Consider the following 230,686-nt stretch of genomic DNA (forward strand, 5'->3'; position numbering starts at 1 on the left):
CACTGACATTGCCAACGTTGCTTTTCACCTTAATTCCCAGAGCGATGTCGCTGAATCTCTTTTGCATGTTATCCCAGGTCAGATTTTGAACCTCCGCCTGATTCCAGTTGACAGGGGTAACTTCAAAACTCGGGACGAAAGGCACGACCGCCTGGAGTTGAATATCAAACGATTTTCGGTTCGTTTGATCGGCGTGAGCGGGACTGGCAAACATCGAAGCGCTGGCGAGCGCAAACATTGCGACTTTTACGGCGGAGTGTTTCATCTTTACTTTCAGAAAAAATACAGGAATTTGGTTGATGCAATTCACTCTTCGCGAATCCGATGGGAGGACACAATCATTATGTTAATGAACGCCCAGCCTGGGCTCGAACACAAGGGTGAAATTGATACCATACTTCCCAGGCAACATCGTCTCGTGGCTATGTCGCCCGATGTTTTTTATGCCGAAATAAAGTTTTTCACCTCGGGCAGCACGGAAATTTGTTAGAACGAACGGCTTTTTCTTGTCGTACAGGATGTCGTCGCTGGTGGGAGTGGATCCGAGCTTTGCTAAAAGATTGCTCGACAGATAGTAGTCAGGGTTCTCGTCATGAAATAGGCGCGTTACTGAGCCCTTGATGAGAGTTGCCTGATTTAGCAACGTAATTCCAACCCTTTCATACGAACTGACAATATCAAACGACAAGAGTTGTTGGATACTGAGGTCTGAAAAAGAGACATTCAGCGGAGCACTCAAATTCACACTGGGCGTGACCCTGAGAAAATCCCGCTCTACAGGGACTTCGCCGGCGAGAGCAACGTTCAGGTTGGCAGAGGGCGGTGTGGTTTCGGCGCCAGCGGAAAACGCCAACGAGGCGGCCATGGTGGCCAGAGCAATGTGTTTTATCAGCATTATTCAATCGTCGTTTCGAAAACCAGGCGAAGCTGCGCCGCGTATTTTCCCGGGACAGCGCCACTCTCCGTCTTTCCCTCGGCCTTCGAGGAAATCAGGAGTTGGATTTCCTTTCCTTGCTTTGCGTCGACTGCATTGACAATCGAGGTCGACGTGTCGGTCAGCGCCTTGCCATTCACTCGGGGAGCGAGCGCGTAGTAGGCATCAGCATCCGTTTCGTGAGTCACACGAGGCTCTTGGTTGTCAGCAAGCTTCACACTGACATTGCCAACGTTGCTTTTCACCTTAATACCCAGAGCGATGTCGCTGAATCTCTTTTGCATGTTATCCCAGGTCAGATTTTGAACCTCCGCCTGATTCCAGTTGACAGGGGTAACCTCAAAACTCGGGACGAAAGGCACGACCGCCTGGAGTTGAATATCAAACGATTTTCGGTTCGTTTGATCGGCGTGAGCCGGACTGGCAAACATCGAAGCGCTGGCGAGCGCAAACATTGCAATTTTTACGACGGATTTTTTCATATTTACTTTCTTAGAAAATAGAATCTTTACATTGATGCAACTCATTTTTCATGAGTCAAATGGAAAGGCGTTGGCAGTGTTTGCGATAGACCCCTATATTATTTAAGCCAGTCGTTCTATATTTTCTTTATTCAATCTTTTGCACCTACCCCCCGCGCAAACGAGCGAAGCGCAACATCTTACGGCCGGAGTCCTGAGGCGATTTTCAGATTTTGATCATTTAGTCGATCAATACGGACATCAAGCGCCTGAACACGCGCTTGTTCTGGCGTGAGGGATTGACTCCGGGACGCGACGCTCTGACGTTCAAGCTGCAGCGGCGCTATCGAGTGGCGTAAAGCGGAATCGGCAACGCACGCAGAGCGAAAACCGCATCGTCGGCATGCGACGTTTCCCCGATTTGAGTCGCGCGGCGATTTGGCGTCCAACCACGCAGTCAGAAGATTGGACATGAAGAAGAGATTCACCGACGAGCAAATCATCGGTTTCCAGCAGGATGCCGAGGCGAAGGTTGCCGGTCATGGAACTATGCCTCGAGCACGGCTTCTCCGAGGCCAGTAACGAAGAAGCTCGGTGCGACAACCCGCCGTCAAGCCGTGGTGTGTGCGATCAACCCTGCTCAGGAAGACACCGAAACACGCGGATTGATCTGAATGATCTTTTCGTGCCACGGGCATCTAAAAATTCACGTCCGCGGTGGTTGCAGTAGTAGTAAAGGAGGAACGGCGATGTTCCGAGTGGCCCGGACGAAAGCAGGCGTTGCGGACTTTGCTCTGTACGATCTGAAGGGCGAAGGCGCGACCGATCGTCTCCGATTCAACCCCTGCCATGCCCCCCATTGCAGAATGGTTTGAATGTGGCACACGCGCACGAGCCGTTTCTGAAGGCCTGTTGCGTCAGATATGCGTTGGCAGCTTACTTTCCCTAAGCCGCATCACCTGCCAGCCAGCGAGCCCCACGCTCCAGTACCAGGTCGATCTCAGGCCCCGTCATCCCAGGCATGTCGAGCTTCACTTCAAAGCCTGCCTGCGTCTGGATATACGCCAGATGCCGATACCCCGAAGGGAATCGGGCCAGTGCCGACTGATCGAAGGCGAGACGCATCGCCGGATCGACAGGATCGACACGATCCTTCTCATAGATCGGCTGGCGCCAGACCATCCCCCATCGACCCGCGCGCTTCTCCAGCAAGTCGTAGAAGCGTCCCGTGCACACGACATCGCACAGCGCACCGTTGACTTCGCCTCTCTGCGAAATGGTCATTTTCGTCTGCACCACGGCGCGATTCCCCTCGAGATCGATCGACGATCCGCCGAGGAAATGCAGAATGCTCACGCCCTTCTTCCAACCTTCTCGGCTGACGTTGATGAACTCACGCGCCGGGCCCTGGAACCAGGTGGCCATCATCACGCCGTCGTCGTGCCAGACGGTTGCGAACCGCTCCCACTCGCCGGCGTCACGCCACACCACCCAGTTCTCGATCAGTTCGCGAATGGCGAATCGATCGGCCAGTTCCTGTTCCCCTGTCATGCCTCGCTCCCTAAGTCATTCCCTGCCAACCCGGCCCGTGCGTTCAGAACGCGTGAATCCAGCGCAACCCCATCTGGAAGCCGGAGTACGTGTTGCGCTCGCTGACCGGCAGATAGATGTTCATGAAAACGAAATTCTTGTTGTCGACCGTCCATTGCGCGCCAGGGCCGATCGACAGGTTCGTCGTGCGAAATCCCGTCTGGGGACGGCCGTCGACGGTGTCATCGGTGATCTGGCGAAACCAGAAGCCGTTGATCCCCACGTTCAGATTCGGCAGCACCTTGTACGACGCCGTGAAGTTGACCCATACCGCTTGCCCCGCACGGAATCGATCGATCACGAACGGGTTCGGCTGGGAAAACTGTGGACCGTCCGACAGATTCACGCCCGGATTGTGGTTGGAGAAGTTGTACAGATAGTGCAGACGCAGCGAAATCTCCGTTTTCGCCGTCGGCAGGAACGTCATGGCCCAATGAGGGTTCAACGACCAGAATCCCGAACTCGGGTTCGCCAACTTGCTCGGGTTGTACGCACCGGTCGGCGCGATCACGTCAAACTCGAAACGCTGCGAGAACACCGGACGGCCACCACTGATGACAGGCGCCATCTGCAAGTACGGCCCGAAAATAATGTCGCCGACGCCCGAGCGTGCCGTCAGTTGCTGCATGCTCCCCGCGTCGGAGCTGCCGTGCATCGACATCACCGGCAACAGCACGGTAAATCCGAGCGCCCCGCCGAACACGCGGATCGGCGACGTGTAGGCGATCTGAGGGAGCCAGAGGAATGACGTCAGTTTTGGATTCCTGAAGGTCCCCGGTTTGTTGCCGTTGTTGTCGTAGAACTTGTCGTTATTCTTGAACTGCAGAAGCTGGACCGTGGCCCACCCCGGCTCGAGCCCCCCGAACCCGTCGTGAAACGACGATGCACCGAGATTCAGCCCCCCGGGCTGGTAGGTCGACGCACGCACCATGCCGGGAACCGCGGCGCACGTCAGCATTGCCGCCAGACCAATGGCACGCAAGCTGCCATTGAAGGTATTCGATTTCATGAAGTCTCCGTCTCATTATCAATATAATTAGTACTACTACCTACACAACAAAAACCGAACTACCCGATCCAGCAGCTCCCCCCCGCCCCCCCCTCCAGGGGCCAGGGTTTTGCGGGCAATGCCCGCGCCTGCCTACACGACTTCGTTCCGGATCGGATGACGCAGCGTACCGACACCTCCGACTTCCACCTCCAGCACGCCGCCATCCTTCATCCATAACGGCGGAACCCGCTTGCCGCCCACACCGCCTGGCGTGCCGGTCGCAATGACATCGCCCGGTTCCAGTTCGGTAAAGGTGGACAGGTATGCAATCATTTCCGGAATGCTGAAGATCAATAGATCGGTGCTCGTGCGCTGCACTTCGACGCCATTCAATCGGGTCACCAGACTGATATTGGCCCCATCGGCAATCTCGTCGCGCGTCACCATCCAGGGACCGAAACCGCCCGTGCCGTAGAAGTTCTTGCCCGGCGTCCATTGCTGCGTGTGACGCTGCCAGTCGCGGATGGTCCCGTCGCAGTAGGCCGAGTAGCCAGCAACATGCTCCCAGGCATCTTCCACGTCAATACGCCTCCCGCGCTTGCCGATGACCACGGCAATCTCGCCCTCGAAGTCCAGTTGCTCCGACTCGGGCGGACGCAGGATCGGCTGTCCGTGGCCGACTTGCGAGTTCGCGAATCTGCCGAACACCATCGGCCTTGCGCTAACGTCTCGTCCCGTTTCGATGCGGTGATCGTGATAAGCGATTCCGATACAGAAAATCTTCGGCGGATTCGGAATCACCGGCTCGAATACGACGTCCTCGAACTTCAATGTCGGTTCGGCGTTCCGGATCAGTTCGGCAACATGCGGCAACGCACCGGCAGAGAGCATGTCGCGCAAGGTCGGCCAACTATTGCCGCTCAGTGCGCGTACGTCGATGATCCCCTGCTCGCTCGCCACGCCCCAGCTTGAGCGGCCTCCATGGGAAAAGCTCATCAGTTTCATCGTTATCCTTTCAGGGTTCTCAGGAATTCCGCGATCGCGAATTCGGCGATCTGCGCGTCGACGTGCGGCGGTGCCCCCGCCACGCCCACTGCCCCGACACACTGGTCGTCGACAAACACCGGCACGCCGCCTTCCAGCGGGGTGTGGGGCATCGTGACCATGGAGAAGCGCCCTTCGTTCAGCGGCTTTTCGAAGAACGTCGTCGGATGACCGCCTTCCGCAGCGCTGCGCGCCTTATCAAACGCACCTTCCGCGCTCATCAGCGGCGCCCTATCCATGCGCGCCGCCGCCTGCATATACGTTGTTATGTCGACGACGACGATCGACACGGGAAATCCGCGTTCGGCGGCATAGGCGCGCGCATATTCAACCAGCGCCTGCGCATCGCCCAAGCCCAACGACGGTTTATTCAGCATGCTTTTCCTCCCCGGCGCCTTCGACTTCTTCAAAGAAGCTCTCGACCACGCGGTTGTAGTGTTCGGGTTCCTCGAAATACGACGAGTGTCCCGATTCCGTGAATGTGTAAGCACGTGCCCCAGGGATGCAGCTCGCCGCGACGAGGTGCGTCTGTCCGCCGATCAGTCGGTTCTGGACGCCGCCCATGACCAACGTGGGCAGGCGATACCCTGCGAAATGCTCGGGCATGAGGCGAAGCGCTTCGTCCGTGATGGTGGAAAGGTCGACCTTCTGGTTCCTGCGGGCGAGCATCTGATACAGCGCAATCAGGTCGGGGCGCTCGGCGACGAACCGCTCGCTGAATCCAAGGTCTTGGGGCGGCACCGCCTCCCCCGCCGCCACGCGGCGAAACCGCTCCGATACCTGCTCAAGCACCTTGTGATGAGGTCCGTACGCGGGCGTCGGTGACCCCGAGAGCACAAGGCCCGTGAATCGCTCGGGCTCCCGTACGGCCAGCGGCAGGCCGGACCAGGCACCCATCGACTGGCAAACGACGGCCGCAGGTTCGTGGGCTTCGACGTCCATCAGACGCGCAAGGTCTTCACTGAACAAGCGCGGATGGAACGTGGCGGCATCGCAAATCGAACCGCCAAAGCCGCGCATGTCCAGACAGATCACCCTTCGACTGCGTTGAAAGTGCGCCACCTGCTGAAAAAACACGATCGAGTTCGCGCCCGCGCCGTGAACGAAGATCATCGGCGGGCCGCCGCCCACCACGTCGTAGCGTAGGCGCGCGCCCGGTACATCGAGAAACGGCATCGTGAAATCCTCAGGCCAGCGGGCCGGTAAAGGGCGGGTCATACCAGGCGCATCCGCCATGCACGATGGTGTCTGGCCAGTTGTCCGGCGCTGCGGGGAACACCGTCGGACGTGGCGCGTCGCCATTGCGCTCGACACGATCCATGCCGTAGAAGATATGAATCGCGAGTTGATCGGGCCCCTGTACCCAGAAGCCGTAATGCACGCCCGGAGACAACTCCGCGGGCAACGCCAGAATCTTTACGCCCGGTTGGCTCTGCAGGAACCGGCGCGCGTCGAGCAATTGCTGATAACTGGCGACGGCAAAGCCGTAGGCCGCGGCGAAATCAAAGCGCTCGCGCAACGCACGCGGATAAAGTGCCAGCGTGTGATGCTCGTCGTCCGCACGCAGGAATACGCACTCGTGCCCCTGAACGGTCAGGCGCTCACTCACCGTCAGACCCAGTGTGTCGCGATAGAAGCCAAGCGAGGCTTCCATATTCGAGACGTACAAACTGATTCGGGCGAGACGGGTCAGCTTGAACGGTTGCGGCATCCATACGCCTTCGACGTCGTAAGCGGCGTCGCGACGCTCGAGGTTCCTGTAGCCGTCCAGCGAGTCGCCACGGTCGAGTGCTGTGTCGACCTCCTGGTACTCGGCTATCTGAGGCAACGGCGGCGTCGAATGAAACGCGCGGTCGTACATCGACTTCGGCTTGCTGCGCCCATCCCAGCCGATCTGCTCCATGCCGTAGTAGATCTCGTTGATGTAGCCATCCGGGTCGTACGCGTACGCGTGCCAGTTCGATCCCGGGGCATCGCGCCCCACGCGGCGAAGGTGCGCGTTCTTCTCCAGAAAGCTCGTTCCCTCGACCACCTCGCGTAGACTGCCGACCTGCCACGAGATCTGCCCCACGATTGCCCCCTTTCGCGCGGGTTCGCGTGTGTCGATCATGTTCTGGCTGCCGATGACCAGCGTGTGATGATCAGCCCCGCAGCGCAGGAACCAACCGGTCGCATCCTTTTTCGGCAAACTCGGGACACGTGAGGTGAAATCGTCTTCGTCGCTGATGGCCAGTCCCAGCGACCGTGACAGGAATGCCGCAGTCGCGTCGACATCCGGCGAATGAAAACCGAAGTGCCCGATGCGTCGGATGCGGAAAGGTTGATTCTGCTTAAGGCCGCCAACGTTGTAGGTCATGCTCCCTCCCGATCAGTGAATGCCATGGCCGTGACGCTCGCAGCCGCCGATGCGTCAAGCCCCTTGCTGTGAAGACGCTCCGCGAGCTCCGAAATCAGGTCGTTGAGTTCGCTGGCCTTCACTGCACCGAACAGATAAAAGTCGGGACGAACCAGCGCCACATCGGCGTCGAGCTGATCGAGAAACGACAGGTAGACGCCTTCGGTGTCGTCAAACGCATGCCTGGAAGCCACGTCGTCGAAAACGCCTAGCGTGCAGCCCAGGCGGTCGAGTACCTTGCGCGCATAGCTGCTCAGATCGTTTGCCGGATCCTTGCGGCACCAGAGTTGGAAGCCGCTGCCGAGGAACTCGTCGCCCAGCGCCTCGACGCCATCGCGGTGCAGGCGGCCCTGCGGTGTGAACAGTCCCGCGCCATTGGCGACGTTGCCATCGGCGTCGTGGTGAAGCACTCCGGTGACTAGGCCCGGCAGTTCCGGCGGAAGCGCTTCCTTCTGTCCGCGCATTCCCGCGTCGCGCTTTGCCGCATGCGCCGGATCCATGATGTTCACAACGCGCGACAGACGGTCCGAAGCCATCGCGATCGTCCTCATATGCGGTTCGCGCTCAGGTCCGTATGTGTCAAGCAGCGCAGCGTCGCTGCGACCGGTCAGCACCTCGACAAGCTTCCAGCCGAGATTTCGGCCGTCGCGCATCGCCGAACACCCGCCTTGCCCCATGTACGGCGGCATGGTGTGCGCGGCATCGCCACCGAGGAAAACACGGCCCTTGCGCCACTGGGAGATGATTCGGGTGTGATAGTGATAGACCACGTGACGCATGATCTTGATGTCGTCTTCGCCCAAACCGTAGGGCTCTCCTCCGAGAAACGCCCAGGCTGCCTCGGGCTTTACCATCGCTTCATCGGTCTCGCCCTCCATGACCCGGAATTCAAGACGAAGCCGGCGTTTGCCGATCGGCATGAACATATGCGGGCGCTGCGGATCCATGTAGATCCGCAATTCCTTGAATCGCTCGGGAAGTTCACGCAGGATGTCCGCGTCGAAGTTCAGCCAGCGCTCGTGCAGGTTGAAATCGCGAATCGGGATTTCCATGGCGGATCGCACAAAGCTGCGGGCACCGTCCGTACCGACCAGATACTTCGCGCGGATCACGCGAGCCTCTGAAGGGCTTTGTGCGCCGTCACGTGAGAACGGCTCGATGCTAAGCGCAACCTGTTCATCCGTTTGCACAATCGCTTTGGCTTCCCAACCACGCAACAGCTCGACGTTAGGCATCGTTGCCACCTTGTCGGCAACTGCGCGTTCAAAGTCAGGTTGGAAGATCGACACGCGCGACGGCCATCCACCCAGCTTGCCCGGGTAATTGACGACCATCAGGTGGTCCCCTGCCGCGTCGACGAAATAGGCCTGCGGCAGATCCACTGCATCGTCAAAAGCCTCGTCGATGCCGATACCCGTCGCCTGAACCACGCGGCATGCCTCGCCGTCGAGCGAGGTCAGGCGCGGAAGCGGATATGGCTGCGGCCAACGCTCGACCACGATCACGCGCACGCCTGCGGCACCCAGTGTGGATGCCAGGACTTCGCCCCCCGGCCCGTAGCCGACGATCGCAACGTCGTACAGATCCTTCGCACCTGCATTGCGCGCCGCCTGAACGCCGGTAGCTGTCTCCAGTCTTTGACTCACTTCTCTTCACCCTTTTGACGTGTTGATGGGCAAAGAATATTTAGCTAATAAATTTTGATCAAAATGGTTGGCAATATCATCGTCATTCGTCGAAATGATGATGGTGGCGCGCGTCTTCAAGTTTCATACATCGATGGGTTTCACGAACACGCGACTGCGAATGTCGACCCTAAAACGACGAAGCAGATGAACCCGCTTTCTGGCTCATCTGCTTCATTGGGCATTCGACTGAATACTGCGCTATCGTCAAACGAATTTCGTGAAATGCGAGGCGTGACGTCACGCCTCTTCGATCACCGTGTTGCGAAGCAGGCCGACGCCTTCGATCTCGATTTCGCAGACGTCTCCCGCGCTTCATCCACACTTGCGGGTTACGGGCCAGACCGACGCCCGATGCCGTCCCAGCTAGAGTGATGCAAGCCGGGATGCGTCCTTGCTCGTCTCGCATGTCCACCTCGTTATCCCTCGCTGCGATATACCAGGTTGCGCAAGACATTGGTGTGTGGGGCGGTTGTCGCCTGACATTGCTTCATTTTTCTCCACCCATTTTTAAATGTGTTGATGGGCAGAGAATATTTAGTTAACAATCATTGATCAAAGTGGTCAGCAATATGATCATCATTAATCAAAATGATAACGATGGAGACATGCAGTGACTGCACAACACGGAGTTGGGGATTCCCCGCACGCGGCCAAGGTCGACCTTGCGCGCATGAGGCTTGACCTCAACCTCATGAGAGTTTTCGACGTCGTGATGATCGAGCGTCATGTCACGCGCGCTGCCGAGCAGCTCGACATGACGCAGTCGGCCGTAAGCAATGCACTGAATCGTCTGCGTGATCTTTTTAAAGACCAGTTGTTCGTAAAAGCCGTACGCGGCGTGAATCCGACGCCCAGAGCCGTGGCGCTGTGGCCCGCGATTCATCAGTCGATCGAGGATATCTACAACACCGTCATACCGGCGGAATTCGATGCCCCGCACACGTCGCAGCGATTTCGCCTGTCGATGGTCGACCTATGCGCATCGTTGCTCCTGCCGCGTCTCTACAGAAACATGCATCCGATCGCACCCGACGCCAGCATCTTCGTCATGCCTAACGAGCCGGCAATTTCCGGCCCCAAACTCATGCGCGGGGAAATCGACTTCATTGTGAGTGTTTCGCCGCCCAGAGCGGCCGTCCTGCAATCGATGCCGCTATGGTCTGAGTCGTACGTGATCGTCGCGCGCAGCAATCATCCTTTGCTCAAGCAACCGCTTTCCCTCGCGCAGTTTTGCGAGGCCCCACAACTCGCCGTGAATCTCGCGGGAGAAGACGACCATCCGAGCGCCATCGACGACGCACTAGCTAATCGCGGGTTGGTGCGCAACGTTCAGATTACGGTCAATCAGTTCTCGGTGGCGACGTCCATTCTGCTCGACTCCGATCTGATCGCTGCCCTGCCGGCACGCTTCGCTATCACCGCGCGTGCGCGCGAGCAGATCGACATCTGCTCGATGCCGTTCTCCGTGCCCGATGTGGTCATGTACCTGAGTTGGCATCAGCGCAGCAATACCATTGCCGCACAACAGTGGTTCAAGCAGCAGCTCATTCACGCGGCGACGTTGCTCAATCTGAGCGTGGACGAGCATGCTGAGGAATTGCGTCCGCGCAACATGATGCCGGTCGATTGATCGATACGGGCAAGCCCGGGACAGAGATCTACGTGAAGTCACATTGGCGCGGTGTGGTCGAACCCAACCGCGTGACGCAGAAGGCATCGTAAGTTCGGGAATATTAGACAAATGTCGAATATTCGAAGCGTACAGACGAAAAAAATGCCCGCTAGATTAGCGGGCACTTCTTTGCAAAGCCAGATGCTTGGCGGAGAGGGTGTCTTTCTAACTGCATTCCAAAAAATTCCAACAAGATCCACACACCCCCTTATTTCAAAGGGCTTTCCGTGGTTTTCCATCCCCTATCGTCCGACATGTTCCAGATAAATCCAGCGACAATTTGATAGTCATTTTGATAGTCGACGAGGTAAACTGGCAACATGGCAAACGCAATCAACAAACTTAGCGCGCTTCAGGTCAATCGACTGTCGGAGCCTGGACTGTACGGCGACGGAGCCGGCCTTTACTTGCAGATCACTAAGGGCGGAGTGAAATCTTGGCTGTTCCGATACATGAGGAGCGGCCGAGCGCGCGGCATGGGTCTCGGCTCGGTGCACACAGTCAGTCTGTCGGAAGCCCGCATCAAGGCCCTCGAAGTCCGCAAGCAGCTTCTCGAGGGAATCGATCCGCTCGACGCGAAGCAACAAGAGCAGGCGCTAGTCAAGGCCAGTGCAGTTAAGGCAACCACGTTTGACGAATGCTCTGCAGCCTACATTGACGCTCATTCGAGTGGCTGGAAAAACGCGAAGCACGCTGATCAGTGGCGCAATACGCTCGCGACCTACGCTTCCCCTCATTTTGGGTCCCTGCCAATCACTGAACTCGACACCGACCTAGTCATGAAGGCACTCGAGCCGATTTGGGCCTCAAAGACCGAAACTGCCTCGCGCGTTCGTGGCCGGATCGAATCTGTACTCGACTGGGCTACCGTACGTGGCCATCGCACCGGCGAGAATCCTGCAAGATGGAAAGGCCACTTGGACCATCTGCTTCCCAATCGCTCCAAAGTTCAAGCAGTGGTTCACCACGCAGCGCTACCTTATGCGGACGCCCCCAAATTCATGACGCAGCTTCGGACCATCGACACGATGGCCGCGAAGGCGTTGGAGCTACTGATCTTGACGGCCACGCGGACCAGCGAAGTCATCGAAGCGCGTTGGGACGAGTTCGACCTCGCAACTGCCATTTGGCGAATCCCAGCGGAACGAATGAAGGCCGGAAAGGAGCACCGCATCCCGCTGTCACCATCCGCAGTGACGTTGTTGAAACATATGCAGGCCATTAAGCAGAACGAGTTCGTTTTTCCGGGCCAGCGCAAAAATAGGCCGCTGTCCAATATGGCTCTCCTCCAGCTGCTGAAGCGCATGGACCGGTCAGGTCTCACTGCGCACGGGTTCCGCTCCACGTTTCGCGATTGGGTCGGAGAAACCACGCACTACCCACGTGAAGTGGCGGAGGCCGCACTGGCACACCTACTGAAGGACAAGGCAGAAGCAGCCTACGCCCGCGGTGACTTGTTTGAGAAACGGGCATCCATGATGTCCGACTGGGCCATATATCTTAGTCAGTAAATTGGGGGATTTTGTATGTGAACTCATCCACACGTCATGACGGGAAGCGCCGTGCCAAAGGGATACGGCAACTTCCGTTCAGACAAGAAATCAAGCAGCGAGCGCTGCGTGGGGTCGCTTCAGCACGTCAAGCGCCTCAGCCCCTCTTGCAATGGGGCGGCCGACTTGTCTTGCCAATTCCACCGCAGCCTCCACCGTCTGAGCGTTCGTCAGGGTGGTACAGCCAGCCGTGTCTTCCACGCCAACGCGCAAATGCCCCCCCAGTTCAAGGGCATATCGCGCCAGGGGAAGATCAAGCAACGCGCCGCCCTGCACGCTGACACACCACGGCATGTCGACATCTGCCAGCATGCCCAGGTACGTGTCGAGGCTTTCCGGGGTCGGCGCAAGACCGAAGGTCACGCCAGGCACTCGATCCTGGCCCATCAGATAATCACCGCCGAAATACAGCTTGATGATCGATCCGGCCGGGAACTTCCCGGCACGAGCATAGGCTCGAATCCATCGCAAATTGCCCGGCTCATACACCCCTATCGAGATGGGCACGCCCACCTTACGCCCGAAAGCCACCATCGCGTCCGATTCCGCATAGGTCGCCCCCCCTGTGACGGAGGCCGACGGCAAACCTTCCGCATCCATTTGACCGAAAAGCGTGAAACCAGGATCCAGCGCGAACATTCTGAGCACACCCGCGTCGTACATCGGCTGTAGCAGCGCGTCAGGCTGATAACGTCGGCCAATCGCACGATCGGAATCACGACCGGCAATATAGTCGGGATAGATCAATGCCGAAGGATAGGCGTCAAGAATTCCTCGTCCGATATCGACAATCTGCTGGGTTGCCTCCTCTCGCGACAGTCGAAAATCATGATGATGATGAATGACGGCCGCGCCGGCCGCCAGACAGGCCTTCGCCTCGGCAATCGTAACGTCGGCAGGTTGCAGAGGTGCCCCCTTGCGAAGCGGGGTCACCGCAGCCTCGATCACCACCGGCGCGCCATAATGCTTCTCACTATTGGCCATGATATGGGTAGCTCCTGAATCGGGTGTTGGTGTAAATGACATCATTGGTTGGCGCACAAATCTTTGCGTCGAACGTCAACCGGCCAATCTCTCGGTGACGGGATCAAGCCCCAATACGCACCGCGCCTGATCGGGTGTGGCGACCGGACGGCCGACGGACTGTGCCAGGGCCACCGCGACTTCCACCATCTCTCGGTTGGTCATATCCGAGCGCCCGGCCGCGTCCTCGATTCCCACCCGCAAATGCCCACCAAGCTGCAACGCGTGACGGGCGATAGGTGTGTCCAGAAGCGCATCGCCCATCACGCCCACGCTCCAGGGCAACCCGGTACCCTCGAGCATTGAGACATAGGCATCGAGCGCGGCCGTGGTCGGAGGCAACCCAAAGTTGAGCGCACGCTTGCCAATCTTGATGAGGCTGTACTCGCCACCGAAGTAGAGTTTGATCATTGAACCGACCGGCAGCGCGCCAATGGCATGCTGCGCGAGCGCCCAGCGCAGATTGAACGGCTCCGACACCCCCACGGTCAACGGCGCCTTGCAGTCGTTGGCCGCACGCAGCGTGGCGTTGGCATCGTCAAACGTGAAGCGAACTTTGTTGGACCCCATCGGCGCGCCCGCGTCGTCCAACTGTCCTGAGAATGCGCCACCGGGATCCACCGGGCAGAAATCCATCACGCCCGCATGGGTCAGCGGCGCAAAATGGGCAATCCATTCGCCAACCACGTTACCGCTGAGAAAATCCGGGTACAGCATGGCTTGCGGATGCGCCGCCTTCACGGCACGGCCCATGGTGAGCATTTCATCAATCGACGCCGCGCTGTCAAAGCGCATATCGTGATGGTGATGAATGATGGCGGCCCCCGCTGCGATGCATGCCTTCGACTCGTTGATCATGCCGTGCACATCCCACACGGGCGCCATTGCGCGGTACGGACAGATGGCAGCCTCAATGACCACGGGACGGTCTTGCAAGGCCACAGTTGAGCTCACGGGCATCGGTGTCTCCTAAACCATTCGAAGTGTTTTGAAATGCGCCTGGATTAAGGAGCTCGCGTGCCGAAGCGCCGCCCGCAAGCCCGGGCGGACAATGCAAAGGTAACGGCGGCCAGCACCAATGAAACGCCCCCACCGGTCATCATCGCCAATCGCAACGATTGCGAGCCACCATAAAAGTCGCTTAACCAGCCGACTGCGAACGGGCCCACGCCATAGCCCACAAAGTTGGACACGATCTGAAGCGTTGCCGAGGTCGTCCCTCGCATTTGCGGTGCCGTGATACCCAGCATCGTGCCGAACGCCGCCGGGAAGACCACGAAAATGCAGAACATCGTCAGACACAGTGCGCCCAATGCCGCGTACTCGGAGGTGCTCCACAACCCGCACATCGCCAGCAGCACTGCCACGAGACAAGCTGCGGCCGAGAGATCCATACGGCGGCGAACGGCCGTATTGGCGAGGCGATCGCTCAGGAATCCCCCGGCCAGAGAACCGAGAGAACTAAATAAACCCCCTGCGATCGCGGCTGAAAAACCGGCTTCCTTCAGGCTGAATCCATGAAAACGCATCATGTAAGACGGTAACCAAGCCGCGATGGTCGACACTCCTCCTGCCGCAAAACACACCCCCAGCAACAGGTTTCGCATCGCCGGGTTGGCAAAAGCGTGACGCAACACATCCCAAATGCCGGCAGATTCGCGCTTGACGCCCCCCATCGTTGGGTCATTCGCACCACGCACCGGATGGCGCACGGTGAGCAGCGTGATAAGTGCCAGCAGCACACCGGGGACACCCGCGACCATCATGGCAGCCCGCCAACCGTAGTGTGCCGACACAAAACCGCCGATCAGGAAACTCGCAAGCGCGCCGATACCCGTTGCCAGGAAAAAATAGCCGACCGCCGTGGAACGCTTGTTCGGGGGAAACAGATCGCCAATCAATGACATGGACGTCGGCGATCCTCCCGCCTCTGCGGCACCGACACCCATTCGAGTCAGCAGAAGATGATGAAAGGACTGCGCAAAGCCCGCCAACACCGTCATGCCGCTCCAAATGAACACTAGCCCCGCGAGCAGGCGCACCCGATTCACCCGATCGACCAGCAGCCCGATCGGGATTCCTGCCAGCGCAAATGTCGCGCCGTATGCCAGGCCTGTCAAAAGACCAATCTGACTGTCATGAAGGCCGAACTCGGCACGCACCGGCTCCACGATGATCGAGATCATGGTGCGATCGAGGAAATGGCACGCATTGATCAACGTCATGATCGCCAATGCATACCAACTGGCTCGTGCCACCTTGCTCGCGACCGTCGAACCCGGCTTGAGCGCATCGGCCGGCACGGTATTGCCATGATCGGTACCGGAACTTGCTGTGAGTGAATCTGGTGTCGACATGAACATGTCTCCATAGTCCCAAGCCCGGCACCGGGACGAACGAATCCCCGGCAAGCATGCCGTGCAAGGCTCCGTCGCACCGACGGGTGAAGTCGAAGGGGGCGCAATAGGTGTGCAGGTCATGAGACCTGCACACCCTGCGTTCAAACTAGCGCTTGATCAGTACGATGTCGGATTTTTCGCGATCCCATGTGCCTGGCGTGACGCCCTGATCGCGCAACTCGTACTTCTGCACCTTGCCAACCGGACTGCGCGGCAACGCCGTCCGGAACTCGATGTAACGCGGCACGGCGTAATAAGGGAGTTGGTCGATCGCCCAGCGACAGAGGGCCTCTTCAGTCAGTTGAGCCCCGTCGCGCAAGACAATTGTCACCTTGAGCTCGTCCTCACCGAGTGTGTCGAGCACGGCATGGGCCGCCACATCTTCGATCGCCTCATGAGCTCGAAACGCATTCTCAACTTCGAAGCTCGAGATGTTTTCTCCGCGACGACGCAAATAATCCTTCTTCCGATCAACGAAGAAGAAATAGCCCTCCTCGTCGAACCTGCCAATGTCACCGGTGTGAAACCACAGGTTCTTCATCACCTTGAGGGTCTCTTCCGGACGACGCCAGTAGCCGTCAAACATGATGTTCGGCATGCGCGGGCGCACGATCAGCTCGCCCGGCGTATTCGCCGGCAGCTCGTTCTCGTTCTCGTCGACGATACGCACGTCGAACCACTCATTACGCATGCCCGAACTGCCGGGCTTGGCGGGCGTGCCGAATGGCAGCACCGTCATCAGCGAACACTCCGTCAGGCCAAAACACCCCGATGCGGTATAGCGCAAGCCGAAACGATCTTTCCAGACCTGCTGGATCTCTGCCGGAAACGGTGCCCCCCAGGCGGCGTTGAGCTGTCCCTTGCAACGCTTCATCGCCTCATTGTCCGGAGCGTTGGCCAGCATCGGGAACATGGCCCCGAGAATGGAGACCTCCGTGGCCTTCGTTCGCTCGATTTCCGGCCAGAAATTCGACACGGAGAAACGCGGATACAGGGAGACTCGTGCGCCGACAATCAGATTGACCATGACCGTCGAGCAAATCGAGTTCATGTGGAACAACGGCAACGGCGTCCATGTATGGGTTTCGCTATTGCGGTTGGTCATCTTCAGCATTTGCTGGCAGAAGACGTAGGTGTAATTGTGGCTGAGCATGCACCCCTTCGACGGCCCGGTGGTGCCACCGGTATACACCAGCATCGCCAGATCCGTGGGCTTGACCACCACGTCCTGATCGGTCTTGTCGTCGGAAACGATCTCCGCCCAGGGCAGCACATCGGCACGCAGTTGCCCCAGCGACGGCTTCGCTCCCCGATAGACCAGCGTGCGCAACGACGGTAGACGATCGGCCACCGCAGCCACTCGTTCAGCATAGTCGTGCTCGGCCAGCACGACCGCGGCGTCGGCATCACTGAGTTGATGACGCAAGAACTCCCCTTTCAGCGCGGTGTTGACCGGCACGCTGATGGCGCCCAACTTGTTGATGGCCAACCAGATGAACACTGCGTCGGGAGAGGTATCAAGGATCGTGACGACGGTATCACCGTGCTTGACGCCCAAGGCTTTCAACCCGTTTGCCAAACGGCAGGCATGATCGTTGACGTCAATAAACGAATACTCGTCGCCGAGAAATTCAAGGAACATTCGATCGCCGTAGGTGTGCACGGCACGACGTAATACATCGTTCACCGTCCCTTGTTCCGTCGGCTTCCAGGTTTCAGCGCAGACTGCGTTCATTGTGGCGAACTCCTCCAGATAGTTCGTTGGAGCAAGCGCCAGTGCATCAGTGCACCTGTGTATGCCGCCTACTCCGTGTCTCCCGCATTCAACCTTTCTCATCAGGTTGTATGCAGCGATCATGCCATAAATTTCAAATAAATGAAATTATGTCAGTTTTTAAAGGGGATTTTCGCCCCGTCAGTGTTTTACGAGGCGAAATACCTGTACTTCTTTAGGTAGAACGAATCCAGACGGCCTTGACGGCCATGAACTCATCGATGTGATCCACCCCGCCTTCGCGGCCGAACCCGCTCATCTTGTAGCCACCAAACGGCACCGCGGCGTCCATGAGTTGATAGCAGTTGACCCAGACCGACCCCGCGCGCAAGCCTTGTGACACCCGCTGGGCAGTGTTCAGATTCGTGGTCCACACGCCACTCCCCAGGCCATATTGGGTCGCATTGCCGCGAGCGATCACTTCCTCGACGGAGTCGAATGGCATCGCCGCCACCACGGGGCCGAAAATCTCCTCCCGCGCGATGCGCATGCTTTCATCCACGCCACAAAAGACCGTTGGCTTGACGAAGTAACCGTTGGCCAGGTCTCCTTCGGTCGCTTGTTCCCCACCCGCGGCAACACGCGCGCCCTGCTCGCGCCCCGAGTCGAGGTAACCGAGAACGCGGTCGAGTTGTTCTTTCGAGACCACCGGCCCCAAGTGCGTTGCGGGATCCATCGGGTCGCCCAGGCGGAGCTGGCTTGCATAGCCGGCGACACGCTCGACAAACTCGTCATGAATCTTGCGCTCTACGTACAACCTCGATCCGGCACTGCAGATTTGCCCGGAATTCGCGAAAATTGCCATCGCAGCACCGGGCACGGCCAGATCGAGGTCGGCATCGGCAAATACGATATTGGGCGACTTGCCCCCCAACTCGAGCGTCACGCGCTTCACGTTGCCGGCAGACGCCCGGAGAATTTTCTGACCGACTTCCGTCGATCCGGTAAACGTAATCTTGTCGACATCCGGATGCTCGGCCAACGCCGCGCCCGCCTCACCAAAACCGGTGATGACGTTCACGACACCCGGCGGAATTCCGGCCTCTAGACACAATTCGCCAAGTCGCAACGAGGATAGCGGTGCCTGTTCAGCCGGTTTGAGTACGACCGTGCATCCTGCCGCGAGAGCGGGCGCCACTTTCCACAACGCCATGAACAGCGGACCGTTCCACGGAATGATCGCCCCGACCACGCCGAGGGGCTCCTTGACCGTATAGGACGCGATGTTGCCGGGCTGCGAGTTCTCGATGGTCCGTCCATGCGTGGCCGTCGCCAGTCCCGCGTAATACCGCAGCGTCGTGAGCGCTCGCTCGCGACGGCGCGGCAGGCTGGAGATCGGGCCGCCCATGTCGAGTACGTCGAGCACACCGATCTCATCGAAGTCCTGCTCGATCAGGTCCGCCAGACGCAACAGCACACGTTGCCGATCCACCGGCTTGAACTGTTTCCATGGCCCTTCGAACGCGCGGCGCGCGGCAGCTACCGCCAGATCGACGTCGGCCGCATCCCCATGCGCCACGGTAGCAAGGACTTTCCCGTTGTAAGGATTGATCGTATCGAAGGTGCGGCCCGATTGAGCCTCGACCCACTTGCCGTCAATCAGCAGTTGCTTCTGCTTGCCATCCAGAAAAGGAGTGCGTGTCATGATGTTTTTCGTCCTTAGATTGCCGTATAGCCGCCGTCGACCGTGAGTTCGCTTCCGGTCATGTAGCAAGAGGCGTCGCTCGCCAGAAAGCCAATGCAGCCGGCAATGTCGCTGGTCACCCCCATGCGGCCAAGCGGGATAATCCGTTCCATATTCGCGCGTGCCTGCTCAAGCGAGATGACATTCCCGGCAGCATCCTTGGGCGGGTCCCAATCGGCGCTCAGGTTGGTGAGAATCGCCCCCGGATGGATCGTATTGACTCGGATGCCGGCGCGCGCGAATTCAAACGCCACGGCCTTGGACATCAGACGGATCGCCCCTTTCGACGCGCTATAGGCGGCAAACGTCGGGCCGGCCACCTGACCGAACACCGATGCCACATTGATGATCGACGGCAATGCCCCCTTGTCACGAGCGGTGCGCTGCATCAGGGGCAGCGAGGTCTGCATGCCGATAAACACGCTTTCGACATTGACGCGCTGCTGGTGCCGAAAATCGTCCAGCGAGGTCTCCAGAAAGCCTCGCTTGAGCATGATGCCGGCGTTATTCACCAGCACGTCGAGCCGCTGTGACTGGCTGCCGACACGCTCGATCGTCGCGGCCCAGGCCTGCGCATCCGTGACATCGTGGGCCAGGGCGACCCCAGGCGTAGGCAACGTTTCCACCAGGGCTTTGACGCCCGGTTCGTCGCGATCGGTGGCATAAACGGTTGCGCCAAGGTGAGAGAGCACAAGTGTCGTCTCGCGACCGATGCCGGATGCTGCGCCAGTGACCAGCGCAACGCGCCCGGTCAGGTCGAACAAATTTTTCATGAGTTGTTTTCCACGGTGATGAGTGTGATCGGCGCTCGCTTGGGATGACCCCACAGCGTCATTCGTTGGTAACGGAGCGCAACGCACCTGTGATATCCGTCCGGCGTGTGTCATCCACGACGGGGGCATCGGATTGCGATACCCCCTTGGCGGAAACCCTCGGCAGCAGGAAGTGTGAGAGTGCGGGAATCAGCATGAGCGCGCCGATCATGTTCCACAGGAACATGAAGGTGAGCAAAATGCCCATGTCGGCCTGGAACTTGATGGGAGACCAGACCCAAGTCACCACCCCGGCAGCCATGGTCACGCCTACCAGTCCGACAATCTTCCCGGTGAAGTCGAGCGAGCCACGATAGGCGTCGCGCAACGAGGCTCCCTGACGCTGCAAGTCCAGTTGGATACTCAACAAGTACAGCGCATAGTCCACGCCTACGCCTACGCCGACCGCAATCACCGGCAGGACAGCCACCTTGATACCGATGTGCAGCCACACCATCAGCGCCTCGCACAGAATCGAGGTCAGCATCAATGGAATGATGGCGACGAGCGTTGCACGCCAACTGCGGAAGGTCAGCAGACATAGCAGGATCACAGCGCCGTACAGCACGAAGTGCATCGTCCAGAAGCTCTTCTTCACCACAATATTGGTGACCGCCTCAATGCCGGCGTTACCCGCGGCCAGTTGAAACGCGCGCTTGGGGGTGTCGTGAGTCGCGGAGAATGCTTCCACGGCGTCCATGACCCGGGTTAATGTGCCTGCCTTGTGATCGGTCAGATAGGCGACAAGGGGCGTCACCGCACAAGTCCGGTCGGCCAGATCGGGACGGTCTCCCTGAAAGATGGCGAACGCTTGTGAGCGATTCGTCGTATTGCGCGAGATCGTCTGCCATTTCGGGTTGCCCTCGAACAGGCTCGAGGTGCCACGCCGAACGCCATCCGCAATCGACAAGGTGGTCTGAACCCCGTCGAGTTGGCGCAGTGCGGCCCCCAGACGATCGATCTCCACTACGTTGTCGTAAGCAAAGCACTCGCCCGGCGGCGTCTTCATCATGACCACAAATTGGTCGTTCGCCAGCCCGTAGTGAGCCGTCAGGAATGCAGAGTCGCGGTTGTAACGCGATTCCGCACGTAGCTCGGGCGCCCCCGGACTCAGATCACCGATGGCGATATGTTTGCGCACCGACAATGCCGTGCCCGCCAGCGCTACAGCGATCGCGATCATGATGATGGCATTGCGGCGCTCGGTCAGACCGACCAGGCGATGGCGAATCCACGCCGCCGCGCCGCCGCCAACGGATGCGTCGACCCGGATACTGCGGCGCGCGGCCCGCTCGCTCACACCGGTATAGGACAACAGCACCGGTATCAGAACCAGCTTGGTGAAAATCAGGACAGTGACACCGATACTGGTCGTCAGCGCCATATCGCGAATCACCGGAATATCGATGATCATCAGGACGGCAAAACCGACGATATTCGTGAGGAGTGCCGTCAGTCCGGCCATGAACAAACGTCGGAAGGTGTAGCGCGCAGCCACATACTTGTGAGTACCGCGTCCGACGTCCTGCATGATGCCGTTCATCTTCTGTGCGCCATGGGACAGGCCGATGGCGAAGATGAGAAAAGGCACCAGAATCGAATACGGATCCAGCACGAAGCCAAAGAGCTGCATGATGCCGAGCAGCCAAACCACGCCCAGCGCCGCGCTCGCCACCAACAGCAAGGTACTGCGCCAGCACCGCGTGTACAGGAACACGAACACGGCGGCAATCAGAATGGACACCGCGAAATACGCCATTACCGCGTAGAGGCCGTCGATCAGATCCCCGACCAACTTGGCGAATCCGACAATGTGAATGCGATACGGCCCGCCCTCCTGAGCGCGAATCTGCTTCTCCAATTGACGGGAGAATGCCGCGTAGTCCAGGGGTTTTCCGCTTTCCGGATCTTTCTCGATCAGCGGCACCACGATCATGGACGACTTCAGATCGTCGGCGACGAAGCTGCCGATGATGCCCGCCCTTGCGATATTCGCCTGAAGCTGACGTATTGCGGCAGGACTACCGTCCCACCGATCAGGCATGACAGGACCACCTCGGTAGCCCTCCTCGGTGATCTCGGTCCAGCGCAAACTCGTCGTCCAGAGGCTGCGCATCCACGCGCGATCAACTCCCGGCATCAGGAAAACCGTATCGTTGATCTTTTGAAGGCGCTCCAGGTAGGCCTTGTCGAAGATGTCGCCGTCGGTGGTCTCAAGCACGATACGCAAGGAGTTACCCATACCGCGCAGCGTGTCCCGATTCTCGAAGTAATGCTTGATGTAGGGGTGCGAGCTCGGAATCATCTTCTCGAAGCTCGCGTTGACCGGCAGGCGCGTCGCATGCCAACCGAGGAATGTGGTCATGACCACGCAGACCAGCACCATCAAGGCCCGATGGTTGAAAATGAAGCGTTCGAGCCATGACCCGCTGTTGCGATCAAATTGTGCCGGGTCCGTAATGACCGGAAGATCCGCGACCCGGGGGGACATTGCCATTGCTGTGCTCCGAAAACTAGACCGCTCAATAACAGGGACGCTACTTCAGTGGTACTTGTTGCACGCCACTTAAGCCGGCGACGACGGCGGTATGCGCATCGACCTGGGTCACGGCGGTCAACACGCCCGGCCGTGGCACCCGAATCGATCGAAAATGCTCGCCCGCGTCGTCCGATACCAAAAGATTGCCGTTCTGACTGACCATCAACACTCTCGCCGCGCCGATACCAACGGCCCCCGTAATCGAGGAGCCCTGCCCGGTTTCGAGCTTTTGCCAGCTTCGGCCTGCATCGCTTGAGCGATATGCCGTGCCGCGTAGTCCCGAAGCGATGATCTGTTTGCCCACCGACGCCAAGCTGAAGAAACTGCCCATGTAGCCAGTCTCGACAGCGATGAACTTGCCCTTATCGCGATCGAGACGGAATACCAGGCCCTTTTCCGAGGCGATGAAAATGTCCTGGCCAACGCCATGAATCGCATTCAAGTGCAGCAAAGTGCCGTAATCCAGACGCTCAACCCAGGACTGCCAGGTCTTGCCACCATCGGTGGTCGCCAGAAGCGTGCCGAACGAGCCGCACACAATGCCGTTACGTTCATCGGCAAACCACAAGTCGAGCAACCCCTGTTCGGGCCCACTCTCGTAGTTCAGCTTCATTTCACCGAGCAAGCGTTGAGCGTTGGCGTCGCCCGCATCGGCCAATTGCTGGAAATGGCGGATGAACATCTCCCCAGCCTGGCGACCATCGAACTGTTTGATCCAGGATTCGCCACCGTCCTCACTGTGAAGAATTACGCCGTCGTGACCGACCGCCCAACCCTTCGTAGGCGAGACGAACTGCACCGCAAGCAGATCCGACGATACGGGTGCCGCACGCTGTACCCACGTCGCACCGTTATCGTCAGACGTGACGATCAGGCCCCGAATACCCACGGCGACCAACCGCTTGCCCGCGTGGGCGACACCATTGACCTGAGTGGTCGTGGTCAGGCGAGTCGCTGACGCGGGCACATCCAGCGAGTCACGCGCTGCGTCACTCACCGCCCAAGCGGGCGCGCCGATCATGAAAGCAGCCAAGACTGCCAAAACCTGCTTTTGCACTTCCCTGCTCCTTGCCAGAACGACCGGCTCCGGGATTGACCCCACTCCGACGAACGCCGGGGCGGCCGGAGGCGGCCAACCTGCGCCGCCTCCGTCTGCACATCAACGCACCCCGGCGCCCGCCAACGCGTCTGGGAGAAAGCGGTTCTGAGGGAACTTGTCGATCGTTATCACGCCGTACTGATCCGGTCGCCCCTGCGGTTTCGTCTGGAAGCCATAAATCCCGCGGCTCATGTCATACAAGATGAAACCCAGCGTACGGGGACCTGGCTTTTCATACTCCTGGATCAGCGGCAAGTGCATCAGGTGGTGAACTTTGCCGGAATGGTCGAGCGCGTAGTACACGGGCGACATCCAGCTGTCCTCGTCGATCAGGAAGACCTTCTTCTGCTGAATATGGCGCTCGCCCGGCTTGAGCGTACCCTCCACCATCCACACGCGGTGCAGCTCCCAGCGCATGACCGCAGGATTCTCGTGGTCCTTGGCCATGGCCTCCTCGATCGGTGCCGCAAGCGCTTTGTAGTTGTTGTATGGCAGGTAGACTTCCTTCTTGCCAACCAGCTTGAAGTCATACTTGTCCATTCGGCCGTCCCAACCGTTGATCTCGTCGAAGATCAGCAGGCCACCCGAGGTCGTCGAGACCGTGTCGTATGTGAATTCCGGCGCACGTCTGACACGGCGCTGCCCCGGAACGTAGCTCCAGGCCACGTCTTCATGCAGATCCTGACGCAGGTAGGTCGTGCGCAACTGTGCCAGCCCGGCTTGCGAAGCCGGCTCCTTGCTCCAGGCAAGCAGATTGCGATACGGGCGGTCTTCGGGCACCGTTGTCAGGGTGTTGTCCCAATAGAGATTTTGGGTATCGGCGATCTGGTAGGACGCGCGCGTGAAAGTGCCCGAGGCGTCCATCAACCCGGCATCGAGACCGAAGCGGAAATTGGTCGGCTCCCACTTGAGCACCATGTTCCACATCACCTCATAGCCATTCTTGGGAATGGGAAACGGAATCTGCGCGTGTGCGCCGGTGATACCCGGCGCCGAGCCGATCAGCTTCGGATTCATGATCCGCTTGGCCGTGTTCTCGTAGACCCACTTCGGCATGCACGCCGTGCGATGCGAAGGGTACACGTCCATGACATAGGTGTTCGGATAGCGCTTGAACAGCTCCTTCGTACCCGCATCCACCTTGTCGGCGTATTGACTGAGATTGGCGGCAGTGATGCGGTACAGCGGCTTCTCATTGGCGAACGGATCGACGTATGGTGCACCGCCGGCGGCCGCGCCCATCTTCGGCTTGTACCCGGCAGGCGGCGTACAGATCCCACCGTCCCAGGCGGGAATCGTTCCGTCCTTGTTGCCGGCCTTCTCAGCGCCCACCGGCGTCAGCGTGGTCCCCAATTGCTTCGCCTCTTCAGGCGTCGGGGTTGCCATGACATGCCCGCCGATGAGAATTCCGCTGGCGATGGCAATGCAATGCCTCCAGTAATGCATGAGTGTCTCCTGCTTATATTTTGTGGCGAAATTTAAGACACGTTTGCCGTACTCATCACTGAATCGACATCGCATCCAAGAAACTGATACACCATCATTTTTTCAAAGAATATCCAATCTCCAAACACGTGTCAAATGAGATTTGAAAATTCCGTTGAATGCTCGAATACCCTGATATGGCGCGGGTTTCGGCAGAATCTGGGGGAGTTGAAGCGGGGATGCGAGAACACGCACGACGACGGTGCGTAGCAATACGGGAATCGACTATCGGACGCCAGCGGATACATCGCAAGTCAGCGGTGCCAGCGAGAAATCGCAATGAGGATGCGGCGTGTCAGAACGACACGTCGCATCTGAGGAAGAGGTCAATCCGATGTGAGTAGCATGGCCCCGGCGATCGGACCGCCGCCGTTGGAAACCACTGCCACGCGTGGGTCTCCCGGGATCTGACGAGCGCCGCCCTGCCCCCGCAATTGCGTGACGGCCTCGACGACATGGATCATGCCGTGCAGACGGCCGGCCGAGAGTTGCCCACCACCGGTGGACATCGGCAACTCGCCGTCAAGTGCGATCCGGGAACCATCGCCGACGAAATCGGGCGCCTCGCCGCGTTGGCAGAACCCCAATCCTTCCAACCACAGCCAGGTGAGGAAACTGAAACCGTCGTAGAGCTGCGCCATATCGACATCGTGCGGCTTGAGGTCGGTGCGCGCCCACAGTTGTTTGCCGCAACCCTCTGCGGAAAACCGTGTGAGGTCATCCAACTGATCCCACGAGTCTCGCGTGTGCAAGGCACCGGACATGGCCTCCACACGTATCGGCTTCGATTTGAGGTCGCGTGCCGTGCTCGCGTGAGAAACAATCACGGCAATCGAACCATCGATCGGAATGTCGCAGTCGTACAGGCAAAGCGGCGTGGAAATCATGCGCGCCTGCATGTAGGCGTCCAGCGTCAATGGATCGCGATAGATGGCGGCCGGATTCAATCCGGCGTTGCGCCGCGCATTGATGGCGATCTGCGCCAACTGCTCGCGACGCGCGCCGAATTCGTGAAAATACCGGCTCGCGATAAGCCCAACCCAATTCGCGCCCGAAGGCGCGAGAAACGGCGCCATGTACTCTGCGAAACCACGCACTCGCTCGCCCCCGGTGCCGATGAGGCTGGGCCGACCGCCCTGCTGCGACATGGCCGACGTTTCCGTGACCGTGCGAAAACACAAGACATGGCGCGCCTGCCCGCTTGCAACGGCCATGCAAGCGTTGATCACGCCGGCCATCTGGGTGGCTTCAATGCCGGCGTTATACCAGTTCAGGCGCAGGCCCAATGCCTCCTTGATCTCGCTGATCGTCACCGGCGAAAAGTCCGGGGCGTCGACCCGATAGCCGGGCCAACTCGAGATCCCGTCGATCTCGCGGTGATCGAGCCCGGCGTCGGCGATCGCGGCGAGCACCGCATCCAGAGTCAGGTCGAGACCGGTGCGCCCCAGTCGGCGGCCCGCCGCCGACTGGCCTATCCCGGAGATGACCGCCTGTCGTTCCAGTACTGGCATGTTCATCGGCGGGCGCGATCAGGCAAACAGCTTCATGACTTCACCCGCGGTGACCGGACGGCCTTCGCGGTTCGAGGGATTGTGCCCACCCATATTGGCCACCGGGCGCGTATCGACGTGCGTGGAACGGGCACGCAGCGCCCCCACCGTGCATGCCTCGCGCGGTGCGAATTCAAACGGATCGAAACGGAATTCGCGCATCGTGTTCAAGTGCGTGATCTTGTCGATCGTCTCCTTGGGCAGATGCTTGATCGACGGCCACAGACCTTCGGGAGCATTGGGCCAGAGCGCGTCGGAGTGCGGATAGTCAGCCTCCCAGGCAATCATGTCCGTGTTCATGAAGCGCGTGTTGGCCAGGCCAAACGCGTCGTCAATGAAACAAGTGATGAAGTTGCGCTTGAACAGGTCGCTCGGCAGCATGCCGTTGAAGTTGGCGTTGGTCCACGCCTTGTGATGCTTGTAGGTGAAGTCCGCACGCTCGAGCAGGTACGGAATCCAGCCAATCCCACCTTCCGAGAGCGAGAGCTTCAAATTCGGGAATTTCTGGAACACCGGCGAGAACAACCAGTCGGTCGTCGCGTTGGCGATATACATCGGGAACGACGTGATCCAGGTGTCGATCGGCGAGTCGTTGGAAACGGGAGGTGCGCTGGCGCCCGAGCCGATATGAATACTGATGACAATGCGGTTGTCTTCCAACACCCGCCACAGCGGATCCCAATAGTCCGTGTGAATGCTCGGCAACCCCTTGGCCGTCGGGCTGTCGTAGAAGCTGATGGTACGGCACCCCTTGGCGGCCACACGCTTGGCTTCCGCCACTGCAGCGTTGATGTCATGGCACGGCAAGATGGCCAGCGGAATGAAACGCCCCGGCGCGCCACCGCACCACTCGTCGATGTGCCAATCGTTATAGGCGCTGATCACCGCATTGGTCGCCTCGGGATCTTTCGGATTGAGGAACAGACTGCCGGCAAACGTCGGAAACGTGGGGAAGCAAATCGACGCCAACACGCCGCTCACATCCATGTCATCCAAACGCTCCTTGAGCGACCAGGTACCCTTGCGGATCTGGCTATAGGAGGCCGGCTCCATGCCGTACTCTTCGGGAGGGCGCCCGACGACGGCGTTCAGGCCAAAGTTCGGGGTTCGGCGACCTTCGTATTCCCACGTGTCTTCCGTGGCGCCGGGGTTGTCCCGCAGCGGCACCATCTTCGGCGCGTGTGCCATGTACTTGGCCGGCAGGTGTTTTTTGAACAGATCCGGCGGCTCGATCACATGGTCGTCCACGCTGATCAGGATCATGTCGTTCATTTCCATCGTCTCTCTCCTATTTCCCAGTGGGGATATGTTGCTCAACGATTCCGTTAGCCCAAGGCAGGGGCAGGAATCGCATCAGCCTTGTCTTCCATCATCATAGCTTCGGCCGCCAGGAATTCGACCCGACCGCCATCGACCACCAATGCACTGCGTTCTCGCGAGCTCATACGAAACACCGCACTGTCCTCACCCGTATGCCAAAGCTCGAGCCACATCGTCTCGTCTGTAAGCATCGGTCCCACATACCGCAACGCCAAGTGACGCAATCGCGCGGGTCGATTACCGCACACGAGGTGCATCACACCCCGACCCGCCAGACCGAAGCAGCCCAGGCCGCGCATCATGGCTTTGCCTCGCGGCAGACCGGCGGCCACCGCCAGACTGGTATCGAGCCGGAATATGGCTCGCTCGTCGTTCGGCGGGGTGCGTATTGCCAAGGTGGCATCGGGTGCTCGATCATCTGGCACTCTGACTCTCTCGCCACTTGGCGGCTCGCCGCCAAACCCGCCGTCGCCCTTGAGCAAGGTCGTCACCGTGATGGTCGCCAGCGACTGACCCTGAATGTTCGCAAGTGTCTGGATCTGCCGCATCACAGCCCCCTTGCCGACGCCTCGATCGTGAATGCTGTCGATTTTCTGCGTGAGCCTGAGTTCTCCGGATGTCGGCAGTGGTCGGTGCATCGTCAATGACTCTTCGGCATGAACGATGCGTTGCCAGTCGATACCGGTATCGGGCGACTTTTGCCAGAACTGGCCGTCTGCAAGGGCCAATGCCATCATCGGCAGAACCTCGATGCCGCCAAGAAAGGAGGTGTCGCCAATGCGCAACTCCCCCGGCATACCGGCACCGAAGCCCACTGCAACCCGGCTGGTCTGGGCCGGCCCGTAACACCGCGTTTCGACAGGGAACCGGCGTCCCATCAAAGACGCGTAATCAATCGCCATGGTGCTCCTCCGCTGTCGCCGATTCCGTAGCCATTCAATCCTGCCTTACCTTCTTGGCCGTATTCATCGACGCGTCCATGCCGCCCGAGCGCAGCTTGTGATGTTCGGCTGTCTCGGTCGAGAGAATGTGAGTGTCGAAGTGGGCCATCAGCGAGTTACGGAACCCCATGATGTCGTAAGAGCGATTGAGCGAACGCTTCATCAGGCGAAGGCCGATCGGTGGCGCCTGCGCGATGCGCTCGGCCAGCTGCAAGGTAAAGTCCTCAAGCTCCGCGCGGGGAACGACGTGATTGACCATTCCCCACTCCTTGGCCTCGCTCGCGTTCAAGCGTTGCCCGGTATAGAGAAACTCCTTGGCCTTGCGCATGCCCAACACCCACGGGTGCAACAGCGCCTCGACAGAAGCGGCGGCCAGGCTGTGCACTACCGGATCGCTGAAGAATGCATCGTCGGCAGCCACCATCAAATCGCACATGTTCGCCACCATGAATCCGCCTGCCACACAGGCGCCCTGCACTTGTGCGATGGTCGGCTTCGGAAAATCCCAAATACGCAGCGCATTGCCAAGGTAATGCTCGCTCTCCCAGAGCCAACTCTCCTCCGGGGTGTACTGACCTCGCTTGGCCATGCCCTCCACCAGATCATGGCCGGCCGAGAAATGCTTGCCGACACCGCCCAGAATCAGCACGCGAACGTTGTCGTCGCGCCTGGCGCGTTCGAGGGCGTCATCGATTTCCGCCAACAGGTTCTCCGACTCCGCGTTGGCCATCTTCGGGCGATTGTGGCAAATCCGCAGGACCGGCCCGATCATTTCATAAGTAATGTCTTGATACGTCATCTTGTCCGTCTCCAGAGTTCCACATCAGGCCGCGTATTCCGCGTACCCGTTATTCAATGCCACCGTGTCACGCTCCAGCACCTTCACCCGGAACGCGAGCCTTCCCGGCGCCAGATCCCAGATTTCAGTGACCAAGGTCTCCCCCGGATACACCGGGCTGGCAAAGCGAACATTCAGCTTTCGCAAACGCGAGGGGTCTGCGCCGCAACGTAGGTTCAGAATGGCTCGACCGGCAATGCCGTAACTGCACATACCATGCAGAATCGGCTTATCAAAACCTGCCAGCCTCGCCATCGCAGGATCGATGTGCAGAGGATTGTGGTCCCCCGAAAGACGATAGATGGCCGCTTGTTCGGGACGAGTGATCATCGCCAGCGACGCGTCCGGGTCGCGGTCCTGCGGCATTGGAAAGGGTTTGGGCTGTCCCTGTGCACTCCCGCCAAACCCGCCGTTGCCTCGCATGAAGATCGAATAGCCCGACATGGCCAGCAAATCCCCCGTCACCGCATCGTGAATCTTGCGAGACAGGTACATCACGGCCCCCTTGTCTGGCCCCTTGTCGTAGATCTCATCCACCGTCTCCACACCTTGCACGGCGCCCTCGGCGGGCAATTGTCGATAGATCGTGAGGAACTGTTCGCCGTGCAGCACCTGCGCCAAGTCAATCCCTGTACGTGCATCTGCCATCCAGTCGCTACTACCCGCGAGCAAGGCTGCAAACGTAGGTAACGCCTGCAGCTTGCGTTCAAACACGAACTTCAGATCCGCCTCCGTCAGCGGGTTCTCGGTCGCAGCAGCCACGCCAAGGGCATACAAGATCGTGTCCTTGGCGGTGTAGTGCTGAGTGACCGGCGGCAGTTGCCAATGCTTCACAAGTGAATAATCCAGGGACACGCCATGCCTCCTGCGCTTTGCGCAAAGTCTCCGTTTTGCCGGTCTGTCCGGCCACAAAACTGTTACATCGTCAGTTTTATGGGATATCATAGCAGAACGAAAGCTGATCTTAAATCAGTTTTATATTTTTAGCGAAGGCGGCCCACGCTCCCCGCACGAGGAGCAGATCAAGGCCCTCACGGCGCCCGTCGGCTGTCCCGCTTCCTTCAAGGGAGACATCAATGGCATTACTCGAGAACAAGGTGGTCGTGGTAACGGGCGCCGGACGCGGATTAGGCGCGGTGTATGCAAGGCGGCTGGCTGCGGAAGGGGCTGCCATCGTCGTCAATGACGTGGGTCGCGACGCGCAGGGAGTGGCGTCAGCCGAGCAGGTCGCCGCCAGTATTCGAGACAACGGTGGACGTGCTGTCGCACATACCGAGGACATCTCCACGGTCGTCGGTGGGCAGTCGCTACTGCAGTGCGCACTCGATCACTTCGGCCGCGTCGACATCCTGGTCAACAACGCCGGCATTCTGCGTGACAAGTCATTTGCAAAAATGGACGAGGCCGACTGGGACGCCGTGCAGCAGGTGAACTTCAAGAGTCTCTATACCGTAACCCGGCCGATCTTCAGTTGGATGAAGGACAACGGTGGGGGTGGCGTCATCGTCAACACCAGCTCCGTGTCGGGCATCGTCGGCAACTTCGGACAGACGAATTACGGCGCGTCAAAAGCGGGCGTCTGGGGCTTCTCTCACGTTCTGGCCCTCGAAGGCGCGAAGTTCGGCGTGCGTGTCTGGACCCTGGCTCCGGCCGCCACTTCTGCACTGACCGCAGGCCTGATGTCTGAGGCCATGCAAAAGGAGCTCGCACCGGAACATGTCGCCGAGGTCTTGCTGTACATGGTCAGCGACCTCTCGGGCACGCGCACCGGCCATACGATCTTCGCCTCGGGACAGTCGATTCGCGAGTTGAAACTGTTGTCGTCCGAGGGTATCCCTGGGGCAAGAGGCGGCGCGCCGATTTCGGCACAGGCGATCGCCGCCAACGAGGGCCGCCTGTATCGCGAAGAGCCCGCACTCACCATCATGGATTTCAGTCAGTAATTCCGACATCTCCCCTGGATCTGGATGTCGTGGGATACGCCAGCGGCATCCTCTGTTTATGGAATACCCAAAATGAGTCACGTCATGATCGCCGGCGTGGGCATGGTGAAGTTCGCCAAGCCCGGCAAAAGCCAAACGTATGATGTCATGGGCTGCGAAGCCGCACGAACTGCCCTGAACGACGCCCGGATACGCTATGAGGATGTACAACAGGCTTACGTCGGTTATGTCTCCGGCGACACCTGTTCCGGGCAAACCGCACTCTATGGTGTGGGCCTCACACAAATTCCGATTGTGAACGTCAACAACGCCTGCTCGACCGGCTCGACGGCTCTCTTTCTCGCACGGCAAGCGGTCGCCAGTGGAGCGGTTGATGTCGCACTTGCCCTCGGCTTTGAGCAAATGAGCCCTGGCGCACTGGCGCTGTCGTCCACCGATCGCCCGCCGATCACCTGGCGCATCGACGAAGCCATGCGCTCGATTTCGGGCTTCGACGACAACGTGCCCACGGGACTGCAATACTTCGGCAATGCCGGCGCGGAATACCTTGAGAAATACAACGTGAGCGCCGAATTATTCGGCCGCATATCGGTCAAGGCGCGCAGCCATGCGATTCGTAATCCTTATGCCCTGTTCTCCGAGGCACTGACGCTCGAACAAGTGATGACGGCGCCGCACGTGTACGGCCCCCTGACACGGTTGATGTGCTGCCCTCCGACCTGCGGTGCCGCCGCCGTAGTGGTTGTCTCGGAGAAATACGCGCGAGAACACGGCCTCGATGCAACGGTAACGATCGCCGGCATGGGGCTGACCACGGACAGTCCCGACAGCTTTGGATCAGGAAGCATGATGAACGTCGTCGGAGCGGGCATGACCCGAAGCGCCGCCGCCCTCGCCTACTCGGAGGCCGGCATCGACGTCGATGACATCGATCTGGTGGAATTGCATGACTGCTTCTCCCCTAACGAAGCCATCAGCTACGAGGCGCTGGGCCTTTGTCCCGAAGGGGGGGCAGAGAAGTTTGTGATGGATGGCGACAACACCTTCGGTGGCAAGGTGGTGACCAATCCGTCCGGCGGCTTGCTCTCCAAAGGGCACCCGCTCGGCGCGACCGGCCTCGCTCAAATCACGGAAATCACCTGGCACCTGCGGGGTCAGGCCGGCGAGCGCCAGGTGCCACACGCCCGACTGGGTGTTCAGCATAACGTCGGGCTTGGGGGAGCTTGCGTCGTCACGGTACTCAAGCGCTAAATGACCTTGCCCCGCCCCGAGCGGCAGCAACGCCGCTCGGGATCGGGACATGGACGCAACCTAATGTCGATGAGGTACGCCCCTCCCATCACGCTCAATACCGGTTTCGCCGTCTCGTCATTTCATACGAGCCAAAGACAAGAACTCGGTTCTCAGCGCCAGATTCGGTTGTAGTTCACCCAACATCGCAGACGTCACCGACTCCTCGCCAGGCGTGCGGATCCCGCGACTCTCCATGCATAAATGACGGCAAGTCAGGATCACGCCGACTGCCTTGGGTTGCAGGTGCGTCATCAAAGCATTGGCGACTTGCGTCGTCAGACGCTCCTGAACCTGCAACCGCTTGGCGAAACAGTCCACCAGCCGGGTCAACTTGGACAGCCCCACGATACGCCCTGCCGGCACATAGCCGATCGTTGCTTGCCCGAAGAACGGCGCAAGATGATGTTCACAATGGCTATACACCGGGATGTTGCGCACGATAATCAGTTCGTTGTACATCTGCGCCCCGTCCTCGAAGACTTTCAGGACTTCCGCCGGATCCTGACGATAGCCTTGAGTCCAGTGCTCCCACGCCAGCCTCACGCGTTGCGGCGTTTCCTGCAACCCCGAGCGATCCGGGTCTTCACCAACACTTGCCAAAAATCGACGCCAGTCGCCGTCTCCAAAAAGCTGCTCCATGCTCCTTAATTCTCCGTCTACGCGTTCGATATGCACTCTCGCGCCCTGTGGGTAGCGCTCGAATACAAAGTGTAACTGAGCCTCGAGTCAATAACTAACATTTAGTTAGTTTTATGATAATCTGGCACCTAACCCCGGCGCATTGGCACCGGGACAAAGTCTGCGGCTAATGGGCTGCGCTTTTGGAATTCGAATTCATGGTGACTGAACGCATGCTCGCCAGCGGAGCTGAGGAACCAGGCGATCACCCGGGTAGCAACGGCACGCCGATGTGGTACCGCAAGGCCATGGAGCAACCGGGGGAATCGCGTTTCCTCAATGTCGACGGCGCGGCTATTCACAGCCTTCATTGGGGGCATCGCTCGGGCGCGAAGCCATTGCTGTTGTTACTTCACGGCTTGCGGGCCCACGCGCGCTGGTGGGATTTTCTTGCCCCTATGTTCGCGCCCAGCTATCACGTCGTTGCGATGGACTTCTCCGGCATGGGGGACAGCGCTCGGCGCGAGTCCTATGACGTATCGCAATTTGCCCGCGAAATCATCGCGGTCGCACAAACATACGGCGCCGGCGCTCCCGTCAACGCCGTGGGGCATAGCTACGGCGGCGGCCGATTGCTGCGTGCATGCTACGAGCAACCGTCATTGTTCGAACGGGCGATTGCGGTCGATGCACATGTGTACTTCCGCGACGACAACCTACGCATGCCACCCCAGCCCCTCGGCACGAAAATTTATGCGTCGGCGGACGCCGCGATTGCGCGCTTTCGTTTGACGCCAGAGCAACCGGATACGCCGAACTTCCTGCTGACGCACGTCGCGCGCCACGGCTTGAAACACACTGATGATGGCTGGCGCTGGAAGCTCGACCCAGCCGTGACAGCCGACGGCCACACGGAGATCGATGGCGAGACGCTACTGTCCGGGATTTCGGTACCGGTAGACGTTGTCGTTGGCGAGCAAAGCAAGGTCGTGTCCCAGGCACTGGCGCAACGGATTGCCACGCACCTCGTCAACGCCCGAGGACCGATCACGATCCCGTCGGGACACCACCATCTCATGCTCGATCAGCCGATTGCTCTGGTCGCTACGATAAACGCGCTGCTGGCCAATCAGACACACGGAGCACCCCATGCGCGTTGAGCATCGCAACGCCGATTCGTTCCGCGCAGAAGGAGCAACACTTTGGCAGCTCGTGGCGCGACGCGCTGCCCTCACGCCCGACGCGCCGATACTGATCGACGACAACGACCAGGTGTGGACCTTTCGCACGTTCGCGCGGGCAGCCGAGAACGTAGCCGCGTGGTTACTGACCCGCGGAATCGTCCGGCAGTCGGTGATTGCATGGCAGTTTCCCACCGATGTCCGTGCCGTCGTACTGTCGGTGGCGCTCGCGCGTCTGGGCGTAGTCCAAAGTCCGCTGATCCCTCTCTACGGGCCCAAGGAAGTCGCCGCCATCCTGCAACGCAGCGCCGCGTCGCACTTTATCTTGCCTCGCCCCGACTCGCAGGACGCCGAGCAAGTGGCACGCTCGGCGCAAGTGTGTCGCACGCTTGCGCCGGGGCCGGCGATCATCGAGCTTGACAGGGATGCCTTCGCATACGACGCGCCGCTCACCTTACCCGCTCCGCCTACCGACGCTCGGGCAGCGCGTTGGATCTACTACACCTCGGGCACCACATCGGAGCCCAAGGGCGCGCTGCACAGCGACGCCAGCCTGATCGCGGCGGGAACCGCTTTTGCAGAGGCACTCGACGTCGTCCCTCAGGACATTGCCGCCATCGGCTTTCCGTATGCGCACGTCGGCGGATCGATGAATCTTGTCATGCTGCTAACGGCGGGCATGTCCGCCGTGCTGATACGGCGCTTCGCCGCAGACACGGCAGTCGCGCGCTTGCGCCGTCATGGCGTCACGATCAACTGCGGCAGCACTGTGCACTACCAGACATTGCTCGGCGAACAGCGCAAGGCGCCGGGAACACCGGTGGCCCCGAGCCTGCGTCTGCTTTGCGGCGGTGGGGCGCCCAAGCCGGCCACCTTGTTCCACGACATCAAGCGCGAAATGGGCTGTCTGACCACCCACAGTTATGGGATGACCGAAGCCCCCTTGATCACTGCGGCATCACCGCACCACGGTGATGAACGATTGGCAAACACCGACGGCGCACCGGTCGATGGCATGGACATCCGGATTATCGGCTTCGACGGCAGGGTTGCCGACGTCGACGAGGAAGGCGAAATCCGGATCAAGGGTCCGACGGTCTGTCTCGGATACACCGACCGCGCCCTGAATCGCAGCGCATTCGATGATGAGGGCTATTTCCGTACCGGTGACGTGGGCAAGCGCCGATCGGACGGCCATATCGTACTCACGAGCCGCATCAAGGATGTGATCATTCGCAAGGGCGAGAATATCTCCGCGCGCGAAATCGAAGACGTACTTCTCTCCCACCCGCGAGTCGGTGCAGCCGCGGTCATCGGTCTGCCCGACCCGGAGCGCGGGGAACGCGTCTGTGCCGTCGTGGAACTGCGCAACCCGGCGTTGCCGCTCACGCTCGATGCCGTGATCGCGTGGTTTTCGGACGCCGGCGTGATGCGTCAAAAGATCCCCGAGCAACTGGAAATCGTCGCGCAGTTGCCACGCAATGAAACCTTTAACAAGATTCTCAAACACAAGTTGCGTGAGCAGTTTGCTCACCCTTGCTCCGAGGATGAATCAACCTGCCACAGAGGGACAACAGCATGACGGATGCCGGGTATCGACTCGATGACAAAGTCGCCTTTATCACCGCCGGCGCGAATGGTCTCGGTGAAGCCGCCGCGATGGCCATCGCTCGCTTCGGTGGAAAAATCGCCTTCCTCGATATCGATCGGGATAATGGCGAGCGTGTCGAGAGGGCGCTTCAGGCTACCGGGACTCAAGCGCTTTTCGTCGAAGCCAATGTACTCGACACCGAAGCCATCAACGACGCCGTCGAACGCACGGTAAAGACCTTCGGGCACATTGATATCCTGGTCAATAATGCTGGTGGCGTACGAAAAGGCGACTTCCTGTCTCAGCCGGAGAAAAGCTGGCGCAAGCATATCGACATGAACCTGGTCAGCATGCTGGCCGCGACACAGACGGTCGCGCACGTCATGATCGGCGCCAAGCGAGGCGGCACCATCATCAATATCTCCAGCAGCGAAGGACTTCGCGCCGCCCCCGGGTATGCCGTCTATGCGGCCTGCAAGGCAGGCATGGTGAGCTTCACCCGCTCCATGGCGCTTGAGCTGGCGCCTCACGACATACGCACCCATGTCCTCGCCCCGGACATGATCGCAACGGCCGGCTTGCGCCGTTTCGTGGAGCGTGCGGAACCTGCGGAGAACGCCGCTCGCGACCGCTATATCCCCATGGGACGCATGGGACGCGTCGAAGAGTTCGGCAATGTCATCGCGTTTCTGGCCTCGGACATGGCGTCATATCTCAATGGCGTTCTGATCCCCGTGGATGGGGGCACGATTGCGTCCTCCGGCTGGACGCGCAACGTGCACGGCGACGACTGGGCGCTATTTCACGGCTGATCTCAGGCGGCGACGCTGCGAAGCAGCGCCGCCCGCGAACCGTTTCACTCACATAGCTGACGCGCCCTGGCCATCAGCCAGGTCGCGTAGTTGTGAAGAAACAATCCCATCTCCATCGACGCCTTGCCAGCGCACGCACGGGAATAACTTCCTTCCAGCAGGCACGCAAGCTTGAAACAAGCCAGCACGGCGTACCACGGCATGTCTGTCATGCTGCGCCCACTGAGTTCGCCGTACCTGCGCACCAAAGCGTCGCGCGTGGGGAACCCGGCCCATGGCGTCACCGCCGGTGTGCGACCGCCCACCTGAGGATCGCCCGGTTCGGTCCAACTGCTCAGAAGCCACCCGAGATCCAGCAACGGGTCACCGAGTGTGGAGAGCTCCCAATCGACAAGACCGATCAATTCGGGACGTTCACGTGAAAACATGACATTCGCAAACTGGAAGTCACCGTGAATCACGCCGATGCGACACGTCTTGGGTCTATGGCGCTCCAGCCAGTCGCCCACCGTGTCGATGTCTGGCAGTGACGTTCCCGGATATCCCGGCGTGTCACGATAGCTCTCAAGCTGTGTACGCCAGCGAGACACTTGACGTTCGAGCCAGCCATCAGCCTTGCCGAAATCCGTCAAACCTACCTGGTCTGGCTCGATCCGACCCAGCGCGGCGGCGGCATCTACCATCGAAAACCCCATCGCATGACGCCACTCGTCAGACGTTGCGTAGTTCCCGGGCAGTGCCCCCATGGGCGTAAAGCCATCAAGGGGCGCCATCACGTAGAACGTTGCGCCAATGACGTCGGGATCGTCGCACACGGCATACAGGCGCGGATGTGGAACGTCGCTGTCGCGCAGTGCCGCCAACACCCGAGCTTCGCGCACCATGGTTTCGTTGCTGTTGGCACGTAAATGTCGGGGTGGACGCCGCAACACGAAGCGTGCGTCGGTGCGCGACAGCAGGAAAAGGTTATTCTGCGAGCCACCCGTCAATCGCACGCATTCAGTCACCGGTCCACGGCCAGGAAGCGCTTGCTGGGCAATCCAGGCCTGAAGTGGCTCCCAGGCGAGCAGTCCGTCAAAATCGGATAGAGGCATTGTCATCGTCGTCCGGAGATTTCACTGTGAATACCTGCGCGTGAGGAAACACTTCGCACGCGCCCTCGGGACTCAATAACGCCCCGCGTATTTTTCGCGCGCTGCCGCGATACGCGGTGGCAGGTGCGCGCTGGGAAACAGTCCCGGTGCCGGCTTGGCATTACGCAGCAGATGCTTGGCGATGGTCAGTTTGTGAACTTCCGTCGGCCCGTCGACAACGCCCATCATCATGGCATGGATCCACATCTGGGCGAGCGGCATTTCGTCGGACAGGCCAAGCGCTCCGTGAACCTGGATCGTGCGCTGCACGATGTCATGCATGACCTTTGCCATGGCCACCTTGATACCGGCGATCGGCACCTGGTTGGACTTGTAATCGTGGCCTTGATCAATCAACCATGCCGTGTGCATGACCTGCAATCGCAATTGCTGGAGTTCAATCCAGGAATCCGCGACATACGCCTGCACCAGTTGTTTGTCAGCAAGTGCCGAGCCTTTGGTATGACGCGACACTGCCCGCTCGCACAACATCTCCAATGCCATGCGGCACTGCCCGACGGTACGCATGGCGTGATGCACCCGCCCGCCCCCCAACCGCGCCTGCGCGACAGCAAAGCCCTGTCCCTCACCGCCCAGCAGGGCATCTGCCGGCACCCTCACCCCTTCATAACGAATGTAGCCGTGCGAGTAATCGCTCTCCGGCTCACCGAACACACCGGTATTACGCAGGATATTCACCCCGGGCGTCGCTCTGGGCACCAGGAACATCGATGCTCCCCGATAAATCGGAACATCGGGATCCGTCACGCACATCACGATCAGAAACTCCGCATAGCGGGCGTTCGACGAAAACCATTTTTCTCCCGTAATGACCCACTCGTCACCATCGCGAACGGCGCGGCACTGGAACTGACCGGGATCGGCTCCTCCCTGAGGTTCGGTCATGCTGTAACACGACACGATCTCGCCTTCCAGCAAAGGCTTCAGATAGCGATCCTTCTGTGCCTGCGTACCAAACATTGCGATGATTTCGGCATTTCCCGTATCTGGCGCTGCGGTCCCGAACACAATCGGCGCCCACTGAGAGCGGCCGAGAATTTCATTCATGAGTGCCAGCTTGACCTGCCCATATCCCTGACCGCCGAGTTCGGGCCCCAAGTGGCAAGCCCAAAGCGCTTGCGCCTTGACCTTTTCCATAAGGGGACGCACCAGCGCCCGGGCCTTGTGATTGGTAATGTCATACGGTGCGCCCATGCCCGGATAAAGACGATCCAGCGGCTCGCACTCTTCCTTCACGAACGCAGCCATCCAATCCAATTTTTCTTGAAACTCCGGGTCCGTCGAAAAATCCCACATTGCAATGTCCCCTCGCCTTCCTGGCGTTGATGATTCAGGAGGAGGCACGCGGGCAAAGCGTTCGTGCGCCCTCACAGTTGACAGCATATTTCCACATTGACAGTATGCTGTCAATGTGGAAAATAGCCTTCATGCCGAAACGAATCACGCTGAGTGCGACAACGCGCACGAACGGGCGCCAGCCACAAAGGAGAGAACATGCAAGGACAGGGAACAGCACTTGTCACAGGGGCGAGCCGGGGACTCGGCAGAGCCATCAGTCTTGAATTGGCCCGACGTGGCTACGATGTGATTGCCTGTGTGCGCGACTTGGCATCGGCAAATGGACTGGTGGAGCAAGCAGAACATCTATCAGGAACAATCCGGCTGCAAAAGCTCGACATGGCAGCACTGGGCGAATTCCGCGTGCCCGACAATTTACGCATCCTGATCAATAACGCAGGGTATCGAGGGCCGTATCTACCGATCGAAGAAACCTCGATGGACGAATGGCGCAGGACCTTCGAGACCAACTTTTTTGGTTTGATCGACCTGACACGTCGCGCCATCCCGGCACTGCGAAACGCCCGCGACGGCATCATATGCAACATCGGATCCATGGGCGCCTATATGCCCATGCCTTTCTATACAACCTACCGCGCCAGCAAGCTTGCGCTGACGGCGATATCGGAAGGCTTGCGAATCGAACTCGCCCCTTTTGGCATACGCGTCATCGAAATCCCTATTGGCGGTGTCGACACCGACATGCTGCGCACCAGCATTGCCAACCGTCCGCCCGAGGCCATCGATTACGAACGCTATCGCCCCATGGCAGAGCAGCATGCCGCCATGCCGGCACAGATTCGCAGCCGTGTGATCTCGGCCGACGATGCCGCACGCAATGTCGTCGATCAACTGGAAGTGGCGGGGCCGCTCAAACGGGCTTGCGATCCCAATGCGCAAATACAGCTTGCCGAGCTGTCCACATCGACGGAAGAATCCCGGGCTCAGGCCCTGTTCGCCCGCTTCGGGGCAGCGCCTGCCTGAAGCGCTTCCGTGCCCGGGCGGCGGCAGGGGCCGACGACTCAGGACAGATCGTCGACTTCCGCGTTGTCGCTATCCGGATGTTCCAGGTGCTTGCGCATCCGGCGCAGCGTTTGAACCGCTTGCGCAAGCGCTTCCTCCCCAACGGCCGCGCCTATGTCGTCGGCCCACTGACCGCGAAAGTCAGCGTCCCGTTCGTATAGCGCCCATCCTGTCGGCGTCATGACAAGCTGCTTGGCACGCTTGTGAAATGGATTGTCTTCAAATGCCACCAAACCGGCGTCGGCCAGCTCGTTGGCAGTGCGCTGCACCGATTGGCGGGTCAGATCAAGACTACGGGCAATTCGCGCAACCGTCGGCGGTTCAACCGCGCGCGCGACGGCAGACAGAATCAACCCTTGGGAATGGCTGCTGAGCCCGCGACTCTCGTTCATGGCGCGTGTTGCGGACAGCACGCGTCCCCTAAGGCGCAGTACTTCGTCGATCAGGCTCTCGACCAGCCCCCCGGCCGGTGTATGGACTTTTTTCTTCATGCGCGAAACGTGCCATTTCAACCCGGTGTTGTCAACTTCTCGCCGGATCGACGAGCACGCAATCACCCCAATAACTGTTATATTGTCAGTTATACAAAGGCATGTCTCCATGAGATTTGCGGCCGTAGCCTGCATGCGGCCAGACCTCGCCGATAACCATCTCGGTTATGCGTCAACCCAACATCCTTTCCGCATCGGCGATCGCCAACCGTCGTCGATGTCGCCATGGCCCATTCTGGATTTCTCTATGGACAATGTGATTCGCAAGACAACCTTTCTCGGCGGTACCCACAATCGCCTCACGGCAGACGTCGGCGGCAATCCTGCGTCCGCCCCTGTCTTGCTGCTGCATGGCGGGGGGCAAACGCGGCATTCCTGGCGCCAAACCCAACTCGAACTTATCGCCGCCGGCTTTTTTGTCGTCTCTCTCGATGCGCGCGGTCACGGTGATTCGGAGTGGATCGCCAACGCCGACTATTCTTCCGACGCTCAGATACAGGACATCATCGCCGTGGCGAAAGCCATCGGCAGGCCTCCGGCGCTGGTGGGTGCATCCATGGGCGGGATGAACGCGCTAATGGCCTGCGGCGAGCACCCTGGAATCGCCAGCGCCCTGGTATTGGTCGATGTCACACCGCGATTGGAGATGGGCGGCGTCGATCGGATTCGCGCGTTCATGCACGCCAATCTCGACGGCTTCTCCACGCTTGACGACGCCGCCGACGCTGTCGCTGCCTATAACCCTGCCCGTCCGCGCCCCAGGAATCCCGACGGGCTTCGCAAGAACCTTCGGCAGCATCAGGATGGCCGCTGGTACTGGCATTGGGATCCGAGAATCTTTGCTGACGACCCACGCACGAAACTTCATGGGCTGGCGCAGCGCATGCTGACTGCCGCCGAACGGCTCCGGCTACCCGCACTTCTGGTGCGAGGGGGCGAGAGCGACGTCGTAGGACAAGAGGGCGTTGACGAACTACGAGCCCACATTCCTCACCTTGAGTACGCGGATATTGCCGGCGCCGGGCATATGATCGCCGGCGATCGCAACGACGCCTTCACCAACACCGTCGTCGGATTTCTGGGTCGGCATCTGCTGCCGGTCCGACGCGACGCCATGCTACAGCCGAACGCCCGATGACACGTTTCGCCGGCTAATAAAAAATGCCCCCGAAGGTCACTTCGGGGGCAAAGAGACGGTGCCGGATTTGACCCCGGCAACGATGAGCCCGTCAGAATGTGGTCTTGAACGTCAGGGCAACCCAGTCATGTTGCGACTGCACCGCGTTGCTACCGTTCGTCGTCGTGACAACGCCCGTGATCGGATTCACGTTGTAGCGAGCGCGCGCGCTCACATACTTCACACCTAATTCATACTTCGAATACAACAGTCCAGTCACACCGATGGACCATGAGATCGAGCCCTGATTGCCACCGCCCAGTGCCGGACCATTGCCCGCGATCTGGTAGGCCAGCGACATCGGCATCGAAATATCCCAGCCCGCGATGGCTTGTGGCCACTGCGGCGTGAAGCCGATATTGATCCCCCACGCGTCCTTGGTTGAGCAACCGTCGTTCTTGGTTTGCCCGGCCGGACATCCGTAGCCAACGCCGTTGTACAAATTCGGATTGGTGGTGACGGCAAGCAGGCGGCTGTAGTTGATTTCCCCCTGCAACGTACCGCCAGCCCATAGCGGCGAGCGCGGCAGCAAGTAGACCGCGTTAATCACGGCATGCAACGTGTTGCCTCGTGGCCCTTCCGCCTCCGCATAGCTCGCCGAGCTGCCGTTTGTGGGACGCACCACATACCCCCCGACGGCGTTAAGCGCGGTATTGCGACGGAACGACATTTCCGTACCGACACTAACCGTCGAGATGTTGCGAGTAAAACTCACCCCGTATAGCTCGGTGCCCCGCGCAAAGTTATAGCGAAGCGACGAGCCCGCAGGCGTGACCTGCGTAAATCCCCATGGAAGTTTTTCGTCAAACTTGCGGAAATAGAGCCCGACTGTGCCCCCCAGCTCAGCCGGGCTCCACCGCGCATTGACACCAAAATCCCCATGGTTCTTCGGGGTGAGATCTGGACCGTTAGGCAAACCCGGGGCCGCATAATCCGACCGCGCAGCGTCGCCTGACGCGAAATAGGTGCCGCCCGGCACAATCCGATAAGGTGCCCAGGCAAACGCATACTGCCCGGCAACGGAGAAGGTATCCGTCAACTGCATCTGGGCCGACAACTGATTACGGGGCAAGTACAGTTCCTTGGCCTCGGCCCCCGGGCTGGTGGCAGCCTTGATGGTGTCCACCGCCCCTTGCGCGTAGGCAATACTGTTGCTAACGGAGTAAAGCGACTCCCCCCAATACACATTGTGCTGACCGAGCTTGACGCTCAGCGATGTTTGCCCCAACTCGAAGGTGCCGAATACAAACGCATCGAGCAGTTCTCCCGAAGGGCCAACGATGTAACGTCGGGCATAGCTGTTGTACGCCCCGTTCGCGTAGTTGCTCGACGAAATCGCAGGATTTCGCACGGAGTTGGTACCGTATGCCATCTCGTTCCAGGCGGCGCCACTCACGCGAAAGCCGTATTTCCCCTGATAAATGAAATCGAGTTCCGACAAGAGGTCGACCCGATTGATAATCATGTCACCGGATTTGAAACGTCCCTCCGTTTCATCGTAGCCAGGGCTTCTATAGAACGCCGGACTGATCGGGTTCACCCGCCACGCGCCCGTGTAACGGACCGTGTTGTCCCAGCGCAAATCAATGTCGGGATTGCCCACATCGATCGACATGCCCTGACTCGCGCCGGACACGCCAAGCAGTACCGTCGCCAAGGCGATGGACATTCTGTTTCGTGGGAAACGGACTCGTATATTTCTTTTCATACCGCTCGCTCTCCTCCTGTTGGCACACCCGCCACCGAAGTCGTATTGCCGAGGGTCTCCAACCTCGGCCGCTCCGTGCGGCTCAATTACTGACGTTTCATCAGTTTTCAGAAGTAGGCCACGGATACCCTGTCATCGTCAAGGAATAACAGATAGATCGTCAGCTTTTAGCCATAGGGAATCCCCCCATTTATTCGCGCGCGACATTGCTGCAAATAAATGATGTATCATCAGTTTTGTATTGATGTAATGCCCTCCCTGCCAGTCGCGATTCCGCGACAACTACCTGCCCTTATCCGGATGTGTCAAAATAAAAAGATATCTCCGCGGATTCGCTTGATGGAAAGCGACATCGCGTATGTGGACCACATGAAAATCACGGACATGCACATGAGCATCGTCGTCAATCAGAACAAGCAGGGACAGAAGCTAGGCCGCAAGGGCCAGGAAACGCGTGCACGGCTGATGGAAGCCGCACGCAGGTTGCTCGATACCCATTCGCCGGTCGAGCTGACGGCCGTCGCGATTGCGGCCGAAGCCGGCACGTCGCCGGCGAGCTTTTATATGTATTTCGACGACACCAAGGATTTGCTGTTCGCGCTGAGCGAAGTCGCCGGTCAGGACATGGCGAAGATCCATGCGATCTTTGACGAGCCTTGGGCCATCGACAACCTCTACCATCGGGCGATGGATGTCATCGAAGCGCTGAACGCGGTATGGGACAAGCACCGGCCCGTCTTGCGCTACCGAAACCTCGAGGCCACGCGCGGCGACCCGCGCTTTGCCGAGCTTCGACTCAATACCTTCATCCCCTTCATCCAGCGCTTTGCGCAATGCATCCTTGCGGTCAATCCCGCGCAGGGCACACGCCGGCGTGCGGACGCCTACGCTGAAGCCTCCATCATCCAGGGGGCCATGGAACATATGGCCGCGACTGACCCGGAAGTCATGGAGCGAGGCCTGGGTATCAAGCGAATTAACGACAATATGGCGCGGATCATCACGCTGGTAATGACCGGTGGTCAGCCCCCGGGCGATGCCCTGCTCGACGCCGCCACCGCCGCGTCTGCCAAGGCCGCACAAGCCGCGGAAACTGCGAAGAAGAAGCCGCGGGCCTCGGCACGCAAACCCGCAGCGCCAGCGCAACAGGGGGCCGTTGCGGCCAAGAAGCCGGCGAAAGCAGCTCCTAAGCGCGTCCTCAAGTCCGCGGGTGCTCAAGCGGAACTGAAGCTGAATCCTCCGCCGGCAACCAAAGCACCTCGCAAGACCCCCAAACGAACAGCCGCCCGTTAAGCGCTAGCCGGCAACGCCTGTCGCCGGCAGCAGGGATCGCAGATCGCTCTGCGTGCCAGTAGCGGCTGCGAGCCACTGCGATTAGCCAACCACGATTCGCTCGCGTTCCGCCAATTGCTCCAGATGATAATGAGAGCTGCCGAGAAGATTTTCGAAGGTGGTGATCCGCTTGAAATGATGACCGACGACGTACTCGTCGGTCACGCCGATTCCTCCGTGCAATTGAATGGCCTGCGCGCAGACAAACCGGGTGCTGCGGCCCACGTGAACTTTGGCTGCCCTGAGCGCTGCCTCACGCGCCTGCCGTTCCTGAGGCATCGCGGCCAGCGCCTGAAACACCATGCAGCGCGCCAGCTCCAACTCAATCAGCATTTCGCTCATGCGGTGCTGCAGTGACTGGAATGTGCTGAGCGTCACGCCAAATTGCTTGCGCACCTTCAGGTAGTCACGGGTGATCCAAAGGGCACGGTCTGCCACGCCCACCGCCTCGGCGCACGCCGCCAATAATGCATGGTCTGCGCCGATCTGCAACGCATCGGCCGCGCCGCCCACGGGTCCGAGCAATTGCGCCCGGTCGAGCACGACGTCATGCAACGAAATGTCGGCACACCATCGGTTATCGATCATGCGGACATCCCGAATCACCAGGCCGGGCGTATCACGCTTGATGACAAACAGCGAAATGCCCTGCGCATCCGACACCTCGGACGCCGTGCGTGCCGAGACGAGGAAGCAATCGGCCACATTGCCGCCCACGACTGCGGATTTGTTGCCATTGATCCGCCAGCGCTCGCCCTCGATCGAACTCGCCGTGGTTTCCACCCATGACAGATTCCCGCGCGCCTGCGCTTCCCCATGCGCAACCACCGGTCGCGCGGCCCCAACAACGAGTTGCTCCACCAGCGCTTTGGCCTGAGCATCGTCGCCCAAGGCCGCCAACGTCTGCCCCGCGAGAACGGCGATCGCCCAAAACGGCTCGACGAACAATACCTCGCCCATCGCTTCCATCAGGATCGCGGTATCGATCTCGTTGCCGCCCAGCCCGCCGTGAGATTCAGGCAATGCCATGCCAAGCCATCCCAGCTCGGCCATCGTGGCCCAACGCTCGGCGTCGAAACTCCCGCGAGCGACCAGTTCGTGACGTTTCTCGAACCCGCAATGGTCAGCGAGATAACGACGCACGCTGTCCTTCAACATCTGCTGCTCTTCGTTCAGGTGAAAATCCATGGGCTCACAATTCCAGGAATGAACGCGCAATAATCGTGCGCTGCACTTCGTTCGCACCGCCATAGATGGTAGTGGCGCGGCGATACATGAAATCGGGCAATACCCCCGGTGCGTATTCTGGTCCCGGGGGCCATGTGGCTTCGCCCCCCGGCGTTCGATCCGGATCGGGATAGATATAGGTTCCGTAATCACCCAGCGCTTCGACTTGCATCTCGCCGATCTTCTGCAGCAACTCCGAGCCGCGTACCTTCAGCAACGAGCCCACGGGTAGCGTGGAACCCTCGTCCTTTTCGTACAGTGCCCGCAACGTGAGCCACTCAAGCGCCTGGAGGTCGATCTCCAACTGCGCAAGCCTGGACGCAAAGCCGGGAGCATCGATCAATCGCGTGCCGTTCGTTCGCTCGAGACGCGCCATCGCGCGCAACTGCTCGAGATTTCGTTTATTTCTCGGCCACTCGGCACTAAAGGCACGCTCCAGGTCGAGCAAGTACTTGCCATAGGTCCAGCCCTTGCCCTCTTCCCCCACCAGGTAGCGAGCTGGTGTGCGCACGTCGTCGAAGAAAACTTCGTTGAGCGTATGGCTCTCACCGATATCGATGATCGGCCGTATCGTCACACCCGGCGCATTCTTGTCGACCAACAACATGGATATCCCGCGCTGGCGCGCTTCCGGATCGGTTTTCGCAAGCAGGAAAATCGTCTCCGCCGTCTCGACGTATGAGGTCCATATCTTTCGACCGTTGATCACATAGTCGTCGCCATCACGCACGGCACGGGTCGACAGAGACGCCAGGTCGGATCCCGCGTTGGGCTCGGAGAAGCCCTGCCCCCAAAAAACGTCTCCATTGAGGATACGGGGACCGAACTCCTGCTTCAGTGCATCGCTACCGAAGGTCATGATCACTGGGCCGATCATCTTGAAGCCCGCGGTGTCGATAGGGGGCGCACCCGCCATGAAGCATTCTTCCTCGAAGATGAATTGCCGAACCGGCGACCACCCCGTGCCCCCCCAGGCCGTCGGCCAGTTGGCCCCGGACCAACCGTGACGGTTCAGGATGCGTGTCCAGTCGCGTTGGTCTTCACGCAAAAAATGGTAACCACGCCGCGTGCGAACCGCCATATCGACCGGGAGATGCTCGCGAAGGAACACCCGCACTTCGTCGCGAAATGCGACATCATCGGGATCGATGTCAAAATTCATGGGAACTCCGGAAATGATGGACGCCGCGCCCATGCGCCGGCGTCCGACGATCACAACTGGTTGAACGGCACGCCTTTATCGGGGCGGTAGTCCTGGGGGAGCCCCAGAATTCGCTCGGCGAGCGTATTGATAAGGACTTCGTCGGTCCCGCCTGCAATGCGCAGACTGGGATCGATCCAGGAACGGGCGAAGTCCCTGAGAGGCGATGCCTCTGGATCGAGTTGAACCCCGTCGCCCCCCAGCAGATCGAGCGCGAGCGCGCTCATGCGCTGCCGTGTGCGCCCGAGCAGCAGCTTTCGGATTGCGCCCTCAGGGCCGGGCTGACGACCACGTGCCATCGCGCTGACTGCACGGCGATGGATCGAGCGCAGCCCCTGACGTTCCGTGATCACTTGTGCGATCAAGGCTCGCACCTCCCCATCTTCCAGGGCGGGGCGTCCTTGAATTCGTGCGTGTTTCGCAATCTCGACAAACGCTTCCAGGGTCGGCCCGTAGCCCGACTCGTCGGTGACTGCATAGCGCTCTATCATCAAGGTCTCGATGGCAACCTTGAAGCCGGCGCCGACTTCGCCGAGCCGCTGGGCATCGGGCACGAAGACGTTATCGAAGAACACTTCGTTGAGATCGGGTTCGTCCACCAGACGGCGAATCGGCCGAACCGTGATCCCGGGCGAGCGCATGTCCAGGTAAAAATAGGTCAGCCCGGCATGCTTGGGGACCGTCGCGTCGGTGCGTGCGATTATCACGCCCCAATCCGCGATCTGAGCCCAGCTCGTCCACACCTTCTGCCCGTTTAACACCCATCCATCGTCCTTGCGCTCGGCACGCAACCGCAACGCGGCAAGATCAGTGCCGGCCGATGGTTCGGAGAACAATTGACACCAGATATGTTCGCCGCGGATCGCAGGGGGACCCAAGCGCCGGCGCTCGTCCTCGGCCGCATGCCTTAGCATGATTGGCACGGGATTGCTCAGACTCACACTGAAGTAAGTCCATGGCACGTCATAGCGCATTTCCTCTTCGCTGAACACGATCTTCTCGAGCTCGCTCCCGCCCGCGCCGCCATAGCATGTGGGGAGTGTGATGCCAGCGTAGCCGTTGACAGCCTTGAGCGCCTGCCATTCCCGCGCGAGCGCCAAATCGGCCTCGAAGCTCAACCCGTGCCGAGCGTCTCCCGAGTAGCGAGGCGCATTTTCCGCTAGCCAACGTGCGGCGCGCGTTCGGTAGGCCTGCAGATCGTCGTCCATCATTTTGTCGTCTCCTGCGCCTTGCCAGCATTGAACCCCGCCCCCGCTATCAACTGGTCCCGCCAGAACAGAGCATTTCCCCATTCGAGCGCGAGTGTGCGTGAGCGACGGTAATAGTGATGCGGCTGTGCCTCCCAGGTAATACCAATGGCGCCGTGCGTCTGGATACTCTCTCGTGCGGCAAACTCATACGCCTCGGTGGCCGCCAGACGAGCCCCCGCGGCAAGCCCCAACCAACTCGGCTCGCCGGCGTCGAGCGCAGCGAGCGCATCGAGCGAGCAACCGCGCGCGATCTCGATGCGTACATACATCTCGGCAAGCTTGGTCTTGATCGCCTGGAACCGACCGATCGGTTGTCCAAACGCAGTGCGCTCCATGGCGTAGTCTCGCGCGAGATCCAGGCACGCCTGCGCCCCTCCCAATTGCTCAAAGGCGGTCGCCAACGCGATCTCGCCCGCGATTCTCCAGAACAGCGCGAGTGCCTCGTCGCCGACGATCTCGGCCGGGGCTCCCGTAAAGCGAAGACGCGCCGACGCCCGGCTGTTGTCCAGCATCGGCACCGTTTCCCGTGTGACGCCACCGCCTGCGAGCTCGACCAAGACTAAACAGGTGCCGGCGTCGCAAGACGCGTGTACTAACGCGACATCTGCACTGGCGCCAAACGGGATAAACGCCGTTTCGCCAAACAGTCCTTCGGGCGTCAGAGAGACCGAGGGATTCACGGCCAACCCTCCCTCGCCGGGCGCAGTGAAAGCCAGGCAAGCATGCGTCTCACCTTCGAGCAGCCTCTGCCCGGCCGCAAGCAATGAGGGTGCGTCGTGGCATTCAAGCAAGACACGAGCCAGTGCCCCACTCGCGATCAACGGCAAAGACCCGGTGGTTCGCCCCAATTCCTCTGCGAACATGCACGTTGCCCCCCACCCCAACCCGAGACCACCGGCAGCGTCGGGCACGGATGCAGACGGCCACCCCAGCGCGACCACTTCACGCCAGGTAACGTGGTCGAAAGTCCCCGGCACCTCAAGCAGTGCTTTCAGGTGGTCGTGCGAGAGTGCATCTTTCAAAAAGCGCCGGGCCTGGTCCCGGATCGGCGCGAGATCGTCGTGATCTTCCATTAGATTCTCGTTATTCGGTCACAGGCGTGAACAGCGGCAGAAACACATCCTCCACCGGTTCAAACACCACCTTGACGCGCTGCCCGATTTTCACCAGATCGGGCGGCACGCCGACAATGTTGGTGGTGAGATTCAGCCCCGGCTGCTCCGGCAAACTGACGATAGCGATGGCATACGGCACCTCCACGTCAGGAAACCATGGTTGGTGGTTAACCGTCACCGCTTCGACGGTGCCAAACCCCGACAGCACTTCGGGCGCCACATCCCGGCTCAGACATTGCGAACAAATTACCCCGGCCGGGTGCTGCCAGTGACCACACCCGCGACAACGCTGCATTCGCAATTTGCCGTCGGCCCCGCTCGTCCAGAAGAAGCGGTTGATATCGGTGAGAAGCGGAAGGGGGCGAAAGGTCGTCATAACGGTTCCCATTGAATCGAGTGGCGCCCAAGTACCGCATGTCCTCAGGCCAGTTGCATCTCAAAATGCAGATTAACACAAAACTGTTACATCGTCAGTTTTTCGAAACGCAACACGTATGTGAGTGCAGGACAACGGTCATTAGCGGCTCATATTCTCCGGCAACCCCGTGAGCGGAACCATGCTGACACCTCCGTCCACGAGCAGCGCGGCACCGGTGATGTACCTCGCGTCGGACGAGGCCAGAAAAAGTGCCGCCGCAGCGATTTCGTCAGGCGTTCCGGCGCGTGGTACCGGATATCCGGCCGACATGGCGTTGATCTGGGCATCATTGAATTTCTGCTTGAGACGATCCGACGCGATCAACCCCGGCTCTATGACGTTGACGAGAATATTCTGCCCTCCGAGTTCCACCGCCAGGCCGCGGGCAAAGGCATTCAGGTACGCTTTGCTCGCCGCGTACGGAATCAATCCGGGGACGAACGTGCGATTGGCCATCGCCGACGAAATAAAAATCATGCGCCCCTTGTCCGGTGCGTTGGCCAACAGGGGAGCCGCAGCCTTCGCAATCCAGAACGGCGCGTAAATGTTGCTCTTGATCAGATAATCGTAGGTCTCATCCGGCATACCGACAACCCGACCGTGGGCCGCATCGGCAGCGCAGTGCACGACGATATCCAGACGAGCATGCGCTTGCGCCGCCGCGTCGAAGGTGGCCTGTACCGCCTCTCGATCCGAAATATCTCCGCCGACACGCAACGCCTGGCTCCCGAGCGCCCGAATTTCGGCCACCACGGCATCGCCGTGGCGCGCTGTACGAGCCGAGACGACCACCGATGCCCCTTCCGATGCCAACGCGAGCGATACCGCTCGCCCCATTCCACGTCCGGCACCTGTCACTAGCGCCACTTTGCCTTCGAATCGACGTTGCATACGCGCTCCTCCCGATACGACCGATGTCGTCACCAATTGACGTGCCGATCGATTTATATGAGACTTCTAAAAACTAACACATTATCATTTATGTTGATTCCGCGACGTACACTTGTCAATCGGCAAAAACAGAACGGGTGGCGGTAGCGGGCCTGCGCCGTCCTACGGCACTCACGCATTCTTTAGTCGGTCATCGATGAAAGCCAGCCCCGAAAACACGCCTTACCCGTCATTGTTCAGCCCATTTCGTCTGGGCACGCTTGCCTTGCGCAACCGCACTGTCATGGCGCCGATGTCAACCAACATGAGCCATCCTGACGGTTCGGTCTCCCCACGGCAGGTAGCGTTCTACCAGGCGCGGGCCGCCGGCGGCATTGGATTGATCATTGTCGAGTTCTGTTGTGTCGACGCAGCCACCGGGCGCTCGGAGCATCGGCAACTCACCCTGGAGACCCCTCACTTCCTCGATGGCCATCAACGGCTGGTTGAAGGTATTCACCGGGGGGGCGCGGCGGCCGCACTACAACTACAGCACGGTGGCAACGGTGCCGTTCGAAGTCTGTTGGTCGACGGCATCGCGGTAGCGCCCAGCGACGTCCCCTCTCGACGGGACCCCACAAAGCGCTCGGCGCGCGCCCTTACGGCAGACGAAATCGAGCAACTGATCGAACGTTTCGGACGCACGGCCGAGTTGGGTGTTCGCGCGGGTTACGACGCTTTCGAGTTGCATGGTGCGCACGGCTATCTGCTGACGTCGTTCCTGTCGCCGATGACCAATCATCGCGAAGACGCTTGGGGCGGCGATGAAGCCCGCCGTCTGCAATTTCCCTCGCAGGTGATCGCCCGGGTGAAATCCGCGATTGGCAACCGTCCGCTGATCTATCGATTGTCCGCCGACGAATTCAGCCCGCACGGACTGAACATCGACGACATGGTGCGAATCGCCCCGGCTTTGGTACGAGCCGGTGCAGATGCGTTGCACGTTTCCATCGGCACCGGATGGACCGGACTGGACAAGGTCATCGAACCGATGTCGGTCCCCGAAGGCTGGCGCTTGCCCTACGCACGCAGAATTCGCGCCGCTGTCGACGTGCCTGTCATTGGGGTCGGCCAGATACGTTGGCCCGAAACCGCGGAGGGAGCAATCGTCCGTGGCGACGCCGACCTGGTTGCCTTGGGACGCCCTCTGCTCGCGGATCCCGAGTGGCCCAACAAGGCCAAACGAGGGGAGATCGAAGCGATCCGGCCATGCACCTCGTGCAACTATTGCGTCTCCATGCACGCCGGAGAACACGGCGGCATCGGGTGTGCTGAAAATCCACGCACCGGCCGCGAGCTCGATGCTCTGCCCGATGCGGGGGCATTGCGAGGTGCGCGAGCCGTGGTGATCGGTGGCGGCCCGGGAGGCATGTCGGCCGCACTCATGCTCGATGCTGCCGGGTTTCGCACCGAGCTCTTCGAGGCGCGCCAACAGTTGGGGGGTGGCCTGATCGCATCCGCAGCGCCTCCCGACAAGGAGAAACTTGGTTGGTATCAGCAATACCTCGAGCAATGCCTCGCAAGCGCCGATATCAAGGTTCATTTGGGGCACCGGGTGCGGAGTGAAGATTTATTGAGCGCTCCACCGGCAATCGTTGTCGTGGCAGGCGGCGGCACCCCGAAGCCGATGTCCATCGACGGCATAAGCCTGCCGAACGTGCATGATGCCTATGCGCTGCTAATGGGTGACGCAAGCGCCCTGCCCGCTCCGGGGCAACACCCGGTGATGGTCTACGGTGGCGGAGAAACCGGCTGCGAAACCGCCGAGTACCTGGCTGCACGCCACTATCGAGTCGTGCTGGTATCGCGCTCTGCGGCCAAACAACTCGCACGATCCGCAGAAATGATCTACCGACAGGTGCTGCTCGCCCGCCTACAGGCCAATCCTGCGATTGAGATCGTCGACGAATACGAAATCCGACGCATAGCCCCCGACGGCACCGTCACATTGGTCTCACCGAGCGGCCAGTCCAAAGAGGTACAGACCGATGCCGTCCTGATCGCCCAGGGACGAACCCCCGACACATCGCTGACCGAAGCCTTGCTCGAGGCAGGCATCCCCGTCGTCACGATCGGCGATGCCCGTCGGGGCGGACGTATCGGCGACGCCGTGAATCAGGCGTATAGCGCGGTGGTCGCGCTATGCGCCACCGGCGCGCCCCCGCGTGAACTCCGTTGCTGATGCCGCAAGCCTCCCTCATTTCGCCGACACAACTCATGCTCATAGATTCCATGTTTGATCTTGCAGGAAAGGTGGCCCTCGTCAACGGCGGCAGCCGGGGTATTGGTGAGGCCATCGCGAGAACCCTTTCCGCCTATGGCGCACATGTGGTGATCGCCAGCCGCAAGGCCGACGCGTGCGAGCAGGTTGCCCACAGCATCCGCGAATCGGGCGGGCAAGCCAGTGCGAGGCCCTGCCACCTGGGCGACTTGACGCAAATCGAAGCGACCTTTGCCGAGATCGAAGCCACTCACGGAGGCTTGGACATACTCGTCAACAATGCCGCAGCCAACCCGTACCAGGGCCCCATCGTCGATACCTCGCCCGCCGTCTTTGCGAAGACGGTCGACGTCAACGTCCGGGGTTTCTTCTACAGTTCCGTGTGTGCTGCCCGGCAGATGGCTCGCCGAGGCGGTGGCTCGATTCTGAACGTGGCGTCGGTCAACGCGTTCGCCCCGGGGGATCAACAGGGTATCTATTCGATTACCAAGGCAGCGGTCATTTCCATGACGCTGGCGTTTGCCCGCGAATGCGCGGCTGACAACATCCGTGTGAATGCCCTGGTACCGGGGCCGACCGATACCCGCTTCGCCGCGCCCCTGATCCATGACCCAGCGTCCATGGCGTCGCTGATGCCTCGGTTACCGCTGGGTCGCGTCGGGCAACCAAGCGACATGGTCGGTGCCGCCCTTTATCTCGTCTCGGATGCGGCGAGCTTTACCACTGGGGCCAGCCTCACCGTGGACGGCGGCTTCCTGCTCTCCTGAGCTGCCCAGCGGCCGTCCCGGTTGCCCGCCGCGCTTAGTCGAGCGCGATCAGCCGCTTGAGTAGCTTTCCTGTCGGTGTTCGCGGCACAGCCTCGACGAAGCGCACCTTGCGCGGGCACTTGAACGACGCCAAATGCGCACGACAGTAGCTGCTCAGCGCGGCGGCGAGGCGCTCATCCGGCGCCACGCCCGGCGTGGGAACAACAACGGCTGTCACGATTTCACCCAGGTCTTCGTCGGGAGTGCCGATAACGGCAAGATCGTGTACGTCGGGGTGCAAGGTGAGCAGGCTCTCGATTTCCTGAGGATAAATGTTCACACCGCCCGATACGATCATGTTGGCCTTGCGATCCGTCAGGTAGAGATACCCGTCGGCGTCCACGTAGCCGATGTCGCCAACCGTACTTCGTCCCTGGGCATCGTATGCCGCACGCGTCTTGTCTTCCGCCTTGTGATACGAGAAAGCGACGCCCGCCGACTCGAACCAGATCAATCCCGGCTCTCCCGGTGGCATCGGCTGCCCTGCGTCGTCGGTGATGCGAATGCTTCCCCGAGTCACCTTGCCGACCGACCCGGGATGGGCGAGCCACTCATGAGGCCCGATCATCACAAATCCGTTGGCCTCGGTGCTGGAGTAGAACTCATGGAGGATGGGGCCCCACCATGCCATCATTCGGCGCTTGACCTCCACCGGACACGGCGCACCCGCGTGAATCACCCGCTGGAGGGACGCCGTCGAATACCTGGCGCGAACTTCGCTGTCCAGTTTCAGCAATCGAACAAAGTGAGTCGGCACCATTAGGGCATGTGTGACCCCATGCTGGGAAATCAGTTGCAGGCAGGTGTGCGCGTCGTACTTGTCCAACGCAATGACCGTCGCCCCCAGTCGCTGGGCCGCCCCCATCCAGCTAAGCGGGGCGGCATGGTACAGCGGCCCTGCCAGCAACAACACACTGTCGGGGCCGATACCGAATCCGTCGCGCAGAAGCTCCGCGATAGCGACAAACTCCCCGTACCGCTGCCTCGGCCGGTCGTATTTCACGCCCTTGGGGCGCCCGGTCGTGCCCGACGAGTAGAGCATCATGGCCCCCTCCACCGCCGGTGCATCCGCGAATATCTTCTCGGCGGCGTCCACGATCGTTTCGTAACGGGCATACCCGCTCACATCGCGATCCATGCACAGTGCCACCCGGATCAGAGCGGGGAATTCGGGAAGCAAGGACTCGGCGAGATCGGCCGATGTCACGACACAGACAGCGTCGCTATCCTGCACGATATAAGCGACATCGGCGGGCAAGAGATGGTGATTGATGAACGTATAACGCAGGCCGGATCGCTGCGCGGCCCACATGATTTCGGCAGCCTCGACCCGGTTTTCCAAAAGAACGGCAACCGTGTCGCCCTCACGCAACCCCTCTCGCGCCCAGTAAGCGGCGAGTTGACGGCTGCGCTGACTCAGACGCCGATAATCTAACGTGGTCGCGCCATTGGCATTGGCGACGACAAGCGCCGCCCTGGCGGGGGTGGCGGCGATGTGGTCATCCGGTCGCATCGGATAGTCTCAAACGGGAATGGCGGGTGGCAATGGGCCTGTCATCCAGATCGATGGCATGCAAGAACGCACAGTTTCCCGCATGCGATGCCCTCAAAAAATCGGTTACATCCCTAGTCCGCGCCGCGCATCGCATTCGGGCTGCACTCTCGCGCGGACAGCCCGAACCCGATCAGGCAATGGCCTTTACGAGAAGCGGAACCGCAGAGAACAAATCGTCTACGAGCCCGAAATCGGCCACCGAAAAAATCGGCGCTTCCGGATCCTTGTTGATCGCCACGATCACCTTCGAATCCTTCATTCCGGCCAAATGCTGGATTGCCCCCGAGATACCCACCGCCACGTATAACTCTGGCGCGACGATCTTGCCCGTCTGGCCGACCTGGTAGTCATTGGGGACATACCCTGCGTCCACGGCAGCGCGAGAGGCCCCCAACGCCGCGTGAAGCTTGTCGGCCAGCGGGGTCAGCACATTGGCATAGTTCTCCGACGACCCCAGGCCGCGCCCACCCGACACAATAATCTTTGCTGAGGTCAGTTCCGGACGGTCAAGTTTCGTCACCTGTCGACCCACGAATTGCGACAGGCCCGAATCCTTGACCGCCGGCACTGACTCGATCAAAGCGTCCCCACCACTCGGTGAGGCCGCATCGAATCCGGTTCCGCGCACAGTGATGACCTTGACGACATCGGCGCTCTGTACCGTAGCGATAGCATTGCCCGCGTAGATCGGACGCTCAAACGTATCGGCACTTTCGACGCGAGTGATATCTGAAATCTGAGCCACGTCGAGCAACGCCGCCACGCGCGGCGCCACGTTCTTCCCGTAGGGTGTGGCCGGCGCCAGAATGTGCGTGTAGCCATGCGCCATTGCGACCACCTGCGCCGCCACATTCTCAGCCAACCCGTCGCCCAAATGTGCCGCGTCGGCCAGCCATACCTTCGCGACACCCGCAATCTTTGCGGCGGCCTCTGCCGCGGTCGCGGCATTGGCGCCGGCCACCAGCACGTGTACGTCGGCGTCGCCCGACGCACAGTTCAGCGCCGCGGTGACCGTATTCAAGGTGGCCGACTTGATCGTTTGATTGTCGTGATCCGCAATTACCAAAATGCTCATCGTTGTGTCTCCTTAAAGCACTTTGGCTTCGTTTTGCAGTTTCTCGACCAACGCCCCGATATCCGGCACTTTCACTCCCGCCCCCCGCGCAGGCGGTTCCGCAACCCGCAGAGTCTTCAGACGAGGCGACACGTCCACGCCCAAATCCGCTGACTTGATGACCGCCAGTGGCTTCCTTTTTGCTGCCATGATGTTGGGCAACGTCACGTAACGCGGCTCATTCAAGCGCAGATCCGTCGTCACCACGGCGGGGAGCGACAACGACAGCGTCTCCAACCCGCCATCCACTTCGCGTGTCACCTCAACCCGATCGCCGACCACCGCGACTTTCGATGCAAACGTTGCTTGGGGCAGTTTCGCCAGCGCCGCGAGCATCTGCCCGGTCTGATTCGAGTCGTCGTCGATCGCCTGCTTTCCCAGGATCACCAACTGCGGCTGTTCACGGTCCACCAACGCTTTGAGCAGCTTGGCGACGGCCAGGGGCTCCAGCGCCTGATCCGATTCAATCAGAATCGCCCGGTCCGCACCGATCGCCAGCGCCGTGCGCAACGTCTCCTGCGCTTGAGATACCCCCGCAGACACTGCGATCACCTCCGTAGCCACACCGGCCTCCCTCAATCGCACCGCCTCCTCTACCGCGATCTCGTCGAAGGGGTTCATCGACATCTTCACATTGGCGATATCGACACCACTCCCGTCGCGCTTTACGCGGATCTTCACGTTGTAATCCGTGACGCGTTTTACCGGCACCAGAATCTTCATCTCGTCCCCAAGCAGTTCTTCGCTGAACACCGTATGATGCTCACTCCAATAACTGATATTATATCAGTTATTGGAGTTCAGCAACCCGATCGCAAGCCCCGCAACCCATGGAAACGCGGCGATGCCCGGGCCCTTCTTTTTTTACCTATGAGATGACGTTATGGAAACTTTGGACGAATCGTTCGTCGAACTTCGCCTCTATCACGTCGCATCGGGACGCATGCCCGATATGCGCGCGCGCCTTCAGGAAGATTTGTGTCGTGTCTTCCCGCGTCACGGCATCGTCCCTGCGGCGACGTGGGACGTCTTGGCCGGCCCAAACACGCCGCTTCTGGCATATGTGACGCCTTGGCCCGACATGGCGACCCGCACCCGGGCCTGGGCTGGCTTCTACGCAGATCCCGACTGGGCCGAGATCCGTGCGCGAACCAATGCGGGCAGTGAGTTGGTCGAGCGCTTTGACATCCTGTTTCTCCGAGCGATCGTACCGTGGCACTTGCCCGAAAACGGAGTGCGCCCGGCACTCACCGAGATGGTGGTTCAGTCGACGACAGTCGGACTCTCTGGCCCGGTGAGAGACGAGATTACCCACGGGCTTGCGCCCGAAGTAAAGGGCTCTGGTGCCCATTTGTATGGTGCGTTTGATGTCACCAGCGGCTATACCTCGCCCAGCGCCGTCTATTTCATCGGCTGGAACGATTCCGAACAGCGCGTCGCGGCACAGGCGGCCATAGACACGCGAATTCGTACTCGCCGGCATGCCCACCAGCCCGCTTTGCTGGAGCGGGCGGATCGCTATCTGATGTCGGAAATCAAGGTGGACTGGGCGTGACGTAACAGGTCGGCAGCGAACCGCACCCCGCGAACGCGCGGGATGCGGATGCAGGAACGCTGTCAGAACCCGGGGACGTAAGGATTCGGGGCACGCAGACCATTGGCCGCGGCCTCAAGTCGCATTTGCAGCAGATGTGCTTTTTGCTGCTCAGGCATGTCATACAGCCGATCATGCCCCCACAGACTGGGCCCGCCAAAGGTTTCGTGCGGCGACCAGCTCTCGGGATCGATGATCAAGCCGCCCCAACCGTACTCGACAAAGAAGCCGGAAGGGGTGTGCACGTAGAACGACGTGACCTGATCGTTGAGATGCCTGCCCAGCGTGTAGGCCACACGCCCCGACTCCTGCTGTGCGAGATCATAGGCTTGCCCCACGTCGTCCAGACTGCACAACTCCACCATGAAGTGATGGAACGCACGCCGCCCGGAGCCCACCATGGCAAAGCTATGGTGCCGATGGTTCAGATGGAAAAAGTACAGTTTGTAAGGTGTCAAACCATAGTCGGTGGTCCGAAAACCGAGCAGGTCCCGATAGAACGGCAACAGCGCATCGACGTCTTCAACATGCAACACGACGTGCCCCATGCCAAGCGCGCCGGTACGGAATCCAGACAGCGGACGCCCCGGCGCAAAGGGTGCCGTGGCCAACGCGGCCGAACAGAATGCCTCAAGGCGGTTACCCACCGGGTCGCAAAAGGCAATCAGCTCGCTCACATGACGTTGCTCGCACAGTGCTCGCGTGCCGACCTCGACGCGAACTCCCGCATTCTCAAGACGTGACGCGAGCGCTGACAGATCGTTGGCACTGTCGACTTCCCAACCCATGAAGTCCAAGGCGTCGTGGGCGCCTTCACTCACCACCAGGCGCTGGGCACGCTCATCCATACGAAAAAGCCGGGTCCCAGCGCTGCCGTCGACCTGCTGCATGCCCAGTAGCCGCGTGCTGAAGTCGCTCCACTCAGCGAGCTTCGAGGTGCGCAACCCCAGATATCCCAATGCTTTGAGCTCCATCATTCCCCCTACTGCGCGAGGCGCGCAGGCGCACCTCGCGGCGCTTTGCGATCAGACTTCATCGGCAATCGAGTTGCGCAGCACGCCAATCTGCGAAATTTCGACTTCGACCACGTCACCTGGCTTCATCCACAACGGCGGCGTCCGCTTCGCGCCAACGCCCCCCGGGGTGCCGGTTACCAGCACATCTCCCGGCTCCAGCGGCAGGATGGTCGAGCAGTACTCGATCAACGCCGGGATGTCCGTGATCATCAGATTGGTCGTGGTGTGCTGTACGACCTGGCCATTCAGTCGGGTCTCGAGCGTCAACCGGGTCGGGTCGGGAATGTCGTCCGTGGTCACCAGCCAGGGGCCGAACGCGCCCGTGCCGGCAAACGTCTTGCCCGGCAGGAATTGACTCGTGTGCTTCTGCCAGTCGCGCACGCTGCCGTCGTTATAGGCGCTGTAGCCTGCCACATAGGAAAGTGCATCTGCGCGAGAGATGTGGCGACCACGCTTGCCAATGATCACGGCCATTTCGCCCTCGAAGTCGAAATCGCTCGAGATCTTCGGTCTCACCATATCGACACCATGGCCGACCTGACTACCGGGCCATCGCGCGAACAACACCGGCTTTTCAGTCTGAGTACGCCCCGTCTCCGCCAAATGATCGTGGTAATTGAGCCCGACGCAGATGATCTTGTCAGGATTGGGAATCACCGGTAGAAGCTTGACATCGGCCAACGCAAAGTCTGCGGCGCTCTCTTCCACGACGCGGCGAGCAGCCGCCAGACCGTCGATTTCGAGCAGCGCGCGCAACGTGGGCGCATCACTGCCGAATCGCCGACCGAGGTCGACAATGCCGTTCTCGCGCACCGCACCATAGCCGGCTTTTCCGGCCAATTCAAAGGAGACAAGCTTCATGAAACCTCTCTGTTCACTTCATTAACGTGAATGCGTGGGCGACAGGCCGTCGCCCCATACCGAAATTAGTCGCCTTTCGCCAAGCGCCCCAGTACTCGGGAGAAAATCGCCTCGGCCTGACGTTCGTCGTCACATTGTTCGCCGCGCCAGGCCACATGCCGGTCGGGCCGAACGAGCAGCAGCCCCCGCCCAAACAGCGCATGCCAGCGCGATGTATCGTGCATGACCACCGCAAGAGGAATCCCCAACCGGGCAGCCACCGATACCAGCGCATTGCCCGGCACGGCGCCGCCAACGCAGACCAACGTGAACCACGGCCCCAGCGTGGCGTGATTTGAGGTGCCGTTGTCGAACCACACGCTGGGCAACCGCGCCCCCGGCGCGACGCTCGGCACGTAATGAAGCGGATCGTCGGAGGCGTCACGCGTGCCTGAGTCGGCGCATACAATCGGCGAATCGCGGTAGACGTAGCCCAGCTCAATCCCAAAACTTTCGTTCTCCGCGTTGCCCAGCTCGCCGATACGCTCTCCGATGGACAGGCGATGGGCATCGGCTTGCGCACCGTCACCATCAAGCCGGTCGTCGTACAGGCCCGCGATCGTCTTTCGCATCTCGTTGTGCCGCCCGGAGCCCTCTCGGTTGCGCAAGCCGACAGGCCGTCGCTCGGTCTCATAGGAACTCGTCAAACCCGCACCGCCGAAACCACGCACGCGAGCCGCCAACTTCCACCCGAGGTCGCAGGCATCCCCGATACCCGTATTCATGCCGTAGCCACCCGTCGGAATGTACTGATGGGCGGCATCGCCCGCGAGAAAAATGCGCTCGCCGTCCGAGTAGCGATCGGCCACCAGCAAGTGAGGCGTCCAGGCATTCGACACCAATACCTCGTGATCGATATCCTCGCCGATGAAATCCCGCACCAACGCCCGGGGATCAACGTTTTCAGGACGCACCCCTTCGGGCCAGCGCGTATGCAGCGTCCAGACGTCGCGGTCGTTCTGCGCAATCAACGTGCCTCTCGGCGATTGGTAATGCCAGGCGACACCCCAGCGCTGCAGCAGATGACGCGCGTCGGACCGGAAGTGCGTCATGAATCGCTGCATCACGGCCGCTTGTCCGTCGAGCGCCACGCCCATTTGCTGGCGCACACGACTGCCGCCGCCATCGCATCCGACGAGGAATTCGCAGGCCACCTGTTCGATCGTCCCGTCCTCCTCACGACGCAGCGTCACGACGACCTGTTCGTCTGACGCGGCGTACGCTTCGAACGCCACTCCCCAACGCGCATCCACCAACGGTTCATCGAGAATGGCGCGTTGCAGCACAGGCTCGATCTCCACCTGCGAGACGCGCATCGGCGCTTCGCACGGCAACGTACCGTCGTTGATCTCGCGAATGCGCTCACGCCATTGCGTCACACTCGCATAACGGAAACGATGCAATTCGTGGCCGTTCATGCGTGTGACCCACGACACATCAAAGTTGTGGTCAGGGTGCACGGCGACGGCCCGCAGTGCATCGGCCAGGCCCAACTGCGCAAAACACTCCATGCTCCGCGCGTTGGTGATATCCATCTTCGGATGACGTGTCGTGCCTGGGTTGCGCTCCACCAAAAGACTGCGCACGCCATAACGTGCCAGCGCGAGGGCAAGGGTCATGCCAACGGGCCCGCCGCCAGCAATCAGAACCGGAATCTTCTTCATGTGAGATTTCGTTAAGCGGAAATGAGCGGCGCGGCTAGGCGCGAGCGCCGCCAAAAATTCACGACAGGCCGACCACCGGCACAACGGCACCGTTGACGGCACACGCCTGATCCGACGCGAGGAAGGCAATCACCGCGGCAAGGTCTCGTGGACTGACCCACCGCGTGGGGTCTGCGTCGGGCATGGCGCCACGGTTGGCAGGGGTATCGATGATGCTCGGCGCCACGGCGTTTACACGCACGCCGTGTTCTCGCACCTCAAGCGCCATCGATTCGGTGAGTCGGGCCACGGCGTCCTTGGCGGCGCAATAGGCCCCCATCGACGCCTTGCCGCTCGACGCAGAGGCTGCCGCCACGTTGACGACCGCTCCTCCTCCGGCAGCGATCATGCCCGGCACGACCGCCCGGCAAGCATGAATCAACGTCGTCACATTCAACGCCATCATCCGTTGCCACAGCGCATCCGCGGTTTCGTGCACCGCCGGCCCCATGTCAAAACCGCCTGCGATATTGCAAAGCACGGAGACGCCCGGCAATCGAGCGAGCGCGGCATCGGTGGCGTCCCATCGCGTGAGGTCGGTCGCGACGGTTTGCACTCGTTCGTTATCGCCGTAGAGCATCTGCAACGCCTGCGCGTCAAGATCCACCGCCACCAACATATCGCCACGAGCGAGGAACATCTCGCATACCGCCCGGCCCAAAGCGCCAGCGGCACCGGTCACCATCACGACCGCTCCTTTGGACATCGCTATCTCCTTGGCATTTCGCCTGATCGTTATCTTTTTACAAACTAACACATCGTTAGTTTTCGTTCAACCCCATCAGATCCGCAACGATTTCGCTCGCCCCCCATCAATTGACCGCCATCAATAACTGACATATATTTAGTTATTAGAATTCGTCACACCCAATCCATTTTGTATAGCGAGGACCAAGATGACTGTCGCGAATTACCCGGTGTATGACGCTGATCGACATTTCTACGAGCCCCCCGAGGCCTTTCTGCGCCATCTTCCGAAGAAGTTTCAGAAAGAGTTTCAGTATGTAGAGGTCAACGGCCGGACCAAGCTGGCCGTAGCAGGCGTGCTCTCGGACTACATTCCGAACCCGACCTTTGAAGTCGTGGCGGCGCCGGGCTCACATGAGAAGTGGTATCGCGGGCAGAACCCGGAAGGCTTGTCGCTCCGGGAATGCACGGGCGCACCGGTGCCCTCTCAAGCCGCGTTTCACAGTGGCGATGCGCATTTGAAGGTGATGGATGAGCAGCGCATTCATGCCGGCCTGTTCATCCCGACGCTGGCGTCGATCATCGAAGAGCGCCTGGCGCATAAGCCGGACGTGATTCATGCGCTGCTTCAGAGCGTGAATCGCTGGACTGCCGATGAGTGTGGATTCGCGCACCAAGGCCGCCTGTTCCCGGTGCCGATGATCAATCTGTCGAACGTCGATGCCGCCTGCGAGGAACTGGATTACCTGCTGGCAGCCGGCGCGCGAGTCGTGGGCATTCGTCCGGCCCCCGTCACCGGGCTCACGGGCGGTCGATCCATGGGCTTTGAGGAGTTTGATCCGTTCTGGGCACGCATCAACGAAGCAAAGATCTTTGTCGTGATGCACGTATCCGACTCCGGTTACGACAAGATCTATCAGTGGTGGACGGCGGGCGGGAAAGGCGAGTTCCGTCCGTTCGAAAAGGACCCCTTTGGCGAAATTCTCGACTGGATGGGACGTCCGATCGCTGACTCATTGGGCGCATTGATCTGCCACGGCGTATTCGATCGATTCCCGAATGTGCGAGTCGCCTCACTGGAGAACGGTTCCGGTTGGCTGGAGCCGCTGCTGCATCGCCTGAACATGACGTATCACAAGATGCCGAAGGCCTTCCGCCGGCATCCGGTTGAGACATTCCGTCAGCATGTCTACGTTGCGCCGTTCTATGAAGATCCCGTCGAGAAAGTGATCGAGCTGATCGGCGTGGAGCGCGTTCTCTTCGGTAGTGATTGGCCCCATCCGGAAGGGCTGGCACATCCGCTCGATTTCTTCAAGGATATCGAGAGCCTGAGTGCCGAACAGACGCAGCGCGTCATGAGTACCAATTTGAAGGAATTGCTCGAGGGCGTTCGATAGTTCAATAATGAGCGTCGCCGGCCCGATTCATGCGGGCCGGCGACGAATCACCAGGTGTTTGCGGGCACGTGGACGACCATGCCATCCATCTCCGTGTGCACGATGATCTGACAAGTCAAACGGCTGGTGGGTCGAGGTTCCAGCGTTCCCTCCAACATCATCTTCTCGTCCTCGGACGGTGGCGGCAGGCGCGCAAACCACACGTCGTCGACATACACATGACAAGTCGCGCAACTGCAAGACCCGCCGCATTCCGCCGGAATGCCGGGCACCATCTCCTTCACCGCCGCTTGCATCAGCGAATATCCAGCGTCAGCGGGCACCTCATGCGTCACACCACCCGGTTCGACAAAATAGATTGTCGGCATTGCTCTCCCCTCACATATGTCTAGTTGACAAGCGTCTTCGCGAACGCGTGATCCGGCACAAACACCGGCAAGATAAAACAACGAATATGTCGACGTAATGTGGCCTCATCGCACGGTCGCATGGCGAGTAGCGCCAGCAACTCCCTGAGAAACCAAGAAAGTGTGGCCTCGAGATCGAGACCGGTACGTATCCCGGGTTCCTTGAGCAACAGATGCAGGACGGCTCGGATACGCTGTCGATAAGTGGCGTGGAAAAGCGCTTGCCCTTGGGTATGCGATGTCGCCTCGAATACATTCTCCAGCCAGGGCTGACGAGGCATTTCCAGCACGCCACGCACAAGCGCCAACTCGATGCGCTGCGCTATGCCCCCTTCCCTGGCCATCAATATGCCAATGGCGGCTTGCGCTGCCGGGCCAACCTGCTCGCCAATCAACGCTTCGAGAATCGCATCCTTGTTGCCATATCTTCGATAGAGCGTGGCGCGGGAGATCCCCGCGACCTCGGCAATATCGTCAACCTTTGTGCGATCCAACCCAAGACGGTTGACACATTCCTGGGTCGCGTCGATCACTCGCTGATGGAAAGCACTCGGCGGTACCGGCTCAATGTCGATACCCTGATCGCTCATGGGTTCTCGTGCCTTGGTGTGTGGGGGCGTCATGTCGGCCTCACTCGCCATGCGAAGTCACGGGACACCGCGTCGCAGAGGGTGACGAATGCGCAGGGCATCCCTCGTTTTCCGCCGCATACCAGCGCGCGCTCGGGCCGTCTCCGAGCACGATCCCGGGCGTGAAACGAACAGGCATCTGCTTGATTCCGTTGGCGAAGTTTGAGCGCAAACGCACGACCGGCCCGGCGAGCGACATATCTGGCATACGCTCCAGAAGCGCGTCGAAAACCGCCACCAGTTCAGATCGGGCCAGCATCGACCCCAGGCATTGGTGGATGCTGCCGCGCACGCCGAACGCCTGATGTTCACGCGCGTTGTGCCGATCAACGTCAAACACATCCGGATTGGCAAACACCGATTCATCACGGCTGCCGGAGCAATACCAGAGCACGACCTGCTGTCCAGCCTTGATGGCCTGTCCGCCCACCTGGGTGTCGACCAAAGCCTTGCGTCCGAAACACATGGCCGGCGTACTCCAGCGCAGCATTTCCTCGATGGCGTTGGGCAATTTACTGCGATCTTCGATAAGCTTGCGGCGCTGATCCGGGTGTTCGATCAGCGCCAGTGAGCCCTGCAATATCTGTGTGCGCGTGGTTTCGGTGCCCGCGGTCGCAAGCAACAGGAAGAAACAACCGAGGTCCACGTCCGACAGCCTCTCGCCGTTCTCCTTGGCTGCCGCGATGGTGCTGAAGATATCGCCCTGAGGATTGCGCCGACGCTCGGCCCCCAGGCGGCTAGCGTATTCGAACATCTCTTCGGCGGCTTGCTTGCTGCTGATATGCCGCGTGGCGTCCGGATCTGCGCTGCCGACGGTTGCATCGGCCCACGCGAACAATCGAGCTCGATCCGATTCGGGCACGCCAAGCATTTCCGCCACGATCTCGATCGGAACATAGGCCGCCACGTCGACAAGGTTGCACTCACCGGACTCGATTACCGAGTCGATGATGCGCGTGGTCAGGACACGCACGCGCTCATTGATGCCCAGAATCGCCTTCTGCGTAAATGCGCTCATGATGACGCGTCGAAGAAAGCCGTGACGAGGCGGATCGGACAGGATGATGTTGTGATCGATATCCCGCGCCAGTGTGTATTCCGGGATAGGCAGCGGCAGAATATTGGCGCGCGAGCTGAAGACTTCCGGACGTTTCTCCACATCCGCAATATCTGCATAGCGCGTAATCGACCAAAAACCGTCATCCCCGACGCGCGGAACCCAGGAAACCGGTGCTTCACGCCGCATCATCGCAAAGTAGTCGTATGGGACCGCCGTGAAAAAGGCATCGGGGTCCGCCAGATTAACGTCACCAATCTTCATCGTGTGTCTCGCTCCAGGTATGTTGGCAGTTCGGTGAGACGGAAATGAAAATTCGTCTCACCGGACAATCGGAATAATAGGCGAGCACAAACTGATTAACAATCAGTTTTTTAATTTTGTTCGATGATGGAGAAACCCTCTGCTTTTCCCGTCAGACGTTTTCTGGGAGAGGGAATTGCCACATGACCTGTCCCATCGGGTCATCCGGACGGACGGGCATCCTTTCTATCGGCAACGTTACGAAGAAGCTCGGGGCGACAACCCGCCGTCAAGCCGTGGTTTAGGCGATCAGCCCCCCCCCCTCAGGAAGCCACCGAAACACGCGGATTGATTTGAAATATTCGAAGCCTACAGACGAAAAAAATGCCCGCTAAATTAGCGGGCACTTCTTTGCAAAGCCAGATGCTTGGCGGAGAGGGTGGAAAAACCCCCGCCGCCATACAAATCAATCACTTAGATGTATGCAGGCGTTACACGTGAAGGTACGCACTGTCAGAGAAATCCCGCCGGGTCAGTTCATCTCTCTGGCGGGGTGCCGGAATACCGGTATCCGCATGCGTTCGCCGAAGCGGTGTTCGCGCACGTCTCAAGACTGAATTTGATTTGACAGTCAGCTACCATCAAAACGGCTGACTAGCAGATCGGGACGCGACTTCCCCACCTCAGATTGACGAGAGGCCACCGTCCACCCGCAAGTCAATCCCGGTGATAAAGCTGGCCTCGTCCGACGCGAGAAAGCATGCGGCTGCGGCGACATCCTCTGGCACGCCCAGCCGGTTCATCGGCACCTTGGCAATCATTGCCTTCTTGAAAGATGCAGCCTTCTCCGGCTGATCCGAAAGAAAATCTGCTAGCGCTGGCGTATCGATAGGACCGGGACTTATCGCGTTGACCCGAACGCTTTTTTTCCGGAGATCTGTGGTCCATCCGCGGGCAAACGAACGAATTGCCGCCTTCGTGGCCGCATAAATGCTCATGGCTGCGCCACCTCGACGTCCCGCAACGGAGGACATCAGCACGATGGAGCCACCCTCGCGGATGAGCGGCGTCAGGGTCTGAACGGTAAATACAGTCCCTTTCACATTGATACCAAAAAGGCGGTCAAAGTGCGCTTCGTCAATCGCACCAAGATCGACCTGCTCACCGATTCCGGCATTTGCAACAAGAATGTCAAACGCCCCGAAGTTCTCGCTTACCGCAGCGTAAAGGCGACGCAAGTCATCAGCGCTTCGAACATCGCCACGCACGCACAGCGCTCCAATCGGCACCCCATCGTCCTTGAGGTCGAACACGCAGACCTTCGCTCCCTCCTGGAGAAAGCGAGCGGCCACCGCGCGTCCCAAACCATTGCTACCTCCGGTAATGACTGCGACCTTGTTTTCAAGTTGTCCCATAATCAATGATCCATTGCAGAGCATCTCTGATGCACAGATTGATGCCACCCGGGAGGAATCTCCGGGAACGTTGAACGATCAGAGAATTCGCCACGCCTGGACTCAGGTTGTGACGGGCGTGCATGCCAGTCTGCGTTTGCGAATCCAACGCATCTTTGATGCCCATGCGTCACCGGCAACCCCGATCGGAAAAGAATTGATGCTTCCTGCTGCGTACACTTGCCGCGCCGCATGGCAGCGTGGCACATGCCGCGGTCAAACCTCTGCGTCGTCAAAAACCGCACGCACGGCGCCGAGCCCCTGGATCTGAGCATCGAACACATCCCCCGGGCGCACGCTCACCATCGGCCCGAGAGCGCCGGAGAGCACCACATCGCCTTGCTGGAGTGGTGCACCACGCGCTGCCATGGTTTTCGCAAGCCAGACGAGTGCGTTAACCGGGTGTCCCATGCACGCGGCTCCGACGCCTAGCGAAACCACCTCTTTCCTGCGCTCCATGACCATGCCGCACAGTCGGAGGTCGACGTCCGTCAATTTGACTGGACGACTCCCCAATACGAATGCGCACGACGATGCGTTATCCGCGATCGTGTCGACGATGCCGATATCCCAGTCTCGAATGCGGCTACCGACGATCTCCAGCGCAGGCAGCACATATTCGATGGCGTTCATGAGATCCAGGTGGCCCGGATTGAGAGACGTCACGTCCTTTCCGATCACGAACGCAACCTCGGCCTCGATTTTCGGCTGGTTCAGAACGTGCCAGGGAACGGCCTGACCATCGCCATACGCCATGTCGTCGAGAAGCACGCCGAAATCCGGCTGATCGACGCCCAACTGCTTCTGGACAGCCAACGAGGTCAGGCCAATTTTGCTGCCCACCTTGCGTCGTCCAGCGTCAGTCCGATAGCGGATATTCAGCTGCTGAATTGCGTAGGCGTCATCCACCGAGAGCCCCTCATCGCTTCGACGCAGGGGTTCGATGAAATCGCCGGTTCGTTCTGCGTGGCGCAACCGCTCTGCCGCAACCCGAATTTGATCAGCGTCCATAGAAAATTCCTTGAATGTTTCGTCACCGGATAACGCCCCGGCAACGCAGGAGCGAGACGGCTGTTGCAATGCTTGTGCTGTCTGACCACGCCATTGCGCGAAGGGGCCAGCGCGTCAAATATGGGAGCAAAGCTCCGGCACCAGTGTGAACAGGTCGCCCACGAGACCATAATCGGCCACACCGAAGATCGGTGCTTCCTCGTCCTTGTTGATCGCCACAATCACCTTGGAGTCCTTCATGCCGGCCAGATGCTGAATCGCGCCCGAGATGCCGACCGCCACGTACAGTTGCGGCGCGACGATCTTGCCCGTTTGCCCCACCTGGAAATCATTCGGCACGTAGCCTGCGTCCACGGCGGCACGCGAGGCGCCCAATGCCGCGTTCAGCTTGTCGGCCAGCGGCTCCAGCACCTTGATATAGTTCTCGCCGCTGCCCAGACCGCGGCCGCCCGAAACGATGATCTTCGCGCTCGTGAGTTCCGGGCGGTCAAGTTTCGTGACTTCGCTGCTCACGAACTGCGAGAGACCGCTGTCGGCCGCCGCTTCGATCTTCTCAACCGCCGCGCTGCCGCCATCTGCTGCAACGGCATCGAAACCCGTCGCACGGACCGTAATCACCTTGATCGGGTCAGTCGACTGCACCGTTGCTATAGCGTTGCCTGCGTAGATCGGGCGCTCGAAGATGTCGCCGCTGCGGACTGCGGTGATATCACTGATCTGGGCGACATCCAGCTTCGCGGCAATACGCGGAGAAACGTTCTTGCCCGCTGCCGTGGCTGGCGAGAGGATATGCGAGTAGTCCTTTGCGATGGCGAGCACCGTCGCCGCGACGTTCTCGGCCAACCCCGCCTCGAGCTGTGGCGCATCAGCCAGCAGCACTTTCGCAACCCCTGTGATCTTCGCCGCCGCGTCGGCGGCGCCCTGTGCGTTGTGACCTGCGACCAGCACGTGCACGTCGGTGTCAACGAATTTGCCGACAGCGTGCGCAGCTGCCACGGTGTTCAGCGTTGCTGCCTTCACGCTAGCGTTGTCGTGTTCGGCAATCACCAGAATCGTCATGTCTCTTTGCTCCCTGAACCTTCAGATAACCTTCGCTTCGGCCTTCAATTTTTCCACCAGCGTCTTCACGTCCGGCACCTTCACACCGGCGCTGCGCTTGGGTGGCTCAACGACCTTCAGCACCTTCAGACGCGGCGTGTAATCCACACCGAGGTCTTCGGGTTTGATCGTCTCCAACGGCTTCTTCTTCGCCTTCATGATGTTGGGCAACGTGACGTAGCGCGGCTCATTCAGACGCAAATCAGTGGTAACGACCGCAGGGAGCGTTAAGGAAAGCGTTTGCGCACCGCCATCCACTTCACGTGACACGATGGCCCTGCCGTCGGTGACGACCACCTTGGAGGCGAACGTGGCCTGAGGCAGATTCGCGAGCGCGGCAAGCATCTGACCGGTCTGGTTCGAATCGTTATCGATGGCCTGCTTGCCGAGAATCACGAGCGAAGGCTGCTCCCTGTCCACCAGTGCCTTCAGGATCTTCGCGACACCAAGCGACTCGACACTGCTGTTCGATTCAACGAGAATCGCCCGATCCGCGCCAATGGCCAAAGCCGTGCGCAGCGTCTCCTGCGCCTGCGCCACACCGACGGAAACAGCAATCACTTCGGTCGCCACCCCCGACTCCTTCAGGCGAACAGCCTCCTCAACCGCAATCTCGTCGAACGGGTTGATGCTCATTTTCAGATCGGACAGTTCGATGCCAGAACCGTCCGCTCTTACCTTGACCTTGATGTTCGAGTCGACAACCCGCTTCACGGGTACGAGAACCTTCATTACCACCGCTCCTAGAAATACCTACGCAAACAGATCCTCAACTTCCATCACCATGACCTGGGTCAATTCAGCTCTTTGTTCGAATAACCCAACAGCGAGCGTGCAATGATCAGTCGGTTGATTTCGCCCGCCCCTTCAAAAATGTCAAAGATGCGCGCATCGCGAAACCACTTTTCAGCCAACGCCTCTTCAGTAAGGGCATCGACTCCCAGCATCTCCATGCATTCCTGCGTAATCTGGCGAGCCGCCCGGCCGCCAATGACCTTGGCCGTTGCCGCTTCGACCATCGTCGACCCGTTCGCGCCACCGTCGCGCTGCTCAAGCCACTTGCAATGCAGAATCGTCAACGTGGTCGCATCGTGAAGCGCCTCGAGAGCCAGCACGCGCGACTGAATTGACGACTGGCGAAATCGTCCATTTTCGTAGTTGATTGATTCGTCAGCCTCCTGCAACTTCTTCTTCAGCAGATCCAGCAGATTGCGGGCAATGCTCAACCCAATGGCCGCCACGGCCGGACGGGTGCCGTTGAATACAAACATGGCCCGCCTGAAATCCAGATCAAGCTGATTCGACCGGGGTACCCGACAGTCCTGCATCACGAAGTCGGCGGTATCCCAGGAGCGAAGCCCCATCTTCTTCACCTGACCGAGTTCCTGAAGACCCGGCATCCCCTTCTCGACAACGAACGCCAGGAAGGGCTTGACGCCATTTCCATCGACCGGCCCCCGCACCATCACAACGGCGCCGTCGGCTGCGCCAAATTCGGAACAGTAGATTTTTTCGCCGTTCAGAATCCATTCACTGCTTGCCTCGTCGTAACGCGCGGTCGCCTGGATAGCGGCCGGATCGGAACCCGCACCAGGCTCAGTCATCGCGATGGACAGGAGCTTGCTTTCGAATTTCTCCACCTGCTCCGGAGTACCGGCATATCGGACAATCATGTTGCCTAACCCTTCGGTCGGACGACGCATGTGCACATCGCCAAATTGCTGGTGAATCAGCGATTCGGTAATGGCCAGCCCGCTGGTACCCTCTGGATTCGCACGTAACTGGTCGATCGGACTCGGGCGTCCCATCAGCTCCGGAAACTCCTTCGGCTTGAGCTCGTCTTCATTCTGGTCGTAGTAGCGGGCGTATTTCCGCGAGATCGCCGCTTCTTCCCTGGCGAGCGCCACGAGCCGGTTATCTTCGGCGGTAAGGGTAAAATCAATCATTTCCTTCTCCCATAAAGTTAGACGCTTGCCAGGGCTTCCAGCATCGAGATTGCGCGAGCATTGCGGTACCACATTTCAATCGGATGAGCCCGCACGTAACCGTGCCCCCCAAAGGCCTGCAAGCCCTCGTCGGCGATCGACATGGTGTGCTGGGCGGCGTAGATGAATGCAAGCTGTGCCGATCGCGCGGCACTGTCACTGCGTTGATCGAGTTCGAACGCCGCGCGCCATACCATCCAGCGCATGGCATGCACGTCGACGTGCATGTCCGCAATCCGAAAGGCGATCGATTGCTTTCGTGCGAGAGCCGTCCCGTGAACCACCCGATCCTTCGTATAGGGGATCACATATTCCATGATGCCTCGCGAGAGCCCCGTCATTGCCGCGGCCGAGCCAACTCGCGCAGCATCGACAATGCGGCGCACATTGCTCCCAGCATCCTCTCCAAGCCGGGCAGAGACCGGAAGGCGCACACTCTCGAACACTACGTCGGCCATCCCCAGCGCACGCAGACCAACGGAGGGAACGACCTTCTGGACATGCACACCGGGCGCATCACGCTCAACGATGAAGGCTTCCTGCGATGCCCCGACTTGCGCGACTACCAGGAAGTGGCTGCACGAGTGCGCCAGCGGTACCAGCTTCTTTCGACCATCAAGAATCCAGCCATTTCCATCAGCTTTCACTGTGGTGGTCAACAGACCGATGTCTGCCTGGAAACCACCTTCCATTACCGCAATGGAAGCCGCCCGATAGCTTGCGCCTTCGAACAGCGGCAGTAGCGCCTCCTTCTGCGACGTAGATCCCTGCTCCAGAACGGCTCGCACGAAAGCGAGGGGCGCCGCGAGTGCCAATGCGAGCGAGACATCGCCAACCGCAAGCTCCTCCAGAGCTACCGCGGTCAAGAGCGCGGGCGGCGCGCCACCATCGTCATTGCGCAATTGCACGATCCCTGTGGACCAGAGTTCATCCAGCGTGGCCCCATCGATTCCAGAAACATCGTCATGCCTGCGGCCTGCGGGACGTAGCAACGAATCAGCAAAATCCTGCATGGCATCTTTTGCCATTTTCTGATCGTCAGACAATTCGAAACTGATCATATTGACTCCTCCTTTTATTGGCGCCGTGACTACCAACGCCGACGACACACAAGCTCATTCAATTGAGATTTCCTCTTGGTCTGCCAGACCCGCGAGTGGAGATTCTCAATACAGAAACTTTCAATTTAAAAATTTGAATATAAGTACTACTAATCATTTACATAGAATTTTTCATATATAGAATTCCGCCCCCTGTACCCTTCTCTACATTCTTGTATAGTTCGGACCGCCGCCGCCCTCCGGCGTGACCCACACGATGTTCTGCGTCGGGTCCTTGATATCGCAGGTCTTGCAGTGCACGCAGTTCTGCGCGTTGATCTGTAGTCGATCACGGCCATCGTGGCTCTTCACGAACTCATACACCGCTGCCGGACAGAACCGCCCCTCCGGGCCCGCATAGATGCGCAGGTTCACGTCCACCGGCACGCTCGCGTCCTTTAGCGTCAGGTGAGCAGGCTGGTTCTCCTCGTGGTTCGTATTGGAAATGAACACCGAAGAGAGACGGTCGAACGTGAGCTTGCCATCGGGCTTCGGATACTCAATCGGTTTGCACTGCGACGCGGGTTTGAGCATCGTGTGATCGCAGTGACGGTGATGCAGTGTCCAGGGCACCTTGCCGCCGAAGAGCTTCTGTTCGATACCGACCATCAACGTACCCAGGTAGAGGCCCTTGCTCATCCATTGCTTGAAGTTGCGTGCCTTATGTAGCTCTTCATGCAGCCACGATTGCTTGAACAATTTCGGATAAGCAACAAGTTCATCACGCTGGCATCCCGCCAGCACGGCTTCGAATGCCGCTTCGGCGGCAAGCATGCCGGTTTTGATCGCCGCGTGGCTGCCCTTGATGCGCGAGGTGTTCAGGAAGCCCGCATCGTCGCCCGCCAATGCGCCGCCCGGGAACACCAGCTTCGGCAGCGACATCAGGCCACCGGCCGTGATCGCGCGGGCTCCATAGGAAACGCGCCTGCCGCCGTCGAGGAAGTGGCGGATCGCCGGGTGTGTCTTGTAGCGCTGGAACTCCTCGAAGGGCGAGAGATACGGGTTCGTATAGGCCAGGCCCACGACGAAGCCCACCATCACCTGATGGTTGTCGATGTGGTAGAGAAAAGAGCCGCCATAAGTATCGGTGTCAAGCGGCCAGCCCGCCGTGTGGATCACGAGGCCCTGTTTGTGCTTCGCGGGATCAATCTCCCATAGCTCCTTGATACCGATGCCATAGACCTGCGGATCTGCATCCTTGCCAAGATTGAACCTCTCGTTCAGTTGCCGCCCCAGATGACCACGGCAACCTTCGCAAAAAAGCGTGTATCTGGCGTGCAGCTCCATGCCGGGCTGGAAGTTCCCGGTAGGCTGGCCGTCCCTGCCCACACCTACGTTGCCTGTGGCAACGCCTTTGACGGAGCCGTTCTCGTCGTAAAGAATTTCCGTCGCGGGGAAACCCGGGAAAATTTCGACCCCCAGCGCCTCAGCCTGCTGGCCAAGCCAACGCGTGACGTTCGAGAGGCTGACGACATAGTTGCCGTGGTTCTTGAAGCTCTGCGGCAGTGCCCAGTTGGGCACGCATTTCGCGCGGGTTTTCGAAAGAAAAAGGAAACGGTCTTCGGTGACAGGCACGGTGAGCGGCGCGCCCCGTTCCTTCCAGTCGGGAAACAGTTCGTTGAGCGCACGCGGATCCATGACCGCACCTGAAAGGATGTGCGCACCGACCTCCGAGCCCTTTTCCAGGACGCACACGCCAATCTCGGCGCCTTTTTCGGCTGCCAACTGCTTCAGGCGAATCGCCGCGGAAAGGCCCGCCGGGCCGCCACCTACGATCACCACATCGTATTCCATCGACTCGCGATGGATGGCGAGATTTTCTTCGGGGACGTTTGTGTTGCGCACAGAACCCACTCTCCAACTATATTGAACCTGAGTCCTACCAGCATGCGAAGCCCACTCCAATGGGTGCCACCGATGCAGTAGTCGAGGTTGATTTCAGAAGACGCGCCAGGCAGAGGACTCAGCCGAATGCTCGTTCGATCTCGAGACGGTCGTACTCACCGTCATTCCCTTCAAGAATCTTCGTAACAACGTATTTATTGTGTTCTCCCAATTTTGAAACCAGGGTGGATGTCGTTTGACTCACACCCGACATCTTGAAGGGTGCATTTAATATCCTGAAGCTCCCCGTCGAATCGGATAGCTCTCTGAAAATGCCTCGTTCGGCGAGGTGCGGGTTCGACAGTTGTTCCGACGGAGAGCAGTATCTTGAACAGGGAACACCCGCCTCACTCATCAACCGTTCACATTCGGCGCCTGATCTAACGGAGATCCAGCTCTCCAGCTCGCTCAGAATCTGAACGCGGTTCCTCGAGATCCCTTCCATCGTTCCGAACTCGACGTTCGAGATCCATTCGGACTTTCCGATCACTTTGTACGCGGCGTGAAATGTTCTTTCCGAAATCAATGGAACAGTCACATAACCGTCGCAGGACCGGAAAGGAGGGAAGACCCAACTCACGTCGTTGCCGGGCCCCTGAGCTTCCGCATATTGAAAGGCCATCAAGCTGACCATGGAGTCCATCAACGTCACATCGACAAAACTTCCAGCCCCCTGGCGCTCACGTCGCAGCATTGCCGACATGATTGCCCCGAACGCATAACTGGCGGTCACGAAGTCGGCGATCATGATTCCGGAAACTGCCGGTGCGACCTCGCCGCCGCCCTGGCAGGATGCAAGTGCGAGGTCGTATCCGCTGTAGGCATGCACAACAGGGGCATATGCCGCCCGGTTTGCCAGCTCGCCGGTTTGCCCGAAACCTGAGACGGAGCAATAGACCAGGCCCGGATTTCGTTGGGACACGCTTGCATAGTCCAGGCCGAACCGCTTCATTACGCCCGGGCGAAAGTTCTCAACAACAATATCCGCACGATCGACGAGACGTCTGGCGATGTCGATACCGGACGGATTCTTGAGATCGATCGACAGACTTTTCTTTCCGCAGTTGAAATGCGCATACGAACGGCTATCGCCACCGGCAATCGGGCGCGCTAGCCGCATGGGATCGCCCGACTCCGCCGATTCGATCTTGACGACCTCAGCACCGGAATCCGCCAACAATCTCGTGCACCAGGGGCCGGCCACCATCGTCGTGAAATCGACGACGAGCGCACCTTCCAATGATTGTCTCTGCATTTTCTTTCTCTGTCTGAGCAAAAGTTCGATGGGGCATGGCACCCCGATAACTTCCGTTTTCTTATCACCCCCAAATGGGTGATCCATTACGACGAATTGTGCATTCGTTGGAGAACGCTCACTACTAGAGTTTTCCCTAAACCCGGTATGAGGACGAAACTCTCGAAAAACTGAATGCGCTCGCTCGACTCCCGTCGATCGAAGATTTTTGAAATATAGATTGGAGTTCTAACTAAATAGCCTGCCGATCAACTTGCGCTATTCACGCAATTTGATCGATTTTGCAAGCTATGGGAAGACAGGCGGGTTGCGCGTTTGATTCCAGCCACGCAATGTATGAAGGGCTTTACAGCAGTGCGGTGCCAGGAATTGAGTTGGCTCGGGCCATTCAGCGATCGTTCTTTGGTGTGTCGCCGTCGAAAGGCCGCAGTGGCGAGAGCTTCGCAAGATGCTGGCGATGCACGCGCTTGAGATGGCGACTCATTTCTTCTGCCGCGCCCTGCGCGTCACGCGCGCGAAGATGCTTGAGCACGCGACGTCGTGACGCCACGACGCTTTCGACAAATACCGGGCCAAACGCATTGACGAACTGGCGCATCAGCTCAACTGTCGAGTCCATAAAGATGGACAACACCGGATTGTGAGTGGTCCGTCCGAGCAGCGAATGAAATTCAAGCACGGCCCGAACCCAGCGATCCATATCGTTGTTCGAGGCAGCCTGGACCGTCTCGACAATATTGGCCTCCAGCGCATCGAGGTCCTCGTCCGTTGCCCGAAGACAGGCCACCCGGATGGCGAGGTCGTCGATCCAGAGACGCGACTCCGTAAGCTGGTCAGGTGTGATTGCGCCTACATGGTAAAGGTCAAGAAATCCGTTGACGATGACCGATGGATTTCCTTGCTGAATGAAGGCGCCGCCCTTCACGCCCTTGCGCATCTCGATCAGCCCTGCAATTTCGAGCGAGCGCAGCGCCTCGCGCAGCGTATTGCGGCTGATATTGAACAAGACCGATAGTTCCCGCTCACTCGGCAACCGGTCACCGCATTTCAGCCTCCCCGAGGAGATCAGCTTGCGCAACTGCGAAGTGACATCGATGAAAGCACGATCTGACTCGACTGGCCTGATGCCGAGAACATTTGGCGTTACCTGGTTCAAAACCCGCCCCCGAGGGATGAAAAAGACTTGTTCATTCTAGCATCTGGCAGCGCCCCCTTCCGGGCGCTACAGGCCCGGCTCCGGGTGACCATCATGGCCGATGTCGACTCTCATTGCTGGCTTGGCGGCAGTGACACTTCGAGTTGATCCAGCGCTTCGCTAACGAAGATCTGGCAGGCCAGTCGCGAGTTTTCGCTGAAATGTGGGCAGAACGCGAGCATTGCCTCCTCAGCTTTGTCCGGGGGCGTCAATCTCGATGCCCATTCCGGCGATACGTACACCATGCACGTCGCACACGCGCAATTGCCGCCGCAATCCGCATCGAGACCATCGACCATCCCCGAGACTGCCGCTTCCATCAGAGACACGCCCGCAACGGCGTCGACCGCATGGCGGTCGCCATCTGCCGTTTCAAAAAAAATCGTCACCATCGAACATCCATCCTTTATATCGAATGATTGCCTGCGATCCGTGCAGGCCCGTTACCCACCAACGATCCGCGTGCGCCCGCAACGCTCTCCCCTGCCGCGACTGCGGCCGCACTGATCGCACAGGCTGGCAAGGGTATCGACGGATCGATCAATCTGGTCGTATCGACAGGGATGCGCGCCGCAATCATCTGCCGCGCCGCCATGAAGTCGGCGCTGCGGTTAACCGTCTCTGCCGCGAGGAGGGTACCGCCACGCAGGTAGAGCACGGCAAATCCATCGCTGCCATTTGGATCGCCGCGAACCAACGCCTGCTCATAGCCCTCCGGCAAGCCCGCGATCTGCAACTTCAACTCGTACTGATCAGACCAAAACCAAGGCACCTGGCAATAAGGCACCGGGCTTCCGACAATGGCGGACACGACGGTCTTGGCCTGCTCCACGGCGTTATGCACCGATTCGAGACGAATGCGCCTGCCGAAAATGGCATTGGGGTGGTCCGCGCAGTCTCCTACCGCAAATACCGCCGGATCTGATGTCCGGCATAGATCGTCGACCACGATACCGTTGCCGATCTTGAGACCCGATTGCCGAGCCAGATCGTCATTCGGGATCGCACCCACCCCCGCCACCACCAGATCGGCTTCATGGACTGCGCTCTCACACACGACTTCCACCACGCCACCGGTCTGCCTGAGCTCAAGCACTTTCGCGCCGGTTCGGATCTCCACACCTTCGCGGCAATGACTGCGCATGAAGAATTCCGAGGTTGCAGGACCGACTCCGCGAGCCATGATCCGGTCACCGCCTTCAAGCACGATCACGTGCAGACCTGCCCGCACGGCCACTGCGGCAAGCTCGAGTCCGATGTACCCGCCCCCAACGATGACGAGTCGATGCCCGGCGACGAAACGTGCCCGAATCGCCTCCACATCGTCGATTGTCCTGAGATACGACACGGTGGCCGGCCCCGCGCCGGGAACGGTCAGCGGACGTGGCCGGCTGCCAGTGGCCAGAACTAGCGTGGCGTACGAAAAATGACGCCCGTCCTCCGTGCAGACGTCGCGGCAATCACGGTCAATAGATACCACCCGTGTATCGGGCACGAACTGAACCCCGTGACGGGCATAGAATTCTGCCGGCTTCACATACAGCCGTTCGATACCTAACTCACCTGCCAGGTACTTCTTCGACAGGGGCGGTCGCTGGTACGGAAGATAAGCCTCATCTCCTATCACCGTAACCGGCCCCTTCCAGTTTTTCTGGGCAAGACTCGCCAATAGCTGGCCCGCCGCATGCCCGCCCCCCACAACGACAATGGACTTCTCCACGTTATCCTCTCCCGTTCAGGCGAAGCCACCGCAACGCGTTATCGCGCCCGATGAGCTGCTTCACCGTCGTGTCGGCTTCAAGTGCCTGCAGACGCCCCTGCGGGTTCCTTTCCATGATGGCGAACGGGGCGTCTGTCCCGATCACGATCTGATCCTCACCGAAGACCTGGACCAGGTGCTGAAAGGCGCCCGCATCGTAGACAGCAGAGTCATAGAACAGCTTGCGCGCAGCAAGACACGGCTCGACGGCAACCTGCTCCCGAAACGAAGGAAACGTTTCCCATGCATATTGCAGGCGCGGCAGTACCGAGGAAAATGACCCACCGCCATGGCTGAACGCGATCCGCAAGCCCGGGAATTTTGCGAGGGTTCCGCCGGTTATCAATGACGCTGCCGCCAATGCCGTTTCACCGGGGAAAGCAACGACCTGCTCAAGCCCCACCGGCCCCACTAGACGATCCAGTCCAGCAGGCCGCAAGGGATGAATGAAGAGCGATGCACCCAGCGCTTCGGCGGCTTCGAAAAATGGTGCGAACTGCGGATGACCAATGGGAACACCGTTAACGTTGGTGCCGATTTCCACGCCCGCCAATTGCAATTCTCCAACCGCCACTTCCAGCTCGCGAATCGCGAGACCCACGTCCTGTAGCGGCACTGCGCCCAGGCCGGCCAGTCTCTGCGGCGCCATGGCAACCAGCCTCGCGGCTTCCTCGTTCAGATATCGACACAGCACTGCCCCGTCTTCCGGATCGAGCCAATAGGACAGCAACTCCGGCATGGGCGATAGCACCTGGAGCGATACTTGCCGCTGCACCATGCCCTGGATCATTTCGTCCACGCGCCAGCACTGCGCAGGCACCCTGCGGTAGAAAACACCGCCCAGCATGACATTGCGCCATCCTGCATCGCCTGGTTGCATGGATGGCCATCGGGCGTCCGGCTTCCGTCCCTTGTAGGAAGGGAAATTTTCGGGAACGAAGTGAGCGTGGATATCGATCAATCCATCGCGCACCGCCCTTTGATCGTTCGCGCCTGTGTCTGTCGAGACATCGTACATATCCGGGTTCCTTCTCCCTCGATAACGCCATAAGTGGCCGCTGGCACGATATTTCGCGCCGGCGGCCGGCAAGCATCTTTACAGGATGATGCTGACTCGCCCCTGAGGCCGCAGACTGCTCATGTCCAGATGCGAGCGCTTCGAAACAATCCGGATAGCACCGCCATCGTTGACCAGCACGTACCGATGGTGCCCGAAGAATATATGGGTAACGTTGTCTTTCGATCGGTAAGTCACGAACTTGCAACCTACCGCCACCCCTTGTTCCGTGGTGCCAAGCACGCGCACGTTGCTAATCAGTCGCGTACAGATCGAGCGTGGAAACTCCGAATGCGCCCCCGTCTTTTTCAACCGCTCAATGCGGTAGCCCAACCGGGTGTAGTCGTCCGCGATGTAGAACAGACTGTCGTGCGAATCGGCCTCGTCCAGGGCTCCTGCGGTCGGCACTTCGTACGTCGCGCCAGCCTCGAACAACGCGAACCACTCGTCGAGCCGCCACTCGTCGAGCAACGCAGCCTCCTGAAAGAGAAAATCCTCGTAGTCCTGCCGCAAAAGTGGACGATGCGTGGCATCGGCATCCGTCGGATTGCTGATTACGTTGCTCATTCGGCACTCTCCATCCGTTTTGCCCATTCACGCCAGAAACAACGCATCTGCGCTTCATCCACGACCGCGGGCGCCGCTTTGAGCATGCCGCGCGAGATATCGTTCCACGGCGCGTACTGCTGGTTGCGGTAGCCTCGTTGGGCCGATTCGAGCGCTTCGACATCGTCTGGGGTAGCGAATCCGCCGGGGCCGAGAAACTCCAGGAAGTTGTCGAGGCGCCGTTTTCTGAACTCCCGCTTTTCACCCTTCGGCGCCAGCGCCCATGACGTTACGTTCAACTGGTCTGGCGCCTCCGGAAAGAAGGTGCGGACCGTGATCGCCATGATGTCGTTGATCACGAGATTCGGGAAAATGATGATGTTGCGGTCGAGGCCGTAGATCCGCTCGGCTCGCTGCGGCCCGACTCGCCCTTCCAGCTCCGAGACGAGGCTCGTGATCTCCGCGCGCGCATCCTCCCCCCAGGCGGGAATCCATCTGGCGATAGGGCGCCCCCAGGGCCCCTGCTGCTCAATGGCCGCGTGACCGTTTCCGAACGAAAGCACGTGCGACTTCGCGATACGCTCTTCCATGTTCTCGGTCACGGACGAACCGACCGAATCCACGAGATATTCGAAATAAGTCGAATGAGTTTCGGCCGCATGGTATCCATCCACACTGTTCTCGACCAGCAGCTTCCAGTTCGCGCGAATGCTGTATTGCTGTTCCCCCCCAATGATCTCCATGCCATCTGGAGATTGCTCGTATAGCAGATCGAGCATCTCCTTTGCGTCCGCCAGATAGTCGGGCAGGCTGATGGCGTTCGCGTCGAAGTTGACGAAATAGAAGTCCTTGTAAACCTCCAGGCGGGGAACCCGGTAGAGATCCACACTGCAATCGGCGCCGAAATTCTCCGGATAGACGCCGATTGGCGTTCGCGTCGAGTACTTGCCGTTGTTGTTGAACGACCATCCGTGATAGAAACACTTGAAGCCCAATGCGTTTCCGCATTTCTCGCGGGCAATCAACGCGCCCCGATGCGGACACGTATTCAGGAAAGCCTGATACGTCCCCTTGCGGTCGCGGTTGAATATCAGATCGCGTCCGCCCACGCTACGCGTGAGAAAATCGTTCGGCGCTTTCAGTTCAGACGCATGCCCAACATAGAGCCAGCAGCGATCGAAAATCTGATCCCGTTCGCGCTGGAGCACGTCCAGATCGGTGAACGCGCGTCGCGCAACCTTGAACAGCCCGCTTTCCCGGTCATCCAGAATGAGGCGGTAGGTGCCGTCCACCTCACGTGGGATGAAAACTTCAGCCATTGCAGATCTCCTTCGATATCCCGGATGTCACTTACGACGCCAGCAGGAACTGGTCGACGAGTTGATTGAATACGTCCGCCTTTTCCCATTGCGCCCAGTGACCGCATTTCGAAAACACATGCAGATCGGCGTTTGGAATCAACTTGAGCAGAATGAACGACATGTCGAGCGGCAAAACCTTGTCTTCGCGTCCCCAAATCAGGAGCGTCCGATGTGTCAGGCCCGCCAGGTTTTCTCGCCATAGCTCATTCCTGGGGTTCGCCGCCTGGCGCCTCAGAGGAGGATTTTTCAGCGTCTGTGGAGACTGCGCCGTTGCGAGTCGCTCTTCCAGCAGGCTCTCGGTGATGACGGAGGGGTCGTAGACAAGCAGGTCGACGACCTTGCGCAGCTTCTCGAGCGAGGGGCCCTCCCCTTCGTAGAAGTCCAGCATCCGCTGCAAGCCCTCTGACGGGAACGTCGACGTTGCACCGATACTTCCACCAGGGCCCATGAGAATCAGGCGGTCAACCCTTTCCGGGTGATCCAGTGCGAGCCGCAGCGAAATACCCCCGCCAAGCGAATTACCGACGAGACTCACTTTGCCGATGTTCAACGCATCCATCAGTTCCAGTACGGCGCGGGCATTTGCGCCGTAGATTCCGGCTTCATCGACAGGACGTGCCTCAGACTGACCGTAGCCGGGCAGATCGATGACAATGACGCGGCGGTTGCGCGACAGAGGGCCGGCATTGCGGCGGTAGTTGCTCCATCCATAAGCTCCCGGCCCCCCGCCGTGGATCAGAATGAGCGGAGGCGTGTCGCCTGCTCCTGCATCCTGATAATGAATCCGGCCAGCCGCACTGTTTAGGTACCGACTCTCCCATTGCTGTTCTTCGATCATTTGATCCACTCCTGATTTTCAATCGATAAGACGGTCATAGCATCGTGCTGCCGCCATTGACGCTGAACACCTGACCGGTCACGAACCTCGCTTCATCCGACGCCAGGTAGGTCACCATCGACGCGACTTCATCGGGGTCCCCCGCCCGGCCTTTCGGAATGACCTCTTCCATGAGGCGCACCTTGGGGTTACCTGCTGCCCGGGCCTCCTCCACACGTGGGGTCGCGATCATGCAGGGCGCCACCACGTTGGCTGTAATGTCGAGATGCGCGAATTCGCGCGCTATGCCGGTTGCAATGGCGTGAACGCCACCTTTCGCCGCGTTGTACATCGCGTGATCAATCAGGCCATTGCGCACAGAGTCAGCGCCGATGTTGACGATCCGGCCGTATCCGCTCTGCACCATGAGCGGCAGCGCGAACCGAGTACACCAGACCGTCGTCCACAGATTCCGGTCGACCGTCGTGCGCATCGTGTCCGGCGTGTGCTCAAGAAATGGGAGGATGATTCCTCCGCCTGCGTTGTTCACGAGAATGTCGAGTTTCCCGAAGGGCGTCTCGCGAGCGCGCTCGACGCACGCGAGCGCAACCTCAGGCTGACTGAGATCTCCCGTCACACACACTGTCTCCACCTCGACTGTGCGAGCCGTGGCCTGCAACGCCGCTTCGTCAACATCGGCCAACAGAAGCCTTGCCCCACCGGCCGCCAGTCGACGAACGATTGCGCGCCCGATCGGGCTGGCTGCCCCCGTCACGAGCGCAACCTTGCCGGTGAACTGACTATTCATCGGATGCCACCTCTTTCTCGATCACCCCTTTCCAGCCCATGCCCGGCTGAGGCGTCCCACCCCAGTAGTCAACCGATTCGATTCCCAGTGGCATGGCGCGAGGTTCACGGGGAGCGACCTCCGGGAATTCCTCCATGCCGAAGCTGTACTCAACCGTCAGGCCATCCGGGTCCAGGTAGTAGAGAAAGACCGATTCCGAAGGTGGGTGCTTGCCGGGGCCGAAAACAATCGGCACGTCGTTACGTTTCAGACGATTCAGCGCAATGCCGATGTCGTCCATCGAACTCACCATGAAGTTGATATGGTGAAACGTCGATGCACTGGCACGACCGATGCCGAAGCTGTGGTGGTAGGGATTGGGAAAGCAGCGCATGAAGGTCACCGTATCCTGAATGCGATCGGAGACACGAAAGTTCAGGCGATCGATCATGAAACGCTCGGAAGCCTCCCGATCGGGACTCCCCACCACGACGTGCCCGAGACGAGCGATAGCCGTGTGAGACTTGACGAAAGGCTCATCCGCCGCAGCCATCCCGACATAGAACTCGTATGTCGCGCCCGTCACGGGATCGATCGCACGGATCGCGTGACCTACCCCCAACAGTGCCAACTCGGCCTCGGGCACCGTGCTGACGGCAATCCCGGCTTCCCCAAGACTCTTGGCCACCGCGACCAACGCTTCGTGATCCTCCATTTCCCAACCGAGGCGCTTGAGGCCTGGCTGCGCGCCCCGGAAAAGGATCAGATCGTGAAGCCTGTCGCTGCAGCGAAATGAGGCCCACCCTGCGCCCCGGACGGGACCCGCGGTCAAGCCCACGATCTCCCGATAAAACCTGGCCGAACGTTCGACGTTCGTTACATTCAACGCGACGTATCCCAGCCGCTTGTATCTGATGTCGTTCACTGACACTTGACTTCCCCTCGAAGAATCACGCTTGCAATCCGTACTGGCGCCACTGCCGCCCGACTCGCGACAACCCGGCGCCGGACTTATCCGGACCAATCATTCTTAATGGCTCATCCATTTGAATGGATGATGCTTTCTGACGATCCAATTCGCTACTAGAGTTTTCCCTGAATCGCGCGCAGAAGGTGCTGAGGAATCATCGTGACGCGGCGCCGCAATAAGCGGGCTGGATCAGGATCGGCGAGATGCTCGCATCGTCGCGCCAACCCCGAATGCGAGACATCGGGGTTAAAAGCGGCGCTCAATGTGCTGCAGTTGCAGCATCGACGTTCGCCCCGTTGCCTACCGATCTGGTGAACCAGATCAGCGGGATCATCAGCACGAATATGACGCTCGATATGTAGAAGAAGTCGTCAAGCCCCATGACCACGGCCTGCCCCGTCACGGTCGTGTTGTACATCGCGTATGCAGTCGACTGGTCTACGTGAAGCAAGGTTTGCAGCGCGTCGATCTGTTGGGCAAAGACGGGATTATTGACACTGGCCTGTTCGATAAGACGGGCGTGATGCAGGATCGTCCGATTGTTCCAGACGGTTGTCGAGATCGATGTCCCAACCGCCCCGCAAAATATTCTCGCAAAATTCGATAGTCCGGCGGCGGCGGGAATACGTTCCGGTGGGAGTTCGGAAAGAATGATCGCGGTTAGCGGGACGAACCATAACGCAACCGGTATGCCCTGTAGCAAGGTGGGCAGCACCAGGTGGAAGGCATCGATCTGGGAAACATAGCTGCTGCGCAGAAAGAAAACACCTGCATAGCCTAAAAATGCCAACGTCGCCATCAGCCGGACATCGATACGAGACATCAGTCGTCCGATGGCAGGACTGAGCAGCAAGGCAAACACACCCACCGGCGCAGTGATCTTTCCGGCATCGAAAGCGGTGTATCCCAAGTACGACTGCATCCATTGGGGCAACAGAACCAGGTTTCCAAAATAAAGCGCATAGGATACCGAAATGGCTATGGTTCCCCATCGAAAATTAACCTGTTGAAACAGCTTTATGTCAACGATCGGATGCGGCTCCGTCAACTCCCACACCAGGAAAAAAGCGAAGCAAACAAGCGCCAGGATGCCAAGCGCGACGATGACAGGCGACGAGAACCAGTCAAGATCCTCCCCCTTGTCGAGCATTACCTGCAACGCACCGACCCAGGCGACAAGCAGCCCGAGTCCGACAAGATCGATCGGCAGCTTCACGACCGGCGTTTCACGTTTCTGGTAGATCATCCAAACGACTGAGGCCGCTGCGATGCCCACCGGAATATTGACGTAGAAAATCCACGACCAGCTGTAGTGATCGGTCAGCCATCCGCCGAGCAAGGGGCCGGCGATAGGCCCGACGGTAGCGGTCACGGCCCACAGTGACAGCGCTGTCCCCGACTTTTCCTTTGGCCATGAACTGAGCAGCAGAGCCTGAGACAGTGGAATGAGTGGCCCCGCCACGATGCCCTGAAGGACTCGGGCGCCCAGCAAAAACGGCAGGGTTGGCGCGATCCCGCACAACCACGAGGCAATGACGAAGCCCAGGATGGAACCGACGAAAAGCCTTACCTGCCCCACGCGTTGCGTGAGCCATCCGGTCAGCGGAATCGAAACCGCGTTGGCCGCCGCGAAGATCGTGATGACCCACGTACCTTCGTCAACCGAGACACCAAGTTCGCCTGACAAACTTGGGATAGCAACGTTTGCGATCGACGTATCCAGAACCGTCATGAACGTCGCCATCGCGACAAAGATGGTAGCAATAACGAGCTGTGGTCCCGCAAGCGGCGCTTGTTGACTACGTATGGGCGCGTGCGAGGGTTCTGACGTTTGTTCCATAGGGAAAACGGAAGAATTCTCGGAGGCCGTGGCCGGTTCGGAAAGGCGCCCCGAGACCCCGCCCCCCTTCCCCTTTGATGCAGCCTCTGCGTTTCAAGAGTCCGAAGTGACTTCAGCGCAAAATGGCTCATCCATTTAAATGGATGATGCTTTTGCACAGACGCTGTCCGCTACTGGCGTTTTCCCTTAATCGCGCCTGTTTCCTCTTCGCTCAATTGGCGGCATTGCATCTACCACGCGCGTAGAGCCGGCTACGGATTGACGCGAATGAGACGAAGACATGTCGTTCTGATCAACGACGTTACGGCCTAGCCACTAATGGTATTTCCCAGCTTCATTTGGGTCACCCATTAGATCATGATCGACCTCGGCTCTTTCCGCGGAACCATGTCAAGTCGTCCATTCGCGAATTCCGGACGATGCTTTTGGATCATCTCTTCGATCCTGATCGATACCAATAAAGGAAACTAAAACTATGAAATGGAGACTTTTTTTGCTGATTTCCCTCGTTGGGGCGTGCCTTACGGACCCGGCCCGTGCTTCAGAGGGTTTCATGTATGGAGGAATCACGGGAGGCGCCGATATCGGTTCCGCGTATCTACCTCCGTCATCGGGATTCTATGGAATCCTGATGACGGACTTCGTCAATGGATCTGCCATCTACGGGAACGATGCACGCGAGGAAACCGCGGCCCGATACGGCGTGCACGTTGCAACTGGCGTTGCGGGCATCATGTACGTCTACCCCTTCAAACTCGCCGGAGGCACGCTGGCCACCACGCTCATTGACGAAGCCGGCGAATATCACATGACAGCGTACGGCCGCTCCGGATACGTGCGCGGCGTCGCCGACTTGTACTCTGACTTGCTGAGCTGGAGCAAGCATATCGGTGGCGGCGAAGAGGACGGCCATCCCGGTAAGCGGTTGCCCTATGGCCTTACGGTCAAGCTCGCGTATTCAATGATTTTTCCCACGGGACAATACAATGTGGCGAGCCCATGGGGATCACCTGGTCACAATGTTTTCTTTTTCATTCCGAACGCGTCGTTTAGCTACCTGACGCAACCCAATCTGCTCGGTGATGGCACTGAGTTTTCGCTGACCATCTGGTACGACATCGCAACCAAGAATCATGCGAACAACTACCAGACGGGCGATGTGGTCGATTTCGACTGGGCTGTGAGCGAACGCATCGGAAAGTGGCAGGTAGGTCTCGCTGGCAACTATGCAACGCAAGTGGCCGACGATCGGATCAACGGCGTCCCCGTTAACGGCAATGGGAACAGGCTTGGCGCGGCGACTATCGGCCCGGTTATCGCATACCAGATTCCGGCGTGGAAGAGTCTCATCAAACTGAAGGTTGCATTGCCAATCTGGCAGCGCAACTACAACCGTGTCACCACGGTCTTGACCACGTTCGTCAAAGAATTCTGACCGGCGTCTCCCCTGAATTGAGTCGCGCGCCGATTCGGGGGACAACCACGTAGTCAGGAGATTGAGCATGAAGAAGCAGCTCACCGAAGATCAGCTCATTCAGGTTCTGCGAGAAGCCAATGCCGGGTTAGCTGCGGCTTAGACGGGCGGAAAATTCAACTGTGATGCTCTACATTAGACAAAGCCGGCGCTGACGCGCCGGCTCGCCCAAGTTGAGGCCGTTACCGTGACTTCGCCTGCCCCAGCGCGCTGATCTCACCCATGGCCCAGAGGAAGCGGTCCATGTGGCGCTGCAAATTCACGTCAACGCGCAGATAGCGTGCCCCAAGTCCGGGAATGTCTGTGCCGTCCTTGACGATCACGCCGCGTTTGAGCAATTCATTGAACACAAACGTCGAGTCTTGATCCTCGTTCAGGATCTCGGCAAGGAAGAAGTTCGCTTCGGACCCAGGGACAGAGCGGTATCCCTCAATCTTGTTCAGGCCATTCATCACATACGGACGCATCTCGCTAACGGTCTTTACAGCGCGGGCAACGTGCGCGTCGTCGTTGATTCCTGCAATGCCGCCCGCGATCTGCAGTTGTCCCATATTCCATGTCGGCTTGATGTTGCGCAGCGGCGTGATGAGATCCGGATTCTTCGCGATGCCAAAACCAATGCGAAGGCCGGCCAGGCCAAACGCTTTCGAGAACGTGCGAAGCACAATCAGATTGTCGTATTCATGCAGCAGCGACATACCGAAGGTCGCTGAGCTGTAGTGCACATACGCTTCGTCGAGCACCAGCAAGGTGTCCTTGTCCGCGGCATCGCAAATGCGTCGAACCTCGGCTTCGCTCAGCAGACGACCGCTCGGATTATGCGGGTTCGTCATGAAGGCAATGCGCGGTTTCGACTTCTTCATGGTGGCGATGTACTCATCTACCAGCGGCTCGAAGTCTTTACCCATCGGGGTGAAAACGGGGCGTCGGCCTTCACAGTTCGAGTAAATTCGGTACAACGGGAAACACGGGTTGTGCATCAACACCGGTTGGTCGACGCCCGCGAATGCTCGGATCACCATCGAAATCACTTCCGTCTCCCCGGAACCGCAAACCACGCATTCGGGAGCAAATCCATATTTCTCGGCGATCGCCTCGCGCAATGCCTTGGCAGTCCAATCGGGATAGATCGAGAGCCGCCCCCAGGCCTCCTTGACCGCAGCTTCGGCCGCAGGCGATGCCCCGTGCGGATTCTCTGCGCTGGCCAGCTTCGCAACGTCCTCGAGCGAAATGCCATATTGCTTTGCCACATGTTCGGCGGAAAGACCGGGAACGTAGATTTCACCGGTGACGAGGGCGGAAGAACTTGCTTGCACTGACATGACTGCACTCCTGTTTGGGTACCACGTTGATTGATATGTACTAGATTAATTGAGCAGAACAAGAAAATACCCAACAATCGTACTAGTTCAATACAAAAATCGTTCCGTCTCCGTCGGCGCCGACCGTCAATCAGACGCGGCTCGGCGGCAGGCGAACGGATGGCCATCGCGCGCAGTGGCACACCACGTGGTTTTCAGGAAAGCAGGAGGTCTGGCGCGTTGATTCCGGGGAATTCGGAATGAGGCCAAAGCAGTGCGGCCGTCGTTACGACTGGTCCGGGGCAGACTCAGATGTGTTGTTGTCGCCGCGTCCAAGCGCTACGAATCCGGTCTGATGCGAGCGAGTTCCTTCGAGAGGAGAATTGCTAGCGCCGAAAAAGGCGAAGGCGATCGACAACTTTACGCTGTCGGAAAGGTTCTGCCCGGCGGCGTGAAAAAGTTGACTGTGAAAAAGCAGCACGTCACCGCGTCGCAACGCGATGCTGCATGCGCTGCGTAGCAGCGGTGCACTATCCGGATGGCTCTCAACCAGGAAAGCGGCATCATCGAGCTGAGAATCTGCGAGTACCGTCCGATGGGAAGTCGGAATGACACGAAGTGCCCCGTTGTGTTCGTTCTCATCGCCCAGTGCAAGCCAGGCCACGACAAGCTCGGCGCGCTTGAAAGACCAATACCGAATGTCTCGATGCCATCCGGTCTTGCTGCCGAAATGAGGATGTTTGGTCATCACGCAGTTGTGATGTGCCAATGTCAGACAGACCTCTTCGTCAAGAAGCGTGGCGACGGTGTTTACCAATTGCGGGCTGGAAGCCCAGCGGCGAAACGCCTCGTGACGACCATAAGCGTTACGCAACCGGCGGATGGTATTCCCGCCGGTCGCCTCGCGCGAGGCCGGTGCCCCCGCATATCCTACGTCTGCTTCGAACTCAAGAGGCGGGGCCGGATGGCGCAGCTCTGCGCGTGTCACAGCCTCCAGTTCGTCGCAGGTTTGTTCACTCGCAATGCCTCTCAGAACCACGAAGCCATTCGACGAGAACGCCTGTTGGAGTCGTTGCATCGTGAGATGATCTGGCTCGAATTCGAGCGCTTGCGAGAGCATCTGCCGATCAGATAAGTGTGGCGAATGTGGTATCGGGCACATTGCTGATGCTAGCGAGCACGCGCAGCGCCCGCTCAAGATCGTCTCTCGCGCCCACGGTGCCGAGGCTGATTCGGTACCCGATCTGCGTGCTATCAGCGGCGACTGCGAAATGCGGGCCCGGCGAAACGCGCACCCCTGCTTGCAGTGCCCGCGTGCAGAAATCGTTGACCTGGCCAACGGTAGCGACAGGCACCCAGACATGGTATCCGACAGATTCGGTTTCGCGCACGGCAGGAATGAACTTCCGAGCGAGACGCGCACGTGCCAGCGACTCTTTGCGGTGAAGTTCGATGCACTCGGCAAGAGAGCCGTCGGCAAGAATGGATTCGGCAAGCGTCGCATAGACGCCCGGTCCGATCCATTGCGTGCTGACGAGTGCCTCGTGGAACACGTTGAAGTACACATCCGGCACCAACGCGTAGCCGAGTCGGAAGCCCGACGCCACGCATTTCGAAAGTCCTGTCAGATACAGCGAACGATCAGGCATCAGCGACGTCAGTGTGGGCAACCCATCGTTCGCAAGTGGCACATTCACGCCGTCCTCGATGAGCATTGCATCGTGTGCCCTAACGATCTTGACCAACGCCTCGCGCCGGGCAAGCGAAAGGGTCGCGGTCGTCGGGTTATGCATCGTTGGCGTCAGCACGACAACCTTCGCTTTCGTGCGCTTCAATACCTCGTCAACCGATTCGGGAATGACACCGTTGTCGTCACACTGCGCGGCCACCAGTTCGACGTTCGCATACTCGGCAATGCGTTTGATGCCGGTATACGTCAACGCTTCGCAAACTGCACGATCGCCGGGGCGCAAGAGCGTTTTGAATGCCGCGAGCAGCCCCTGATGCACGCCTGCCGTGCAGAGCATCCGGCTGGGCACCGCAGATGGGCTAGACGCCGCTAACCATTGCGTCGCGAGCTGACGATGATGGTGTGACGGGACGTAAGATCGGTACGAGAACAGGCTTTCCTGCAGTGTCTCCGACGCAAGTCGGCTCATGGCTTTTGCCAGCGCGCCGTTCACTACGCTGGTCGGCAATGTATTGAGCGAAAGATCCGCCACGGCATTTTCGTGTTGTGGCGTGGCGTCGAACGCATTGCACACGAAGGTGCCGCTACCCACGCGTGCTTCGACCAGTCCACGTCGGGCCGCCTCGCCCATGGCGCGAGAAACGGTGGCGACGGTGACGCCGAACTCCTCACTGATCTCGCGATTCGACGGCAGCTTTTCGCCCGGACGCAGCGCCCCACTGGTAATGGCGTTCTCGATGGAGGTCACCAGCGTCAGGTACTTCGGAGTATTCGGGTCCCGCGTCTCGGGAATCCACTTGTTATTCATGGTCGTGTGCACGAGGTTGGCGGATGCGCTTGCGGAGCAATTTTCGCATGCGAACTAGTATACACTCGCGATCGTTGCAGTTCAGTGCAATATCTTCCCCAGAAAATCCTTGGCACGGTCAGATACGGGAGCGCCAAAAAACGCGTCTTTGCTGCGATCTTCGACTACGCGCCCCTGATCCATGAACCGCACTCGGTTTGCTACGCGCCGAGCGAATCCCATCTCATGGGTGACCACCATCATCGTCATGCCATCGTTTGCAAGGCCGGTCATCACGTCCAGCACCTCGTTGACCATTTCCGGATCGAGCGCGGACGTCGGCTCGTCGAAGAGCATGACAATCGGGTCCATCGACAACGCGCGCGCGATTGCAACCCGTTGCTGTTGTCCACCCGAGAGCTGCGCCGGGAACTTGTGTTGTTGCGCAAGCAATCCCACTCGTTCGAGATACCGTAAGCCCTTGGCGATGGCCTCGTCGGGCGAACGGCGCAGAACTTTGATCTGAGCGAGCGTCAGGTTGTCGCGTACGCTCAGGTGAGGAAACAGCTCGAATCCCTGGAAAACCATGCCAATACGTGCGCGCAGGGCCGGAAGCGAAGCATGCCTGTCGCTGACCAGCGTGCCGTCGACGCGAATTTCACCGGCCTGAACCGGCTCCAGTCCGTTGACTGTCTTGATGAGGGTGGATTTCCCGGAGCCCGATGGCCCGCAAACCACAACGACCTCGCCTCGGGCGACAGTCGCGTTGCAGTCTTCCAGAACCTTGAAGGCGCCGTAATTTTTTGAGACGTTCTTGATCTCGATCATGGTGGTCAGTTCAGGGAGAGTCGGGTCATTAACGAACGATCTGGATGCGGCGCTGGAGCCGGCCCACGACGCGCGAAAGACCAAAGCTGATAACGAAATACACGGCAGCGACGAAAACATACATTTCGATGGGGCGTCCGTCGCGTTGGGCCACGTTGGAGGCGGCACCGACGAAATCGGTAATCGAAATCACGTACACAAGAGACACGTCCTGGAAGAGGATGATGGTCTGTGTGAGCAAGACCGGCAGCATGTTCCGGACTGCCTGAGGAATCACGATCAACGCCATGATCTGGGTCTCGCGCATGCCGAGCGCGCGGGCGGCATAAAACTGGCCGCGGGGTACCGACAGAATGCCTGCGCGCATGATCTCGCAGTAGTACGCCGCCTCGAACATAACGAAGGTCGTCAGCGACGACGTGAAGGCTCCCACCTGAATCGGATTTTGTGCCCCGGTGAGCCAGGCGCCGATATAAGGCACCAAAAAATAGAACCAGAAGATCACCAGGACGAGCGGCACCGCGCGTACCAGATTGACGTAGGCAGAAGCGATATTTCTCACCGCCGCATTGCCAGACAGCCGCATCAGCGCAAGCCCGGTCCCGGCCACAAGCCCACCCACCATCGCCATGAGTGTCAGCTTGATCGTGAAGGTCATTCCATCGACGAACAGATAGTTCAGCGAGCGCGTGATGACTCCGGTGTCAAAACCTTCCAACATGAATTCACCCTTATCCGCGAGGCGTTGAGAATCTGGCGTCTACGCGGCGCATGACGTAAATCACCGCGAGATTGATCAGCACATATAGCGCCGTTGCCACAATAAATGGTTCAAACGTCTGAAACGAGAGCTCAGTCACGGCGCGCGTGCGCGCCGTCAGCTCCATCAGGCCGATGGTCAGCGCGACCGCACTATTTTTCATAACGCCGACAAATTCGCCTGTGAGCGGCAAGACAATGATGCGCACGGCCTGCGGCAGCAACACGTAGCGATAGGATTGCCAAAGTGTCATCCCGGTCGCCAACGCCGCCATTTCCTGCCCCCGCGACAGACTCCTGATGCCCGCCGAAACCTGAACGGCAACGCGTGCCGACGTGTAAAACCCGAGAGAAACGACGGCGGTCACGTATGCCGAGTATTCGTAAGCCTTCAGCCACACACCGAGGGCTCGTGGCAGTAGCTCCGGCGCCACGAAATAGAAGAGGAACATCTGGACCAGCAACGGTATGTTGCGAAACACCTCGATATACCCGTGTGCCAGCCGTGACACCCAGTGACTCCTGAGCGTGCATAACGCACCGACAATTACCCCGAGAACGAGAGCCAGAATCCATGCGGCGCCGGCGGTTGCCAGCGTCCAGCAAAGCCCGTTGAGGATCGTCTCGAGGTAAGTGCCGTTGCCGTCAGGCGATGGCTGTGAAAATACCTGCCAGTCCCAGTGGTAATTCATGTTCGGACCTCCGCCGTCGCAAGCTCATTTGTAGTCTTTGGGGTCGCCCGAATCGTTGGGAACCGCAATGGCGTGCTTGAGTTTTTCGCTCATCGGAATGCGCAGGTTGATACCGAGCGATGGCAGGGTCGACTCGAACCATTTCTGGTAAAGCGCATTCATCTGGCCGGACTTGAACATGTCGGCAAGCGTATCGTTCACAAGTGCGCGGAACTGCGGGTCATTGCGTCTCATCATGAGTGCCCAGGGCTCGACCGGCATTTTCTCGATGTTCCACATCACGTAATCGTCGGGATTTTTTGCGTTGGCAATCTGAGAGGCCGCAAGAATGTCGGTGATGATGAAGGCGACGGCGCGACCGCTACTCATCGTCATGAATGACGCAGCATGATCAGCCGCAACGGTCAACTTCATGCCGAGGCCGTCTTGCTGGTTCAACTCGTTGATGTGCGCGATGTCCGTGGTGCCCGATGAGGTAACAACCGTCTTGCCGCGGAGGTCGTCGAGCGTGCGGATGTTTGACCGTTTGAGTGACGCAGCGGCTTCGTTGCCGACGTAAAGCGTGTAGGAGAACGCTACCTGTCGTTGTCGATCCAGCGTGTTCGCATCCGAGCCGCATGTCAGGTCGATCGTCTGATTGAGCATCAGCGGGATTCGGGTGGCAGAGGTAATCGGCTGATACTTCACGTTCAGGTTGGGTAGCCCTACCTTAGCCTTCACCGCGTCCACGATCTTCATGCAAGCGTCAATGGAGTAACCGCGATACACCTGTTTATCGTCGAGGTAGGAGAAAGGCACGGACGATTCGCGCACGCCAAGGGTCATCGTTCCCGACGACTTAATTTTTTGAAGCGTGCCCGTCAGTTCCTGGCTATGGGCAGCCGATGCCAGACACGACGCGGCCCAGACGAACGCGAGGGCAGCGCCCCAATGCTTGAATTCCGATTTCATGGCCATCTCCGGTTAAGGGGCTGACTTTGCGCCCCGGGTGGTTGATCGGAGGCATATCGATCGAACCAGTACACATTCATTGTTTATTCATGGTGGACTAGTTCAAAATCGTTTTCAAGAGGGCAATAATGTCGAGCATTTCATTGTCGACAAGTGATTCCGGAGACGTGGAATCACCTGAACCGCTTGTTTTATCAAGGCTTTCGCGCATTGATTGCCGCTTTGACGGAGCGCCGGCGTTATCAGATATTCGGGAAAACCAAGGGGTACGTTGTCAATGCGTACTGGTACGCATCGCGATTTCGATCATTGGGGCGTGTGAGTCGAGAATCAGGCAGATTTCGGCGGGCTTCGCCGGGATAGAACGCGGGCCACCGCGTCCAGGGCCGGCTTGAGCGCATCGATGGACGCCACCGAGCCAAGGCTGATTCGCAAAGCATGATCGACGGGGCCGTCGCCGATCAGAAACTGTGTTGACGCCGACACCAGAATGCCAATCCTGGCAAGCTCGGCGATGGCGTTTTCCGGAGGTGTCGAGCCGGTATCGACCCAGACGTGATACGAAGGTGCGCCTGAGGGTGAGGCCATGCGTGGCCCAAGAGAGCGAGCAGCAATCGCGACACGTCGGCTGGCTTCCATCCGATGCAGTAGCGTGCTCTGGAACGCGTCACCCGAATGAATCAACTGGCTTGCGATGGTGGCTTGGGTCGACGGCTCGGTCCATCCAAGCATGGACATCGCATCCCTGATGCGCGAGACGAGTCCTGCCGGCGCCGCGACGTAGCCCACCCGGATGCCCGGGGATACGGACTTTGACAGGCTGCTGACGATCACGACCCCCTCAGGCCATTCGCTGGCCAGAGGCGGGGCGTGTGCGCCGGCAAGCATTCCGTAGACATCGTCCTCCACGATCGGGATCGCGGCTTCCCGAGCGAAACGCAGCAACTCCGCCCGCCGGGGCGGGCTAAGGCTGGCTGTGGTGGGATTGTGGGTGACGGGGGTGCAGACGACGGCCTTGATGGATTTATCGCGCAGAAAGCGCCAGAGCATAGTGCTATTCAGGCCCTCATGGTCCACGTCCACCGGAATCAGGCGAAGCTGCAAGAGCTGTGCAATGCGCTTTAGACCGACATAGTTGAGTCGCTCGCACAGAACGGCATCGCCTGGCGATGCCAGTGCGAGCAGTGTGCATAGAATGCCTTCATGGGCACCCTGCGTTATCAGCACTTGATCGGGGGAGAAGGTAAGCCCGCGCAGCGCAAACCATGCGGCGCCAGCACGCCGGTTGCGCAGTGCACCCTCCAGGGGCGAATGTCCGAAGAGTTGCTGGGGCTCCCCCGTGGTCGCGATGGCGCGAAAGCTGTGCTGCAGGATGGGCCCCGCAACGGACGTCGGCAACGTGTTCAGCGATAAATCGACGAAGCCGTCGTGTTCGAGGGGTTCCTCGACGGTCTTGCGGCAAACGAACGTTCCACTGCCGGTTTTCGTCACGATCAGGCCCCGGCGCGTGGCGTGTTCGATGGCTTTGGTGACGGTTGCAACCGTCACACCGAACTGGCGGGCCAGGAACCGCTGTGGTGGTAGCCGTGCGCCGGGTTTCAATTCGCCGGTTTCGATGCCTTTTGCAATCGCCTCAACGACCGATTCGTACTTGGGAAGTCCTTCCGTCAGGCCATTCAGCCAACCTTGGGAGGTATCCGTCATTTCCTCGACGCTGCCGCCTGCCGTTCCGCCTTCTTTGCTGTCCCCGGCCATCTACCACACTCCAGTCGATGAGTGGATTAACCGTACTAGTTCGATTAATTATATGCATCATAACAATTTGAGTGCGAAACTTTTACTGGCACAGAGGCGCGCGCGTCGGTCATCCCAATCCGCGCTCGACATGCTCAAACACTTTCTCTCCCTATCATCTCGACACCTGGCTATCGCCTGACTTGATCATTCGATTGCAGGTGCGACATACGCGCCCTATTCTCCCGCGACAGGCCTCTGCAGCTTGTCAAGTGTGATCGGCAAATCCCTCACGCGTGTTCCGGAGGCATTGAAGATTGCGTTGGAAATGGCAGCGGCAACACCAACAATTCCGATTTCCCCAACGCCTTTGATTCCCAGCGGATTGACCTCCCTGTCGTCTTCAGGAATCAGAATGGCCTCAACGTCCTGCACGTCTGCATTCACCGGCACCACGTATTCGGCCATGTTTGTATTGATTGCTCGGCCTAAGCGCGGATCCATCTCAAGGGCTTCCAGCAGCGCGGAGGACAGACCCCAAACCATGCCACCACGCAGTTGAGCGAGCGTTGTGCGTTCGTTGAGGATACGCCCGCAAGCGAATGCTCCGACCAGGCGCGGCACACGGATTTCGTGCGTGAGGCGGTGAATTCTGACTTCTACGAACTGTGCGCCGAAGGAATAAACGGCCACCCGTTCGCTCGCCTCGCGAGTTGAAAGCGTGGCTCGCCCATCCGCCCCCTTGCCGTCGAAGGCCTTGTATTGCGCCGTTTCCTGAACGGATGAAGTGCCCAACCGATCGAACACACTCTCCAACTCGGCTGACGAAGGCATGACACCTCCGAAGCGAGCAATGATCCGTTCGCAGGCCATCCGAATCGCGGGCGCAGTGCTTGCCGTCTGCATGGATCCCCCCGCAGGCGCGGTGGGTGGGAGCAGGCTATCGCCCACATGCACCTCTACGTCCTCCATGGGCACACCCAGCAGCTCGGCAGCAACCTGTCCCAGCGCAGTGCAGGAACCCGTACCGATCTCTGACGCGGCCACTTCCACGCGCACCCGGCCGCCACGCGTGAGCGTCACCGTGGCGTTACCACCGTAGTTGAAGCACGGAAAGATGGCCGCCGCACAGCCGTGGCCGATGACCCAATCGCCATCGCACGTCGCATAAGGCGCGATATTCCGGTGGCTCCAGCCAAAACGCCGTGCGCCCTCTTCAAAGCACTTTGCAAGTGAACGACTCGTGAACCGACTACCATCCACCGGGCTGTGCGTGGGTTCATTGCGCAGGCGCAGTTCGATGGGGTCGAGCTTGAGGCGATACGCCAATTCGTCCATGGCGGTTTCGAGCGCAAACATATACGGCATTTCGCCGGGCCCGCGCATGAAACCCGGTGTAATCCGGTCCGCCTGAACGATATTCACCCGCGTAGCAATGGCAGGTACGGCGTACATATCGGCCGTCTGCTTGGTTGCGCCGCTCGCTGTCACGTCGACGCGCGAGCACAGTTCCCAAGATTCGTGCAAATAAGCGGTCAGCTTACCGTCCGCCGACGCGCCGAGCTGAACGTGATGACGGCTATCCGCGCGGAATGTCGAAAGCGTGAACCCCTGAGCCCGCGTGGCGACCAGCTTGACCGGTCGGCGCAATTTTCGAGACAGCGCCGCAAGCAACGCAGTTCTGGGTGTCAGGCTGAGCTTGCTGCCGAACGCTCCACCGACATATGGGCTGATCACTCGCACCCGCTCGGGTGCGAGCCCCAATTGACGCGCAACACCTTTCTGCAGACCAAGCACATACTGGCTCGGTTCATGGACGACGAGATTATCGCCCTCCCACTGCACAGTGGTGGGAAACGGCTCCATGGCGTTATGCACCTGGCCCGGCGTTCTGTAGGTCTCATCGACCACCACCGTTGACTGAGCAAATGCAGAATGGGCATCGCCCACAATCGGGTCCCGGAATCCAGGGCTGACCGCGGACCAGCGTTGTGTGGCAGCGCCTGGCGCGTCGAGCGATGTCGCCGCCGGTCGCGCAGCATATTGCGTAACCACTAACGCAGCCGCCTCTCTTGCCACCTCGGGCGTTTCGGCGAGCACTACGCCGATGATCTGCCCGTCGAACATGATTTCCGGCCCTGTGAGTGGCTGGTAACTGGTGCATGAGCCGGCGGCCTTGCTAACCGGCGCCGAGAGTACGGGCGCGTTCTCATGCGTCACGACGTCGATGACCCCGGGTACGGCCAAGGCGCCAGTAACATCGATCGCCGCGATGCGCCCCCTCGGAAGGCTACTCAGAATCAGCCACGCATGCACGGGATTGAGTACAGGGAAGTCTGCCGCGTATTGCGCGCGACCGGTGACCTTGGCGAGTGCGTCATAACGCGTAAGCGGCAAGCCTATCAGTGGCAAGCTGCGCAGCCCTTGGTCGGGGGCTTCGAGGTCATGTTCGGGTGCGGCATTCATACCGAAACCTCCAAAGCCGCAGCACTCAATAGCGCGCGGACCAACGTCTGCTCGCCGAGCGGCAACTTATATGCATTGTCCGAATGAACCGTCGCATCTTGAAACGCTGCTCTGGCAGCCCTCCGAGCCACATCTTCGGAGAACAGACTGGCCTTCAACACGGCTTCAGCCTCATGCGCTCGCCACGGCACGGTCGCCACGCCGCCAAGCGCAATGCGTGCCTCGTTCACGATACCTTGCTGCGTCAACTCCAGGGCCACGGCCGCGCTGCTAAGTGCGAAGGCATAGGACTGGCGATCCCTGATCTTCAGATAGAGCGAGCGGCGCATCCACGCTCCGCGCCGGATGCTGAAACCGACGATCAACTCTCCGGGCTGCAAAACTGTCTCGATATCCGGTCGAGCACCGGGCAGACGATGCAGTTGCGCGAACGGAAACTCGCGCACCTTTGCGCCACTCGCCAGCGTATGCACCGTGGCGTCCAGTGCGATCAACGTTTGCGGAAAATCCCCCGGGTAGACCGCGATGCATGCGTTGCTTGCTCCCAACACAGCGTGCTGCCGGTTATGGCCGTCGCGTGCCGCGCAGCCCGACCCCGGATTACGCCGGTTGCACTGCGCAAAGCTAGGTTCGCGGTAATAGGCGCAACGGGTACGCTGAAGCACATTGCCGCCAAGCCGCGCCATATTGCGAATCTGCTGGGAGGCTCCCAAATCGAGCGATTGCGCAATCATCGGGCAAATTGCCTTGATCTCGGCATGCGTAGCCAGATCGGCCATGCGCACCATTGCACCTAGCCAAATGGTGTCGGCCGACACCTTCATGCTGTGAAGCGCTGGCATGTCTAGCCGTGTCACGTCAACCAGATGCTTTGCGCGCAGGACATTCAGTTTCATCAGATCAAAGACGGTGGTGCCGCCTGCCACGAACAGGCTATCCGGCTGGCGTGCGGCGGCAATCGCCACCGTTGCGCGATCTGGCGTTTCATACGAGATGGGCTGCATGGTATTCCCCCTCACGCCATCTGTTGCTTCGCCTGCTCGATCGCAGCGACGATATTGGGATAGGCGCCACAGCGACAAATGTTGCCGCTCATGAACTCTCGAATCTCATTGCTGGACCCTGCATGCCCCTCAAACACGCAGGCAATCGCCGACATGATCTGACCGGGCGTGCAGAACCCACACTGCAACGCGTCTTGCTCCACAAACGCTGCCTGCATCGGATGCAGCTCGCCACTCTCGCCCGCAAGGCCTTCGATGGTCGTGACCCGCGAACCGTCGACCGCCGCCGCGAACGTAAGGCAGGAGAGCACCCTGCGCCCATCCACGTGCACCGTGCAGGCCCCGCATTGGCCCTGATCACAACCCTTTTTGGTCCCGCAAAGGCCGGCGTGATCCCGCAGCGCATCGAGCAAACTAACCCGGGAGTCAAGCGACAATTGCCTCTGGTGCCCATTGATCTGCAGCGTCACCCGCTGCAGCTTTCTCGCGTCCTCCAAAGGTTTGGCAGTGTCAGTAGCGCTCAGTGGCGCATCGGTCGCGGCCAGTGGACTAGCAGCGACCAACACGGAGCCTCGGAGAAAACCTCTACGTTGCGGATTGGGCAAATCGGAGTCGATGGACATATCGCGGCCAGATCCTTTCGGTTGATTGATCGGATTTGAGCACAGCCAGACACTTAACGCAACACGGTTTTGTTAAAATGAAAACCAATCCGAAATCGATTGTCAGCACTGTCGAAGTCACGAGGTGAAAGACAGCGAATTCGATAATTCATCGAAACGGTCTGTGAACACGGCCCGGGCACCCGCGCTATCTCTCGAAGTTCACTCTGCTTACGCGCTGCCAAGGGGACGAGCTGCAATTGACCTGCTCCCCCTGAATAGTCCGCAGACGGTGTAGAGTCCGTTCCAACGAAAGGGAACGGAAGTGAAGAAGCGATTCAGCGAAGAGCAAATCATTGGCGTGTTGAAAGAAGGCGCAAGCGCATTGCCGCAGTCGAACGGACACCTCGACTGCTACCAACAGGACCGAATCAAAGCTGGTCAATGGACTTCGGCTCTGACGGCTTGGCGTACGGTCGGCGGTTTCGGTGCCTGAATGTGGTCGACGATTACACGCGTGAATGCCTTGTCATCGAGGTCGACACTTCACTGCCTGGGCAGCGCGTGAGGCAAGTGTTGGAACGTTTGCGGGAGATGCGCGGATTGCCGTTATCCATCACCGTGGACAACGGGCCGGAGTTCGCTGGCAAGGTACTGGATGCCTGGGCGACTCAGGGAGCACCGAGAACGGCCATGAACGAAGTATTTCCCATCAATCCGCGACGTGCCCGGGATCACCTCTATCGTTCATCCGTTCGAATCCGCAGAGCAAACCCTCAAGAATGGCGCGAAGTCTTGGTGCGATATCGCCAACCACGTGCCGCAATCGAGGATGGTTCTGATACATCCGCAGGACATCCGGCGCGGGAGTCGCAAACTGGTAGAACATGCCAGCCATCGATGTAGCCGTGGCAATCACGTCCACGGCCTGACGCTCGGTGATGGACAAGCGTGCCTGTAGTTGCGCGGCAACGGCGTAAGTCGATTCAAGCGCCGCCTCCTTAAATTCGCAAATCGCCTCAAGCGAGACATGCCGCTCGAGACTGATGGCGCAATGAGCCACTAGATCGCAGAAGATCGGCCGCTCGCCAAGCGACGTGGCCAACGCCGCCGCAGCCTTCGCCGGAGACTGAGCATCCGCTGCAAGACGAGCAATTACGTCGGTGGCCCATTCTCGCCACGCCATCGCCGCGAGAATCAGATAGATCTGCTCACGCGTTTCAAAATAGCGCAGTAGTGCCGACTTGTGCATGCCAACTTCGTTAGCAATGTCGGTGAGGGAAACGCGACCGATTCCCTGCTTCGCGCCAAGCGCGTAAGCCGCCTTCAAGATCGCGTCGATTCGCTCCTGTTTGGCCTCGCGGCTACGAGCCCGTTGAAATGTGGGCATTGTCATACGAAAATTATAACAAGACGCTGTTGCACTATTAGGTAATCCGTGATTGGTCCCCTCCCCCCCACGTTTCTACGTGTCGTGCGAGGTAGAGGGCCGAGTCGCTATGGCCGCCGAGCTTGGTTACACCAACGCCAGCCACTTCAGCGCCGCATTCCGGCAACAACTCGGTATGTCTGCGCGCGACCTGAAAGGGGCCTCCTGAGCCGTCGTCGACCGGCATCGACGAGTCGGTGCGGACGCGGGCGCCGCCACGCAACGCAGCGGGACCCTCAAGAAGATCAAGGAAAACAATGTGATCGTACTGGGCAACCGAGAGTCGTCCGTGCCGTATTCGTACTACGACAATGGCCCGAATGTCATTGGATATTCGCAGGACATCGCTATGCGAATCGTCGACGAAATCAAGAAGGAAATCGACGCTCCCGGTTTGCAGGTCCGCATGATGCCGATCACTGCGCAGAACCGCATTCCCCTGGTACAAAGCGGCACGATCAACTGAGTGCGGCGGCACCACAAACAACGCCGGGTGACGCAAGCAGGTCGAGTTCTCAAACACGATTTCGATTACAGAGACGCGCTTGTTCACCAAACGAAGCTCGGGCATTCGCTCGTTCGACGACATCAATGGCAAGACGATCGCGGTTACGGCCGGCACGACATCCGCGCGCTATCTACGCAAACGGGTGGCTGAAACGAAGATGAACGTGATGATCGTTGCGGCCACGGATCACACGCAGGGTTTCATGATGGTGCAGCAGGGCCGGGCGGCAGCGCTCTTCATGGACTCTGACGTTCTGTCTGCGGAACTGGCAAAAGCGAACAAGACTAACGAGTACGTCATTACCGGCGAGCCCCAAACGTTTGAAGCCATTGCTTGCATGCTGCCGAAGAACGACCCCGTGTTAAAGGCTGTCGTCGACAAGACAATCGCTCGACGATTGACGAGCACGGGGTATGGCTATCGCCACAAGAAGCCCACCGCAGAAACAAAACAGCCCGCTAGTTAGCGGGCTGATTCGTTCAAAGCAGGATGCTTGGCGGAGAGGGTGGGATTCGAACCCACGGTACGGTATAACCGTACACCGGATTTCGAGTCCGGCGCATTCGACCACTCTGCCACCTCTCCAAGCGTTCTTTCTGCTTTGGTTCGCTGTCTGAGTGGCCTCAGGCAGCGAGAAAGAGATTATAGCCGAATTTCTTCCGCTGCCAACCCCTTTTTTCCGATTTTTTTACGCAGCGGGCTCGAGACGTTCGATGCCGCCCATGTACGGACGCAGGACATCGGGGATCGTCACCGAACCATCGGCGTTCTGATAGTTTTCCAGCACTGCGACGAGTGCGCGTCCCACAGCCAGTCCCGAACCGTTGAGCGTATGCACCAGCTCCGGCTTGCCCTGCGCGTTGCGGAAACGTGCCTGCATCCGGCGCGCCTGGAAGCTCTCCATGTTCGAACACGACGAGATCTCGCGATACGTGTTCTGTGCCGGAATCCACACCTCCATGTCATACGTCTTCGCACTGCCGAAGCCCATGTCGCCCGTGCACAGCACCAGCGTGCGGTACGGCAGCTTCAGCTTCTGCAGAATCGCTTCCGCATGCCCCACCAACATCTCCAGCGTGTCATACGACGCCTCCGGACGCACCACATGCACCAACTCGACCTTGTCGAACTGATGCTGACGAATCATCCCGCGCGTGTCCTTGCCATAGCTCCCCGCCTCCGAACGGAAGCAAGGCGTGTGCGCCACCATATGCATCGGCACCGCATCAGCCGCCAGCAACTCGTCTCGCACCAGATTCGTCAGCGACACCTCTGCCGTCGGAATCAGATAGAAGTTCTCGATACGCTCGCCGTCGTCACCGCCCACCTTGCGCGGCACCTTGAACAAGTCGTCCTCGAACTTCGGAAGCTGGCCCGTACCGCGCATCGAGTCCGCATTCACGATGTACGGCACATACATTTCCGTATAGCCGTGCTCCGACGTGTGCGTGTCGATCATGAACTGCGCCAGCGCACGATGCAGTCGCGCAATGCCGCCCTTCATTACCGAGAATCGTGCGCCCGCCAGCTTGGCCGCAGCATCGAAGTCCAACCCCAACGCCGCACCGAGATCGACGTGATCGCGCACCGGAAAATCGAATTCACGCGGCGTCCCCCAGCGGCGCACTTCCACGTTCTGCGTCTCGTCCGAACCGACCGGTACACTCTCGTGCGGCAGGTTCGGCACGCCCAGCAACAGATCCGACAGACGCGCTTGAACCTCGCCCAGCCGCACTTCCGACGCCTTGAGCGTGTCGGCAATACTGCCGACTTCGGCAATCTCGGCCGAGGCGTCCTCGCCCTTGCCCTTCTTCATGCCAACCTGCTTCGAAAGTGCATTGCGGCGTGCCTGCAGTTCTTCGGTTTGCGTCTGAATCTGCTTGCGCTCCGCCTCAAGCGCAGCAAACGCCGCTACGTCCAGCGTATAGCCACGCGCCTGGAGTCGCGCAGCAACGCCGTCCAGGTCCTTGCGAAGAAGTTGAATGTCGAGCATGGTGGGATGTCTGTCGTTAGTGGCCCACAGTCTTGGGCCTTGGAATTCGTTCTGGCCGTCCCACGCCCTCAAGGCGCCGGATGCAGCATCAAAGCGGGGATTTTACCAAACGCGCACCGCGATTTCGCCATTTGGCGCGTTTATGATGCCGACGACGTCCGCGTCAAGCCGTCTCGTCGTCGGATGGCTCGCCCGGCACGGACTTTCCGGAGGGCGTTGCACCCGCCCCGGACGGCTTCGCCGACGCATCGGCCTTACGCCCTTTGGCATTCGCCCGTCGCCACTCGGCATCGAGCGATTTCAGCCAATTCAGCTTCTCCCCAATCTTGCCCTCCAGACCACGGGGCACAGGACGGTACCAATGCTGGGCGCGCAAGTCGTCGGGGAAATACGTCTCGCCCGCTGCATACGCGTCGGGCTCGTCGTGCGCGTAGCGATACTCGTGACCGTAGCCGAGCTCTTTCATCAACTTCGTCGGCGCATTGCGCAGATGAATCGGCACGGCGCGCGACTTGTCCTTGCCGACGAAAGCCCGCGCCTGGTTGTAGGCGTTGTAACCCGCATTCGATTTGGGGGCCGACGCCAGGTACAGAATGGCCTGCGCCAACGCGAGTTCGCCCTCGGGGGTTCCAAGACGCTCATACGTCTCTGCCGCATCGAGGGCGATGCGCGCCGCACGCGGATCGGCCAGACCGATATCCTCCCACGCCATCCGGACAATCCGGCGCGCGAGATACCGCGGATCGGCACCGCCGTCGAGCATGCGGCAGAACCAGTAAAGGGCACCGTCCGGCGAGCTGCCGCGCACCGACTTGTGAAGCGCACTGATCTGATCGTAGAACGCGTCGCCCCCCTTGTCGAAGCGACGCAGGTTTTCGGCAAGCACGCTGGCCAGCAGGGCGTCGTCAATGGTGTCGAGGTTTTGCGACGTCGCCGCCTGCGCGACGATTTCCACGTTGTTGAGCAGCTTGCGGCCATCACCGTCGGCCGAGTCGATCAGGCCCTGTCGCGCCTCATCAGTGAAACCGATATCCCCCAACTCGCGCGACGCACGCGTGATCATCTCGCCGAGTTCTTCGTCGTTCAGGCTCTTGAGCACGTAGACGGCGGCACGCGAGAGCAATGCGCCGTTCACCTCGAACGACGGATTCTCCGTCGTCGCGCCCACGAAAATGAACAGCCCCGACTCGACGTGCGGCAGGAAAGCATCCTGCTGTGCCTTGTTGAATCGATGCACCTCATCGACGAACACCAGCGTCTGCTTGCCCTGCGCGCGCTGAATTTGCGCCGCCTCGACAGCATCGCGAATGTCCTTCACGCCGGAGAGCACCGCCGACAGCGCGATGAAATACGCCTTGAATGCGTCGGCCATCAGACGTGCCAGCGTCGTCTTGCCCACCCCCGGCGGCCCCCACAGAATCATCGAGTGCGGACGGCCAGCCTCAAACGCCACGCGCAAAGGTTTCCCCTTGCCCAGCAAGTGGCGCTGGCCAATCACGTCGTCGATGGTATGGGGGCGCAGGCGCTCGGCCAAAGGCACCGAAGCCGACAGCGGGGTGTCGTCTGGCATGTTCTCAAGCAGCGCGGCCGGGGAGTCCCCGGCCGCATTCAGATAATCAGATGCCCCCATTATGCCAGCCCGCTGGCCGACTCGTGAGCCAAGCTCATTGGCGGCAACGCGGACGTGTCACGCTCAACCCTTGATCAGGTCGGCGCCCTTGGGCATCGTGAACTTGAAGTTGTCCGCCGGCATGGGCGGATTCTTCTGGATCTTGTCGAACGTCAGCAACGTGACGTTGCCGAATGCGTCATATAGTTCCATCGCCGCCAGATTGCCATCGCGAAAGCCAATGCCCACGCGTTGGAACTGCGTGTCCTGCGACTTCGGCTTCAACTCCACCCAGTCGATACCGTTCTTCACGCCGGCATCCTTGAGCGTGAAGTTCTTTTCGATGTCGTTGCTACCGAACAGAATCGCCGCCGGACTTGCGCCCAGCGAAGTGCCCAGCTTGCGCTCGGTCACTTGGTTCAGATCCTTGTCGTAGATATAGAGCGTTTCGCCGTCGGCCTGCAACAACTGGTCGTAAGGCTTGACGTAACGCCAGATGAAGCGGCCCGGACGCGAAAACTCGAAAGTGCCCGACGCCGAGTTCGTCACCTTCATGGCGCCGTCCTGCTGCCCCTTGACCTGCTTCTGCTCAAACTCGCCGCGCGCCGACTTCACCTGCGCGGCGAACGCCTTGAGCTGCGCCGTGCCACTGGCATAAGCCGGCGCGACCAGCACCGCCAGCGTCACACCGACAGCACCCGCGATCAGCGGCAAGCCTCGCTTGAATCCCAGCATGTTCCTTATTCTCCTTCGCGATTCGGCACCAGAATTTCCCGGTTGCCGTTGCTCGCCATCGCCGACACCACGCCGGATTGTTCCATCTGTTCGAGCAGGCGCGCCGCCCGGTTGTACCCGATGCGCAGATGCCGCTGCACCAGCGAAATCGACGCGCGGCGCTGCTTGAGCACCACCGCCACCGCCTGATCGTAAAGAGGATCGGACTCGCCACCGCCCTCGCCGGTTCCGCCGGCCACGCCGTCGACACCCCCCTCTTCACCTTCGACAGCGCCGTCCAGCAGCCCTTCGACGTAATTGGCCTCGCCCTGCTCTCTGAGTCGCTCGACCACGCGATGCACTTCGTCATCGGCCACGAATGCGCCGTGAACACGCAACGGCAGCCCGGTGCCCGGCGGCATGTAGAGCATGTCGCCCATCCCCAGCAAGGTCTCGGCGCCCTGCTGATCGAGAATGGTGCGTGAGTCGATCTTCGACGACACCTGGAACGCCACACGCGTCGGCACGTTCGCCTTGATCAGGCCAGTGATGACGTCGACCGACGGACGCTGCGTTGCCAGAATCAGGTGAATCCCCGCCGCACGCGCCTTCTGCGCAATACGAGCGATCAATTCTTCGACCTTCTTGCCAACCACCATCATCAGATCGGCCAACTCGTCGATCACGACCACGATGTACGGTAGACGCTGCAACGGCTCGGGCTCCTCGGGCGTGAGCGAGAACGGATTCGGAATGTGCTCTTCGCGCTTCGCGGCGTCGTCGATCTTGTTGTTATACCCGGCAAGATTGCGCACGCCGAGTTTGCTCATCAGCTTGTAACGGCGCTCCATCTCGGCAACCACCCAGTTCAGCGCATGACCGGCCTGACGCATATCCGTCACCACCGGGCACAGCAGATGCTGAATGCCTTCGTACATGCTCATTTCGAGCATCTTCGGATCGATCAGGATCAGCCGGACCTGTTCGGCCGTTGCCTTGTAGAGCAGCGACAGAATCATCGCGTTGATCCCGACCGACTTGCCCGAGCCGGTCGTACCGGCCACCAGCAAGTGAGGCATCTTCGCCAGATCGGCGACGACCGGCTTACCGCCGATGTCCTTACCCAGTGCCAGCGTCAGCAATGACGACGAGTCGTTGTAGATCTCGGAGCCCAGAATCTCCGTCAGGCGCACAGTCTGGCGGCGCGGATTCGGCAACTCCAGCCCCATGAAATTCTTGCCCGGAATGGTCTCGACCACCCGAATCGACACGAGCGAAAGCGAACGCGCCAGATCCTTTGCCAGATTGACGATCTGACTGCCCTTCACCCCCGTGGCCGGTTCGATTTCGTAACGGGTAATCACCGGCCCGGGATATGCGGCCACGACATTGACCTCGACACCGAAGTCCTTGAGCTTCTTCTCGATAAGGCGCGACGTGAATTCGAGTGTTTCACCCGAGACCGTCTCCTGCACGGCCGGCGCGGGATCGAGCAGCGCCAGCGGCGGCAGGATGGAATCGGGCAGATCGGCAAAGAGCGGTGCCTGCTTTTCCTTCTCCACACGCTCGCTCTTGGGCACGACCTTGACCGGCGGCACAATCTGCACCGGCTCGTGGACCTCGGTGCGCACGCGGTTCTGCACGACCGCGCCTTCACGCGCGATGGCCGCCTCTTCGCCCAGCCGGCGATCCTGACGCGCCTCGCGGCGACGACGGATCACGGTCCCGGTATCGAGAATCAGTGCGCCAAGCTTTTCGGCAGCGGACAGCCATGAGAAGTGGAACAGCAGCGACAACCCGAAGGCGAAGATGAGCAGCAATGCCAGCGTGCCGCCCGTAAAGCCAAGCGCGTGCTGGAAGAAACCGCCGACGGTCTCGCCGATCACACCGCCCGAAGCACGCGGCAATTGGGCTTTAAGACGGTAAAGGCGCAGGGATTCGATGCCGGCGCTCGAGAGCAGCACCATCAGGGACGAGACGATCTCCACCCATCCGCCACTGGCGAGACGCTCGCGCAGCGGAGGCGCTTCGCGCCTGGCCGAAATACGCCGGTACCCCGCAACCACGCGGCGGCCGATGAAGACCACCAGCCAGTAAGCGGACAGACCGAGCATGAGCAGCAGCATATCGGCAACCCACGCGCCGACACGCCCCGCCCAGTTGGCGATGCGCTCCACATGCGCCGCATGCGTCCAGCTGGGGTCCAGACGGCTGTAAGAGAACAACGCCATCAACAGGAACACCATCAGCGCGACCTGCGCCATCCAGCGGATTTCATGGAAAAGGTGCGTCACCCGATTGGGCAACGACGATCCGGCACCAGCAGAGTAGGAAGATTTCGTCGTCATCAAGCCATACGGTTGGGCGGGCAGACGGGCGGCCTGCCGCGCAGCAGGCTCCATTGTAAACAACTATTACATGGCTCAATGCATGAAAAGGTGACAAGCAGTAACGCCGGGCCTTCCCGCCCGGTTCGGGGAAGTCAGACAAGGTCGCACCGCCTGGCTGCCGGCCACGCCAACGCCTTGCATCCGGCGCTTCTGCCCCCAGATTTAGGAGACGTCCCGACGTCGCAATCATGCACCTGTCGACGCTCAGCCCCGGCGGCACCTCGTGGGTTGGAGGCTATCGCGTCGATTGCAAGGCTCGATCAACGAAACGACGTCGGCCCCTTATAATGTCGGTTTGCGCCATTCGCCCCCTGCTGCCCTCTCGCGGTGCGGGCCCGGCGCCAGTCCCCATCCCCCTTTCCGGTGAGTCCGTCCATGTCCGTTGCCAAGCATGCCAAAGTCCTGATTCTCGGTTCCGGCCCCGCCGGCTACAGCGCCGCCGTCTACGCCGCGCGCGCCAACCTCAAGCCCGTGCTGATCACGGGTATCGCCCAGGGCGGTCAGTTGATGACCACCACGGACGTCGAGAACTGGCCCGGCGACCCGACCGGTGTGCAAGGCCCCGAACTGATGGCCCGCATGCAGGCTCACGCCGAGCACTTCAACACCGAGATGATCTTCGATCACATTCATACGGTGCATCTGAACGAGCGCCCGTTGCGTCTGATCGGCGATTCCGGCGAATACACGGCCGACGCCCTGATCATCGCCACCGGCGCTTCGGCCCAGTACCTCGGTCTGCCGTCCGAAGAAGCGTTCTCCGGGCGCGGCGTGTCCGCCTGCGCCACCTGCGACGGCTTCTTCTACAAGGGTAAGGAAGTCTGCGTGGTCGGCGGCGGCAACACGGCCGTCGAAGAAGCGCTGTACCTCTCGAACATCGCCAGCAAGGTCACGGTGATCCACCGTCGCGACAAGTTCCGTGCCGAGCCGATCCTGATCGACCGCCTGCTGGAAAAAGCCAAGCAAGGCGTGGTCGAGCTCAAGTACGACACCGTGCTCGACGAAGTGACCGGCGACGACTCGGGCGTGACCGGCGTGCGCATCAAGAACGTGAAGACGGGTGCCCACGAGGACATCGCGCTGCATGGTGTGTTCATCGCCATCGGCCACAAGCCGAATACCGATATCTTCGACGGTCAGCTCGAAATGAAGAACGGCTATATCGTCACGCACAGCGGCCTGAACGGCAATGCCACGGCCACCAGCGTGCCGGGCGTCTTCGCCGCAGGCGACGTGCAGGACCATATCTACCGTCAGGCCATTACCAGCGCCGGCACCGGCTGCATGGCCGCGCTCGACGCCCAGCGTTACCTCGAAAATCTCGACCAGTAACGCCTGCGCGCCCCGCCGCGGCGCCCTCGCTGTGTGAGTTTTCATGCAGCCAGGGCGCCGTTGTCGTCTGACCTTCCACCGTCCTTGTTCGCACGACCATGAGCAAGAAGCCCCCCAAACTCGGCCTCGGCGATCTCGCCAACCTGCGCGAGTCCCTCGCCAAGGAAACGGCGGCGCGCGAAGCCGAACGCCTCGCCGCCGCCAAACGCGCCGCCCAAGCCAAGCGCGACGCGAACGTGTTCCGCGACAGCATCGGCGACATCGCCCCGCTCTCCAGCAAGGGCGCGACCAATCGCGTGGAGCACCCGCGCCAGCCGCCCGAGCCCGTCGCCCGTCAGACTCAGGAAGACGAAGCGGCCGTGCTCTTCGAGTCGCTTTCGGACGAATTCGACCCCGAAGCGCTGCTCGACACCGACGACCGCCTGTCGTATCGCCGTCCCGGCATCAGTCACGACGCCGTGCTCAAACTCCAACGCGGCGAATGGGTGGTGCAGGCGCAGATCGACCTGCATGGCATGCGTCGCGACGAAGCCCGCGAAGCGCTCTCCGCCTTCCTGCACGACGCCGTGAAGCGAGGCCTGCGTTGCGTGCGTGTGATTCATGGCAAAGGACTCGGCTCGGTGAATCGCGAACCGGTGCTCAAGGACAAAGTGCGCGGCTGGCTGGCACAGAAGAACGAAGTGCTGGCATGGGCGCAAGCACAGGGACGCGACGGCGGGGGTGGCGCACTGGTAGTATTGCTCCAGGCTGCGCAAACGCGAGCGCCGCGCGGGTAATCGACACCCGCCCCGGCGGGCCATCGCTTCGGCGAGCGCGCGGCCACCGTGCTGAACTCCGCCGCAGATCACGACGTTTCACCGACAGGATTCGCCGATGATTCACGAGATGAGCGCCCAACTGCATACGATACTGGCCGTCATGGAGGCCATTGCCGTACTGTCGTGCGCCATCTCCGGTTTCGCCGAAGCCCGCAAGCAGCACCTCGACCCGGTCGGCGCATTCGTGCTGGCCTTCGCGACCGCCTTCGGCGGCGGCACGTTGCGTGACGTGCTGCTCGATCACCGCCCTTTCTACTGGGTTCAACATCAGTGGTACACGGTCATCATTCTCGTCCTCTCGCTCTCGACGTCCGGCGTACTGCGGCTCGTCTCGCGCGTGGCCACTGAGCGCGTGCTGCTCATTACGGATGCGATCGGTCTGGGGTTCTTCAGCGCCTCGGGCACGTCGCTGGCGTTGCAGACCGACATGTCGGCGTTCATGTCCGTGATGATGGGCGTGATTACCGGCGTAGGCGGGGGCGTGATGCGCGACATCCTCTGCAATGAAGTGCCGCTGGTATTGCGAGACACACGGCCCTATGCGGTGTGCGCCTTCATCGGTGGCTGGATCTACATTGCGCTCACCTACGCGGACCTCGATCCCGTCTACACCTTGTCGATCAGCGCGTTCTCCGTCATTTTCGTGCGTCTGATCACTGTCGCGTTCGACGTGCGGCTCAAGGCCTGATGTCGCCATTCCCACTCGATTCACGCCGCGGCAAATGCACCGGTGAACGAGGGGAAAAACGCCGAAGGGCGACTCCGCTTGCGCAGCCGTCGCCCTTCCTGGTCCTGCATCCGTTCGTCGTCGCCATCGCGGTACAGCGACGCCCGAACCGGCCTCAGACCGCCTGCTCGCCCTCTTCGCCCGTGCGGATGCGAATCACGCGCTCGACGTCGGTCACAAAAATCTTGCCGTCGCCGATCTTGCCGGTGCGCGCCGCACCCAGCACCGCATCGATGACCTGCTCGGCTTGCGCCGCGCTCACCACAACTTCGATCTTGATCTTCGGCAGGAAGTCGACGACGTACTCGGCGCCGCGATACAGCTCGGTGTGCCCCTTCTGACGGCCGAAGCCCTTCACTTCCGTGACGGTCAGGCCGGTCACGCCGACTTCGGCCAGCGCTTCGCGGACTTCGTCGAGCTTGAAGGGTTTGATGATGGCAGTTACGCGTTTCATTGTCGCCTCGATATCTTGGTTGGTTTGTTCTGAAAATTCGCCGGGCTATTGTACCGGGCCGGGGACGGCGCGCCGATGACGGCACGCAGTGCCCGCCCCCGCCTGGCGCTGCACTGCGCTCAGGCGCGCGGGTCGTCTGGCACCTTGTCCAGATCCGCGAGCCACACCACCGACTCCGAATCGCTTGGCGCACGCCAGTCGCCGCGCGGCGAGAGCGAGCCCCCCGTGCCGACCTTCGGCGCGTTCGGAATGCACGACCGCTTGAACTGGCTCGTGCGGAAGAACCGGTCCAGAAAAATCCGCAGGTTGCGCTTGATCGCGACCAGATCGTAGGCGTTGCGGGCGAGGTGCCCTTCGTCGGGCCAGCGGCCTGCCGAGGCGTCGTGCCACGCGCTCCACGAGAGGAACGCCACTTTGCGCGGGGCATAACCGAAGCGCAACGTGTAATAGAGGTTGAAGTCCTGCAACTCGTAGGGGCCGATGAAATGCTCGGTGCGCTGTTCGGGCGCGCCGTTGGCCTTACCGGGGACCAGCTCGGGGCTGATTTCCGTTTCGAGAATGTCGATGAGGACGTTACGACGCGCCCCGGCGTCCTTGCCACCCTTGACCGGCGCGGGCTTCGACGACGCCGCACCGCCCAACTGCCCCGTCTCGGCCACCCATCGCACGAGGTGCATGATGAGCGTCTTGGGCACGCTGGCGTTCACGTTGTAGTGGGACATATGGTCGCCCACGCCATAAGTACACCAGCCCAGCGCCAACTCGCTCAGGTCGCCCGTGCCGATCACGATGGCGCCCAGATGATTCGCCAGACGGAACAGGTGATTGGTACGCTCGCCCGCCTGCACGTTCTCGAACGTGACGTCGTAGACTTCCTCGCCCCTGGCAAACGGGTGGTCGAGATCCTTGAGCATCTGCATGCAGCTCGGCCGGATATCGATTTCGCGCGCCGTGCACCCGACCGCATCCATCAACTCACGCGCCTGACGCAACGTGCGCTCGCTCGTGGCGAAGCCCGGCATCGTGTACGCCAGAATGTTGGTGCGCGGCAGACCGAGGCGATCCATGACCTTCGCGCACACAAGCAACGCATGGGTCGAGTCGAGGCCGCCGGACACACCGATCACGACCTTCTGAATCTTCGACGATGCCAGACGCTGCATCAGCGCCTGCACCTGGATGTTGTAGACCTCGTGGCAACGCTCATCGCGCCGGCGCGGGTCGGACGGCACATACGGGAAACGTTCGATGGCGCGCTCAAGCGGCAACTCGGCATCGCGCGGCAGGGTCACATCGACCTTGATCGTGCGAAAACGCGCGACCTCGTCGGCATGACGGCGCACCGACACGCCAAAGGTCGTCTGATGCATGCGCTCACGCGCCAGCCGCTCCAGATCGATGTCCGCATAAATCAGATGCGACTCGCTGGCAAAGCGTGCCGACTCGGCCAGCATGTCGCCGTTCTCGTAGATGAGCGCCTGTCCGTCCCAGGCAAGATCGGTGGTCGATTCGCCCTGTCCGGCCGAGGTGTAGAGATACGCCGCGAGGCATCGCGCCGACTGCTGACCGACCAGTTGATGTCGATAGGCCGACTTGCCGACGACCACGTTCGATGCCGACAGATTGACCAGCACCGTTGCGCCGGCCAGCGCCGCGAACGACGACGGCGGCACCGGCACCCAGACGTCTTCGCAGATTTCGCAATGAAAGCGCAGCAACGGTTGATCGGCAGCTTCGAAGATGAGTGAGCCGAACGGCACATCGCTGCCGAGCAACGTCACCGTATCGACACCGGCGTCGTCCGCGGCGTTGAACTGACGGGCTTCGTAGAACTCGCTGTAATTCGGCAGGTACGTCTTGGGAACGACGCCATGAATGCGCCCGCGCGCGACGACCACGGCGCAGTTGAACAGTCGCTGCTGCACGCGCACCGGCATGCCCACGATCAGCGCGGCGCCCAGCTCGCGGCTTGCCGCCACGATGTCGGCCAGCGCCACGTTGCAGGCGTCGAGCAACGCGCGTTGCTGGAACAGATCTTCGCAGCTATAGGCGGGGATGCCCAGTTCGGGGAAAGCGACGAGCACCGCGCCTGCGGCGTCCGCCTGCTTCGCCAGCGCGATGGTCTGCGCAGCGTTGTAGACCGGATCGGCCACGCGGCACTGCGGCACCCCGACGGCTACACGTGCGAAATCGTGATTGTAGAGATTGAGAAATCGGTTGGTCATGTCGGCGGCTACCATGCATCGCCCATGTGCCGTTGCGTCGGCAGGCGATGCAGCCGAGGGCTGGCGCCCGCCCGGCGCGAGCGGCGGACGTTAGATTCGCCAGTATATTACGCGAGGCCCCGCCGTGCCGGGGCCGGTACACCGGACCTCGACACCGGTCGCAGCGTCAGGACGCCGGACGTTTGAACGGGGTATGCGCTTCCAGCTCGCCGATGTGTTCGTCCATCGCCGCCGTCTCCGAATCGAGGAACTCGGCAATGGCGTCGGCGAAGCGCTGATCGGCGATCCAGTGCGCCGACCACGTGGGCGTGGGCAACAGACCGCGCGACATCTTGTGCACGCCCTGCGCCCCGCCCTCGAAGCTGCGCAACCCGTGCGCGATGCAGTACTCGATACCCTGGGCGTAGCACGTCTCGAAGTGCATGCCGGAGACGAAATCCGTGGTGCCCCAATACCGCCCGTACATCGTGTCGCCGCTCACCACATTGAGCGCACATGCCAACGGCGCACCATCGCGCTCGGCCATGACGAGCAGCAAGGTGTCCGGCATCGCCGCGTGCAACTGACCGAAGAAGGCCCGGCTCAGATACGGCGCATTCCAGTGCTCGCGATACGTGTTGTCGTAGCACCGATAGAAGAAATCGAGCGCCGCGTCGTCGATCTCGGCACCGCGCAGCCACCGGTAGGTCACCCCCGCATCGCGCACGCGTCGACGGTCCTGCCTGAGCTTCTTGCGCTTCTCCTGATTCATCTGCGCGAGGAAATCGTCGAACGTGGCGAAGCCCGGGTTCTCCCAGTGGAACTGCACGCCCTCGCGAAGCAGGTAGCCCGCCTCGGTCAGCGCCGCCAGATCGTCGTCGTGCGTGAACAGCACATGGATCGACGACAGCTCGAGTTGCTTCGCGAAGGCAATCGCTCCCCGGGCGAGCGCAACCCGGTCGGCATGCGTGCGCGCCAGCAGACGCGGCCCCGTGACCGGCGAGAACGGCACGGCGCACAGCAGCTTCGGGTAGTAGTCCAGACCGTGACGGGCAAACGCGTCGGCCCAAGCGTGATCGAAAACGTATTCGCCGCGCGAATGGGATTTGACGTAAAGCGGCATGGCCCCCACCAACACGTCGCCGGCATGCATCAGCAGATAGGCCGGCTGCCACCCGGTGCGCTTCGACGCGCACCCGCTCGTATGCATGGCATGCAGGAACGCATGCCGCACGAAGGGATTGCCACCCGCGAGGGCATCCCACGCGTCGGCCGGCACGTCTTCAATCGATTGCACTACACGGATGACTACGTCGCTGCTCACATCCCACCTCGTTTGCCAATCCACGGCTGCTGCACGGCTACCGCACGGCACCCGCCGGCACGGAACGCCGCCACTGGCCGACATTGTCGCCGAACTCGACGCCGCCTTCAGAGCATTGATGCGACGAAACACAACTTACCAAAAGTAGGTTACCATTGGTAGGTTACATTTTTTTAAGGAATTGTTCGTCATGCATGCCCTCGTCGTCGTCGCTCATCCCGATTCCCAATCGCTCACCCATGCCATTGCCTCGCACGTTGCCGAGGGGATCATCGCAACGCCGTTGCAGCCACACGCGCTTGGCGCGCATACCGTCGAGATCGCCGATCTGGCGTCGGAGGGGTTCGATCCGCGATTCTCTGCCGCCGATCTCGCGCTGTTCCAGAAAACGCAAACGGCCCCCGCCGACATCGCCGCCGAGCACGCCCGCGTCGACCGCGCCGACGCGCTGGTCCTCGTCTACCCGATTTACTGGTGGTCGTTCCCCGCCTTGCTCAAGGGATGGATCGACCGCGTATTCACGCAAGGCTGGGCGTATGAAGATGGGGAAGACGGCAAAGTAAAGAAGAAGCTGCAACGAATGCGCGTGCATCTCGTGGCCGTCGGAGGTACCGATCAACGCACGATGGCCCGGCACGGCTATTTCGGCGCGATGAAAACCCAGATCGATCATGGCATTTTTGGCTACTGCGGTGCGCAGGTCGTCACATCCGAGTTGCTCTTGGCCTCCGATACCGGCTACCCTGAGGCACATCTCGACACCGCGCGAGCGATTGGCCAACGGGTCTTCGCGAGCGTCCCCTGATCTGTTCCACACGTTGCGTATTGCCCTGTCATGAACCCAGCCGCCGATTCCTCCGCCCGCCGTCGCATGCCACGCGAGGCTCGCACGCGACAGTTGCTCGACGTGGCGTGGACGCTCATCGGCGACGAGGGCACCGACGCCCTCACGCTGGGGCGGCTGGCCGACGCGGCGGGGGTCACGAAGCCGGTGGTGTATGACCACTTCGGCACGCGCAACGGGCTTCTGGCCGCGCTGTATCAGGACTATGACGAGCGTCAGACGGTGATCTTCGACAGTTCGGTGGCCGCCGCGAAACCGACCTTGCAGGACAAGGCGCGTGTCATCGCGTCAAGTTATGTGGCTTGCGTGTTGTCGCAAGGGCGCGAGATTTCGGGGGTACTGGCCGCGCTCAGCGGTTCGGCGGAGCTTGCCGCCGTGAAGCGGCAGTACCAGAGGACCTTCATCGGAAAGTGTGCGGCCATGCTGGCGCCGTATGCCAGATCGCAGGGCATTCCCGCCCCCGCCCTGTGGGCCATGCTGGGGGCCGCCGATACACTTTCGGACGCCGCCGTCGCCGGCGACATCACGCAGGAGGAAGCGCAAGCGGAACTGATGCAGACCATTCTGGCGATGGTCAAACGTCACAAGCCGTAATGGCCTTGTCTGTGCACCGATAGCGATAGCGCAACGCATAAAAAAACCCGGCACTCGGCCGGGTTTCTCTCGCGTCGACGCGCGACGTCGCAGGCGAAAATCGCTTACTTCTTGGCGTTATTAACGCCGTCGACGATTTCCTTGTGGGCGGCGTCGATGCCTTCCCAACCTTCGATCTTGACCCACTTGCCCTTCTCGAGCGCCTTGTAGTTCTCGAAGAAGTGCTTGATCTGATCCTTCAGGTAGCCCGGCACGTCGTCGATCGACTTCATGTGCGCCGTCATCGGGCAGATCTTGTCGACCGGCACGACCACCAGCTTGGCGTCCACGCCCGACTCGTCGGTCATGTTGAGCATGCCCAGTGCGCGGCAGCGAACGACCGAACCAGCCAGCAGCGGGAAAGGCGTCACGACCAGCGCGTCGACGGGGTCGCCGTCGCCAGCCAGCGTTTGCGGAATGAAGCCGTAGTTGGCCGGGTAGCGCATGCCCGTGCCAATGAAACGGTCAACGACCAGCAGGCCCAGATCCTTGTCGGCCTCGTACTTCACCGGGTCGCTTTGCGCCGGGATCTCGATGATGACGTTGAAATCGTTGGGGATGTCCTTGCCGGCAGGCACGTGGTTGAAGCTCATGATCGCATTCCTGTGTATGAAAAGGGGCATCGCCGCCGCACGGCGTGCACGCCCGCCAATCTGCCGGATGTCACGCCGCCCGACGGCAATCGGGCGCGGCACATTATAGCGGGTTTGCCTGAATTGCCTGTATTGCCGGCAGACGGGCCAGCCGCTGCGGCGTGAGTTCGTCCACCTGCCGGCAGCCCAGCAGTTGCATGGTCGTGCGCAACTCGCCAAGCAACAGCGCGAGCACTTCGGCGGCCCCCTGCCCGCCACGGGCCGCCACGCCATACAGCGGTGCCCGGCCAAGCAGCACGCCCTTGGCGCCCAGCGCCACCGCTTTGGCCACATCCGCACCGCGCCGCACACCGCCATCGACAAAGATGGCCATCGCGGGACCGGTCGCGCTCAGCGCCTCGACGATCGACGGCAAGACTTCGAGCGGCGCGAGCGTGCTGCCCAATTGCCGCCCGCCGTGATTCGAGACGACGATGCCGTCGGCGCCATGCGCCTGCGCCAGCCGTGCGTCGTCCACCGTCTGAATGCCCTTGACGAGCACTTCGCCCGGCCAGTGGCGACGCACCCAGGCCAGATCGTCCCAACCGAGCGACAGATCCATCTGACGGCTCAGCATTGCCGCATGACGCGCCAGATCCGCCCGTTCGCCCACGCTTTTGGCGATATTGCGCAGTTGCGGCGCACCGTGGGTCAGCATCTGCCAGCTCCAGTGCGGATGCCGTATGCAATCCGCCACCAGGCGCGGCGTGAAACGCAAGGGCAGCTTGAACCCGTTGCGCGTGTCGTGATCGCGTTTGCCATGCACCGGCGTGTCGACCGTGAGCAGCAACGTGCGAAAGCCCGCCTCACGCGCGCGGCGCATCATGCTCTCGGCAATGCGCCGGTCTTGCTGCACATAAAGCTGAAGCCACAACTCGCCCTCCGGCACGGCGGCACGCACATCCTCAAGCAACGAGGTCGACGCTGTGGACAACACGAACGGCAGCCCGGCATCGGCCGCCGCGCGGGCGAGCAGTTCGTCCGCCCTCGGCCAAAACAAGCCATTGAGTCCGGTCGGACCGACCACCATCGGCGCGGCCGTCTCACGTCCCCAGAAGGTCGCCGCACTCGACATCTGCGACGTATCGGCAAGCACGCGCGGCGAAAAGCCCCACAGCCCGAAGGCCTCTCGATTACGTCGCAACGCATCGCCGTCTTCCGCCCCGCCTTCCAGATAATCGAATGCCAGCTTCGTCAAACGCCGCCGGGCTGCCCGGCGGTAATCCTCCACGCAGGAAAACGCGTGCATTGCTCCCCCTGTCCTCATGTCCGCTCGTGGGCATCGCCACGAGGCCTTGATCCGTGCCGCCTGCCTGGCCATCCGGCGAAGTTCGCTAGTTGGGCACAAACAATTGCATTACAATCACAATCATTACAATTCGAACACTTACGCACACTCCATGCCGCGCTTGCCTGCCCGGTCGTCCCGTCCCTCCGACGACGCGTCTGCCCAATCCGCCAGCGAAGCGACACCGCTTGCGCCGCGCTCCTCGCTCTTCGTCGGCTCGACGGAAAAGACGTTTCAGGTGCTGCACGCCTTCGACGGCCCCGCGCGTTACATGACGCTCAGCGACATCGCCAGAGCGGCCGAACTCGATCGCAGCGCCACGCAACGGGTGGTGCACACGCTCGAAACGCTCGGTTATCTCTACCGGGTGCCCGAGACGCGCACTTACGGGCTGACCACCAAGGTGCTTCAGTTCTCGTACAACTACATTCGGGCAAACGAACTGGTCGACAAAGCCTCGCCGTATCTGCTCGACATCAGCCGCCGCGTGGGCGAGACCACCAACCTGCAGGAACTGGACGGCCACGAGATCGTCTTCGTCGCCCGGTTCCCCGGCCAGCATCTGGTAAACATCGATATCGTGGTCGGCGCGCGTCTGCCCGCGATGTTCACGGCGTCGGGCATCGCCATCCTGTCCCGACTGCCCGAGGCGCGCCAGAACGAGATCCTCGCCAATACACCGCTTGAGCCGATGACACCGTACACCCTCACCGACAAGAAGAAGCTGCTTGAGCGGATTCGGTTCACTGCGCGGCAGGGGTTCGCCATCGTTGAGAACGAAACGGTGATGGGCGACATTTCAGTCGCCGCACCGATCACCGATCACGACGGCCATGCCGTCGCGGCCATCAACATCTCGGTGCCGACGTCACGCTGGACACGTCAGCGTGCAGAAGCCGAACTCGCCCAGCACATTCAGGTCGCCGCGACGTCGATCTCGAAGTCGCGGCTCTCGACGTTCCGCCGCTAAGCAAACTCAGGGGACGGACGGGACTATCCCCTCGTCCCCCTCAATGCCCTGACGTCTCAGCGCCCTTCAAAAATCGCCAGTTGCCGGGTCAGTTCCTCGCGCAGTTGCGCCGACAGCGCCGGCGCGGGCGGCACCAGCGGCGCGAGCATCGCGGGCGCCGTCACGCCGATCAGATCCATCACCGACTTCATCGGCCCCGGATTCGTCTCGGCGAACGCCAGATTCATCAACGGAATGAGCGAGCGATGCAGTTCGAGCGCCTCGGCCGTCTTGCCCGCCGAGGCGAGCGCGAAAATACGTTGCCACGCCGTGGGCAGCAGCGACGCCGTCACCACGATGCCACCGCGTGCGCCTGCGGCCACATGCAGCGGGAACAGCGTGTCTTCGCCGCTCAGCACCGCGAACGATTCGTCGACGCCCGCCACCGTGCGCAGGAAATGCCACATATCGGTGTTGCAGGCCTTCATGCCGATGATGTTCTCGTGGCGCGACAGCTCGTGCAGCACTTCCGGCGCAATGGCGATGCGCGTGCGGTACGGAATCTCGTAGATCAGGATCGGCAGCGGCGACTCGTCGGCATAGCGCAGGAAGTAGTCGCGGATACCGGCTTGCGTCGGGTTGGTGTAGTACGGCGTGAGCACGAGCAGCCCGTCGGCGCCGGCCGCAGCGAAGTCGCGCCCGGCGTCGATGGCGTCGTGATAGCCCGGGTCGAGCACGCCCGCGATCACCGGCACGTCGCGGCCATGCGCCGCCACTTCCTGCGCCGCGAGTTCGGCCATGCGCACGCGCTCGGCGCGCGAGAGCGCACCGTACTCGCCCGTGCCGCCCAGCGGCACCACGCCGTCGATGCCCTGCCCCAGCAGGTAGCGCATCAGCGCACGTGCGGCGTCGGTATGGATCGTGTCGTCGGCATTCACCGGCGTAGGAATCGCCGGCAGAATGCCCTTGAGTTGTGCAGAGCGAAGCATGAGTTAAACGTCCGTGAATCGTAAGTTCGGAGAAGTCGAATACCGCATCAGGTCGCGAGGCTGCGCCGGCGCAAACGCTCGGCCACCCAGATCAGTGCGGCGATGAAAAGGAACAGGCACGTGGAGACCGCCGCAATCACCGGTGAGATCTGCATCGTCAACTCGTCCCAGAATTGCTTGGGCAACGTGGTCGAGAGACCGCCCGACGTGAACAGCGCAATCGTGAGTTCGTCGAACGACGTGGCGAACGCGAACAGGAACGACGACAACAGGCCCGCACCGAGAATCGGGAACGTCACGCGGCGCAGCGTGGCCCACGGACGGGCGCCCAGGCTATAAGCCGCCAGATCGAGACGCGTGTCGTAGTTGCGCAGCACCGCCATCATCGTGATGACGACATACGGCACGGCCACCACCGTATGCGCAATGGTCAGCCCCACGTTCGAGCCCACCAGACCGATCTTGGCGAAGAAATAGAACACGCCGACGGCCAGAATCATGCGCGGCACCACGATCGGCGCGAGCACGAAGGCGAGCATCGCCGACTTGCCGCGCATGCCGCCGCGCACCAGCAGGAACGCCGCAGGCGTGCCGATCAGCATCGACAGCAGCCCCGCACCGATACCCACCAGCATCGAGCGCGTGATCGCCTGCATCCACAGCGGCGAATCCCACACCTGCTGATACCACTGCAGCGAGAAGCCCTTCGGCGGCCATGCCAGTGCCGAGGCCGAATCGAACGACACCGGAATCATCAGCAGCGCCGGCGCGGCGAGAAACACCACCAGCAAAAAGACAATCGCGCGCAGCACGAATCCGTCACCCTGCTCGCCCTTGTAACGCGGCATCGCGCGCAGCAGCACATCCGTGGCGCTGCCCAACGCGCCGAGCACCTTCTCGCCCAGCGTGCGACTCCAACCGCCGCGACGCTTGCCCGCTTTGACATCGCCGGCGCCGCCAGCCATCGTCGACAGCCCGACCATGCGGTCGTAGACCAGAAACACCACGAGCACCACGGCCAGCAGCAACACCGAAATCGCCCCGGCAAAGCCCCAGTTCAACGCCTGCATCACCTGATCGATGATGAGCTGCGTGATCATGGTTTCATGACGTCCGCCCAGCAGCGTCGGCGTGATGAAGAAGCCGATCGACGTGACGAACACCATCAGCGCACCGGCCGCCACCCCCGGCAGCGAGAGCGGGAAATACACGCGCCAGAACACCGTGCCGGGACGCGCCCCCAGTGTCGATGCCGCACTCGGCAGACGGCGATCGATGTTCTCCATGACGGAGAGCATCGTCAGCACCGCCAGCGGCATGAGCGCATGCACCATGCCGAGAATCACGGCGGGGAAGCTGTACAGCAGCGAGAGCGGCGCGTCGATCAGACCCAGATCGAGCAACGTGCGGTTGACGACACCGTTACGACCGAGCAGCACTACCCACGCGAACGTGCGCACCAGGAAGCTGGTCCAGAACGAGACCAGCAGCCAGAAGAGCAGCCGCTGCTTGCGCGCGCCGGTAAGCGTCGAGAGCCGGTAGGCAATCGGATAGCCCGTGAGCACCGCGAAGAAGGTCGTGTAGAGCGAGACCTTGAGCGTGATGAGCAATACCTCGACATACACCGACGAGGCGAACAGACGCTGATATTCGGCGAGCGTGAAGCCGCTCTCGCCACGAATGCTCAGCAAGAGCAACTGGCCGACCGGATAGATCAGCATGACCGTCAGCAAAATGACGATCGGCGCCGCCATGAGCATCGGGCGCAGGCGTGCGCGCCAACGCGAGCGGCGCGGCGCCGGCTGGACGGGACTGGACGACGAAGGACGAACCACGGCGGATGCACTCATCGCTTACCCCGCGATCGCAACGGCGTCGTCGGCATGCCACGCGAGACCCAGCGTCTGCCCGATCTCGAAACGGTTGCCCTGACGATGCGTCGGGAATGCCGCCACGAGCGACTTGCCCGGCTCGCCCGCGTTGCCGCCGGTGACATCCGATTGCAGATACAGCTTCGTCATGCCCCCTGTAACCATGATGTCGGTGAGCTTCGCCGAGATCGTCGACACACCGTCGCCCCGACTCTGGCCGTCGTGGACATGCAGATTCTGCGGACGCAGCATCAACTTGACCGGACGACCCTGCTCGACCTGCGGGTCGTAGACCATCGCACCGGCGCCGTTCGATCCCTGCACGCCCGGCATCGCCACGCGCACCTGATCGCCCGCGCGCTCTAGCACGGTGGCATCGAGCAGGTTGGACTCGCCGAGGAAGTCGGCAACGAACACGCTCTTCGGACGGAAATACAGGTCGTCGGGCGTGCCTAGTTGCGCGATTTCACCAGCGTTCATCAGGCAGATGCGATCGGACATCGTCATCGCCTCTTCCTGATCGTGCGTCACGTACACGATGGTGGTGCCAAGCTCGCGGTGAATGCGCTTGATCTCGAGCTGCATGTGATCGCGCAGCTTCTTGTCGAGCGCGCCCAGCGGCTCGTCCATCAGAATGATCGACGGCCGGTAGACCATGCAGCGCGCCAGTGCAATGCGCTGCTGCTGACCGCCCGAAAGCTCGCGCGGATAGCGCTCTGCCACATGCGGCAGATGCACCATTTCCAGCGCGTTCATGACCATCTTGCGAGCCGTCTGCGCGTCGGTGCGGCGCATCTGCAACGGGAATGCAATGTTCTCCGCCACGGTCATGTGCGGAAACAGCGCGTAGTTCTGGAACACCATACCGATGTCGCGCTCGTAGGGCGCGCCGTAGGTGACATCGGTCCCGTTGATGCGGATAGCGCCCGCATCGGGCTGCGACAGACCGGCGATGAGCGAGAGCAACGTGGTCTTGCCCGAGCCGCTCGGGCCCAGCAAGGTCAGGAATTCGCCCTGGGCGACATCGAGGTCGGTCGGTGCAAGCGCGACGAAATCGCCGTAACGCTTGGACAGGCCCGAGACTTGGAGATTGGCAACGGTCATGAGATCAGCACCCCAAAAAACGTGAAACAAAACGGCAGGTGAGGATCAGGTCAGGATCCAGCGGTTGAAGCGTTCGAGCGCCACGCTCTGGTTCTGCTGCCAGAACTGGGCATTGATCTGCACGCCGCTCTTGATGTTCTCGGGGAACGTCGGGCAATGCTTCGCCACGTCGGGCTTCACATAGTTGAACGCTTCGGGTTGTGTCATGCCGGCCGGGAAATACTTGACCAGTTCGGCCTGGCGCTTCGGATCGCTCGCAAACTTGATGAACTCGCGGCATGCCGCCGCGTTCGGGGTGCCCTTGAGGATCGACCAGTTGTCGCAACCCCAGATGTTCTGGTTCCACACGATCTCGACCGGCACGCCGTTGGCCTGTGCCGACTGCGCACGCGAGGCCCACGTCGCGACCATGTCCACTTCGCCCGAGCCGAGCATTTGTTCGACCTGTGCGCCGGTGGTCCACCACACCGCCACTTGCTTGGCGATCTTGTCCAGACTCTTGAATGCGCGGTCGAAGTCGCACGGGTACACCGACCCCGGTGCCACGCCATCGGCCATCAGCGCTTCTTCGATGGTGTCGAACGGATACTTGCGGATCGAACGGCGGCCCGGGAAGTCCTTCACGTTCCACAGATCGGCCCACGACGTCGGGGCCTTGCGGCCCTTGAAAGCGTCGGTGCGATAGGCGAGCACGGTCGAGTAGACGTTGGTGCCCACGCCGAACGGCGACATGTACTGCTTCGGGATCTTGGCGATGGTCGGGTCCGACTCCAGGCCGTGGCGCTCCAGATACTCCTTGCCGCCCGAGGTCAGCAGCAGAATCGCTGGCTGGCTGATCTTGGCCATGTCCCACGTATAGCTGCCCGCCTCGACCATGCTCTTGATCTGCGCGGTCGGCTCTGCGTTGGCCTGCACGCCGACGACTTCGATGCCCGTCGCCTTGGCGAATGGCTTGTAGTACACGGCGTCATACGCCTTGGTGTAAATACCGCCGTCGTCGCGCACAACGATGCGTTTGGTGGCCGCGCGCGAGGGCGTCCACACGAACGGGAATGCCACGGCGGCCGCACCGACGAGTGCGGTCTTCATGGCCGTGCGACGGCCCGGTTGCGCGAGCGACGCTGCGTGGTTGTCGTTGATGTCGAGCGGGCTTGCGGAGGTCTTGCGTTTCATCATGGTCTCCGGTCTTGACTGGGAGGGTGGGCGCGGCGACGGAGCGCAGCTTCGGCACAGCCGCCGCGCGCGCAGTTATGGCAAAACAAACAGCAACACTGAAATGACTCAGGGAACGAGGCGTCCCGGATTGAGCAATTGGTTCGGGTCGAGCGCGGCCTTCACGGTGCGCATGAGCGCGAGTTCGGCCGGCGACTTGTAGCGCTGCATGAGCGGCAATCCCGTCTGCCCCACCCCATGCTCGGCGCTGAACGTGCCGGCCAGACGTGCGGCAACGTCGTTCACGCAGGCACGCATCGTGTCGCCCATCGACGCACTGTCGGGCAGCGCCGCCCATGCGGCAAACGAGAACATCGGGATGAAGTGCACGTTGCCGTCACCCATATGGCCGACGATGGCAATGTCGAGGCCCGGCACGACGGCATGCACGGCACGCGTAGCCGCAGCGATGAACTCGGGCACGCTGGACACCGGCACGGCGCAATCGGTCGTGAGGCCGATCGCGGCCTTCTTGTTCGCTTCGCTCACGCTGTGGCGCCCTTCCCAGAGATCGGCGCGCTGCGTTTCGTTTGCCGCGATGACGGCGTCTGCAACCAGTCCTTGTTCGATGGCTTCGCCCAGCGTTTGCGTGAGCACCGCTTCGAGCCCTTCGGCATCGCGCGTGTCGGCCAACTCCACCAGCACATGCCAGTCATGCGCTCCGGTGAGCGGATTCCGGCGATTCGGCACGTTGGCCAGCACCGTGTCGAGCTGGTAACGATTCATGATTTCGAAGGCCGACAGACGTGAGCCGCAGGCGTTCTGGAACATGCCGAGAATCTGGCCGGCAGCCGCCGGATCGCGCGGCGCAAACCACGCGAGCGCATGCGCGGTGGGCAACGGATGCAGCTTGAGCGCCGCCGCCGTGATGATGCCCAGCGTGCCTTCCGCCCCGATGAAGAGATGTTTGAGGTCGATGCCCGTGTTGTCCTTGCGCAGCGCGCGCAGGCCATCCCATACGGTGCCGTCGGCCAGCACGACTTCAAGGCCCAGCACGTTCTCGCGCGTATTGCCGTAGCGCAACACGCTGGTGCCGCCGGCATTGGTCGAGAGCGTGCCGCCAATCTGGCACGACCCTTCCGCGCCGAGACTCACCGGATACAGGCGGCCGACGTCGGCCGCCGCATCCTGCACGGTTTTCAGAACGCACCCGGCTTCGACGATCATCGAGCCGTTTGCCGCATCGACCTGACGGATGTGGCGCATGCGCGCCAGATTCAGAACGACAGGCGCCGGACCGCCGGTCGGCGGCACCGCACCGCCGCACAGGCTGGTGTTACCGCCTTGCGGGAGCACCGACACCCCCGCCGCCGCGCACAGCCTGACCACGTCGCTGACCTGCGCGGTCGAGGACGGCAGCACGACACACAGCGCCTCGCCACGATAGCGACCGCGCCAGTCTTCCGTATAGCCCGAGGTATCGGACGCGTCGCTGAGCACGGCGTCCACGCCGAGCACCTCTTGCAAGTGTTGGATCAGCGTCTCGCGCGTCACTGCATCGTTCATTTCCTGCCAACTCCTGGATTGCGTGAATGCATCGGTTCAACGGCGTCGCCACGGTGTCTGAGACGGTGCGCAGCGAGGGGGATGCCGCACCAGACGCACGTCTGGCGATTCGATGTGATCAAGGATAGGCGAGAAAAAATTGCAATAAAATATCTTTAATTGCAATGCACTCATTTTAGGTGTTTATGCGGATGCCGCCTTTCCGGCGGTCAACCGCCTCATGAGTTAAGTGATAATGAGCGTCACCCCCACACGAGGTGACGTCGACATGCCCGAAGCTACACACTTCATCGGCAATCAATGGGTCGCATCCGCCAGGCGGCCCGGCATTTCTGCCACGCCTGCCACCGCCGTCATTCCTGTTATCGATCCGTCCGACGGACAGCCCTTTGCGGAAATCGCCCGGGGCGACGCCGAGGACATCGACCGCGCCGTCAAAGCCGCGCGAGCCGCCTTCGAGGGCGACTGGGGACGCACTGCCGCCGCCGAGCGTGGCCGCATGCTGTACGCGCTGGCGAATACCCTGGCAAGGCATCACGAAGAACTCGCGCAACTCGAAGCCCGCGACACCGGCAAGCCGCTCAAACAAGCGCGCGCCGACGCCGCCGCGATCGTGCGCTACTTCGAGTTCTATGCAGGCGCCGCCGACAAGCTGCACGGCGAGACGATCCCCTACCAGCAGGGCTTCACCGTGTTCACGGTGCGCGAGCCGCATGGCGTGACCGGCCACATCATTCCCTGGAACTATCCGTTGCAGATCTTCGGGCGCAGCGTGGCCGCCGCGCTCGCGACCGGCAATGCGTGCGTTGTCAAACCGGCGGAGGACGCCTGCCTGTCGCTGCTGCGCGTGGCCGAGTTGTCGCTCGACGCCGGGCTGCCTCCCGGCGCACTCAATATCGTGACGGGGTATGGCGCGCAAGCCGGTGCGGCCCTCGCACGGCATCCCGGCATCGACCATATTTCGTTCACCGGCTCGCCCGCAACGGGCACGTTGATCTCGCAAATGGCGGCCGAAAACCATACGCCGGTCACGCTGGAACTCGGTGGCAAGTCGCCCCAGATCATCTTTGCCGATGCCGACATGGAGGCCGTGTTGCCTGTGGTCGTCAACGCCATCGTGCAAAACGCCGGGCAGACATGCTCGGCCGGCAGCCGTCTGCTGGTCGAGCGCGATGCCTACGAAACCGTGCTCGCGCATCTGGCCGAGGCATTCGCGCACTTGCGCGTGGGGCCGTCGCACGACGACCTCGATCTCGGCCCGCTGATCAACGCCCGTCAACAGCAACGCGTGTGGGACTTTCTGTCCGAAGCGCAACACGACGGCATTGCCGTCATGTCGCAAGGCGAAGTCGTGGGCAGTGCGCCGCAGGCCGGGTTCTATCAGGCCCCCACCCTGCTGCGCGATGTGCCCGCCACCCATCGTCTCGCCCGCGAGGAGGTGTTTGGCCCAGTGCTCGCCGCCATGCCGTTCACCGACGAGGCCGACGCCGTGCGGCTGGCCAACGGCACGCTCTACGGACTCGCGGCAGGGGTCTGGACACGCGACGGCGGGCGTCAGATGCGACTCGCGCGCGCCATTCGGGCAGGACAGATCTTCATCAACAACTACGGTGCCGGCGGTGGCGTGGAGTTGCCATTTGGCGGCATGCGGCACTCCGGTCACGGGCGCGAAAAAGGTTTCGAAGCGCTTTATGGCTTCACCACGCTCAAGACGGTCGCCATCCGTCACGGGTAATACCGCTCGCCAGACTGACAACGATCAATAACGATTGCTTCACGGCTTCCCGCAGCACCCGACCTGATTCAGATCGCAGCGAAGCGCGGCCCCTTCATCGACCGCGCGCTTCGTCACAACACGGCAACTCAGGAGACAAGGCATGCGTTTGCAAGAGAAAGTGGCCATCGTGACCGGCGCCGGTTCCGGCTTCGGCGAGGGCATCGCCAAGACGTTTGCACGCGAGGGCGCGGCGGTCATCGTCAATGATCTGCATCGGGAAGCCGGCGAGCGCGTTGCCGGTGAAATCGCCGAAGCCGGCGGTCGCGCCGCGTTCGTGTACGGCGACGTATCCCGCGAAGACGATCACGTCACCCTGCTCGACGAAGCCGTCACGCGCTTCGGCCATCTCGACATCGTGGTCAACAACGCAGGCACCACGCATCGCAACAAGCCGCTGCTCGAAGTCACGGAGGCCGAGTTCGACCGCGTGTACGCCGTGAACGTCAAAAGCATCTTCTGGAGTGCGCGCGCAGTCATTCCCTATTTCCTGCAACACGGCGGCGGCGCGATGATCAATATCGCGTCGACGGCGGGGGTGCGCCCGCGTCCCGGGCTGGTCTGGTACAACGGCAGCAAGGGCGCAGTCATCACCGCCAGCAAGGCGATGGCCGCCGAATTCGGTCCGCACAACATCCGCGTGAACTGCGTGAATCCGGTCATTGGCGACACGGGCCTGACGGCCGAATTCATGGGCGTGCCCAACACCCCCGAGAATCGCGCCAAATTCCTCGCCGGCATTCCGCTCGGGCGTTTCTCCACGCCACAGGACATTGCCAACGCCTGCCTCTATCTCGCCAGCGACGACGCCGCCTTCATCACCGGTGTCTGTCTGGAGGTCGACGGCGGACGTTGCATCTGAGCGCTCCATCGCATTTGCAGTCGTAGCACCCGTAGTTGTCGCACTCACACCATAACGACAGACAACACAACGTCAATCTCGGAGGAGATTCGTATGAACAGCGTTCCGACGCCCCCCTCGCCGATGGTCAGCACGCCATCGGCGGACTTTGAAGCGGCCACCTACCGCAAGGTCGGCTGGCGGCTGATTCCGTTCCTGCTGCTGTGCTATGTGGTCGCGTACCTCGACCGTGTCAACGTCGGCTTCGCCAAGTTGCAGATGGTCGGCGACCTGCAATTCTCCGAGACGGTATTCGGTCTCGGGGCAGGCATCTTCTTCATCGGTTACTTCATCTTCGAAGTGCCGAGCAACGTGATCCTTCACCGCGTGGGCGCGCGCGTGTGGATCGCGCGGATCATGATTTCGTGGGGCATCATCTCGGGCGCGACGATGTTCGTCACCACGCCCGCGATGTTCTACATCATGCGATTCCTGCTCGGCGTGGCCGAAGCCGGCTTCTTCCCGGGCATCATCCTGTACATCACGTATTGGTACCCGGCCTCGCGGCGCGGACGCATGACCGCCTGGTTCATGACGGCCGTGGCCCTCTCGGGTCTCATCGGCGGCCCCCTGTCGGGCTGGATTCTCAAGGACATGAGCGGCGTTTCCGGTCTGGCCGGCTGGCAATGGATGTTCCTGATCGAAGCGATTCCATCGGTGGTGATCGGCCTTGCCGTGCTGTTCATTCTCGACGACCGCATTCGCGACGCCAAATGGCTCAACGACGAAGAGAAGTCGATGCTCGAGCGCAACATCGCCAGCGACGTGCTGACCAAAGAAGACCTGCCGCTGCGTCAGGTGTTCTCCAGCCCGCGCGTGTGGATGATGAGCCTCATCTACTTCTCGTTCGTGATCGGGTTGTACGGCGTGGGCTTCTGGCTGCCGACGATCATCAAGAGCACCGGCGTGACCGATCCGTTGCACATTGGCCTGCTCACCGCGATTCCGTACTTCTTCGCGGTGATTGCGATGGTCGTGGTCGGGCGCCGCTCCGATCTGCGCGGGGAGCGTCGCTGGCACATTGCGATCCCGGCATTCATCGGCGCCATCGGGCTATTCCTCTCGACGGTCTGGAGCCACAACACGTCGCTCGCCATGTTCGCGCTGACGCTGGCCACCATGGGCATCATGATCGTGCTGCCACTGTTCTGGAGTCTGCCGACCGCCTTCCTCGGCGGCACGGCGGCCGCCGCCGGTATCGCGATGATCAACTCGCTGGGCAATCTGGCGGGCTTTGTCGGCCCGTATCTGATCGGCTTTCTCAAGGACGCCACCCAGAGCACCAACAGCGGCATGTTCCTGCTCACGGTCTTCATGATTCTGGGCGGACTGCTCACGCTCTCGGTCCCCGCGCGGCTCGTGAACAAGTGACGGCCCGGCAGATCGCCTGACGAAACTTCGTCTTGGCGATCGAGACCAAGGCGCCACGGGGCCGCTGGCCGGGTGGCCCCCTTGGGAGTAACATGCACGAGGCCGTCCTTGCCGGGACGGCCTGTTTTTTTGCCCCCCAAGAATCCGCATGCCCGCCAACGACTCACAGACGACGCCGGCCGGCGTCTCGCTCACGCCCGCTGAGGTCAAGTCGATCCTCTCCGGTCTGCTGCTGATCATGTTTCTCGGCTCGCTCGACCAGACCATCGTCGCGCCGGCCCTGCCGACCATCGCCCGGGACCTCGGCAGCTTCGACGCCGTGTCATGGGTCGTTACCGCTTACCTGCTCTCGTCCACGGCCATTACGCCCATCGTGGGCAAACTCTCCGATCTGCTCGGGCGGCGCGTCATCATCGCCGTGAGCGTGACGGTCTTCCTCGTGGGATCGGTGCTGTGCGCCCTCGCGCCGAGCATGCTCGCGCTGATCCTCGCGCGCGGGGTGCAGGGTCTGGGCGGCGGCGGCCTGATTGCCTTGTCCAACACGGTAATCGCCGACATCGTCTCGCCGCGTGAGCGTGGCCGGTATCAGGGCTATATCTCCGGCATGTTCGCCGTCTCCGGTGTGGCGGGTCCCGTCACCGGCGGTGTGTTCGCCCAGTATCTGAACTGGACGCTCATCTTCTGGATCAACCTCCCGCTCGGCATACTCGCCATCTACCTGAGCGACCGGGCATTGCGACGTCTGCCGCGTCGCGAAGGCAAACCGAGCATCGATTACCTCGGGTCGGTGCTGCTGATCGCCGCCACTGTCTGCCTGCTGCTGGCGCTCACCTGGGGCGGGCACCGCTACGCCTGGTTCTCGATGGAAATCAGCGGCCTGATCGTTGCCGCAGTGGTCGTTGGCGCCGTCTTCCTGCGTCATCAACGGACTGTGCGCGAGCCGTTGCTGCCGCTCGCGCTACTGGCCAACCCGGTGTTCCGGATGACGTCGACGATGGCGGTGCTGGTGATGATGGTCAACATCAGTATCGGGATCTACGTGCCGCTTTATCTTCAGTTGCAGCGAGGCGAATCGGCCAGTCGCTCGGGGCTGATGCTGATCCTGCCGCTGTTGGGCATCGTGGTCGGCGCGCTCAGTTCGGGGCATTACATGCGCAAGACCGGACACTACAAGCGTCCGCCGCAGATCGGTCTGCCGGTGGCATTTCTCGGGCTCGCCACGATTGCGATGGGCGTGCAGTCGCTGCCCCTCGTGGTGATCGGGCTGTGCCTCGGATGCGTCGGGATCGGCTTCGGCTCGGCCATGCCGGTCATGACGGTGGCCACGCAAAACGCTGTCGCGCCACGCGATATCGGCATTGCGACGGCCGCGCACGCGTTCTTCCGTGCCCTCGGGGGCATGATCGGTGTGGCCATGTTCGGCGCACTGATCGTCGGCCTGCTGGTCTCCGGCTCGGGAGAGAGCGGCGCACCGCGAGAACTCACCGACTTCCTGCGCCCGGGCGGCGCACCGGCGGGAATGGAAGATCATCTGCGGCTCGCGTTCGGCGCGTTCTTCGCCGGCAGTGCACTGATCTCGGCGCTCGCCATCGTCGCCCTCGGACGACTGCCGGAATTGCCGTTGCGTCAGAGTTCGGGGAACGAGGCCACGGCCATCGAGTAACAAGGGAACACAAGAGAACAATTCCCGCGCGCGCGATGCGCGGTTATGCAAAGCCCGGACGCGCGCCGCAAAGTACGGCGTCGGGCAACGCGGCAAAGTGCGGACTCCCGTTCATCACATCAGGAGTCCGTATTGTTTCCGTCTTCCCTTCCCAGCACGACCGCGTCGCCTAGCACGACGACGGATACGACCCCTGCGGCTACGGCCGCCACGACCCGCAGCGACCCGGGGACCACGACCGCAACGTCATCGCGCACCGCCCTTCTCGCCGACTTCCGGCAGGCCGTGCAACTCCCGCTCAATGCATCGCAGCCCCCGACTCAGGCGCCGCCGCGCGTCGCGCAGGACCCGACAGCGGTGATCCCGCTTTCATGGCCCGACATGCTTCTCGATTTTGGGGGGGCCTTTCAGAATCCTGCGGCAGGCCTGCTCGCATCGGAAGTGCCCGGGGGATCGAATCCGATGTCGCCGTGGTCCGCGCTGCGCCCGCCGATGAACAAACGCCCCTTCGACATCGCCTTCAGTGATGAGAGCCCTGCCGCCCTGGCAGCGGGCCGGATCCGGCTCATGGCCTTGCCGGAGATTGCGCCACTGGAGCCTACGCCATCCACGTCGGGCATCGGACGCAGATCGGGCGTCTCGATCTCGGACAACGTGCTGCGCAAGACGCTGCTCGCCCTCTCGGACGCCAACGCGCAAGCCGGCGACTGGCTGGACAGGCTCGAGTCGCTTGCCGTCGACACGGCATTGCAAAATGGCCCATATCTGGATGCCCGCTACCTGCTCGAAGGGCTCGTCCGGCGGCTGGAGGCGGAGCAGGCCATCGACCCGTGGCCGGTGGCGTTCGAGCGTGTCGTGTCGCTCATCACTCGCTTCGAATCCCGCACCGCGGATGCCGTAAGAGCCCTGCTGCTCACGCATGACAACGGGTCGCGCGACGAAGCGATCCTGCTTGCCGGGGCGTCGACGCACACGAGCATCGATCGCCTGATCGCCCATCGGCTTCACGCAATTGCCGACATGCCCGCAGAACATCGCCTCAGCGCCTGGAGCGATTTGCTCGCCGGCCTGCGACGCTCGACAGCCGGCGTCAACGCCGAACGACTCGCCACGCTGGCGACGTTCATTCACTTGTTACCGGCCCCGGAGCAGCGAAAGGCTGCCGACACGATCGTTACCTCGACCGGCGCGCTGAGCAACCATGACGGATGGAGCGAACTCACGAAAACACTCCTCGACGCCGTTGCACCCGCCGACAAGGTGGCCGTCGCTCGCGCGATGGTGCACCCGGATCGAGGTCTGTACGGCACGCCCATGAAAGCCACCGTGGCGGTCATCGCCGATCACATCGAACGGGTCCCCCGGCAAGCGGCCCGCGACTTGCTCGCACACCTCATCGACATCGCCGCGACGGAGGGGGATTTCGACCATCTGGTCTTCTCGTGCGACGAGTGCATCGAGATGCTCCACGACCTGCATTCGACCTGTATAAGCGGAAATTTCAACGATCTCGCCACGCATGTGCATGGCAAGCTTGTCGAGGCGTTCGAAAACTACCGATCGGCAGTGCTCGACTGACGCCGTCAGGGAGTAAGGGGAAGAAGAGGAATGGGCGCGCCCTCGGGCGCGCCTTTGACGCACACCGATGACAGGCGAGCGCGTCGCACGGAGGTCATCGGTGTTTCGCGGGACTTACGCGGTTGCGCAGGCCCGATAGTGGCGGTTGGCCTGTTCCATCTGGCCAAGTCCTTCGAAGAGTTGAGCCAACGCCAGATGCACGCGCTGCTGCAAATGCCGCTCGTCGGTGTGACGCAGCGCGCCTTCGAGGAACGTCTGTGCCTTGCCCCACAGGCGCTGATGCTGACACAGCTTGCCCAGCGCGTAGAGCAGATCGGGATCGTTCGGATGGCGCTGCTGCCATGCCTCGGCTTTTTGGATGAGCGGCAGCGCGTCGCCGCCGGCACACTCCGCATACCGTCGCAGCAGACGCGGGTCCCAATGCTCGGCCAGCGCAGCTTCCACAATGTCGCGGGCCTCGCGCGGACGATCGAGCGAGATCAGCAATTCCGCTGCCACGTCGGCAATGCGCGCCGACGTGCGGGTATCGGCCGGCAGGTCATGCCAGCACTTGAGCAGGGCGTCGGCATCGTGCCGGTGATCGCGCAGAATCCCTTCGCTGGCGGTCTGCTTGAGCTTGGCGGCGAGCGCCGGATGCAGCGCCTCGCGCTTCTCCAGCACCTTGAGCAGATTCAGCACTTCGGGCCAATGCTTCAGATGCTGATGCGCGCGCAATGCCACGAGCTGCGCCTGCATGCGGCGTGCGCCTTGCGCTCGCATCTCGGTAAGCGCTTCGAGCGCGCCTTCCGCATCGCGGGTATCGACGCGTAACTCAGCCGTTTGCAGCAGACGCGCCTCCTCCAGATTCGCCCCCTGTGCCTCGGCCAGCCATGCATCGCGGCGCGCAAACTCGCGCATGCGATGCGCCGCCCGTGCCCCGATGATCGCCGCCACGCCACGGTTGTCGTCCTGTTCGGCCGCTTCGCGCGCCGCCTTCTCGGCACGCGTGTAGCGCCCCGCGAAGAGGTTCGCCACCGCGTCGCGCAACGCGATGTTCGCTCGGCGACTGCGTTGACGATTACGGTAAGCGGCCACGCGCTCCGGCATCTTGTAGATGTTGCGCAGGATACGAATGATGACGTACAGCGCAACGAACAAGGCCAGCAACGCCAGCACGAAAAGGTTCAGCGACACGTCCACACGGTACGGCGGCACCAGCATCACCACCTGTCCGTGATTGAACGTGGCCAGCACGGCAAAGCCGGCCGCCACCGCGAACAGGAGCGTCAACCAGATCAATCCTCGCATGCGCGGCTCCTTACGGCTTTTCCTTGACGTCCTTGACCTGACCGATGGCGGTCAGGCTGGCGTCAAGGGTCGGCAGTTCGATCGTGCGCGAGCCCGAGTCGACCTGATCGAGCAACGTTTTCACGGCGGCGATGCGGCGTGACTTCGCATCGAAATACTTGTCGAGCGCAGCCTGCGCGACCTGCACGTCGCTATGCACGGCCGACGCATTGCGCGCCAGCAGTGCCAGACGCGCATTGAGCAAACGCAGCTTGAGATTGGCGCGCAGGAATGCCCCCTGCTCCGGTGCCACAAGCATCACGTCCGGGTCGTCCAGACGGCGCACTTGCACCAGTTGCTTCAGGCTGTTCAACATCTCGCCCGACAGGCGGTGCCATGTGGCCGTCCAGCCCGTCTCACCGGCACCGCTCGGCCCCGTTCCATCCGTCTTCGGCTCAACGCGTTGCTCCTCGGCCTGCAACGGCAACGTGTCGATCATGGCAATCGCCTGATCGAGCTTGCCCGTCAGTTGTGGCAGATCGGCGGCCGGCACAGCCTTCAGACGGTCGATGTCCTTCTTCAAGGCGTCGCGTACACCAGCGAGTTGCGGCGCGCCGGTGCGCGCCAGACGCGCGTCTGCGCCTTCCAGCGCAATCAGCGCGCCACGCACGTTGCCGGTGAGCTGCAACTGTTGGTTCGCACTCGTAACGATCTGCTCGGTCTCGGCCAGCACCCATTCGTCGCGGTTGTGCGCGAGTTCCTGATAAAGCTGTTCGAGCGCCGCCTGCTGACTGCGCGAATCGGACACGCGGCCCTCGAGCGACGTGAGCCGGTTTTGCAGATCGCGTTGATTGTCGAGCGCCTGCGCCGTGCGTACCTGCGCCTGCATGACTTGTGCGTCGCCTGCCTGCTGTCGACGCGCCATTTCCTGCTGCACGCGGTCGAGCTTCTGATTGAGCGACCAGCCGCCAATGCCGGCCCCCGCCGACACGAGCACAAAGAGCAGCCACGGCAGTGCAGCCCCGGAGCCACGACGCTTCTGTGGCGGCTCAGGCGGCTGCCACGCAGGCGGGACACCCGCCGTGCCGTAGGTAGCACCGCTGGTTGCAGTGGAATTCGACGCCGCCGGGCCGGTCGGCGCGGACGGGTTCTGGGAAGACTCTGGAACGCGATTATCTGTCGTCATGCTTGACTTGAATGGGATCCGCCCATGTTTTGAGTGCCGCCAGCAAGTTCTCGTCACCGGGCGCGCATTGCGTAATCCTATCAAACCCCGCCGCGCGCGCGGCATCTGCGATGCGCGCATGCGACGTAAAACACGTCGCAGCGAGAATTTGCGCCAGCACTTGTGGGGTGCCCGGCGTGTGAAGACCGTCGCGCGTACCATAACGCGCCGCAAGCAAGGTGGCCAGATGTCTTACGGCCTCCGAGCTGGTCAGCACCCATGCGCAACGCTCGGGCGAGGCCAGCCGGGCTTCGAGAGCGGCCCATGCGGCGGTGTCCGGTTCCGGCGCGCGACGCGTATAAGCGCTCACGATATCGACCTGAGCGCCGCTCGCACGCAACGTGTCGGCCAGCAGTTCGCGCCCGCCGTCGCCCCGCACGAGCAGCACTCGGCGTCCGGCAAGCGCCGTCAGGTCGAGTTGCTCGAGCAAGGCTTCCGAGTCGAATCGTGCCGCAGGCCCTCCCGGCGGCACGATCACCCGATGCTTCGGCGCGGCGACACCGGCGTCGGCCAGCGCCTGCGCACTGCCCGGCCCTACGACCGCGACCGGCAACGCGGCGGGCCAGAGATCGCCGGCATTGGCGTCGGCAGCCTCGCGGCCCTCGGGAGATGACAAATGGATCAGCCGGCCCAGGGCATGCGCGACCGCATTGGGGGAGATGAAGACCGTCAACGCGTAAGACGACAGCGCACCTAATGCGCTGTCGAGTGCCGCCAGTGCGCCGGAATCGGCCTGGGGCGCAATATCCAGCAACGGAAATGCGAGCGTGTCGATACCTGCCGCGCTCAACGCCTTGGCAAGCGCATCCGCCTGCCCATCGGGACGCGTCAGGATGGCGCACGGCGCGGGAGCGCTCGCCGAACCGGCAACGGCGCGCTCGGAGACGGTCTCCGGCACCAGACCGTTAGCGGACGACGGAACCGGCGCGCGCGGGCTCAAACGGGAGGGTCCTTCGGCTCGGGCGGTGGCACCAATGCCAGCCCGCCCGCGTCGATCAACGACTGCGCCACATGCTGGCCCAACGCCTCGGCGCCCGCCACATCGCCCTGCGCGAGCCTGGCCGCACCCTGCGCATGAAGCACCGTGGCGCCATCCGTCGACGCGATGAAAGCACGCAATGCCAGTTCGCCCTGCGGGGTGAATTCGGCGAACGCCCCCAACGGCACCTGACACGAACCACCCAAGGCTCGCGAGACGGCGCGCTCGGCGCTCACGGCCAACGTCGTGTTGGCATCGTGCAACGGTGCGAGCCATTGCAGGATTTCGGGACGTCCGGCACGCACCTCGATACCCAGCGCCCCCTGCCCGGCCGCCGGCAAGCTGGCCTCGGTCGGAATCGTGGCCCGAATACGGGCGCCAAGCCCCAATCGCTTCAGACCGGCCGCGGCGAGAATGATCGCCGCGAAATCGCCCCGGTCGAGCTTGCCCAGACGCGTATCCAGATTGCCGCGCAACGGCGCAACCTTCAGATGCGGATACCGCGTGCGCAGGCTCACCTCGCGGCGCAGGCTCGATGTGCCGACCACGGCCCCTGCGGGCAGCGCGTCGAGGCTGTCGTAATCGTTGCTCACGAAGGCGTCGCACGGATCTTCGCGCTCGAGCACCGCCGCCAGCGTGAAGCCGTCGGGGAGTTGCATCGGTACGTCCTTGAGCGAGTGAACGGCGAGATCGGCACGCCCGTCGGCCAGCGCAAGTTCGAGTTCCTTGACGAACAGCCCCTTGCCACCGACCTTCGCGAGGGATCGGTCGAGAATCTGGTCACCGCGAGTGGTCATTCCGAGAATACTCACGTGACACTGCGGATATAATTTGTGCAGCGCGTCACGCACGTGTTCGGCTTGCCACATGGCGAGCCGGCTCTCGCGCGAAGCGATCACCAGGGTTTCAGGAGCAGCGAAGTTCATTCAGCAACCGCGTGAAGACCAAAAGAAAAAATGGTAACACGCTTGACCGGCCCGAACGGCTGGTCTCGAGAGGAGCGACATGAAGAGCAGCGCAAAGGTAAAAGCCCCGCAAGAGGGCCTCGCCAAGTCGGTCGGCAAGACTTCCCCCGCAAAGGCAGCAGCCGCGGTCCCATCCACCCCGGCAGCGGATGTGCCGGCCAGGTCCAAAGCTCGCCGCTCGCGCGAAGACAAGGACGCCCCGCTGCGCGAGGACATCCGGTTTCTCGGCCGCCTGCTCGGCGATGTGCTGCGCGAGCAACAAGGCAGCGCCGCCTTCGATCTGGTCGAGACCATCCGTCAGAACGCCGTGCGCTTTCACCGCGAAGGCGACCGCAGCGCCGCCCGCGCGCTCGACACGATGCTGGGCGGCCTGACCAACGAGCAAGCCATTCAGGTGGTGCGCGCGTTCAGCTACTTCTCGCATCTGGCCAATATCGCCGAGGACCGCCACCACAACCGGCGCCGCCGCGTGCACGCGCTGGCCGGCAGCCGCGCGCAGCCCGGCAGTCTGAGCGCCGCCCTGCAAAGCCTGAAAGCGGCCGGTCGCGCCGATCCAGCAACGTTGCAGGCGTTTTTCGCCAGCGCCCTGATCGTGCCGGTGCTCACCGCACACCCGACCGAAGTTCAGCGCAAGAGTATTCTCGACGCCGAACGCGAAATCGCGCGCCTGCTGGCGCATCGCGACGACGCCCTCACCGAGCGTGAATCGTCGCGCAATACCGAATCGATGCGAGCCTACGTCACCACGCTTTGGCAGACACGCATGCTGCGTAGCTCGCGACTGACCGTGGCCGACGAAATCGACAATGCGCTGTCGTATTACCGCAGCACATTCCTGACAGAAATCCCGGCGCTGTATGACGATGTGAGCGCCGAGCTGCACGACGCCGCACCGAGCGTGCGTGCCGAGGGCCTTGGCCGCTTCCTGCAAATGGGCAGCTGGATCGGCGGCGATCGTGACGGTAATCCGAATGTGACGGCGCAAACGCTGCAACTGGCGATCACGCGTCAGGCCACCGAGATCTTTGCCCACTACCTCGAAGAGGTGCACTTGCTGGGGGCGGAACTGTCCGTCTCGCAACTGCTTGCCGGCGCAAGCGACGCGTTGCTCACCCTCGCACGCCGCTCGCCCGACGACTCGCCACACCGTACCGACGAACCCTATCGACGCGCCCTGATCGGCGTGTATGCCCGCCTGGCTGCCACCGCACGCGAATGGGTAGGCCACGTGCCGCACCGCGGCGCCGTCGGCGACGCCCGGCCCTATCTCGACGCCAGCGAATTCATCTCGGATCTGAACACGGTCGTCGCGTCGCTCATGGCGCATCACGGCGGCGCACTCATTTCGCAGCGGCTCGGCCCGCTCGTGCGCGCCGCCGAGGTGTTCGGCTTCCATCTCGCGAGTATCGATCTGCGTCAGAGTTCGGACATCCACGAAGCGGTCATCGCCGAGTTGTTCGCCAAAGCGGGCGTCGAAGCCAATTATGCGAAGCTCGACGAGAACGAAAAGCTCGCCCTGCTGTTGCGCGAATTGCGCGAGCCGCGTGCGCTCTTCTCGCCCTATCTCGACTACTCGCAACGCACCCGCGACGAGTTGGCCGTGTTCGCCGCCGCGCGCGATATTCGCGCCCGCTTCGGCCCGCGTGCGGTACGCAACTACATCATTTCGCATACGGAGACCGTCAGCGATCTGATCGAAGTCATGCTGCTGCAAAAGGAGACAGGCCTCTTTCAAGGCCCGCTCGGCAGCGACAGTGCGAAGGCCGTCGAGCCCAAAGTCGGCGCGATGGTCATCCCGCTCTTCGAGACGATTGCCGACTTGCGCAATGCGCCGGTCATCATGCGCGAGTTCTTCGACATCCCCGGCATGCCCGGTGTGGTGACGCAGCAAGGGGGGGAGCAGGAAGTCATGCTCGGCTACTCCGACAGCAACAAGGACGGTGGCTTCCTCACGTCGAACTGGGAACTGTACAAAGCGGAACTCGCGCTGGTACGCCTGTTCGAGGAGAAAGGCATCCGTCTGCGCCTGTTCCACGGCCGGGGCGGCACCGTGGGCCGGGGCGGTGGCCCGACCTATCAGGCCATCCTGTCGCAGCCGCCGGGCACCGTGAACGGCCAGATTCGCCTCACGGAGCAAGGCGAAATCATCGCGAGCAAGTTCGCCAATCCGGAGATCGGACGGCGCAATCTCGAGACGATCGTGGCAGCAACGCTCGAAGCCACGTTGCTGCCGAGCCGCAACCAGCCGCCGCGTCTGGCGGCATACGAGAAGGTCATGCAGACGCTCTCCGACACGGCTTTCGCTGCCTATCGCGACCTCGTCTACGAGACCCCGGGCTTCACCGATTACTTCTTCTCCGCAACGCCGATCGCGGAAATCGCCGAGCTGAACATCGGTTCGCGCCCCGCCTCGCGCAAGTTCTCGGACCCGAAGCACCGCCGTATCGAAGACCTGCGCGCGATTCCCTGGGGCTTCTCGTGGGGCCAGTGTCGTCTGCTCCTCACCGGGTGGTACGGCTTCGGCAGCGCGGTGAGCGCATATCTGCACGGCGAAGGGACGGATGGCGACGCGGGCCGCGAGAAGCGTCTCGAGACGTTGCGTCAGATGGTCAAACGCTGGCCGTTCTTCGCGAACCTGCTCTCGAACATGGACATGGTGCTCGCCAAGACCGATCTGGCCGTGGCATCGCGTTACGCCGAACTGGTCCCGGACGAGAAACTTCGCAAGCGCGTGTTCGACCGTATCGTGGCCGAGTGGCAGAGCACGTCGCAGGCGCTCGCCCTGATCACCGGACATGAGGAACGGCTCGCCGACAATCCGATGCTCGCGCGCTCGATCAAGAATCGCTTCCCGTACCTCGATCCGCTCAATCACTTGCAGGTCGAGTTGTTGCGGCGACATCGCGCTGGCGAGTCGGACGAGCGGGCGCGGCGCGGCATTCACCTGTCCATCAACGGTATTGCGGCGGGTCTGCGCAACACGGGCTGATTCCGCCCCATCTGATGCTGCGGCTCAGCCCCGTGTGGTCAGTGGGGCTGACGCAGCAGGCGGGGCGGCCGGCACGTCGGAGACGTCCGCCCCGGCGCCGGTCGATGCACCGCTTGGGATTGTCCCCAACGACAGTCGCCCGATAGAACGGTATATTTTGTCGGATTCGACCCGATGGCTGCCGGGGGGCCCATCCATCATGCAATCCGATTCCAACGCACGACCGACACACACGCCGACACACATGCCGCGTATGGCACTCACTATCGGCGCAAACCGCATGTCACGCCTACGGCGCACCGCAACGCTCATCACGGCGACGACGCTCGCGCTACTTTGCACCGCCACGCAGGCCGGCACGGGGTCCACAGAGGCCGCGATGCCTGCGCGCGACGCCAGCCCCCCTGCGCTCCCATCGAATACCGTCATCGCCGCCGCGCCGCATGGTGTGCGAGGGCTGGCCGTGCGGCTGGTCTCGCAAACGCTGGCGACCTCACCCGGTGTGCCCGGCACACCAGCCAAATCACAGCCCGTCGTCGATCCTGTGCTCGACCCGCTCATGAACGGCATTCTGGAGCGTCTGGCCATCAGCGAAGCCGTGGCCCGCACCAAGTACACGTCGGGCAAACCGGTTCAGGACACGCCGCGCGAACAGGCGTTGCTCGACAGCGTGGGCGAGCGCGCCCCCCAGTTCGGCCTGACGCCCGCGCAGGCCCGCACATTCTTCCGTCTGCAGATCGAGGCGGGCAAGCTGGTGCAGACCGCTTTGCTGGCCCGCTGGGCGCGGGAAGGCCGTGCCCCGGGTGAACCGGTCGATCTCGCCTCGCGCCTGCGCCCGGCGCTCGATCGGCTGGGCACCTCGCTCATGCACGATCTCGGACGCCTCTGCGCACTGCCCGACGATCCGGCGCGCATGGCCCGCATTCATCAGGCCCGCGAGCGCATTGCCAAGGCAGCGAAGCTCGAAGCGCTGCAACGTGCGGCGTTCGACGAAGCGACCTCGGGCCTTTGCCTGTCGGCGCCGCCGCGTATCTGGACGCTATCCATGACGAACTGACCGGGGGCGCCCCCTCGATGCCCGGCGGGTCGTGGCAACGCCGCCGGGGTTGTATAATCACGCTTTTCCGTGCTCTGCCACGGTTTGCTTCCATCTGCCCCGATGGGCCTCGATTAGCCACGCTACGACAATGACCTCCCAACTCCACAAGAAAGGCGAAGCCTGGTCGGCCCGCTTTTCCGAACCCGTTTCCGAACTCGTCAAGCGCTATACGGCGTCGGTATTCTTCGACAAGCGCCTTGCGTTGTTCGACATCGAAGGTTCGCTCGCGCATGCCGACATGCTCTGTGCACAAGGCATTATCAGCGCACAGGATCTGGCCGACATTCAGCGCGGCATGACGCAGATCCGTGGCGAGATCGAGCGCGGCGAGTTCGAGTGGCAACTGGATCTCGAAGACGTCCACCTGAACATCGAAGCACGCCTGACCGCCCTCATCGGCGACGCCGGCAAGCGTCTGCACACCGGCCGTTCGCGTAACGATCAGGTCGCGACCGACATCCGTCTGTGGCTGCGCAGCGAAATCGATCGCATCGGCGATCACCTTGGCGACCTGCGCCGCGCACTGCTGGATCTGGCCGAGCAACACAGCGCCACGATTCTGCCGGGCTTCACCCATCTGCAAGTGGCTCAGCCCGTGACGTTCGGTCATCACCTGATGGCTTACTTCGAGATGTTCAGCCGCGACGCCGAGCGCATGCTCGATGTTCGCCGCCGCGTGAATCGTCTGCCGCTGGGCGCGGCCGCGCTCGCCGGCACGAGCTATCCGATCGATCGCGAACGTGTCGCCGCCACGCTCGGCTTCGAAGAAGTCTGCGCAAACTCACTCGACGCGGTGTCGGATCGTGACTTCGCCATCGAATTCACGGCCGCCGCAGCGCTCGTGATGACGCACGTCTCGCGCTTCTCGGAAGAACTGGTGCTGTGGATGAGCCCGCGTGTGGGCTTCATCGATCTGGCCGACCGGTTCTGCACGGGCAGCTCGATCATGCCGCAGAAAAAGAACCCGGACGTGCCCGAGCTGGCACGCGGCAAGACCGGTCGTGTCAACGGTCACCTGATCGCCCTGCTCACGCTGATGAAAGGCCAGCCGCTGGCGTACAACAAGGACAATCAGGAAGACAAGGAACCGCTGTTCGACACGGTCGACACCGTGATCGACACGCTGCGCATCTTCGCGGACATGGTGCCGGGCATCAAGGTGCGCGAAGCCAATATGCGCAACGCCGCGCTGCAAGGCTTCTCGACGGCGACCGATTTGGCCGACTACCTGGTCAAGAAAGGCCTGCCGTTCCGCGACGCTCACGAAATCGTGGCGCACGCCGTGAAGATCTGCTCGGATCGCGAGATCGATCTGGCCGACCTGTCGCTCGCCGAGTTGCAGAAGTTCTCGCCGCTGATCGGTGAGGACGTCTTTGAATACCTCACGCTCGAAGGCTCGGTCGCCAGCCGTAACCACATTGGCGGCACGGCCCCGGCACAGGTGCAACGCGCCATCGCCGCAGCGCGCGCGAAGCTCGCCAAGTAAGGCCGTCTGGCCGGCAACGTCCGACCCGTTCGGGCATTGCAGCATGCGCACATTTCGCACGTAAGGGCACCAACGAAAATGCCACCCGATCGGGTGGCATTTTCTATTGGCATGACGGCATCACACGCGTCCCATCAGAACAGCGGTAACGACAGGAAACCCTTGATGATGAGCGCGTTGAGAATGTCGATGAAGAATGCCCCCACCATCGGCACGATCAGGAACGCGATGTGCGACGGACCGAAGCGCTCGGTCACCGCCTGCATGTTGGCAATGGCCGTCGGCGTCGCGCCCAGACCGAAGCCGCAATGGCCCGCCGCGAGGACTGCTGCGTCGTAATTGGCTCCCATCACGCGGAACGTGACGAAAATCGCATACGCCGCCATCGCAATCGCCTGCACGACAAGAATCACGATCATCGGCAAGGCCAGCGTTGAAAGATCCCACAGGCGCAACGTCATGAGCGCCATCGCAAGGAACAGCGACAGACTCACGTTGCCCATCACCGACAGCGAACGATCGAAGACCTCATAGCCCACGAGCGACAGCAGATTGCGAACGACAACGCCCGTGAACAACACGCATACGAACGTCGGCAATTCCAGCATCGTGCCCGAGAGCCAACGTGCAATGACTTCGCCCCCCAACAGGCAGATCGCAATCATCGCCACCGTCTCGATCAACGCCTGCGCGGTAATCAGCCGTACCGTATGCGGTTGCTCGAAACCTTCCGGCGCGGCATCCTTCGCGGCATCGAATCCCGGCACCTTGTTACCGAGACGCCCGACCAGATAGCGCGCCACCGGCCCACCCAGCAAACCGCCCAGCACCAGCCCAAAGGTGGCGCAGGCCATGGCGATCTCAAGCGCCGACTGCACGCCGTATTGCGTAGTCAGCGTTTCCCCCCAGGCGGCCCCCGTACCGTGTCCGCCGGCCAGCGTAATCGATCCGCCCAGCAAACCCACGCCCGGCGCCAGCCCCATCATCGTGGCAAGCCCCACGCCAATGGCGTTCTGCGTAATCAACATGCCTGCCACCACGGCGAGGAACAGCACCAGTCGACGCCCCCCCGCCTTGAGGCTGGCCAAATTGGCCGACAGACCGATCGTTGCGAAAAACGCCAGCATCAGCGGCGTTTGCAGCGACGTATCGAACTTCAACTCGAAGTGCCCGAACTGACGCAGCGCCAGCGTGCCCAGCGCCACCAGCAGCCCCGCCGCGACCGGCTCCGGAATGCTGTACGTACGCAGCGGTGCGACCCACTCGACCAGTTTGCGGCCCAGCAACAAGACCAACGTGGCGCAAACCAGCGTGCCGTAGTTGCTGAACACTAGTTGTCCGGTTTCCATGAACCCTCCTGCAAAAAAAGTGCGTTGAGTGTAGCAATCGGAGCGGCCCGAATTGATGGGAAACTGCCTAAATGTTGAAAATTCAAGTCAATGCACAAATCGAGCGTTTGACGCAGATTCGCGTCAATATACTGACGTTTATCATCAGTTAACGACTCGTTCTACGGAGTTACGGTCGATCGGCAGGGGTACGCAAACGAAACATCCGCAACTCGTGAAATCCAGATGCGGCAAACAGGCGTATAAGGCGCGTCGCCCGTCAGACGACCGGCCCATAAAAAAACGGCCCCGCGCGCTCGCACGGGGCCGTTCTCACACTAGGCCGGGGGAGTTACTGACGCACGCAATCCACGAAGTATTCGGGGCGCCCGTCCACCTCCTCGACGACCAGACCGTGGATATCGGTATGGAAGCCCGGGAAACGCTCGTTGAAGTCGCGCGCGAAACGCAGGTACTCGATGATCGCGGCATTGAAGCGTTCGCCCGGAATCAGGAGCGGGATGCCCGGCGGGTACGGCGTGAGCAGCACGCTCGTCACGCGGCCTTCGAGGTCGTCGATAGGCACCCGGTCGATCTGGCGGTGGGCCAGCTTCGAGAACGCGTCGGTCGGCTTCATCGCCGGTTGCATGTCCGAGAGATACATCTCGGTCGTCACGCGTGCCACGTCGTTCGCCTTGTACACGCTGTGAATCTGATCGCACAGGTCACGCAGGCCGATGCGCTCGTAGCGCGGGAACTGCGCGACGAACTCGGGCAGCACGCGCCACAGCGGACGGTTGTGGTCGTAGTCGTCCTTGAACTGTTGAAGTTCGGTCACCATCGAGTTCCAGCGGCCCTTGGTGATGCCGATGGTGAACATGATGAAGAACGAATACAACCCGGTCTTTTCGACAATGATGCCGTGCTCGGCCAGATACTTGGTGACGATGGCCGCCGGAATGCCGCTCTCGCCGAACTCGCCTTCCACGTCCAGCCCCGGCGTGATGATCGTCGCCTTGATCGGGTCGAGCATGTTGAAGCCGTCGGCCAGATCGCCGAAGCCGTGCCAGCGATCGTTCGCGCGCAGCACCCAGTCCTCGCGCTGAATCGTGCCTTCGTCGCCCAGATTTTCCGGGCCCCAGACCGAGAACCACCACGAATCCCCGTACTCGCCTCCCACCTTGCGCATGGCGCGGCGGAAGTCGAGCGCCTCGACGATCGACTCCTCCACGAGCGCGGTGCCGCCCGGCGGCTCCATCATCGCAGCCGCCACGTCGCACGACGCGATGATCGCGTACTGCGGCGACGTCGACGTGTGCATCAGATACGCCTCGTTGAAGCGGTAGGTATCGAACGTGCGAGCATCCGAGTCCTGCACCACGATCTGCGACGCCTGCGAGATACCGGCGAGCAGTTTGTGAGTCGAGTGCGTGGCGTAGATCGTCGCTTCCGACGAGCGCGGACGGCCTTCACCGATCGCGTGCATGTCGCGGTAGAACTCGTGAAACGCCGCGTGCGGCAGCCAGGCTTCATCGAAGTGCAGCGTGTCGATGTTGTTGCCCAGCACTTCCTTGATCATCTCGACGTTGTAGATCACGCCGTCATACGTGCTTTGCGTGATCGTCAGAATCCGTGGCTTGGCGTTCGGGTCGCGTTCGAGCACTTCGCGTGCGAACGGGTTCGCTTCGATCTTCGCGCGAATGACTTCCGGCTCGAACTCCGACTTCGGAATCGGGCCGATGATGCCGAGGTGATTGCGCGTCGGCGTGAGAAACACCGGCACGGCGCCCGTCATCGTGATCGCGTGCAGGATCGACTTGTGGCAGTTTCGATCGACCACGACGATGTCGCCCGGCGCCACGGTGGCGTGCCACACGATCTTGTTCGAGGTCGACGTGCCGTTGGTCACGAAGAAAAGGTGATCCGCATTGAAAATGCGCGCGGCATTGCGCTCCGACGCGCCCACCGGACCGTTGTGGTCGAGCAGTTGGCCCAGTTCTTCCACCGCGTTGCATACGTCTGCGCGCAGCATGTTTTCGCCGAAGAACTGGTGGAACATCTGGCCCACCGGGCTCTTCAGGAACGCCACACCGCCCGAGTGTCCCGGGCAATGCCACGAATACGAGCCGTCAGCCGCGTAGTGCGTGAGCGAGCGGAAGAACGGCGGCGGCAGCGAGTCGAGATACGACTTGGCTTCACGGATGATGTGACGCGCCACGAACTCCGGCGTGTCCTCGAACATGTGAATGAAGCCATGCAACTCGCGCAGAATGTCGTTCGGGATGTGACGCGACGTGCGCGTCTCGCCGTACAGGAAAATCGGAATGTCCGGATTGCGACGGCGCACTTCCTGCACGAAGGCGCGCAGGTTGATGATGGCCAGCGCGAGTTCGCCTTCGCCCTCACCACCCGCTTCGCTCGAGAACGTGCCGAACTCGTCGTCGTCGATGGACAGGATGAAGCTCGACGCGCGGCTTGCCTGCTGCGCAAACGAGGTCAGGTCGCCGTAGCTCGTGAGGCCGTTGACTTCCATGCCCTCGGCTTCGATGGCCTCCGCCAAGGAACGAATTCCGGACCCGGAGATATTTTCGGAGCGGAAGTCCTCGTCAATGATGACGATCGGAAAACGGAATTTCATTGGCGTTCCTTCGACAAAAGAACGAGCCACGGTCCAACATGGCCGTGGCTCTTGGGCAGTGCGATATGGAGGATGCTCACCGGTGGCGAGTCGAGCGTAGCAGGCTAGGTTTTCGGCAGCGTGACACCACGCTGTCCCTGATACTTGCCGCCGCGATCCTTGTACGAGGTCTCGCAGACTTCGTCGGATTCGAAGAACAGCACCTGAGCCACGCCTTCGTTGGCGTAGATCTTGGCCGGCAGCGGCGTCGTGTTCGAGAACTCCAGCGTCACGTAGCCCTCCCACTCGGGTTCGAACGGCGTGACGTTCACGATGATGCCGCAACGGGCATACGTCGACTTGCCCAGGCACACGGTGAGCACGCTGCGCGGAATGCGGAAGTACTCGACGGTGCGCGCCAGCGCGAACGAGTTCGGCGGGATGATGCAGACATCGCTCTCGACATCGACAAAGGACTTCTCGTCGAAATTCTTCGGATCGACGATCGTCGAATTGATGTTCGTGAAGACCTTGAATTCAGGCGCACAGCGGATATCGTAGCCGTAACTCGACGTGCCGTAGCTGACGATCTTCTGCCCGTCTTGGGAGTACCGGATCTGCGACGGCTCGAAGGGCTCGATCATGCCGTGCTCTTCGGCCATTCGCCGGATCCATTTATCGGACTTGATGCTCATGTGTGGGCCTGAACTGGCGTAGTACGTGAAAAAGTGGGCGTATTTTACGCGATTGTTGCGGTGCGGTGATTTTTTCACACGCACCGCCCCGGCGCCCTCGTTTTACGTGTTCTGCACGACGATCGACGGGAACTTGCTCGTCATGTCCTTCTGCTTGGCCGCGATCTTCACCGCCACTTTGCGGGCGATGGCCTTGTAAAGCTCGGCCACACGACCGTCCGGGTCGCCCACCACGCTCGGCATGCCGGCGTCCGCATGCACCCGGATGCTCATCTCCAGCGGCAGCTTGCCCAGCAGGTCGACGTCGAAATCGTGGCTCATGCGCTCGCCGCCGCCCACCCCGAAGATCGGCTCTTCATGACCGCAGTTCGAGCAGATATGCAGACTCATGTTCTCGATCAGGCCCAGAATCGGCACGCCGACCTTCTCGAACATCTTGAGCCCCTTGCGCGCGTCGAGCAACGCGAGGTCCTGTGGCGTGGTGACGATGACCGCGCCCGTGACCGGCACCTTCTGCGCCAGCGTGAGCTGAATGTCGCCCGTGCCCGGCGGCATGTCGACGATCAGATAGTCGAGGTCGTGCCAGTTGGTCTGATTGAGGAGTTGCTCGAGCGCCTGCGTGACCATCGGGCCGCGCCAGACCATCGGATTGTCCGGCTCGATCAGAAACCCGATGGAGCTGGCCTGCAGGCCGTGGCCGACCATCGGTTCGAGCGTCTTGCCGTCCTTGGACTCGGGTTTGCCGTGAATGCCCAGCAGCGTAGGCAGGGACGGGCCATAGATGTCGGCATCGAGAATGCCGACGTTGGCGCCCTCGGCGGCAAGGGCCAGCGCCAGGTTCACGGCCGTGGTGCTCTTGCCCACACCGCCCTTGCCCGACGCCACCGCCACGATGTTCTTCACGTTGGGCAGGAGCTTCACACCGCGCTGCACCGCATGCGACACGATTTTCTGGCTGATTTCGACCGCCACGCGCTCGACGCCGGGCAGTTTGCCAACGGCTTCGGTGACGCGGGCACGCATCGCTTCGAACTGACTCTTGGCGGGATAACCGAATTCGATCTGAATGCCGACGTGGCCATGCTCGGCCGCGACCTGTTTCACATACTTCCCGGCGATCAGATCGAGTCCCGTATCGGGATCGACGATGCCACGCAGCACTTCATTGATTTGGGCAACTTCCATGTGGTCTCTCGCTCTGTCGAGGCACGCCAGGCAAGCCCCGGCGGGCGCTAACAACTTGTAACATCCATGGCGCACGCTCTCGATTAGCATGCGAGGCGCGCGTGTTTTGGGGAACCAGCCGTCGCGGCAAACTGTCCTTGCCTGCGGTCGACACTCAGCGCTATTGTAAAAGACGGCGCGCCCTCAGGCTCAAAACCCCTGCGAGGCGCGCGTGCTTCGACGAAGTGCTCACGCGTTGTTTCATGACTGCAAGCTAATCGAGAAGGAGCCTTAAATGAATAAGAACACTCTGCGCGCTTCGGCGCTCGTCCTGGCCGTTGCCGCCATGCTGGCCGGATGCCAGACCGAGCAGGGCACGAACACTGCGGTCGGTACCGGCGTCGGTGCGGCAGTCGGCGCAGGTCTGGGCAACCTCATCGGTGGCAACACCACCGGCACGCTGATCGGCGCTGCCGTGGGCGCCGCCGCAGGCGGTGCAACGGGCTACAACTGGGGCGCCATCAAGAACAAACTCGGCGGCCACACCGCCGGCACCGGCACCACCATCTCCGAACAGCCGGACGGCTCGCTCAAGGTCGCCGTCCCGAGTGACGTGACGTTCGATACCGGTCGCGCCGACATCAAGCCGAACTTCCGCGCCGTGCTCGACGACGTCGCCGCTTCGCTCAACCAGAACCCGGGCATTACCGCCAACGTCGTCGGCCATACCGACAGCACGGGCGGCGACCGGATCAACGTGCCCCTCTCGCAAAACCGGGCGGCCAACGTTATTCAGTATCTGAACAGCCGGGGCGTTGCCATGAACCGCATGAGCGGCACGGGCGTGGCCTCGAGCCAGCCGGTCGCGTCCGATGCCACGGCCGAAGGGCGTGCCCAGAACCGTCGCGTCGAAATCCTGCTGCACGCACCGAATCAGCAGGCGCCGCGCGGCTAATCGGCTCGCCTGCGCAAGTTGTGGTTGCAAACGCATGCCCGGTCCGCCGGGCATGCCGCATTTGGGGCCCTCCGGCATCCGCATGGTGCAACGCAGCATCGAAACTCTGCACATGGGTTGAACTAAACCGCCGTCATACCGCTCAGACCCTTCGGAAGTGCCTACCGTGGGCGCTTCCATCTCCTCTTTGTTATTGACGTTACGTGTGCCTAGTTATGCCGGAACCTGGTTCCGGCTTTTTTTTGGCCGCGCCACCCGGCACGGGCGCCTGACAACGACCGGCCCCTCGCGCAGACTCCCCCTCCCGGGACGCCCGGTTGGGCGTCTTCCCGCCCCGCCTGCTAGAATCCTCCTTTCCCCGTCCCTTCAACACACAATCGATCCTCATGTCCCGCCGCATTCTTGTCACCTCCGCCCTGCCGTACGCCAATGGCCAGATTCACATCGGTCACCTGGTGGAATACATCCAGACAGATATCTGGGTACGGTTCATGCGGATGCAGGGCAATGAGGTCTATTACGTGGGTGCGGACGATACGCACGGCACGCCGGTCATGCTGCGCGCCGAGAAGGAAGGCCTCACGCCCAAGCAACTGATCGAGCGTGTCTGGAAAGAACACAAGCGCGACTTCGATAGCTTCGGCATTTCGTTCGATAACTACTATTCGACGGATTCGGAAGAGAACCGTGAATTGTCGGAAAGCGTGTATCTCGCCCTGAAGGAACAGGGGCTGATTGAAGCGCGCGATATCGAACAAGCTTACGACCCGGTCAAGGAAATGTTCCTGCCGGACCGCTTCATCAAGGGCGAATGTCCGAAATGCGGCGCCAAGGACCAATACGGCGATTCATGCGAAGTCTGCGGCTCGACCTACGCGCCGACCGACCTGCTCAACCCGTATTCGGTTGTCTCGGGCGCCACGCCGGTGCGCAAGACGTCCACGCATTACTTCTTCAAGCTCTCGGACAAGCGCTGCGAGCAGTTCCTGCGCAAGTGGGTGGCGGGCCTCGCCCAGCCCGAAGCGGCCAACAAGATGAAGGAATGGCTCGGCGAAGACGGCGAGTCGACGCTGGCCGACTGGGATATCTCGCGCGACGCCCCTTACTTCGGCTTCGAGATTCCGGGCGCGCCGGGCAAGTACTTCTATGTGTGGCTCGACGCGCCGGTCGGCTATTACGCCAGCTTCAAGCATCTGTGCGCGCAGCGCGGCCTGAACTTCGACGAATGGGTCAAGCCGGGCTCGACGACCGAGCAGTATCACTTCATCGGCAAGGACATCCTGTATTTCCACACGCTGTTCTGGCCCGCCATGCTCGAATTCTCGGGTCATCGCACGCCGACCAACGTGTTCGCCCACGGCTTCCTGACGGTGGACGGCCAGAAGATGTCGAAGTCGCGCGGCACGTTCATCACGGCGCAGAGCTTCATCGACACGGGCCTCAATCCTGAGTGGCTGCGCTATTACATCGGCGCCAAGCTGAGCAACACGATGGAAGACATCGACCTGAACCTCGATGACTTCATCGCCCGCGTGAACAGCGACCTGGTCGGCAAGTACGTGAACATTGCCAGCCGTGCCGCGGGCTTCCTCATCAAGCGCTTCGACGGCCGCGTGTCGCCGGACGCCATGCAGGCACCGTTGCTCGGCCAGTTGCGTGCCGTCGCCCCGCAGATCGCCGCGCATTACGAAGCCCGCGAGTTCGGCAAGGCGCTGCGTCTGGTGATGGAACAGGCCGACGCGGTGAACAGCTACGTCGACACGGTCAAGCCGTGGGATCTCGCGAAGGACCCCGCGCAGGCTGCCGCGCTGCATGAGGCTTGCTCGGTATGCCTCGAGGCCTTCCGTCTGCTCACGCTGTACCTCAAGCCGGTGTTGCCCGTGACGGCCGAAGCCGTCGAGCGTTTCCTGAACATCGCGCCGCAAGCGTGGCAGGACGTGAACCGCGCGCTCACCGCCGACACGGCCATCACGGCGTACAAGCATCTGATGACACGCGTTGAAGGCAAGCAAGTCGAAGCGCTGCTCGCGGCCAACCGCGACTCGCTGCAGGCGAGTGCGCCGGCCACGGAGGCGGCCGCTGCCAAGGGCAAGGCCGCCAAGGCTGAAAAGACGACCGAGAAAGCCGGGAAGGCCGACAAGGGAGCGGACGACGGTGTCATCACCATCGACGACTTCGCGAAGATCGATCTGCGTATCGCGCGCATCGTCGATTGCAAGGCCGTCGAAGGGTCGGACAAGCTGCTCCAGCTCACGCTCGATGCCGGCGAAGCGCAAACGCGCAACGTCTTCTCCGGGATCAAGTCGGCTTACCCGCAGCCGGAAGTGCTGGTGGGCAAGCTCACGGTGATGGTCGCCAATCTCGCGCCGCGCAAGATGAAGTTCGGGGTGTCCGAAGGCATGGTGCTCGCGGCGTCGGCCGCCGACGAGAAAGCCGAACCGGGCATCTACATCCTGGAGCCGCACAACGGCGCGAAGCCGGGCATGCGCGTCAAGTAAGCTCGCAAACGCCATACCGGGAAAGGTGAGCCGCGCTTCGTCGCGGCGCCCTTCTCTAGCAAAACACCCCGGTGTCGGACCTGTGTCCGGCGCCGGGGTGTTTTGCTTTACGTCACCGTTGTGCCGCCGAACGGTGCATGCGCTCTAGCGCGACGCCGACACCATCAACATCATCGGACGCTCCAGTTCTTCGGCCAGCGACGGCGTCTCACGAATCTGATCGACGGTCGGCGCAAACTCATCGACCTTTCGAATCCGGAAGCCCGCAGCGATGAGCGCGTTCAGCGTCGTGCCCAGCGTGCGGTGGTACTTCAGCACGCCTTTGGCAAACCAGTCGGTATGGCGCTCACCTTCGATGGCGTATCCGTTGACCGGCCATGTCTTGCGGCCGTCTTCATCGGCGATCCAGTGCGGGTGAGCCGCCGCCATGAAGACCGGGTGCTCGATGGTGAAGACGAAGTGCCCTTCAGGCGCGAGGCCCGTGTGAATCGCACGCACGAGACGCGCAAAATCGCGCACATAGTGGAAGGTCAACGCGCTATAGGCGAGATCGAACGACGCCGGCGGCAGGTCGAGCGTGTCGAGATCGGCGATACGGAACGCAATGGCCGTGTCAGACGTGCTGGCCCTCGCGCGATCGATCATGTTCTGCGACAGGTCGAGTCCGAGGACGGACGCCGCCCCCTGCTCGCGCATCCAGCGCGATGCCCAGCCGAAGCCACAGCCGAGATCGACCACGCGTTTGCCTTGCAAATCGGGCAGCATCGCTCTGATGGCGGGCCACTCGGGCGCACCGTCCAGCCCGTGCACCTGACGCGGCAACTGGCTGTAGCCGGCGAAAAAATCGGGATTGTCGTAGATGTTCTGAGCCATAAGATTTTTCCGGGCGATGGCGTCGGGAATGTTTCGAGCAGGTCACCCAAACGTGGCGGCTTGCGGCACGTTTCGCGTCCGTCGGCACATCGTCAGGCCGGTCTCGTGCTGCGGGCTAGCGCAGATGATCCACCGGCAACGCGGTCGTGAACTTCACCGTTTCCATGGAAAAGCTCGCACTGATGTCCTGCAGATCGGCCACGCGGATGAGTTTTTTGTAGAAACGATCATATGCCGCGATGTCCGGCAGGTAGACCTTGAGCAGATAGTCGATCTCGCCCGCCATGCGGTGAATCTCAACGATTTCAGGCAATTCCCGCGCACCAGCCACGAAGCGGACCATCCAGTCCTCGCTGTGTGTTGCCGCCTTGATGAATACGAACGCCGTCACCCGCAGATCGAGCTGTTGCGGGTCGCACAGCGTGACCTGCCCCGTGATGACGCCGTTCTCGCGCAGGCGCTGCACCCGCCGCCAGCAAGGTGTCGGCGAAAGGTGAACCGCCTCGGCCAGTTCGCCCAACGAACGCGAGGCATCGGCTTGCAGGTTTTCGAGAATTGCGAGGTCGGTTTTGTCCACGATAGCCCCCCGGGAGGAAAATTTTTCCAAATCCTACCCGATTTGACGAAAAGTTTAAAAGCCTTTACCCAACCTCGGCGGGTAAACTTCAGAAACATTCCGAAAACAGGGGCCATCATGAAAATCTTTACTCAACACCCCGCCTCGGTCGGCGAAAACTACCTCCAGCACATGGGATCGGCACTATCGTTCGCGCTGCCGTTGCTCGGGGCGTTTCTGGCCTGTCTCGTGCATGCACTGCTGCCGTTTCTGTTCGCGAAGACGGGGAGCAGGATCATCACTCGGCTGCACGATCGCATGGTGACAAACCGTCATCGGCACGCCCAGCAAACCGCTGAGGCCAATCCAGCAGCGCAACCGGCCACTATCGAGCAGACGCAGGCAACGCGTTGAGCGCCCTCGCAGCGCTGGCCGCTCAGATCTCCCGCATCGCCCCGATCGTTCGCACCGTTCGCGTCGCCGGTTCAGGGACGCTCGGACGCCGGGTCCGGCGAGCGCGACGTCACCGTCACGCGGCCATCCGGCCCGAAGTGGGCATTGAACATGCCCGGCGTGTTCACGCCGTCTTCGAGCCAGCGCCAACTCCACACGGTTTCCTTCTTCAGGCGATATTCCGCCACCGTCGTCGGCTTACCCAATAGGCGCCGCACGTCATCCTGCGACATGCCCGGCTGCACCTGCTCGAAGTTCTCGGCGGCGAGCGCCTGCGTCACGGCCCGCAGCTTTCCATCCGGGGCGATGTCGACCATATAGGTGCGCAACCCACCCGGTGCGCGGGGATACTCCAGACGGCGCGAACCGTCGTCGTTCTCCCAGACGATCTCCGGTTTGCCCATCTGCTCGCGCACCTGCGTCTCGGTCGTGACACCCGGCGTGAGGTTGCGCAACAGCATGTCGTCCGGCTTGACCGCGTTGAACGTGTCACGCGCTTTCTCACGCGCCTTGTCGATCTGCTGCTGATCGCAGCCAAACAGTCCCAGCAGACTCGCGAACAATCCCATGGCGACTCCCCAACGAAGACTCCGGCGCAGTGCTTGCGCCGAATGAACGGAACTACGCGACGTTAGCATCGGTAACACCTCCTCATCACAATTGCCCGCTCCCGGACTCGCTGCGCTGTCCGGGCGTCAGTCGAAGCGACGGTTGAACAGCACATCGAAGCCGGACAGCGAACCGGTGCGCAGCACCAGTTGCCAGCGGCGCGAGACCTGCCACGTGATCTTCACGATACTCGCCGCACTGGTCAGACTTTGCTCGTATCCCAGCGCGAAGTTGTCCGAGATCGCCTTGCCCACTTTCACCACTTGCTCGTCGTCCGACAGGCCCGAGTCGCTGGTGCCGATGCTGAACTCGTCGATCCCCAGATCCTTGATGATGCGCTTGCCGCCGGTCGCGCCGAGCAATGCCGTCGCGGCCCCCGCCATCGCCTGACGCTGGCCGAGACCCGCGCCATCCGGGCCATGACCGAACATCAGCCACGAGAGCTTCTCTTCGTCCGACACGCTGGGTTCCGAGACCAGCGACACACGCGGCTGACGTACCGTGCCCGTGACCAACACCCCGGCAGCGACTTCCTGATTGCGGCGCATGGCCTGAATGTAAATGTCGGGATTGTCCAGCGGCCCCACGAAGTTGATCTGACCGCGTTCGATGGCGAGCTTCCGGTCGAACGCCTCATAGGTGCCCTCGGCCACGGTAATCGTGCCGGTTGCGCGCATCGGCGAGAGCGGATCGCTCTGCACCCGCATGCTGCCGCGCAACAGCAGATCGGCACCTGCACCAACGAAGCGGAAGTCGCGGCCCAGATCCACTTCCACATTGATGTGCGGCGAGAATCGGCTGGCGGGCTTCGCACTGATGCGTGCGGCCTCCGCCTTTGGATCGATCGGTGTCGCACGAGCCTGCGCGCCACCGCGCACGACCACGACGTCGTCGCCCAGCTTCGGCGCACTGGTCGGCGGCAAGGCGAAGCGCGCACGGTCGACGGTGAACTTGCCAGTCACCGACATCGCCTCGCCACTGCCCGTTGCCTTCGCCTCGCCGCTCAGCGATAGCTGGCGATCCGGGGCCGCGAACAATTGCAACTTGTCGGCGGCCAGCGTGATGCCAAGCGTCGGCTCGGGCGTGTCGAGACGAATGTTGCCCGTGGCCTTCGCCGTACCGCCACCACCGCCCGTCACGACCACGTCGCGCAATACGATTTCGGTCGGTGTCAGTGCGATGCGCACCCGGCCATTCTTGATACTCACGCCGGTGTCGAACATCTGCGCCGACAGATCGTCCGCCGTCAGTTCGCCCGTGGGCCGTGGCTTGGCCACCGTGCCCGCCAGCGTGACTTGCAGGCTGGCGCGCCCCTTGAACGCGAATTGCGCGCCAGCCAACGTTTCGAGCTTCGAGAGATCGGGAATCGCGACAGCCATACGCCCCGTGAGCGGGGCGTCGTCCGGTACGTTGGGAATTCCGCCCTGCACATGCAAGCCAGCCTGCACGTCGGCGTCCACCGTGCCGATCAACGACGAGACGGCTTTCACCGTCGCATGCGCCGATTGTCCCGACAGATCGATGCGCGTGCGCAGATCGGAGATGCCGAGGGGCACGCGCGCCCCGACACCGCCCTTCTCCGCGCTCAGGCCGGGAATCCCCGTCACCGTCACCTTGACGTTGTCGTTCACCCCGCCGCGACGCAGCGTCACGTCGCCACTCCGACGCACGACCTCGACGAACCCATCGGCACGCTGTGCGGCCCGCACATCCCATTTGCCATCGAGGATGAGGTCGCTCTCCACCGGCGATGGCTCGCCCGTGAACGACTGCACCACGCGCAGCACTTGCGCGATGTCGAGCGTGTCGAGGGTGCCGGCAGTCTTCAGTTGCCCGTCGCCATAGTCGAAGTTCGCGAGCGAGAGCGCACCCGCCCCCGTCACCAGCTTGGCCGCACCCAGATGCACACGCTCGGCGCTTGCGTCGACCTGCCACGGCGCCGCCAGATGCAGCTTCGGCACTCCACGGTTTTCGAGCGTCTGAATCGTGCCGCGCCACCCCGGTTTGCCACGCGTGTCGGTCATTGCGCCAGCCGCGTCGAGATTCATGTCGAGCGGCGCTTCGCGCAGCTTGCCTGCCGCCGTGAGATGCAGCGTATGCGCGCCGCGCGTGCCGGCCAGCGCGACCGAGAGCTTGTCGAGGCGCGCGATGTCGCTGGTGAACCCCTGGCCGTCGAGTGTCACGTTAAGTCGGTCGCCTGCCGCCCCCGGCAAGCCACCGCTGAGGTCCACCTTGCCGGCCAGATGTTCGAGCTTCTGCGCGCCGAAGACGAGCTTGTCGGCGGCGAGCGTGGCGACCACCGCCGGACGCTCGATCGTGCCCGACACCTGTCCGTCGAGTTGCAGACGGCCGGCAAGGCCGAAGCCGAGTTTGTCGAGCGACGGCGCATCGATATTCACCGCCATCTTGTCGCCCGGCGCGCCAAAGCTGCCGTGCAACACGACCTTGTTGCCTGCCACGAGCAAGTTGGCGTCGCTCGGCAACAGACGCGTGCCGGCGAGCTTGAGCGTGCCGGCGCCGCGCATCGGCAAGTCGGCGTAGACGCTATCCTGCAACGCAAACCGGAGAGAAAGCCCGAACGCCGGACGCAGTGCGCCCTGCGCGTCGACCTGGCCCGTGACGCTCGCGGCCGGGGTCTTGGCGCCACGCTTTTGCGGCCCGTAAAGGTCGTACCACGCGGCCGGGTCGAAATGCGTGAGCTTGATCTGCGCCTGATACGCACCGGTGTCGCCGTTCTCAAGAAGACCGGTCGCCACGACCTTGCTGTTGCCTGCATCGAGTGACAGCGCGTGAATCGTCGTGCCCTTGGCGTCGAGTCCCACATCGGCCCGCATACGCCGCGCGGCGTCGCGCCAGTCGAGGACGATGCGTTGCCCGGCAGCGTCGAGCTTGATGTCGAGCGGTCCCGCGAGCTTCGTCGCCGGCAGTTTGCCGTAGAGGGCACGCAGATCGAGGTCGCGCATCGTGAAGGCAAAACCACCGACCGTGACCTCGGCATCGGTCGTTGCAGGGGGGGGCGACGTTCGCGCCGTTGCACCGCTCGCGGCCGACGCCACGGGTTCCGCCGCAGCCGCTGCCACAACCTTCTCGCGCCGCAACTCACCACTTCCGCTCAACACCGCACGGCCCGCGAGCTTCAACTCGATGTCGGTCAATGCCTGACGCGTTGCATCGAGCAGCACCTGCGTGCGCAGACTCTCGACGGGCAGCCACCCGGCGTCAATCGCGCCCGGCTTGGCGTTGGTCACGGACACAGGGCCCAGCACGCGGAATTCCCTGGCGCCGGGCTCGGGCCGCAAGTCCGCTTGCACGGCAAGGTCCGCCTGCGGCGCGCCGGGAGCAAAGTCGCGCGGATTGAGATGATCGAGCGAAATCTGCGCGCGCGAGAGCGGCACCGGACCGAAAGGCGACGCGGCGATATGCGCCGTCCCGTTCAGCTTTTCGCCACTGGCGTTCAGATCGACGACGAGCGCATCGAGCGAGCCGGACAGTTTGGCTTGCAACGCCACGGGGATATCGCCCGCCTTGGCCTGCAATCCGACGTTGCCGCCAAGGGCGAACGGACGTTGCCCGTTCAGTTGCAGGTTCGCCTGCGCCTCGCCGTAAGGCGTGCCGAGGTGTTCGAGCGCAATCGTGTGTTGTGTGCCGTCGCTACGCGCGGCGACGCGAATGTCGTCGAGCACCAACGCGGGAGACGCCAGCGTGAGCTTGGCGACACGCACGTCGTTCAGCGTCAGTCCGAGCGGCAGACGCAGGCTCGACGGCATGGTCGTCGGCGTGTTCGACGGCGGCGATGGCGCAAACGCCAGCGACACATCGCCCGCGTGCAACTTGTCGACGGTGAAATGTAGCGGACGCAGGCGCAACTCCCAGCGGCTCTCGAGACGGCTGACGGTGATGCGCGTCGCGCCGTCGAGATAGCGCACATCGTTCACCGTGAAGCCATGCGCGAAGCTGCCGCTGCGCCATTCGCCCGAGAGTTTGCCACCCAGCGTGGATACCGCGGCCTGCCACAACCAGCGGCTGCCCCGCTCGCTCGACATGGCCCAGAGCAACGCGCCGATCGCCAGCACCACGATCAGCAGCAGCGTGAGTCCGATGCCCGCCAGCGTGCGTCCCCATCGCCAGCGAGGTGGCGGAGGCGGGGGCGGCGGTGCGGACGTATCGCCAGGCATCGGATGGGAGGGAGGTGGGGGGTTGGGGGGCATCGCAACCATCAGAAGGCGACCCCCAGCGAAATGGCCGGACGGAAGCGCCGGTCGTGCACACCGTACCCGAGGTCGAGATTCACCGGCCCGACCGGGCTGCGCCAGCGCACGCCGAAGCCCACCCCGTGATACAGCGGCGTGGGATGGCGATAGTCGTCGGTGGCCGTACCGACGTCCCAGAACACCGCCCCGCCCCAGTCGCGCGTCACCCAGCGCTGGTATTCGAGGCTTGCCGTGCCGAGGTACTTCGTCGGGAACGTGGTGCCGTTCTGCTGACGGCCGATGCTCTGATACGTGTACCCGCGAATCGACGACGTGCCGCCCGCGAAGAACAACAGCGACGACGGGATACGGTTGCTGTTGCCGTTCGTGAGCACGGCCCCCAGCTCCAGACGGGCAATCACGAGATCGCGCTGTCCAACGGGAAAGTACTGACGGATACGGCCGTACAACCGCGCAAAACTCTGGTCGGTCAGCACGGGCTTCGCGGCGAAGCCGATCTGCGTGTTGATGATATTGCCCTTGCGGGGAAAGATCAGGTCGTCCACGTCGCGACGGTTCCAGGAAAATGCCGGCACGAGCGCCTTGTTGAGGAAACGCTGACCGCCGTCCGGCCGCTCGTCGGTGCGGTAGAAGTCGAGCGTGTAGGCCCAGTCGTAGCGCTCACGCGAACGGGAGCGCTTGACGCCGATCTGGGTCGAGCGCTGATCGAGGCCGTTGAGGTACGTGCGGTCGAACGATCCACGCAGGCTGTTGGTGTACGCGGAGGAATCGGGCGGCATGCCGATCTCGGCATACCCGCCCTGCCGGTACTGCTCCAGACGCGCCTGCGAGTCGAACGTCCACGCCCGGCCGAACAGGTTGTAGTACGAATACCGGCCATTGACACTGGCCCCGGTATCCGTCGTATAACCCACCCCGCTCTGCACGCGGTGTACCGGGAATTCACGCACCTTCACTTCGATCGGCGCGTTCTCGGCCATCGCGGGATCTTCCGTCACCGAGATGATGACGTTCGAGAAATACGGCGTGGCCTGAATCTGGCGCTGCAATTCCTGCAAGCGATCGGCATCGAACGGCTCGCCCACGGACAGCGGATTGACGTTGCGGATGATCTGCTCGGGATAGCGTCGGGTCCCGGTGATGATGAGCGGCCCCAGCGTGAACGGCGGTCCGCTCTCGTAGGTTGCCGCCAGCGATGCGGTGTCACTGTCGGCATCGACCACCGCACGCGAGAAACTCATCTTGGCCGCGTGATACCGCTTCTGTCCGAGTTGGAACAGCGTGTCGTTCTTCGCCTTGTCCCAGTCGGCCTGACGGAACGGAGCGTCCACCGGCAATTCCCACGCGCTGCGCAACTGCGCCACGCGCTGCGGATCCTGCTCGAGCACCGGGCCGTCGAACTTCAGCTCGACGTCCTTGATATGCGTGCGCGGCCCCGAGTCGACCGTGATGTGAACGTCGCGCTTGCCGTTGATGGTGGCCACGTCTACATGCGTGACGGGAGAGAAATAGCCCTCGGTCGACGTGAGTTCCTGAATCTGCTCGCCGACGGTGGCAATCAGGTGCTCGAACTGCGCCTCGCCGATATCGTCGCGCTCGGCATAACGCACGAGGTCGAGATTGTCCTTGAGGAGCTTGGCCAGACCGTTGGGGGCGTCGACTCGGACGCGATAGTCGGCCTGTGCCATGCCCGGCACCAATAGGCCACAGGTCAGCACGGCCATTGCCAGGAGTGCGGCAGGTAGGGTGCGCAAAGGGCGCACGCCGAGGCGACGGAAAACGTCGTAACCGGGTTTGATCTGCGAGACGGTCAAAACCTTCCTTGGAATCTCAAATGCCGCCGCGGGTTGTCCCGCGTGCGGTTCAGGGTGCCCAATCGAACCATGTTGGCAAGCATCGCACAACGACGTAACGTGCGACGCGTAGATGAGCCGTATTTGACCATATCCCCACGGCGTATTCACTCGCGTCTCCCAAATCAGCCAAAAAGGCGAACCGGGACGGGTTTGCGGTAGAATCTGCGTCGATTGGCGCCATTGGGATGGTGCCGCTTCTGCCTATTTTTCAAGCATTCGACCATGTACGAGTCCGACATCACCCAATTCATCAAGCAATTGAAGTCCGAGAAGCCGGCGCTGGAAGCCGAGCAACGTCAGGGCCGCTCGCTGTTGTGGGACAAGCAGCCGATCGACATGGAAGAGCGCCGCCGCGCCCAGCAGTCGCGCGTGGCCCAGCAGCCCTACGTCTACCAAAGCGAGTAAGTCGCCGTCTCACGCACCGAGTGCTGCATTGAATCCGAGTTCGCCCGACGATCCGTCGCCCCCCCCTGAGCCGATCCCCGAGATCGCGCCGGTGTCTGCGCACGTCGATGCCGCAGCGGATGACGGACAACACGACGACGCGATACACGCACCGACGGCCGCCGCAGACGAACCTGCCGATGCCACCGACGCTGCCGGCGCCAGCCCCTCGGCCGAACCCACGGAACACATGGCGCTGGCTGCGGGCGTCCCCCAGGCAGCACAGGCATCGGATGCTCACCCGATCAAGCCGCATCCCGCCGTGGTGACGACAACGGAGCTGCCCGCGCCACAGGACGGGCAGGACACCACGCCCGATATCGTCGACGGGGTGGCGCGTGCGCGCCTGTACGGCGAGCCGCTCTTCGCCCTGCCGAACGATCTGTACATCCCGCCGGACGCCCTCGAGATCTTCCTCGAAGCCTTCGAAGGTCCGCTCGACTTGTTGCTGTATCTGATCCGCAAGCAGAACTTCAACGTGCTCGACATTCCGATGGCGCAGGTCACGAAGCAGTACCTGCTCTACGTCGAACAGATCCGCCGGACCAATCTCGAACTCGCGTCCGAGTATCTGCTCATGGCGGCCATGCTCATCGAGATCAAGTCGCGCATGCTGCTGCCGGTCAAGAAGGCCGACACGGGCGAAGAAGCCGAAGATCCGCGCGCGGAACTGGTGCGCCGCCTGCTCGAGTACGAGCAGATGAAACTCGCCGCCCAGAAGATCGACACGCTGCCGGTGCTGGGCCGCGACTTCCTGCGCTCGCAGGTGTACATCGAGCAAAGCCTCCAGCCGCGCTTCCCCGAAGTCGACGCCGAAGATCTGCGCGCCGCATGGGCCGAAGTGCTGCGCCGGGCCAAGCTCGTGCAGCATCACAAGATCTCGCGCGAAGAACTGTCTGTGCGCGAGCACATGAGCCAGATTCTGCGGCGTCTCCAGGGCGTGCGTTTCATGGAGTTCACCGAACTGTTCGACGTCTCGCGCGGTGTGCCCGTCGTCGTGGTCAACTTCATCGCCATGCTCGAACTCACCCGCGAATCGTTGCTCGAGATCACGCAGGCCGAGCCGTTCGCGCCGATCTATGTGCGCCTGACCTATTCCCCCAATTGAGCGCACAGTGACGCTTCGCGGCCGAGGAAGTCCGTGGAACGAGCGCGGTTTTGCGCACGCCCAATGAGATTTCCTCTACAATCCCCCGGACATTTTGGCGGCCACGCCCTTGCCAGATAAGGCGCGCGCCACTCCTGGACGTCATCAACGTACGCCACGCACGGAACCTCAATGAAAGTCATCCCCTCGATTCACGAACTGCGCGATCAACTGCGCGGACAGAATCGCGTCGCCTTCGTGCCCACCATGGGCAACCTGCATGAAGGGCACCTGTCGCTCATGCGACTGGCGCGCCAGCATGGCGACCCGGTCGTCGCCAGCATTTTCGTGAACCGTCTGCAATTCGGGCCTAACGAAGACTTCGACAAGTACCCGCGCACGATGGCCGAGGACATCGAGAAACTCACGCGCGAGAACGTCTACGTGCTGTTCTCGCCCGACGAAAAGGAGATGTACCCCGAGCCGCAGGAATACCGCGTCGAGCCGCCGCACGATCTGGGCGACATTCTCGAAGGCGAGTTCCGCCCGGGCTTCTTCAAGGGGGTCTGCACGGTTGTCACCAAGCTGTTCTCCTGCGTACAGCCGCGCGTGGCCGTGTTCGGCAAGAAGGACTACCAGCAACTGATGATCGTGCGCAGCATGTGCCGTCAGTTCGCGCTGCCCATCGAGATCATTGCCGCCGAGACCGTGCGTGCCGACGACGGGCTGGCGCTGTCGTCGCGCAATCGCTATCTGTCGGATGCCGAGCGTGCCGAGGCGCCCCAGTTGTATCGTCTGCTGGGCCAGATTCGCGACGAGGTGAATGGTGGCAAGACGGACTACGCTGCCCTTGAGGCGGCGGCCATGCAGGCGCTGACCGCGCGAGGCTGGAAGCCGGATTACGTGGCGATTCGCCAGCGCGCCAATCTGCGCGTGCCGGCGCCGGGCGTCGCCCCTGCCGAGAGCCTCGTGGTGCTCGCCGCGGCCAAGCTCGGCGCAACGCGTCTGATCGACAATCTCGAAATCTGAGCGCCGGGCACACGGCCCCCGGTCGCACGACCGGCGCCGTGCGCTCCCGACGCAAGCCGCGCGTGCCGGTTGCACGCGCATCTTTCGTCGCGCCGCTCGCGCGACACCGCAACACTAGAGGCAAGCCATGTACCGCACCATGCTCAAGTCGAAGATCCACCGCGCCACCGTGACGCATTGCGAATTGCATTACGAAGGTTCGTGCGCGATCGACGAAAACCTGCTCGAAGCCTCGGGCCTTGTCGAAAATGAGCAAATCGACATCTTCAACGTCAACAACGGCGAGCGCTTCACGACCTATGCCATTCGCGGCGAGCGCGGCAGCGGCATGATCTCGCTCAATGGTGCCGCAGCACGCCGTGCGCAGTTGGGCGACATCGTCATCATCGTGTCGTACGCCCAGGTCGAGGAAAAGGAAGTGCTCGCTGGCTTCAAGCCGAAACTGGTGTTCGTCGACGACAAGAACGTGCAAAAGGGCGAGCGCGATCATGTGCCGCTGCAAGCGTGGGAAGACACGCGCGCTTTCGAGGCCGCGCAAGCCGCCAAGTAAGACAGCGTTTCGACGCGCTGACGACAAAGGGGCCCGTGGGCCCCTTTGTGATTGATGCGCCAGCCATCGGCGCAGGCAATTACTTCGCCACGAACGCCGTAATGCCCTCCCACTGCGGCAAGTCGCGTTCGACGCGTCCCGGCGCCACGTCCCACAGCGTGAGGCCGTGCGCGGCAAGCTGCACGTAGTTCTGCGTGTTACGCAGCATGCCGAGCACCGGCAAGCCAGCCTCTTCGCAGTAGCGCGAGAGCTGATCGGCGGCACGGGTTCGGGCATCGACGCGCATGCCGACCACGCCTATGCGCACATCTCCCTGACGCACGGCCTTCTCCTCGCCCAGTTTCTGCAGGAAGTCGCGCGTGGCAAGAATGTCGAAGATCGACGGCTGCAACGGCACCAGCACGTGATCGGCAAGTTTGAGGATCGAGTCGAGCCGCTTGCCGTGAAGGCCGGCCGGCGTGTCGAGCACCGCATGCGTGGTGCCCCTCGGGGGACGGGCGACGTCGTTGTGATCGACTTCCCAGGTGCCGATCGAGCGCAGTGCCGGCGGGCGAAGGCCCAGCCAGGCGCGCGAGGACTGCTGCCGGTCGGTGTCGCCAAGCATCACGGCATGGCCTTGCGCTGCCAGATACCCGGCCAAATTCGTTGCCAGCGTGCTCTTGCCCACGCCACCCTTTGGATTCGCCACCACGATCACCGGCATTGCAGACTCCCCGAGGTCGATTTGCCGCTCATCTTACAACGGTTGGATGGCAGGCTCATGTTCCGGCCGCTATGGGCGTCCCAACGGCCCCCAACGTCCCGACCAGGCACCGCGTTAGCGCAAGCAAGCCCAGACGCGCGGAAGATCCAGATGCGCGGCGAACGCCTCCGCCAGCCGATCGAGCGACGCTTCGCGCAAGGCGTTGTAATCCTGTGCCTCGAGATCACGGGCACCGGCCCAGGTCAACAGCGCCTGCAACGCCTGCGGCGTGTCGAACAGCCCGTGCAGATACGTCCCCATGACCTGATCGTCGGCCGAGCGTGCGCCGTCGGCACGCTCCGTGCCCGCCTCCGCCAGCCAGACGGCAGGACGCTCAAGCGCCGCCCCGCGCGTCACGCCCATGTGAATCTCGTACCCCGTCACCGGCGCATCGCCGGTGCTCAGACGTCCCGCCACGACGCGAAGCTGCTTTTGCGTCTGCATCGTGGTCTCGATGTCGAGCCAACCGAGCCCCTCGGTCGTGCCGGCGTCGCCCTCCAGCCCCAGCGGGTCGTGAATCGCAGTCCCAAGCATCTGCAAACCGCCACAGATGCCCAGCACCTTCCCGCCATAGCGCAGATGCCGCGCCAACGCCGGTGCCCAGCCCTGCGCACGAAGCCACGCCAGATCGGCGCGCACATGCTTGCTGCCGGGCAGGATCACGAGGTCGCTCGCAGGCCACGGTTCGCCAGTGCCCACGTAGCGAAAGTCGACTTGCGGATGCGCACGCAAGGCGTCGAAGTCGGTGTGATTGCTGATGCGCGGCAAGGCGGGTACGGCCACGCGCAATCGCGCCTCGCCGCGGGCTGCCTTGTGGCGCTCGCCGGGCAGCATGTCTTCGCCGTCCAGATGCAGACCGTGAAGATACGGCAGCACACCCAGCACCGGAACGCCTGTGCGCGCCTCGATCCACTCAAGACCGCTCGTGAGCAGCGACGGATCGCCGCGAAACCGGTTGATGATGAAACCCTTGATGCGGGCGCGCTCACTGTCCGACAGACAGGCAAGCGTGCCGAGCAATTGCGCGAACACACCGCCCCGGTCGATGTCGGCCACGAGCAGCACCGGGGCGTCGACCGCCTCGGCGAAGCCCATGTTCGCAATGTCACGCGCGCGCAGATTCACCTCGGCCGGACTGCCCGCGCCTTCGACGAGTACCGTGTCGTAGCCCGCGCGCAAACGCTCGTAAGCGGCCAGCACGGCCGACATCGCACGCGGTTTGTACTCGTGATAGGCACGCGCATCGAGATCGGCCATGACCTTGCCACCGATGATGACCTGCGCGCCCCGGTCGCTGCTCGGCTTGAGCAGCACCGGGTTGAAGTCGGTATGCGGCGCGACACCGGCGGCCTGTGCCTGCAAGGCTTGTGCGCGCCCGATCTCGCCGCCGTCGGCCGTCACGGCGCTGTTGAGCGCCATGTTCTGCGGCTTGAACGGCGCCACACGCACGCCCTCGCGATACAGCAGGCGGCACAGCCCGGCGACCACCGTGCTCTTGCCGGCGTCCGAGGACGTTCCCTGAATCATCAGGGTGCCCCGGTAAGCGCCTGACGACGCACCGAAATTGACAGGGATTTCACTCATGACGCGGATTATCGCATCGGGCGCTCGTACAATATCGCCCATGAGTGCCCTCGACCTGACTTTCGTGCTGGGCGGCGCGCGCTCCGGCAAGAGCGCGTTCGCCGAGCGTCTTGCCGGACAAAGCGGCCTGCCAGTCACCTACCTCGCCACCGCTGCGGTGAGTGACGAGCCCGAGATGCGCGCTCGCATTGCCCATCATCGTGCGAGCCGTCCGTCGCACTGGCCCACCGTGGAAGTTGGCCGCGACCTCGCAGGCGCGTTGCGCGACGTCGCCCGGGACGGCCGTTGCGTGCTGGTCGACTGTCTGCCCTTGTGGCTGGCCGGCTGGCTCTGCCCTCCCGACGATCATCCCGAGGGGGCGGTCAGCGATGCGCAATGGCACGACGTCGTTGAATCGCTTGCGCAAACGCTGGCGTCGTTGCCCGGCAAGATCATTGTCGTCAGCAATGAAATCGGACTTGGCGTGATCCCCATGGGCTCGCTTACGCGCCGCTATGTCGATGAACTCGGACGTCTGAACCAGCGTGTCGCCGCGCTGGCCCCGCAAGTGCGCTTTGTCGTCGCCGGACTGCCGATGGCCGTCAAAGGATAATCGTCGATGCTCACCGGACTCGCTCCCGAATCGCTCTGGCTCGCCGCGCTGATCGGTGTGCTGCTCGACGCCTGGCTCGGCGAGCCGCGCCGATGGCATCCCCTGGTCGGATTCGGCTATATCGCGAATGGCGTCGAGGCCTGGCTCAATGATCCCGCGTCGCGCGACAAGCCGTTCAGCGCCATGACGCGTGGCACCTGGGCATGGACGATCATGCTGGCGCTGCCGGTCCTCATCGCGTGGGCGCTGACGTTCCTGCCGGGCTGGGGCGGTATTGTCTGGCAGGCGCTGGCGTTGTATGCGGCGCTGGGCGCGCACAGTCTGCGCGACCATGTGATGCCCATCGCCCACGCCCTGCGCGACGGCGATCTGACGCAGGCACGCGCGCTGACCGCCCGCATCGTCTCGCGCGACACCGACGACGCGAGCGCGTCCGATCTCGCGCGTGCAGCGGTGGAATCGACACTGGAGAACGGCAACGATGCGATCTTCGGCGCCCTCTTCTGGTTCGCCGTCGCGGGCGCCCCCGGCGTCGTGCTGTTCCGGCTGGCAAATACGCTCGACGCCATGTGGGGCTATCGCACCGACAAGTTTCTGTATTTCGGCCGGCCGGCGGCGCGCATCGACGATGTGCTCAACTGGATCCCCGCACGCCTGACGGCGGCAAGCTATGCCATCTTCGGCGATGTCGCACGTGCCATCGACTGCTGGCGCACCCAGGCGAGTGCGTGGTCCAGCCCCAATGCCGGGCCGGTCATGGCCGCCGGGGCAGGCAGCCTCGGCGTTCAGTTGGGGGGCCCCGCACGCTATCACGGCGAGTGGGAGACGCGCCCGGCCCTGGGCTGCGGCCGGGAACCCTCCGCACAGCACATCAAGGCCGCGTGGCGGCTCATCTCGCGCTCGATGTGGATGTGGCTGATCGTCAGCGGCGCACTGGCGCTCTTCGCCGCGGCGCAGGCGGATGCCATGCCCATTGGCGTGGTATCGCCGTAATCGCCGTGTCTGCTTGACTCATGTCATCGTCATTCATTTCGCCATCATCAGTCGTTTCAGCCATGTCCGCCGAACCCACCGTGCCCGCGGCGCCTCGTCACGGGGGCAATCTGGGCGAAGCCATCCGGCGTTATGCACGTCCGCGTGAAGACTGGCTCGACCTGTCCACCGGCATCAATCCCAACGGCTACCCCGTGCCGATGCCCCCGCCGAGTGCCTGGCGCGATTTGCCCGATGCGTTCGACGATCTGTGCGACGTCGCCGCACAGTATTACGGCGTACCGGTTCGCACCGTTGTGCCGTGTGCAGGTTCGCAGGCGGTCATCCGAGCGCTGCCCACCTTGTTGCGGCCCGGAAAGGTCGCCGTCGCCTCGCTCACGTACAGCGAGTACGCCCCGGCGTTCGCGAATGCAGGCCACACACTGGTGCCGTGGCTAGGCCCCGAGGCAGGCTTGCCCGACGTCGACTATCTCGTTTGGGTGAATCCGGACAACCCCACGACACGACGAGTGTCCCGCGAAACGTTGACGCGATGGCAAGGCCTGCTGGCCGAACGCGGCGGCGTGCTGATCGTCGATGAGGCATTCGCCGACGTTTCGCCGCAGACGTCGATGGCGCCACACGTCGGCGAGGCCGGCCTCGTCGTGTTGCGCTCCGTGGGCAAGTTCTTCGGCCTCGCGGGCATTCGCGCCGGCTTTGCGCTGTGTCCGGAAGCGCTGGCAACACGTCTCGCCGAACGTCTGGGTGCGTGGACGGTCAGTGGCCCGGCAAGGTTCGCTGTCCGAACTGCCTTGCGCGACATTGCCTGGCAAACCGCAACCCGCGAACATTTGGTGCGCGACGGCGAGCGACTTCTCACCCTGCTGCGCTCGCACGGCTGGCCGGCCACAGGCACGCCGCTGTTTGCGTGGACGCCACACCCGATGGCACCGCACTGGCACGAACGCCTAGCGGTTAAGGGGATCTGGACACGCCTTTTCGATGAGCGGCCGGTGACGCTCGAGAACAGCCCAATAAGCGGGGCGGCAAGCGGGGCGACACAAGTCCTGCCAAGCCTGCGGCTGGGCCTGCCGCCGACGGAAAATGCGTGGCAACGACTGCAAGCTGCGCTGATCGAATTACGTGCCGGGTAAAGTTTTCGGGAACTGCTGACTACAGCAGCCATCCAATCTCCCCGTTATGCTTCCGATCGGGCACATCGACGCCACGGACCCCGGCTTACACCGTATTAAAAACCGTGCGTTTGGGGCCCTTTTCGTTACAAATTGAAGCATTTCTGCAACAAATGCACACAGTCATCGCCGGAGGGCGCCGTTAGACTGAAGGTTCTTTCGCAAGGGCTTTCCCCAGATATAAAGGACGACCAAATGAAAAAACTGCCTCTGTTGCTTGCTACGCTCCTGACCGCTGCCGTTGTGACGGTCGGTTGTACGAAGAAGGAAGATCAAACGGCCGCGCCGGCCGCCGACACGTCGGCATCGGCACCGGCCAGCGATGCAGGTGCCGCGATGAGCGCTCCGGCATCGGACGCGGGTGCGGCAGCCCCGGCGCCGGCCTCCAACTAACGCGGCAGGCCGGTTGACCAGACACTGTCCAGGCTTCGGCCATCGGTACGGTATCCTGTCCAACCCGGTACCGCTCCGGTGTCCCGTCACGCTCCAGTAACGTGCTGACAACACGGTGACACCGGGTTAGTCGAGCGCTTCATGCGCTTCATGCGCTCCACGCGGTTAACGACTGCGCCCCCTGAACGCTTCGGCGTCAGGGGGCGCAGTCGTTTCGGGCCTACTCGTCTCGTGTGCCGCTGGGCGGGGCCGCCAGACGGTTACTTCACGACCGTTATGCCACCGTCGATCACGCCGTAGGCTTGTACCTTGCCAGTCCCGGTACTGCTGGCGCTGGAACCCGACCCACCGCCGGGGGCGGCACAGGCACCGAGCAGGGTCACCAGGGCGAGCGCCAGTGCGCTCATCAATCCGATATTTCGTTTCACGACTTCCACTCCCATAAACACTCAGACAGTCGGCCCGCGCGGAATGGCTGGGCGCTTTACCTGTCGACGGTCTGACGCATACTGACACATGACGTCACGCTTCGTTCGACAGCCCTCGCGTGACATCGGTTCGCTGCGCGCGCACATCCGGCCCTTGTCGCAGCGCGGCAACCCGCCGAGAATGTCGGGTCGGTTACGTGGGCGGGCGGTCATTGCGACGTTTCGCCAACGCCCTCCCTCCCATATTTCAGCCGCCCGCCTCGATGTCGCTCAATCACACGGCCAATCGCCGCCCCTACCGTCACCTGATCGCCCTGGTAAGCGCCTGTATTGCCACGCTCGGCGCCCATGCGGCCGTCACCGTCAAAGACGATACCGGCGCCACCGTTACGCTCGCGGCACCGGCACAACGAATCGTGAGCCTGTCACCGCATGCGACCGAGTTGCTCTTCGCAGCGGGCGCGGGCGACAAGGTGGTGGGCGTGGTGGCCTATGCCGACTATCCGGAAGCGGCCCGCAAACTGCCGCGGGTCGGCGACAACAGCGCGCTCGATCTCGAACGCATTCTCTCGCTCAAGCCCGACCTGCTCGTGGTGTGGATGCATGGCAACTCGCAGCGTCAGGTCGAAGCACTGCGTCAGTTGAAACTGCCGGTGTTCTACTCCGAACCGAAACATCTGACCGACTTGCCTGCGGCCATCGAGACGCTGGGCACGTTGACCGGCACGCCTGCCAAAGCGCGAGCCTCGGCGGAGGCGTTCCGGACGCGATACGAAGCCCTGCGCAAGCAATATTCGTCGCGCGCACCAGTGTCCGTTTTTTATCAGGTCTGGACGCAACCGCTCATGACCCTGAACGGCACGCATATGGTCAGCGATGTGATCCGGCTGTGCGGCGGCGTGAACGTCTTCGCCGACGAAGCGCCGCTCGTGCCGCGGGTGTCAGTGGAAGCGGTGCTGGCCAAACGGCCCGAAGCGATGTTCACCGCGACACCGGGCGCCACGAAGTCAGACAAGCCGCTCGCCACGCTCGACAGTTGGCGCAAGTGGCCGCAGTTGCCCGCCGTGGCACACAACAACCTGTTCGGCATCGATGGCGACCTCATCAACCGGCCTGGCCCGCGTATTCTCGACGGCGCACGCACGATGTGCGAAGACCTCGACGTCGCGCGTTCGCGTCGCACGTCGGCCGCTCAGTAATACGAACCCGGGAAATGGCTGCGCAGGTCGAGGCGTCGCGACCTGCGTCAATTCAAGCGTTCCAGCGAAGCAAGCGGGCGTTGCCGTCGTCGTCGAGGCGAAGGTGGCAGAGGCCACCAAAATCGAGCGACCACGACAGACATGCCGTCGTGGGCATACGCAGCGCGGTCGCCGTGTGCAGACGAATCGGCCCGGCGTGCGCCACGACCACATGCACGTCGTGCACGTCACGCGTGGCGCTAGCTGCGCCGCGTAACGCCCGCGCCCAGGCGTCCATACGCAACACGATATCTCGCGCCGACTCACCGCCGGGCGGCGCATAGCCACCGACATCGCGCGCCCAGGCGTCGAGATCGTTTCGGTCGATGGCGTCCCATGGCTGCATTTCCCATGTGCCAAAGTCCATCTCGGCAAGACGCTCGTCTACCGTCACGGGCAAACCAAACGACGTCGCCAGCACCTCGGCGGCGCGGCGCGCGCGTCGCAGGGGACTGCTGTGGATCGCCACGGGCGTGCGATCATCGAGCAACGCCGCGAGCTTGGCCTGCATCGCCGCCACCGACGCATCGAAGCGCGCCGCATCGACCGGCAAATCGGTGCGTCCGTAGCAAAGTCCTGGCGCGATGTCCGGCGGCGGATGCCGCATCAGTATCAGATCCACGCGCACACCGTCAGGTATAACGCGAGTTCGCCGATTTGCTGAGCGAAGCCCAGCGTATCGCCGGTATAGCCACCGAGACGCCGGCGCAGATAGCGAATGAAGCCTGCGCGCACGGCGACCAGCACGACAGCGCCGGTCACGCCCGCGCGCCAGTCCGGCCATAGCCACCACGGCACGCTGCATGCGATACCGAACATGAGTCCGTTCAGGCTGAGCCGCTGGGCAACGGGTTTGGCCTTGCCTTGCGCACGCACATAGTCGAGCGTGCGCAGCAGGCTGATGGCCATGCTGCGGCTCGCCGCATGTGCGCCGATCAGCACCACGGCAAACCCGCCCCACCCCACTGCCGACTGAATGTCGACGAGCGCTTGCCACTTCACGGCAAGCGCCAGCCACAACGCCACGGCGCCGTAGGTGCCGATGCGCGAGTCGTGCATGATCTCCAGCACGCGCTCACGCGTGAACGCGCCACCGAACGCATCGACCGAATCGGCCAGTCCGTCCTCGTGAAACGCCCCTGTGAGCAGCACACTCACCCCCAACCCGAGCGCGATGGCGAGAGGCGGCGACCACAACTTCCCCATCGCTACCGTCAGCAACGCGACGACTGCGCCGACGAACACGCCGACGAGCGGGAAATAACGCGTCGCGGCATTCAACTGTTCGGGGGAATAACCGACCCACTGCGGAATCGGCACGCGCGTGAAGAAGCCAAGCGCGCTAAGAAAGAGTCGCAACTGTCCCCTGGCGTCCCCGAACGACGGCGACGCAGTCTGCGCGTGCGCCGGCGGATCCTGCGTCACCAGATCGCGCGACGGCGGTGCCGCATCGTGCAAGGGGTCGGGGGACGGGGTCGTCATTGCCCTGCGGCCTCGCGATCGCTCACGCCCGCGTCTTCGAACGTCGCCATCTCACGCAAGAATGCGGCAGCGGCCTGAATCAACGGCATCGCCAGCGCGGCCCCCGTGCCCTCCCCCAGACGCAGCCCCAATTGCAGCAACGGTCTTGCGCCCAGGATATCGAGCATCGCGCGATGGCCGGTTTCATCCGAGGCGTGCGCGAAGACACAGTAGTCGAGTACCGCCGGCGATACCCGCGCGGCCACGAGCAGCGCAGAGGTGCTGATGAAGCCGTCCACGACGATCACGAGCCCAAGCTTCGCGGCGGCGAGATACGCGCCCGTCATCATGGCGATCTCGAAGCCACCGAAGGTCGCGAGCGTTTCCAGCGGATCGGGGGTATCGCCGGTGGCCGGATGCGCCGCGAGCGCGCGTTCGAGAATGGCCGTCTTGCGCGCCAGTCCTTCGTCATCGACGCCCGTGCCACGACCGACACAGGCGGCGAGCGGCAGGCCGGTCAGTCGCTGCATCAGACACGCCGCCGACGACGTGTTGCCGATGCCCATCTCACCGAAGCCGATCATGCGCGCGCCCCGCGACGCATGTGCGACGACACGCGCCGCACCGGCAGCCAGCGCCGTGTCGAGTTGCTCACGCGTCATGGCCGGCGCGTCGAGGAAATTCTGCGTGCCGCGCGCCACAGGAATGTCGACGAGCGACGCGTGCGTCGGAAAGTCTGCCGCCACACCGGCGTTGACCACTTCAAGCTCAATGCCATGCGTACGACAGAACACATTGATCGCCGCGCCGCCTCTCAGGAAGTTAAGCACCATCTGCGCTGTCACTGCCTGCGGATACGGACTCACGCCGGCCGCCACCACGCCGTGATCGCCCGCGAAAACCAGCATCGTGGGACGCGCGAGATCGGGGGCCACACTTTGCTGAATCCGGCCGATCTGATGGGCGACGCGCTCGAGCGCGCCCAGACTGCCCGGCGGCTTCGTCTTGATGTCGATGGCATGGTCGAGTGCGGCGTCCATCTCGGAGGACGGCGCTGCGATATCGAACAGTTCGTTAAGCAACGGGCGAAAAGCGGTCATACGGAGACGTCCTGAAACGATGAAGCGAAGATTACATTTCCACGCCGGGCTGCGCGCGGATGCCCTGGGCAAACGCGTGCTTCACCGGCGTCATGTCGGTCACGGTGTCGGCGGCGTCGATGAGCGCCTGCGGGGCACCGCGACCGGTGATCACGACGTGCTGCATCTCGGGACGCGCCGCCAGATCGGCCACCACGGTATTCACATCGAGATAGCCGAGCTTGAGCGCGATATTCAGTTCGTCGAACAGCACCAGGCCGAACGACGGGTCGCGCAACATGCGACGCGCCTGCTCCCAGGCCGCTTCCGCTTTGGCGATGTCGCGTGTGCGGTCTTGCGTCTCCCACGTATAGCCTTCGCCCATCACATGGAACTCGCACGCTTCGGGAAAGCGACGCAGGAATTTTTCCTCGCCGGTCGGGATCGCGCCCTTGATGAATTGCACGACGCCCGTCTTCATGCCGTGGCCCATCGCGCGCACCACCATGCCGAAGCCGGAACTCGACTTGCCCTTGCCGTTGCCGGTCGTGATGACAATCACGCCACAGTCGCGCTGCGCCTGGGCGATCTTGTCGTCGATGACGGCCTTCTTGCGCACCATGCGCGTGCGATGGCGCTCGTTGCGGCCGTCGTTCTCGGTGTCGGCTTCCGGTTGGGACGGCGGTGTGGGTTGCGGCTTGTCTTGCGTCATGAAGGGCACCTGTCAAAAGCGGGCATGCAGCGCAGGACGGCCGCATGCGGGTGAGAGTGTACGCCGACGGATTACGGGGCGAGTGGATACGGTAGCGTCATGCATGGCGTTCAGGAACGGCGCACGGGCACGAGTGCCTCGTCCTCGCCATCGCGAATGAGGCGCAGCGGATAGCCGAAAGCATCGCTGCAATGTTCGGCCGAAAGCACTTCATGCACGGGGCCGGCGCGCCAGCCGCCACGGCCATCGAGCAACAGCGCGTGCGTGGCGAAGCGCCGCGCGAGATTCAGATCGTGGCACGAGAAGATGACGGCGGCTTCGTCACGTTGCGCGTGGCGCGACACCTGTTCGAGGGCGTCGATCTGATGATGCAGGTCGAGATGGGCCACCGGCTCGTCGAGCAGCAACAGTGGCGTGGCCTGCGCCAGTACAGCGGCCAGCGACACACGCTGACGCTCGCCGCCCGAGAGCGTCGTGACATCACGCGCCGCAAAGGCTTCCAGACCGACTTGTGCGAGCGCCGCCATAGCGGTGGCCACGTCTTCGTCCGACTCCCACGCGCCCCAGCGCCCTTGCGTCAGATACGGGTGACGTCCGGCCAGCACGACTTCGAGGGCCGTGGCGCCGAACGCGTCGCGTGTTTGCTGCGGCATCAGCGCCCGCACCCTGGCAAGCGGCGCGGCACGCCACTGCGCCAGTGGCTTGCCGCCGATCTCCACGCGACCACTGCCGGCAATGGCCGCGCCGCGCTGTGGGCGGCTCTCCATCGGACGCAAGCCGGCGAGCGTGCCGAGCAATGTGGTCTTGCCAGCCCCGTTCGGTCCTGCCAGACACCAGCACTCCCCCGTCGCGACGGCAAGATCGAGCCAATCGACGAGCACACGCTCGCCGGCGCGCAATGTGAGGGCATGGGTTTGCAGCAGCGGTAGACTCATCGGATGGCCCGCCGGGAAAGGAGCCACAGAAAGACCGGCACGCCGATCATCGCGGTAATGACACCGACGGGGAGTTGCGTCGGGGCGATGATCGTGCGCGCCACCAGATCGGCGAGCATGAGCAACGCACCGCCGGCGAGCGCAGCGGCAGGCAACAGCATGCGCTGATCGTTGCCGAAACGCAGACGCAGAATGTGCGGCACGACAAGTCCGATGAAGCCGATGCTGCCGGCCGTTGTCACGGCAACCGCCGTGGCCAGCGACGCCGCCAGATAGATACGGGCACGCAGCGGGCCGACGGCAACACCAACGGCCTGCGCCACCGCTTCGCCGCGCAAGAGCACGTTCAGCCGATGCGCCACGGGACACACAATGAGCAGCGTAACCGCCAGCACGATCAACGGCAGGGCGGCCCGGTCGACGCCGTTCAGATCGCCGGTGAGCCAGAACAGCATGCCGCGCAGGCTGGCATCGGGCGCAAGCGTGAGAATGAGCGTGGCAAGTGCGCCGAAGCCGGCGGCCATCATCACGCCAGTGAGCAGTAGCTTGGTGCTGCTGTCCTGATCGCCAGGGTGCAGGAAACTGCGGTGCGAGAGCGCCATCACGATAGCGATGGCCGCGAGCGCGCCGGCGAAGGCACTCGTTTGCACCCAGAAGAAGGGCAACATGAGCGCCAGCGAGGTGAGCGCGGCCACCCCTGCGCCGCCCGAAATCCCCAACACGTAGGGGTCGGCGAGTGGATTGCGCAACAGGGTCTGCATCAGCGTGCCGGCGACGGCGAGCAGGCCGCCGCAGGCAAACGCCGCGAGCGCACGCGGCAGACGCAGGCGCCAGACCACGTCGCCGGCAAGACCGGCGTCGTGACCCAGCAACAACGTGCCGATCTCGCCCAACGAGACCGGCACGCTGCCCAGCATGAGCGACGCGAGCAGAACGACCAGCGCAACGCCGGCCAGTCCTGCCCAGATGGCGAGCGCGCGACGCAGCGTCATGCCACGTTCCGCCCTGCCGGGACGTCGTTAGAACTGTTTCCAGCCGAGCGAGACGTAAATCGCGCGCCCGAGGGTGTTGTAGGCATAGACCGTCTGGTAGTTCTTGTTGAAGACGTTGTCCAGGTGCGCCGAGACGTACCAGGATTTGTCGATATCGTAGCGCGCCCGCAGGTTGACGAGCGTGTAAGCGCCGAGATGCTGGCCGCCCGTATCGTAACGCTCGCCACTGTAGAACACATCGCCGCCGACGGTGAACTTGTCGAACGTTTTCGACAGGCCGATCGATCCGAACTGCTTGGCACGACGCGCGAGTTGCTTGTCGGCATCCAGATCGGTCGGGTTCTGACGTGTGAACGACGCGCGCACGTCCACGCCGAAGAGCGGGCGCCCCGTGTAGGTCAGCTCAAGACCTTCGACACGCGCCTTGGCCACGTTCGCGGCAGTGTACGGGAACACCGTCAGCGACTGGATGAGGTTCGTATAGTTGGTCTGGAACCCAGTCAACTTGACCAGACCGAGACGTTCGCCGCCGTCGAACTGAACGGCCAGTTCCTTGGAGATCGAACGTTCCGGTTGCAGGTTCGGATTGCCGTAGCCCGGGTAGAACAACTCGTTGAAGGTCGGCGCGCGGAAGCCGTCCGACGCATTGGCCATGATCTTCCACTGATTGGTCAGGTGGTAGCCATAGCCCAGCCAGTAGCTGTTGGCCCCGCCGAAGTCGGAGTACACGTCGCGGCGCACGTTCGCCTGCACCTGATGCTTGCCGAACGTGCCTTCGTAGCCCAGATAGGGCGAATCGAGATGGCGGTTGTTGCGGCCGAAGTTGGTGTTGCTCTCGACCGTCTGTTCCAGGCGCGTGTACCCGGCGATCAGCTTCTGGTTCGGCATGAAGGCATATTCGTTGGCCCAGTCGATCTGGTTGCTCGACGTGTGGAAGTTGCCGTTGCCCTTGCCATTCAGGTAGTTGTAGCTGTAATCGTCGCCCTGCGTGACGGTGAAGCGCGTGTTCCACTTGTCCGTGATGTTGCCTTTCACGTAGCCCGAAATCTGACGCACACGAGCGTCGGTGTCGTTCAGATCGGTCGGCTTGCCGAAGGCGTTGTCGTAGCTGCTGCTGCCGTCGCTCTGGAACAAACGCACGCCGGCTTCCCATGTGTCGCCGAACTTGCGCGAGAGCGATGCGCTCACGCTCGTGTTGTCGTCGCCGTTGCGGTTCGGGTTGACCTTCGGCGCGAATCGCGGATCTTGTGCGGAAATGCCGTTAGTGTGAAAACGCGAGACGTCCAGCGAGAAGCGGGTCTTGCCGTCTTCGAACGATCCGGCAATACCGGCGTTGGCCTGCGTGGTGTTATTGGTGCCGTAGCCCACTTCGGCATAGGCGCGCGGCGGACCGCCGTCGCCCTTGCGCGTGAAGATCTGAATCACGCCGCCCACGGCTTGCGAGCCGTACAGGGCCGAGACGTTGCCTCGCACAATCTCGATGTGATCGATCTGCGACACCGGAATCTGCGCGATGTTGGTCGTGCCCGACGTGGCCGAGTTGACCGGCACGCCGTCGATGAGCACGAGCGAGGCGTTCGATGCCGCACCGCGCATGAAGATGCTGGCCGATGTGCCGAAGCCACCGTTCTGCACGATTTCCACGCCGGCCTGACCGCGCAGCAGCGTCGGCAGATCTTGCGCCTGGCTTTGTTCGATGTCCTCACGGGTGATCACCGAGGTGGCGGCGAGCGTGTCGGCCAGCTTCTGTTCGGTGCGCGAGGCCGTCACGACGGTTGTCTCTAGCTGGGCGGCCGTGGGATTCGCGGCCGTGTTGGCGGCAACGATGATCGGAGCGGCGGGCGTCGCATCGGTCGATGGCGACGACTGTGCGTGAGCGCCAACGCTCGCAGCGAGCATAGCGGCGGCAAGGGCGAGGCAGTGCGGGGCGGGAACCAAGGCGGCGCTCGCCGGGGCCAGGCGAGCAAAGGCAGGCGCGTGCAGCGCCATCGCGCGAACGTGGGTGCGCATGATCTGGTGTGACTTCCGTAGTTTTCTTATTGCCTAGACCCGTCCCCCGCGGGCCGCTGGCGCAAGGGGAGCGCCGCAGACACGTCACGGATGCTGAGCATCGACACATGAAAACGACGACAAGCCGCCCATGGCATGGCCGGGCGGCATGGCTTTTCCCCACTCACTTGGGCCGGTATCCGGGCTGGTCATCATCGCGCCTGACCGGCCTTCCCGCGAGCGGATAACTCACAGTGGCAATAGAGGCGAAGCGCGTTTTCGGAAACCTTTCGGGCCGAAAGGATGACTTACCGTTGCGGGGGCAGCACAGGTTGGCCAGCCCGTGTGGGGACGCGGCTCCCTGTTTCCCGTTTAACTGCGCATGCCGGAGGGGCGTGCGCGAGCACCGAAGTGCCGCAAGTGTAGGGGCCATTCGAAAGAGCGTCAATGCTCGATCGTCGGGCATTGGCCGCCGATTCCGTTAGAATGTAGGGCAATTATGAGGACGCAGCCCGATGCTCACCGATCTCGACAATCTCACCGATAAAATGGAACAGTTGGTTGTGATAAGCCAACGTTTCCATCAACACAATCAAGCCCTGCTCGCCGAACTCGATCGCGCGCGCGCCGAATGCGACGAAACGCGCGTCGCCATCGAGCAATTACGTGCCGAGCGCGACGCCCTGCGTTTGCAGCGCGATCAGCTCGCGGCCAAGATCGACGAGGCCCAGGTTCGCCTGAACGCCATCCTGGAAAAGCTCCCTACGCAAAACCCCGCTGAGGGTCAGATGGATCTGCTCGGCACCCCCGGTGGAGAAAACGCATGACGATCAAGCAGCTCGAAGTCAATATTCTCGAACAGTCCTACCGGCTGGCCTGCCCGCCGGAACATGAGGCTGATCTGCTGTCCGCCGTGTCGCGCGTCGATGCCGAAATGAGCAAGGTTCGCGCCCAGAGCAGCGTGCGCGGTACCGACCGCATTGCCGTCATGGCAGCGTTGAGCCTGGCATCCGAATTGCTTGCCCTGGAAAAAAGTATTGCTGCCGGACAAGCATTCCCCGCCGAAGAAATTCAGAGTAGAATGCAACGCATGCACGAACGATTAAGCGCTGTGATCGATCAGTATCAAAGCTGAAAACTCACTCGCTACCGTCCGATTCAAAAGGTTAGTTTTCCCTGCCTGGTTCGCGAAAGTCATAGATTCCTTGAACCAATGATCTGTTGCAGGTTGCGGAAGTTTGTAGTGCTGGCGTGAGCGTCACTCTGTCTGATGAACCCAAAGCGCTACTAACCGCGACCACCTTGAGCCTCACGGTTCAGGATGCCGGCTTAGCGGCTGAGGCGGGGACCCAATACACGGCACTGCGAAAGCAGTGCCGTTTTTTTTCGTCCATGCCGTGCACATCGGCACGATGGTCTCTCCCATGAAAAAGGCGACCCGCAGGTCGCCTTTTTTGTCGCGTCACAACGCTCGCTCAGAACTGCGCTTCGGTCAGCGACAGCGCCGAGTCCGCCCCCTCGGTAATCGTCTGCGCAAGACCCGGCGCCTGCGTGAGGATGTGATCCGCGAAGAAACGGGCCGTGCCGATCTTGGCGTCGTAGAACGACGGGTCCTGATCGCGCAATTTTTGCGCCGCGAGCAACGCGCGCCCCATCTGCCAGCCACCCAGCACGATACCAGCGAGCTTCAGGTACGGCACGCTGCCCGCAAACACGGCATTCGCGTTGTCCTGCGTGTTGGCAACCACGTAATCGACTACGATCGACAACGCTTCGCGGCCCTTTGCGAGACGCTCCGCCACCGAATGTCCCACACCGCCCGCCGCGCGCAGTTCGTTCTCCGTCGAGAGGATCTGCTCGCACAACGCACGCGCCACCGCGCCGCCATCGCGCAAGGTCTTGCGGCCGATCAGGTCGTTCGCCTGAATCGCTGTCGTGCCTTCGTAGATGGGAAGAATGCGTGCGTCGCGATAGTACTGTGCGGCGCCCGTCTCTTCAATGAAGCCCATGCCGCCGTGCACCTGCACGCCAAGGCTCGTGACCTCCAGCGACATTTCCGTGCTCCAGCCCTTCACGATCGGCACGAGGAACTCGTAGACAGCCTGCGCACGTTTGCGCTCGGCGGCATCGGCGGCGTGATGTCCGATATCGGCCTGCGCCGCTGCCACATAAGCGAGGGCGCGCGCACCTTCGGTCAGTGCACGCATCGTCATGAGCATGCGCTTGACGTCAGGGTGATGGATGATCGACACGGCGTCGCGTGAGGAGCCATCCACCGGGCGGCTTTGCAGACGATCGCGTGCATACGCCACGGCGTGCTGATAAGCCCGGTCGGCCACGGCCACACCTTGCATGCCCACCGCAAAACGTGCGGCGTTCATCATGATGAACATGTATTCGAGACCGCGATTCTCCTCGCCGATGAGGTAGCCCTTCGCCCCGCCGTTGTCGCCGAATTGCAGCACCGCGGTCGGGCTCGCCTTGATACCGAGCTTATGTTCGATGGACACGCAATGCACATCGTTGCGCGCGCCGAGATTGCCCTCGGCATCGACATCGAACTTCGGTACGATGAACAGCGAAATGCCCTTCACGCCCGGCGGCGCATCGGGCGTGCGCGCCAGCACGAGATGCACGATGTTCCCTGCCATGTCGTGCTCGCCGAACGTGATGAAGATCTTCGTGCCGAAGATGCGATAGGTGCCGTCCGCTTCGCGCTCAGCACGCGTGCGCACCAACGCGAGATCGGACCCGGCCTGCGGCTCGGTCAGGTTCATCGTGCCGGTCCACTCGCCCGAGAGCAGCTTCGGGACGTAGAGCGCACGTTGTGCGTCGGTACCTGCGGTGAGCAATGCTTCGACCGCGCCATCGGTCAGCAGCGGGCACAGGGCGAACGACAGATTCGCGGCATTGAGCATTTCCGTGCAGGGCGTGGCGACGAGCTTGGGCAGCCCCTGTCCGCCGAACTCCTGTGGATGCAGCACCCCCTGCCAGCCGGCTTCCGAAAACTTCCGGAAGGCGTCCTTGAAACCCGGCGTCGTGGTGACGACACCCTCCTTCCACGTACTCGGCTGTTGATCGCCAATGACGTTCAGCGGCGCCAACACTTCCTGATTGAAACGTGCGGCTTCCTCGAGCACGGCCTGCGCAAGTTCGGGCGAGGCATCCTCATAGCCCGGCAATGCCGCGATGCTCGTCAGGTCCGCCAGTTCGTTCATCACGAACTGCATGTCCTTGATCGGGGCCTGATAACTCATGTCGTTCCTCCAAGGGATTCCAATTGCCTGCTGATGGTGGCAAATGCCGGGGTTCTTGTTATTTTGTTTGACCGATTCGCATGAAGATGCCGGGTCGCTGGCCGACCGCCTCCTCATGCGGATCGGCTGCGGGAGGCACTCGCATGCGCTCCCGCAACGTCACCTCACGACACGCTTACAGCGCGCCCGTCAGTTCCGGCACCACCGTGAACAGATCGCCCACCAGACCGTAGTCCGCCACCGAGAAAATCGGCGCTTCCGGATCCTTGTTGATCGCCACGATCACCTTCGAATCCTTCATCCCGGCCAAGTGCTGGATCGCCCCGGAAATCCCCACCGCGATATACAACTGCGGTGCCACGATCTTGCCCGTCTGACCCACCTGATAGTCGTTCGGCACATACCCCGCGTCCACCGCCGCGCGCGACGCGCCCAGCGCCGCACCCAGCTTGTCCGCCAGCGGCTCCAGCACCTTGGTGTAGTTCTCCCCGCTGCCCAGCCCCCGGCCACCCGAGACGATGATCTTCGCGCTCGTGAGCTCCGGACGGTCCAGCTTCGTCACCTCACGCCCCACGAACTGCGACACGCCCGCGTCCGGCGTTGCCGCCACGGCTTCCACCGCCGCGCTGCCGCCCGTCGCCGCCGCCGGGTCGAAACCCGTCGAGCGCACCGTGATCACTTTCACCTTGTCCGCGCTTTGCACCGTCGCAATCGCGTTGCCCGCATAGATCGGACGCTCGAACGTGTCGGCGCTGTCGACCTTCGTGATATCCGAAATCTGTGCGACGTCCAGCAGCGCTGCCACGCGCGGCGCGATGTTCTTGCCGTAGGCGGTGGCCGTGGCCAGAATGTGCGAATAGTTGCCCGCGATCGACACCACCTCGTCGGCGATGTTCTCGGCCAGACCGTCGGCGAAGTACGGCGCATCCGCCAGCAGCACCTTCTTCACGCCCGCGATCTGCGCAGCCGCGTCAGCCGCCGCCTTCGCGTTCGAGCCGGCCACCAGCACGTGCACGTCGTCGCCGCATTGCAGCGCTGCCGTCACCGTGTTGAGCGTCGCCGCCTTGATCGATTGGTTGTCGTGTTCGGCAATTACCAGAATGCTCATCTCGTCGTCTCCCTTAGATGACCTTCGCTTCGGTCTTCAGCTTATCGACGAGCGCTGCCACGTCCGCCACCTTCACCCCTGCGCTGCGCTTGGGCGGCTCGGCCACCTTCAGCGTCTTCAGACGCGGGCTCACATCCACGCCCAGATCCGCAGGCTTGACCGTCTCCAGCGGCTTCTTCTTCGCCTTCATGATGTTGGGCAGCGTCACATAACGCGGCTCGTTCAGGCGCAAGTCCGTCGTGATCACTGCCGGCAACGACAGCGACACCGTCTCCAGACCGCCGTCCACCTCGCGCGTGACCTGTGCCCGGTTATCCGCCACCGTCACCTTCGAGGCGAACGTCGCCTGCGGCAGCCTGGCAAGCGCCGCGAGCATCTGACCGGTTTGATTGGAGTCGTCGTCGATCGCTTGCTTGCCAAGGATCACCAGTTGCGGTTGCTCCTTGTCCACGATCGCCTTGAGCAGCTTGGCCACCGCCAGCGGCTGCAATTCCTCGTCCGACTCGATCAGGATCGCGCGATCCGCGCCGATGGCCAGCGCCGTGCGCAGCGTCTCCTGCGACTGCGCCACGCCCGCCGACACCGCGATCACTTCCGTGGCTACGCCCGCTTCCTTCAGGCGCACTGCCTCTTCCACCGCGATTTCGTCGAACGGATTCATCGACATCTTCACGTTCGCAATGTCGACGCCGCTGCCGTCGCTCTTCACGCGAACCTTTACGTTGTAATCCACTACCCGTTTGACCGGTACCAGGATCTTCATGAACTCGCTCCAAAGTTACGTTTACGTCAATCCGCTGCCATTATAACCACACAGCAAATGACGCATTTATTGCATATTTGAGGTATTTTGTGGCGAGCATTTTTGACGTTCTGTCGAATGGCCACGAATGCACGATCCTCGCGATAGCGGCGCCGGAACCGAGGAGATGCCCGTCTTCACAGGCACGCCCAACCCCGAACGATCGTGCTATTTTTATGCAAATCGTGACGCACAGCCAGTATCCTTGTGGTGCATTTCCTCTAGAGAAATCGCCCCGTCGCCAGGGCGCCTATGATCGAATGGCGCACCCGATAATCGCAGTGCCGTCGCATGCATGACGGCCACCCGGCCCTCGCGGCAGGAGGAGACATGACCACCTATTCGGAATCGCGTCTGCAGGCCAGCGACGGCCTGTCTCTGCATGTTCATCGCTGGCAGCCGGAGAGCGGCGGCGAGCCGCTGCGTGGAGTCGTCGCCATCGTTCATGGCATGGGGGAGCACGGAGGACGCTACGCGCGGCTGGCCGAACATTTCGCCACTCACGGCATCGCCACCGTCACTTACGATCTGCGCGGGCATGGCCGCTCAGGCGGTGCACGAGTCTTCGTCAACCACTTCGACGAGTACCTCGACGATACGGAGATCTTCCTCACCCATGTGCGCACCACGTATGGTCCGACGCCGCTCTTCCTGCTAGGCCACAGCATGGGGGGCGCCATCGCGGCGCTATTCACCATCACGCGGGCACCGGCCAATGTACGCGGCCTGATGCTGAGCAGCCCGGCGCTTGCCCCCGGCGAACCCGTCGCAGCGTGGATGGTGACGGCCGGACGCTGGGTGTCGCGTTGGCTGCCCAAAGTCCGTGTGTTCAAGATCGATCCCGCGATGATCGCGCGCGACGAAGCCGTCGTGGCCGCCGCGAAAAAAGATCCGCTCAACGCCTATCGCGGCACGCCTGCGCGCACGGCCGCCGAGCTGCTCGACGCAATGGCGCGGATTCATGCCAACGCCAATGCGCTTCATCTGCCTCTCTACATTTTTCATGGCACCGCCGACCGGCTCACTGCGCCGTGGGCGAGCGAACAATTTCATGACAACGCCGCGTCGCAAGACAAGACGCTACGCCTGTATCCCGGGCACTTTCACGAAACGCTCAATGACCTCGACCGCGAGAAGGTCATCGACGAACTGACAACGTGGCTGTTGCAGCACTTGCCCGACATGCCGGAGACACCGTCGGCACTCCCGCCTCAGCCGGCATTGGGCGCTCACCACGACGCATGAATGCCTGAGCGTCGCGACCGTCGACAGGATGAATCGGCGGAATCCCGCACGTGAGCAGGGTCTCGCCACACAACATGTCGCTGCGCGTTACACTGAACCGTGTGAAGCGTGAATCGCGAGGAGGCTCCCGCATGCAAGCGCAGACGAAATACTCGCCGCAAACGGTCACCGGCATGCATTTCTGGACGCCGACGATCTTCAGCATCAAGACCACGCGCCCCGCCGGCTTGCAATTCACGGCGGGCCAGTTCGTGCGACTGGGGCTGCCGGGCGACGACGGCGAATTGATCTGGCGAGCGTATTCCTTCGTCAACTCGCCCGCCGAAGATACATTGGAGTTCTACGTAATTACGATTCCCGAAGGACAGTTGACGCCTCGTCTTTCGCGGCTCAAGGTCGGCGACGAACTGTTCGTAGATCACACGGCATACGGCTTCCTGACGCTTGACCGGTTCACCGGCGGCGACGACCTCTGGCTGCTCGCCACCGGCACCGGCCTGGCGCCGTTCGTGTCGATCCTGCGCGATCCCGCCGTCTGGCAACGCTTCAAGCGCATCTTCGTCGTACACAGCGTGCGCTGGGAACGCGATCTGGCTTACTACGAAGAACTGCGGCACTTCTCGCATCCGGACATCGATCCGTCACTGGTCGACAAACTTCGCTTCGCCGTGTGCGTAACACGGGAGCAAACGCCGGAGGCGCTGCATGGACGCGTCACGTCGTTGCTAGCCTCGGGGGAACTGGAGACCGCGATGGGTGCGACGCTCGATCCGGCGACATCGCGCATCATGGTGTGTGGCAATCCGGATATGGTCAAAGAATTGCGCGCCTGGTTCACCGGCAACGGCTACGCGGTGAGCCGTACCGCCACGCCGGGGCCGCTCGTGCTTGAAAAGCAGTGGTAGCGCGCGGCAACGTCCGACGTTGTGCGCGAAGGGACTGGCACCCCGCTCGTCCCTAACCGGGCGGCGTCGACCAGTCGGGTGCGCGCTTCTCGATGAACGCTTGCACGCCTTCGAGCGCACACGCATCCATCATGTTGCATGCCATCGTCTGTCCGGCCATCTGATATGCCGCTTCGATTCCCGTCTCGGCCTGCCGGTAGAACAGCCCCTTGCCGGCAGCCACCGCTGCGGCCGGTTTCGCGAGAATCGCCCGGCATAGCGCCGCCACTTCCGAGTCCAGTCGCTCCATGGGCACCACGCGGTTGACGAGACCGCGCTCGCGGGCCGTCTCAGCATCGATGAACTCGCCCGTGAGCAACATTTCCATCGCCTGCTTGCGCGTGAGATTGCGCGAGAGCGCCACGCCCGGTGTCGCACAGAACAGGCCAACGTTGATCCCCGAGACAGCGAAGCGCGCCGCCGACGTCGCCACGGCCAGATCGCACATGGCCACCAACTGACACCCCGCCGCCGTCGCAATGCCGTGCACCCGTGCAATCACAGGCTGGGGCATGCGTTGCATCGTCAGCATGACGCGCGTGCATTGATTGAACAACGTGCGGTAGTAGTCGAGCGACGGCTCGGCACGCATCTCCTTGAGATCGTGTCCTGCGCAGAATGCCGGGCCGGCGGCAGCGAGCACCACCACCCGTGCGGCGGCGTCCCGGGCAACGTCGTCGAGCGCATGTTGCAGCGCGTCGAGCATCGCCTCGGACAGGGCGTTGAATTGACGCGGGCGATTCAGCGTGAGTGTGACCACACCGGCCAGTTCGCCCTCGCCGCGCGTGACGAGGACCAGCGGCGCATGCGTTGCGGCCGTGGATTCGGATGCCGTCATGTTCGTCTCCTGCGCCGCGTCTGTGCACGGCATCGCACCTTTGGCGAGTGCGAAGCGTCAAACGTCGGCGAGCACCTTCAGATGCGCGACAACGCTGCGTCCGAGCGCCGACAGGTTGTAGCCGCCTTCGAGACAGCTCACGATGCGCCCCTTCGAATGACGATCGGCAATCGCTTTGACACGCTCGGTCATCCAAGTGAAGTCCGCCTCGGTCAGCCCGAGATTGCCAAGATCGTCTTCGCGGTGCGCATCGAACCCCGCCGAGAAGAAGATCATCTCGGGACGGAACGCTTCGAGTTGCCCCAGCCATCCATAGTCGATCGCCTCGCGCGCCTGCATACCCGACGTGCGCGCCGCGAGCGGAATGTTGAGCATGTTCGGCGCCGGATCGACGGCCCCGGAAAACGGGTAGAACGGGTGCTGGAAAATACCGCACATCAGCACGCGTTCGTCGTTGCCGAACGCCGCTTCCGTACCGTTGCCGTGATGCACGTCGAAGTCGACGATGGCCACACGCGAGAGCCCGTGCACTTCCAGCGCATGGGCGGCGGCAATCGCAACATTGTTGAACAGGCAAAAGCCCATGGCGCGCGTCGGCGTCGCGTGATGGCCCGGCGGTCGCACGCTGCAAAAAGCATTGTCGAGTTCACCGCGAATGACGGCGTCGGTGGCCGCAATCGCCGCCCCCGCAGCACGGGTGGCCGCACGCCAAGAATACGGATTGAGCAACGTGTCCGGATCGATCGGAAAATAGCCCGACTCGGGAATGTTGTCGCGAATGAAGTCGATGTGATCCTGCGTGTGCACAAGCCGCAGACTGGCCTCGTCAGCCGCCGGTGCTTCGCGGCGCTCGAGCAGACCGTCAATGCGTCCGGCAATCAACTGGTCCTCGATGGCGCGCAGCCGCTCGGGACATTCCGGATGCCACTCTCCCATCTCGTGACGGATGCAATCGGGGTGCGTATAAAACCCGGTAGCCATTCGTTGTGTCGCCTATCGCTTCGAATCGTTATATTGGGACGGGCGGGGGATGCCCGCCGCGCCGTGGTCTCCACGTCCGGTAGCGGCCGGGCGTGGTGCCTGGCTCACGGTGCCGCACTGCACTGGCACACGCGTGCCGATGGCCGGCATCCCCCTGAACACTGTCACCAACAGTGCACAGGCCTTAAGGTATCACAGGTGCACTCGGTTATACTGCCAAGCAGTCTCCCAGCAGACCCGTGTCAGCCGGTAAGCGCCGTTCTCCTGAAATTCGGGACGGCAGGAACTGGCATGAATGGTTGGTGCTCTAGTCTGAACCGCGTGTCGCTTCGCTTTGGAATCGCTTCCGCATCGTTTCCAAATCGTTTCGATACCGAACGACAACAGCATCAACGCGACTAACGCGACGACGGCCCTTGCGGCTGCCTCGCATTCGGACTTCATACAGGCCTGACAGACAGCATGACATCACCGGTACGGATGTACGACTCGCTCCCGCTGGCGCTCTCGCGCCTCACTCATCGACCGGACACTGGCCGTCATCTCACGGCTACCTTCCGCAAGTCTTCCGACACCACGCGCCCTATGCGACTGTCGCGCCCCGTTCGCGCGCTCGGCGTTGCCCTGTGCATTGGCGCCTTCGCGCTGACGGCGGCCAGCGTGCACGCGCAGACGCGTCCGAAACAAGTGGCGCAGACAGAGTTCGAGGAAGAAGTGGTGCCGCAGCGCTACGCGGCGAACCCCGAGGTCGATGCATTCATCAACGACATCGTGGCGCGTGACGGTTTCGATCGCGCCGAGTTGCAGCGGGTGTTCTCGCGCGTTGTGTTCTCGCAGACGGCAGCGCGACTGGCCGCGCCGCCCGCTACGCCCGGTCAGAAGAACTGGACGAAGTACGAGCGCAATTTTCTCGACAACACACGCATCAATGGCGGCGTGCGTTTCTGGAATCAGAACGCCGCGGCGCTCTCGCGCGCGGCCAAGCAATATGGCGTGCCCGAGGAGATCATCGTCGCGATCATCGGCGTAGAGACGATCTACGGGCGCAACATGGGCAACTTCCGCACCATCGACGCCCTCACCACGCTCGCGTTCGACTATCCGCCCGCACGCAATCGCTCGGAACGCATGGCGCTCTTTCGCAACGAGCTGGAAAACCTGCTGCTCTATGCGCGTGAGCGCGGTGTCGACCCGTTCAGCATTTACGGCTCCTATGCGGGCGCCATCGGCATTCCGCAGTTCATGCCCTCCTCGATCCGTAACTACGCGGTCGACTACACCGGCGATGGCAAGATCAATCTGACGACGGATGTGGCCGATGCCATCGGCAGCGTTGCCAACTTCCTCAGGCAGCATGGTTGGCAGCCAGGGCAACCGGTGGTCTGGAACATTGCCGGGGATCGCGGCAGTCAGGGGCTCGCGGAGGCCGGTGCCGACGGACAGCCCGAGCCGCACTGGAAGCTCGGCGACTTCATCAAGGCTGGCATGCTGATGAACGAGCCACGGCTCGACGTGGGCGCATCGCTCGACACGCCGGTGCTCATTGTCGATCTGCCGACACCGGGACAAGCCACGCAGTACCGCATGGGGCTGACCAACTTCTACGTCCTCACCCGCTACAACCGCAGCTTCTTCTATGCCATGTCGGTGTACGACCTGGCCGACGCTATCAAGGCAGCACGCGCACCGTAATTCCGGCGTCTCGGAATACCCGACGCGCATCGTCGTTCGCCATCAAAAAACGGGACCCTCGGGTCCCGTTTTCTTTGTGTCTGCGGCGCGAAGACGCCGTGCTGTCAGGCACCGCTGCATCGCCCTTTACGCTTACGCCGGGAACACGCCCGTCGACAGGTAACGATCGCCACGATCGCACACGACGAACACGATGGTCGCGTTCTCGACTTCACGCGCCAGATTCAGGGCGATGTGGCACGCACCGGCCGCCGAAATACCGCAGAAGATGCCCTCTTCCGCTGCCATGCGGCGCGCCATGATTTCCGAGTCCGCCTGCGTTACCGAGATCGTGCGATCCACGCGTGCGCGATCGAAAATCTTCGGCAGATACGCTTCCGGCCATTTGCGAATCCCTGGAATGCGCGATCCTTCGGCCGGCTCGGCGCCGATGATCTGCACCGCTTCGCTTTGCTCCTTCAGATACTGCGACACGCCCATGATCGTGCCCGTCGTGCCCATCGCGGAGACGAAGTGCGTGACGCGCCCTTCGGTATCGCGCCAGATTTCCGGACCGGTCGTTTCGTAGTGCGCACGCGGATTGTCCGGGTTCGAGAACTGGTCGAGGATGGTGCCGCGTCCGTCGCGCTGCATCTGCTCGGCGAGGTCGCGCGCGTATTCCATGCCGCCCTTGACCGGCGTGAGGATGATTTCCGCACCGTAGGCGCCCATGCTCTGACGACGCTCGATAGAGAGGTCTTCCGGCATGATGAGGACCATCTTGTAGCCGCGAATGGCAGCCGCCATCGCCAGTGCGATGCCGGTGTTGCCCGAGGTGGCTTCGATGAGCGTGTCGCCCGGTTTGATGCGGCCGCGCAATTCCGCGTGCTTGATCATCGACAGCGCCGGACGGTCTTTCACCGAACCCGCCGGGTTGTTGCCCTCGAGCTTGCCGAGAATCACGTTGTTTCGGCGGCGGATGTCGTCGTCGGGCAAACGCACCAGTTGCACCAACGGCGTATTGCCGATGGTGTCTTCGATAGTCTTATAGGCCATTGCGCTAAGCTTTTTCGGTCGGGAATCGAAACATTCTAATCCACCGGCCATGACCGCGCTCAGGGTAGGGCTACGGCCGGACATCGCCCCCGCGAATATCCGGCCACCCGGGGGCCTCAGGACTTCGGCGCGCTGGCCGGCGACGGGGCCTTGGCCTTCTTCGACTTGGACGGCTTGGCCGACGTCGAATCGGTCGCCGTAGCTGCCGGGGCCGACGCCGCCGACGGGGTCGCCGCTGCCTTGGCCGACTTGGCGTCCTTCGACTTCTTCGACTTGGTTGCCTTCGTGTCAGACGCCCCTGCAGCCGATGCGGCTGCCGGAACCGGCGTACCGGGCTTGGCCGGCGTGGCCGTCGGCCCAGGGGTGGCGGGCTTCATGGTCTGGCCAGCGGCCGGGGTGGGAGTCGGCGTCTTCTGCGTGGCCGTGGCCGGCATGGTCGCTGCCGGGGTTGCCGGTGTCGGGGCGGCCGTTACGGGCTTGGCCGGGGCCGCAGGCGCAGCAGGCGTTTGCGCGGCCTGTGGTGCCGGCTTGGACGGTGTCGCAGGCGCCTGCGCTGTCGGCGCGGGGGTTGACGGGGATTTTGCCGCCGGTGTCGGCGCGGCCGGGACCGCAGCACCGCCCTGTCCGTTGATCGTCATGCCTTCGGATTGGAGCGTGGAGACGGACTTGGCCCCCAGTCCCTTCACGCGTTTGGCCACATCCGCGGCGTCCTTGTAGGGGCCGTGGGCATTGCGCTCGTCGATGATGGCCTTGGATTTGACCGGCCCAATGCCCTTGAGCGTTTCGAGCTGCGTCTGGTCGGCGGAATTGATGTCGACGGCGGCCATGGCCAGGCCGCACAGGGTGAAAAAGGCAACAACCGCCAGCAAGAGTTTGCGAAGCATGATGTGTTCCTTATGAGGTCACTCGGGCCAATATCGTGGATACCCCCGATACCTCCTTAACGCCCCAGTGCGTCTGCGGATGACATCCGACACGATTTAAAGCAAAACGGGGAGCCGTCTGGCTCCCCGTTTGTCCGGCGCTCGTTGGCAACCCCGGCGCCCCGGCGCTTACTGCGCGAGCAGCCAGCGCACGTAACGCGATACCCCTTCGCCCACCGTGTAGAACGGCTGCTGATAGCCGCCCGCCTGACGCAGATGGTCGATGTTCGCCTGCGTAAAGCACTGATACTTGCCGCGCAGCGCGTCCGGGAACGGGATGTACTCCACCAGCCCCTGTTTGACCAATTCGTCGAGCGTTAGCGGAGCTTCGCCGGCCTCTGCACGCAGCGTGTTGATCACAGCCACGGCGATGTCGTTGAAAGGCTGCGCACGGCCCGAGCCCAGGTTGAAGATACCGCTGCGCTCCGGATGATCGAAGAAGTGCAGGTTGACCTTGACCACGTCTTCTACCGACACGAAATCGCGGCTTTGCGTGCCGGCAGCGTAACCGTTGTACTCGCCGAAGAGTTTCACCCGGCCATTGGCGCGGAATTCGTTGAAGTTGTGATACGCGACCGATGCCATCCGCCCCTTGTGCGCTTCACGCGGGCCGTACACATTGAAGTAACGGAAACCCGCCACCTGACTCGGCAGCTTGCCGCCAGCGTCACGCATGGCGCGACGCACGATCTGGTCGAACAGGAATTTCGAGTAACCGTAGACGTTCAGCGGCTTCTCGTACTCACGCGTTTCCACGAAGGTTTCCGACGCGCCATACGTTGCCGCCGACGATGCATAGAGAAACGGCACGGTCTGAGCCTGGCACGCTTCGAACAACGCACGCGTGTAGCGGAAGTTGTTCTCCATCATGTAGCGGCCGTCCGTCTCCATCGTGTCGGAGCAAGCGCCTTCGTGGAAGATCGCACGCACACGGCCGAAATCACGGCGCTGGAAGCGCGCGACAAAATCGGTCTTGTCGAGATAATCACTGATCTCGCAATCGACCAGATTGCGGAATTTGTCGGCACGCGTGAGATTGTCGACCGCGACGATATCGGTCTCGCCACGCTCGTTGAGGGCTTTGACAAGGTTCGCGCCGATGAAACCGGCGGCGCCGGTCACGATGATGGTCATGTCAGTTCGGAAAAGAGTTCGTTGTAGTCCACGGTCGCCGTACCCAGCTTGCCCACGACGATACTGCCTGCGCGATTGGCCAGCACGACGGCCTGCGCCAGCGGCAGGCCGGCAGAGAGCGACGCCGCAAGCGTTGCGATCACGGTATCTCCGGCACCCGACACGTCGTACACTTCCCGCGCCTGGGCCGGCACATGCAACGCACCGCCCTCGGTGAAGAGCGTCATGCCCTCTTCCGAACGCGTGAGCAGCAGCGCTTCGAGGTTCAGCGACTCCCGCAGGTTCTGCGCACGCGCCGTGAGGTCGTCCTCCGAGCGCCATTCGCCCACGACCTGCTGCAATTCCGCCCGGTTCGGGGTCAGGATCGTGGCGCCGCGATAGCGCTCGTAGTCGCTGCCCTTCGGGTCGACGAGAACCGCCTTACCCGCCGCGCGTGCGGCATCGATCATCGGTTGAACGTGCGTCAGACCGCCCTTCGCGTAGTCGGAGAGCAACACGACGTCGTAGCTGGCAAGCAGTTGACGATACTGGTCGAGCACCGCCAGCAATACCTCATGCGCCGGCTGATTCTCGAAGTCGATGCGCAGCAGTTGCTGCTGACGCGACACGATGCGCAGCTTGATCGTCGTGGCCAGATGGGCGTCTCGCGTCACGTAGGCGGTGACACCGCTCGTATCGAGCATGTCGACGACACGCTCGGCCGGCTCGTCTTCACCCAGCACGCATAGCAGACCGGCCTGCGCACCCAGCGATGTAGCGTTGAGCGCCACGTTCGCCGCACCACCCAAACGCTCTTCATTGCGCTTGACGTGCACGACCGGCACCGGGGCTTCCGGCGAAATGCGATTGACGTCGCCAAACCAGTAGCGATCGAGCATCACGTCGCCAACGATCAGCACGCGCGCGCGACTGAAAGCCTCGCGAGGTACCGTAGGCACGCCCGGTGCCTGGACCGTGCGCGTGAGCGAAGTTGCCGTCGAAGTCATTCGTCGCTCCAGGAAATTCAGGCGGGCTTGTGCAGATCGCGGCCAATCGCGTGGTACTCGATGCCGAGTTCCTGCATGGCTTCCGGATCGTACAAATTACGACCGTCGAAAATCAGCGGCAACGACAGTGCCGTTTTGACTTTCGCAAAGTCCGGGCTGCGGAAGGCCTTCCACTCCGTGACGATAACGAGTGCGTCGGCGCCCGTCAGCGTGTCGTTCTGCGTCGCACAGAATTCGATGCGGGCATGCGCTGCGGCATCGTCTGCGAAGTCCAGCGCGATCACGCGACGAGCTTCGTCGAGCGCCACCGGGTCGTAGGCTCGCACACGAGCCCCCCGGCGCACGAGTTCTTCGATGACGCGACGGCTGGGCGCCTCACGCATGTCGTCCGTATTCGGCTTGAACGCCAGCCCCCACAGTGCAAATGTCTTGTCCGACAGATCGTCGCCAAGGCGCTTGACGATCTTTTCGATCAACACCGTCTTTTGGGTTTCATTCACCGCTTCCACGGCGTTAAGAATACGCAGCGGCAAGCCATAGTCCTCGGCGGTTCGCACAAGTGCCTGCACATCCTTCGGGAAGCACGAGCCGCCGTAACCGCAACCGGCATACAGGAAGTGATAGCCAATGCGCGGGTCGGAACCGATGCCCTGACGCACATCTTCGATATCCACGCCGACGCGATCGGCCAGATTGGCCAGTTCGTTCATGAACGAGATACGGGTGGCCAGCATGGCGTTCGCCGCGTACTTGGTGAACTCCGCCGAGCGCACGTCCATGTAAAGCGTGCGTTCGTGATTGCGGTTGAACGGCGAGTACAGACGCTTCATCATCGCGCGCGCCTGTTGGCCGTCGGTGTCGTCGTCCACCCCGATCACGATGCGGTCCGGACGCATGAAATCGTCCACCGCCGCGCCTTCCTTCAGGAATTCGGGATTCGAGACAACGGAGAACGACACGTCCTCGCCCCGCTTGGCCAGTTCTTCGGCCACGGCGACACGCACCTTGTCGGCCGTGCCTACCGGCACCGTCGATTTGTCGACGATCACCTTGAAGCTCTTGGCGTAACGACCAATGTTGCGCGCCGCGGCCACCACGTATTGCAGATCGGCGGAGCCATCTTCGTCCGGGGGCGTGCCCACGGCGATGAACTGTACATCGCCGTGCGCGACAGACGCTTCGATGTCCGTCGAAAAGTGCAATCGGCCGGCTTCGCGATTGCGCGCGATGATTTCCTGCAGACCGGGTTCGTGAATCGGCACACCGCCGTTGTTCAGAATGTCGATCTTGCGCTGATCGACGTCGAGACAGAACACGTCGTTGCCGACGTCCGCGAGACAAGCGCCCGTAACGAGGCCGACGTATCCGGAGCCGATGATGGTGACTTTCATGATTGCGCGAACTTAAAGAAATTAGGAGGCCGCGGGCACGTCGGCACGGCGCGGCGTATAGGTCTCCCAGCCATTACAGCCGGGGCATTGCCAGTAGAACAGTCGCGCGCGGAAGCCGCACTGATCGCAGACGTAGCGCGGCAACGACTTGGTGCGTTGGGTGATGAGCTTGCCCATCAGTTGAAGATCGGACTGCGTGTCTCCAGAGGCTGTCGCGGCGTGCGCTTCGAGCAGGCGCGTCATGCCCAGCGCGCTCGGCGCGCGATGCATCTGCTCTCGCATGAGCTTGAGCGCCGCTTCCGGCCCCTCGAGCGCCATCGTCTTTTCGTAGACGATCTCAAGCAAATCGTCCGACGGATTTTTTCGCAGTCCTTCGCGCAACACGGCGAGTCCTTCGGGGGCACGGTCGACGGCCTCATACGCACGCATCAGACGCTTGGCCGCCAGGCCCAGATACACCGGATTCTGTTGCTCGATGGTGCTCAACACATTCAAGGCGCCCTGCGCGTCGCCTGCGGCGAGCAGCATATCGCCGCGCAGCAACGGTGCGCGCACGTTCGCGGGATTGATCGCAAGCGCGGCGTCCAGCGCTTGCGTCACCGACTCGATGTCCTTGCGCTGCAGCGCTTCCTGCGCCAGTTCGCAGTGAAACTGCGCCATCTCCTTGCGGTACGACACCGCGGGATCGAGATCGCTAAGCGTCTCAGCCTCGGTCAGCGCCTTGCGCCATTCTTTCTCGATCTGATAGATCGTGAGCTTCGCGTGTTGCGCGGCCTTGGCGTATGCGCCCGTCTGCAGACGACCGAACGCCTCTTCGGCGCGGTCAAGCAGGCCTGCCTTGAGGAAGTCGTGGCCCAGCTCATAGAGCGCATGCTCCTGGTCGGCTTGCGGCAGATCGTCACGCGAGAGCAGGTTCTGATGCACGCGAATGGCGCGCTCCGTTTCGCCCCGACGACGGAAGAGACTGCCCAGCGCGAAGTGCAGCTCGGTGGTCTCAGGGTCGAGCTTGGCGACCTCGATGAAGGCATCGATCGCCTTGTCGGGCTGCTCGTTGAGCAGGAAGTTCAGACCGCGAAAATAGGATGCCGGCAGATTGCGGCTCTCGGAGAGCAGGCTGCGCAGATCCAGGCGTGCGGCTACCCAGCCGCAGCCGAAAATCACGGGGATGGCTAATAGCCACCAGACCTCGAATTCCATGAATGCGTGTTGTCGTTGAAACAGTCGATGAGGATGGCGAGAGTCGTGCGCCGGGTCGCCGTCGCCTTAGACGGGCGGCAGCATCGGCGGTTGATCGCTTGCCTCGGGGTCCCGCTGCGCACGCGCCAGATCGCGTCGCGAGCGGCGCAACTCCAGGCGTTGGCGCATCAGGCTCGGCAAGGTGGCGAGCACACCAATGACGCCACCGACCACGAAAAACGCCAGACCGATCATGATGAGCGGCGCTGTCCACGTATGACCCAGGAACAGGTTCAACGTAACCTCGCCCGTGTTGGCGAGCGCGAGGCACAGCAACACCACGAACACGATGAGACGAACGATCCAAACAATCAGCTTCATGCCGAAAGGCTCCTGCGGCAGGCTTGCCGTATGTTTTGCAACTTGAGCGGCCTTGCATGAACGATATCGACACCGTTCATGCGCCGGGCTGGCACGTGGGCGTATTGTACCGGATGTGCTCTGTGAGGCGTCGTTCCTGCAGCGCGCTTCACATTTGCGTCAATGGCGCGCACCCGCCTCCACCAGACGCAAAAAAAGCGCCCGAAGGCGCTTTTTTTGCGTAGTAGATCCCAAAGGGCCTTATTGGTCCGACGCCTTGTGATCAACCCGCTCTCGCAACTCCTTGCCTGGCTTGAAGTGAGGCACGAATTTCTCCGGCACCAACACTTTCTCGCCCGACTTCGGGTTGCGGCCGACGCGCGGTGGCCGACGGTTGAGCCCAAAACTACCGAATCCGCGGATCTCGATTCGATGACCGCGCGCAAGCGCGTCAGCCATCGCGTCGAGAATTGTCTTCACCGCGAAATCGGCGTCCTTGAGCACCAACTGGGGGAACCGCGCCGCCAACTGGTTGACCAATTCAGACTTGGTCATAGGCCTTGGACCTTACTGATTCTGGCTGTCCAGCTTGGCTTTGAGCAGCGCACCGAGGTTCGTGGTGCCGCTCGCTGCCGAGCTATCCGACGACAGCTTGCTCATCGCTTCTTGCTGTTCAGCCGAATCCTTGGCCTTGATCGACAGGTTGATGTTGCGCGACTTGCGATCGATGTTGACGATCATGGCATTGACGGCTTCACCTTCCTTGAGCACGTTGCGGGCATCTTCCACACGATCGTGCGAAATTTCCGATGCGCGCAGGTAGCCTTCGACGTCATCACCCAGCGACACGACAGCACCCTTCGGATCGACAGCCTTGATGGTGCCGTCAACGATCGAGCCCTTGTCGTGGATTGCCACGAAGGAGTTGAACGGATCGCCTTCCAGCTGCTTGATACCCAGCGAGATGCGTTCCTTCTCGACGTCGATGCCCAGGACCACGGCTTCGACTTCGTCGCCCTTCTTGTACTTGCGCACGGCTTCTTCGCCAGCTTCGCTCCACGACAGGTCCGACAGGTGGACCAGGCCGTCGATGCCGCCCGGCAGACCAATGAACACACCGAAGTCGGTGATCGACTTGATCGCGCCCTTGAGCTTGTCGCCCTTCTTGAAGTTGCGCGAGAAGTCATCCCACGGGTTCGGCTTGCATTGCTTCATGCCGAGGCTGATACGACGACGGTCTTCGTCGATCTCGAGCACCATGACTTCGACTTCGTCGCCCAGCTGGACAACCTTGGTCGGCGCAACGTTCTTGTTGGTCCAATCCATTTCCGACACGTGAACCAGGCCTTCGATGCCCGATTCCACTTCGACGAATGCGCCGTAGTCGGTGATGTTGGTGACCTTGCCGAACAGGCGGGTGCCTTGCGGGTAACGGCGAGCAATGCCTTCCCACGGATCTTCGCCGAGTTGCTTAACGCCCAGCGAGACGCGGCCCTTCTCTTGATCGAACTTGAGGATCTTGGCGGTGACTTCCTGGCCAACCGACAGCACTTCGCTCGGGTGACGCACGCGACGCCATGCGATGTCGGTGATGTGCAGCAGGCCATCGATACCGCCCAGGTCGACGAACGCACCGTAATCGGTGATGTTCTTGACCACGCCCTTGACGATCGCGCCTTCCTTGAGCGTTTCGAGCAGCTTGGCGCGCTCTTCACCTTGGGTGGCTTCGATCACGGCGCGACGCGACAGCACAACGTTGTTGCGCTTGCGGTCGAGCTTGATAACCTTGAATTCGAGGGTCTTGCCTTCGTACGGGGTCGTGTCCTTGACCGGACGCGTGTCAACCAGCGAACCCGGCAGGAATGCGCGGATGCCATTGACCATCACGGTCAGGCCGCCCTTGACCTTGCCGGTGATCGTACCGGTCACGAGTTCGCCCGACTCGAGGGCCTTCTCAAGTGCCAGCCACGAAGCCAGACGCTTGGCCTTGTCGCGCGACAGCACGGTGTCGCCGTAGCCGTTTTCCAGGGCGTCGATCGCCACGGAAACAAAGTCGCCGGCCTGAACTTCGACCTCGCCCTGATCATTCAGGAATTCTTCGATGGGGATGTACGCTTCGGACTTGAGTCCGGCGTTGACGACCACGAAGTTGTGGTCAACCCGCACGACTTCTGCGCTGATGACTTCACCAGCACGCATGTCTTGGCGAGTGAGCGACTCTTCGAAAAGCGCCGCGAAAGATTCATTGGTCGAGGTTTGCAGGTCGGACATAAATGTGGATTACGCCGCTGACGTCCGTCTCCCGAGGGGGCTGACGACGACGAACAACGGTTGGGTTAAAGGTTAGACAAAGCCACGCCGGATGACTGCATGAAACATCCGGTCAGGCGCCTTGCGGGTACTGCACCTGCGCGAACCATTCGAGCACCTGAGCCACCGCCTGATCGACGTTGAGCCCCGATGTGTCGAGTACCCGCGCACCCTCAGCCGGTCTTAGCGGCGCTTCGGCACGGGTACGATCCCGCGCATCACGCGCCTCGAGGTCCAGCATGAGACTGTCTATATTAGCAGAAAAACCTTTTTCTATCAATTGCTTATACCGCCTCTCGGCACGGGCCTGTGGCGAAGCCGTCAAAAACACCTTCAATTCGGCCTCCGGGAAGATCACCGTTCCCATGTCGCGGCCGTCCGCGACGAGGCCCGGTGCGGTCTTGAACCCGCGCTGGAGCGCCGTCAGCGCTTGCCGCACCGCTTTGTGCACGGCGATGCTCGAGGCCCGGTTGCCGATCGCCTCGGCCCGGATCGCGTCGGTCACGTCTTCGCCAGCCAGCCAGATACGCTCATCCCTGAATCGAACGTCGAGCGTTTCAGCAAGGACCGACAGCGCCCCGACATCGTCCGGATCGATGCCATGACGAGCGCTCGCCAACGCCGTGAGTCGATAGAGCGCCCCACTGTCGAGATAGTGAAAGCCCAGCGCATCAGCGACACGATGCGCCACCGTGCCCTTGCCGGACGCCGTCGGGCCATCCACCGTAATGACCGGAATCGAGTCGTCTACTACCGTCAAATCAGGCATCCCTTCGTCTCTGTCTATCCAACACATTAAAAAATAAAACCCTTCATCCAAATAATAATGATTATCATTTAGATATGGACGCCACCGGCGCCGCCTGACGTGCAACTGCCATGCAAAGCCGCGATTATCCCTTAGCCAGTCCCGAATGGGTCCCGCCACCCGACGCGCAAAACCCTACGCCGCGCCGAGCGCAGCGGTGGATGGGGTTCGCAGGGGCGGGCACCCTCATCGCCGTGGGGTATATGGATCCGGGCAACTGGGCCACGGCAATCGCCGGGGGCGCCCGATACGGATACACGCTGCTGTGCGTTGTGCTGCTCTCGAGCGTGATGGCGTTGTTGTTGCAATGGTTGGCGGCGCGTGTCGGTCTGGTCACCGGACGCGATCTCGCGCAACTCTCACGTAGCCAGTATAGCCGCCGGACTTCGCTGGCGTTATGGGCCCTGTGCGAGATTGCCATCATCGCCTGCGATCTTGCCGAAATCATCGGCAGTGCGGTCGCGCTGCAACTGCTGTTCGGCCTCTCTTTGCCAGTAGGCGTATTGCTTGCGGGCGCGCTCGCATTCGCCATGCTGGGGCTTCAAGGTTTCGGACAACGACGGCTTGAAGGCGCCGTTGCGGCATTGATTCTGCTCACTGCGGGCTGCTTCGCCGCACAACTGGCGCTGGCCAACCCGGACTGGGGGGCCGCTGCCGCGGGCCTGCGCCCGCGCAGTGACATCGTGGCGCAAGCGGGCATGCTCTGGCTGGCGACCGGCATTCTCGGCGCGACGGTGATGCCTCACAACCTGTATCTGCACTCGGCCCTGCTGCGCATGCGCGGCGAGGCGATGCCCGAGCGCACCCCCGTCACGTTGCGACGCGCACTGCGCACCACGCAATGGGACACCACACTGTCGCTCGGCTTCGCCTTCCTGATCAATGCGGCGCTCCTGATTCTCGCGGCCGCGGTGTTCCATGCGAGCGGAAACACCTCGGTGGAATCGCTGGGCGACGCCCACAAGTTGCTCGCGCCGCTGCTGGGCAACCAATGGGCCGGCGTGATGTTTGCCGTCGCACTCCTGGCTTGCGGCCTGAATTCGACAGTCACCGCCACGCTCGCGGGACAGGTCACGATGGAGGGATTCCTCAATTTGAGGATGAAGCCCTGGCAACGTGCGCTTGTCACACGCGCGCTGGCGCTCATCCCCGCACTACTGATCGTCGGACATGGCGGCGAAGCCCAAACAACCAACCTTCTGATCCTCAGTCAGGTTGTGTTGAGCCTGCAATTGCCGTTCGCAGTGATCCCCCTGGTGCGGTTCGCCGGCGATGCAAAGCTGATGGGTGAATGGCGCGTGCGCGGCGCGTTACTGGCAGTCGCCTGGCTCATCGCGGGGACCATTGTCACGCTGAACGGCATTCTGCTTTGGCAGACATTGACCGGACAGGGTTAACGGTCTGGGTGCAGCGCCAATGCCTGCTCATCAAGCGCACAGCGAATCGCAGAACGGGGGCGTCTGCAAGCGCAAGTCCACGGGCGAAATCGAAAGGACCGACATGCCGGCTACGACAGCGGCACGTCAGCCCCGAACTCGCAAATGGACCACGAGGACTACAAGGACTACAAGGACTACAAGGACTACGACGCGACGCGCGCGAACTCGGCGAAGTACGTCGGGAACGTCTTCGCAACACACTTCGGATCGTTGATCGTCACCGGCACGCCCCCCAGACTGACGAGCGAAAAACACATCGCCATACGATGATCGTCGTAGGTGTCGATCGCCGCATTCGGCGTGAGCGACGCCGGCGGCGTGACTCGCAGATAGTCCGCGCCCTCTTCCACCGTCGCACCGACCTTGCGCAATTCGATGGCCATGGCGGCCAGACGATCCGTCTCCTTCACACGCCAACTCGCCACATTGCGCAGCGTTGTGGTGCCATCGGCGAAGAGCGCGGCGACGGCAATCGTCATCGCGGCGTCGGGAATGTGATTGAAGTCCATGTCGACCGCCCGCAGCTTGCCGCTCGGCGTATCGATACCGTGCACTTCGATGGCATCGTCGTGCAGGGTGACGCGCGCGCCCATTGCCGCAAGCGCATCGACAAATCGCACATCGCCCTGAATACTGTCGCGGCCAACGCCCTCGACACGCATCGGGCCACCACCGATCGCGCCGGCAGCGAGGAAATAGGACGCCGACGACGCGTCGCCCTCGACCCGGATTTCGCCCGGGCTCCGATACTTCGCCCCCTTCGCATCTGCCGCCGGCAGAGTGAAGCGCGACCAGCCGTCCTGCTGCACGTCGATGCCAAAACGCCTGAGCAGCCGCAACGTGATGTCGATATACGGCTTGGAAATCAACTCGCCCTCGACCTCGACGACAATCTCACCGGTCGCCGAAGGCAGCAACGGCAATGTGAGCAACAATGCCGTCAGGAACTGACTCGACACGTCTCCCCGCACGCGAATTGGCGTCGCGGGTGCCGCCACGTCGGCTGGCTTGATGTGCAACGGGGGATAACCGGCGTTGCCGAGATAGTCGATCTGCGCGCCAAGTTGACGCAACCCGTCGACCAGATCGCCGATCGGGCGCTCGTGCATACGCGCCACGCCCGAGACTTCATAGTCACCGTGGCTCAGTGACAATGCCGCGGTCAACGGACGAATCGCCGTACCGGCATTGCCCATGAACAGCTTGGCCACCTTCACCGGAAACACACCACCACACCCCTCGACGATGAAATCGCGCGAGTCGCCGACTTGCGTGCATTTGACGCCAAGCGTCGCCAATGCATCGAGCATGACCTGCGTATCGTCCGAAGCCAGCAGATCGCGCACGCGAGTCGTGCCGTGCGACAGCGCTGCGAGTAGCAGTACGCGGTTCGAGATACTTTTCGAGCCGGGCAAGCGCAGCGTGCCTTCGGCGTGGCCGTAGGGGCCGAGATCGAGCGTTTCCATGACTTACTTTTCCTGTTGCTTGGCCCAGTCCGTTCGCGCCTGACTGGTGCGCGCGAACACGGCCTCGAGGCCGGCACCATCGCCAGCATCGATCAATTCACGCAGCGTACCGAGCGTGGCGAGATAGCCATCGAGTTCGGCAAGCAACGCCTCGCGATTGGCCACACAGATATCGCGCCACATTTCCGGATTCGATGCGGCGATACGTGTGAAGTCGCGAAAACCGCCCCCAGCGAAACCGAATTTCAATGCGGCGTCGGGGGCTTCGAGAATCTGCGCAATGAGCGCATACGACAGCACGTGTGGCAAGTGACTCACCGAGGCGAAAACTCGGTCGTGTTGCGTCTCGGACATTTCTGAGACACGCGCGCCGGTCGCTTCCCACATCGCGCGCACGAGAGCGACATCTTCGCTGCGATTGGCCGGCTGCGGACAAAGCACGACGCGCCGGTCGCGATACAGATCGACCTTCGCGGCGTCGACACCCGACAACTCCGCCCCGGCAATCGGATGCCCCGGCACGAAGCGCCAGGCCTCGTCGCCCAAGGCTGCCTTCGCGGCCGTCACGGCATCCGTCTTCGTGCTGCCGGCGTCGGTCACGATCGTATGACCGACAAGATGCGGACGGATCGCCGCGAACAAGGCCGGCGTCTGCGCCACCGGCGCCGCGAGCACCACCACGTCAGCACCTGCCACAGCATCGGCCATCGACACGGCGGCGCGATCGATCACGCCAAGCTCACAGGCTCTGGCGAGCGACGCTTCGCTACGTCCGACACCGACGACTTCCTTCACCGTCCCTGCGGCTTTGAGCGCACGCGCCAGCGAACCGCCAATCAGTCCCACGCCGCAGATGACGAGTTTATTCAGACTCATGATGAATCCCGCCGCTCGTCACGCGGAGCGCGGGTAGGACCCGAGCACTTTGCAGTAGGCCGCATTCTGACGCAGCACGTCGAGCGCTTTGGCGACGTTCGGATCGTCGCGATGCCCTTCGAAGTCGACGTAGAAGTAGTACTCCCACGCACCGCTCTTGGCCGGGCGCGATTCGAAGCGCGTCATCGACACCCCGTTGTTCGCGAGCGGCTCCAGCAACGCGACCACCGCGCCAGCGCGATTCGGGACAGACAAAATCAGCGAGGTCTGATCGTGACCGCTAGGCGCCGGGTCCTGCGTGCCGACCACAACGAAACGCGTGCGGTTATGCGGATCGTCCTGGACATGGGAAAACGCGATTTGCAGCCCGTACTGGGTCGCTGCCGAGTCGCCCGCGATGGCGGCAACCGCCGGATCGGCCGACGCCATGCGCGCCGCTTCGGCATTGCTCGATACCGCCTGACGCTCCAGTTGCGGAAAATGCGCCGTCAACCAGTGCTGACACTGCGCAAGCGACTGCGCATGCGAACAGATGCGTGTCACGCCGTCGAGCGTGCCCGACTGCGACATCAGATTATGGTGAATCGGCAGGGCGACTTCACCGCCGATCGTCAGCGGACTCTGCAACAGCAGGTCCAGCGTGCGGGAGACGACGCCCTCGGTCGAGTTCTCGACCGGCACGACCCCGAAGTCCGCACTCCCGGCCTCGACGGCACGAAACACCTCGTCGAGCGACGGGCACGGCAAACCCTTCACACTCTGTCCGAAGTAGGCGAAGGCTGCCTGTTCGCTGTAGGTTCCCGCCGGGCCAAGATAGGCAACGGTCATGACCTTCTCGAGCGCACGGCTGGCGGACATGATCTCGCGCCAGATCGACGCCAGATTGTCGCCATACAGTGGGCCGTCGTTGGCTTGTTGCAGTCGGGAAATAACCTGCAATTCGCGCTCGGGCCGGAACACCGGCGCACCGAAACGCTTCTTGACCTCGCCCACTTCCAGGGCGACGGCCGCACGTTGATTGAGCAGCTTCAAAAGCTGCGCGTCGATAGCATCGATTTTCTCGCGCAAGGGGCGCAACGATGCGTTCAGATCATCATCCATGGAGCGTATTGTCTTCTTACGATGGGACATGGTCAGGCAGCTCGCGGCGCGTTGCCCCGAAGGACATCGAAAAACTTCTGTCGCGCCGGCCGTTTGCCCTCGTCAGCCGTGGCTGCGCTCGAATTCGCGCAGATAGTCGACCAGCGCTTCAACACCGGCTAGCGGCATCGCGTTATAGATCGAGGCACGCATACCCCCCACGGACTTGTGGCCCTTGAGTTGCAGCAGGCCGCGCTCGCGAGCACCGGCCAGGAAGGTCTCGTTCAATGCATCGTCGTGCAGGAAAAACGGCACGTTCATACGTGAGCGGCAGTCCTTCTCTACCGAAGTCCGGTAAAAATCGCTGCCATCCAGATAGCCGTACAGCAGCTCGGCCTTCGCTTTGTTCTGCGCGTCCATGGCAGCCAAACCGCCCTGACGCTTGAGCCACTGGAACACGAGACCTGCGATGTAAATCGCGTAAGTCGGCGGCGTGTTGAACATCGAGTCGTTCTCGGCCACGATCTTCCAGTCGAATGCGCTGGGCGTGACAGGCAACGAACGACCGAGCAAATCATCGCGCACGATAACGAGCGTCAGGCCCGAAGGGCCGATATTCTTCTGCGCACCGCCGTACATCACGCCAAACTTCGACACGTCCATCGGACGCGAAAGAATGTGCGACGAGACGTCGGCCACGAGCGGCGCGTTCGGCAATCCGGCCGCTGCCAGATCCGGCGTCCAGAAATATTCGACGCCGTGAATCGTCTCGTTCGTGCAGATGTGGACGTATGCCGGGTCCTTCGACAACTGCCATTCGTCCATCTTCGGCAGTCGCGTGAACTTGTCCGCCTCGGTACTCGCCGCGATGTTGACGTCACAATACTTGCGCGCCTCCTTCTGCGATTTGACCGACCACGAGCCGGTCACGACGTAGTCCGCCGTCCGTCGCTCTGCGGCGCGCTCACCGCCCAGCAAGTTCATCGGGATGATGGCGTTTTCCGCCAGCGCCCCGCCTTGCATGAACAAGATCCGGTAGTTCTCGGGCACCGCCAGCAACTCGCGCAGATCCGCCTGCGCCTGCGCCAGAATGCTCATGAACTCGCGTCCGCGATGGCTCATCTCCATCACGCCCATGCCGGCCCCATGCCAATCAAGCATTTCCTCGGCCGCCTGCGTGAGCACTTCAGCAGGCAGCGCCGCCGGACCGGCGGAAAAATTGAAAGCGCGCGTCATTATCGTTTTGCAGCAGTAAAAGTGAAACGCAAGCCGGCGGAGACTGTCCCGTGCGGCTTGCGTTTCACATCTGGCGTTCATTCGGTGGCGCGACAGCGGCAGAGGTCAACTATACCGCCAGATGACCGCCGCGTGCGGGTGTGCCCCGCAATTCCGGTGCAGGACGACGGTATTCCGGAATGTTCCGAGCAGGACCTGCCGATTTGGCCCACCAATGCAAAATGGCCGTTTGCGATCACTCGCAAACGGCCATTATCGGTCAATCCCGAAGGATCAGCCGAAATTTACTTCTTAGCCGGTGCCTTCGGTGCCGACTTGGCAGCGGCGGCAATCTCGGCGTCAGCCTGCTTTCTCGACGCTTCCGTCGATTGCGGGCCGTACTTTTGCATCAGGCTGCCAACCACTTCCTGGCCGACCTGATCTTGCACCTTGATGTACTTCTGGCCAACCGGGCTCTTGTAAAACGCCGTCAACCCCTTGATTTCTTCGGTCGAGTAGTACTTGCCGTAGGCGTTGTACTGCGCCTGCACCGCGTCGTTCTTAAACGCGTCGGTGGTGAAAACCTTACCAGCGCTTTCCACCAGCTTCGGCACGGCGTTCTGCTGCAGAACCGGCACGATGGCCTGCTTCTGCGCGTCGCTCAACGTCTTGTTCGTTTCGAGTTGCTCCTGCAGCACGCCAATCGACACTTGACGAGCTTGCTGCTGAGCGCCATCGCCAATGGCGGCAACGAGCTTGTTCGAATCGATGGCGTCGAGCAGATCCTTGATGGCTGCCTTCTTGTCGGCGTCGAGCGGGGCGCTCTGCTGGGCCATTGCCATTGCCGGGGCTGCGAGCAGCAGCCACATCCACTTCTTGACGTTGCGTTGCATAGTAATAGTCACTCCAAAGTTCGTCGGCTGTCGACGACGATAAATAGATGCATCCTCGCCTGGGCACTTCACTGCATCGGGCCAGATTCTACTGACTTTTCGGGGCAATGTACCCGTAGATTACATCGAGTTACGCCAGTATTACTCCGTGACATCCGCTTCCGGCGTCTCGTCGTCGCTCTTCTGGGCGTCGCCATTCTCGGCAGCCTCGGCAACTTCGGCGTCGGACTCAACGATGCGTTGCAGGCCTGAGAGCGTCGTGCCTTCGTCCAGGCTGATCAGCGTCACCCCTTGCGTGGCCCGACCCATTTCGCGAATTTCCGACACACGCGTCCGGATCAGTACCCCGCCAGTCGTGATCAGCATGATCTCGTCATCCGGCTCAACCAGCGTCGCCGCGACCACCCGGCCGTTGCGCTCGCTCGTCTGGATCGCAATCATACCCTTAGTGCCACGGCCATGGCGCGTATATTCGGTGATCGACGTGCGCTTGCCGTAGCCGTTTTCGGTGGCCGTGAGCACCGACTGCTGTTCGTTCTCGGCGACCAGCAGCGCGATGACCGTTTGACCGTCTTCGAGCTGCATGCCGCGAACGCCGCGAGCCTCGCGCCCCATCGGACGCACGTCGTTTTCGTCGAAGCGCACCGCCTTGCCGCTGTCCGAGAACAACATGACATCGTGTGCACCGTCGGTGATGGCGGCGCCGATCAGCACGTCGCCATCATCGAGGTTCACGGCGATGATGCCCTTCTTGAGCGGACGGCTGAAAGCCGCGAGCGGCGTCTTCTTGACCGTGCCCAGGCTCGTTGCCATGAACACGAAGCGATCCTCCGTGTACTCCTTGACCGGCAGCACCACGTTGATCTTCTCGCCGTCCTGCAACGGGAACATATTGACGATCGGACGCCCGCGCGAGTTCCGCGATCCCTGCGGGACTTCATAGACCTTGATCCAGTACACGCGGCCACGGTTCGAGAAGCAAAGGATCGTGTCGTGCGTATTCGCGATGAACAGCGTGTCGATCCAGTCGTCGTCCTTCGTGGCTGCCGCTTGCTTGCCGCGCCCGCCACGCTTTTGCGCACGATACTCGGACAACGGCATCGACTTGATGTAGCCCGAATGCGACAGCGTCACCACCATATCCTGCGGGGTGATCAGATCTTCCGTATCGAGTTCGGTCGCGTTGTGCTCGATGGTCGAACGACGAGCATCGCCAAACTCCGCGCGCACCGCCGTCAGCTCTTCGCTGATGATGGCCGTCACACGGGCGGGACGCGCCAGAATGTCGAGCAGGTCGGCGATCTGTGCCATCACGTCCTTGTACTCGGAGACGATCTTGTCCTGCTCCAGGCCGGTCAGGCGTTGCAGACGCATCTGCAGGATTTCCTGCGCCTGCGTCTCCGACAGACGGTACATACCGTCCGCCTGCATGCCGACGGCGGGGTCGAGCCCCTCTGGCCGGAACGCTTCGCGTCCACCCAGCGACTCGGTCTCGGCACGCGACAACATGTCGCGCACGACCGACGAATCCCACGCCTTCTCCATCAACGCAGCCTTCGCGATCGGCGGCGTCGGCGCTGCCTTGATGATCGCGATGAAGTCATCGATGTTAGCGAGTGCTACCGCCAGACCTTCGAGCACATGGCCGCGTTCACGAGCACGCCGCAGCTCATAGACCGTGCGGCGAGTAATCACTTCGCGACGGTGCGCGAGGAAGTGCACCAGCATTTCGCGCAGGTTCAGCAGCTTCGGCTGGCCGTCGACCAGCGCCACCATGTTCATGCCGAACGTGTCTTGCAGTTGCGTGTGCTTATAGAGGTTGTTGAGAACGACCTCAGGCACTTCGCCGCGCTTGAGTTCGATCACGACACGCATACCGCTCTTGTCGGACTCGTCGCGGATATCGGAAATACCCTCGAGACGCTTCTCGTTGACCAGTTCGGCAATGCGCTCGAGCAGTGAGCGCTTGTTAACCTGGTACGGCAACTCGTCGACGATGATCGCCACGCGCTGACCGCGGTCGATATCCTCGAAGTGAGTCTTTGCTCGCATCACGACACGGCCACGGCCGGTGCGATAGCCCTCTCGCACACCGGAAATGCCGTAGATGATGCCGGCGGTCGGGAAGTCCGGCGCCGGAATGATCTCGATGAGTTCGTCGACCGTGGCGTCCGGGTTCTGCAGCACGTGCAGACAGGCGTCCACGACTTCGTTCAGGTTATGCGGCGGGATGTTCGTCGCCATGCCAACGGCAATCCCCGACGAGCCATTGAGCAGCAGGTTCGGGATACGGGCGGGCAGAATGAGCGGTTCTTTTTCGCTGCCGTCGTAGTTCGGACCGAAGTCGACGGTTTCCTTGTCGATGTCCGCAAGCAACTCATGGCCGATCTTGGCCATGCGCACTTCGGTGTATCGCATTGCAGCGGCGTTGTCGCCGTCGACCGACCCGAAGTTGCCTTGGCCGTCCACCAGCATATAACGCAGCGAGAACGGCTGGGCCATACGAACGATGGTGTCGTATACAGAGGCGTCGCCGTGCGGGTGGTATTTACCGATGACGTCACCGACGATACGCGCCGATTTCTTGTACGCCCGGTTCCAGTCGTTGTTCAGCTCGTGCATGGCGAACAGTGCGCGGCGATGAACTGGCTTCAGGCCATCACGCACGTCCGGCAAAGCGCGGCCGACGATCACGCTCATGGCGTAATCGAGATACGACCGCCGCATTTCTTCTTCGAGCGAAATCGGGAGAGTTTCTTTGGCGAACTGATCCATTATTCGTGTCTATCAAGCCCTAATCGCGATAGGCGGCTGCCGGCGATATGATCTTCGGATTCTAACATGCCCGTCATAGGCATCCGAAACGAGCGTGATGCAATGCACAAGACATGTCTGGCACGCCAAAATGTCAGACAACGATATGAAATGAAACGGTTGGCGAGGGCCCTCAAAAGGTGTTGCGCTCAAACCACAACTGCGCCACGACAGGCAGCAAACTTGGGGTTTTGCTCACGACTGGCGGGAGCGCTATGGCAAAATGCCGTGGCATAAGTTAGACATTATTCGAAGTGCATGGGTCATGCTTTCGCGCACTTGCCGATGTTATACTTCGAGCGATGTAAGACTTTGGTTCCGTCGTCTAGGCTCGCAGTAAACCTGCGGTAATCTCATTTCGAGAGGAGAAATATGAATAAATTCGCTAAGCTCGCGATCGTTGCAGCTACCGCAGTGATGGCTGCTTCGGCTATGGCCCAAAACTACGTCCAGACCGCTCCGGGCCCGATCGCGGCCTCGAAGCAAGCCGTCAACGACAACTGGGTGAACGGCAGCGGCGAGTGGGTTTGGAAGAACGGCTCGGACGAACTCTGCTGGCGCGATGCCTATTGGACCCCGGCCACGGCCAATGCCAAGTGCGATGGCTCGATCATCGCTCAGGCGCCGGCTCCGGCACCGACCCCGGTTCCGGTGGCTCCGGTCTCGCAGAAGGTGACCTATCAGGCTGACGCTTTGTTCGATTTCGACAAGGCTATCCTGAAGCCGGAAGGCAAGGCCAAGCTGGATGACCTGGCTGGCAAGGTTCAGGCTCTGAACCTCGAAGTCGTGGTTGCCACGGGCTACACCGACCGCATTGGCTCGGACAAGTACAACGACCGTCTGTCGCTGCGTCGCGCTCAAGCTGTGAAGGCCTACCTGGTCAGCAAGGGCGTCGAAGCCAACCGCGTGTACACCGAAGGCAAGGGCAAGCGTAACCCGGTGACGACTGGTTGCAACCAGAAGAACCGCGGTCAGCTGATCAAGTGCCTGGCACCGGATCGTCGCGTGGAAGTCGAAGTCGTCGGCACGAACAAGTAATACGGTTCACCGACTACGAAAAAACCCCGCCTCGGCGGGGTTTTTTTCGTCCGTCTTTTCGTCTATCGCCCAAGCGAACCGGCAACAAACCACAGCAAAACAGGACGCGTCAGGCTCAGGCCTCGCTGCCCAACTGCGGGTACTGGCGCTTCACCATAAAGGACATGAGCGCCTTGACCGGGCGGTCGCGCCACCACGATCCGGTCTCCAGCGGCTTGAACATCATCCGTGTGGCCGCCTCAACCGGCATGTACTGCTTCATCACATCGCCCGACATGGCAAGGAAGGCGTCCCAGGTCATCGTCTCGAACGGCGGCGGCGATCGCCAGAAACGATTGAGCGGTTCGAATGCGAACGCAATGTCCTCGTCGCGCACCAACTCACTACGCGCCACCATGGTGCGCAGCCGACTGATGACACCATGCTGCTCCACGGCGTTATACCTATCGAATGTCTTGCGGAAATAGCGATAGTGGCCGACCTCCTCGTTGCTCAGCTTATGCATCATCTGCTTGAGCTCCTCGACCGGCATGTAGGACTCGAGGCAACGATAGATCATCGCGGTCTGCGTCTCCGTCACACAGCGTGAGAGCGCCTCCAGCGCCAACGATGGCCGCATGTACTGCACCTCGCAACGCGGCTTGTAACGGGCCAGAAACGCTTCATAAGCGTCCGCCCAGGCAAACTCGGGCCAGACTCGTGCGATATAGTCCTTGGCGAGACGCCCGTGCTCGACCTCCTCGGGCAGCCAGGTATCGCGCAGCCACGTTCTCATCTCGTCGTCGTCGCCATACATCTGATTGAGGGTGGAGACGAACTCCGGGACGCTGGTCTCGATGAACGACACCGTGGCAAGAGAATAGAAGATGAACGCATTGGTTCGGACAGACGGCTCTGCTGCCATGACACACTCTCCTATCGGCATAGGGAATTGAACATGTTTCGCTCAAGCACGTGCATGCGACCGGCGCGGCTGGGCAGACCGATGAGCGCGTTGTGCACTGCAACGTGCAGCTCTCGCGTCATGGCCCCATGCATCGCGTGAAACGTCACACGAAGGTCACGAAGGCATAGTATAGGAATTGGCAAAATATCGCAGCGCGGCAAACAATCGATTACAACTACGTCGCCTTCGGGCACGTTTGCGCGATGTTTGTCTGCGTTGCGTTCACTTAAACTCCGAAACGTCATGACGCAACGTTACTGGTTAATGAAGTCCGAACCCGAGGAGGCGAGCATCGACGATCTCGCCAGCGCCAAGCACCAGACCCTTCCATGGACCGGGGTGCGCAACTATCAGGCGCGCAACTTCATGCGCGACGACATGAAAGTGGGCGATGGGGTGCTCTTCTACCACTCGAGCTGCGCCGTGCCCGGCATCGCCGGGCTCGCAACGGTCGCCTCGACACCCTACCCCGATCCCACGCAGTTTGACCCGAAAAGCCCGTACTTCGATCCCAAGTCGAAGCCGGAATCTCCCCGCTGGCTGCTGGTCGACGTCAAACTCGACCGCAAAACACGACTCGTGCCCCTCACCGAGATGCGCCAAACGCCCGAGCTGGACGGTATGCTCGTCCTCGCTCGCGGCAACCGCCTCTCGATCACCCCCGTCTCGCCCGAGCACTGGAAGTTCATCAGCAAGCACTTACTTAAAGCCTGAAGGACTGCATCGGCTGTCGTGAATACCGACCGGGGAACCAAATTTGTGGCGATAGCGTCTGTATAACGTTGCCGGCAAACGCATAGTGCGTACCCACTTGCCTTTTCATTGAGGGAAGGGTTATGTCACTAAGGCGGTACCGGCGATCGGTCAAACGTTCGCCATACAGATGCGAACTGTCATTCGAAAAAGGACAACACTATGCGCAAATCTCTCGCTGCTGCTCTTCTGATTGCCACCGCCGCCAACGCGGCCTACGCCCAATCGGGTGACGACGCGAACCGTCAGGTCTCCGGCGTGTTGGGTCTCGAAGCGAGTGCTACGAAGGAGGTCGAACAAGACACCGTTCACATCACGATGTCGGCCCAGGAGCAAGGTCCGGATGCCGCCACCGTGTCGCGCAACCTCACGCAGAAGGCCAACAGCGCGATGTCCATCGCCAAGGGGCAAAACGACGTGCAGGTTCAGACCGGCAACGTCTCGCTCTACCCGACGACCAATCGCGACGGCAAGATCACGGCGTGGCGCGGCCGCACCGAGTTGCAGATGACGTCGAAGGATTTCGGCGCAGCGTCGCGACTCGCGAGCCAGATCTCGAACCAGATGCAGATGGACGGTGTGTCGTTCTCGCTCTCGCGGGAAGCGCAGGAGAAGACGCAGGCCGAGCTGACCAACCAGGCCATCAAGGCGTTCCGCGATCAGGCGCAGAGCAACACGAAGGCCTTCGGTTACAGCAGCTACACGATCCGTCAGGTGCAGGTCGGCTCCAACGCCCCGATGATGCCGCGTCCGTATGCGATGAAGGCCATGGCCATGAGCGCCAGTGCCGACGCCGCGCCGCCGATGCAACTCGAAGGCGGCAAGACGCAAGTGACCGTGACGGTCTCGGGCACCGTGCAAATGAAGTAAGGCGTGCCTGCCGGCCGGTCGTTGATCTGGCACACCGGCCCTCGCAGTCAAACCAATGCCGCCCCAACGAGGGCGGCATTTTCATATCGGCACCGCGACCCATGGCCGCAACGCCGCCCCCCGCGACAACGTGTCGCAAAGCGCTTATTTGAAGCGATCGCGCAACAGATTCTTCTGTACCTTGCCCATCGTGTTGCGCGGCAATTCCGTCACGATATGTACGCGCTTGGGCACCTTGAAGTTGGCAATGCGTTGCTTGAGCGCATCGATGACCGTGCGCTCGTCAGGTGCCGGCCCACCGTCGCGCGGCACAATGACCGCCACCACGGCCTCACCGAAGTCCGGATGCGGCACGCCGATGACGGCCGATTCTGCCACCCCGTCCATCTCGTCGATAAAGCCCTCGATCTCCTTCGGGTAGACGTTGTACCCGCCGGAGATGATGAGGTCCTTCGAGCGGCCCACGATGTGCACGTATCCGTCCTCGTCGAACTTGCCGACGTCTCCGGTCTTGAAGAAGCCATCGCCGGTAAATTCCTCCGCGGTCTTTTCCGGCATGCGCCAGTACCCGGCAAACACGTTCGGCCCCTTGACCTGAATATGGCCGATGTCGCCCCGTGCACTTGGTTCGCCGTCGTCGCCCACCACGCGCACCGTCACTTCCGGCAGCGGCACGCCAACGGTGCCCGCGCGGCGCACGGTTGCCGCATCGCCGTGATACGGATTCGAGACGAGCATGATCGTCTCCGACATGCCGTAGCGCTCCAGAATCGTATGACCCGTGCGTTCGCGGAACGCATCGAACGTCTCGCGCAGCAGCGGCGCCGAGCCCGAGATGAACAGACGAACGTTGCGACACGCATCGCGCGTGAGTCCCGGCTCGGCCAACAGCCGCACGTAGTAAGTGGGTACCCCCATGAACACCGTGGCGCGCGAGAGTTGATGCAACACTTCGCGCGCATCGAACTTCGACAGCCAGATCATCTTGCTGCCCGAATACAGCGCGGCATGGCTCGCGACAAACAGCCCGTGCACATGGAAAATCGGCAGCGCGTGCAGCAGCACGTCGCCCCCCTCGCGCTCGCCCCAGCCCCAGAACGTGTGCAGCACGCGCGTGTTGCTCGCGAGGTTGCCGTGCGAAAGCATGGCGCCCTTGCTGCGGCCGGTCGTGCCCGAGGTGTACAGAATGGCGGCGAGATCGCCGGGCGAGCGCGGCACCGTCTCGAAGGTGTCGCCGAACCAGGCGGCGCGCTCCAGCAGCGAGCCCGTGCGATCGTCGCCCAAGGTATAGACGTGCTTCGCGCCGTTCGTGAATGCGATCTTCGAAACCCAGCCGAAATTCGACGGGCTACACACCACGACGTCCGGTGCCGCGTTCTCGACGAAATACCCGATCTCGGCTTCGCGATAAGCCGTATTCAGCGGCAGATAGACAAACCCTGCGCGTAGCGTGGCGAGGTAAAGCAGCAGGGCTTCGGGAGACTTCTCGACCTGCACGGCGATACGCGCGCCGGGCGACAAGTCGAGACTCGCGAGCAGGTTCGCAATGCGTGCGCTCGCGTGCTCGAGGTCGTCCCAACTGTAGTAAAGCCCTTCGGGCGTCTCGATGGCGCACGCCGATTTGTCGGCGGGAAAACGTTCGGCAAAGAGTCGGTAGAGGTTGGCGTCTTGCGTCATAAACAGAACCGGATTCAAACGGTGGAAACGGTGGAAGCGGTGGAAAGCGTTGTAACGATAGGAATGATGAATACGTCGATGCGTGGGTGGAGTCAGTGAAATCGGAATGGCCCGAGGACGCCCCGCTCATCGCCCCCGGAAATCGGGCGGCCGCTTCTCGAGAAACGCCGCCACGCCCTCGCGATGATCGTGCGAGTCCCAGTACGAGAATGCCTTCTGCCATTCCGCCTCGGACAGCGGCGGCACCGTTGGCGCCAACCGCGCGATCAGCCACTTGTTCAACTGCGCGGCGAGCGGCGCGCCGGCGGCGAGGCGTCGGGCGCAAGTGTAGCCTGCTTCTTCGAGTTCCTCGTCCGCGACCACACGCGTGAGCAATCCCTTCTCGCGCGCTTCCGCCGCGCCGAAGACGCGCCCTTCGAGCAAGATCTCGAGCGTGATCGCGCGTCCCGCCAGCGCCAGCACGCCACGCAGTTCGCCGGGTGCCATCGGAAAGCCGAGCTTGTTGATGGGCACGCCGAACCGCGCGCCCTCCGCGGCAATACGCAGATCGCAATGGGCAGCAATTTCGAGACCGCCTCCCACGCAGACCCCTTCGATTAGCGCTACGCTCGGATGCCGGCAACGCGCCAGCGCATCGAGCGTCGGACCGATCACCTCGCCGTGATAACGACGCAGCGTATCGTAGCTGCCGCGCTCGACCGGAAACTCCTCGATATCGGCGCCCGCGGCAAAGTTGCCCTGTGCGCCGCGAATGACGATGGCCCGCACCCGGGTGTCCTCGTCAAGGGCCTGCAAATGCACGCGTAATGCGCGCCACATCGCCACCGAAATGGCGTTGAGCTTGCCGGGATTCGATAGCGTCAGTGTGACCCATCCCTCGTCAAGCGAACTGTCGTCGCGCAGGACTTCACTCACACATGCCTCCATGAGGTTGATAGACGTTCGCTGAAACTTCGACGCCAGCGTCCACGAGGCTCAAAGCAAACGCGATACCGCACGTCCCAGCGCCGGCTGGCCGTCGATGAGACGTTGCAGATTGGCGTCGAGTTCGTCGGGCTCGTAAAGGTAGTTGACCATCATGCCGCACGACTGCTTCGCACCTTTCTTCGAAAGATCGGCATGCCAATTGATACGCTCCACGCGCGCACCGTTGCCCAGATGGAACCGTGCCACCGGATCGCGCGGCTGCCCGCGCACCGTCTCGCGCGCCAGATAATGAGCGGCGAGCGCTTCGCCAAGCGTGCGCTGCAACGCCTGCACGCTCTTGCGCTCCGGCGACGATTGCAGCCAGGCCATCATCTGCGCCCCGGAGGCATCGGTCAGCGACGGTGCTTGCGTGAGCAGCTTCACCCGCTTCGGACCGAGCGTCTCGGCAAGCGCTTGCCCCGACAGTTGCCTGAGCCAGTCGCTGAAGCCGGGAATCGGGGACAGCGTTGCGAAGTTGCGCAGCTTCGGGAAATCGACTTGCAGCTCATCGATCACGCGCTTGAGCAAGAAGTTGCCGAAGCTCACGCCGCGCAGTCCCGGCTGCGTGTTCGAGATCGAATAGAAGATGGCCCAACGCACGCGACGCAGATCTTCCAGCGGTGCCTTCTCATCGAGCAACGAATGCACATCGGCCGCCATGTCGGGGACGAACGCGACTTCGACAAAAATCAACGGCTCGCGCGGCATGCGCGGATGGAAGAACGCGTAACACCGGCGGTCCGAATCGAGCCGGTTGCGCAAATCGGCCCACGACGAGATTTCGTGCACGGCTTCGTAGCGCATGAGTTTTTCGAGCAGTGACGCCGGCGAATCCCACGTGATCGGATGCAACTCGAGCAGACCGACGTCGAACCACGTCGAGAAAAGACTGCCGAGATCGTCTTCCAGCGCGGCCAGCCCTGGCAAGGCTGCGCGATGGTGCAGCATGTCCGAGCGCCAGCGCACGAGAAACGGCAGGCCGTCAGGCAATGCGTTGAAGCGCTTGAGGAACCGGACGCGTGCGCTGCCCAGCGCGCCCGCCAATCCGCTGGCCGCGCGTTTGGCGCTCGCGCCCTCACCCTCCTTGCCGTCCTTGCCTGCGTCGGCCCCCGCATTCCCGTCGTTCGCGCAGATATCGGCAACGACCGCGAGCAGCGCCAGTTGCTCCTCGGGCGACGCCGCACCGTAGCGCGCCATGAAGTCTCGCGCAGCCTCGTTGGCGGCCGAGTCGGTCAAACGCGCCGACAGGCATTGCGTCAATTGCCGCCGCAACGCACTCTCCGCACGCGGCGACAGTTTGGCGACGACTCCCTTGCCGTCTCCCTTGGCATCCTTGCCGTCCTTCGGACCGCCGCCCTGCCCGCCCGTCTTGCCCGCGCCGCGCCCGAACCATTGCCCCAGACGCTCACCCAGCGAGGGCTTCGGCGACGGCACCGGTGCGCTGACGTCTGCCACCGTCTCGGGCGCGCCTCGCCCTGGGGCATTGGACGCGATCACGGACGATGCGGACGATGCGGATGACGACGCCGCCGCAGACGAATTCAGCGACACAGGGACGGACATGGCTGACATGATCGGCGCATCCTTCATGGCTTCCTCTCTCATGACTGATTTGCAAAACAGGTACGACACATCGCCGGACGACGGGTGCCCGCACGCCGGCGACCGGCCTCATCCCATCAATTGGTCCGGCAGCCACAGCGACAGCCCCGGCAGCAGACAGATGAGAACGACCGCCACCATCATCAGCACCACGAACGGCATGACACCCCAAACGATGTCGCGCAAGGCGATATCGGGCGCCGTGTTCTTGATGACGAAGATATTCAGCCCCACCGGCGGATGAATCAACCCCAGTTCCATGACAATCGTCATGACCACACCGAACCACACCAGATCGAAGCCTGCGGCCCGCAGCGGCGGCAGGATGATTGGCGCCGTCATCAGAATGATGCTCACCGGCGGCAGGAAGAAGCCCAGCACCACCACCATCAGCAAAATGGCGGCAAGCAGCACCCAGCGCGACAGATGCAACCCCACGATCCACTGCGCGGCCGATTGGCTGATGTGCAGATAGCTCATCACATACGAATAAAGCAACGACATGCCGATGATGAACATGAGCATGGTCGACTCGCGCAACGTGCCGCTCAGGATTGGCGCCAACTGACGCGGCTTCCACATCCGGTAGATCACGGCGATGAGCGCGAGCGCGAGCAGTCCACCCAGCCCGGCCGTCTCCGACGGCGTGGCATATCCGCCGTAGAGCGCCGCCATGACCCCGATGAGCAGCGTCACGAACGGCAGCACGCGCGGCAGCAAGGCGAGCTTTTCGCGCATCGTGGCAGGTGGTTCGCTCGGGAACGGCGACGGGGTGCCATCGCGAGCGAGCGCGAGTTGCGCACGTCCATATTCCTTTCGATAGCGCCAGGCCGCGTAGCACGAGAACAGCCCGACGAGCAGCAATGCCGGCACGATTCCCGCGAGGAACAAACGCCCGAGCGACTGTTCCGCAGCCACCGCGTAAAGAATCATCGTGATCGACGGCGGCAGCAGAATGCCCAGTGTGCCGCCCGCGGCGATGATCCCGGCGGCGAACCCCGGCGAGTAACCGCGCTGGCGCATCTCCGGAATCCCCGCGCTGCCGATGGCGGAACAGGTTGCCGGGCTTGAACCGGCCATCGCCGCGAACAAGCCGCAGGCGAAGACGTTGGCGATACCCAGGCCGCCTGGAATCCGTCGCATCCAGGCGTGCAGCGCGAGATACAGATCCTGCCCGGCGCGCGACTTGCCGATGGCCGCGCCCTTCAGAATGAACAGCGGGATCGACAGCAGCGTGATGCTGGCCATCTCCTCGTAGACGTTTTGCGTGATGGTGTCGAGCGACGATGCCGGCATGAAGCCAAACATGAACGCCACCGCGACCGCCCCCAGCGCAAACGCGATGGGCATGCCCGAGAACATGGCGACAAGCGTAGCGCCGCCGTAGAGCAATCCGATGCCGAGCTCGCTCATGCGTGGCCTCCCTTGCGATCCGTTCTATCCGTTCTATCCGTGCGATCCGGCAAGGTCGACTCGCCCTGCCCCGGCGATTTGCCCATCTCGCAAGCGCCGATGGCCACTTGCAGCAGCAGTTGCACGCTCAGCAGCGTCATGCCGAATGCCATCAGGCCGTAAGGAATCGACAGCGGCGGCCCCCACGTCGAACTACTCGTCTGACCATCGACGTAGGCTTCCCAGAACAGCGTCCACGATTTCCAGGCGAAAAAGCCGCAGAACGCCAGCGTGACGATATCCACCAGCCAGCGTCGCACGCGATTCACGCGCGCAGACAGCAGCGTCGTCACCGCTTCGATACCGATATGCCCGCGCAAATGCTGCACATGCGCCGCAGAGACGAAGGTCGCGCCGACCAGCAGAAACACGGCGGCCTCGTCCTGCCAGTCGGTGGCGAGCTTGAGCACATGCCGCGCGAACACGCTGTAGCTGAGCACCAATGCTGCGCCCACCAGCGCCAGCATGCACACGATCATGAGCAGACGGCTCACGCCCTGCAACAGGGCGTCGAGCCGCCGCAACACGCGAGTGCGCGCCACTGCTGGCTCCGCGCTCACGACGGCCCCGCTCATGCAGGCACCTTCTCGGCGAGCGCGAGCAGCTTCGCGCACGTGTCCGACTTGCTCGCGTAGTCCTTCCACGCGGTGCGCCGGGCAATGTCGCGCCACTTCATCACCGTCGCCTCGTCGAGGTCGTAGACCTTCGCGCCGGCCTTCGTATAGACGCTCGCGATCTGCGCATCGTCGGCCTTGGCGGCCTCCGTGCCGAACGCCTCCAGCTCCGCGCCCACTTGCAGAATCACCTGCTGTTGATCCTTGGGCAGCTTGTCGAAGATCTGCTTGGACATGAGCAGCGGCTCGAGCATGAACCAGTAAGACTTGTTACGTCCCGTGGTCAGATGCTTCGACACCTCCTCCAGACGGAACGACATCAGGCTGGTCGACGACGTCATCGCCGCATCCATCGCACCGGTCTGCATGGCGGCATAAAGCTCGTTCGACGGCAGCGAGATGACCGCCGCGCCGGCTTCCTTGAGCATCATGTCCATCTCGCGGCTACCGCCGCGCACCTTGAGCCCCTTGGCGTCTTCGGGCGCAACGAGCGGCTTGCTGCGACTGGCCACACCGCCCGCCTGCCACACCCAGCTCACGATCACGATGTTCTTCTCGGCGAGCACATCGGTGAGCACCTTGCCGATTTCGCCGTTACGCCAGGCATTGCCCTGCGCGTAAGACGTCACGAGTCCCGGCATCAGACCGATATTGAGTTCGCGGACTTCGCCGCCCGCATAGGGCAGCGGATAGAGCGACAGATCGAGGGCGCCGCGACGCAGCGCGGAGAACTGCGCATTGGTCTTCATGAGCGAACTGCCCGGATAGACCTGGAACTTCAGCGCGCCATTGGTGCGCTTCTCGACTTCCTGCGCAAACTTGCGGCATAGCCGGTCGCGGAAATCGCCCTCGGTGAGGGTGCCGCCGGGGAACTGATGGGAAATCTTGAGCGGGCCAGTCTGCGCGAATGCGCCACCCCAGGGGCTGGCCAGACCGCCGGTCACGAGTGCCGAAGCGGCACCCAGCATGAGTTGCCGCCGCAGCGGGGAAAGGGTTGTCTCCATGGCGTCTCCTGTCACTTCTGTCAGTGATGAACCAGCGAAGCCCGGTGTCTGACATCGCCCGGCCCGCGTCGGAAGACACGCCCCGGGTGCACCACCGGTTCACCGGCACTGCATGTACGGATGACTGCTTTAATTTTGGGTATGTCGAGTGCGCGAGTTGCCGCTCTCGGATTGAAATCGTATAGTCAATCCAACACCGTGTATACAAATTGGCGTCGTAAAAAATACATTTTCGGCGTATACCCCGATCTTCAACGACGGGGTCCCGCGGTACTTTGGCAACGATTGCCCCACGTCAGCCCCGTTTGACGGGATCGACACACCACCGAGCGAGAGCGTCATGACCGTAAAACCGAAGCGATCGGAAGCGCTGCGACAGGCGATCGAAGAGAAGATTGCCGTGGGCGAGTACCCGCCAGGCATGCGGCTCGACGAGGTCGAACTGGCGGGCACCTTCGGCGTGTCGCGCACGCCTTTGCGCGAGGCATTGATTCAGTTGGCATCGTCGGGCGTGATCGAGATACGTCCTCGGCGCGGTGCCGTGGTCGCGCAGATCGACCCTCAACGGCTATGCGAAATGTTCGAGGTCATGGCCGAACTGGAGTCGATGTGCGGACGGCTCGCCGCGCGCCGCATCACCGAAGACGAACTGGCGGAGTTGCGCGAGACGCACGAAGCCAGCCGGGCGGCGGCCGAGGCACGCGACATCGACACGTACTACGAGGTCAACGCACGCTTTCACGCCCTGATTTATCAGGCGAGCCACAACGCCTATTTGCAGGAAACCGCACTGCAATTGCACCGGCGACTGCGCGTCTATCGCCGCCTGCAATTGCGCGTGCGCGATCGTCCCCATCAGTCGTTCGCCGAGCATGACGCCGTGTTCCGCGCCATTGAAGCGGGAGACGCCGACGCAGCGTCGGAGTGCCTGCGTGGTCACGTCACGGTGCAGGGCGAGCGCTTCGCCGACCTGATGGCGTCGCTGCGGGCACTGGAGCGCAAGGCAAGCTGAACGAACCAAACGAGCGCCACGCCAAAACAAAAGGGCCACCGGAGAGACTCCGGCGGCCCTTGGCCTGATGAGTTGCGGCGCAGTGCCGGCTTACACGTGAGACGTCGCCGGCTGGCGGCGATACGACCACACCAGCATGATCACGCCTGCCACGACCATCGGCAGCGACAGCCATTGCCCCATCGACAGGCCGAACGAGAGCAGACCGAGGAAGGCGTCGGGCTCGCGCGTGAATTCAGCGAGAAAGCGGAACGCGCCATAGCCGACCAGGAACATGCCGGACACCGCGCCAACCGGACGCGCGCGCCGCGCAAAGAACCACAGCAGCAGGAACAACGCCACACCTTCGAGTGCGAACTCGAACAACTGCGACGGATAGCGGGGCAATCCGTGGAATTGGGCGAACACCATCGCCATCGCCTGATCGGCCATGGCTTGCGGATGCGCCAACATCCACTGCGCGTCTTCCGCCGCCGCCTGCGGGAAGAGCATGGCGAATCGGGAATCGGGCGACGTCACGCGCCCCCACAACTCGCCATTGATGAAATTGCCCAGACGGCCCGCAGCGAGGCCCAGCGGAATCATCGGCGCGATGAGGTCGGTGCCCTCGAGCAGCGAATGACCGCGACGGCGCGTGAACAGCCACATGGCGACGAGCACGCCGAGGAAGCCGCCGTGAAACGACATGCCGCCTTCCCACACCTTGAAGACATCGAGCGGATTCGCCAGATAGAACGACAGCTTGTAGAAAATCACATAGCCCAGGCGTCCGCCGAGAATCACGCCAAGCACGCCGTAGAACAGCATGTCGTCGAGATCCTGCGCCTTCCAGCCTTGCTTGGCGATGGAAGGCTGACGCACGCGCAGTCGGCCCACGAGCAGGAACAGGATGAAGCCGACCAGATACATCAGGCCGTACCAGCGGATGGCGAGCGGGCCGAGATGAATCGCGACCGGGTCGAATTGAGGATGAATCAGCATGGATCAGAAGAATCGATTCGTGAACAAAAGTTCCGTCGGCGCAATGGCGGCGCGCGTCACGTAGAACCTCGCGACCTTGCCGCCACTCGTGTGACACACCAGTCGCAGCCTCCCCCACACACTTCGGAGACCCGTCCGGCATGCCGTGGGATGGCCAGCACAATACCACGAGCGCATGGCGGCGCGGCAGGCCGACGGGCGAGCCTGCCTTCGGCTGGTCAATTCGTCAACGTCGCCCCCGGTGGTGTGCGCGCGACCCCTCGTGCCGTCTCGAGAAAGCCCTCGAGCACGGGGGTGACTTCCGCGGTGCGCCACAACAAGCCCGTCTCGATCAAGGTGCTCGTCTCGCGTAGCGCGCGATAGGTCACGCCGGTGCGTCGCAGGTGGCACAGCGACTGCGGCACCAACGCCACGCCCATGCCGGCCGACACCAGACTCACGATCGTCTGCATCTGAATCGCCTCCTGCCCCACGCGCGGCGTGAGGCCAAGCGCGGCATAGCAGCCCATGATGATGTCGTAGAACGCCGGCGCCACCCGACGCGGGAAGATGACGAGCGGTTCGTCTGCGAAGTCGGCCAGACTGACCGGGGCGTCCGGCTGCCCCGACGGCCCTGGTTGCCCATCGGTGCCGGCGTCATGCCGCCCGGCGGGCAGTGCCAGCATCAACGGCTCGCGCACGATCGGCAGATAGGAGAGTTCATTGGCATAGCGCGCGGGCACCGGCGGAATGAACAGGCCCGCGTCGATGCGCCCGTCCATGAGCGCTTCGACCTGTACGTCGCTCGTGGCTTCGAGGAGTTGCAGGCGCACACGCGGATAACGCTCGCCGAACTCGCGTAATAGCGGCGGCAAAATGCCGTAGTCCGCGGTCGAGACGAAGCCCAGCGACAGCGTACCCACCTCGCCGTGCGCCAATCCTTGCGCGAGCGCGGGCAGCGCGTCGGCATCGGCCAGAATGCGACGCACCTCGGGCAGCAGTTGGCGGCCAACGGCCGTCAATTCCACCGACCGGTTGGTCCGCACGAATAGCGGCGCGCCCAGCGACGCTTCCAGCGCGCGAATCTGTTGCGAAAGTGGCGGCTGCGTCATCGACAGGCGCTGGGCGGCGCGTCCGAAATGGCGCTCTTCGGCCACCGCCACGAAGTATCTGAATTGCCGGAGATCCATGATATGTTTTTCGACTCAATCCGAGTCAAATAATATATTTGACAAGCATGGAAGGAAAGACGAATCTTGACGTCCGGCCGACACTGGCGCGACCCGTGACGTTGGCGGTTTTGCCCGCAAACGCGCGAATTCAGTCCGAATAAAGCCTGGCGGCCCCGATTTTCGTATATCCCACAAGCACAGCGTTTCAGAGACGACCATGCCTCAATACCGTTCCCGCACCTCCACCCACGGCCGCAACATGGCCGGTGCCCGCGCCCTGTGGCGTGCCACCGGCATGACCGACGACGATTTCGGCAAGCCGATCATCGCCGTGGTGAACTCCTTCACGCAATTCGTGCCGGGTCACGTGCACCTGCGCGATCTGGGCGCCGTTGTGGCCAAGGAGATCGAGGCGGCCGGCGGTGTCGCCAAGGAATTCAACACCATCGCGGTGGACGACGGTATCGCCATGGGCCACGGCGGCATGCTGTACTCGCTGCCGTCGCGCGAGCTGATCGCCGATTCGGTGGAATACATGGTCAACGCGCACTGCGCCGACGCCATGGTCTGCATCTCCAATTGCGACAAGATCACCCCGGGCATGCTCATGGCCGCGATGCGCCTGAACATTCCGGTCGTGTTTGTCTCGGGCGGCCCGATGGAGGCCGGCAAGGTCAAGAATGGCGACGGCCAGGTCATCGCGAAGATCGACCTGATCGACGCCATGATCAAGGCGGCCGATCCGAAGATCAGCGACGCCGAAGTTGCCGAAGTCGAACGCAGCGCCTGCCCGACGTGCGGTTCGTGCTCGGGCATGTTCACCGCCAACTCGATGAACTGCCTGACCGAAGCCATCGGCCTCGCGCTGCCGGGTAACGGCACCATCGTGGCCACGCACGCCTGGCGTCGCGGCTTGTTCGAGCAGGCCGGCCGCCTCGTGGTCGACCTGTGCCGCCGTTACTACCAGGAAGACGACGCTTCGGTCCTGCCGCGCAACATCGCCACCAAGGCGGCCTTCGAGAACGCCATGACGCTCGATGTCGCCATGGGCGGTTCGACCAACACGGTGCTCCACTTGCTCGCCGCCGCTCAGGAAGCCGGCGTCGACTTCAAGATGGCCGACATCGACCGCATCTCGCGCAACGTGCCCTGCCTGTGCAAGGCGGCACCCGCGACCGACAAGTACCACATCGAAGACGTGCATCGCGCCGGCGGCATCATCGGCATTCTGGGTGAGCTTGCGCGCGGCGGTCTGCTCGACACGTCGTGCGGCAACGTCCACAGCGGCACGCTCGGCGAGGCCATCGCCAAGTGGGACGTGAAGGACAACGCCAACGACAAGGCGCAAACGTTCTACAGCGCCGCCCCGGGTGGCGTGCCCACGACCATCGCGTTCAGCCAGTCGTCGACCTACCCGTCGCTCGACCTGAACCGCGAAACCGGTTGCATCCGCGATAAGGAGCACGCCTATACGAAGGACGGCGGTCTGGCCGTGCTGTACGGCAACCTCGCCGACAAGGGCTGCATCGTGAAGACGGCTGGCGTCGACGAATCGCAATGGGTCTTCACCGGCCGCGCCCGCGTGTTCGAAAGCCAGGACGACGCCGTGGATGCGATTCTCGGCGACAAGGTGCAGGCGGGTGATGTGGTCGTGATTCGCTACGAAGGTCCGAAGGGCGGCCCGGGCATGCAGGAAATGCTGTACCCGACGTCGTACCTGAAGTCCAAGGGCCTGGGCAAGACTTGCGCCCTGTTCACGGATGGTCGCTTCTCGGGCGGCTCGTCGGGTCTCGTGATTGGTCACGCATCGCCGGAAGCGGCTGAAGGCGGCACCATCGGTCTGGTGGAAGACGGCGACGTGATCGAGATCGACATCACCCAGCGCAAGATGCACCTGGCCGTGTCGGACGAAGAACTGGCCCGCCGTCGCGCCGCGATGGAAGCGCGTGGCGACGACGCATGGCAGCCGGTCGGCCGCGAGCGTATCGTCTCGCAAGCCCTGCAAGCCTATGCAGCACTCGCCACCTCCGCCGATCGTGGCGCAGTGCGCGACCTGTCGCAACTGAAGCTGGGCAAGCGCGGCTAATAACGTGAACAGCGTGATCGGTTGAAACGTGAGCGGCGACGGCCTCGGTGGACAAAGGCCCGCCGCTCACGCGCAGCAGCACAGCAACATCGCATCAAGTGGCGTTTCGGACCTATTGGGATGCCACCGTTAGTACAGCGTGATACAACAACGCCTATGTGCGACGCTGCGACGGCTCGTGGCGTGGCGCATCCCCACAGGAGACCGTCATGGCATTCAACCGTCGTTCGCGCAACGTCACGCAAGGCGTGGCACGCTCGCCCAACCGCTCGATGTACTACGCGCTGGGCTACAAGGAAGAAGACTTCGACAACCCAATGATCGGCGTGGCCAACGGCCACTCGACGATCACCCCGTGCAACGCGGGGTTGCAGCGTCTGACCGATGCTGCGGTGGAAGCGATCAAAACGCATCAGGCCAATCCCCAGACCTTCGGCACCCCGACCATCTCCGACGGCATGTCGATGGGCACCGAGGGCATGAAGTATTCGCTCGTCTCGCGTGAAGTCATTGCCGACTGTATCGAGACGGCGGTGCAGGGGCAGTGGATGGACGGCGTGGTCGTGATCGGCGGCTGCGACAAGAACATGCCGGGCGGCATGATCGCACTGGCGCGCATCAACGTGCCTGGCATCTACGTCTACGGCGGCACCATCAAGCCGGGCAACTGGAAGGGCAAGGATCTCACCATCGTCTCGTCGTTCGAAGCCGTGGGCGAATTCACGGCTGGCCGCATGACCGAGGCCGATTTCAAGGGCATCGAGAAAAACGCCTGTCCGTCGACCGGCTCCTGCGGTGGCATGTACACGGCCAACACGATGAGTTCGTCGTTCGAAGCGCTGGGCATGTCGTTGCTGTATTCGTCGACCATGGCCAACCCCGATCAGGAAAAGGTCGATTCCGCAGCCGAATCGGCACGGGTGCTGATCGAGGCCGTCAAGAAAGACATCAAGCCGCGCGACATCATCACGCGCAAGTCCATCGAGAACGCCGTCGCGCTCATCATGGCCACGGGCGGTTCCACGAACGCCGTGCTTCACTATCTCGCCATTGCCCACGCCGCCGACGTCGAATGGAGCATCGAAGACTTCGAGCGCATTCGCGCCCGCGTGCCGGTCATCTGTGACCTGAAGCCATCGGGCAAATATGTGGCGACGGACCTGCACAAGGCCGGCGGCATTCCGCAAGTGCTCAAGATTCTGCTCGACGCAGGCCTGCTGCACGGTGACTGCCTGACGATCACCGGCCGCACCATCGCCGAAGAACTGAAGGACGTGCCTTCGGTACCCCGCGCCGATCAACACGTCATCTTCCCTATCGACAAGGCGCTGTACAAGGAAGGCCATCTCGCCATCCTCAAGGGCAATCTGGCGGAAGATGGCGCGGTCGCGAAGATCACCGGCCTGAAGAATCCGGTCATCACGGGTCCGGCGCGCGTGTTCGACGACGAGCAAAGCGCGATGGAAGCGATCCTCAGCGACAAGATTCAGTCGGGCGACATTCTCGTGCTGCGCTATCTCGGTCCGAAGGGGGGACCGGGCATGCCGGAGATGCTTGCCCCGACCTCCGCCATCATCGGCAAGGGGCTCGGCGAGACGGTCGGGTTCATCACCGACGGTCGCTTCTCGGGCGGGACGTGGGGCATGGTGGTCGGCCACGTGGCGCCGGAGGCATTCGTCGGCGGCACCATCGCCCTCGTGCACGAAGGCGACTCGATCACCATCGACGCGCACAAGCTGCTGTTGCAGCTCAATGTACCGGACGACGAACTCGCGCGACGCCGTGCCGCGTGGAAAGCGCCGGCGCCGCGTTACACGCGGGGTGTTCTGGCGAAGTACGCGGCGCTGGCGCTGCCGGCCAACAAGGGCGGCTCGACGGGCTGATTCCGGGTGATGCCGGTCGCACCACGGCTAACGGCACGTCTGGCCTACACGGCGGACGTGCCGTTTTTCACGCTTGGCCCACGGACAAGGAAAGCGCTACAATCCGCGCATCCGGGCGCGTGGTCAGCCGGGTGCGAGTCGCGTCTGCGGATGCGGCGATGGCACTTGCGCGCCTTTATGCCGTTTCGCAGCTTGATGCATTTTCACTGACGTGAAGTGTTCCTATGCCGCATGAGCCGACCGCACCGACCCGCACGGGGCCGAGTAAAATTCGCGCGACCTATGCCGTGGCGCTGACCCTCGGCATTCCATTGCAGGGTTGCACATTGCATGGCGCCCCCTCTCGCGAGATCTTCGGCGCGTACTTTCCCCTCTGGCTTCTGGGCGGCGTCATCGGCCTGTTCGCCGCATGGCTCGCGCACCGCATCAGCGTCGCGATGCAATGGACGCAAATCGTGCCGCTCCAGCTCAGCGTCTGCCTGTCGATCGGTGTCACCGTGGCAGTCCTCGTCTGGCTCGCAGGAACAGGACAGTTGCTATGAAAATGGCCGGCAAAAGCAAAGCCCCGCTCAAAGGACGGCTGATCGCGCTGGCGATCATCCTTGTCGGCATCATCGTCGCCGGCTACGCCAACTACCGCTCGACGCAATTCCCCTCGACCGACGACGCCGCCATCGATGCCGATGTCGTGCACATTGCCGCGCCCGTTGGTGGACGCATCGTCAGGCTGGCGGTGCAGGAAAATCAGCGTGTCGCGAAGGGCGACATACTCTACGAAATCGACCCCGTCCCCTATCGTCTCGCGCTGGCCCAGACGCGCGCCGATCTCGAACTGGCCCGCGCCGCGCTCGATACCCGGCAGAAGACCATCTACAACGAGCAGGCCAACGCCACGATTGCCGACGACCAGACCAGCAAGTCGATGCATAACTATGCGCTGGCGACCCGCAATGTCGAACGCCTCACGCCGCTGGCCGCCAAGGGCTACGTGTCGCAGCAGCAACTCGATCAGGCGCAGGTTGCCCAGCGCGATGCAGAACTGTCGATGAAGCAGGCGAAGGCGCAAAAGGCGGCCAGCGCACAGAGCGTCGGCGACGAGGCGGGTGCGCTGGCGACCGTGCGGGCTCGCGAAGCCGCCGTCGCCCTCGCGCAACACAGCCTCGACGACACCGTCGTGCGCGCCCCGCAGAACGGCTACGTGACGGGGCTCACCGTACTCTCCGGCGAAACGGTTGCGCCGAGTCAGTCGCTCTTCACGCTGGTGCACGCCGACGAATGGTTTGCCGTTGCCAACTTCCGCGAAGGCGCCCTCTCGCACATTCAGGTCGGCGATTGCGCTACGGTCTACTCGATGATCGACCGAAGTCAGGCCATCACCGGCAAGGTCGTCGGGATCGGCGCGGGTATCGCCGACGCCGGACGCATCAACCTGCCGCGCGCATTGCCGATCGTGCAGGCATCGGTGAATTGGGTGAGGGTGGCGCAGCGGT

At 61.8% G+C, this 230,686-nt stretch carries 201 protein-coding genes, 1 tRNA gene, 1 other RNA gene, 1 pseudogene and 1 riboswitch (2 of these 205 only partly in view); of the genes and pseudogenes, 60 read left to right on the plus strand and 144 right to left on the minus strand.

All coding sequences use genetic code 11. The features are described from left to right. The 11 genes from PI93_RS21040 to PI93_RS21090 form a co-directional block, all read right to left on the minus strand. Positions 1–265: the 5' portion of a CS1 type fimbrial major subunit gene (locus PI93_RS21040; protein ID WP_039365150.1), read on the minus strand. It extends 257 nt beyond the left edge of the window; only the first 265 of its 522 coding nucleotides appear in the window; the start codon lies at positions 263–265; its stop codon lies off the left edge, out of view. Positions 266–346: 81 nt separating this feature from the next. Next, positions 347–895 carry a hypothetical protein gene (locus PI93_RS21045; protein ID WP_039365148.1) on the minus strand — a complete coding sequence of 183 codons (549 nt, stop codon included), beginning with the start codon at positions 893–895 and terminating at the stop codon, positions 347–349. Then, positions 895–1,416, minus strand: a complete 522-nt coding sequence (locus PI93_RS21050; protein ID WP_144400235.1) for a CS1 type fimbrial major subunit — start codon at positions 1,414–1,416, stop codon at positions 895–897. Before PI93_RS21050 ends, PI93_RS21045 begins: the two co-directional genes overlap by 1 nt. A 306-nt stretch (positions 1,417–1,722) precedes the next feature. Beyond that, positions 1,723–1,938, minus strand: coding sequence for a hypothetical protein (locus PI93_RS21055; protein ID WP_158453264.1), 216 nt, complete (start codon positions 1,936–1,938; stop codon positions 1,723–1,725). A gap of 402 nt (positions 1,939–2,340) precedes the next feature. Then, complete coding sequence (locus PI93_RS21060) at positions 2,341–2,946, minus strand: nuclear transport factor 2 family protein (RefSeq protein WP_039365143.1); 606 nt, start codon at positions 2,944–2,946, stop codon at positions 2,341–2,343. Between the two features lie 43 nt (positions 2,947–2,989). Next, positions 2,990–3,994 carry a SphA family protein gene (locus PI93_RS21065; protein ID WP_039365141.1) on the minus strand — a complete coding sequence of 335 codons (1,005 nt, stop codon included), beginning with the start codon at positions 3,992–3,994 and terminating at the stop codon, positions 2,990–2,992. Positions 3,995–4,126: 132 nt separating this feature from the next. Beyond that, a complete protein-coding gene (locus PI93_RS21070) occupies positions 4,127–4,981 on the minus strand; it encodes a fumarylacetoacetate hydrolase family protein (protein ID WP_039365140.1) in 855 nt (284 codons plus the stop codon). A 2-nt stretch (positions 4,982–4,983) separates the two neighbouring features. Further along, the gene (locus PI93_RS21075) at positions 4,984–5,430 is read right to left on the minus strand and encodes a GlcG/HbpS family heme-binding protein (protein WP_144400233.1); all 447 of its coding nucleotides are present in this window, start codon (positions 5,428–5,430) and stop codon (positions 4,984–4,986) included. Continuing rightward, entirely contained in the window at positions 5,387–6,238 is an 852-nt protein-coding gene (locus PI93_RS21080) for an alpha/beta fold hydrolase (RefSeq protein ID WP_236109273.1), read from the minus strand. The genes PI93_RS21075 and PI93_RS21080 overlap by 44 nt, the downstream gene beginning before the upstream one ends. Then, positions 6,207–7,376, minus strand: coding sequence for a VOC family protein (locus PI93_RS21085; protein WP_052240294.1), 1,170 nt, complete (start codon positions 7,374–7,376; stop codon positions 6,207–6,209). Before PI93_RS21085 ends, PI93_RS21080 begins: the two co-directional genes overlap by 32 nt. Next, complete coding sequence (locus tag PI93_RS21090) at positions 7,373–9,061, minus strand: bifunctional 3-(3-hydroxy-phenyl)propionate/3-hydroxycinnamic acid hydroxylase (protein WP_052240293.1); 1,689 nt, start codon at positions 9,059–9,061, stop codon at positions 7,373–7,375. The genes PI93_RS21085 and PI93_RS21090 overlap by 4 nt, the downstream gene beginning before the upstream one ends. 733 nt (positions 9,062–9,794) lie before the next feature. Here PI93_RS21090 and PI93_RS21095 point away from each other — a divergent pair. Both PI93_RS21095 and PI93_RS21100 read left to right on the plus strand, forming a co-directional pair. After that, positions 9,795–10,733 (plus strand): LysR family transcriptional regulator, encoded by a 939-nt coding sequence (locus PI93_RS21095; RefSeq protein WP_158453263.1) that lies wholly within the window; start codon positions 9,795–9,797, stop codon positions 10,731–10,733. A 362-nt stretch (positions 10,734–11,095) separates the two neighbouring features. Then, on the plus strand, positions 11,096–12,286 hold the full coding sequence (locus PI93_RS21100; RefSeq protein ID WP_039365134.1) for a tyrosine-type recombinase/integrase: 1,191 nt from the start codon (positions 11,096–11,098) through the stop codon (positions 12,284–12,286). A gap of 90 nt (positions 12,287–12,376) precedes the next feature. On the opposite strand, the gene PI93_RS21105 is transcribed toward PI93_RS21100, so the two are convergent. The 14 genes from PI93_RS21105 to PI93_RS21170 form a co-directional block, all read right to left on the minus strand. Then, positions 12,377–13,309: a 3-keto-5-aminohexanoate cleavage protein gene (locus PI93_RS21105; protein ID WP_039365130.1), complete on the minus strand. Its 933-nt coding sequence runs from the start codon at positions 13,307–13,309 to the stop codon at positions 12,377–12,379. Between the two features lie 75 nt (positions 13,310–13,384). Beyond that, complete coding sequence (locus PI93_RS21110; protein WP_039365278.1) at positions 13,385–14,302, minus strand: 3-keto-5-aminohexanoate cleavage protein; 918 nt, start codon at positions 14,300–14,302, stop codon at positions 13,385–13,387. Between the two features lie 50 nt (positions 14,303–14,352). Beyond that, positions 14,353–15,711 carry a spinster family MFS transporter gene (locus PI93_RS21115; RefSeq protein ID WP_039365128.1) on the minus strand — a complete coding sequence of 453 codons (1,359 nt, stop codon included), beginning with the start codon at positions 15,709–15,711 and terminating at the stop codon, positions 14,353–14,355. A gap of 142 nt (positions 15,712–15,853) precedes the next feature. After that, positions 15,854–17,605, minus strand: coding sequence for an AMP-binding protein (locus PI93_RS21120; protein WP_231606173.1), 1,752 nt, complete (start codon positions 17,603–17,605; stop codon positions 15,854–15,856). Between the two features lie 91 nt (positions 17,606–17,696). Continuing rightward, positions 17,697–19,166: an aldehyde dehydrogenase family protein gene (locus PI93_RS21125; protein WP_039365123.1), complete on the minus strand. Its 1,470-nt coding sequence runs from the start codon at positions 19,164–19,166 to the stop codon at positions 17,697–17,699. A gap of 14 nt (positions 19,167–19,180) precedes the next feature. Beyond that, entirely contained in the window at positions 19,181–19,978 is a 798-nt protein-coding gene (locus PI93_RS21130; RefSeq protein ID WP_039365121.1) for an SDR family NAD(P)-dependent oxidoreductase, read from the minus strand. Positions 19,979–20,036: 58 nt separating this feature from the next. Next, complete coding sequence (locus tag PI93_RS21135; RefSeq protein ID WP_039365119.1) at positions 20,037–22,514, minus strand: efflux RND transporter permease subunit; 2,478 nt, start codon at positions 22,512–22,514, stop codon at positions 20,037–20,039. A gap of 40 nt (positions 22,515–22,554) precedes the next feature. Further along, complete coding sequence (locus tag PI93_RS21140) at positions 22,555–23,613, minus strand: WD40/YVTN/BNR-like repeat-containing protein (protein WP_039365116.1); 1,059 nt, start codon at positions 23,611–23,613, stop codon at positions 22,555–22,557. A 102-nt stretch (positions 23,614–23,715) separates the two neighbouring features. Further along, positions 23,716–25,101 carry a DUF1329 domain-containing protein gene (locus PI93_RS21145; protein ID WP_039365113.1) on the minus strand — a complete coding sequence of 462 codons (1,386 nt, stop codon included), beginning with the start codon at positions 25,099–25,101 and terminating at the stop codon, positions 23,716–23,718. A gap of 365 nt (positions 25,102–25,466) precedes the next feature. Then, a complete protein-coding gene (locus tag PI93_RS21150; RefSeq protein WP_231606174.1) occupies positions 25,467–26,651 on the minus strand; it encodes a thiolase family protein in 1,185 nt (394 codons plus the stop codon). Positions 26,652–26,669: 18 nt separating this feature from the next. Further along, positions 26,670–27,968 (minus strand): amidohydrolase family protein, encoded by a 1,299-nt coding sequence (locus PI93_RS21155; protein ID WP_039365107.1) that lies wholly within the window; start codon positions 27,966–27,968, stop codon positions 26,670–26,672. A 47-nt stretch (positions 27,969–28,015) separates the two neighbouring features. Beyond that, positions 28,016–28,912, minus strand: coding sequence for an FAS1-like dehydratase domain-containing protein (locus PI93_RS21160; protein WP_039365104.1), 897 nt, complete (start codon positions 28,910–28,912; stop codon positions 28,016–28,018). A gap of 34 nt (positions 28,913–28,946) precedes the next feature. Further along, a complete protein-coding gene (locus PI93_RS21165) occupies positions 28,947–29,750 on the minus strand; it encodes an enoyl-CoA hydratase (protein ID WP_039365101.1) in 804 nt (267 codons plus the stop codon). Between the two features lie 24 nt (positions 29,751–29,774). Continuing rightward, positions 29,775–30,644 (minus strand): MaoC/PaaZ C-terminal domain-containing protein, encoded by an 870-nt coding sequence (locus tag PI93_RS21170; RefSeq protein ID WP_039365098.1) that lies wholly within the window; start codon positions 30,642–30,644, stop codon positions 29,775–29,777. Between the two features lie 221 nt (positions 30,645–30,865). On the opposite strand from PI93_RS21170, the gene PI93_RS21175 reads away from it, so the two are divergent. Both PI93_RS21175 and PI93_RS21180 read left to right on the plus strand, forming a co-directional pair. Then, positions 30,866–31,732, plus strand: coding sequence for an SDR family NAD(P)-dependent oxidoreductase (locus PI93_RS21175; protein ID WP_039365095.1), 867 nt, complete (start codon positions 30,866–30,868; stop codon positions 31,730–31,732). 102 nt (positions 31,733–31,834) lie between these two features. Next, positions 31,835–32,983, plus strand: coding sequence for a lipid-transfer protein (locus PI93_RS21180; protein ID WP_407945337.1), 1,149 nt, complete (start codon positions 31,835–31,837; stop codon positions 32,981–32,983). Between the two features lie 117 nt (positions 32,984–33,100). Here PI93_RS21180 and folE read toward each other — a convergent pair whose 3' ends face one another. Then, the gene (gene folE, locus PI93_RS21185) at positions 33,101–33,664 is read right to left on the minus strand and encodes a GTP cyclohydrolase I FolE (protein ID WP_039365087.1); all 564 of its coding nucleotides are present in this window, start codon (positions 33,662–33,664) and stop codon (positions 33,101–33,103) included. Between the two features lie 197 nt (positions 33,665–33,861). On the opposite strand from folE, the gene PI93_RS21190 reads away from it, so the two are divergent. The 3 genes from PI93_RS21190 to PI93_RS21200 are packed head-to-tail and all read left to right on the plus strand — an operon-like array spanning position 33,862 to position 37,227. Next, the gene (locus PI93_RS21190) at positions 33,862–34,803 is read left to right on the plus strand and encodes an alpha/beta fold hydrolase (protein WP_052240290.1); all 942 of its coding nucleotides are present in this window, start codon (positions 33,862–33,864) and stop codon (positions 34,801–34,803) included. Continuing rightward, a complete protein-coding gene (locus PI93_RS21195) occupies positions 34,793–36,406 on the plus strand; it encodes a class I adenylate-forming enzyme family protein (RefSeq protein ID WP_052240289.1) in 1,614 nt (537 codons plus the stop codon). The genes PI93_RS21190 and PI93_RS21195 overlap by 11 nt, the downstream gene beginning before the upstream one ends. Beyond that, complete coding sequence (locus PI93_RS21200) at positions 36,403–37,227, plus strand: SDR family NAD(P)-dependent oxidoreductase (RefSeq protein ID WP_039365084.1); 825 nt, start codon at positions 36,403–36,405, stop codon at positions 37,225–37,227. The genes PI93_RS21195 and PI93_RS21200 overlap by 4 nt, the downstream gene beginning before the upstream one ends. Before the next feature lie 44 nt (positions 37,228–37,271). Here PI93_RS21200 and PI93_RS21205 read toward each other — a convergent pair whose 3' ends face one another. Continuing rightward, entirely contained in the window at positions 37,272–38,321 is a 1,050-nt protein-coding gene (locus PI93_RS21205; protein ID WP_201278407.1) for a phosphotransferase family protein, read from the minus strand. 72 nt (positions 38,322–38,393) lie between these two features. Beyond that, positions 38,394–39,764 carry an acyl-CoA dehydrogenase family protein gene (locus tag PI93_RS21210; RefSeq protein WP_236105762.1) on the minus strand — a complete coding sequence of 457 codons (1,371 nt, stop codon included), beginning with the start codon at positions 39,762–39,764 and terminating at the stop codon, positions 38,394–38,396. A gap of 111 nt (positions 39,765–39,875) precedes the next feature. Between PI93_RS21210 and PI93_RS21215 the strand changes: the two genes are divergently transcribed. Next, complete coding sequence (locus PI93_RS21215; protein WP_080759519.1) at positions 39,876–40,703, plus strand: SDR family NAD(P)-dependent oxidoreductase; 828 nt, start codon at positions 39,876–39,878, stop codon at positions 40,701–40,703. 38 nt (positions 40,704–40,741) lie between these two features. Here the strand turns inward: PI93_RS21215 and PI93_RS21220 are convergent, their stop codons facing one another. Next, positions 40,742–41,233, minus strand: coding sequence for a MarR family winged helix-turn-helix transcriptional regulator (locus PI93_RS21220; protein ID WP_052241142.1), 492 nt, complete (start codon positions 41,231–41,233; stop codon positions 40,742–40,744). Between the two features lie 133 nt (positions 41,234–41,366). Between PI93_RS21220 and PI93_RS21225 the strand changes: the two genes are divergently transcribed. Next, a complete protein-coding gene (locus PI93_RS21225; protein WP_201278408.1) occupies positions 41,367–42,371 on the plus strand; it encodes an alpha/beta fold hydrolase in 1,005 nt (334 codons plus the stop codon). A 91-nt stretch (positions 42,372–42,462) separates the two neighbouring features. On the opposite strand, the gene PI93_RS21230 is transcribed toward PI93_RS21225, so the two are convergent. Next, the gene (locus PI93_RS21230; protein ID WP_197090712.1) at positions 42,463–44,079 is read right to left on the minus strand and encodes a DUF1302 domain-containing protein; all 1,617 of its coding nucleotides are present in this window, start codon (positions 44,077–44,079) and stop codon (positions 42,463–42,465) included. Between the two features lie 378 nt (positions 44,080–44,457). Between PI93_RS21230 and PI93_RS21235 the strand changes: the two genes are divergently transcribed. Then, positions 44,458–45,411, plus strand: coding sequence for a TetR/AcrR family transcriptional regulator (locus PI93_RS21235; protein ID WP_201278409.1), 954 nt, complete (start codon positions 44,458–44,460; stop codon positions 45,409–45,411). 81 nt (positions 45,412–45,492) lie between these two features. On the opposite strand, the gene PI93_RS21240 is transcribed toward PI93_RS21235, so the two are convergent. The 6 genes from PI93_RS21240 to PI93_RS21265 form a co-directional block, all read right to left on the minus strand. Continuing rightward, positions 45,493–46,701, minus strand: a complete 1,209-nt coding sequence (locus PI93_RS21240; protein WP_236105761.1) for an acyl-CoA dehydrogenase family protein — start codon at positions 46,699–46,701, stop codon at positions 45,493–45,495. Then, entirely contained in the window at positions 46,643–47,872 is a 1,230-nt protein-coding gene (locus PI93_RS21245; RefSeq protein ID WP_231606176.1) for an acyl-CoA dehydrogenase family protein, read from the minus strand. Before PI93_RS21245 ends, PI93_RS21240 begins: the two co-directional genes overlap by 59 nt. 17 nt (positions 47,873–47,889) lie before the next feature. After that, positions 47,890–49,089 carry an acyl-CoA dehydrogenase family protein gene (locus PI93_RS21250; RefSeq protein WP_201278410.1) on the minus strand — a complete coding sequence of 400 codons (1,200 nt, stop codon included), beginning with the start codon at positions 49,087–49,089 and terminating at the stop codon, positions 47,890–47,892. Then, positions 49,086–50,201: an acyl-CoA dehydrogenase family protein gene (locus PI93_RS21255; RefSeq protein ID WP_052241143.1), complete on the minus strand. Its 1,116-nt coding sequence runs from the start codon at positions 50,199–50,201 to the stop codon at positions 49,086–49,088. The genes PI93_RS21250 and PI93_RS21255 overlap by 4 nt, the downstream gene beginning before the upstream one ends. Positions 50,202–50,211: 10 nt before the next feature. Further along, complete coding sequence (locus tag PI93_RS21260) at positions 50,212–50,619, minus strand: Zn-ribbon domain-containing OB-fold protein (protein WP_039375736.1); 408 nt, start codon at positions 50,617–50,619, stop codon at positions 50,212–50,214. Positions 50,620–50,760: 141 nt separating this feature from the next. Beyond that, positions 50,761–51,552: an SDR family NAD(P)-dependent oxidoreductase gene (locus PI93_RS21265; protein ID WP_039375737.1), complete on the minus strand. Its 792-nt coding sequence runs from the start codon at positions 51,550–51,552 to the stop codon at positions 50,761–50,763. Between the two features lie 196 nt (positions 51,553–51,748). Between PI93_RS21265 and PI93_RS21270 the strand changes: the two genes are divergently transcribed. Further along, on the plus strand, positions 51,749–53,773 hold the full coding sequence (locus tag PI93_RS21270) for an oxidoreductase (RefSeq protein ID WP_039375739.1): 2,025 nt from the start codon (positions 51,749–51,751) through the stop codon (positions 53,771–53,773). 35 nt (positions 53,774–53,808) lie between these two features. Continuing rightward, positions 53,809–54,579 carry an SDR family oxidoreductase gene (locus PI93_RS21275; protein WP_039375741.1) on the plus strand — a complete coding sequence of 257 codons (771 nt, stop codon included), beginning with the start codon at positions 53,809–53,811 and terminating at the stop codon, positions 54,577–54,579. A 34-nt stretch (positions 54,580–54,613) separates the two neighbouring features. On the opposite strand, the gene PI93_RS21280 is transcribed toward PI93_RS21275, so the two are convergent. From PI93_RS21280 to PI93_RS21290, 3 genes are all read right to left on the minus strand, one after another. Further along, a complete protein-coding gene (locus PI93_RS21280) occupies positions 54,614–56,131 on the minus strand; it encodes an AMP-binding protein (RefSeq protein ID WP_039375742.1) in 1,518 nt (505 codons plus the stop codon). A gap of 172 nt (positions 56,132–56,303) precedes the next feature. Then, on the minus strand, positions 56,304–57,248 hold the full coding sequence (locus PI93_RS21285; RefSeq protein WP_039375744.1) for an electron transfer flavoprotein subunit alpha/FixB family protein: 945 nt from the start codon (positions 57,246–57,248) through the stop codon (positions 56,304–56,306). Positions 57,249–57,260: 12 nt separating this feature from the next. Further along, a complete protein-coding gene (locus tag PI93_RS21290) occupies positions 57,261–58,010 on the minus strand; it encodes an electron transfer flavoprotein subunit beta/FixA family protein (RefSeq protein WP_039375755.1) in 750 nt (249 codons plus the stop codon). Positions 58,011–58,170: 160 nt separating this feature from the next. On the opposite strand from PI93_RS21290, the gene PI93_RS21295 reads away from it, so the two are divergent. Beyond that, positions 58,171–58,842: an NIPSNAP family protein gene (locus PI93_RS21295; RefSeq protein ID WP_039373541.1), complete on the plus strand. Its 672-nt coding sequence runs from the start codon at positions 58,171–58,173 to the stop codon at positions 58,840–58,842. Between the two features lie 62 nt (positions 58,843–58,904). Here PI93_RS21295 and PI93_RS21300 read toward each other — a convergent pair whose 3' ends face one another. The 4 genes from PI93_RS21300 to PI93_RS21315 form a co-directional block, all read right to left on the minus strand. Next, positions 58,905–59,858: a VOC family protein gene (locus PI93_RS21300; RefSeq protein ID WP_201278411.1), complete on the minus strand. Its 954-nt coding sequence runs from the start codon at positions 59,856–59,858 to the stop codon at positions 58,905–58,907. Positions 59,859–59,906: 48 nt separating this feature from the next. Further along, entirely contained in the window at positions 59,907–60,758 is an 852-nt protein-coding gene (locus PI93_RS21305) for a fumarylacetoacetate hydrolase family protein (RefSeq protein ID WP_039373539.1), read from the minus strand. A 65-nt stretch (positions 60,759–60,823) separates the two neighbouring features. Next, the gene (locus tag PI93_RS21310) at positions 60,824–62,461 is read right to left on the minus strand and encodes an FAD-dependent monooxygenase (protein ID WP_039373537.1); all 1,638 of its coding nucleotides are present in this window, start codon (positions 62,459–62,461) and stop codon (positions 60,824–60,826) included. Between the two features lie 58 nt (positions 62,462–62,519). Then, on the minus strand, positions 62,520–63,206 hold the full coding sequence (locus tag PI93_RS21315) for an SDR family NAD(P)-dependent oxidoreductase (protein ID WP_039373536.1): 687 nt from the start codon (positions 63,204–63,206) through the stop codon (positions 62,520–62,522). A 190-nt stretch (positions 63,207–63,396) separates the two neighbouring features. On the opposite strand from PI93_RS21315, the gene PI93_RS21320 reads away from it, so the two are divergent. Then, complete coding sequence (locus PI93_RS21320) at positions 63,397–64,584, plus strand: amidohydrolase family protein (RefSeq protein ID WP_039373534.1); 1,188 nt, start codon at positions 63,397–63,399, stop codon at positions 64,582–64,584. A 47-nt stretch (positions 64,585–64,631) separates the two neighbouring features. Here the strand turns inward: PI93_RS21320 and PI93_RS21325 are convergent, their stop codons facing one another. The 21 genes from PI93_RS21325 to PI93_RS21425 all read right to left on the minus strand — a co-directional run bounded on the left by PI93_RS21325 (position 64,632) and on the right by PI93_RS21425 (position 87,039). Continuing rightward, positions 64,632–64,952 (minus strand): 2Fe-2S iron-sulfur cluster-binding protein, encoded by a 321-nt coding sequence (locus PI93_RS21325; protein ID WP_039373532.1) that lies wholly within the window; start codon positions 64,950–64,952, stop codon positions 64,632–64,634. A gap of 20 nt (positions 64,953–64,972) precedes the next feature. After that, complete coding sequence (locus tag PI93_RS21330) at positions 64,973–65,581, minus strand: TetR/AcrR family transcriptional regulator (RefSeq protein ID WP_039373530.1); 609 nt, start codon at positions 65,579–65,581, stop codon at positions 64,973–64,975. Between the two features lie 40 nt (positions 65,582–65,621). Beyond that, the gene (locus PI93_RS21335) at positions 65,622–66,941 is read right to left on the minus strand and encodes a cytochrome P450 (RefSeq protein WP_052240904.1); all 1,320 of its coding nucleotides are present in this window, start codon (positions 66,939–66,941) and stop codon (positions 65,622–65,624) included. Between the two features lie 662 nt (positions 66,942–67,603). Further along, positions 67,604–68,335, minus strand: coding sequence for an SDR family NAD(P)-dependent oxidoreductase (locus PI93_RS21340; protein ID WP_039373563.1), 732 nt, complete (start codon positions 68,333–68,335; stop codon positions 67,604–67,606). A gap of 255 nt (positions 68,336–68,590) precedes the next feature. Further along, entirely contained in the window at positions 68,591–69,385 is a 795-nt protein-coding gene (locus PI93_RS21345; RefSeq protein WP_039373529.1) for a 2-keto-4-pentenoate hydratase, read from the minus strand. A 114-nt stretch (positions 69,386–69,499) separates the two neighbouring features. After that, positions 69,500–70,444 carry an electron transfer flavoprotein subunit alpha/FixB family protein gene (locus PI93_RS21350; RefSeq protein WP_039373528.1) on the minus strand — a complete coding sequence of 315 codons (945 nt, stop codon included), beginning with the start codon at positions 70,442–70,444 and terminating at the stop codon, positions 69,500–69,502. 21 nt (positions 70,445–70,465) lie between these two features. Further along, positions 70,466–71,215: an electron transfer flavoprotein subunit beta/FixA family protein gene (locus PI93_RS21355; protein ID WP_039373526.1), complete on the minus strand. Its 750-nt coding sequence runs from the start codon at positions 71,213–71,215 to the stop codon at positions 70,466–70,468. Between the two features lie 62 nt (positions 71,216–71,277). Next, positions 71,278–72,429: an acyl-CoA dehydrogenase family protein gene (locus PI93_RS21360; protein ID WP_052240903.1), complete on the minus strand. Its 1,152-nt coding sequence runs from the start codon at positions 72,427–72,429 to the stop codon at positions 71,278–71,280. A 17-nt stretch (positions 72,430–72,446) separates the two neighbouring features. Then, entirely contained in the window at positions 72,447–73,529 is a 1,083-nt protein-coding gene (locus PI93_RS21365; RefSeq protein WP_039373524.1) for an acyl-CoA dehydrogenase family protein, read from the minus strand. 204 nt (positions 73,530–73,733) lie between these two features. After that, positions 73,734–75,362 carry an electron transfer flavoprotein-ubiquinone oxidoreductase gene (locus PI93_RS21370; RefSeq protein ID WP_052240906.1) on the minus strand — a complete coding sequence of 543 codons (1,629 nt, stop codon included), beginning with the start codon at positions 75,360–75,362 and terminating at the stop codon, positions 73,734–73,736. Positions 75,363–75,531: 169 nt separating this feature from the next. Continuing rightward, positions 75,532–76,707 carry a CaiB/BaiF CoA transferase family protein gene (locus tag PI93_RS21375; RefSeq protein ID WP_158453288.1) on the minus strand — a complete coding sequence of 392 codons (1,176 nt, stop codon included), beginning with the start codon at positions 76,705–76,707 and terminating at the stop codon, positions 75,532–75,534. Positions 76,708–77,095: 388 nt separating this feature from the next. Beyond that, entirely contained in the window at positions 77,096–77,863 is a 768-nt protein-coding gene (locus PI93_RS21380) for a FadR/GntR family transcriptional regulator (RefSeq protein WP_080759350.1), read from the minus strand. A gap of 110 nt (positions 77,864–77,973) precedes the next feature. Next, positions 77,974–78,294, minus strand: a complete 321-nt coding sequence (locus PI93_RS21385; RefSeq protein WP_039373523.1) for a 2Fe-2S iron-sulfur cluster-binding protein — start codon at positions 78,292–78,294, stop codon at positions 77,974–77,976. A 14-nt stretch (positions 78,295–78,308) separates the two neighbouring features. Then, complete coding sequence (locus PI93_RS21390) at positions 78,309–79,622, minus strand: NAD(P)/FAD-dependent oxidoreductase (protein WP_080759349.1); 1,314 nt, start codon at positions 79,620–79,622, stop codon at positions 78,309–78,311. A gap of 1 nt (position 79,623) precedes the next feature. Beyond that, positions 79,624–80,679: an amidohydrolase family protein gene (locus PI93_RS21395; RefSeq protein ID WP_052240901.1), complete on the minus strand. Its 1,056-nt coding sequence runs from the start codon at positions 80,677–80,679 to the stop codon at positions 79,624–79,626. Positions 80,680–80,757: 78 nt separating this feature from the next. Further along, complete coding sequence (locus PI93_RS21400) at positions 80,758–81,285, minus strand: aromatic-ring-hydroxylating dioxygenase subunit beta (RefSeq protein WP_039373521.1); 528 nt, start codon at positions 81,283–81,285, stop codon at positions 80,758–80,760. Further along, a complete protein-coding gene (locus PI93_RS21405; protein WP_052240900.1) occupies positions 81,282–82,583 on the minus strand; it encodes an aromatic ring-hydroxylating oxygenase subunit alpha in 1,302 nt (433 codons plus the stop codon). Before PI93_RS21405 ends, PI93_RS21400 begins: the two co-directional genes overlap by 4 nt. A gap of 31 nt (positions 82,584–82,614) precedes the next feature. Continuing rightward, positions 82,615–83,463 (minus strand): alpha/beta fold hydrolase, encoded by an 849-nt coding sequence (locus PI93_RS21410; protein WP_039373520.1) that lies wholly within the window; start codon positions 83,461–83,463, stop codon positions 82,615–82,617. A gap of 34 nt (positions 83,464–83,497) precedes the next feature. Then, complete coding sequence (locus PI93_RS21415; protein WP_039373519.1) at positions 83,498–84,250, minus strand: SDR family NAD(P)-dependent oxidoreductase; 753 nt, start codon at positions 84,248–84,250, stop codon at positions 83,498–83,500. Continuing rightward, a complete protein-coding gene (locus PI93_RS21420; RefSeq protein WP_039373518.1) occupies positions 84,243–85,160 on the minus strand; it encodes a VOC family protein in 918 nt (305 codons plus the stop codon). The genes PI93_RS21415 and PI93_RS21420 overlap by 8 nt, the downstream gene beginning before the upstream one ends. A 298-nt stretch (positions 85,161–85,458) precedes the next feature. Further along, positions 85,459–87,039 (minus strand): DHA2 family efflux MFS transporter permease subunit, encoded by a 1,581-nt coding sequence (locus tag PI93_RS21425; RefSeq protein ID WP_039373517.1) that lies wholly within the window; start codon positions 87,037–87,039, stop codon positions 85,459–85,461. A gap of 631 nt (positions 87,040–87,670) precedes the next feature. Here PI93_RS21425 and PI93_RS21430 point away from each other — a divergent pair. Next, positions 87,671–88,474, plus strand: coding sequence for a SphA family protein (locus PI93_RS21430; RefSeq protein WP_052240899.1), 804 nt, complete (start codon positions 87,671–87,673; stop codon positions 88,472–88,474). A gap of 221 nt (positions 88,475–88,695) precedes the next feature. Here PI93_RS21430 and PI93_RS21435 read toward each other — a convergent pair whose 3' ends face one another. The 11 genes from PI93_RS21435 to PI93_RS21485 all read right to left on the minus strand — a co-directional run bounded on the left by PI93_RS21435 (position 88,696) and on the right by PI93_RS21485 (position 101,348). Then, the gene (locus PI93_RS21435; protein WP_039373515.1) at positions 88,696–89,835 is read right to left on the minus strand and encodes a pyridoxal phosphate-dependent aminotransferase; all 1,140 of its coding nucleotides are present in this window, start codon (positions 89,833–89,835) and stop codon (positions 88,696–88,698) included. A gap of 265 nt (positions 89,836–90,100) precedes the next feature. Further along, the gene (locus PI93_RS21440) at positions 90,101–90,934 is read right to left on the minus strand and encodes a phytanoyl-CoA dioxygenase family protein (protein WP_052240898.1); all 834 of its coding nucleotides are present in this window, start codon (positions 90,932–90,934) and stop codon (positions 90,101–90,103) included. 7 nt (positions 90,935–90,941) lie between these two features. Continuing rightward, complete coding sequence (locus tag PI93_RS21445; protein WP_039373513.1) at positions 90,942–92,312, minus strand: aminotransferase-like domain-containing protein; 1,371 nt, start codon at positions 92,310–92,312, stop codon at positions 90,942–90,944. 81 nt (positions 92,313–92,393) lie between these two features. Then, positions 92,394–93,119 carry an amino acid ABC transporter ATP-binding protein gene (locus tag PI93_RS21450; RefSeq protein WP_039373512.1) on the minus strand — a complete coding sequence of 242 codons (726 nt, stop codon included), beginning with the start codon at positions 93,117–93,119 and terminating at the stop codon, positions 92,394–92,396. Positions 93,120–93,147: 28 nt separating this feature from the next. Then, positions 93,148–93,840: an amino acid ABC transporter permease gene (locus PI93_RS21455; RefSeq protein ID WP_039373510.1), complete on the minus strand. Its 693-nt coding sequence runs from the start codon at positions 93,838–93,840 to the stop codon at positions 93,148–93,150. Between the two features lie 10 nt (positions 93,841–93,850). Then, positions 93,851–94,570 (minus strand): amino acid ABC transporter permease, encoded by a 720-nt coding sequence (locus PI93_RS21460; RefSeq protein WP_039373509.1) that lies wholly within the window; start codon positions 94,568–94,570, stop codon positions 93,851–93,853. A 24-nt stretch (positions 94,571–94,594) separates the two neighbouring features. Then, on the minus strand, positions 94,595–95,395 hold the full coding sequence (locus PI93_RS21465) for an amino acid ABC transporter substrate-binding protein (protein ID WP_236109275.1): 801 nt from the start codon (positions 95,393–95,395) through the stop codon (positions 94,595–94,597). Between the two features lie 456 nt (positions 95,396–95,851). Further along, a complete protein-coding gene (locus tag PI93_RS21470) occupies positions 95,852–97,276 on the minus strand; it encodes an aminotransferase-like domain-containing protein (protein ID WP_039373505.1) in 1,425 nt (474 codons plus the stop codon). Between the two features lie 216 nt (positions 97,277–97,492). Then, the gene (locus PI93_RS21475; protein ID WP_080759348.1) at positions 97,493–99,721 is read right to left on the minus strand and encodes a xanthine dehydrogenase family protein molybdopterin-binding subunit; all 2,229 of its coding nucleotides are present in this window, start codon (positions 99,719–99,721) and stop codon (positions 97,493–97,495) included. Beyond that, a complete protein-coding gene (locus tag PI93_RS21480) occupies positions 99,718–100,803 on the minus strand; it encodes an FAD binding domain-containing protein (RefSeq protein ID WP_236105759.1) in 1,086 nt (361 codons plus the stop codon). Before PI93_RS21480 ends, PI93_RS21475 begins: the two co-directional genes overlap by 4 nt. Continuing rightward, entirely contained in the window at positions 100,737–101,348 is a 612-nt protein-coding gene (locus PI93_RS21485) for a (2Fe-2S)-binding protein (protein ID WP_080759347.1), read from the minus strand. Before PI93_RS21485 ends, PI93_RS21480 begins: the two co-directional genes overlap by 67 nt. 330 nt (positions 101,349–101,678) lie before the next feature. Here PI93_RS21485 and PI93_RS24885 point away from each other — a divergent pair. After that, positions 101,679–101,996, plus strand: a pseudogene (locus PI93_RS24885) (DDE-type integrase/transposase/recombinase); the annotation flags it as partial. A gap of 43 nt (positions 101,997–102,039) precedes the next feature. On the opposite strand, the gene PI93_RS21495 reads toward PI93_RS24885, so the two are convergent. After that, positions 102,040–102,717 carry a TetR family transcriptional regulator gene (locus PI93_RS21495; protein ID WP_201278412.1) on the minus strand — a complete coding sequence of 226 codons (678 nt, stop codon included), beginning with the start codon at positions 102,715–102,717 and terminating at the stop codon, positions 102,040–102,042. A gap of 109 nt (positions 102,718–102,826) precedes the next feature. On the opposite strand from PI93_RS21495, the gene PI93_RS25120 reads away from it, so the two are divergent. The 3 genes from PI93_RS25120 (at position 102,827) to PI93_RS21510 (ending at position 103,730) form a co-directional block, all read left to right on the plus strand. Further along, the gene (locus tag PI93_RS25120; protein WP_144400421.1) at positions 102,827–102,925 is read left to right on the plus strand and encodes an AraC family transcriptional regulator; all 99 of its coding nucleotides are present in this window, start codon (positions 102,827–102,829) and stop codon (positions 102,923–102,925) included. A 90-nt stretch (positions 102,926–103,015) separates the two neighbouring features. Further along, a complete protein-coding gene (locus PI93_RS21505) occupies positions 103,016–103,222 on the plus strand; it encodes a transporter substrate-binding domain-containing protein (protein ID WP_052240896.1) in 207 nt (68 codons plus the stop codon). Between the two features lie 79 nt (positions 103,223–103,301). Continuing rightward, the gene (locus tag PI93_RS21510; protein ID WP_052240895.1) at positions 103,302–103,730 is read left to right on the plus strand and encodes a type 2 periplasmic-binding domain-containing protein; all 429 of its coding nucleotides are present in this window, start codon (positions 103,302–103,304) and stop codon (positions 103,728–103,730) included. A 28-nt stretch (positions 103,731–103,758) separates the two neighbouring features. On the opposite strand, the gene PI93_RS21515 is transcribed toward PI93_RS21510, so the two are convergent. The 5 genes from PI93_RS21515 to PI93_RS21535 form a co-directional block, all read right to left on the minus strand. Next, positions 103,759–103,849, minus strand: a tRNA-Ser gene (locus tag PI93_RS21515). A 103-nt stretch (positions 103,850–103,952) separates the two neighbouring features. Beyond that, a complete protein-coding gene (gene serS, locus PI93_RS21520) occupies positions 103,953–105,257 on the minus strand; it encodes a serine--tRNA ligase (RefSeq protein ID WP_039373503.1) in 1,305 nt (434 codons plus the stop codon). A gap of 163 nt (positions 105,258–105,420) precedes the next feature. Then, a complete protein-coding gene (locus tag PI93_RS21525; protein WP_167525557.1) occupies positions 105,421–106,827 on the minus strand; it encodes a replication-associated recombination protein A in 1,407 nt (468 codons plus the stop codon). Positions 106,828–106,950: 123 nt separating this feature from the next. After that, positions 106,951–107,601, minus strand: coding sequence for an outer membrane lipoprotein chaperone LolA (lolA, locus tag PI93_RS21530; protein WP_039373502.1), 651 nt, complete (start codon positions 107,599–107,601; stop codon positions 106,951–106,953). 5 nt (positions 107,602–107,606) lie between these two features. Continuing rightward, the gene (locus PI93_RS21535; protein ID WP_039373550.1) at positions 107,607–109,928 is read right to left on the minus strand and encodes a DNA translocase FtsK; all 2,322 of its coding nucleotides are present in this window, start codon (positions 109,926–109,928) and stop codon (positions 107,607–107,609) included. 417 nt (positions 109,929–110,345) lie between these two features. Here PI93_RS21535 and trxB point away from each other — a divergent pair, with 417 nt between their 5' ends. The 3 genes from trxB (at position 110,346) to PI93_RS21550 (ending at position 112,808) form a co-directional block, all read left to right on the plus strand. Next, positions 110,346–111,302, plus strand: a complete 957-nt coding sequence (gene trxB / locus PI93_RS21540; protein ID WP_039373501.1) for a thioredoxin-disulfide reductase — start codon at positions 110,346–110,348, stop codon at positions 111,300–111,302. A 98-nt stretch (positions 111,303–111,400) separates the two neighbouring features. Then, the gene (locus PI93_RS21545; RefSeq protein ID WP_039373499.1) at positions 111,401–112,078 is read left to right on the plus strand and encodes a Smr/MutS family protein; all 678 of its coding nucleotides are present in this window, start codon (positions 111,401–111,403) and stop codon (positions 112,076–112,078) included. A gap of 109 nt (positions 112,079–112,187) precedes the next feature. Further along, entirely contained in the window at positions 112,188–112,808 is a 621-nt protein-coding gene (locus PI93_RS21550; protein ID WP_039373549.1) for a trimeric intracellular cation channel family protein, read from the plus strand. Between the two features lie 154 nt (positions 112,809–112,962). Here PI93_RS21550 and PI93_RS21555 read toward each other — a convergent pair whose 3' ends face one another. The 3 genes from PI93_RS21555 to PI93_RS21565 form a co-directional block, all read right to left on the minus strand. Continuing rightward, a complete protein-coding gene (locus PI93_RS21555; RefSeq protein ID WP_010805431.1) occupies positions 112,963–113,301 on the minus strand; it encodes a P-II family nitrogen regulator in 339 nt (112 codons plus the stop codon). A gap of 119 nt (positions 113,302–113,420) precedes the next feature. Beyond that, a complete protein-coding gene (locus PI93_RS21560; RefSeq protein WP_039373548.1) occupies positions 113,421–115,526 on the minus strand; it encodes an NAD(+) synthase in 2,106 nt (701 codons plus the stop codon). A 166-nt stretch (positions 115,527–115,692) separates the two neighbouring features. After that, a complete protein-coding gene (locus PI93_RS21565) occupies positions 115,693–116,829 on the minus strand; it encodes a GNAT family N-acetyltransferase (protein WP_039373496.1) in 1,137 nt (378 codons plus the stop codon). A 190-nt stretch (positions 116,830–117,019) separates the two neighbouring features. Here PI93_RS21565 and PI93_RS21570 point away from each other — a divergent pair, with 190 nt between their 5' ends. Both PI93_RS21570 and PI93_RS21575 read left to right on the plus strand, forming a co-directional pair. After that, positions 117,020–117,634: an NAD(P)H-dependent oxidoreductase gene (locus PI93_RS21570; RefSeq protein ID WP_039373494.1), complete on the plus strand. Its 615-nt coding sequence runs from the start codon at positions 117,020–117,022 to the stop codon at positions 117,632–117,634. Positions 117,635–117,664: 30 nt separating this feature from the next. Continuing rightward, positions 117,665–118,267 carry a TetR/AcrR family transcriptional regulator gene (locus PI93_RS21575; RefSeq protein ID WP_039373493.1) on the plus strand — a complete coding sequence of 201 codons (603 nt, stop codon included), beginning with the start codon at positions 117,665–117,667 and terminating at the stop codon, positions 118,265–118,267. Between the two features lie 104 nt (positions 118,268–118,371). Here the strand turns inward: PI93_RS21575 and ppa are convergent, their stop codons facing one another. Both ppa and PI93_RS21585 read right to left on the minus strand, forming a co-directional pair. Beyond that, positions 118,372–118,899, minus strand: coding sequence for an inorganic diphosphatase (gene ppa, locus PI93_RS21580; protein ID WP_039373492.1), 528 nt, complete (start codon positions 118,897–118,899; stop codon positions 118,372–118,374). A gap of 103 nt (positions 118,900–119,002) precedes the next feature. Continuing rightward, the gene (locus PI93_RS21585; protein ID WP_039373490.1) at positions 119,003–120,187 is read right to left on the minus strand and encodes an alpha-hydroxy acid oxidase; all 1,185 of its coding nucleotides are present in this window, start codon (positions 120,185–120,187) and stop codon (positions 119,003–119,005) included. Between the two features lie 151 nt (positions 120,188–120,338). Between PI93_RS21585 and PI93_RS21590 the strand changes: the two genes are divergently transcribed. After that, complete coding sequence (locus PI93_RS21590) at positions 120,339–121,196, plus strand: IclR family transcriptional regulator (RefSeq protein WP_039373547.1); 858 nt, start codon at positions 120,339–120,341, stop codon at positions 121,194–121,196. 56 nt (positions 121,197–121,252) lie between these two features. Here the strand turns inward: PI93_RS21590 and PI93_RS21595 are convergent, their stop codons facing one another. From PI93_RS21595 to PI93_RS21615, 5 genes are all read right to left on the minus strand, one after another. Beyond that, positions 121,253–122,164 (minus strand): dihydrodipicolinate synthase family protein, encoded by a 912-nt coding sequence (locus tag PI93_RS21595; protein ID WP_039373488.1) that lies wholly within the window; start codon positions 122,162–122,164, stop codon positions 121,253–121,255. A 47-nt stretch (positions 122,165–122,211) separates the two neighbouring features. Beyond that, positions 122,212–123,918, minus strand: a complete 1,707-nt coding sequence (locus PI93_RS21600) for an ABC transporter permease subunit (protein WP_144400427.1) — start codon at positions 123,916–123,918, stop codon at positions 122,212–122,214. A gap of 99 nt (positions 123,919–124,017) precedes the next feature. Further along, positions 124,018–125,139, minus strand: coding sequence for an ABC transporter ATP-binding protein (locus PI93_RS21605; RefSeq protein ID WP_039373485.1), 1,122 nt, complete (start codon positions 125,137–125,139; stop codon positions 124,018–124,020). A gap of 45 nt (positions 125,140–125,184) precedes the next feature. Continuing rightward, a complete protein-coding gene (locus PI93_RS21610; protein ID WP_039373484.1) occupies positions 125,185–126,312 on the minus strand; it encodes an ABC transporter substrate-binding protein in 1,128 nt (375 codons plus the stop codon). Between the two features lie 108 nt (positions 126,313–126,420). Further along, positions 126,421–127,857 (minus strand): FAD-binding oxidoreductase, encoded by a 1,437-nt coding sequence (locus PI93_RS21615; RefSeq protein WP_039373482.1) that lies wholly within the window; start codon positions 127,855–127,857, stop codon positions 126,421–126,423. Positions 127,858–128,125: 268 nt separating this feature from the next. On the opposite strand from PI93_RS21615, the gene PI93_RS21620 reads away from it, so the two are divergent. The 5 genes from PI93_RS21620 to PI93_RS21640 all read left to right on the plus strand — a co-directional run bounded on the left by PI93_RS21620 (position 128,126) and on the right by PI93_RS21640 (position 135,144). Beyond that, positions 128,126–129,592 (plus strand): aldehyde dehydrogenase family protein, encoded by a 1,467-nt coding sequence (locus PI93_RS21620; RefSeq protein WP_039373546.1) that lies wholly within the window; start codon positions 128,126–128,128, stop codon positions 129,590–129,592. A 142-nt stretch (positions 129,593–129,734) separates the two neighbouring features. Further along, positions 129,735–130,493 carry an SDR family oxidoreductase gene (locus tag PI93_RS21625; RefSeq protein WP_039373480.1) on the plus strand — a complete coding sequence of 253 codons (759 nt, stop codon included), beginning with the start codon at positions 129,735–129,737 and terminating at the stop codon, positions 130,491–130,493. A 93-nt stretch (positions 130,494–130,586) separates the two neighbouring features. Beyond that, entirely contained in the window at positions 130,587–131,903 is a 1,317-nt protein-coding gene (locus tag PI93_RS21630) for an MFS transporter (protein ID WP_039373478.1), read from the plus strand. A gap of 148 nt (positions 131,904–132,051) precedes the next feature. Next, positions 132,052–133,566 (plus strand): MDR family MFS transporter, encoded by a 1,515-nt coding sequence (locus PI93_RS21635; RefSeq protein WP_039373477.1) that lies wholly within the window; start codon positions 132,052–132,054, stop codon positions 133,564–133,566. A 132-nt stretch (positions 133,567–133,698) separates the two neighbouring features. Further along, the gene (locus tag PI93_RS21640; RefSeq protein ID WP_039373475.1) at positions 133,699–135,144 is read left to right on the plus strand and encodes a hypothetical protein; all 1,446 of its coding nucleotides are present in this window, start codon (positions 133,699–133,701) and stop codon (positions 135,142–135,144) included. Between the two features lie 114 nt (positions 135,145–135,258). Here the strand turns inward: PI93_RS21640 and PI93_RS21645 are convergent, their stop codons facing one another. Genes PI93_RS21645 through hemC form a run of 4 tightly spaced genes read right to left on the minus strand, consistent with a single transcriptional unit; the run spans position 135,259 to position 139,540 of the window. Then, positions 135,259–136,431 carry a heme biosynthesis protein HemY gene (locus PI93_RS21645; protein WP_039373473.1) on the minus strand — a complete coding sequence of 391 codons (1,173 nt, stop codon included), beginning with the start codon at positions 136,429–136,431 and terminating at the stop codon, positions 135,259–135,261. A gap of 10 nt (positions 136,432–136,441) precedes the next feature. Continuing rightward, positions 136,442–137,596, minus strand: coding sequence for a uroporphyrinogen-III C-methyltransferase (locus PI93_RS21650; RefSeq protein ID WP_158453287.1), 1,155 nt, complete (start codon positions 137,594–137,596; stop codon positions 136,442–136,444). Beyond that, positions 137,583–138,575 (minus strand): uroporphyrinogen-III synthase, encoded by a 993-nt coding sequence (locus PI93_RS21655; protein ID WP_052240892.1) that lies wholly within the window; start codon positions 138,573–138,575, stop codon positions 137,583–137,585. The genes PI93_RS21650 and PI93_RS21655 overlap by 14 nt, the downstream gene beginning before the upstream one ends. Beyond that, the gene (hemC, locus tag PI93_RS21660) at positions 138,572–139,540 is read right to left on the minus strand and encodes a hydroxymethylbilane synthase (protein WP_039373468.1); all 969 of its coding nucleotides are present in this window, start codon (positions 139,538–139,540) and stop codon (positions 138,572–138,574) included. The genes PI93_RS21655 and hemC overlap by 4 nt, the downstream gene beginning before the upstream one ends. A 79-nt stretch (positions 139,541–139,619) precedes the next feature. Here hemC and ppc point away from each other — a divergent pair, with 79 nt between their 5' ends. The 3 genes from ppc (at position 139,620) to argH (ending at position 145,153) form a co-directional block, all read left to right on the plus strand. Further along, positions 139,620–142,568 carry a phosphoenolpyruvate carboxylase gene (gene ppc / locus PI93_RS21665; RefSeq protein ID WP_052240891.1) on the plus strand — a complete coding sequence of 983 codons (2,949 nt, stop codon included), beginning with the start codon at positions 139,620–139,622 and terminating at the stop codon, positions 142,566–142,568. 280 nt (positions 142,569–142,848) lie between these two features. Further along, positions 142,849–143,625: a gamma subclass chorismate mutase AroQ gene (gene aroQ / locus PI93_RS21670; protein ID WP_158453286.1), complete on the plus strand. Its 777-nt coding sequence runs from the start codon at positions 142,849–142,851 to the stop codon at positions 143,623–143,625. A 130-nt stretch (positions 143,626–143,755) separates the two neighbouring features. After that, positions 143,756–145,153: an argininosuccinate lyase gene (gene argH / locus PI93_RS21675; RefSeq protein WP_039373466.1), complete on the plus strand. Its 1,398-nt coding sequence runs from the start codon at positions 143,756–143,758 to the stop codon at positions 145,151–145,153. Between the two features lie 134 nt (positions 145,154–145,287). Here the strand turns inward: argH and gltS are convergent, their stop codons facing one another. The 4 genes from gltS to apbC form a co-directional block, all read right to left on the minus strand. Continuing rightward, positions 145,288–146,502: a sodium/glutamate symporter gene (gltS, locus tag PI93_RS21680; protein ID WP_039373931.1), complete on the minus strand. Its 1,215-nt coding sequence runs from the start codon at positions 146,500–146,502 to the stop codon at positions 145,288–145,290. A 331-nt stretch (positions 146,503–146,833) separates the two neighbouring features. Next, positions 146,834–149,119, minus strand: coding sequence for an arginine/lysine/ornithine decarboxylase (locus PI93_RS21685; protein WP_039373930.1), 2,286 nt, complete (start codon positions 149,117–149,119; stop codon positions 146,834–146,836). A gap of 104 nt (positions 149,120–149,223) precedes the next feature. Continuing rightward, positions 149,224–149,793 carry a dCTP deaminase gene (dcd, locus tag PI93_RS21690; protein ID WP_039373928.1) on the minus strand — a complete coding sequence of 190 codons (570 nt, stop codon included), beginning with the start codon at positions 149,791–149,793 and terminating at the stop codon, positions 149,224–149,226. 102 nt (positions 149,794–149,895) lie between these two features. Further along, the gene (apbC, locus tag PI93_RS21695; RefSeq protein WP_039373926.1) at positions 149,896–150,978 is read right to left on the minus strand and encodes an iron-sulfur cluster carrier protein ApbC; all 1,083 of its coding nucleotides are present in this window, start codon (positions 150,976–150,978) and stop codon (positions 149,896–149,898) included. Positions 150,979–151,252: 274 nt separating this feature from the next. On the opposite strand from apbC, the gene PI93_RS21700 reads away from it, so the two are divergent. Together PI93_RS21700 and metG are read left to right on the plus strand one after the other, a co-directional pair. Further along, entirely contained in the window at positions 151,253–151,912 is a 660-nt protein-coding gene (locus tag PI93_RS21700) for an OmpA family protein (protein WP_039373925.1), read from the plus strand. 386 nt (positions 151,913–152,298) lie between these two features. Then, a complete protein-coding gene (gene metG / locus PI93_RS21705) occupies positions 152,299–154,410 on the plus strand; it encodes a methionine--tRNA ligase (RefSeq protein WP_052240943.1) in 2,112 nt (703 codons plus the stop codon). Between the two features lie 144 nt (positions 154,411–154,554). Here metG and PI93_RS21710 read toward each other — a convergent pair whose 3' ends face one another. Together PI93_RS21710 and PI93_RS21715 are read right to left on the minus strand one after the other, a co-directional pair. Beyond that, positions 154,555–155,283, minus strand: coding sequence for a class I SAM-dependent methyltransferase (locus PI93_RS21710; RefSeq protein WP_039373923.1), 729 nt, complete (start codon positions 155,281–155,283; stop codon positions 154,555–154,557). A 115-nt stretch (positions 155,284–155,398) separates the two neighbouring features. Then, a complete protein-coding gene (locus PI93_RS21715; RefSeq protein WP_036662003.1) occupies positions 155,399–155,860 on the minus strand; it encodes an Lrp/AsnC family transcriptional regulator in 462 nt (153 codons plus the stop codon). 117 nt (positions 155,861–155,977) lie between these two features. Between PI93_RS21715 and PI93_RS21720 the strand changes: the two genes are divergently transcribed. Beyond that, the gene (locus PI93_RS21720; RefSeq protein ID WP_052240942.1) at positions 155,978–156,253 is read left to right on the plus strand and encodes a DUF6356 family protein; all 276 of its coding nucleotides are present in this window, start codon (positions 155,978–155,980) and stop codon (positions 156,251–156,253) included. Positions 156,254–156,324: 71 nt separating this feature from the next. On the opposite strand, the gene bamE is transcribed toward PI93_RS21720, so the two are convergent. The 3 genes from bamE to PI93_RS21735 all read right to left on the minus strand — a co-directional run bounded on the left by bamE (position 156,325) and on the right by PI93_RS21735 (position 162,836). Beyond that, positions 156,325–156,861 (minus strand): outer membrane protein assembly factor BamE domain-containing protein, encoded by a 537-nt coding sequence (bamE, locus tag PI93_RS21725; protein ID WP_039373920.1) that lies wholly within the window; start codon positions 156,859–156,861, stop codon positions 156,325–156,327. A gap of 126 nt (positions 156,862–156,987) precedes the next feature. Next, the gene (locus tag PI93_RS21730; protein ID WP_158453260.1) at positions 156,988–161,109 is read right to left on the minus strand and encodes a translocation/assembly module TamB domain-containing protein; all 4,122 of its coding nucleotides are present in this window, start codon (positions 161,107–161,109) and stop codon (positions 156,988–156,990) included. 8 nt (positions 161,110–161,117) lie between these two features. Next, on the minus strand, positions 161,118–162,836 hold the full coding sequence (locus tag PI93_RS21735; protein ID WP_039373941.1) for an autotransporter assembly complex protein TamA: 1,719 nt from the start codon (positions 162,834–162,836) through the stop codon (positions 161,118–161,120). Between the two features lie 354 nt (positions 162,837–163,190). Here PI93_RS21735 and PI93_RS21740 point away from each other — a divergent pair, with 354 nt between their 5' ends. The 4 genes from PI93_RS21740 to panD all read left to right on the plus strand — a co-directional run bounded on the left by PI93_RS21740 (position 163,191) and on the right by panD (position 166,078). Then, complete coding sequence (locus PI93_RS21740; protein WP_039373917.1) at positions 163,191–163,373, plus strand: DUF3460 family protein; 183 nt, start codon at positions 163,191–163,193, stop codon at positions 163,371–163,373. A 229-nt stretch (positions 163,374–163,602) separates the two neighbouring features. Beyond that, the gene (locus PI93_RS21745; RefSeq protein ID WP_080759381.1) at positions 163,603–164,520 is read left to right on the plus strand and encodes a segregation and condensation protein A; all 918 of its coding nucleotides are present in this window, start codon (positions 163,603–163,605) and stop codon (positions 164,518–164,520) included. A 171-nt stretch (positions 164,521–164,691) separates the two neighbouring features. Then, complete coding sequence (gene panC / locus PI93_RS21750; protein ID WP_039373916.1) at positions 164,692–165,528, plus strand: pantoate--beta-alanine ligase; 837 nt, start codon at positions 164,692–164,694, stop codon at positions 165,526–165,528. A gap of 127 nt (positions 165,529–165,655) precedes the next feature. Next, on the plus strand, positions 165,656–166,078 hold the full coding sequence (panD, locus tag PI93_RS21755; RefSeq protein ID WP_039373914.1) for an aspartate 1-decarboxylase: 423 nt from the start codon (positions 165,656–165,658) through the stop codon (positions 166,076–166,078). A gap of 79 nt (positions 166,079–166,157) precedes the next feature. Here the strand turns inward: panD and PI93_RS21760 are convergent, their stop codons facing one another. Further along, positions 166,158–166,781, minus strand: coding sequence for a ParA family protein (locus PI93_RS21760; RefSeq protein ID WP_039373913.1), 624 nt, complete (start codon positions 166,779–166,781; stop codon positions 166,158–166,160). Positions 166,782–166,895: 114 nt separating this feature from the next. Next, positions 166,896–168,404, minus strand: coding sequence for a cobyric acid synthase (locus PI93_RS21765; protein ID WP_039373938.1), 1,509 nt, complete (start codon positions 168,402–168,404; stop codon positions 166,896–166,898). A 40-nt stretch (positions 168,405–168,444) separates the two neighbouring features. Between PI93_RS21765 and cobU the strand changes: the two genes are divergently transcribed. The 4 genes from cobU to PI93_RS21785 all read left to right on the plus strand — a co-directional run bounded on the left by cobU (position 168,445) and on the right by PI93_RS21785 (position 171,554). Continuing rightward, on the plus strand, positions 168,445–168,996 hold the full coding sequence (gene cobU, locus PI93_RS21770; RefSeq protein WP_039373912.1) for a bifunctional adenosylcobinamide kinase/adenosylcobinamide-phosphate guanylyltransferase: 552 nt from the start codon (positions 168,445–168,447) through the stop codon (positions 168,994–168,996). A gap of 6 nt (positions 168,997–169,002) precedes the next feature. Continuing rightward, positions 169,003–169,989, plus strand: a complete 987-nt coding sequence (gene cbiB / locus PI93_RS21775; protein WP_039373911.1) for an adenosylcobinamide-phosphate synthase CbiB — start codon at positions 169,003–169,005, stop codon at positions 169,987–169,989. Positions 169,990–170,051: 62 nt separating this feature from the next. After that, entirely contained in the window at positions 170,052–171,122 is a 1,071-nt protein-coding gene (cobD, locus tag PI93_RS21780; protein WP_039373910.1) for a threonine-phosphate decarboxylase CobD, read from the plus strand. A gap of 234 nt (positions 171,123–171,356) precedes the next feature. Continuing rightward, positions 171,357–171,554 (plus strand): hypothetical protein, encoded by a 198-nt coding sequence (locus PI93_RS21785; RefSeq protein ID WP_010805479.1) that lies wholly within the window; start codon positions 171,357–171,359, stop codon positions 171,552–171,554. Positions 171,555–171,814: 260 nt separating this feature from the next. On the opposite strand, the gene PI93_RS21790 is transcribed toward PI93_RS21785, so the two are convergent. Continuing rightward, positions 171,815–171,982: a hypothetical protein gene (locus PI93_RS21790; protein WP_158453322.1), complete on the minus strand. Its 168-nt coding sequence runs from the start codon at positions 171,980–171,982 to the stop codon at positions 171,815–171,817. Positions 171,983–172,245: 263 nt separating this feature from the next. Between PI93_RS21790 and PI93_RS21795 the strand changes: the two genes are divergently transcribed. Then, positions 172,246–173,181 (plus strand): cobalamin-binding protein, encoded by a 936-nt coding sequence (locus PI93_RS21795; protein WP_052240941.1) that lies wholly within the window; start codon positions 172,246–172,248, stop codon positions 173,179–173,181. A gap of 52 nt (positions 173,182–173,233) precedes the next feature. Here PI93_RS21795 and PI93_RS21800 read toward each other — a convergent pair whose 3' ends face one another. The 7 genes from PI93_RS21800 to PI93_RS21830 all read right to left on the minus strand — a co-directional run bounded on the left by PI93_RS21800 (position 173,234) and on the right by PI93_RS21830 (position 180,409). After that, a complete protein-coding gene (locus PI93_RS21800) occupies positions 173,234–173,842 on the minus strand; it encodes a histidine phosphatase family protein (protein ID WP_039373934.1) in 609 nt (202 codons plus the stop codon). Further along, the gene (locus PI93_RS21805) at positions 173,833–174,702 is read right to left on the minus strand and encodes an adenosylcobinamide-GDP ribazoletransferase (protein WP_080759375.1); all 870 of its coding nucleotides are present in this window, start codon (positions 174,700–174,702) and stop codon (positions 173,833–173,835) included. Before PI93_RS21805 ends, PI93_RS21800 begins: the two co-directional genes overlap by 10 nt. Then, positions 174,699–175,781: a nicotinate-nucleotide--dimethylbenzimidazole phosphoribosyltransferase gene (gene cobT, locus PI93_RS21810; protein ID WP_039373909.1), complete on the minus strand. Its 1,083-nt coding sequence runs from the start codon at positions 175,779–175,781 to the stop codon at positions 174,699–174,701. The genes PI93_RS21805 and cobT overlap by 4 nt, the downstream gene beginning before the upstream one ends. A gap of 31 nt (positions 175,782–175,812) precedes the next feature. After that, complete coding sequence (gene cobO / locus PI93_RS21815; RefSeq protein ID WP_052240939.1) at positions 175,813–176,472, minus strand: cob(I)yrinic acid a,c-diamide adenosyltransferase; 660 nt, start codon at positions 176,470–176,472, stop codon at positions 175,813–175,815. A 110-nt stretch (positions 176,473–176,582) separates the two neighbouring features. After that, positions 176,583–177,407: an ABC transporter ATP-binding protein gene (locus PI93_RS21820; RefSeq protein ID WP_039373906.1), complete on the minus strand. Its 825-nt coding sequence runs from the start codon at positions 177,405–177,407 to the stop codon at positions 176,583–176,585. Continuing rightward, positions 177,404–178,399 (minus strand): FecCD family ABC transporter permease, encoded by a 996-nt coding sequence (locus PI93_RS21825; protein ID WP_039373905.1) that lies wholly within the window; start codon positions 178,397–178,399, stop codon positions 177,404–177,406. Before PI93_RS21825 ends, PI93_RS21820 begins: the two co-directional genes overlap by 4 nt. 27 nt (positions 178,400–178,426) lie before the next feature. Then, positions 178,427–180,409, minus strand: a complete 1,983-nt coding sequence (locus PI93_RS21830; protein ID WP_039373903.1) for a TonB-dependent receptor plug domain-containing protein — start codon at positions 180,407–180,409, stop codon at positions 178,427–178,429. 153 nt (positions 180,410–180,562) lie between these two features. After that, positions 180,563–180,814: riboswitch (cobalamin riboswitch) on the minus strand. A gap of 89 nt (positions 180,815–180,903) precedes the next feature. Between PI93_RS21830 and PI93_RS21835 the strand changes: the two genes are divergently transcribed. From PI93_RS21835 to ssrS, 3 genes are all read left to right on the plus strand, one after another. Next, on the plus strand, positions 180,904–181,215 hold the full coding sequence (locus tag PI93_RS21835) for a hypothetical protein (protein WP_039373902.1): 312 nt from the start codon (positions 180,904–180,906) through the stop codon (positions 181,213–181,215). Next, on the plus strand, positions 181,212–181,523 hold the full coding sequence (locus PI93_RS21840; protein ID WP_039373901.1) for a cell division protein ZapA: 312 nt from the start codon (positions 181,212–181,214) through the stop codon (positions 181,521–181,523). The genes PI93_RS21835 and PI93_RS21840 overlap by 4 nt, the downstream gene beginning before the upstream one ends. A gap of 35 nt (positions 181,524–181,558) precedes the next feature. Continuing rightward, positions 181,559–181,740: non-coding RNA, 6S RNA (gene ssrS / locus PI93_RS21845), on the plus strand. A gap of 123 nt (positions 181,741–181,863) precedes the next feature. On the opposite strand, the gene PI93_RS21850 is transcribed toward ssrS, so the two are convergent. From PI93_RS21850 to PI93_RS21860, 3 genes are all read right to left on the minus strand, one after another. Then, positions 181,864–183,645, minus strand: a complete 1,782-nt coding sequence (locus PI93_RS21850) for an acyl-CoA dehydrogenase (protein WP_039373899.1) — start codon at positions 183,643–183,645, stop codon at positions 181,864–181,866. A 175-nt stretch (positions 183,646–183,820) separates the two neighbouring features. Next, on the minus strand, positions 183,821–184,753 hold the full coding sequence (locus tag PI93_RS21855) for an electron transfer flavoprotein subunit alpha/FixB family protein (RefSeq protein WP_159372140.1): 933 nt from the start codon (positions 184,751–184,753) through the stop codon (positions 183,821–183,823). 13 nt (positions 184,754–184,766) lie between these two features. Beyond that, positions 184,767–185,516, minus strand: a complete 750-nt coding sequence (locus PI93_RS21860; RefSeq protein WP_039375881.1) for an electron transfer flavoprotein subunit beta/FixA family protein — start codon at positions 185,514–185,516, stop codon at positions 184,767–184,769. Positions 185,517–185,885: 369 nt separating this feature from the next. On the opposite strand from PI93_RS21860, the gene PI93_RS21865 reads away from it, so the two are divergent. Together PI93_RS21865 and PI93_RS21870 are read left to right on the plus strand one after the other, a co-directional pair. Next, positions 185,886–186,800 (plus strand): alpha/beta hydrolase, encoded by a 915-nt coding sequence (locus PI93_RS21865; protein ID WP_236105757.1) that lies wholly within the window; start codon positions 185,886–185,888, stop codon positions 186,798–186,800. Positions 186,801–186,931: 131 nt separating this feature from the next. After that, a complete protein-coding gene (locus PI93_RS21870) occupies positions 186,932–187,705 on the plus strand; it encodes a ferredoxin--NADP reductase (RefSeq protein WP_039373861.1) in 774 nt (257 codons plus the stop codon). Between the two features lie 52 nt (positions 187,706–187,757). Here PI93_RS21870 and PI93_RS21875 read toward each other — a convergent pair whose 3' ends face one another. Further along, positions 187,758–188,582, minus strand: a complete 825-nt coding sequence (locus PI93_RS21875) for an enoyl-CoA hydratase (protein WP_039373863.1) — start codon at positions 188,580–188,582, stop codon at positions 187,758–187,760. 57 nt (positions 188,583–188,639) lie between these two features. After that, positions 188,640–189,563, minus strand: a complete 924-nt coding sequence (locus PI93_RS21880; protein WP_039373865.1) for a histone deacetylase family protein — start codon at positions 189,561–189,563, stop codon at positions 188,640–188,642. 462 nt (positions 189,564–190,025) lie between these two features. On the opposite strand from PI93_RS21880, the gene mltB reads away from it, so the two are divergent. After that, positions 190,026–191,255 (plus strand): lytic murein transglycosylase B, encoded by a 1,230-nt coding sequence (mltB, locus tag PI93_RS21885; RefSeq protein ID WP_236105755.1) that lies wholly within the window; start codon positions 190,026–190,028, stop codon positions 191,253–191,255. A 132-nt stretch (positions 191,256–191,387) separates the two neighbouring features. On the opposite strand, the gene cysM is transcribed toward mltB, so the two are convergent. The 10 genes from cysM to cmk all read right to left on the minus strand — a co-directional run bounded on the left by cysM (position 191,388) and on the right by cmk (position 201,339). After that, positions 191,388–192,290 carry a cysteine synthase CysM gene (gene cysM / locus PI93_RS21890; RefSeq protein ID WP_039373867.1) on the minus strand — a complete coding sequence of 301 codons (903 nt, stop codon included), beginning with the start codon at positions 192,288–192,290 and terminating at the stop codon, positions 191,388–191,390. A 116-nt stretch (positions 192,291–192,406) separates the two neighbouring features. Beyond that, positions 192,407–193,174, minus strand: coding sequence for a ComEA family DNA-binding protein (locus PI93_RS21895; protein WP_039373869.1), 768 nt, complete (start codon positions 193,172–193,174; stop codon positions 192,407–192,409). 168 nt (positions 193,175–193,342) lie between these two features. After that, positions 193,343–194,347 (minus strand): ADP-glyceromanno-heptose 6-epimerase, encoded by a 1,005-nt coding sequence (gene rfaD / locus PI93_RS21900; protein WP_039373870.1) that lies wholly within the window; start codon positions 194,345–194,347, stop codon positions 193,343–193,345. After that, positions 194,344–195,333: a D-glycero-beta-D-manno-heptose-7-phosphate kinase gene (gene rfaE1 / locus PI93_RS21905; protein WP_052240938.1), complete on the minus strand. Its 990-nt coding sequence runs from the start codon at positions 195,331–195,333 to the stop codon at positions 194,344–194,346. The genes rfaD and rfaE1 overlap by 4 nt, the downstream gene beginning before the upstream one ends. Positions 195,334–195,350: 17 nt before the next feature. Then, positions 195,351–196,724, minus strand: a complete 1,374-nt coding sequence (locus PI93_RS21910; protein ID WP_039373872.1) for a UDP-glucose dehydrogenase family protein — start codon at positions 196,722–196,724, stop codon at positions 195,351–195,353. 21 nt (positions 196,725–196,745) lie between these two features. Then, positions 196,746–197,921 (minus strand): lipopolysaccharide assembly protein LapB, encoded by a 1,176-nt coding sequence (gene lapB / locus PI93_RS21915; RefSeq protein ID WP_039373874.1) that lies wholly within the window; start codon positions 197,919–197,921, stop codon positions 196,746–196,748. 66 nt (positions 197,922–197,987) lie between these two features. Beyond that, a complete protein-coding gene (locus PI93_RS21920) occupies positions 197,988–198,281 on the minus strand; it encodes a LapA family protein (protein WP_039373877.1) in 294 nt (97 codons plus the stop codon). Positions 198,282–198,521: 240 nt separating this feature from the next. Beyond that, on the minus strand, positions 198,522–198,815 hold the full coding sequence (locus PI93_RS21925) for an integration host factor subunit beta (RefSeq protein WP_010804341.1): 294 nt from the start codon (positions 198,813–198,815) through the stop codon (positions 198,522–198,524). Between the two features lie 12 nt (positions 198,816–198,827). Further along, a complete protein-coding gene (gene rpsA, locus PI93_RS21930) occupies positions 198,828–200,531 on the minus strand; it encodes a 30S ribosomal protein S1 (RefSeq protein ID WP_039373879.1) in 1,704 nt (567 codons plus the stop codon). 112 nt (positions 200,532–200,643) lie between these two features. Continuing rightward, positions 200,644–201,339, minus strand: a complete 696-nt coding sequence (gene cmk / locus PI93_RS21935; protein ID WP_224786075.1) for a (d)CMP kinase — start codon at positions 201,337–201,339, stop codon at positions 200,644–200,646. Between the two features lie 110 nt (positions 201,340–201,449). Here cmk and PI93_RS21940 point away from each other — a divergent pair, with 110 nt between their 5' ends. Continuing rightward, the gene (locus PI93_RS21940) at positions 201,450–202,775 is read left to right on the plus strand and encodes an Nramp family divalent metal transporter (RefSeq protein WP_080759374.1); all 1,326 of its coding nucleotides are present in this window, start codon (positions 201,450–201,452) and stop codon (positions 202,773–202,775) included. A 185-nt stretch (positions 202,776–202,960) separates the two neighbouring features. Here PI93_RS21940 and aroA read toward each other — a convergent pair whose 3' ends face one another. The 6 genes from aroA to gyrA form a co-directional block, all read right to left on the minus strand. Beyond that, positions 202,961–204,283 carry a 3-phosphoshikimate 1-carboxyvinyltransferase gene (gene aroA, locus PI93_RS24890; RefSeq protein ID WP_039373880.1) on the minus strand — a complete coding sequence of 441 codons (1,323 nt, stop codon included), beginning with the start codon at positions 204,281–204,283 and terminating at the stop codon, positions 202,961–202,963. Positions 204,284–204,286: 3 nt separating this feature from the next. Then, a complete protein-coding gene (locus PI93_RS24895; RefSeq protein ID WP_039373881.1) occupies positions 204,287–205,159 on the minus strand; it encodes a prephenate dehydrogenase in 873 nt (290 codons plus the stop codon). An 18-nt stretch (positions 205,160–205,177) separates the two neighbouring features. Next, positions 205,178–206,260 carry a prephenate dehydratase gene (pheA, locus tag PI93_RS21955; RefSeq protein WP_039373884.1) on the minus strand — a complete coding sequence of 361 codons (1,083 nt, stop codon included), beginning with the start codon at positions 206,258–206,260 and terminating at the stop codon, positions 205,178–205,180. Positions 206,261–206,362: 102 nt separating this feature from the next. Continuing rightward, positions 206,363–207,475, minus strand: a complete 1,113-nt coding sequence (serC, locus tag PI93_RS21960; RefSeq protein ID WP_039373886.1) for a 3-phosphoserine/phosphohydroxythreonine transaminase — start codon at positions 207,473–207,475, stop codon at positions 206,363–206,365. A 284-nt stretch (positions 207,476–207,759) separates the two neighbouring features. Further along, complete coding sequence (locus PI93_RS21965; protein WP_039375310.1) at positions 207,760–208,347, minus strand: DUF2059 domain-containing protein; 588 nt, start codon at positions 208,345–208,347, stop codon at positions 207,760–207,762. A 141-nt stretch (positions 208,348–208,488) separates the two neighbouring features. Continuing rightward, the gene (gene gyrA / locus PI93_RS21970) at positions 208,489–211,122 is read right to left on the minus strand and encodes a DNA gyrase subunit A (protein WP_039375309.1); all 2,634 of its coding nucleotides are present in this window, start codon (positions 211,120–211,122) and stop codon (positions 208,489–208,491) included. Positions 211,123–211,533: 411 nt separating this feature from the next. On the opposite strand from gyrA, the gene ompA reads away from it, so the two are divergent. Further along, positions 211,534–212,199, plus strand: a complete 666-nt coding sequence (gene ompA / locus PI93_RS21975; protein WP_039375306.1) for an outer membrane protein OmpA — start codon at positions 211,534–211,536, stop codon at positions 212,197–212,199. Positions 212,200–212,314: 115 nt separating this feature from the next. Here ompA and PI93_RS21980 read toward each other — a convergent pair whose 3' ends face one another. Continuing rightward, complete coding sequence (locus tag PI93_RS21980) at positions 212,315–213,103, minus strand: hypothetical protein (protein WP_039375304.1); 789 nt, start codon at positions 213,101–213,103, stop codon at positions 212,315–212,317. Positions 213,104–213,388: 285 nt separating this feature from the next. Here PI93_RS21980 and PI93_RS21985 point away from each other — a divergent pair, with 285 nt between their 5' ends. Continuing rightward, entirely contained in the window at positions 213,389–213,859 is a 471-nt protein-coding gene (locus tag PI93_RS21985) for an EVE domain-containing protein (RefSeq protein ID WP_039375303.1), read from the plus strand. A gap of 201 nt (positions 213,860–214,060) precedes the next feature. Then, a complete protein-coding gene (locus tag PI93_RS21990; protein WP_039375300.1) occupies positions 214,061–214,768 on the plus strand; it encodes an SIMPL domain-containing protein in 708 nt (235 codons plus the stop codon). Positions 214,769–214,912: 144 nt separating this feature from the next. Here the strand turns inward: PI93_RS21990 and PI93_RS21995 are convergent, their stop codons facing one another. From PI93_RS21995 to dctP, 6 genes are all read right to left on the minus strand, one after another. Then, positions 214,913–216,445, minus strand: a complete 1,533-nt coding sequence (locus PI93_RS21995) for a malonate--CoA ligase (RefSeq protein ID WP_039375298.1) — start codon at positions 216,443–216,445, stop codon at positions 214,913–214,915. 126 nt (positions 216,446–216,571) lie between these two features. Continuing rightward, positions 216,572–217,372: an enoyl-CoA hydratase/isomerase family protein gene (locus PI93_RS22000; RefSeq protein ID WP_039375297.1), complete on the minus strand. Its 801-nt coding sequence runs from the start codon at positions 217,370–217,372 to the stop codon at positions 216,572–216,574. A gap of 48 nt (positions 217,373–217,420) precedes the next feature. Further along, the gene (locus tag PI93_RS22005; protein ID WP_236105751.1) at positions 217,421–218,983 is read right to left on the minus strand and encodes a malonyl-CoA decarboxylase domain-containing protein; all 1,563 of its coding nucleotides are present in this window, start codon (positions 218,981–218,983) and stop codon (positions 217,421–217,423) included. Positions 218,984–219,082: 99 nt separating this feature from the next. Beyond that, positions 219,083–220,426, minus strand: a complete 1,344-nt coding sequence (locus tag PI93_RS22010) for a TRAP transporter large permease (protein WP_039375295.1) — start codon at positions 220,424–220,426, stop codon at positions 219,083–219,085. After that, positions 220,423–221,040 (minus strand): TRAP transporter small permease, encoded by a 618-nt coding sequence (locus tag PI93_RS22015; protein ID WP_236105749.1) that lies wholly within the window; start codon positions 221,038–221,040, stop codon positions 220,423–220,425. Before PI93_RS22015 ends, PI93_RS22010 begins: the two co-directional genes overlap by 4 nt. Continuing rightward, the gene (gene dctP / locus PI93_RS22020; RefSeq protein ID WP_039375294.1) at positions 221,037–222,083 is read right to left on the minus strand and encodes a TRAP transporter substrate-binding protein DctP; all 1,047 of its coding nucleotides are present in this window, start codon (positions 222,081–222,083) and stop codon (positions 221,037–221,039) included. The genes PI93_RS22015 and dctP overlap by 4 nt, the downstream gene beginning before the upstream one ends. A gap of 340 nt (positions 222,084–222,423) precedes the next feature. Here dctP and PI93_RS22025 point away from each other — a divergent pair, with 340 nt between their 5' ends. Then, the gene (locus PI93_RS22025; protein WP_039375292.1) at positions 222,424–223,095 is read left to right on the plus strand and encodes a GntR family transcriptional regulator; all 672 of its coding nucleotides are present in this window, start codon (positions 222,424–222,426) and stop codon (positions 223,093–223,095) included. A gap of 90 nt (positions 223,096–223,185) precedes the next feature. On the opposite strand, the gene lgt is transcribed toward PI93_RS22025, so the two are convergent. Both lgt and PI93_RS22035 read right to left on the minus strand, forming a co-directional pair. Then, positions 223,186–224,076 carry a prolipoprotein diacylglyceryl transferase gene (lgt, locus tag PI93_RS22030; RefSeq protein WP_039375291.1) on the minus strand — a complete coding sequence of 297 codons (891 nt, stop codon included), beginning with the start codon at positions 224,074–224,076 and terminating at the stop codon, positions 223,186–223,188. A 218-nt stretch (positions 224,077–224,294) separates the two neighbouring features. After that, positions 224,295–225,245 (minus strand): LysR substrate-binding domain-containing protein, encoded by a 951-nt coding sequence (locus tag PI93_RS22035; RefSeq protein WP_039375290.1) that lies wholly within the window; start codon positions 225,243–225,245, stop codon positions 224,295–224,297. 199 nt (positions 225,246–225,444) lie between these two features. On the opposite strand from PI93_RS22035, the gene ilvD (PI93_RS22040) reads away from it, so the two are divergent. The 4 genes from ilvD (PI93_RS22040) to mdtN all read left to right on the plus strand — a co-directional run. After that, positions 225,445–227,313, plus strand: a complete 1,869-nt coding sequence (gene ilvD, locus PI93_RS22040; protein ID WP_039375287.1) for a dihydroxy-acid dehydratase — start codon at positions 225,445–225,447, stop codon at positions 227,311–227,313. A 209-nt stretch (positions 227,314–227,522) separates the two neighbouring features. Then, the gene (gene ilvD / locus PI93_RS22045; RefSeq protein WP_039375284.1) at positions 227,523–229,196 is read left to right on the plus strand and encodes a dihydroxy-acid dehydratase; all 1,674 of its coding nucleotides are present in this window, start codon (positions 227,523–227,525) and stop codon (positions 229,194–229,196) included. A gap of 224 nt (positions 229,197–229,420) precedes the next feature. Further along, on the plus strand, positions 229,421–229,738 hold the full coding sequence (locus PI93_RS22050) for a hypothetical protein (protein ID WP_039375283.1): 318 nt from the start codon (positions 229,421–229,423) through the stop codon (positions 229,736–229,738). Next, positions 229,735–230,686, plus strand: the 5' portion of a protein-coding gene (gene mdtN, locus PI93_RS22055; RefSeq protein WP_039375281.1) for a multidrug transporter subunit MdtN. The gene runs 98 nt beyond the window's last position; 952 of the gene's 1,050 nt are visible here — the first part of the coding sequence; its start codon is at positions 229,735–229,737; its stop codon lies off the right edge, out of view. Before PI93_RS22050 ends, mdtN begins: the two co-directional genes overlap by 4 nt.

The sequence above is a fragment of the Pandoraea fibrosis genome (genome assembly GCF_000807775.2).
Lineage (GTDB): Bacteria > Pseudomonadota > Gammaproteobacteria > Burkholderiales > Burkholderiaceae > Pandoraea > Pandoraea fibrosis.

Coding starts and splice junctions, on each gene's coding strand:
- PI93_RS21115 (WP_039365128.1), bottom strand. CDS start 15,711: ATGTTCATGTCGACACCAGATTCACTCACAGCAAGTTCCGGTACCGAT.
- PI93_RS21685 (WP_039373930.1), bottom strand. CDS start 149,119: ATGAAATTCCGTTTTCCGATCGTCATCATTGACGAGGACTTCCGCTCC.
- lapB (WP_039373874.1), bottom strand. CDS start 197,921: ATGGAATTCGAGGTCTGGTGGCTATTAGCCATCCCCGTGATTTTCGGC.
- PI93_RS21055 (WP_158453264.1), bottom strand. CDS start 1,938: ATGACCGGCAACCTTCGCCTCGGCATCCTGCTGGAAACCGATGATTTG.
- PI93_RS21290 (WP_039375755.1), bottom strand. CDS start 58,010: ATGAAGATTCTGGTGCCGGTAAAACGCGTCACGGATTACAACGTGAAG.
- cbiB (WP_039373911.1), top strand. CDS start 169,003: ATGCTCACCGGACTCGCTCCCGAATCGCTCTGGCTCGCCGCGCTGATC.
- apbC (WP_039373926.1), bottom strand. CDS start 150,978: ATGGAAGTTGCCCAAATCAATGAAGTGCTGCGTGGCATCGTCGATCCC.
- PI93_RS21835 (WP_039373902.1), top strand. CDS start 180,904: ATGCTCACCGATCTCGACAATCTCACCGATAAAATGGAACAGTTGGTT.
- PI93_RS21830 (WP_039373903.1), bottom strand. CDS start 180,409: ATGCGCACCCACGTTCGCGCGATGGCGCTGCACGCGCCTGCCTTTGCT.
- PI93_RS21345 (WP_039373529.1), bottom strand. CDS start 69,385: ATGGACGCTGATCAAATTCGGGTTGCGGCAGAGCGGTTGCGCCACGCA.
- PI93_RS21865 (WP_236105757.1), top strand. CDS start 185,886: ATGACCACCTATTCGGAATCGCGTCTGCAGGCCAGCGACGGCCTGTCT.
- panD (WP_039373914.1), top strand. CDS start 165,656: ATGTACCGCACCATGCTCAAGTCGAAGATCCACCGCGCCACCGTGACG.
- PI93_RS21180 (WP_407945337.1), top strand. CDS start 31,835: ATGGTGAAGTTCGCCAAGCCCGGCAAAAGCCAAACGTATGATGTCATG.
- PI93_RS21255 (WP_052241143.1), bottom strand. CDS start 50,201: ATGGAAGATCACGACGATCTCGCGCCGATCCGGGACCAGGCCCGGCGC.
- PI93_RS21080 (WP_236109273.1), bottom strand. CDS start 6,238: ATGACCCGCCCTTTACCGGCCCGCTGGCCTGAGGATTTCACGATGCCG.
- PI93_RS21430 (WP_052240899.1), top strand. CDS start 87,671: ATGACGGACTTCGTCAATGGATCTGCCATCTACGGGAACGATGCACGC.
- PI93_RS21825 (WP_039373905.1), bottom strand. CDS start 178,399: ATGACGCTGCGTCGCGCGCTCGCCATCTGGGCAGGACTGGCCGGCGTT.
- PI93_RS21405 (WP_052240900.1), bottom strand. CDS start 82,583: ATGGCTGAAGTTTTCATCCCACGTGAGGTGGACGGCACCTACCGCCTC.
- bamE (WP_039373920.1), bottom strand. CDS start 156,861: ATGGGATTGTTCGCGAGTCTGCTGGGACTGTTTGGCTGCGATCAGCAG.
- PI93_RS21415 (WP_039373519.1), bottom strand. CDS start 84,250: ATGAATAGTCAGTTCACCGGCAAGGTTGCGCTCGTGACGGGGGCAGCC.
- PI93_RS21095 (WP_158453263.1), top strand. CDS start 9,795: ATGAGAGTTTTCGACGTCGTGATGATCGAGCGTCATGTCACGCGCGCT.
- rfaE1 (WP_052240938.1), bottom strand. CDS start 195,333: ATGACTTCGACGGCAACTTCGCTCACGCGCACGGTCCAGGCACCGGGC.
- PI93_RS21940 (WP_080759374.1), top strand. CDS start 201,450: ATGCAAAGCCGCGATTATCCCTTAGCCAGTCCCGAATGGGTCCCGCCA.
- gltS (WP_039373931.1), bottom strand. CDS start 146,502: ATGGAAACCGGACAACTAGTGTTCAGCAACTACGGCACGCTGGTTTGC.
- PI93_RS21100 (WP_039365134.1), top strand. CDS start 11,096: ATGGCAAACGCAATCAACAAACTTAGCGCGCTTCAGGTCAATCGACTG.
- rfaD (WP_039373870.1), bottom strand. CDS start 194,347: ATGACCATCATCGTGACCGGCGCCGCCGGTTTCATCGGCGCGAACCTT.
- ilvD (WP_039375284.1), top strand. CDS start 227,523: ATGGCATTCAACCGTCGTTCGCGCAACGTCACGCAAGGCGTGGCACGC.
- PI93_RS21425 (WP_039373517.1), bottom strand. CDS start 87,039: ATGGAACAAACGTCAGAACCCTCGCACGCGCCCATACGTAGTCAACAA.
- PI93_RS21730 (WP_158453260.1), bottom strand. CDS start 161,109: ATGCCCCCCAACCCCCCACCTCCCTCCCATCCGATGCCTGGCGATACG.
- PI93_RS21050 (WP_144400235.1), bottom strand. CDS start 1,416: ATGAAAAAATCCGTCGTAAAAATTGCAATGTTTGCGCTCGCCAGCGCT.
- PI93_RS21495 (WP_201278412.1), bottom strand. CDS start 102,717: ATGCCCACATTTCAACGGGCTCGTAGCCGCGAGGCCAAACAGGAGCGA.
- PI93_RS21370 (WP_052240906.1), bottom strand. CDS start 75,362: ATGGAATACGATGTGGTGATCGTAGGTGGCGGCCCGGCGGGCCTTTCC.
- PI93_RS21545 (WP_039373499.1), top strand. CDS start 111,401: ATGAGCAAGAAGCCCCCCAAACTCGGCCTCGGCGATCTCGCCAACCTG.
- PI93_RS21605 (WP_039373485.1), bottom strand. CDS start 125,139: ATGACCGTTGCCAATCTCCAAGTCTCGGGCCTGTCCAAGCGTTACGGC.
- PI93_RS24895 (WP_039373881.1), bottom strand. CDS start 205,159: ATGAGTCTGAATAAACTCGTCATCTGCGGCGTGGGACTGATTGGCGGT.
- PI93_RS21525 (WP_167525557.1), bottom strand. CDS start 106,827: ATGCCAGACGACACCCCGCTGTCGGCTTCGGTGCCTTTGGCCGAGCGC.
- PI93_RS21165 (WP_039365101.1), bottom strand. CDS start 29,750: ATGACGTATCAAGACATTACTTATGAAATGATCGGGCCGGTCCTGCGG.
- PI93_RS21595 (WP_039373488.1), bottom strand. CDS start 122,164: ATGCTTCGCTCTGCACAACTCAAGGGCATTCTGCCGGCGATTCCTACG.
- PI93_RS21295 (WP_039373541.1), top strand. CDS start 58,171: ATGGAAACTTTGGACGAATCGTTCGTCGAACTTCGCCTCTATCACGTC.
- PI93_RS21460 (WP_039373509.1), bottom strand. CDS start 94,570: ATGAATTACCACTGGGACTGGCAGGTATTTTCACAGCCATCGCCTGAC.
- PI93_RS21190 (WP_052240290.1), top strand. CDS start 33,862: ATGGTGACTGAACGCATGCTCGCCAGCGGAGCTGAGGAACCAGGCGAT.
- PI93_RS21650 (WP_158453287.1), bottom strand. CDS start 137,596: ATGACGACAGATAATCGCGTTCCAGAGTCTTCCCAGAACCCGTCCGCG.
- PI93_RS21160 (WP_039365104.1), bottom strand. CDS start 28,912: ATGGCGATTGATTACGCGTCTTTGATGGGACGCCGGTTCCCTGTCGAA.
- PI93_RS21575 (WP_039373493.1), top strand. CDS start 117,665: ATGAACCCAGCCGCCGATTCCTCCGCCCGCCGTCGCATGCCACGCGAG.
- PI93_RS21325 (WP_039373532.1), bottom strand. CDS start 64,952: ATGCCGACAATCTATTTTGTCGAACCGGGTGGTGTGACGCATGAGGTG.
- dctP (WP_039375294.1), bottom strand. CDS start 222,083: ATGGAGACAACCCTTTCCCCGCTGCGGCGGCAACTCATGCTGGGTGCC.
- PI93_RS21620 (WP_039373546.1), top strand. CDS start 128,126: ATGCCCGAAGCTACACACTTCATCGGCAATCAATGGGTCGCATCCGCC.
- PI93_RS21870 (WP_039373861.1), top strand. CDS start 186,932: ATGCAAGCGCAGACGAAATACTCGCCGCAAACGGTCACCGGCATGCAT.
- gyrA (WP_039375309.1), bottom strand. CDS start 211,122: ATGGATCAGTTCGCCAAAGAAACTCTCCCGATTTCGCTCGAAGAAGAA.
- PI93_RS21085 (WP_052240294.1), bottom strand. CDS start 7,376: ATGACCTACAACGTTGGCGGCCTTAAGCAGAATCAACCTTTCCGCATC.
- PI93_RS21965 (WP_039375310.1), bottom strand. CDS start 208,347: ATGCAACGCAACGTCAAGAAGTGGATGTGGCTGCTGCTCGCAGCCCCG.
- hemC (WP_039373468.1), bottom strand. CDS start 139,540: ATGAACTTCGCTGCTCCTGAAACCCTGGTGATCGCTTCGCGCGAGAGC.
- PI93_RS21535 (WP_039373550.1), bottom strand. CDS start 109,928: ATGACGACGAAATCTTCCTACTCTGCTGGTGCCGGATCGTCGTTGCCC.
- mltB (WP_236105755.1), top strand. CDS start 190,026: ATGACATCACCGGTACGGATGTACGACTCGCTCCCGCTGGCGCTCTCG.
- PI93_RS21550 (WP_039373549.1), top strand. CDS start 112,188: ATGAGCGCCCAACTGCATACGATACTGGCCGTCATGGAGGCCATTGCC.
- PI93_RS21250 (WP_201278410.1), bottom strand. CDS start 49,089: ATGATGGACGACGATCTGCAGGCCTACCGAACGCGCGCCGCACGTTGG.
- PI93_RS21105 (WP_039365130.1), bottom strand. CDS start 13,309: ATGGCCAATAGTGAGAAGCATTATGGCGCGCCGGTGGTGATCGAGGCT.
- PI93_RS21600 (WP_144400427.1), bottom strand. CDS start 123,918: ATGGCGGCGCCGATCGTCATTTTGCTGACGGTCATGCTGATCTATCCG.
- PI93_RS21700 (WP_039373925.1), top strand. CDS start 151,253: ATGAATAAGAACACTCTGCGCGCTTCGGCGCTCGTCCTGGCCGTTGCC.
- PI93_RS21995 (WP_039375298.1), bottom strand. CDS start 216,445: ATGACGCAAGACGCCAACCTCTACCGACTCTTTGCCGAACGTTTTCCC.
- PI93_RS21760 (WP_039373913.1), bottom strand. CDS start 166,781: ATGCCGGTGATCGTGGTGGCGAATCCAAAGGGTGGCGTGGGCAAGAGC.
- ppc (WP_052240891.1), top strand. CDS start 139,620: ATGAAGAGCAGCGCAAAGGTAAAAGCCCCGCAAGAGGGCCTCGCCAAG.
- PI93_RS21555 (WP_010805431.1), bottom strand. CDS start 113,301: ATGAAACGCGTAACTGCCATCATCAAACCCTTCAAGCTCGACGAAGTC.
- PI93_RS22025 (WP_039375292.1), top strand. CDS start 222,424: ATGACCGTAAAACCGAAGCGATCGGAAGCGCTGCGACAGGCGATCGAA.
- PI93_RS21645 (WP_039373473.1), bottom strand. CDS start 136,431: ATGCGAGGATTGATCTGGTTGACGCTCCTGTTCGCGGTGGCGGCCGGC.
- rpsA (WP_039373879.1), bottom strand. CDS start 200,531: ATGTCCGACCTGCAAACCTCGACCAATGAATCTTTCGCGGCGCTTTTC.
- PI93_RS21280 (WP_039375742.1), bottom strand. CDS start 56,131: ATGCGACCGGATGACCACATCGCCGCCACCCCCGCCAGGGCGGCGCTT.
- PI93_RS21365 (WP_039373524.1), bottom strand. CDS start 73,529: ATGATCAGTTTCGAATTGTCTGACGATCAGAAAATGGCAAAAGATGCC.
- PI93_RS21615 (WP_039373482.1), bottom strand. CDS start 127,857: ATGAACGATGCAGTGACGCGCGAGACGCTGATCCAACACTTGCAAGAG.
- PI93_RS21925 (WP_010804341.1), bottom strand. CDS start 198,815: ATGACCAAGTCTGAATTGGTCAACCAGTTGGCGGCGCGGTTCCCCCAG.
- cysM (WP_039373867.1), bottom strand. CDS start 192,290: ATGGCCTATAAGACTATCGAAGACACCATCGGCAATACGCCGTTGGTG.
- PI93_RS21745 (WP_080759381.1), top strand. CDS start 163,603: ATGGCGCTGGCTGCGGGCGTCCCCCAGGCAGCACAGGCATCGGATGCT.
- PI93_RS21305 (WP_039373539.1), bottom strand. CDS start 60,758: ATGAAGCTTGTCTCCTTTGAATTGGCCGGAAAAGCCGGCTATGGTGCG.
- PI93_RS21360 (WP_052240903.1), bottom strand. CDS start 72,429: ATGATTGATTTTACCCTTACCGCCGAAGATAACCGGCTCGTGGCGCTC.
- PI93_RS21880 (WP_039373865.1), bottom strand. CDS start 189,563: ATGGCTACCGGGTTTTATACGCACCCCGATTGCATCCGTCACGAGATG.
- PI93_RS21450 (WP_039373512.1), bottom strand. CDS start 93,119: ATGATCGAGATCAAGAACGTCTCAAAAAATTACGGCGCCTTCAAGGTT.
- metG (WP_052240943.1), top strand. CDS start 152,299: ATGTCCCGCCGCATTCTTGTCACCTCCGCCCTGCCGTACGCCAATGGC.
- PI93_RS21710 (WP_039373923.1), bottom strand. CDS start 155,283: ATGGCTCAGAACATCTACGACAATCCCGATTTTTTCGCCGGCTACAGC.
- PI93_RS21120 (WP_231606173.1), bottom strand. CDS start 17,605: ATGATCGCTGCATACAACCTGATGAGAAAGGTTGAATGCGGGAGACAC.
- PI93_RS22015 (WP_236105749.1), bottom strand. CDS start 221,040: ATGAGCGGGGCCGTCGTGAGCGCGGAGCCAGCAGTGGCGCGCACTCGC.
- aroA (WP_039373880.1), bottom strand. CDS start 204,283: ATGGAAACGCTCGATCTCGGCCCCTACGGCCACGCCGAAGGCACGCTG.
- PI93_RS21985 (WP_039375303.1), top strand. CDS start 213,389: ATGACGCAACGTTACTGGTTAATGAAGTCCGAACCCGAGGAGGCGAGC.
- PI93_RS22050 (WP_039375283.1), top strand. CDS start 229,421: ATGCCGCATGAGCCGACCGCACCGACCCGCACGGGGCCGAGTAAAATT.
- PI93_RS21070 (WP_039365140.1), bottom strand. CDS start 4,981: ATGAAACTGATGAGCTTTTCCCATGGAGGCCGCTCAAGCTGGGGCGTG.
- panC (WP_039373916.1), top strand. CDS start 164,692: ATGAAAGTCATCCCCTCGATTCACGAACTGCGCGATCAACTGCGCGGA.
- PI93_RS21630 (WP_039373478.1), top strand. CDS start 130,587: ATGAACAGCGTTCCGACGCCCCCCTCGCCGATGGTCAGCACGCCATCG.
- PI93_RS21585 (WP_039373490.1), bottom strand. CDS start 120,187: ATGCACGCGTTTTCCTGCGTGGAGGATTACCGCCGGGCAGCCCGGCGG.
- PI93_RS21375 (WP_158453288.1), bottom strand. CDS start 76,707: ATGCAGAGACAATCATTGGAAGGTGCGCTCGTCGTCGATTTCACGACG.
- PI93_RS21610 (WP_039373484.1), bottom strand. CDS start 126,312: ATGAAACGCAAGACCTCCGCAAGCCCGCTCGACATCAACGACAACCAC.
- PI93_RS21635 (WP_039373477.1), top strand. CDS start 132,052: ATGCCCGCCAACGACTCACAGACGACGCCGGCCGGCGTCTCGCTCACG.
- PI93_RS21215 (WP_080759519.1), top strand. CDS start 39,876: ATGCAAGGACAGGGAACAGCACTTGTCACAGGGGCGAGCCGGGGACTC.
- lolA (WP_039373502.1), bottom strand. CDS start 107,601: ATGCTGGGATTCAAGCGAGGCTTGCCGCTGATCGCGGGTGCTGTCGGT.
- PI93_RS21045 (WP_039365148.1), bottom strand. CDS start 895: ATGCTGATAAAACACATTGCTCTGGCCACCATGGCCGCCTCGTTGGCG.
- PI93_RS21235 (WP_201278409.1), top strand. CDS start 44,458: ATGGAAAGCGACATCGCGTATGTGGACCACATGAAAATCACGGACATG.
- PI93_RS21570 (WP_039373494.1), top strand. CDS start 117,020: ATGCATGCCCTCGTCGTCGTCGCTCATCCCGATTCCCAATCGCTCACC.
- PI93_RS21060 (WP_039365143.1), bottom strand. CDS start 2,946: ATGACAGGGGAACAGGAACTGGCCGATCGATTCGCCATTCGCGAACTG.
- PI93_RS21355 (WP_039373526.1), bottom strand. CDS start 71,215: ATGAAGGTTCTCGTACCCGTGAAGCGGGTTGTCGACTCGAACATCAAG.
- PI93_RS21820 (WP_039373906.1), bottom strand. CDS start 177,407: ATGAGTCTACCGCTGCTGCAAACCCATGCCCTCACATTGCGCGCCGGC.
- PI93_RS21920 (WP_039373877.1), bottom strand. CDS start 198,281: ATGAAGCTGATTGTTTGGATCGTTCGTCTCATCGTGTTCGTGGTGTTG.
- trxB (WP_039373501.1), top strand. CDS start 110,346: ATGTCCGTTGCCAAGCATGCCAAAGTCCTGATTCTCGGTTCCGGCCCC.
- PI93_RS21485 (WP_080759347.1), bottom strand. CDS start 101,348: ATGTCCATCGACTCCGATTTGCCCAATCCGCAACGTAGAGGTTTTCTC.
- PI93_RS21625 (WP_039373480.1), top strand. CDS start 129,735: ATGCGTTTGCAAGAGAAAGTGGCCATCGTGACCGGCGCCGGTTCCGGC.
- PI93_RS21740 (WP_039373917.1), top strand. CDS start 163,191: ATGTACGAGTCCGACATCACCCAATTCATCAAGCAATTGAAGTCCGAG.
- PI93_RS21205 (WP_201278407.1), bottom strand. CDS start 38,321: ATGCCTCTATCCGATTTTGACGGACTGCTCGCCTGGGAGCCACTTCAG.
- cmk (WP_224786075.1), bottom strand. CDS start 201,339: ATGCCTGATTTGACGGTAGTAGACGACTCGATTCCGGTCATTACGGTG.
- PI93_RS21155 (WP_039365107.1), bottom strand. CDS start 27,968: ATGGAAATGAACGACATGATCCTGATCAGCGTGGACGACCATGTGATC.
- PI93_RS21330 (WP_039373530.1), bottom strand. CDS start 65,581: ATGAGCGATCAGGGTATCGACATTGAGCCGGTACCGCCGAGTGCTTTC.
- PI93_RS21400 (WP_039373521.1), bottom strand. CDS start 81,285: ATGAGCAACGTAATCAGCAATCCGACGGATGCCGATGCCACGCATCGT.
- PI93_RS21875 (WP_039373863.1), bottom strand. CDS start 188,582: ATGACGGCATCCGAATCCACGGCCGCAACGCATGCGCCGCTGGTCCTC.
- aroQ (WP_158453286.1), top strand. CDS start 142,849: ATGTCACGCCTACGGCGCACCGCAACGCTCATCACGGCGACGACGCTC.
- PI93_RS21470 (WP_039373505.1), bottom strand. CDS start 97,276: ATGGCCGGGGACAGCAAAGAAGGCGGAACGGCAGGCGGCAGCGTCGAG.
- PI93_RS21805 (WP_080759375.1), bottom strand. CDS start 174,702: ATGACGACCCCGTCCCCCGACCCCTTGCACGATGCGGCACCGCCGTCG.
- PI93_RS21220 (WP_052241142.1), bottom strand. CDS start 41,233: ATGAAGAAAAAAGTCCATACACCGGCCGGGGGGCTGGTCGAGAGCCTG.
- serC (WP_039373886.1), bottom strand. CDS start 207,475: ATGACGCGCGCTTTCAATTTTTCCGCCGGTCCGGCGGCGCTGCCTGCT.
- PI93_RS21065 (WP_039365141.1), bottom strand. CDS start 3,994: ATGAAATCGAATACCTTCAATGGCAGCTTGCGTGCCATTGGTCTGGCG.
- PI93_RS21230 (WP_197090712.1), bottom strand. CDS start 44,079: ATGTCCATCGCCTTGGCGACGGTACTGCTTGGCGTGTCCGGCGCGAGT.
- PI93_RS21785 (WP_010805479.1), top strand. CDS start 171,357: ATGAAAAAACTGCCTCTGTTGCTTGCTACGCTCCTGACCGCTGCCGTT.
- PI93_RS21410 (WP_039373520.1), bottom strand. CDS start 83,463: ATGATCGAAGAACAGCAATGGGAGAGTCGGTACCTAAACAGTGCGGCT.
- PI93_RS21445 (WP_039373513.1), bottom strand. CDS start 92,312: ATGAATAACAAGTGGATTCCCGAGACGCGGGACCCGAATACTCCGAAG.
- PI93_RS21275 (WP_039375741.1), top strand. CDS start 53,809: ATGCTCATAGATTCCATGTTTGATCTTGCAGGAAAGGTGGCCCTCGTC.
- PI93_RS21840 (WP_039373901.1), top strand. CDS start 181,212: ATGACGATCAAGCAGCTCGAAGTCAATATTCTCGAACAGTCCTACCGG.
- PI93_RS21560 (WP_039373548.1), bottom strand. CDS start 115,526: ATGACCAACCGATTTCTCAATCTCTACAATCACGATTTCGCACGTGTA.
- ompA (WP_039375306.1), top strand. CDS start 211,534: ATGAATAAATTCGCTAAGCTCGCGATCGTTGCAGCTACCGCAGTGATG.
- folE (WP_039365087.1), bottom strand. CDS start 33,664: ATGGAGCAGCTTTTTGGAGACGGCGACTGGCGTCGATTTTTGGCAAGT.
- PI93_RS21720 (WP_052240942.1), top strand. CDS start 155,978: ATGAAAATCTTTACTCAACACCCCGCCTCGGTCGGCGAAAACTACCTC.
- PI93_RS21175 (WP_039365095.1), top strand. CDS start 30,866: ATGGCATTACTCGAGAACAAGGTGGTCGTGGTAACGGGCGCCGGACGC.
- PI93_RS21855 (WP_159372140.1), bottom strand. CDS start 184,753: ATGAGCATTCTGGTAATTGCCGAACACGACAACCAATCGATCAAGGCG.
- PI93_RS21475 (WP_080759348.1), bottom strand. CDS start 99,721: ATGAATGCCGCACCCGAACATGACCTCGAAGCCCCCGACCAAGGGCTG.
- PI93_RS21980 (WP_039375304.1), bottom strand. CDS start 213,103: ATGGCAGCAGAGCCGTCTGTCCGAACCAATGCGTTCATCTTCTATTCT.
- PI93_RS21285 (WP_039375744.1), bottom strand. CDS start 57,248: ATGAGCATTTTGGTAATTGCGGATCACGACAATCAAACGATCAAGTCG.
- PI93_RS21735 (WP_039373941.1), bottom strand. CDS start 162,836: ATGGCCGTGCTGACCTGTGGCCTATTGGTGCCGGGCATGGCACAGGCC.
- PI93_RS21910 (WP_039373872.1), bottom strand. CDS start 196,724: ATGAAAGTCACCATCATCGGCTCCGGATACGTCGGCCTCGTTACGGGC.
- PI93_RS21135 (WP_039365119.1), bottom strand. CDS start 22,514: ATGGCAATGTCCCCCCGGGTCGCGGATCTTCCGGTCATTACGGACCCG.
- PI93_RS21260 (WP_039375736.1), bottom strand. CDS start 50,619: ATGACGACCTTTCGCCCCCTTCCGCTTCTCACCGATATCAACCGCTTC.
- PI93_RS21385 (WP_039373523.1), bottom strand. CDS start 78,294: ATGGTGACGATTTTTTTTGAAACGGCAGATGGCGACCGCCATGCGGTC.
- PI93_RS21145 (WP_039365113.1), bottom strand. CDS start 25,101: ATGCATTACTGGAGGCATTGCATTGCCATCGCCAGCGGAATTCTCATC.
- PI93_RS21300 (WP_201278411.1), bottom strand. CDS start 59,858: ATGATGGAGCTCAAAGCATTGGGATATCTGGGGTTGCGCACCTCGAAG.
- PI93_RS22035 (WP_039375290.1), bottom strand. CDS start 225,245: ATGGATCTCCGGCAATTCAGATACTTCGTGGCGGTGGCCGAAGAGCGC.
- PI93_RS21310 (WP_039373537.1), bottom strand. CDS start 62,461: ATGAAGAAGATTCCGGTTCTGATTGCTGGCGGCGGGCCCGTTGGCATG.
- PI93_RS25120 (WP_144400421.1), top strand. CDS start 102,827: ATGGCCGCCGAGCTTGGTTACACCAACGCCAGCCACTTCAGCGCCGCA.
- PI93_RS21240 (WP_236105761.1), bottom strand. CDS start 46,701: ATGGCGGTGCGAACGAAGTGCAGCGCACGATTATTGCGCGTTCATTCC.
- PI93_RS21590 (WP_039373547.1), top strand. CDS start 120,339: ATGCCGCGCTTGCCTGCCCGGTCGTCCCGTCCCTCCGACGACGCGTCT.
- PI93_RS21455 (WP_039373510.1), bottom strand. CDS start 93,840: ATGTTGGAAGGTTTTGACACCGGAGTCATCACGCGCTCGCTGAACTAT.
- argH (WP_039373466.1), top strand. CDS start 143,756: ATGACCTCCCAACTCCACAAGAAAGGCGAAGCCTGGTCGGCCCGCTTT.
- ilvD (WP_039375287.1), top strand. CDS start 225,445: ATGCCTCAATACCGTTCCCGCACCTCCACCCACGGCCGCAACATGGCC.
- PI93_RS21795 (WP_052240941.1), top strand. CDS start 172,246: ATGTCGCTCAATCACACGGCCAATCGCCGCCCCTACCGTCACCTGATC.
- serS (WP_039373503.1), bottom strand. CDS start 105,257: ATGCTCGACATTCAACTTCTTCGCAAGGACCTGGACGGCGTTGCTGCG.
- PI93_RS21765 (WP_039373938.1), bottom strand. CDS start 168,404: ATGAGTGAAATCCCTGTCAATTTCGGTGCGTCGTCAGGCGCTTACCGG.
- cobO (WP_052240939.1), bottom strand. CDS start 176,472: ATGACGCAAGACAAGCCGCAACCCACACCGCCGTCCCAACCGGAAGCC.
- PI93_RS21340 (WP_039373563.1), bottom strand. CDS start 68,335: ATGGGACAACTTGAAAACAAGGTCGCAGTCATTACCGGAGGTAGCAAT.
- PI93_RS21895 (WP_039373869.1), bottom strand. CDS start 193,174: ATGCTTCGCAAACTCTTGCTGGCGGTTGTTGCCTTTTTCACCCTGTGC.
- PI93_RS21350 (WP_039373528.1), bottom strand. CDS start 70,444: ATGACGATTCTGGTGATTGCCGAACACGACAACGCTAGCGTGAAGGCA.
- PI93_RS21150 (WP_231606174.1), bottom strand. CDS start 26,651: ATGCCAGTACTGGAACGACAGGCGGTCATCTCCGGGATAGGCCAGTCG.
- PI93_RS21860 (WP_039375881.1), bottom strand. CDS start 185,516: ATGAAGATCCTGGTACCGGTCAAACGGGTAGTGGATTACAACGTAAAG.
- PI93_RS21320 (WP_039373534.1), top strand. CDS start 63,397: ATGACTGTCGCGAATTACCCGGTGTATGACGCTGATCGACATTTCTAC.
- PI93_RS22000 (WP_039375297.1), bottom strand. CDS start 217,372: ATGGAGGCATGTGTGAGTGAAGTCCTGCGCGACGACAGTTCGCTTGAC.
- PI93_RS21270 (WP_039375739.1), top strand. CDS start 51,749: ATGAAAGCCAGCCCCGAAAACACGCCTTACCCGTCATTGTTCAGCCCA.
- PI93_RS21465 (WP_236109275.1), bottom strand. CDS start 95,395: ATGACCCTTGGCGTGCGCGAATCGTCCGTGCCTTTCTCCTACCTCGAC.
- PI93_RS22005 (WP_236105751.1), bottom strand. CDS start 218,983: ATGTCAGCCATGTCCGTCCCTGTGTCGCTGAATTCGTCTGCGGCGGCG.
- PI93_RS21435 (WP_039373515.1), bottom strand. CDS start 89,835: ATGTCAGTGCAAGCAAGTTCTTCCGCCCTCGTCACCGGTGAAATCTAC.
- PI93_RS21265 (WP_039375737.1), bottom strand. CDS start 51,552: ATGCAACGTCGATTCGAAGGCAAAGTGGCGCTAGTGACAGGTGCCGGA.
- lgt (WP_039375291.1), bottom strand. CDS start 224,076: ATGCTGATTCATCCTCAATTCGACCCGGTCGCGATTCATCTCGGCCCG.
- PI93_RS21245 (WP_231606176.1), bottom strand. CDS start 47,872: ATGGGCGCGGCGTCCATCATTTCCGGAGTTCCCATGAATTTTGACATC.
- cobU (WP_039373912.1), top strand. CDS start 168,445: ATGAGTGCCCTCGACCTGACTTTCGTGCTGGGCGGCGCGCGCTCCGGC.
- PI93_RS21395 (WP_052240901.1), bottom strand. CDS start 80,679: ATGTACGATGTCTCGACAGACACAGGCGCGAACGATCAAAGGGCGGTG.
- PI93_RS21125 (WP_039365123.1), bottom strand. CDS start 19,166: ATGACACGCACTCCTTTTCTGGATGGCAAGCAGAAGCAACTGCTGATT.
- PI93_RS21335 (WP_052240904.1), bottom strand. CDS start 66,941: ATGAAGATTGGTGACGTTAATCTGGCGGACCCCGATGCCTTTTTCACG.
- PI93_RS21200 (WP_039365084.1), top strand. CDS start 36,403: ATGACGGATGCCGGGTATCGACTCGATGACAAAGTCGCCTTTATCACC.
- dcd (WP_039373928.1), bottom strand. CDS start 149,793: ATGAGCATCAAGTCCGATAAATGGATCCGGCGAATGGCCGAAGAGCAC.
- PI93_RS21440 (WP_052240898.1), bottom strand. CDS start 90,934: ATGCTCTCGCAAGCGCTCGAATTCGAGCCAGATCATCTCACGATGCAA.
- ppa (WP_039373492.1), bottom strand. CDS start 118,899: ATGAGCTTCAACCACGTGCCTGCCGGCAAGGACATCCCCAACGATTTC.
- PI93_RS21850 (WP_039373899.1), bottom strand. CDS start 183,645: ATGAGTTATCAGGCCCCGATCAAGGACATGCAGTTCGTGATGAACGAA.
- PI93_RS21130 (WP_039365121.1), bottom strand. CDS start 19,978: ATGAAAAATTTGTTCGACCTGACCGGGCGCGTTGCGCTGGTCACTGGC.
- cobD (WP_039373910.1), top strand. CDS start 170,052: ATGTCCGCCGAACCCACCGTGCCCGCGGCGCCTCGTCACGGGGGCAAT.
- PI93_RS21315 (WP_039373536.1), bottom strand. CDS start 63,206: ATGTCCAAAGGAGCGGTCGTGATGGTGACCGGTGCCGCTGGCGCTTTG.
- cobT (WP_039373909.1), bottom strand. CDS start 175,781: ATGACCGCTTTTCGCCCGTTGCTTAACGAACTGTTCGATATCGCAGCG.
- PI93_RS21990 (WP_039375300.1), top strand. CDS start 214,061: ATGCGCAAATCTCTCGCTGCTGCTCTTCTGATTGCCACCGCCGCCAAC.
- PI93_RS21225 (WP_201278408.1), top strand. CDS start 41,367: ATGCGGCCAGACCTCGCCGATAACCATCTCGGTTATGCGTCAACCCAA.
- PI93_RS21195 (WP_052240289.1), top strand. CDS start 34,793: ATGCGCGTTGAGCATCGCAACGCCGATTCGTTCCGCGCAGAAGGAGCA.
- pheA (WP_039373884.1), bottom strand. CDS start 206,260: ATGGATGATGATCTGAACGCATCGTTGCGCCCCTTGCGCGAGAAAATC.
- PI93_RS21210 (WP_236105762.1), bottom strand. CDS start 39,764: ATGCTGTCAACTGTGAGGGCGCACGAACGCTTTGCCCGCGTGCCTCCT.
- PI93_RS22010 (WP_039375295.1), bottom strand. CDS start 220,426: ATGAGCGAGCTCGGCATCGGATTGCTCTACGGCGGCGCTACGCTTGTC.